The sequence below is a fragment of the Mycolicibacterium litorale genome, assembly GCF_010731695.1.
Taxonomy (GTDB): domain Bacteria; phylum Actinomycetota; class Actinomycetes; order Mycobacteriales; family Mycobacteriaceae; genus Mycobacterium; species Mycobacterium litorale.
The window spans coordinates 1,777,818-2,005,461 of sequence record NZ_AP022586.1; the positions used below are offsets into that span (position 1 = coordinate 1,777,818).

The following is a 227,644-nucleotide window of genomic DNA, read 5'->3' on the forward strand; positions in this document are numbered from 1 at the left end:
CGATCGTCGGTGTCGCGGGCGCCAAGGGCATGCGCAACCGTGTCACCTGGACGATCCGCCAGCTCGATCCGCCCGAGCTCCTGCTGGTCGACGGCAAGGGCGTCGGCGGCACCAAGTACGGCATCAGGATGGCAGTGCGCCCGACGTCGTCGGGATGCGCGTTCACCGTGACTCTCGAACTCGGTGGCGCACCGCTGTTCGGCCCGATCGGTGCCGCGGCCGCCCGCGCGGTCAAGGGCGACATCGAGCGGTCGATCCGCCGGTTCGAGGAGCTCTACGTCTGAGGGTCCGCCCGCGGCGACGCGGGCGGACTTCGCCGAACTGCTGCGCCGCCGTGCGCTGACCGAGGACGCGGCGCGCCCCGAGGCGGTCGCGCGCCGCCACGCGTCCGGCGGGCGCACGGCCCGCGAGAACATCGCCGACCTGGTCGACGACGGATCTTTCGTCGAATACGGCCGATTCGCCATCGCCGCCCAGCGCGCGCGCCGCGACCTCGACGACCTGATCGCCCGCACGCCCGCCGACGGCCTGGTCGCCGGGACCGCGCGGATCAACGGCGGCGCCTGCGCGGTGCTGTCGTACGACTACACCGTGCTGGCCGGGACGCAGGGCGCGCTCGGACACCGCAAGAAGGACCGGCTCTTCGACGTCATCGAGCGGCTGCGGCTGCCCACGGTGTTCTTCGCCGAAGGAGGAGGCGGCCGCCCCGGCGACACGGACTATCCGGTGGTGTCGTCCCTGGACGTGCGGGCGTTCAAGCTGTGGGCGGGGCTCTCGGGCGTGGTCCCGCGGATCGCGGTGGTCAAGGGCCGCTGCTTCGCGGGCAACGCGGTGATCGCGGGGTGTGCCGATCTGATCGTCGCGACCTCGGACACCTCGATCGGCATGGGTGGCCCGGCGATGATCGCCGGCGGCGGACTCGGGGACGTGGCGCCCGACGCGGTCGGACCGATCGCCACCCAGGCACCCAACGGAGTGGTCGACGTCGTGGTGGACGACGAGGCGCAGGCCGTCGCGGTGGCCAGAACTCTCGTCGGCTACTTCCAGGGCTGCAGCGCGCCGGGGGAGGTGCCGGACAAAACCCTGCTGCGCACAGCGGTTCCCGAACGCGACCGGCGAGCGTACGACGTCGCGCCGATCATCCGGACGCTGGCAGACGACGGGTCCGCGGTGTTCCTGCGGCAGCGGTTCGCCAGAGAGATGGTGACCGCGCTGATCCGTATCGACGGCCGGCCGGTCGGCGTCCTGGCCAACGACACCCGTCACATGGCCGGCGCCATCACCGCGGCAGCGTCGGACAAAGCGGCCCGCTTCCTGCAGCTGTGCGACGCCTTCGACATCCCGGTGCTGTCGTTGATCGACTGCCCCGGCTTCATGGTGGGTCCGGCCGCTGAAGCAGAAGCGCTGGTGCGCAGGGGATCTCGGCTTCTGGTCGCGGGCGCGGCGCTGCAGGTGCCGATGATCGCCGTGGTGCTGCGCCGCGGATACGGGCTGGGCGCCCAGGCGATGTCGGGCGGCGGCCTGCACGAACCGCTGCTGACCGTGGCGTGGCCCGGTGCGCATCTGGGTCCGATGGGCCTCGAAGGTGCGGTGCGCCTGGGCATGCGCAAGGAACTCGAGGCGATCGCCGACGACGCGCAGCGCGAGGAGGTGGTACGCCGGGCCACCGCGGCGGCGCAGGACAACGCGAAGGCGCTCAACGCGGCCGCCGTCTTCGAGATCGACGATGTCATCGACCCGGCGCAGACCCGCGACCTGGTGGCCGCCACACTGGCCGCCGCGGCCGCCGGCCCGCGTGAGCGGCGGGTCAGGCGGTTCGTCGACACCTGGTGATCGATCGTGATTGACCGGCACGCCGCGGGGTAACACCTTGGCCGTGTCACCGACCACCGAACTGATCGTCACCGACCCCCGCACCGGAGAACCCGTCAGCCGGGTGCCCATCGCCGACGCGTCGACCTGTGCCGAAGCGGTGAAACGCGCACGGGCGGCCGCGAGCGGGTGGGCCCGCACGCCCGCTGCGGAGCGGGCCGCGGCGTTGACCGCCGCGGCCGCCGCGGTGCGGGAGGCCGCCGATGAACTCGCCGAACTCAACGAACGAGAGACGGGGAAACTGCGCGACGATGCGCTGGGCGGGGTCGACGCCGGCGCAGGCACGTTGGTGCAGTACGCCGAACTCGGACCGCTGCACCGGGGCCGAAGCCTGCACGGGCAGTGGACGGCGACCGATCTGATGGTGCCCGAACCACGCGGCATCGTGGCGGTGCTGACCCCGTGGAACGATCCCGTCGCGGTCGCGGCCGGACTGTTGGGCGCCGCCCTGGTGACCGGAAACGCGGTGGTGCACAAGCCAAGTGAGCGAAGCCCGCGTACGGGCAGGCGGTTCGCCGAGCTGCTGGCCGAGCAGCTTCCCGACGGAGTCCTCGAGATCGTCGACGGGGACGGTTCGGTCGGCGCTTCGCTGGCCTCGGCCGATGACGTCGACGTCGTCGCACACGTCGGCAGCAGCGCGACCGGCCGTGCGATCGCGCGAACCTGTGCCGAGCGGGGCGCGAAGGTGATCCTGGAGAACGGCGGCAACGACGCGCTGATCGTCGACACGGGGGTGTCGCCGCGGTGGGCCGCCGAGCAGGCGGCGATGGGGGCCTTCGCCAACGCCGGTCAGATCTGCGTTTCCGTCGAGCGGATCTACGTGGTCGACGCGATCGCCGACGCCTTCGTCGACGCGCTGGTCGACGAGGCTCGTGCCTGGGCGCAGCGCATCGGCCCGCTGGTCGACGAGCGGCAGCGCGACGTCGTCCACGAACACGTCGCCGACGCTGCCCGAGCGGGCGCGCGGATCCGCATCGGCGGTGAGCCGGCACCCGGGCCCGGATCGTTCTACCCGCCCACCGTGCTCACCGACTGCACGCCCGACATGCTCGTGATGCGGGAGGAGACGTTCGGTCCGGTGGCGCCCGTGCGCGTGGTGCCCAATTTCGACACCGCGCTGATGGAGGCCGCCGCGGACCGGTACGGGCTGGCCGCAACCGTGCTGACCAACGACATGGCGCGGGCGCAGACCGCGTGGCGGTCGCTGCCGGTCGGCACGGTGAAGATCAACGCCGCGTTCGGCGGGGCCCCGGGCGGCGCCTCGGAGCCGCGCCGCGCGAGCGGCAGCGGGTTCGGGTTCGGACCGGAACTCCTCGACGAGATGACCGCGATGAAGGTCGTCCACTGGTCACCCGCTCCACACGAGTGAATCCTGGCAAACTCTCTCGCGCCGCCGCCGACGATTTTTCCACGGCACTACCTGCGTGATCCACACCACGGTCTACGCACAGGTTAATTAGTTCTGCGCCAATCCCGCAGATCAGCCGCACTTTTCTGTGAAATTGCTGTTGATCTTGGAAGCAGATGGGTATCCGCCTCGACACCACGCCGGACACAGCCGGGTCCGGCAGCAACTCTGGCGATTCGAGCGGACGGAAAGGGTGAACGAGATGACCACCGAAGGACTGACCCCCGAGGAGCTCTTGGCGGAGAGCGCGATCGCACTGCCGGACAAGGAAGTGGTGTCGATCCTCGACCTCAACGCCGATGTGGATGTGGCCATCGACGCGGCGTCACCCATCGATCTGGCCGCCGCCGCCAACCTGAACGTCGCGGCCCCGATCGACGCGGCCGCGGGTGCCAACGTGCTGTCGTACGGATCGGGTGCGCAGGCCGCCGTCGATCAGGGCACGATGCTGACCCAGAACCTCGACGCCGACGCCCACGCCACCTCGAACCAGGTCAGCGGCATCGACCAGGGCGGGATGGACACCGACGGGGACGAGGTCCCGACCGACGGCACCACGGACGGAACGACCGACGGCGGCACCGACGGGACCGGGACGACCGTCGACACGAGTCCCGCCGCGCTGCTCGACGGAAACCTGCTCAACGTCAATGTCAATGTCGACCTCGACGCCGACCTCGCGGCTCCCATCAGCGGCGCTGTGGCCGCCAACGCGAACGTCGCGGCGCCCATCAACGCGGGCGTGGCCGCCAACATCGGCTCGGTCGACTCGGATGCGATCTCGATCGCCACGCAGGACGCCATCATCGAGCAGAACCTCACCGGCGAGGCGGTGGCGGAGTCCAACCAGGACTCGACCATCTCGCAGGGTGATTCCGAGACCGGCACCGACACCGGCGGCACCGGTGACTCCGGCACGAGCGGCACCGACTCCGGCACCGGCGGTGCTGACTCCGGCACGTCCAGCGGCGGCGACAGCGGCGGTACCTCCGCCGCCTGACCGGCGTGACGGACGACGGGAGCACTCCTGTGACCACGATGGGCGCCGAACCGACGCAGGCCGGTCTTCAGCGCGCCGACGGTGTCGAGCTGATCGGGGAGATGGCGGGATCCGGTTACCGGGTTCCGCCCTCCCTGGCCCGCCGCGCCGACGGCCAGACGGTGCAGTTGACACCGCTGCTGTACGCCGTACTGCACGCCGTCGACGGCCGCAGGACCGCAGCCGAAGTGGCAGAGGAGGTTTCGGCCGCGACCGGTCGCACCGTCAGTGCGGACAACATCGGCCACCTGGTCGACAAACAGCTGCGACCGCTCGGGCTGATGGTGCGCCCGGACGGCAGCCAGCCGGCCGTGAAGAAGCGGGACCCGTTGCTGGGTCTGCGATTCCGGTACGCCGTCACCGACCCCGAGCGCACGCGGCGGGTGACCGACCCGTTCCGGTTCCTCTTCCGGCCGTGGGTGGTCGTCCCGGCGCTCGCGGCGTTCGCGGCCGTGTGCTGGTGGGTGTTCTTCGAGAAGGGCCTGGCCTCGGCGGCCCACGACGCCTTCGAGCGGCCCGGACTGCTGATCCTGGTGTTCGTCGTGACCGTGCTGTCGGCCGGATTCCACGAGTTCGGACACGCCGCCGCCGCCCGCTACGGCGGTGCCACCCCGGGTGTCATGGGGTTCGGCGTGTACCTCGTCTGGCCGGCCTTCTACACCGACGTCACCGATTCCTACCGGCTCGGCCGGGGCGGCCGAATCCGGACCGATCTCGGCGGGCTGTACTTCAACGCGCTCGTGGCGATCGCGATCACCGGGCTGTGGCTGTGGCTCGGCTATGACGCCCTGCTGCTCGTCGTGGCGACCCAGATCCTGCAGATGCTGCGCCAACTCGCCCCGCTGGTGCGGTTCGACGGCTACCACGTGCTCGCCGACGTGACCGGTGTGCCCGATCTGTACTCCCGCATCAAGCCCACACTTCTGGGCGCACTGCCGTGGCGGTGGGGCGATCCGCAGGCCCGGCTGCTCAAACCGTGGGCCCGCGTCGTCGTCACGCTGTGGGTGGTCCTGGTGGTGCCGCTGCTGCTCGCGACGCTGGTGCTGGCGGTGTGGACGCTGCCCCGGCTGATCGGCACCGCGTGGGCCAGCCTGGACAGGCAGCAGGACGTGCTGGTCACCGCCTGGGCCGAGGGCGACATGATCCAGGCGGTCGCGCGGGTACTGGCGATGGTCGCGATCGTCATCCCGGTGGCCGGCGTGCTGTACATGCTCGTTCGCTTCGTCCGCCGTGCGGCGGTGGGCACCTGGACGGCCACGGCGGGCAAGCCGCTCATGCGGGTGCTCGCGGTGTCCGCCGGAGCGGTGGTGTGCGCGGGTGTCGCCTATGCCTGGTGGCCGGACGACGCGACGTACCGCCCGATCCAGCCGTGGGAGCGGGGCACGATCGGCGACATCGTCTACGCGCTGAAGTCCGATCAGATCGGCGGTCCGGTGCGGCGCGACGGCGATCCGCGTCTCGCAGCGGCGCCGACCTTCGTCAAGGGTCAGCAGGGTGTGCTGCAGGCGGTGTGGGACACCGACAGCCCGATGCCGACGCAGCAGCAACCGCAGTTGGCACTCATCATGGTGCCCCGCCAGGAGACCGACTTCACCGGAAGCAGCGGCAGCGCGGGAGTCGCGACGGCGCCGGCACCGGCGGGCGCCGCCGGCACCGGCCCCGACGCCGGCTGGGTGTTCCCGGTCAGCAAACCGCTCGCGCCCGAGCCCGGAGACAATCAGGCGCTCGCGGTGAACACGACCGACGGAACCACCGTCTACGAGGCGGCGTTCGCGATGGTGTACGTCACCGACAACTCCGATGCGATGAACGTCAACGAGGCGCAGGCCTACGCCTCGTGCGATTCGTGCAGTGCGGTCGCGGTGGCCTATCAGGTCGTCTTCGTCATCGACAGCGACGCCACCGATGACAACATAGTGGCGCCGCAGAACCTCGCGGGCGCGTTGAACTACGAGTGCGCCAACTGCCTCACCTACGCGTTGGCCCGGCAGGTGTTCATCACCCTCGACGAGCCGCTGTCCGAGGACGCGATGAAGGAGCTCGACGCGGTCTGGGCCGAGATGGCGCAATTCGAGAAGGACATCGAAGCGGGCAAGGTGCCGCCAGACCAGATCGAGGCGCGGCTCGACGGCTACACGACGCGGATCATGGCCATCGTCGAGGAAGACCAGCCGGGGACCATCCCCACGACGTCGGCGACCTCGACGCCGTCGACCACGGCGACCAGCGTCGCCCCGTCGACGACCACCGCGCCGACGACCTCCGCCGTCGCACCGACGGTGTCCGGTACGGCACCGCCGCCCCCGACGGGGGAGACCGCGGTGCAGAGCCCGACCGCGACGCAGACCCCGGCGGAGACGTCGTCGGCGCCCACGACGGCGGCGGACTCGGTGAGCACCGCGCCGTCGACCGCCGAGAACGCCACGACGGATTCGACGGGCGACGCGACCACCGACGGTGACACGGCGGGCACGGAATCCACGGCCGGTGACACCGGCACGTCCGACAGTTCGGCGACGACCCCCTGAACGGCGGGCCGGCTCACTCCTCGTCGGGTCGGCCGAGCGCCGCGCGGATCATCGGCAGGAACCACCCCGACAGCGGCCACACCGCGGCCAGCGCCACCGCGCACAGCACGCTGACGGTGTTGAACACCAACCGGTCGCGCCGGCCGCGGTCATCGTCGCCGAACTGCCGCCGCAGCAGCGCCGCGGTGGTCAGCAACCATCCGCCCAGGTACAGGGCGATGAGCAGATACCTCATCACACGCCGTTGTACACCACTGCGGCGCAACTCGCCCCGACGTGTTGCCGTCGGGCTCACAGTAAGCCCATAGACTGACCGCCCGTGGGCATCGTCTTGGGTTTCGCGCCGTGGGTCGTGTACTGGATTCTGCTGGGCAACGTGCCTTTCCTCGCCGCCGCCGTGGTCGCGCTGGCGGTTGCGGTCGCCGCGCTGGCGCTGGGGCCGGCGCGACACGCCCCTGGCCGCTCCCTCGACGTCGGGGCGACGGCCACGTTCGCGGTGCTGACGCTGCTCACGCTTGTGGTGAGTGAGTCGTTCGCGGAGCGCTGGCTCGCGCCGTTGAGTTTCGCGGGCATCTTCCTCACCGCGCTGGTGGGTGTCCTCACCAAACGCCCCTTCGTGCGGGAATTCGCCGCCGCGGGCCAGCCCAAGGACATCGTCGGCACCGATCTGTTCGAGCAGATCACCGTGCGGCTCACGTGGATCTGGGTCGGGATCTTCGCGGCCATGGCGGTCTCGTCGGCGGTCCCGCCGCTGATCCGCAGCGACGCGTCGATCCTGGACACCGACACACCGGTCACATTCGTCTGCTACTGGCTGATCCCGTTCGCGCTGCTGGCCGCGGGCGCGCTGGCGTCGCGGGTGCTGCCGGACCGGATGACCGCCGGGGCGGGGGACATCACTCGGAAGACGACGTTCCTCGCCTACAGCGAGGCGGCGATCGACGAGTTGTACTACCTGGCGCAGGAGCACGTGAACCGCGAGGTGGGCCCGGGCCAGGAGGCCTACAACGTGCAGGTCGGCGGCAAGGGCACCCCCCTGGTCGGTGACGAGTCCCGGCAGTCGTGGCCCGCGACGTACAAGGTGCGTGAGCGGCGGCGCTGAGGCGTTCAGCCCTGGTCCGGCGGATCGGTGATCGTCACCGGGTCCCCGATGCGGATCGTGCCCGAGCGCAGGATCCGGCATGCCGAACCCGCCCGCCCGCGCAGTGCCGCCGCCGCGCCCGCGCCGATGTCGTCGTCGAGCAACCGGCAGGGCGCGAGTATCCGCACCACTTCGAGTTCGACGTCGCCGACGGTGAGCCGCGTCCCGGGACGGGTCGGGATCTCACCTGCGTCCACGGTGATGTTGCGCCGGGTGGCGCCGTGGTCGAAGTCGTGCCCGAGGTCGCGTGCGGCGAGGTCCAGGAGTTCGGCGGATTGGATGGACACGTGCCGGTGCCGGGTGCCGTGGTAACGGTCACCGACGAGCCCCGCACCTGCTTCGGCGACGACCTCGTCGACCGGGCGGACGGGAAGCCGCCGCGCCTTGGCGGTGTGCAGTGCGACCACGATCACCGGCGCGATTGTACGGAGTCCCGGCCCGAATCCCGGTGCGGTGTCGTAGGTTCGGGCGGTGCCGGATGTGATGAACCGCCAGATCGTGTTGCGCCGCCGCCCGGTCGGATTGGTCGGGCCGCAGGACACGGAGATGATCGAGTCGCCGGCGCCGGAGCCCGCCGACGGGGAGGCGCTGCTGCGCACCACGTACGTCGGCATCGACGCCGCGATTCGCACGTGGCTGAATGATCAGCGCGGATATCTGCCTCCCGTGCAGCTCGGCGAGGTCATCCGGGCCGCCGGTATCGGCGAGGTGGTGGCGTCACGCTGTGACGCGTTCGCCGTCGGCGACGTGGTCACCACACTCACGGGGTTCCAGGAGTACGCGATCATCCGCGACGATCTGTTCAGCACGCCGATTCCTGGCCGCGAACAGGTGAATCAGCCGGCGGTGATGTCGGTCTACGGGCCGACCGGCGCGACCGCCTACTTCGGCATGACCGACATCGGGCGGCCGAGGCCGGGTGAGACCGTCGTCGTGTCGGCGGCGGCCGGCGCCACCGGATCGGTCGCGGGGCAGATCGCGAAGATCGCCGGCGCCCGGGTGGTGGGTATCGCCGGTGGGCCGCACAAGTGCCGAGCGGTGGTGGAGGACTTCGGATTCGACGCGTGCATCGACTACCGGTCGGCAGACCTGGGGGCGGCGCTCAAAGAGCACTGCCCGCGGGGTGTCGACGTGTACTTCGACAATGTGGGCGGCTCCGTGCTCGACGCGGTGCTCGGCAGGCTCGCGCAGAACGCCCGCGTGGTGCTGTGCGGAGTGATCTCGAGCTATCTGACCGGTGACCACCCGGGCCCGGCCAACTACGTCAACCTGCTGTCCAGGACCGCGTTGATGCAGGGGTTCAACGCCCTCGACCAGTGGGGCCGGTTCGAGGAGGCGTTCGCCGCGCTGCGCGGATGGGACGATCAGGGCCTGCTCGTCCACCGCGAACACGTCTTCGAGGGCATCGGCTCCTGTGTCGACGCGCTCAACGGCCTGTTCGCCGGCGCGAACATCGGCAAGATGCTGGTGAAGATCGGGGAGCCGACCGTGTCAGGACAAACGTTGCACGACAACGACTTACGTCCAGTACAGGACGCGGGCGGCCGGTAGGGTCTCGGCGAGTTCCGACTCGAACCAGGACCGCAGGTCGGCCATCGTGTCCTTCGGGTAGACGTACTTGGCCGCGCCGTACTTGCCGAACTTCCGGGTGCGCGCGGCTTCGTCCATGTCGAGTTGGGTGCGCGGATACCAGCCGGTCAGCACCTCTTTGCTGGTCGCGGTGAAGCGGTGGGTGATGCACTCGACGGTCAGGTCGAGGTCGTCGATGTCGCCGACAGCGGCGGCCACGTCGCGCAGCAGGTCGCCGTAGTGCTGCGGCCAGTCGGGAATCGGCATGATGGGCGCGATGGTGAGGCCGATGCGGTATCCGGCCGAGGCGAGTGCCCGCAGCGCGGAGATCCGCTGCGGCAGACGGGCGGTGCCGCCCTCGAACCGGCTCGCGATCTCGTCGGCGTTGACCGACAACCGGACTCGGGTGCGCCGGGCGTGCGGCAGGGCGAGCAGGGGCGCGACGTTGTCGTACTTCGTGGTGAACCGCAGCCCCACCGGACCAGACCATTGGTGGGTACCGACGTGGGCGATGGTCGCCGACAGCGAGCCGGTCAGGTGTTCGAGGGCGAGCGGGTCGGTGTAGCAGGATGCTTCGAAGGTCGTGCCCTCCCCGGACCGCTGCTCGGAGGACGAGGTGATGGTGCCGCGCCCGACGTGGTCGTCCATCTCGGCGAGGATCTCGGGGAGGTTCGCGTACACCCGGGTGATGGGCGGACCGGCGAGCGATCCGGCCAGGTAGCAGTACTGGCAGTGGCCGGGACACCCCTGTGCGAGGTCGATGCGCCAATCCGCGCTCGGCGGAATCGGTTGGAGCCGGCGCTTGCTGGGTGGGGCGACGACCACGGCCAGCGTCCGTTTGGCCAACGCGTAGGCGGCGCGATCGTTGTCGGCGCCCAGCGACGGGAGCCGGTCGCCGGCGAGTACACGGATGTCGGAGACGCCGGCCGCCTCGCACCGCGCCAGGATCTCGGCGCCGTGCGGCAGTTCGGCCGCCGAACGGGTCACCAGAACCCGCGACGGCGTCCACAACGTCGGCGCCTTCGTCCGTGCTGCCTTGATCGCCGTCTCAGTCGCCGTCGTCGTCATCGAGTGGTGCAACATCGCCGCGCGCGGCGGGATTCCGCCGCGACGCTGTTCAGTCGAACACGCCGGTCATCTTCAGGATCATCAGGATCGCTGTCGCGACGAAGGCCAGCGCGAACAAAGCGACCGCCACGATCATGGTGATCTTCCCGGCCGTGATGCTGTGTCGCGGGGGGTCTTCGACCGCCCCGACACCGGACATCTGGTCCGAGTCCGGCGGGGTGGCCCCTGGCGTCACCCCGCCGCCTGGTTCCAGGTCCGGTGTCTGCGCCGGCTCGGGATCTGGGGGTATCGCGGTCATCGGTGTCTCGGCCTCCGTGCTCGGTGTCGTTGGCTGTTCGTTCGTCGGCACCCGCGTACCCCGTCGCCGCCGGCTCACACGGCGGGGGTGGCGGGCACCGTCGTTCGGTCACCGTTCGGTCTCACTACCGCATCTCTTCGCGCTGATCCGCTGCTGCGATGAGCAGGTGAGCTGTTACAGGAGGTACAAGTGATGCTGGTGGGGATTGCCCACGGTGGATCGGTCGAGAGGTGAGTGTGAGATGAGGCGCATCTACGCCGTCGTCATCTGTTTGGCGCTGTCGCTGGCGACAGCCGGCACCGCGAGTGCGGAGCTGTTCCCGCTGCCCACGCGAAACCAACAGGCGATCGACGTGGTCATCGCCCGCGCGCTGTCTCAGCGCGGCGTCCCGTTCGCCTACGGCGGCGGCAACACGGCCGGACCGACACTGGGCAATCCGGCAGGAAGCGACACGCCCGCACCGGCGGCGACGCCGCCCGGTGTCATCCCGGTCGACGGCACCCCGGCCGCCATCCCGGTCACCGGCCTGCCCGGCGTCGCCCCCGGTGTGACGCTGGCGCCCGCCCCCAAGCCGCAGGTCGTCGGCTTCGACGCCTCCGGCCTGATGGTCTACGCCTTCGCGGGCGCCGGCCTCAAGATCCCGCGGACCTCAGGGGAGCAGTACCTCGTCGGCCGCAAAGTGCTGCCGTCACAGGCGCTGCCCGGCGATCTGATCTTCTACGGTCCCAACGGCACGCAGAGCGTCGCGATGTTCATCGGCGGGGGACAGATGGTCGAGGCCACCGACCCCGTTGTGCAGATCTCCCCGGTGCGCACCAACAACATGGCGCCGTACCTGGTCCGCTACATCGACTGACGGCTGCCATCTCAGACGTAGACGGCCTTCAGCGGCGACAGGTCGGTCTGCATGAGCACGACGTTGTAGTCACCCCACAGCGACATGTTCCAGTACAGGTTGTTGAGGTCGGGCTGATTGTTCGAATCCCGAAGGTCGCCGGTACCCGACCAGGGGTGGATCATCGGCGCGTACAGACCCGGGTACTGCTTCGACGTCGCGATGGTGACCGGGGCCGACCACGGCCCTTCCGGGGTGTCCGCGGTCCGCAGCCGGATGTCGTTGTTGCCGTCGCCGTAGAGCACGACGTACTTGCCGAGGTACTCGTTGTACTGCACCGACATCTCGCTGACGTTCCCGCCGGTCTTCGCGCCGAACAGGCCCCCGAGGTAGCCGCCCAGCACGTTGGGGTCGTTCGCCCAGTCGACGACGAACCCGAACAGGCCCGCTGAACGCGTGGAATCGCCGATGATCGGGGCGGCCGCGGCGGGCCGGTTGGCGACCCACCTGTCGCCGTTCCAGTACTCGTACTTGGACAGGTCGGTCACCGATCCCTCCGCCACCCGGGACAGGTATGCCGAACCGGCCCGACCGGAGGGGGTGCCGAAGGCGTACAGGTAACGGATGCCGTCCTCGCCGACCTGGTCCTCGGGCTGCAGGACGTACGCCGACTGCTGGAAGTTCTGGCTTCCGGGTACATACCGCGTCGTCGACCGGAACCACCCCGCTGAGCGGATCGTCGACGGCGCCAGCACCCACTTGTCCGTCGCCGGGTCGTAGACGGAGATCGCCGAGTAGTTGGTGGTCCAGCGTCCCGGGGTGTCCCACGACTTGACCGACATGAAGTTCACGAACTGCCTGCCGTCGATCTGGATGCCGGAGGTCGGGATCTGGGTGACCTCCGAGCCGAAGAGTCCGAGCCGGCCGCTGAAGGGGCCGATGAAGCGGCCGGCGTATCCGGTCTGGACCAGCTGTAGCCCGTTGCCGAGATTGTGGTCGGTGCTGACCAGCAGCACGTTGGACCGCCAGTCACCGGTCATGTTGGCGTTGGCGAACGTGTCGCCGAAGGCGACGTGCACGAAGCGTTCGCCCAACCGGATGCCGCCGTCCCACATGATGCCGAGGTCGGTGCCGCTGATCCCGAAGTTGTTGGGCACCTTGCCCGTCACCCACCCCTTGTTGATCGACGGCAGCGTGGTGGGGAACGGAGTCGCCGCGGCGGTCGTGACCACACCCGACGGTGCGACCGACAGGTTCGGGCGGGCGAAGGCCCGCTCGAATTCGCGACGGGCCAGGGCCAGCATCGCCCACAGCGTCGGTGGGGCCGCCGGCGCGGTGGGCAGCGCAGCCGCCAGCGGTGCGAGCCCGACCGCGGCGAGGAATCCGGAGATCATCGCGGGCACGTTCGGCGGGGCGGGAAGCGCCCGAACCGACGGCGCGGCAGCGGCGAATGTCATTGCGCGAGAGTTTGTTTGCGTGCCCGTGCCGACTCCGACGGCCGCCGGGCCTCCGGGGGAGGACGAGGCGGTCTCGCCGACCGTCCCGTCGGCGGCCACCGGTTCAGCAGGGGTCTCGACGACCGTCTCATCGCTTTCGGCAGTGTCGTCGTCGGCGGCCTCGTCGACGACCTCGTCGACGGTTTCGCCGCTGGGCTCGTCCTGGGCCGGCTCGGAAGAGCCTGCCGGGCCGTCAGTCGGCGGTTCGGGGGTCTCGGCCACGGGCTCGTCGACCGTTTCGTCGACAGGGACCTCGTCGGGCTCGTCGGCGGGCGTCTGCACCGGTTCGTCGCCGGACGCCGGGTCCTCGACGCTGTCGGCCGGCTCCTCGGCCGCTTCCTCCTCGGTTACCTCGTCGGTCACCTCCTCGTCGGCTACCTCCTCGGGTTCGTCGTCGGCGGGGGCATCCGCTTCGTTCTCCGCGGACTCGTCGTTCGTGGATTCGCTCGACGAGGGGGATTCCGACGACCCCGACTCCGACTCCGACTCCGACCCCGACTCCGCCGACGAGGACGCCGAGGACGGGCTCGACGAGTCGGATGTGTCCGCCGACGCCACACCGTGCCCGAACGTCACCGCGGCGCCGACCCCCAGCGCCACCGCGAGCGCCCCTATCCGGCCTACATGTGCTGCGGCGCTCGTCGTCGGTCTCATCCGTTCGTACCCCTGTCGTCGGTGCTTGATCTTTCAAGGTCATCGTCGACCGGCCGGAAAATGTTTCTGTCGTCAAATTTCAGGCGGAATTACGTGACACCGTGTCAACATATTGGGATGAATCCCGCCGCCGGCCCTCCGGAGTGCACCGCGCCGGCGCGCGGGCGGCGCCGCGATCCGCGCACGCGAGAGGCCATCATGGCGGCGACGCGCACCTTGCTGATCCGTGACGGCTACGACCAGGTGACCATCGAGGCGGTCGCGCGTGAGGCGGGCGTCAGCCGCCCGACGGTCTACCGGCGGTGGCCGTCGAAGGCGCACGTGGTCTTCGACGCCGCATTCCAGATGGGCGATACCGTCGAGATACTTACCAGCACAGGCGATTTCGTGGCAGATCTGCAGCGGTTCCTTCACGCGGTGGTGCAGTTCTGGCGCGAACCGGTGGTCTACGCCGCGGCACTGGGCATCCTCGCCGAACGTCATCGCCACCCCGAACTGCGCATCCGCGCCCAGCAGTTGCTCGATGAAGCCACCGCTGCGCGCTTTTCCGCTCTGGTCCGCGACGGCATCGATCAAGACGCGGTGGCTCCGGGCATGGACGCAGAGTCGTTGTACGACACCGTGATCGGCAGCACCTTCTACGCCGTTCACGTCCGCGACATCACCGACGCCGACGCGCTCGTCACCCACCTCTGCTTCCTGGCCACCCGGGGAGCGTCCGTCGAACGATGAGGAACCACGATGACCGAGACTGACCCGCAGCACGCCGAACTCTCGGAGGCCTTCGGAGAACTGCTCGACGAAGTGCGCCACATCGAGGACAAGCTGCTTCATGCCGACCCCCCGCTCGCGGAAGCCGATCTTCTCGACGGATACCGGCTCACCTTCAGCCTGTTGCGCGTCGCGGTCGACGCCTACGTGTGGGGCGACAAGGACAACCCGCGCTTCGTCGACGTGATCGGGCCCTACCTGAAGTGGGGCGGTGACAACTCGGACGCGTTCTACCAACTCGCGCCGATCGACCCGCGACGCACGTACCGGGTGCGCGGCAATCGCGGCGACGCGGTGTACCTCTCGATCACCGTCTACGGCGGCCCGGATGACGGCAGCTACAGCAACCGCATCGTCGGGACCATCAACGACCGCGACCTCGAGTTCGACGAGGACGGCGGTTTCGAGTTCACGATGAGCCCGTCACCGCAGCCGGGGACGTGGCTGGAACTCACCTCCGACGCGGTGATGGCCCTGACCCGCGATTACCTCACCGCACCCGAGAGCGGGCGCCGCACGCAGTGGACGATCGAGAGCATCGACCCGCCCGCCCGGCGCCACGACGACGCCGAGGATCTGACGCGCCGGATGCGCGCCGCGCGCACCTGGCTCCACGAGCAGGTGTCCTTCCTGCCCACCCGGATCGAGCCGCCGAACGAGATCCACGAGCCGTTCCCGGTGCCCCAGAACGCCTACGGCTGGTCGGCCGCCGACGCCGCGTACGCGATGGGCGCCTATGAACTGCGACACGATCAGGCCCTGATCGTCGAAGGCACCTCACCCGACTGCGTGTTCTGGAACCTGTGCCTGTGGAATCCGTTCCTGCACACCTACGACTACACCTACGAGCGGGTCACCCTCAACGGCGCGCAGGTGAGCTACGAACCGGACGGGTCGTGGCGGATCGTGATCGCCGATCGCGACCCCGGACACCCGAACTGGGTGTCGACCGCGGGGCGGCGTACCGGCCTCATCTGGTTGCGCTGGTTCCTGCCCGCGCAGACCCCGGCCCGGCCGCGGTGCCGGGTGGTCGACCTCGCCGAGGTGTCCCGGTGACCGCGGAGGTCTCCCGCCCGGCGCCGATCGCTTTCGACGACCTCGCCGAGCCGGTGTATCCGGAGACGGCCCGGCCGATGCGCGACGGCCTGGCCGCCTACGGCGCGACCGTGGCCCTGACACCGGAGGCGCTGCAGGCGACAGCCGCCGGCCGCGCGGGCCTGACCGACTTCGGCGACGACGGATTCCGTGAGCGGTTGCAGGTGCTGTGCGACGCGCTGAACTCCGAAGCCGGCCTGTCGGACGCCGGCCGGGCGTTGGCCTTCGAACAGTTGACCCAGCACCTGGTCAACCGGTTGCGGCTCCACGATCTACTCACCCGGCACCCGGAGATCCTGACCATTCCCGTGGAGCGGCCGATCGTGATCTGCGGGTTGCCGCGCACCGGCACCACGCATCTGCACAACATGATCGCGGCCGATCCCGCGATCCGGCACCTGCCGTACTGGGAGAGCCTCGAGCCCGTGCCCGCACCGGGGGAGGCGGATCCGCAGGCACGCCGCGAACGGTGTGCCGCCGGACTGGATCTGGTCCACACGGTGATGCCGGAGTTCAAGCGGATGCACGACATGACCGTCGACCACGCCCATGAAGAGATCCAACTGCTGGCCAACGACATCGGCGGGATGCTGTTCGAGACGACCTTTCATGTCCCCTCGTACGCCGCCCACTACAAGGGACACGATCAGGCGGCGTCGTACGCCTATCTCAAACGCACACTGCAAGCCCTGCAGTGGCTGCGCGGAGGTAGTCGATGGGTGCTGAAGTCGCCACAGCACCTCGAACAGTTCCCGGCCCTGGTCTCGACGTTCCCCGACGCGATCTTCGTGGTGACCCATCGTGATCCGGTCGAGGTGATCCAGTCGATGGCGACGATGATCTGCTATGCGGCACGGATGTCGCGCGATCGTCCCGACCCGGTGGCGCTCACCGAGTACTGGGTCGACCGCGCCACCGACCTGCTGACCGGGTGTGTACGCGACCGCGACGTGCTGCCCGCCGACCAGTCGATCGACATCGGATTCGACGATTTCATGGCCGACGAGGAGGCCACCCTGTCGGCGATCTACGAACTCGCCGGCCAACCCTTCGACGACCGGGCGCGCACCGCGATGGCGCGGTTCCGCGCCGACCATCCCCGCGGAATGTACGGCGGAGTCGTCCACCGTCCGGCCGACCTCGGGCTCGACACCACCCGGGTGGCCTATCGCCTCTCCGACTACCACCGGCGATTCGTCGCCCGCTGAGGCCCGGCAGCGGGGGAGTCGGAATCGGTTCTGCGGGTACCCTCGCGCCATGAAGGAGACGCGATGAGCGCGGGGCTGTTCGGTCTACTCGACGACGTCGCGGTGCTCGCGAAGCTGGCCGCGGCATCGGTGGACGACATCGGCGCGGCCGCGGGCCGCGCCACCGCCAAGGCCGCCGGCGTCGTCATCGACGACACGGCCGTCACACCGCAATACGTGCAGGGCATCGCAGCCGAACGCGAGTTGCCGATCATCAAACGCATCGCGATCGGCTCGCTGCGCAACAAACTGCTCTTCATCCTGCCGGCCGCCCTGCTGCTCAGCCAGTTCGTGCCGTGGTTGCTGACCCCGATCCTGATGCTGGGCGCCACCTACCTCTGCTACGAGGGCGCCGAGAAGGTCTGGGGCCGGTTGCGGGGCCACGACGCCCATGCCACCGCGGGCGTGGGACGGGGCGCCGATGCCGAACGCGCCGTGGTGACCGGCGCGATTCGCACCGATTTCATCCTGTCGGCCGAGATCATGGTCATCGCCCTCAACGAGGTGGCCGACCAGGCGTTCCTGCCCCGGCTCATCATCCTGGTCGTGGTGGCGCTGGTGATCACCGCGGTGGTGTACGGCGTGGTCGCCGGCATCGTCAAGATGGACGACATCGGCCTGAACCTGGCGCAGCGGAGTTCGCGCTTTGCCCAGCGGGTCGGTCGCGGCCTGGTCACGGCGATGCCCAAGCTGTTGGCGGCGCTCTCGCTCATCGGCACGGTCGCGATGCTGTGGGTCGGCGGCCACATCCTGCTGGTCGGAACCGACGAGCTGGGTTGGCACACCCTCTACGGGTTGGTGCACCACGCCGAGGAATCCGTCCACCACGCCGTCGGCGGCGTAGGCGGCGTGCTCGGCTGGTTGGTCAACACCGCCGCGTCCGCGGTCATCGGCCTGATCGTCGGCGGCGTCGTGGTGGCCGTCGTCCACGTCCTGCCGTTCGGCCGCAAGGATGCGCACGGTGCAGACGGTCACGGCAAGGACGGCCACGGCAAGGTGGCTCACGGTCAGCACGACGCACATGCGGCCGAGCCGGGGGCCAAGACGGCCGGCGATTGACCGCGCCGGAGACCGGGTAGCCGGACACCGTGACCGCACCTGACATGCCAGAGGACGAACCACACGTCGCGGCCGCCGAGGACGACGGGTCCGCGGAGTTCCAGCCCGAAGACGGTGGGGCCGCGCCGCCCTCAGCGCTGGAGCGTTAGTCCATCAGTGCCCTGACCGCCTTGCGGTTGAGTTTGCCGCTCGGCAGCACCGGCAACTGGTCGGCCGCAACAATGGCCCACCGGGTGGGCACCTTGTACGCCGAGAGTTGGGCGCGCGCCCGGGCGGCCAGGTCCGTCACGTCGAGGTCGCCGGTGGCGGGGACGACGGCTGCGCACACCTGTTCGCCGCGCTCCGGGTCGTCGATGCCGACCACCACGCATTGCGCCACCTCGGGGAAACCTTCGATGACCGCCTCGACTTCGAGGGGCGAGACGTTGGCACCGGCCGCCTTGATCAGTTCGCTGGTGCGGCCCACGTAGAACAGGCGTGGATCGCCCTGCCTGCGGTAGACGCGGTCGCCGGTGTGATACCAGCCGTCGGCGTCGAAGGTCTCGGCGCGTTCGCGCTTGTTGTAGCCGGCCATCACGCCGATACCGCGGATCAGGAGTTCGCCGATGGTCCCGTCGGGGACGGGCCGGCCGTCCCGGTCGACGATGGCCATCTCGGTGAAGGTGAAGCCGCCGGCGGTCTCCGACATCGTGCGGTGGACCGGATAACCGTCCGGCACGTCGGTCATGGCGATGTCGAGTGGGCCGTCGGTCAGCATCGGCGCGCTGCTGAGATCCCGGCCGGCGAAGGTGGGGTGATCGCGCAGGCGTTGGGTGAACGCGGGCCACCCCACCAACCCGGTGGCGCGCTCGCCTTCGATGAGGTCGAGGGCGGCCGCGGCGTCCAGTCGCGGCAGCACGAGCACCGCGACCGGTTGGTGTAGCGCGCCGGTCGCGGCCAGCAGACCACCGATCCAGAAGAACGGCATGGCGCACAGGATCCGGGCGTCGCCGGTGGACCCGGTGACGGCACGCACTGCTTCGGGCCATCCGGATGTCTGCCGGACCAGCGTCCCGTGGGTGTGCAGTACGCCTTTGGGGTCGGCCGTCGATCCGGAGGTATGGATCATGACCGCCAGGTCGGCGGGGGACACCTCGTCCTCCACGGCCGACAGCACCTGCCGGGACACCGTGGCGGTCGGGTCGTGGGGAGTCACCCAGCCACGGTCCGCGCCGCCGGTGAGCACGACCGTACGGAGATAGGGCGCCCGCGCGACGGCGAGGCGGCCGGCGGGTTGGCCGGCCAGGTCCGGCAACGCGGCCTCGAAGCGCTCGGCCACGTCGGTGCCGAGCACCTCCGACGGCCCGATCACCAGCGCGACGTCGGCCAACCGCAGGACCTTGGCGAGTTCGGCGGGCGGGTACATGGTGCTCAGCGGGACGGCGAGCGCCCCGATGCGCGACACCGCCAGCCACCAGATGATCCAGTCGACGCCGTTGGGGAAGAACAGGCCGACCCGCGTCCCCTTGCCGACCCCCCGGTGCAGCAGCCAGCGAGCGAGAGCCGCCGATCGTCGCTCGGCGTCGGTGTAGGTGAGTCGCTCGGTCGGTGACACCACGTAGTCGTGGTCACCGAATTCGCGGGCGCTTCGGGCCAGCAGAGCGGGGATCGTCGGACGCGACGGCAGCATCCGCCGATCCTCTCCGACGCGGTCGGCGCCCGAGCCGCGGGGTTGATTCATCTCACTCCACGACGCCGGAACAGCGACCGTAACATGCACGTTGAACCAACCATGACGTCCCTTCCGGGCGGCGCCGGATCTACCCATCGGACGCCGGTCGACCTGGCCGATCGGCTTCTCGACATCAAGCGGATCTACCACGAGCCCGACATCGAGCGCTTGCCACGGGCGCGTGCGGTGCTGGATCGCTTCCCCGATGCCGAGCGCATCGAGGTGCTGTCGCACCAGGCGATTCCGGGGTTGTACGGCAACGAGGGCAACGTCGAGGACTGGGTGCGCATCAAGCAGGAAGTCCTCGTCCTCGGCGAGAAGAAGAGCCTCAGCGCCCGCCGCAACGAGCGGTCGAGCGACTGGATCGCACCGTCGACGGCCAACGGCTGTGCGATGGCGTGTTCGTACTGCTACGTACCGCGGCGCAAGGGGTACGCGAACCCCATCACCGTGTTCGCCAACATCGAGAAGATCACCGGCTACCTGGAGCGGCATGCCGCGCGCCAGGGCGCCAAACCCGAGCCGAATCAATGCGATCCGGTGGACTGGGTCTATGACATCGGCGAGAACAGCGACTGCTCGGCCGACGCGGTGGTCTCCGACAACGTGCGTGATCTGGTCGATCTGTTCGGCCGGATTCCCAACGCCAAGGCGAGTTTTGCCACCAAACTCGTCAACCGCGATCTGTTGACCTACGACCCGCGCGGCGGCACCCGCGTGCGGTTCAGCCTGATGCCCGCCGAGATGTCGCGCCTGGTCGACGTCCGCACCTCGAAGATGTCCGACCGGATCGCCGCGCTCGACGATTTCGTCGAGGCGGGTTACGAGGTGCACCTCAACCTGAGCCCGGTCATCGTGCACGAGAACTGGCTGGCCGATTGGACCGAGCTGCTCGACCAGATCGCCGACAACACCAACGACCGCACGAAGCGTCAACTGGCGGCGGAGATCATCTTCCTGACCCACAACGAGGGCCTGCACGAGGTCAATCTCGGCTGGCACCCCAAAGGCGAGGACGTGCTGTGGCGGCCGGATCTGCAGCAGCTCAAGCGCAGTCAGAATGGGCAGTGGAACGTCCGCTACAAGAGCCCGTGGAAGGGCCGCTGGGTGCAGCAGCTCACCGATCTGGTCGCCACCAGGCTGCCGGACTGCCGGATCCGGTACGCCTTCTAGGCGGCCGCCTCAGCGTGCCTTCCACTGCGGTTTGCGCCGGTCGCGCCACGCCTGGAGACCCTCGGCGACGTCCTCGGTGACCGCGACCACCTTGCGCATCGTCTCGCCGAACCGCACCGACTCGATCCAGCCCATGTTTGCCGTCCGCCACGCGACTTCTTTGGTGGCGCGCTGAGCCAGCGGCGCGGCCTCGGTGAGCGTGCGGGCCCACGCCAGCGCTTCGGCCTTCAGATCCTCCGGCTCGACGAGCTTCCACACCAGACCGACGTCCTTGGCCCGCTGCGCCGTCATCGGCTTGCCGGTGAGCAGCAGTTCCATCGCATCGGCCCACCTGACCCGTTCCGGCAGCCGGATCGCGCCCACGATGGTGGGGACCCCGAGGGACACCTCGGGGAACGAGAACGTGGCCTCGGTGCTCGCGATCACGAAGTCGCAGAACAACACTCCGGTCAGGCCGTAGCCCACACACGGTCCCTGTACCGCAGCGATCGTGGGCTTGAACAGCTCCATACCGCTCTCGAAGCTGTTGATGGTCGGCTTCTCCCAGAAGGTTCCACCGAACGTACCCACCGAACCCTGCCCGTCCTTGAGGTCACCGCCTGCGCAGAACACGTCACCGTTCGCGGTGAGAATCCCCACCCACGCGTCCTCGTCGTCGCGGAACCGGTTCCATGCGGCGTTGAGATCCTCGCGGAGGGCGCCGTTGATGGCGTTGCGGGCCTCCGGCCGGTTCAGGGTGATGGTGGCGATGTGCTCATCCAGCTCATAGGTGACGAGAGTCATGTACTGCACCATAGTTTCGCGGCGTCACACTGAGGGCATGGCAACCGTTCGCACGCTTGCGCGGCTGGAACGCCTCGAGTTCGCCGACCTGCTGGACCGCATGACGCCCGAGCAGTGGGCGTCGCCGAGCCTGTGCGCGGGTTGGACGGTGCGCGATGTCGCCGCCCATACCGTCGCCTACCTGGATCAGAGTCGAATCGCGCTCGCGGCCAACATGATTCGGTTCGCCGGTGACGTCGACCGACTCAACGCCGACGGCGTGGACCGCCACTCCCGAATCGGGCGGAGTGAACTGGCGGATCGGATGCGGCGGGGAAGTGAGCCGGCGGGTGCGGGCGCACTCTACGGGGGCCGGGTCGCGCTCATCGAGTGTCTGGTCCACCAGCAGGACATCAGACGTCCACTGGGGTTGCATCGCGATCTCGACGCGGGCCGGGTCCGGGTCTGCCTGGACTACGCACGCCTCAGCCCCGTGGTCGGCGGCCGGCGGCGGACACGCGGGGTGCGGCTGGTCGCCACCGATGTCGACTGGACCGCGGGGAACGGGCCCGAGGTGGTGGGTCCCGGTGAAGCGCTGCTGTTCGCGATGACCGGTCGCGCCGCGGCCGTCGCCGGTGAGTTGCGTGGCGAGGGTGTGGCGCTGCTGCGCTGAGTCGTCGGGTCACTGCCCGGCGAGCCACCTGTCGAGCCTGCGGCGGTCGCGTTTGGTCGGCCGTCCCGCACCGCGGTCGCGGACCGCCAGCGGCACGGCGGTGGACTTCGGAGCCGGGGGAGTCCGGTCCAGGTAGCAGGTCACCGCATCGGCGGCGCCGACCCGCTTCTGGATCACCCGCACCACCTCGACGATCCGCGTCCGGTCGCCCACCAGCGCGCGGATCTCGTCGCCGGGAGCCACGGTGGTCGACGGTTTCGCCGGCCGGTCGTTCACGCGGACGTGTCCGCCCCGGCACGCCGCGGCCGCGTCCGGTCGGGTCTTCGTCAGCCGAACCGCCCAGAGCCAGCGGTCTATTCGGGTCGAATCCACGGCAGTCCGCTAGACATCGGAACTCGCCCGCCACAGATCGATACCCGATTCGGTGGCGTATCGATCGATCTCGGCGAGTTCGTCGGCGCTGAAGTCGAGGTTGTCGAGTGCGCCGAGGTTCTCTTCGAGCTGGGCGACGCTCGATGCGCCCACCAGCGTGGACGCCACGGTGTCATCGCGCAGCACCCAGGCCAGGGCCAGCTGGGCCAGTGTCTGACCGCGGCGCTCGGCGATGCCGGCCAATCCCCGCAACTGCTCGCGCACCTGCTCGGTCACCAGGTCGTCGTCGAACGAGGGTCGCGCTGTGGCACGGTCGATTTCGGCGGGCGCCGACTGCAGATAGCGATCGGTCAGCAGTCCCTGGGCCAGCGCGGTGAACGCGATGGCCCCCATACCGGCATTGCGGAGTTCGGTGGTGAGGTCGCCCTCGATCCAGCGGTTCAGCAGTGAGTACGACGGTTGGTGGATCACCAGGGGGGTGCCCAGACCCTGGGCGATGGCGGCGGCCTCCGCGGTCTTGGCCGCCGAATACGACGAGATGCCGACGTAGCGGGTCTTGCCCGCGCGCACCGCGGTGTCGAGCGCGCCGATCGTCTCCTCGAGAGGGGTCACCGGATCGATGCGGTGGGAGTAGAAGATGTCGACGTAGTCGAGGCCGAGACGGTCGAGCGATTCGTCGAGGCTCGCGAGCAGGTACGCGCGGCTGCCGAGCTGACCGTAGGGCCCCGGCCACATGTCCCAGCCGGCCTTGGTGGAGATGATGAGCTCGTTGCGGTAGGGCTTGAAGTCCCGGCGGAGCATGCGGCCGAAGTTCTCCTCGGCCGAACCGTACGGCGGCCCGTAGTTGTTGGCGAGATCGAAGTGGGTGATGCCGCGGTCGAACGCGTACCGCAGCACCTCCCGTTGCACGTCGAACGGCCGGTTGTCGCCGAAGTTGTACCAGAGCCCCAGTGAGATGGCCGGCAGCAGCAGGCCGGACGTGCCCACCCGCCGGTACGGCATCGAGTCGTAGCGTTCGCGGCCGGCCACCCAGGGGTCGTGGGTGAAGGGCACATCACCGATCAGCAGGTCCTCGGACATGGGGCCAATCGTAGTGACGGCGGCGTGTCACCGGGTGTCTGTGCCGAACCAGACCGGCAGCCGGGTGAGCAGATCCTCCTGATCGTCGCCGACCCACGCGACGTGACCGTCCGGCCGCAGCAGCACCGCGGGCACCTCCAGTTCCACGCTGACGTCGACGACGTGGTCGACCCGGTCCGTCCAGCCCGCCACCGAGAGCCGGCCGGTCTGGTCGAGGAGCAGTCCCCGGCCGGAGCGGGTCAGCTCGTACAGGCGTCCGCGCCTCAGCGCGATGTCGCGCAGCCGCCGGCCCAGCAGGCGGTGCCCCGGGCCGAAGTCGTAGCGGACGCCGATGGCGGTGATCTTCTCGATGAGATGACGGTTCACCTCGTCGAACTCGACCAGTTCGGTCATGAGCCTGCGCACGGCCTGCGGCCCTGGTTCCAGCGAGAGGAGCTCCATCTGCGCGCGGGTGTTGGTCAGCACGTCGGCGGCCACCGGATGACGTTCGGTGTGGTAGCTGTCCAGTAGCCCGGCCGGCGCCCAGCCGTTGATCTGCGCGGCCAGTTTCCAGCCGAGGTTGAAGGCGTCCTGAAGGCCGAGGTTGAGGCCCTGGCCACCGGTCGGCGGGTGGATGTGCGCCGCATCGCCGGCCAGCAGCACCCGACCGACCCGGTAGCGCTCCGCCAGCCGGGTGGCGTCGCCGAACCGGGAGAGCCACCGCGGCGAGTGCACGCCGAAGTCCGTGCCCGCAACGGCGCGCAGCTGTCGCCGGAACTCCTCGATCGTCGTCGGTCTGTCCCGGTCGGCCACTCCCGCGGCGGGCACGCCGACGCGGTACACCCCGTCGCCGAGCGGCATCGCCCCGAAGCGCAACTGGGTCGTGCGCACGTCCGCGACGACGGCGTCGACGGTCGCGGGATCCGCGGTGAGTTCCATCTCGCCCAGAAGCGTCTCGACCGTGCTGGGCTCGCCGGGGAATTCGACACCGAGCAGCTTGCGCACGGTGCTGCGGCCGCCGTCGCATCCGACGACGTAGCGCGAACGGAGCTGTGTGCCGTCGGCGGTCTGGACGGTCACCCCCTCGTCATCCTGGGTGAGCGCAACGACCTCGTGGCCCCGGCGGATCTCGGTCCCCAACTCCGCGGCGCGGTCGGTCAACAGCCGGTCGGTGACGGGCTGCGGGATGCCGAGGATGAAACCGTGTGCGGTGTCCAGGTGGGCGGGTGCGGGTTTCACGATGCCGGCGAAGAAGCCGCCCAGCGGATGGCGCTGACCGTGGGCCAGGAACCGTTCGAGCACACCGCGTTGGTCCATCACCTCGATGCTGCGCACGTGCAATCCGAGGGAACGCACGTACGGGGGCGGCTCGACGTCCTTTTCGAGTACCACCACCCGGACACCGTGCAGCCGCAGTTCGGCGGCCAGCATCATCCCGGTCGGTCCGCCGCCGGCAATGATCACGTCGATCATCGATCTCCCATCGTTCGGTTGCGAAAGCCCCTGTGATAAGGGTTTTTTCGCTGAGATCGACGATTCTGGAGCACGACCGGGGTCTTGCCGCAAGCCCCCGGGTGCGCTATAGATTGAGAGTGGGAGAGCGAAGTGCGCCCACCGCACGGCATCCGGTCGCCGAGTATCCGGCACGGGCGTCAGCCGCGAGTGGCGCTGTACCCCAACGCTTCACGATCACCGACGCCGAGCTTCGCGCATGCGCGGTAGATGTGGCCCTCCACTGTCCGCACCGACAACACCAGCCGTTCGGCGATCTGTTTGTTGCTCGCACCGGCCGCGATCAGCTCGGCGATCTCGCGCTCGCGCGCGCTGATCGGCAGGGGATTGGCGGCGATCTTCAACGCGGGGGTCCGGATGCCACCGCACGCGCCGGCCAGGCGGTCGGCCTGGGCGGCCGCGTCGACCGCTCGACGCTTGTTGTCGCCGGCGCGGTAGAGCGCCGACGCATCCGCGTACGCATCGGCCGCCGACAGCAGGGCACCGAGCCGCTCGAACAGCTCGGCCGCCTCCCGCACCGCGTCGGCGTCGCCCTCGACGAGCGCGGCGGCATGCGTGCGGTAGGCGTCTGCGAGTGCCCCACCGACCGTCGCGGTCAGCTCGACGAGCCGGGGAATGTGGTCTCGGTCGCCGAAGCGGACGGCGTCGTGCCGGGCCGACATCTCGAAGCCGTGCTGTCCGGAGTCGGCGGCGAGCCGTGCGGCGTCGAGGGCTTTCTCGACGGCCAGGCTCACGGTGCCCTCGGCTGCGGCCAGCCAGCCCTCGGTCAGGCGCAGCTGCGGTTCGAACACCGCGACGTGGCGCCCCAAGCGGGTGCGCAGTTCGGCGACGATGCGGCGGGCGGGGTCGACCCTGCCCAGGACGCAGTAGCACTGCGCGAGCAGCAGTCGCGCCGGGAAGCTCCACGTCGCGGCGCTCTCCGACGTGAGTGCCGCGACGGTCTGCTCCATGGGGGCCAACGCATGGCCGAAGCGGCCGCGGGCGACCTGAACCGTGCCGGCAAGCACGTTGGCCATACCCCACGCCAGGTACTGGCCGGGCGACGAGATGCGCAGGATGTCACCGGATCGGCGCTCGGCGGCGTCGAAGTCGCCGGCGAGGACGAGCGCCCGGATCTCGCCGAAGGCACTGAGGTAGCGCAGCAGTCCGTCGACCTTCTCCTCGACGGTCAGACCCCGCTGGGCCACGGCCGCGACTTCGGCGAGTTCGCCGGCCTGGGCCAGCGCGAGCGCGCCACCGATGATGGCCCACTCGACCGCCGATGCCGGCGCGGTGGGTTCGTCGAGCACCCGGCGCGACAACCGGATCGCGTCCGGCAACTGGTTCTTGAACGCCAGCGAGGCAGCGCACAGCCCATCGAGGAACAGCGTGAGCGACGGGTGATTCACCCGCGAGCGCAGCAGGGTCAGCACCTGGTCGGCGGTGTCGGCGTCACCCATCGACCACTGCAGGTTCGCGATGCGCGCCGCCCCCCACAGGGTCAGCTGGAGTTCGTTGAGCTGCTCGGGATCGAAGGCGGTGAGGATCTGATCAGACTCGGCCGCTTCACCTTTCCACAGCAGTGCGCGGGCCAGCAGCTCGCTGGCCGGGAACCCGCCGCCGCGGGTGACCGCGGCCCGGGCGAGCCGCTCGCCGAGCGTGATGTTGCCCAGCGCGATCGCATCGCGCGCGGCCGCCACCAACAGGTCGGGGCTGGGCGGTTCGTCACTGTCCAACGTCAACTCGGCCAGCCGAATCCGCTGTCCCGGGTTGGCCACGGGGCGGTCCCGCAGTGTGCGGACCAGTTCGCCGCGCACCCGCCGCGCCGCGGCCACCCCGAGGCGGCGACGGATGACCTCGCCGAACAGCGGATGCGTGAACTGGACGTCGAGGCGATCGCCCTCTTCGGTGATGCGCACCAGACCGCGGACCTCGGCCTGCTCCACCGCGTCCGCACCGGCGAGCGCGGTGAACGCATCGAGTTCGAGCGGCTCACCGAACGTCAGCAGGTGCAGTGCGTGCAGGATGTCCGGCGGCAGCTGTTCGACCCGCACATCGAGCAGCGAGGCGAGTTCCGAAGTGACCGAGGCGCGTCCGCGAAGCTGCCACACGCCCCGCACCTGGCGCAGCGTGCCCGCCTCGATCGCCCCCTCGACCAGATGACGCACGAACATCGCGTTGCCACCGGAGGCTTCCCAGATCAGGTCGGCGGACAGGCCCTCGACCCGTCCGCCCAGTGCCTGCTCGATCAATCGGGAGCACTGCGCCTTGGTGAACGGTTTGAGGTGCAGGCGCTGCAGATAGCCGTCCTTCCACAGCGACGTGATGGCGTCGGGAACGGGCTCGCCGTCGCGGATGGTGGCCACGATGCGCACCGACCCGTCGAGCGCCAGTTGATGCAGCAGGGTGGCCGACAGTTGGTCGAGCAGGTGCGCGTCGTCGACGCCGATTATCGAGTGCTCCTCGGACAGGATCGTCTGACGTGCCGCGGCCAGGAACGCCATCATGTCTCTGGCGGTCGCCGACCCCACGAGGTGGGCGAACACTCCGAGCGGAATGCTGCGCGCCGACTCGGTGGCCGCTATCCACTGCACCCGGTCGGGCAGCGATTTGGTGACCAGCCGCGCCAAGGTGGTCTTCCCGACTCCGGCGTCGCCGAACAGCACGATTCCGCATCCGCTGCTGTCCGGCATGAGCGCGGATTGGATCAATTTGAACTCATTGTCCCGTGAAACAACGGGCCACGGCTGCGATGCCACAAATTCACACAATACTCAGATCAGGCGATCGCGCATTCCCGATTGATTGCATATTAGAACTTATCCGCTGAACGCAGCTCGCTTCCGCTCGCCACGTGCGCTGACGTCGACATCCGTGATTTATTCGCCGCGCGGGGTGGTGCCCTGCGGGGCCGTCGGCCGAACGGCGGAATTTCCATTTCCATTCGCAACATTTGGGTTGGCGGAACCGCAATCGGGTAACGGACTACGCTAACCGCCGGTAGCCGCCGGACTCAGAATCGGTGGCCATGAGTCCCGTGCAGCAGTTGGCCGACACCACGGCCGCCGCGCCGCCGCGGGTCAGCCGAAAGAAGGCGGCGCGCGGTCGATTGTCGCCGCGCGCCGACCTCGACCAGAGTCGTCTCGCGGACAGCGTCCTGCGGCGCTGGATGTGGGGTGCGGCGGTCGCGAATGCGGTCGGGGGAGGCACCGTGTTCGCGTTCCTCAACTTCGCCGCGCCCATCCTGCTCACCCCGGACGAGGCACAGCGGCTGCAACTGCGCACTGTGGCCGCCATGGCGGTGTTCTTCGGCCTCGCCATCCCCGTCCTGGTTCGCATGCGCCGGCGGCGATTCCGATTGATCACGCGCTGGTTGAGGGAGGGCCGCGCGCCCACGGAGCGGGAGCGGCGAGTCACGCTGGAGGCGCCCCGCAACGGGGTCCGGGTGGCGGCCGGCGTCTGGGGCAGCGGCGCAGTGGTTTTCGGGGGCATGGGGGCCACGGAGACGCCGTCGGCGTCGCTGTACATCTTCGCCGCCGTCTCGCTGGCCGGGGCCAGCACCTGCGCGGTGTGGTACCTGATCGTCGAGCACATCATGCGCCCGTTGTCGGCGCGGGCGTTGGTCGGCGAGGCGCCCGAACGCCCGATCGGCCCCGGGATCCAGGCGCGATTCGCCATGGCGTGGACACTGCCGACCGCGGTGCCGCTGCTCGGCATCGTGACGTTGGCGCTCGGATACCTCGCCGGTTTCGGCTTCGCCGCACAGCGCACGTTCGCGGCGATCCTCGTCCTGGTCGCCATCTCTCTGACACTCGGGTTGTTCACCATCCTCGTCGCGGCGCGATCGCTGGCCGACCGGGTACGGGCGTTGCGTGACGCGTTCGCCGGGCTCGAGGCCGGCGACTTCGTCACCCGCGTCGTCGTCGACGACGCCAGTGAAGTCGGTCGCCTCCAGGTGGGCTTCAACCGGATGGCCGCCGGTCTCGCCGAACGGGAGCGCCTCCGGGAGGCGTTCGGGGTCTATGTCGACCCCGGCGTCGCCGAACACATCCTGCACGAGATGGCCGGGCGCACAGGCACAGAGGTCGAGGTGACGATCATGTTCGTCGACGTCCGCGACTTCACGTCGTTCGCCGAATCGCTGCCCGCATCCGCTGTCGTCGCCACGCTGAACCGGCTGTTCGCCCGGATCGTCCCCCTGGTGTACGCGCGGGGCGGCCACATCGACAAGTACATCGGGGACGGGTTGCTGGCCGTGTTCGGGGCCCCTCGTCGCCTGCCCGACCACGCCGATCAGGCACTGTATGCGGCACTCGACATCGCCCAGGCGGTGCGCGAGGGCTTCGACGGCTCCCTGTCGGTGGGCATCGGGCTGAATTCGGGACCGGTGGTCGCGGGCAATGTCGGTGGTGGGGGACGGTTCGAGTTCTCCGTCATCGGTGACGCCGTCAACGTGGCCGCCAGGGTCGAGTCGGCCACCCGTCAGACCGGCGACGTCATCCTGCTCACCGGGCACACCCTTGCGTTGCTCAGTGCGCCGCCCGTCAGCCTGATCGAGCGCGGCGGCGTGCACCTGAAGGGCCGCAAGTCCCCGGTGGAGGTCTTCGCGGCGGCGCACCCGATCGCGTAGGCCGCTACTCGTGATCTTCGGCGCCGGCGGAGCGAAAGTGATTGCCATGAGCGCACTTCGAATCGACAGACACAAGGCCATCGTATGGGCACGTCGGTACGTTCCGTGTGAGGTCGCCGGCACCACAGTGGAATTCGGTGGTGCCGCGCTGGCCTACCTGTGGACCGGCTCGTTCGTCGTCGCCGCACTCGCAGGCACGATCGGCGCCTCTGTCGGCTACTACGCGACCGCCTACACGGCGGCGCTGCGGTGGTCTTACCGCAGCCGCCGGGGGAGCCTGCCGATGCGGGTTCTGGTCGCCAACGGCCTTGCGCTGCGCAGCGTCGCGATCGAGTTCGGTCCTGCCGAAGCGGTGGACAGCCTCGTCGTACGGCCGCTGGCCTTCTACGTCGGGCCGCAGCTGTTCGGCGGGCTGGTCCTCGGGTGGGTCGCCGCGAAGGTGTTCAGCGACGTCGTCTTCTACGCACTGGCCATCGGCAGCTACGAACGCTTCGGCGCGCTGCTCGCCCGCCGGCCCTCCATCGAGAAGGGACAACGCCATGAACCACGCCCGGCGACAACAGCTGCGTGACGCGCTTCGCGCACAAGCGGTCAGGCATTCCTGGGCCGATCTGGTGGCCGCGCACCGGACACCTCTGCTGATCCTCGACCCGAACGCCGTGTCCGCGGCTTACCGGCGGCTCAGCGGAGCGCTGCCCGGATTCCACCTGCATTACGCCGTGAAGGCGCTGCCGCATCCCGCGGCGCTGACCGCGATCGCGTTGTGCGGCGGCGGTTTCGACGTCGCCACCAGCGCCGAAGTCGATCAGGTACGCGCTCTGGGCGTTCCGATGAACCGGTGCATCCACACCCACCCGGTCAAGAAGCCGGCCGACATCGACCACGCCTACCGCTCGGGCGTCCGCACGTTCGTGGTGGACAATCCCGTTGAGGCGCAGAAGTTCTCCGGACGGGATCCGGACATCGAAATCCTCGTCCGGCTCGCCTTCACGAATCCGACGGCCAAATCGGATCTGTCGACGAAGTTCGGTGCCGAACTCGCCGACGCCGAACTCGTGGTCAAACACGTCCTCGACAGCGGGGTCACTTTCGCCGGCTTCAGTTTCCATGTCGGCAGCCAGGGCACATCAGTTCAGCCGTATCGGGTGGCACTGCGGTCGACGCTCGACCTGTGCGGACACGTCGAGCGTGCCCTCGGAGTGCGTGCGCACACCATCGACATCGGCGGCGGGATCCCGGTGTCCTACCGCGATCCGATGCCCGGCGTCGACCAGATCGCCGGGGCGGTCGACGAGGTGCTGGGGGACAGGCGGGGGCAGTTCCGCCTCCTCGCCGAACCCGGCCGCTTCCTGGCGGCCGACGCCATGATCCTGCTGACGAGCGTGGTGGGCACCGCCACCCGCGGCGGCAAGGTGTGGCACTACCTCGACGACGGCCTTTACGGCAGCTACTCGAACATCCTCACCGAGGACGTCCACCCGCCGATCCTGGCGATGCGCGAGCTGGATGACACCCGTGGCACGGGGCTCGACGATTGGGAACCGGTCACGCTGGCCGGACCCACGTGCGACAGCATCGACGTCGTCGCACGCGACTATCCGATGCCCCCGCTGAAGGTCGGCGACGTCGTCGTCAGCCCACTGATGGGTGCCTACACCACGGTCACGTCCTCACGCTTCAACGGCATCCCGGCGACACCGATCGTGGTGTCGAACCAGGGTGGTACGGGGTAGGCGGCGCAGGAACGCACGGACCGGCTCCGCGAATCGCACAACCCCCGAGGGCGATTCGCGGAGCCGGAGTTCAATCTGGCTCGTGTCCGTGCGGCCGACCGGTGGGGCTTGCCAATCGCTTTGACCGGTTCGGTGCTGACGGGATCAGCGTCACACCGGGGGAGCGCCCGGGTCGCGAGTAGCGCACTACTCGATTTCTCAGACCGGCCACTGCTTCTGCAGGGGCAGCGGAGCCCAGGCGGGCCAACCGGGGGATCCGATCGGGCTGCCACCGGCGAACTGCGCGACGATTCGCGGCCCTTTACGGCGGCTGTTGTCGTAGACGGTCGCGCTGTCGCAGAACCCGATGGCGCGCACCACGTGATCCCACAAGCGGCGGTGGCGTTCCCGGATCTTGTCTTCGGCGACGTTGTGCCCGCCCGCGAGCACCCGGTGCTTGACACGTTCGACCGCCAGCTCTTCGGGGATCAGCAGGACGTGCAGGACGACGGTGTAGTCCCGGGCGTGCGCCTCGGCGATGAGGTCGAGTTTGGATGGATGGGAGAAGACGGTTTCGGCGATGAACGAGCGCCCGGCATCGATCAGCGCGGTGCGCGTGGCGGCGGCGATTCGCGCGGCCTCATAGGAGTGGTGCTCGGCATCGGTGGGCCAGCGTTGCCGGGCGATCTCGTCGGCGTTGACGAACGGGCTAGCCGGCAGCAGCGGAGCCAGGGTGAACGCGACGAAGGTGGACTTGCCCGCGCCGTTGGGTCCGACGACGAGGTCGAGTCGGCGCATCCCCGCTGGGCCGGGTCAGGACGACGGGTCGTCGAGGACGACCGACGTCCCGTCGGGCCGGTACTGGACGATCCGTCCGGCGTCGTCGAGTGCGACGGTGGTGACGCCGCGCGCGGCCAGCAGACTTCCGTAGTCTGCGCCGGCGAGTTGCTCCTCGATCGCCGCGGAGATCTCGGCGTTGAACACAACGCCCTCTTCCCGGTTCAGGCTGCTCGGATCGGTCTGCCCGGCCAGCGCGGCCTCCACCCGCCGACGCGCGGCGGTGTGGTGGCTCGACACGGCTCGGCCGACCCGTGCCCAGTGGTCGAGTTGCTGTTTGGCCGAGCGGCTCTGTCGGGCACCTTCTGCGGCCGCGCTGTCGATCAAATCCGCGGCGACGCGGGTCACCCGGTCGGCGACATCGGCCATGCGCACCTCCTGTAGCAAGATGCTACAAGCGTAGCAACCTGCTACGGGGCGCCGCCACCTCGCCACGGCCCATCCGGCCTGTGCATCAAGATCGTATCGGTCGACCGCTGAGCGCAGACAGCGCCGGACTCCCTCTGTTCAATGCAGAAGTGACCGGAGACCACGCCCGCAACGGCGTCCTGATGGCCATCGCCGCACAGGTCTCGGTGCAGATGGGGATGGCCGTCGCGGTCAGCCTCATCGACCGGATCGGGTCCGACGGCACCGCGTGGCTACGGCTCGCCTGGGCGGGTGTGCTGCTGCTGGTGGTGGTTCGCCCGCGGCCATCGGCGTTCACATGGCGCACCTTCGGGATGTGCGTCGTGCTGGGGTGCGTGACCGCGGCGATCTCCTTGCTGTTCATGGCGTCGCTCGACCGCATCGCACTGGGCACCGCCACGGCGCTGGAGTTCCTGGGCCCCCTCGCCGTCGCCGTCGTCCACGGCAAGGGGCGCCACCGGCTGTTGTGGCCGGGGCTTGCCGCCATCGGCGTCGTGTTGCTGTGCCAACCGTTCGACGGGGGCATCGATCCCAAGGGCGCGATGCTGGCGATCGCCGCCGGAGTCTGCTGGGCCATCTACATCCTGCTCACCCAGCGCGTCGGCGACGAGGTGTCCGGGGTCAACGGTCTCGCCGTGTCGATGCCGGTCGCCGCGGTGGTGTCCAGCTTCTTCGTGAGCACCGCGGTGTTCGGGAAGATGACCCCGGAGCTGTTGCTGATCGGGTTGGGCATGGCGGTGCTGCTGCCGGTGCTGCCCTACGTGTTGGAGCTGCTCGCACTGCGCCGGTTGACGACGGCCGCGTTCGGCACGCTGATGAGCCTGGAACCGGCTTTCGCGCTGGTCGTCGGGTTCCTGCTACTCGACCAGGAACCTGGAGTGGCGGGTGTTCTGGGCATCGCGGCCGTGGTGGCGGCGGGGATCGGCGCGGCCCGCGGCGGCGGCAGGGAGATGGCCGTCCCGCTGGAGGTGGGGTGAGCGACTGCGTGCCTTCACAATTGGACGCCGCGCGTCAACGCTCCGTCCACCACCAGATTGGTGCCGGTGACGAAGCTCGCCGCCTGGCTGCTGAGGAACAGCACCGCGTTGGCGACCTCCTGCGGCGTGGCCATCCGGCCCGTCGGGTTCAGGCCGAGTGCGGTGGCGAACAGGGCGGGATCGTTCTCCTCGATCGACGACCACACCCCGCCGGGGAAGTACGTGTTGCCCGGGCTCACGGAGTTGGCGCGCACGCCTTGGGCCGCGAGCTTGTAGGCCAGACCTTGGGTGTAGTGGATGATGGCCGCCTTCATGGTGCCGTACGGCCCTGCGGCGAAGTCGATCTCGCGTCCGGACACACTCGAGATCGTCACGATCGATCCGCCGCCGGAGGCCAGCAGGTGCGGCAGTGCAGCGTCCACCAGACCGACCGTGCCCATCAGGTCGACGTCGAAGGTCGTGCGCCAGTTGTCCGCCGACTCCGGGATCGCCAGGGCGCTGACGTTGGCGACCACCCCGTCGAGCCCGCCGAGCTTGCCGGCAGCGGCGGCCACCCAATCGGCCAGCGCCGCGGAGTCGCCGACGTCCACCGCGGCGCCGACCGCCTGCGCTCCGTCGCCGGCCAACTCCGCCTCGGCCTGCGCGACCGCCTCCGGGGTGCGGGCACAGAAGGCGACGGCCGCCCCCTCGGCGAGCAGACCTTCGACGACAGCGCGCCCGATACCGCGGGTGCCGCCCGTGACGGCGAACCGCTTACCGGTAAGACCCAGATCCATGACAGTCCCCTCAGTAGGTGATCGTTCCGAATGATGCTGCTGCACTGCGTAACTCGGCGTGCACACCGGCGTAGGCCGCGGCGGCGGGCAGGAGCCGCTTGTCGATCTTGGTCACGGAGCTGTAGTTGGTGTCGACGACGTTGGCGATCGGCGCGAGCGAGATCTGGGTGAGCAACTGGTAGGCGTCGAGCCGGTCGAGGCCGTAGAGCTCGCCCAGCCAGGTGATCATCTCGACCTGCCCGGCGCGCCAGGCTTCTTCGAGCGGCCGGCCCGAGCCGACGCACACCAGGTGCGTATCGGTCTCGAGCCGAGGCCACGCCGGCCCGCCACCCTTGATGAGTTCGACGATCACGGTGACGTGCATGGCGCCCTCGACGGCGGTGCCGCACGATTCGCCCTCGCCCTGCCGGTAGTGCCCGTCACCGAGCGAGAACAGGGCGCCGGGGACGTTGACCCGCAGATAGCAGGTGGCGCCCGCGGCCATCTCCGGGGTGTCCATGTTGCCGCCGAACACGTCGGGCACCAGCGAGGTGCGGACCTCGCGCCGGGCGGGCGCGACCCCGACCGTGCCGAGCATCGGGTTGGCAGGCAACGCCAACTCGAAATCGCTGCCGTGCGCGGAGAACGCCAGAGTCTCTGCCGCTGAGTCGTATTCGTAGATGTACGTGCGTTCGGGCAGCGGGTCCTGCAGAGTCGGGCTGACCGGCACACTGGTCAGCCCGCCGAAGAACGGGATCAGCGTCGAGGCACCCCAGGTGCGGGCCGGTGTCAGGTCGACGAGGTGGATGGCGAGGGTGTCGCCGGGTTCGGCGCCCTCGATCCAGAACGGTCCGGTCTGGGGGTTGAGATCCTCGGTGTCCAGTGCGGTCGTCGCGACGTCGGACGCGCTGGTGATCCGCCCGCCGTATGCGTCCTCGGTCCACAGCGTCAGCGCGGTGGGCGCGGTGATCCGCATGACCGGTGCCGCGCCGCCGAAGGTGAAGGCGAACTTCTCGGGCGACGGGACGAAGGTGACGTGATCCATGGCAGCCATCCTCGCCCGCCCGCGCCGCCGCTGCAGCGTTTCCGTCGGCCGTCCACCGCGCGGCGCCCCGGGAATGTGACGGCGCTCTCACGGGTTGGCACAGGACATGGCGAAGATGACCAATGACGAGCGTGAGCAGTTTCTGGCCGACGTGCACGTCGGCGTCATCGCAGTCGAGCGGCCCGGCCGGGCTCCGCTGGCCGTACCGATCTGGTACGGCTACCAGCCGGGTGGTGAGGTGTTGCTGTGGACGGAGTCGAACTCGTTGAAGCACAAGCTGATTCGCGATGCCGGCCGGTTTGCCATCACCGTCCAGGACGAGAACCCGCCGTACCGCTACGTCACCGCCGAAGGTGACGTCACGGCCATCGAGGCCGCCGAGGACGCGCAGGTACGGGCGCTCGCCGTTCGCTACCTCGGCGCGGACGCGGGGGAGAGCTTCACCGACGAGAACCTCGGCCCGGATTCGATCGTGATCCGGATGCGCCCGCAGCGCTGGCTGTCCATGAGCTACGCCGAGTAGCCGCCGGGCTCAGCCGTTGGAGGCCTCGAGGATCTTGATCGCGAAGACGAGCGAGTCACCCGGTTGGATCCCGGCGGCGGGCTGGCCCTCGGGGTAGCCGTCGGCGGAGGTCATGGCCACCGCGACCGTGGATCCGACCTTCTGTCCGGCGATCGCCTTCTGGAAACCGGGCACGACGCCGTCGAGCGGGAACTCGACGGGTTCGCCGCGTTCGTAGCTGCTGTCGAACACGGAGCCGTCCCGGCCGTTGACACCCATGTAGCAGACGGTGACCGCGGCGGTGTCGGCGACGACGGGGCCGTCTCCCGGCTGCAGCGTCTGCACCTGGGTCTCGGTCACGCTGAACGGTCCCTCCACCTTCACGTCCGGCGCCGTCGTATCGGTGGATCCCGTGACCGCGACGCTGCCCGTGGCGCCCGGCAGCGTCCACTCCGGCGTACCCGCGCTCTGTGGTGCGGCCGTCGGGCACGTGGCCGGCGCCGCCACGGTTTCGGTGTTCGAGGACGGCAGCACTTCGTCGGCCCAGGACGCACTCGTCGGGGACGTGCTCGTCGCGGAGTTGTCCGAGTCGCTGCCGCAGCCGGCGAGGGTCATGAGGAGCGCGGCGGCACAGCCGGCGAGGGCAACGGGATAGGACGCACCAGAGAAGTTCACCGTCGTCACGCTACACAGCCGGGTGAGGAGCCCTATGCCGGCCGAAGAACCGCGACGAGGAAGTCGGAGTCGTCGGTGAACGGGCGCAGATCCCAGGTCGACAGCAGCACGTCCGGCGCGAGGCCGGCCTCCGCGGCGTCGGCGAGGAACTGGTCGAAGGCGTAATCGCGCCCGGCGCCGAAGCCGGTCACCACGCGTCCGTCGTCGGCGAGATGGGCCTTGAGCCGGGTGAGCACCTGCACCCTGGTGCTGGGTGCCACGAATGTCATGACGTTGCCCGCCGAGGCGACCACGTCGAACGGTTCGGTGATTCCGCGAGCCGGCAGGTCGAGTTCGGCGAGGTCGGCGACGAGCCACCGCGGGCCGGGATGGTCCTGTTCGGCCGCCTCGATCAGCACCGGATCGACGTCGACGCCGACCACGTCGTGGCCGACAGCGGCCAGATATCCGCCCATCCGGCCGGGTCCGCAGCCGGCGTCGAGGATGCGGGCGCCACGCGGCGCCATCGCGTCGACCAGGCGCGCCTCACCGTTCAGGTCTGCGCCGTCGCGCGCCAGGGCGCGGAAGCGTTCGACATACCAGTGTGAGTGCCCGGGATCGGCTGTCACCTTCTGCATCCAGATGCTCTGCTCGACCACGTCCACCATTGTGTCGCAGACGGCACGGGGGCTCGCCGGGGCCTGCAACATGCGACGTTCCGGGGGAGCCCTAGCCTGGTGGTATGGCTGACGAGATGTGGACCGTTCAGATCGGCGAGATGCCCGACCCCGGCAACCCGGGGGTGCCGCCGGTGCCGACGACCGTCTACGAAGGCGACGAGGCGGGCGCCCGAGATGCCTACACGGAGTACTCGGCCAAGGCCGATGACGAGGGTTATCGCTATGTCATGCTGCGCCAGGTCGGCGAGGTCATCGAACTGTGGGGGACCCCGCCGGCGGTGGGCTAGCGCCGTTCCGCAAGCGCGGCAAGGTTTTTGAGCGAGTTGTCGAGGTGCTGGCGCTCGAAGGGCGGGAATTCGATGTCCCGATTGTCCTTCGGAACGCCTGACCAGTCGTAGGTCAGGGTGACCGAGGTGCGGTCGGCACCGGCCGGTTCGAGGTCGTAGCGCCAGATCCACCCGCCGAACTCGACGGTGGTGGCGTCGGGATGCGGATGTCCGGGGATGTGCCGGGGTTCGGCGCCCGGCTGCCACGCGATGGCGCGAGGCCGCTCGAACACCTCCACCCGATTGGCCATCTCGTAGTGCTTGTTCGGGTGGTTGTCGTGGTACATCCCCATCCGGAAGATCTGGCCGACTTCGGCCAGGGGCTCGCGGTCGACGGGTTGTTGCACCCACCCGGTTCCGTCGATGTCCGTGTGGGTCGCGGGATCGGCGAGGATGTCGAACACGGTGTCGGCCGGGGCATTGACGACGGTGCTGGCCGTCATGGTTTCTTCAGTCATGCAGGTATCGACCCGCGGTGTCGGGAAGATTCATCGATGGCGAGGCGCAAGCAGATACGCCGCGAGGTTCGACAACGACGAGTTCATCCCTTCGGCGTGGTCGTCGGCCGAGATGCCCGGAGGTACATCCGCGGCCGTCATCGTGATCCGCGTGCGGCCATCTACGGCGGTGACCGCCCAGGTCATGGTCATGGTGCCGGCGAAAGCCGGGTCCGGAGAGGTGAAGTCGACCTGCTGAACGACCCGTTCGTCGTGGTCGATCGCGACGAAACGCGCCTCGACGACGTCTGAGTCGACCGTGGTCTTGCCACCGCCCGCGGGCGCTTCGGCGTACGTCAGCACCAGCCGGTAGCCGCCGCCGGGGCGGGCGTCGAAGTGCTCGAACCTTCCGGTCATTCCGGCGGGGGGCAGCCAGACGGCGAGCGCTTCCGGATCGATCAGGGCGGCGAAGACGCGGTCGATCGGCGCATCGATCAGTCGCGATGCCGTGTCTGTCCGACCCATACCGCCACCCCAGATGTCGCCATGCCTTCAAGGCTCCGCTCGGCTCCATGATGCACCGGCGTGTGTCGGTGGGGTGGGGTAGCGTCATGGACATGTTCGAAAGTGTGTTCGACATCGATCCCGGAGGCGGGTGAGGCGCAGCTGCGTGCGCAGGTCGAACAGCTCGAACGGATGAAGGCCGCCGCCGCAGCCGCACAGGCGCGGGCGACCGCACTGTGGAAGGCCAAACGGCACGCCGCCGAGATCGCCGCCGGCGTCCCCAGATCCCGGCGCGGCCGCGGGCTGGCCGCCGAAGTCGCACTGGCCCGCATGGACGCCCCCGGACGCGGGGGGCGCCACCTCGGCATGGCCACGGCCTTGGTCGACGAAATGCCATACACCCTGGCAGCACTCGAGAACGGTCAGCTGACCGAATGGCGGGCCACCCTGATCCTGCGCGAATCGGCATGCCTGAGTCTCGAGGACCGCCGTCGACTCGACGCCGAACTGTGCGCCGACCCCACGCGACTCCAGGGCTGGGGCGATGCCCGCGTCGAAGCCGAGGCCAAGAGGATTGCCTGCCGCCTCGACGTCGCCGCCGTCGTCGACCGATCAGCCAAGGCCGCCGCCGACCGCTGCGTGACCACCCGCCCGGCACCCGACACCATGGTCTACGTGACCGCGCTGCTACCGGTGTCGCAGGGAGTGGCGGTCTACGCCGCGTTGAAACGCTCGGCGGACACCACCTTCGACGACCGCACGCGCGGTCAGATCATGGCTGACACGTTGGTCGAACGGGTGACCGGACAGCCCGCCGATCAGCCCACCTCGGTGTCGCTGAACCTCGTGCTGGCCGACACCACCCTGCTCGGCGACGACGCGGAACCCGGCTGGTGCCAGGGCTACGGGCCGGTGCCCGCCGCCGTCGTGCGCGCTCTGGTCAGCGACGCGGTGACCGACAAGCGGGCCAAGGCCACGCTGCGCCGCCTCTACCGCCACCCCGAGAGCGGAGAACTCGTCGCGATGGAATCCAAGGCCCGCACGTTCCCGAAAGGGTTGGCCGCCTTCATCGACGTCCGCGACCAGACGTGCCGCACGCCCTACTGCAACGCCCCGATCCGCCACCACGACCACGCACACCCCCATCATCGGGGTGGGCCCACCAACGCCGTCAACGGCCTCGGCGAATGCGAAGCCTGCAATTACGCCAAAGAAGCCCCCGGCTGGACCGTCAGCACGAGCGACGACGACGGACACCACCGCGCCGCATTCCAGACTCCGACCGGGGCCACCTACTGGTCGACCGCACCACCGTTACCTGGCCCGCCCATCAGAACCGTCTCCGTCATGGAGAACGGACTCAGCATCGACATCGTCACCTTCGCCGCTGCTTAACGCCGGACGCCTGCCGGAGCGGATTCAGTCACGCCGCGAATCCGCCGTCGGGCGGTGACGATGCCGGCGTCACTCGAAGAGCGTCAGAGCCTCGGCAATCATGCGGTAACCCTGGTTTTCGAATCGCTCGTCGCCGACGTGATACGCCCAGACAGCGGTGCCGATCGCTTCGTGGATGGCCTGCATGCGCCATTGATCGGAGATTCTCGGGTCGCCGCCGTATCCGGCGAAGAACGCCTCTTCGAGTCGACGGTCCTTTCTCCACTGCTGGGCGGCGAGTCGATGGAAATCGCTCACGGCCGGCCGCCATTCGAACCGACCGAAGTCGATCACTTTGATCGCGCCCTCGTCGACGAGCCAGTTGCGGGGCTGCCAATCGCCGTGCGTCGGCACCACCGTCACGGGCCGCGGATGGTACGCGGTCAGGATTTCGCGAAGCCTGGCTGCAGTCTGCGGTCCAATTCTGTGCGACTTGTCAAGCCACCCCAACGATTTCGCGACCGCTGCGGCATCCCAGTGGGCATCGAGGCGTTGGGCCTGGCCATGGAATGCGCGAGCCAACCGGCCGGCCTGCCAATAGGTGTCGGGTTCGAACTCGGCAACCGAACCCTGCACCAGTGACCCGTGCAGGTATTCCATGACGAGTTGGTTCGCGGGCCGGTCGTGATGGAGAAGCCGGGCGGCGCGCCCGGTTCGCGCCAGGCAGTCGGTGAATCCCTGGTGAGCGGTGATCTCCCGTCCGATGTGGTGGTTGTCCGGGCCGGCGGCTTTGATCACGACCCGTCCGCGGTCGGAGTCGACGTCGAGGACGACGGTGTCGACGAGGTTCCAGCTCATGTCGCGGCGCAGACGTGGGTTGGGGAGCCAACGTGCAACGTGAGCAGCCTGCGCGTCGCTGAGCCTGCCTCCATGCCAACACTGCACACGCAACGTTATCTCGGTAGCGATCTGGCGATACCATCCGGTCAGCCAGCCAAGCGTGGAGGTCTGATGATCGCGGACCGGTGGGGCGTGACGGACGCCGAGGTAGCGCGGCGGTATCCCTGTGACGACGTGGTGGCCGATCCGGCCGGGGAGTTCTGGCGTGGCGTCACCGTGGATGCGGATCCTCAGCGGGTGTGGCCCTGGGTGACGCAGATTCGGGTGGCTCCGTATTCCTATGACTGGCTGGACAATCTCGGCCGCCGATCACCCCGGCACCGTCTCGACCTACCGGCGCCGGCAGTCGGCGAGAACTTCACCTGCGCCGGGGGCCGACGACTCGGCGTGATCCTGTCGGTGGAACCGGAACGTCAACTGACCGGACGCATCGCCGGCGCGGTGATGTCGTACGTGTTGGAACCGGATGCGGGCGGCACCCGCTTGGTTCTGAAGATCAGCGTTCCGGCGTCCCGATTCAGCGGCCCGCTGCTTCCGCTGCTGTCCCTCGGAGATTTGGTGATGGCCCGCCGTCAGCTGCTCAATTTCAAGCGTCTTTCCGAAGGTTGCACGTAGGCGCGACACGTAGGCCATCGACCGATCTCGCCGCAGTGTCGAGTAGGTACCGCTTTGGTTTCTCGACTCTTCAATACTGCACGGCGCGAATACGATCCGCTCCTATGGTGGCCCTCCGGCGTTTGCTCGTGGTTTCGCTGGTGGCCGTGTGCCTCAGCGGGGGTGCGGCTTTCACCGCACCGACCGCCGGGGCTCTGGGTTGGGGCGCGATCGCGGTCTCGCCGAACACCGGCAGGGTGGGCTACACCAGGGGCTTCAACTCGGCTATCGAGGCCGAGCGCGCGGCCATCGGCCTCTGCAACGCCCGCGACTGCCGGGCAGTCGTGAACTTCACGAAGGGGTGCGGCGCGGTTGCCCAGGCACCCGACGCATCGTGGGCGCCGGGTCTGGGCCGCGACAGCGCCGGCGCACAGAAGATGGCGCTGATCTCGTGCAGTCGCTTCGGTGCGGGTTGTCGCCTCGTCGGCGTGTCATGTAGCTGAACAGACCTTGAATGTGTTCACCCGTTGTCGCGCCAGGTGAGCACCTCTTTGAGGGACGTGAGGTCATAACCGTTGTCGGCGGTGAGTTCGGTCTGGAACAGCGTCACGCCCACCTCGCGGAATGCATCGGCGCTCTCGGCGTTCTCCCACAGCGTCGAGCGTTCGATATCGGCGCCGTCGCGGCCGAACGTCGCGGCGAGTTCGTCGACGCGGTCACTTGACCTGCGGAACGCGTCGATCTCCTGGAACGCGTGCCAGATGTCGGCGTGGCGGGCGATCGCGGGCAGCGAGCGCTTGGGCCCGGTGCCGCCGATGAGGATGGGCAGCTTGCGCACGGGCGGCGGATTCAGGGCGGCGAGCCGGTTCTCGATGCGGATCAGGCTCTCGTCGAACAGATCGAAGCGGGAGCCGAAGGTGCCGAAGTCGTAACCGTAGGTGGTGTAGTCCTTTTCGTACCAGCCAGCGCCGAGGCCGAGAATGAGCCGGCCGCCGCTGATGTGGTCGACGGTGCGCGCCATGTCGGCGAGCAGGTCCGGGTTGCGGTAACCGACGCCGGTGACGAGAAGTCCGATCTCGGCGTGTGAGGTGATCTCGCCCCACGACGCAAGCGCGGTCCAGCCCTCGAAGTTGGCGACATCGGGCTGCTCGTCGAACAGGATGGGCTTGCCGTCGACGATGCCTTTCATCGCCGGGCGGTGGAAGTGGTCGTAGCCGAAGATCACGTCGACGCCGAGGTCGTCGGCGGCAAGCACGGCGTCGCGCCACGTGCGGTAGTCGGGCGTGCCTCCGGGCTGGATCTGCACGGCAACGCGGATGGGACGGGTCATGAATGCTCCTGAGTCGGCGGACGGGCGACTCTTCAGCCAAGTCAACGAGTGCGGGGTTTATTCCGGCTGGCATCCCAAGATCGCGCGGGCGGCGCGCTCGGCGATCAACATGACCGGAGCGTTGGTGTTCCCGGAGGTGATGGTGGGCATCGCCGACGCATCGACCACTCGAAGGCCGGCGACGCGGTACACACGGCAGTCGGTGTCGAGCACCGTGGCGGCCGACCGCGGCAGACCCCGTGCGTCGAAGGCGCCCATCGCGCAGGTGCCCACTGGATGAAAGATCGTCGTGCCCAGCTCACCGGCCGCTTGCTCAAGGTCGTTGTCGCTCAGCACTTGCGGGCCGGGGAGCATCTCTTCGGGACGATAGCGGGCCAGCGACGGCGCCGCCATGATGAGCCGGGTCATCCGCAAGCCCCGCACGGCGACCTGGCGGTCAGCGTCAGTGGACAGGTAGTTGCACGTGATCTTCGGGTAGGTCAGCGGATCTGCGCTGGCGATGCGCACATGGCCACGCGACGTGGGCCGCAGATTGCACACCGAAGGGGTGATCGCTCCGAACCGGTGCAGAGGTTCGCCGAACTTGGCCAGGGACAAGGGCTGAACGTGCCACTCCAGGTCGGGGCTGACCAGCGTGGGGTCGCTCTTGGCGAAGGCGCCCAGCGTGGAGGGCGGCATGGTCAGGGGTCCCGATCGCATCAGCAGGTATTGAAGTCCCATGCCTGCGCGCGTGATCCAGTTGCGGTACAGCGTGTTGACGGTTCGGGCGCCCCGCACTCGGTAGACCGTTCGCAGCTGCAGGTGGTCCTGAAGGTTCTCGCCCACGCCCGGCAGATCGACGGCCACCGGAACGTGGTGCCGGGTGAGCAGTCCGGCGGATCCCAGACCCGAGACCTGCATGAGATGCGGCGACCCGATGGCTCCTGCGCTGAGGATGACCTCTCGGCGGGCCCGGACGTCGACGACTTGACCGTCCTTGAGCAGTTGCACGCCGGTGGCGCGGTGCGCGGCCGTGGTCCAGGCACCGCGACGCTGATCCGCGCGCACCTGGTCGTCCATCAGCAATCGCACGGCCTGGCTGTGGGTGTAGACGGTGAGGTTGGGTCGGTGGGCGACGGGGTGCAGGAACGCGTCGGCCATCGACCAGCGGCGGCCACGCCGTTGATTGACGTGGAAGTACGCACTGCCGGCGTTGTCGCCCCGGTTGAATTCGTCGATGGGGGAGATGCCGACCTGAGCCGCGGCGTCCTGCCAGGCGTCCAGGATCTTCCAGCGGACCCGCGGCCGCTCGACGGGGATCTCGCCACCGGCGCCGTGCCATTCGTCGGCGCCGCCGAAGTAGTCTTCCAACTCCTTGTAGATCGACAGGGTCTCGCCGGCGCCGTCCGGACCGCCCCAGAGCCACCGCTGGTCACCGGTGGCCCGCGCCCACAGCTCGTAATCGGAGGCTTGTCCGCGCATGTGGATCATCGCGTTGATCGACGAGCTGCCGCCGATCACGCGGCCCCGCGCATAGTGAATGGTGCGGCCCGCGAGACCTGGGTCGGCCTCGGTGGTGAAGCACCAGTCGGTTCGGGGATTGGCGATGGTGTACAGGTAGCCCACCGGCACCTTGATCCAGAACCAGTCGTCTGCCCCACCGGCTTCGATCAGGAGTACGCGGTGGTCAGGGTTGGCGCTGAGCCGATTGGCGAGGAGACAGCCCGCACTGCCCGCTCCTACGATGACGAAGTCGTATTCGGCCACAGGGCTCGTTTCCGGCACCGTTCCTCCATTGCCGTCGGATGTATCCAGTGTGCGCGATGGCGGCCCGGTACCAGCGCATGTTCGGTGCCGTCGGCCCTTGGTTTCTCGCGCGCGAGGGTGGCGACGAACGGTGACCGAAGCCTTAAGGGTTCAGTGCGCGGGCCACGGTTCGCGGCCGAACACCTCATCGACCATCGGCCGGAAGGACTCGAGCGGACGATGGTCGAATTGCGTGTCGAAATAGTTCTGGTCGTACTTCTCGCAGAATTCCACACAGTCGTCGAACCATCGGTGGCCGCGGTACTTCTCCCTGGCGTCGCGGACACCACCCATGTGTAGCCGTGGATGGCCGCTGCGGTCGCGATATCCGTTGTGCGCGAATGGCTTTGGATGTATGGGCGCCGCGGCGAAGACGGTTGAGAGGGCGGCAGTGCCGACTGCGCCGCCGATCTGCTGGCTGGTGCTGACCATGGCCTGAGGCCACCCCGTCGCGGGCCTGCACGCCGCTGGTGGCGGTGGCCACCGCGGGGGAGAAGGCCAAGCCTGCGGCACTGGAACACCTCACCGTATTCGTCGCCGCTCCGCGCCCGGCGGCGTCGGCACGTCGTAGCGCCGTCAACCAGAAATCCTGCGGTCACTTCAGAAGCGGTGCGATGCTCTCCACCCGGTTCGTCCAGACGAGTCCAGGGAAGCCTTCGGGGATGCGGTCGAGGGCTTCCGGTGTGTCGAATCCCTCCGAGAAGCCGCCGGATCCGCCGACGATCACGATGCGGGCGTCCGCCTTCCGCATGCGTTCGGCGAAGCGTTCGGGGAAGCCCCACATCCATCGCGCAATGCCCTCGGGTAAGTGGAGCTGCGTGCGGTGGCACGCCGAGGGGACACTGCCGGTCCAACCTATGGCCGTATACCAGCCGAGACAGTCCAGCATGATCGCCTTCGACATGACCCGGAGGTCAGGGAGACGCTCACGCACGGCGGCCACCGGTTCATCGCCGCCGTAGACGGTGAGTCGATCCAGATTCTCGTCTGCGAGCCGCTCAGCCAGAGCGGCTCCCTCGGCGCGGTCGTTGCTCTTCACATGGATCAGCAGCGATTGGGTGGGGAAGGCGGAAAGCACTTCGTTGAGCGAAGGCATGAGGCCGACGCCTTTTCCTCGGAACGGGTAGGTCCTACCGCCGTCGGCGGTATAGCCATAACCGATGTCCAGCTTGCGCAGTTCGTCCATCGTCTGGTCGCGAGTTGTTCCCGTCCCATCGGTGCGGCACTCCAGCGTCCAGTCGTGGAAAACCGCGAACTGGCCGTCGGCGGTCCACTGGACATCGAACTCGACTTGGTCGGCGCCCGCATCGAAGGCGGCACCGATCCCTGCGAGCGTGTTCTCCAGGAACGGGTGCACCGGTGTGTTGATGCGCTCGGCGGTGCAGGTATCGGCCTCGACGCCGGCCATGTCAAACGTCTGGGCCATCCCGCGATGCGCGAGCACCTGAGGTCGCCCTGTCGGATCTGCGCCGAGCAGTGTGGTGTTGTTGACGAAGACAGATGCGGCGAACAACGTGATCGCGAACGCACACCAACGACGTCGTCTCGTTCGCCAACCGCGGGCTGGGCTGGTTGCGTTGACCGGCGAAGGCGAATCGCGCCTCCCTGCGTGACGGAGATACCGTCGAATCGACATGCGTTGCCCTCCGATCGCTTCGACATCGCGGTTTCTCAACGCTGATCGCCACCAGGCCGAGGTTCATCGGGACACTATGTGCGGCCGAGGATAGTGCTGTGATCAAGGCGCGCCTGTACGCCGAGGTGATCGCCGAACGGGCAAGACTCAGAACGCGTAGCGGTGGTACTGCGCCATATAGCGCAGCGCCGGGATGGGTGTCATCACCGCCGCCATCAGGCGGTAGTACCACGCGATGTCGCTGAACCTCGTGGAGTCGAATGGTGACATCCACGACAGCAGCCGCAGTCCGGGTACCGCCTCGATGACGTCGTCGGGCTTGTCGATGGCCCAGTGCAGCGTGGCGCCGGCGCGGCGCACCACGGCGTTCATCCATTGTGACTTGATGCCCAGCCTGCTGAACGCGTCGAACTGCAGCTCTCCCGACGGGGCGTGGTCGACGATCCGACGCAACAGCGCGACGCCGTCGTCGCGCGTGAGGTACATCGTCAAACCCTCGCCGATCATGAGTGTGGGCCTGGTGCGGGGGATTTCGGCGAACCAGCTGGGGTCGGTGACCGACGCGGCGATCAGGTGGTAATGGTCGCGGGCACCGAACAGCTGCTCGCGCAGCCGAATCACGTCGGGATAGTCGACGTCATACCACTCGACGCCGGGGCCGGGGTCGAGCCGGAAGGCACGCGTGTCCAGCCCGCAGCCGAGATGCAACACGAGGGCGTCGGGGTTGACGGCGAGGAACTGGCGCGCCCAGTTGTCGAAGTGTGCGCTGCGGGTGGTCACCGACGGCGAATTGGCCGCCGTGATCGCCGTCTTGCGCCAGTCGTAGTCGATGCGGTCGACGACCTCCTTGGCGAAGCGGTCGCCGAGGATTGGGTTCGGCAGGTCGGCGTCCAGGGCCTTGGCGTAAAAGGTCGCCAGCATGGTCTGCGGGGCGCCGGTTAGGTCGACGTGCAGTTTCTCTGACATGAGGAACGAGGCTAGGCGCGCCCAAACGACACGGCTAGCAACTGAACGACGGACGGCGCGCCGTTCAGCCCTTACTCTTGCGTCGGGTCGCGCAGACCTTCCTGCGCGGGTTGGCCCGGACCGAGGCCTCAGCATCGGCGGTCGGGCCGTTCGACTCCGGCTCGCTCGACGACGACGAGAGGCGAGCTGCCGTCATCCGTCACCGGCGCTCAATCCGCGATAGTTGACATAATGTGGCTTATCGGTACATATCTAACATGGGCGAACGGTTCACGTGCACCCGCGCCGGTCCGTTTGTGCAGATCAGGGCTGCCTCATCTGGTTGGTCGGTCGCCCGCTCGGTTGACGCCACCGTGCCATCATCGTTGAACGCTCCAGACCCTCGCCGCTCCGGCCGAGGCAGCTCGACCGGGCGTGGCGATCATTGCCGACTCGGGCCATGACCGTGCTCTGGCGGGATGTGCCGGCGGCGGCGTCCTCATTCCCGGTCCGCGCCGACCAAGGTCCGCCGGCTTGAATTCGTCACTGTGACAAATTGGGTATGCGTTCACAGGAGACCTAGTTGTCATGTCTCGCAAGCGCTCCCGGGTGCAAAACAGCACCAGCGTTGAGTCCCTATGGCGGCCCGTCCAATCATTAGCTCGCGGCCCCCGTGGCGTGCTTGCTCATGACGGGGATCCCCCGATGCCACCTCCATCCTTCCCGTCGCGCGATCGCGAAACGTCACTGTGACGAATAGGGTGGCATGGACTCTGAAGTTCAATTGCGCAGCGTCACATCGAGTTTCGTCGATGCCGACCACGCTCCCCAACGCTTTACCTGGTTGGCATCTCTTCGGCGGACACGACACTGCCGCCGGGTTTCTTGATGGCGACGAACTATTGTTGATCGGGACGGTGCGGCCCCGCGCTCGGCGGCGGCCAGGTGATTGTGGCGCCGTTCTCGCGTACACCCCACCTGCGCCGCGAGGGCTGGCGCATGTGCGGGTGCGAATCTCTCACCGGGGTGATCGCCACCGAGACCCACACCGCCGTGAGCGCCGCTGCGGCCACTGCGGACACCCCGGACGTGGTCGCCAGCATCGGGTCCGCGGAGCTGGTGCGGCACCACCAGAACGCGCCGAGTCCGGCGACCGTCGACACCCCGGACAGGTAGGCGGCCGCAACGCACCACCGGAATCGGCGACGCCGCAGCGAGACGGCCGAAGAGATCGCGGCACCGACGCCCAGCGCCGATGCGACCAGAGGTACACCCTCGCCTACCGCCCATGCGGTGATCCCGGTGATGATCAGAACCGTGGCCGCCGACCAAGCCACGCGCCGTGCCCAGATGGGCAGATAGACGTCGTCGAGTACCCGGTGTTCGATCTGCTTGAGGGTCGCCTCGATCGACTGGTCGCGCGACCGCAGACGAAACACGGGCTCACCTCCTCGAGCAATGCCTGGTGTCGAGGATAGTCGCGCCCACAAACCGCCTGGTCAGAGCTTGCCGTCGAGGTATTCCGCGAAGGCCGGCAGATCGAGCTGGCCGTGCCCGGACAGCCCGATGACCACCACCTGCTCCCGCGGATCGTCCGCGACATACTTGGCCGCCGCGGCGATGGCATGCGTCGATTCTGGAGCGGGCACGATGCCCTGCCTGCGCGCAAACTGCACACCGGCAGCGAACGCGTCGTGCTGTGAGATCGCCACCCCCTCAACCAGACCCAGCTCTACGGTGTGGCTGAGCGCCGGCGCCATGCCGTGATAACGCAGCCCGCCCGCATGGATCGGGTCCGGGACGAAACCCATACCGAGCGTGTGCATCTTGAGCAGCGGCGTCAGCCCCGCCACGTCACCGTGGTCGTAGCGGTACTCGCCCTCGGTGATCAACGGACAGGCGGCCGGCTCGGCGGCCACGATCCGCGGGTTCGACCGGCCGTGGATCTTCTCCCGCAGGAACGGGAACGACAGCCCGGCGAGGTTCGAACCGCCTCCGGCGCAACCGAACACGGCGTCGACGCCATCGGCCTCCACCAGCGCCAGCTGCGCGACGGCCTCCTGTCCGATGACGGTCTGATGGAGCACCACGTGGTTGAGCACGCTACCCAGCGCGTAGCGAGCCTCCGGGTCGGCAGCGGCAACCTCGACCGCCTCGCTGACCGCCATGCCGAGGCTGCCCGTGGTGTTCGGATCCTTAACCAGGATGGCCCGCCCGGCTTCGGTGAGCGTCGACGGGCTGGAATGCACGGTGCCGCCGTAGGTCCGCATCAAATGTCCGCGATAGGGCTTGGACTCGTACGAGGCGCGAACCTGCCACACCTCGATCTCCAGGCCGAACTGGGCCCCGGCGTATGACAGCGCGCTGCCCCACTGGCCGGCGCCGGTCTCGGTGGTCAGCTTCCGCACACCGTCGGTGGAGTTGTAGTAAGCCTGCGCCACCGCCGAGTTGGTCTTGTGGCTACCCACCGGGCTCACGCCCTAGCCGGCGTCCTCATCGCCAAATTCCCCTACCTCGCCGACCTGGGACCGGGCGCTGCCCTCTCGCGAATTTGATACGAGGGCCTCCGATCGCTCGGCAACGAACCTGGCGTCGACGGATGCGAACACTTCGATGTCCTCCGGTACCAGTTCGACGAAGGGCTCATAGCCAGCGCGGACGGCTCCGTCGGGCGCCGCCGCGAGAGCGTCCGAGTAGTTCCCGCCGGACTGTGAACCGGAATCCAGCATCCCGGTGTCGGCGATCGCAACAGGGCTGACCATGCCGAGACCGACCGCGTCCGCATACAACTGGGCGCGTGCGACGGCGTCGTGGACGGCCGCGCTGCGCACCTGCCGAATCACCTCATCGCGTCGTTCAGGCGTCAACGTCCACCTGATGCCGTCGACTCGGAATCCCTCGGTGCCAGCGACATGCTCCCTGACCCATCCGGAAAGTGCTGCGAAGTCGCGGAACTCGACGTTGAGGCCGACACTTGCGTGATGCACGAGCGGCAGCTGTTCACCGTCCTGATTCCACGGCCGGTTCGACCACGTGCGCAGACGTTCGGCCGACCACGTCATGATGGGAGCATCGTCACCGGCCTGCAGGTCGGCCATCGAGGTCCGGACAGTTTCGAGATCGCGCGCCACCCGCGAGTACACCGGCTCCATTTCCGGCCCCTCGTAGCTGATCGAAGCGCGGACGGTGCCACGCTGCGGCGGGTGTGACGACTTGGAGGACCCGCGCACGGTGATCTCGGTCTGCATTCGCCACAGCGTAATGACGACCACCGACATCTAGAGCGTGAGCGCCTTCACGACCTGCGAAACAGCCACTACACCTCTTTCGCCCCGATCAAGGCTTCAGAGATCACGCCGGTCGCCTTCTTCAGGGCGGGAACGGCGCGGGCGATCGATTCCTTGCCCATGCGAGCCGTGGGTCCGGAGATGCCGATCGCCATCGGAGTCGGAGCACCGGGCACCGCCATCGCGACGGAGCGAACCCCGATCTCGAGCTCCTCATCGTCGATCGCATAGCCGTCGGCGCGCACGCGCTCCACGTTCGCGAACACTGCAGAAAGGGTCGACGCACTGTTCGCTGTCGGTGCCGGAAGGCCGGACTGCGTGACCAGCTTCAGAACGCGTGCGTCGTCCAGTTCAGCCAAGACGGCCTTGCCCACGCCGGACGTATGCAGGCCGACGCGCTTGCCGACCTCATTATTCGTACGCATCAGCTGCGAGGACGAGACCTGCCCGGTGTAGATCACCATGTCACCGTCGAGCACCGCGAGGCTCGCCGTCTCCGACAGTTCGTCGACCAACGACTGCAGCACCGGACCGGCGACGGCGCCCAACTGACGGTTCGCGACTTCGCCAAGCCGAATCAGCCTGGGCCCCAATGCGTAGCGGCGATTAGGCAGTTGGCGCACGTAGCCGAGGCCGACCAGCGTGCGCAAGAGTCGGTGGATTGTCGGCGGCGGCAACGGAGACTCCGCCGACAACTCCGTCAGTGAGCACTCCCCTCCCGCGCGTCCAATCAGCTCCATCAACTCGAATGCGCGCTCCACCGACTGGACGCCGCCCGTCTTCTCCGCCATACATCCACTCCCGGCCGTCGATTTGGTCCATTCAACATGCCCAGATTTGATTCCACAATATGGAATCTCGTTGAGCGGGCCGAGCGCTCGCCGTGTACTTTTCATCCCTCCCCGACTAAACTCCACAATGTGGAATTTGCGTCTCCACGGAAACCTCCAGACAGGGGACTCAGGTGACACGACGCCTCACCGAAGCGGTGCTGGCCGACGTCGACCGCCGCCTCGCGGCCGCCGACGAAGATTTGGGGACCCGCTACCCCGGCGACGACGGCCGTCGGCAACCGGTCCACACCGTCTACATCCCTGGCAACCGGTACTCGGCGACGATGCCCGCCGACTGGGGATCCAGCGCTCTCGCAGCCGCGAAGGACGCAGGCGGACTCGACGCCGTCGCCTCGCTCGTCGGCGCGAGCAGCGGAACCGACCGCGAGCCGGAGACTCTCGCCGCCCTCGTCGAGAACAAGCTGACCACCGAGCCAATCGAAGACCTCCGCATCGACTTCGAGGACGGCTACGGCACCTTCGACGACGCGACAGAGGACGCCGATGTCGAACAGGCCATCGCCACACTGCGGATCGCGCTCGACGCAGGTACCTCGACGCCGTTTGTCGGCATCCGGTTCAAGTGCCTCGAAGCGGCCACCCGTGCGCGCGGACTGCGCACGCTCGACATGTTCGGCAGTGGACTCGTCGAGTCCGGCGGCCTGCCCGACGGCCTCACCCTCACCCTGCCCAAGGTGACGTCCGTCGACCAGGTCGAGGCGATGGTCGCCGTCGCGAGCGCCCTCGAAAGTGCGAACGGACTACCCGCCGGCCGCATCCGCTTCGAGGTGCAGGTCGAAACACCGCAGGCGATCCTCGGCGCCGATGGCCGCGCACCCGTCGCCCAGTTCATCCACGCGGGCCAGGGCCGCGTCAGCGCGCTGCACTACGGGACCTACGACTACTCGGCATCCCTCGGTATCGCCGCCGCCTACCAGTCGATGGAGCACCCCGCCGCAGACCACGCCAAGAACGTCATGCAACTCGCCGTCGCCGGCACTGGTGTCCACATGTCCGACGGCTCCACCAATGTCCTTCCGGTCGGGGACCCCGACAACGTCGCCAAGGCGTGGAAGCTGCACGCTCGCCTCGTCCGGCGCCACCTGGAACGCGGCATCTACCAGGGCTGGGACATGCACCCCGCACAACTCGTCACCCGATACCTGGCGACCTACGCGTTTTACCGTGGTGCCTTCGCGCCCGCCGCGACGCGTCTGCGCAATTACGTCCATCGGCTCGATTCGACCGTCATGGACGAGCCGGCCACCGCCCGCGCCCTCGCCAACGTCATTCATCGTGGCAGCGTGTGCGGCGCCCTCACCGTTGACGAGGTCGAGACGGCCCTCGATCTCCCCCTGTCCACCGTGCGCGACATCGCGCTCGGCCGCCCAGCAAGGAGCAACCCGTGACCCGCCCAGTGACCGCAGCGTCGTACTACACGCCCCGTGGTGGCCTGCCCCCGCAGACCGACCTGCTGACCGACCGCGCCATCGTCACCGAGGCCTATACGGTCATCCCGCGCGGTGTCCTCTCCGACATCGTCACCTCGGTGTTCCCGGAGTGGACCGATACCCGCGCGTGGATTCTCAACCGGCCGGTCGCCGGTGGTGCGACGACGTACTTCCAGGCGATCGTCGAGGTCAAGCCGGGCGGCGGAGCGCAACGACCTGAGCCGCAACCTGAGGTGCAGAGCTTCCTGTTCGTCACGTCCGGTGCGCTCACCGTCGACGCGGCAGGCCAGTCGCAGACCCTCACCGAGGGCGGCTTCGCCTACCTGCCGGCAGGCACCGACTGGTCGGCCAACAACAACGGCGACGTCGACGCGACATTCGTCTGGATCCGTAAGCGCTACGAGGCCATCGACGGCCACACCGTATCGGTCAAGTTCGGCAACGAGCAGGACATCGAACCGTCAGCCATGCCCGGGACCGACGGCAAATGGCGCACGACGCGGATGCTCGACCCGCAGGACCTCGGGTACGACATGCACGTCAACATCGTCACGTTCGAGCCCGGCGCGACCATTCCATTCGCCGAGACCCACGTGATGGAACACGGCCTCCTGATGCTCGAAGGCAAGGCCGTCTATCACCTCAACGGAGACTGGGTGGAAGTTCAGGAAGGCGACTTCCTGTCGCTGCGCGCCTTCTGCCCGCAGGCCTGCTACGCGGGCGGACCGTCGAACTTCCGTTACCTGCTGTACAAGGACGTCAACCGCCAGATCATGCTCTGACGGTCGAGCACACCCGAATCTATTGGCCTACAACTTGAATGGCCAGCCGACGACCTTTTTCTCGCGCGGAGTCGCGTAGGTACGCACCTTCGACGTGGACAGACCCATCCGGACCAGTCCTTCGGCGATCGTGACTGCCGACCGAACTCCATCGACGATCGGAACCCCGGTTGCGGCCGTCACCTTCTCCTCGAGTTCGGCCATGCCGCCGCACCCGAGACAGATCACCTCGGCGTGATCGTTCTCCACTGCCTCTCGCGCCTGGCGGACGATCGCCTCGACGGCCCGCTCCGGATCCGATTCGAGTTCGAGCACACCGAGACCGGACGCCCGCACCGACGCGCATCGTGCGTCGAGTCCCGCCAGCTTGAGACGGTCTGCGATCAGCGGGACGGTGCGGTCGAGCGTGGTGACGACCGAGTACTTGTGTCCGAGATACATCGCCGTCGACGCGGCCGCCTCGGTGATGTCGACCACCGGGACGTCGAGCAACTCCTGTAGACCTTCTCGCCCGTGCTCGCCGTAGCCGGCCTGAATCACCGCGTCGAACGGCTCGGGGTACGACGTGATGGCGTCCATGACAGCGACGGCCGCGAGGTAGCTCTCGAAGTTTCCTTCGCACGACTCTGCGCCGAAGCGCGGTGTGATGCCGACGATCTCGGTACCCGGGCTCGCGACACCGCGGGCCGACTCGGCGATCGCTTCGGTCATCGAGGCCGTCGTGTTGACATTGGCGACGAGGATTCTCATGACGCTCCCCTAGTGCGTGCTCGCGACGGCGATGGGCTCGCCGGAGACATCCTCGAACGGTCCACGGCGGTCTGCAACCACCAGGTACACAATCGCACCGAGTCCTGCGCCGATGAACCAGGAGAACTCCGAGACAATCGCGAACGCCGGAACGAAAGCCAGCAGCAGTGCCACCACCGCGGTGATGACGAGGGCGATCACGGCCCGCGCGTTGATGCCCTTCGCGTAGTGGTATTCGCCGTCCTCATCGGTCGTGAACAAGGCCAGAACGTTGATCTTGGAACGACGCACCAGCCAGTAGTCGGCCATGATGATGCCGAACAGCGGACCGAGGATGGCACCGAGTCCGCCGAGGAAGTAGTTGATGACCGCAGGCGTGTTGTACAGGTTCCACGGCAGGATCACCAGACCGATGACGGCCGAGATGACCGCTGCGCGACGGAAGTTGAGGTGCTTCGGGAACAGGTTGTTCAGCGCATAGATCGGGGCGACGAAGTTCGCCATCAGGTTCACGGCGATGGTCAAGATCAGCAACGCGAGTGCCGCGAGCACCAGCAGCAGGGTGTTAGGCACCTCCTGGACGATGTCGGCCGGTGCTTCGATGATGCGTCCGTCGATGCGGAACTGCGCGCCTGCCATGGTGATGACGATGCCGCCGAACACCAGCATGTTGAGTGGGATGCCCCAGAAGTTGCCTTGCACGATGGCCCGCTTCGATGTTGCGTTACGGGTGAAGTCGCAGAAGTTGAGGACGAACGTGCCGTAGATCGCGACCCACAGGCTGGCGCCGCCGATGATCTTCAGCCACATGTCGATGCCGGTCAGCGAGTCGGGCGTGCTCCACGCGATGCTCCAGTCGGCGTTGTTGAGCATCCAGATCGCAAGAGCGACCATCGTGAACAGAATGACCGGACCGGCGAACGCCTCATACCTGCGGATCATCTCCATGCCGTAGCTGACGATGATCACCTGGATCACCCACAGCACGACGAACGAGATCCAGCCGAGCGTCGACAGCCCCAGGAAGCTGTTCGAGTCGAGGGTCTCGGCGGACGGTGCGAGCGCGATGACCATGATGCGCAGCACCACCGACGCGAGGTAGGTCTGGATGCCGAACCACGCGATCGCGACCGCGCCGCGGATGAGGGCGGGGATCTGCGCCCCGCGGGTGCCGAACGCGATGCGGCTCATCACCGGGAACGGGACGCCGGTCTTCTCCCCCATGAATCCGGACAGGTTCAGCAGCAGGAACAGGAAGACGCCGCCGAGTCCGAGGACGAGCAGGATCTGCCATCCACCGAGGCCAAGGGCGAACAGTCCGATGGCGAACGAGTAGTTGCCCAGACTGTGTACGTCGTTCGCCCACAGCGTGAAGATGTTGTACGCGCCCCACCGTCGACCTTCGCGTTTGATGGGCGCGAGGTCGGCGTTGTACAACGACGGACTCACGTCGGCGAACGGGGTTGCATCATCACGACCGGAGTCGCCGATGAGCCCGGTGGACTCTGTGCTCATGGACACGCCTGTCACGGTCGGAGCGCCGACGCCAGCGCCGTCGCTGAATTCCATACTGCGGAAAAAATACTCCACAGGCACGACAAGTAAGTCGCATCTGGACCCCGCCTGTCAAGGCTTCGGCGTGATTGACTGTGCCTACGCTCACATCTAGAGTCGCCCGAAGAGTGGAGAGTCAGTTCCACGATGAGGAATAATTCCCGTAGCAACGGAGACTGCCCATGACCGCCGACGCCCCCGAGCAGGCGAACCAACCCGATTTCGACCTGGTGGTCCGCGGCAGACGCACGCTGACGACGGCGGGAATCGTCGCCCGCGAGATCGGCATCCGCGACGGTCGCGTCGTCGCGATCGAGCCGCTGGGCAGCGGCCTCACCGGCACAGAGACCGTCGAACTCACCGACGAGCAGGTGATGATCCCCGGCTTGGTCGATACCCACGTGCACGTCAATGAGCCGGGACGCACCGAATGGGAGGGGTTCGACTCCGCTACCCGCGCAGCGGCGGCGGGCGGTGTGACCACGCTGATCGACATGCCGCTGAACTCGATTCCGCCGACGGTCAATGTCGAAGCGCTCAACGCCAAGCGCAAGGCAGCTTCGGGCAAGCTACACATCGACGTCGGCTTCTGGGGCGGAGCGATCCCCGGCAATACCGACGACCTGCGGGGTCTGCACGACGACGGCGTGTTCGGCTTCAAGTGCTTCCTCCTGCACTCCGGCGTCGACGAATTCCCGCATCTCGACGCGGATGAGATGGAGAAGGACATGGCCGTGTTGGCCAGTTTCGACTCCATGATGATCGTGCACGCCGAGGACTCCCGGGCCATCGACCATGCCCCCACGGCCGAGGGAGACCGGTACGAGCGCTTCCTCGCATCACGGCCGCGCGGCGCCGAGAACGTGGCGATCGCCGAGGTCATCGAACGCGCTCGGTGGACCGGCGCCCGTGCGCACATCCTGCACCTGTCGTCTTCGGACGCTTTGCCGATGCTCGCGACTGCCAAGCGCGACGGCGTCAGGATCTCCGTCGAGACCTGCCCGCACTACCTGACGCTTCTCGCCGAGGAGATCCCGAACGGCGCAACCGCGTACAAGTGCTGTCCGCCGATCCGCGAGGCCTCGAATCGAGAACTCCTGTGGCAGGGCCTGCTCGACGGCACGATCGACTGCATCGTCTCCGACCACTCGCCGTCGACGGTCGACCTGAAGGACGTCGAGAACGGCGACTTCGGCGTCGCATGGGGCGGCGTCGCGTCGCTGCAGCTCGGCCTTTCGCTGATCTGGACCGAGGCCAGGCGTCGCGGTGTGAAGCTCACGCAGGTGCTCGAGTGGATGGCGGCCAAGCCCGCCGCGCACGCCGGCCTGAACAACAAGGGCAAGATCGCGCTGGGCTACGACGCCGATTTCGCGATCTTCGAGCCCGAGTCTGCGCACGTCGTCGACGTGCACAAGCTGCACCACAAGAACCCGATCAGCCCATACGACGGACGGGCACTCGCCGGCGTGGTGACGAGTACCTGGTTGCGCGGCAGGAAGATCGACTTCAAGACCCCGCAGGGCCGGATGCTGCGCCGCGGCGGCGTGTGACGCCCCCGACACGGTGCTCGGCCTAGGGCGCTGAGTTGTTCGTGATCATGGGCACCCGATCCTGCGCCAACGTGGCGAGATGCTCGAGCGAGTTGTCGAGGTGCTGCGGTTCGAACGGCGGGAACGAGATCTCGTCACGGACGGCCGGCGGCACCGACGACCAGTCATACGTCAGCGTGACCTTCGTCCGGTCGTTGCCGACAGGCTCGAGGTCGTAGCGCCAGGTCCACCCGCCGAAGTCCAGCTCGGCGTCGTCACTCCCCTGGCCCGGCAGCCACCCGATCGCATACGGAGGCCGGAACACCTCGACCCGGTTGGCGATCTCGTAGTGCATGCCCCCGAAGTTGGCGTGGTACATCGCGATTCGGAATATCTGACCGACTTCGGTCAGCCGCTTGCCGTCGATCGACTCCCGTACCCAGCCAGTGCCGTCGATCGCCTGATGGGTGGTCGGATCGGCCAGCACATCGAACACGGTTTCGGCCGGCGCATTGATCGTGCAGGTCGCTTTGAGCGTCTCATCAGTCATACCCGTACTGACCGACGACGGCACACAAACTCATCGCTCGGTTGAGCCGGGCGCGCCGACTTCCACCTCAGGGTCGCTTCGACGGGCGGATCACGACCCAGGTGGAGAAGTCGGCGCACTCACCTCGGACGACGCAAACACCACCTTCGGGTCAGACTGATCCGAACCGTCGCCTTCCCCAGGGCCTTCGACATCTACTGAGGTGGATCCGTGATCTGCCACGGAAGAACCCCTCTCGGAGGCTCATCCATGCTTCGCCAGCTCGCGCGCACCGCCCTGACCCTTGCCGTCCTCGCCTCGGCGGTTGCCTGCAGCAACAACGACGACGGATCAGACGGCTACACACTGCGCATCGGCGCCACGTCTCCGACGGGCACCCCTGCCGGGTCGCTCGGCTGGGGCGACAAAGAGGGCATCCTCGCCGAGCAGCTCAAGGGCGCCGGCGTCGACAAGATCGAGTACTCGTTCTTCCAGTCCGGCAGCGACGTCGCCTCGGCACTGTTCGCCGGTGCGATCGACGTCGCCGCCATCGGCGACAACCCCGCCCTGCGGGCACGTAGCAGGGACCCGAAAGTCGTTCTGCTTGCGCTTGATTCGGTCAACGGCGACGCCTGGCTGGTGGGCGCCAAAGGTGGACCGACCACCATCCAGGGGCTGGTCGGCAAGTCCGTGACCGCGCCGCAGGGCACCATCCGGGACCGCGCGGCCAAGCAGCTGATCGACGCCGCCGGCCTCACCGGCAAGATCGAGGTCCGCGACGTTCCCACCCCTGAATCCATCGCCGGTCTCAGCTCGGGCCAGATCGACGCCACCGTCGTGACGGGGGCCAGCGCGATCGAGCTGCAGCACAAGGGTTTCCCGATCATCGACAGCCTGTCCCGGCACGGCCTGGGCAGCACCGGCACCAACATCGCGCTGTCGCCCTTCACCGACGAGCACCCCGAGTTCGCCGACAGCTGGCGCCAAGCGGTGACCGCCGTCAACAAGAACATCAACGAGAACTTCGACGACTATGTCGCCTGGGTCGCCGAGACCGACGGCACCCAGCTCGAATTCGTCAAGGAGTCGACGAAGGTCGACGAGTTCAACACCGAACCTTTCCCCGCGCAGGGCGTCGACCAGCTCGAAGCCGCCTACGAGTTCCTCAACGCCGACGGTTCCCTGGAGAACCAGTACTCCGTGCGTGAATGGGCCGGAGCGCAGTCGTGACGGCCGTCGCCGCGCCGGTACTTCCCGGTGTCCGCACACCGGAGCTGATCGACGTCGTCGCCGGACACCGGCGCCGGCGCAGCCTCTGGGCTCGCATCCCGCGCCCGGCCCGCCGGATGATGAGCCCGGTCCTGATCCTGGCGGCGTGGGCCATCGGTTCGGCCACCGGACTCCTCAACGCCGACCTGTTCCCGCCGCCGGCGCACGTGGCCGCGACAGCGTGGCGACTGCTGACCGACGGCCAACTCGCCCTCCACGTCGGCGCATCGGCCACCCGGGTGCTGACCGGCACCGTGTTGGGCATCCTTTTCGGCGTGCTGCTCGCGGTACTGGCCGGCCTGACCCGCACCGGTGAAGACCTGCTCGACTGGACCATGCAGATCCTCAAGGCCGTACCGAACTTCGCGCTCACTCCGCTGCTGATCATCTGGATGGGCATCGGCGAGGGCCCCAAGATTGTGCTCATCACCCTCGGCGTCGCGATCGCGATCTACATCAACACCTACTCGGGCATCCGCGGTGTGGACCAGCAGCTGGTGGAGATGGCGCAGACGCTCGAGGCTCGGCGGTCCACGCTGATCACCCAGGTGATCCTGCCCGGTGCGATGCCGAATTTTCTTGTCGGCCTGCGTCTCGGACTGTCGAGCGCCTGGCTGAGCCTGATCTTCGCCGAGATGATCAACACCACCGAGGGTATCGGCTTCCTGATGTCGCGCGCGCAGACCAACCTGCAGTTCGACGTCTCCCTGCTGGTGATCGTGATCTACGCGGTGGCCGGCCTGGCGTCCTACTCACTGGTGCGAGTCCTGGAGCGCCTGCTGCTGTCCTGGCGCAACGGTTTCGCCGGATTCGAAAGCGCCGCATGAGCACTCCGGTGGTCACGGTGCGCGGGCTGCGACGCGCCTTCGGTGCACAACAGGTGCTCGACGGCCTCGACCTGGACATCGCCGACGGTGAATTCGTCGCGATGCTGGGCCGCTCCGGGTCGGGCAAGAGCACACTGCTGCGCATCCTGGCCGGCCTCGACAATCAGGCCGAGGGGTCGGTGGTGGTGCCCCGCTCCCGCGCCGTGGTGTTCCAGAACCCGCGCCTGCTGCCGTGGCGTCGCGCGCTGTCGAACGTCACGTTCGCGCTGCCCGACGCCGGCCCCGACGCCCCCAGCCGCACCGCCCGAGGACACGCCGCCCTCGACGAAGTGGGGTTGACCGATAAGGCACGCTCCTGGCCGCTGTCGTTGTCCGGCGGTGAAGCGCAACGTGTTTCGCTGGCACGCGCGCTGGTGCGCGAACCGGACCTACTGCTCCTCGACGAACCGTTCGGCGCCCTCGACGCCCTGACTCGGCTCAAGATGTACCGGCTGCTGCACGACCTGTGGGCGCGTCGCCACATGGCCGTCCTGCATGTCACCCACGACGTCGACGAGGCGATCCTGCTGGCCGATCGCGTCGTGGTGCTGTCCGAAGGCCGGGTTTCGCTCGACCGCCGCGTCGAGCTGCCGTTCCCCCGCAGTCGTGGCGACGAGGGCTTCGACGATCTGCGTCGCGTCCTGCTGGCCGAACTCGGCGTGCGCGAAGAGGTCGGGCATGACCGCAGCCGGTGACGTCGACGTGCACAGCACCGATGTCCTGGTGATCGGCGGCGGCCCGGCGGCCACCTGGGCCGCGATCGCCGCCGCGGAAGCCGGCAGCCGGGTCACGCTGGTGGACAAGGGCTATTGCGGTACGAGCGGAGCCACCGCCGCGGGCGGAAACAACCTGTGGCTGATCCCGCCCGGTCCCCGCCGGGAGGACTCCGTGCGGGAACGCGAGGCCGCCGCCGGTGGCTTGACCGACGCCGACTGGATGCTGCGGGTGCTGTCGGCGTCGTGGGAGCGGGTCGACCAACTCGCACGGTGGGGCTATCCGTTCCCGGTCGGCGACGACGGCCGACAACTGCGCAGCAGCCTGCAAGGCCCGGAGTACATGCGCCGGATGCGGCGCAAAGCGCACCGCAGCGGGGTCCGCATCCTCGACCACCATCCCGCCACCGCGCTCACCTCCGACACCGACGGAATCGTCAACGGAGCCACAGGGATCGCGCGACAGGACGGTGGGCGGCCCTGGCGCGTCCGCGCCGGTGCGGTGGTCCTGGCCACCGGCGGCACCGCGTTCCTGTCCGGCACGTTCGGCACCAATGTCGACACCGGTGACGGGTTGTTGATGGCCGCCGAGGTCGGCGCCGACCTGTCGGGGATGGAGTTCTGCACCGCCTACGCGCTGGCGCCGGAGTGGGGCACCCACACCAAGGGCCGCATGTTGCAGTGGGCCAGCTTCTACGACGAGCACGGCCGGCCCTTCCCCACTGAACGCGGCCTGGGCGGCCGCAAGGACGCACAGTGGGCGCTGGCCCATGGCAGGCGGGTCTTCGCCAGGCTGGACCGGGCGCCGGAACACATCCGTCAGATCATGCGCGACGCTCAACCCAACTACTTCCTGCCGCTCGACAAGGCGGGCATCGATCCGTTCGTCACGGCCTATCCGATCCGCATGGTCTACGAGGGGTCCGTTCGCGGCACCGGCGGCCTGCGCGTGACCGGGACGAACTGCGCCACCACCGTTCCCGGGCTGTTCGCCGCGGGAGACGCCGCGACCAGGGAGCTCATCACCGGTTCGATCAGCGGGGGCGGCAGCCACAACGGGTCCTGGGCGATCGCCTCGGGGACCTTCGCCGGGCGCGGCGCCGCGGAGTTCAGTCGCCGGCGCGCGTCGGGTGAGCCGGTCGACGTCGCCCGCGTGGGCCTGCGCCCGGGCCCACCAGGCGCCCCGTCGGTCGACGAGGTCGTGCGCGCCGCGCAGGCCCACGTCCTGCCGCCGATGCGCAGCCACCTGAAATCGCAGACACGGCTGACCGAATCCGCCCAGGCGCTCGAGCGGTTGTGGCGGGATGTCGCGGACGGGCTGGCGCCGGTGGCCGCCCGGGAGGCGTACAAACCCCGGCAGGCCGTCGCCATGGTGGCGGCGGCGCGCTGGATGACCGCCGCGTCGCTGGCGCGCACCGAAACCCGCGGGCTGCACCGCCGGGAAGACCTCCCCGACAGGGACGACCGGTTGAGCCACCGGATCCTGGTCGGCGGGCTGGACTCGGTGTGGACCGCGCCCGATCCGGTCCTGCCACGACGGATCTCGTCCGAGGCGGTGGCATGATCGAGATCGTCAGCGCCGCCGCCTGCGTCGCCTGCGATGTGTGCGTGAAGGTGTGCCCCACCGACGTGTTCGAACGCGGGGAGGACGGCATCCCGGTGATCGCCCGGCAGTCGGACTGTCAGACGTGCTTCATGTGCGAGGCGTACTGCCCGGTCGACGCGTTGTACGTCTCGCCGGTGTCGGCGCCGGTCGGTGCGGACAGCCCGCACGCCGACGAGGGGGCGGTGACCCGCGCCGGCCTGCTGGGCGGATACCGGGAGATGGTCGGGTGGGGCCGCGGGCGCACCGCGGGAGCACTCCTGGACCGCAATCCCGTGCTCAAAGCCGTTCCGCCGCTTCAGGAGTCGCGACTTCCCTCGCCCGCCCCGCTGGCGGATTCCCCGTGGAACCACCTCATCGACTGAGGAGGATCACAACAGCCATTCCGTGGTCTCCGGCACCGAGCGCCGCTCGAGCATCGGCGGCGGGTTGCCGTCGTCGGGCGCCCAGCCGACCCGGATCAGCGTCTGCGGGTACGCCTCGCCGTCGAAGACCTCGCACGCCAGCGCAAGACGGTCGCGGGTATCGCTCAACGGCATCGTCAGCGGGCAGCTCGCCAGCCCCATCGAGGTGGCCGCCAGCATCAGGTCGCTCATGACCTCGCCCGCACGGACCCGCAGGAGATCGGTGTCGCTCTCCGTGCCGAGCACCAGCAGGACCGCCTCGTCGGCCGGCGCATCAGCCCTGCGGCCGAACTGCAGCGCGACCTCTCCATCGGCCGACCGGCCCCAGTGGGCTTTCGGCACGACACCGAATCGCAGACCGTCCCGCTCGGCACGGACATGCAGCATCTCCAGCGAACCCGCCGGAAGCGACTCCGCTCGGTATGGCCGTCGATCGGCCCGCCGCCGTCCGATGGCCGCCGCGAGTTCGAGGTCGGCGGCGCTCGGCGGCGCTTCGATCAGCTCGATCAGCGCGAGGTGGTCGCCATCGGCCCGATCCGGGAAGCGGTGCACCCGCGGAGCCCACCCGGCGGCGGTCACGGCGACGGCACAGTGATGGAGGACGGCGCCGCAGCTGATCAGCACGTCGCGCCGGTCGCTGTCGCCGTCGCCGAGCCGGCGGGTCCAGTCCGCGAACAGATCGACGCCACTCGGGGTGACCCGCCACCGCCACGGCTGCGCGTTCTGCGCCGAGGGAGCACGCGCGGCGATGTCCAGGGCACGCTCGAGCGTGTCGAGATCGGGAAATGAACCCGCCAGGTGTCTCACCTCCGCCGATCGCCGCCGTCCGGGAAAATGATAGAGCGCAGCAGCGCGACCCGACGGCAGCGCGCGGCTGTGACCACAGCCATATCGTTAACGCACTAACTATTAGGGTACGATTCAACTATGTCAGTCACCACCGCCGCGGACGTCGATCCGCTGGCGCTCGAGCGCCAGGTCTGCTTCGCGCTCGCTGTCGCCAACCGGGCGGTCCTGAGCGTCTACCGGCCGCTTCTCGAGCCGCTCGGACTGACCCACCCCCAGTACCTCGTCATGCTGGCCCTCTGGGACCACCGCAAGACCTCGATGGCCGACGCCCCGCTGTCGGTCAAGCAGATCGCCAAGGCGCTGCAACTCGACTCGGCGACGCTCTCCCCCATGCTCAAACGCCTCGAGACCCTCGGGCTGATCACCCGCACCCGAAGCACCGTCGACGAGCGTTCCATGAACGTGGAGCTGACCGACGCCGGAATCGCACTGCGGGACCGGGCACTGGCCATCCCGCCCGCCGTCGTCGCGCGCCTCGGCGGCGACCTCAGCGAACTCGAAGAACTGCACCGCTCCCTGACCCGCATCAACGCGGCCGCGCAGGCGTCGGGCGCACTGGACCTCTGACCACCCACCACCCACAGGAGCCACCATGGCCGACGACGCCCGCCCCTCCTTCTTCCAGCGCATCGCCTACGCGTACGGACGCCGGCTGCCCGCGTCGATGAATCGGTGGGTCGCCGAGGACCTCGCCGGCGAAGGCGCCGTCCGCAGGCACATGATCCGCATGGCGATCCCGCCGCTTCTCATCCTCGCCCCCTTCTGGCTTCTCCCCACGTCCTTCTACGTGCGCCTGGAGATGACCGCACCGATCTACATCTGGGCGCTGCTGATGGCGCTCGCCCTGAACAAGGTGTGGCGCCGGCATCGGCTGGCGCAGCACAATCTGGATCCCAAGCTGGTCGACGTGATCCGGCGGAAGAAGGACCAGCACATCCACGACGACTACATCCGCCGCTTCGGACCTCGCCCCGAAGAGGCCAAGTGGCAGTCGAACAGCAGCCCGTTCTGACCGGCCGATCGGCGATCAACGCTGCGGTCGCGGCGATTTGGCGAAGGATCCCGCCGGGCAGTACATTGTCCGACGGCCCGATCCCCGCTGCAGAAAGCCCACGAACATGCCTGCCACGATTCGGAGCAGCCACGGATGCCGCCGTCGGACGATCTCCCGCGGCGCACGTCGCAGGACCCTCCCCCCGATGGCAGGTCAGGCCTTCGAGATCGTCGCGACCCGTGACGCCACCGGGTGGAGCGTGACTGTCCCCGAACTCGGCGCCGTCACCCATCGCAGCGACCGCGCCGAAGCGGAGATGGCGGCCCGTGAGCTCATCTCGCGGCACACCGGCATCCCCCACGCCTTCGTCGCCGTCTGGTCGCGCGACTGATTCCCTCTGGCTGAAGGCCGGTCAAAGGCGCGGAACCGCAACAGATCCCACGGTGGGCGCGTGACCGAACCGAGGCACAATCGTGACGCGCCGCGCCCGCCGGTCACCCGCTGCGCGGACTGCGCCGCACGTACTGTCACGCCATGCGGGTTGCCCTGATCGCCGCCATGGCCGGCTCACTGTTCACCATCGGTCTCACCCCGGGAGTCGCCTCGGCGGCCCCGACCACCACCGAACCGATTGAGCGCCCGCTGAGTTCGACCGAGGTCCAGTTCGCCGACCGGCCGGACATCGTCGATACCGAACCGCTCCTGTTCGACGCATGGAGCCCGCTCGACGGCGCCGCCGGCATCCGCGTGTACTTCCTCTCGGGCACCCCCGCCTGCTACGGCGTCAAAGCCGTCACCACCGAAACCGCCGACGCCGTCACCGTCGAACTGCAATCGGGCCTGCTTCCCGAAGCGGCCGACCGGATGTGCACGGCCAAGGCCGTGTTGGGCGCCACCGACATCACGCTGGACGCGCCGGTGGGCGACCGCCGGGTCTTCATGGCGTCCTGACGGACAGCAGGCGATTACTTCTCGCCAAGATCGGGCATCCACAGCCCGTGTGAGCCACCTCACACACCGCCGATCGCTGCGAAGGGGGCCCCATGACCGCCGACAACCCGGTCAAGCGCACCGACGTCGACAAGGCGCTGCTCGGCAGCGCCACCTACCGCAGTCTCGGTGAACAGCGACTGACGCCCGCAGAGGAGCGCTTCGAGAAAGGCCGCCGCACCGTCGGCCTGTTCCTCGCCCCGCTCGTCACGATCGTCTTCCTGGTGCTGCCGATCGACATCCCGCCGCAGCAACAGACGCTCGCCGCCGTCCTGCTCGGGGTGATCGTGCTGTGGGTGACCGAAGCCGTGCCCATCCCGATCGGCGGTCTGCTCGGTGTCGCGGTGGTCGTGTTCCTCGGCGTCGCACCCGCCGACGACGTTCTCGGGCCGTTCGGTTCGTCGACGATCTTCACGTTCATCGGGGCCTTCATCCTCGCCCAGGCCATGCTCAAGCACGGCCTGGCCCGCCGGTTCGCGTTCCGCATCCTCGCGTTGCCACGGGCCGGACAATCGACGACCGGCGTCATCATCGCCTTCGGCGCGATCACCTGCCTGCTGTCGGCGTTCGTCTCCAACACCGCGACCGTCGCGATGCTGCTGCCCACCGCGATCGGGATCCTCGGCGTGATCGCCAAACTGCTGCAGAAGCAGGGCAAGGTCGCCGAGGACTTCGATCCGTTGCGGTTGAAGGTCGGCGCCGCGCTCATGCTGATGCTCGCCTACGCGGCCAGTGTCGGCGGTCTGCTGACCCCGGTCGGCAGCCCACCCAACCTCATCGGTCGCGGGCTCATCGAAGAGGCGACCGGCGAACGCATCAGCTTCGGGCAGTGGATGGTGTTGGCGGCGCCGGTCTGCCTGCTGATGTTCGCGGTGCTGGCGTTCGTGATGATCAAGCTGAACAAGCCCGAGATCAAACACATCGAAGGCGTCGCCGACTACGTGGCCCGCGAGCGCGAGGAGATGGGCTCGCTGTCGCGGGCCGAGAAGAACACGTTGATCGCGTTCGGCGTGACGGTCTTCCTGTGGGTACTGCCGGGCATCGTCGCGCTGGTCTTCGGCAACGACTCCGACGTGTACTCCACCGTGAGCGACCGGTTGGACGAGGGTACGGTCGCCGTCTTCGGTGCCGCCCTGCTGTTCCTGCTCCCCACCGACTGGGAGCAGCGGGAATTCACGCTGCGCTGGCGGGACGCCGCGGCGATCGACTGGGGCACGATCGTACTGTTCGGGACGGGCATCATCTTCGGGTCGCTGCTGGCCGATTCCGGGCTGGCCGAGACGATCGGCACCAACGTCGCCGAGTCCCTGGGTCTGTCGAGCGTCGTGGCGATCACCATCTTCGCCGTTCTGCTCGCGATCGTGGTGTCGGAGACCACGAGCAACACGGCGTCGGCAGCGGTGGTCGTGCCCATCGTGATCCCGGTCGCCATTGCCGCCGGGGTGAACCCGTTCGTGCCTGCGCTCGCGGCGACGTTTGCCGCGTCATTCGGCTTCATGCTGCCGGTCTCGACACCGCAGAATGCGATCGTCTACGGATCGGGGGCGGTGCCCATCACGACGATGATCCGCTCCGGCATCACCTTCGACATCGCCGGCGCCATCCTGATCATCGTGTTCCTGCCGCTGATGATCGCGGTGCTCGGTCTGGGTGTGTGAGCGCGGCGCAAGCGGTACGGCACACTGAACGTGCGAATCGATCGGGAAGGTGCCGGTACCGGTATGGCAGTGCAGGATCCGTTGCGGCTGGGGGTGCTCGCCGGAGACGGGATCGGGCCCGAGATCGTCTCTGCCGCAGTGCAGATCACCGAACGCGCGCTGGCGGCGGTGTCGGTGCCGGTGGACTGGCGTCGTCTGCGCATGGGCAGCGAGGCGATCACCGGTGACGGCACCCCGTTGCCGCAACACACCCTCGACGAACTCGACCGGCTCGACGCATGGGTGCTCGGACCGCACGACAACGCGAGCTACCCGGTCCCGTTCCGCGACGCGCTGTCCCCCGGCGGCACCATCCGCAAGCGGTACGGGCTCTACGCCAACATCCGCCCGGCCCGCCGGTTGAGCGACACGATCCCCGCCGCCTGCCCCGCGCTCGACGTCGTGGTGGTCCGCGAGAACACCGAGGGGTTCTACTCCGACCGCAACATGTACGACGGCGCCGGCGAGTTCATGCCCACCCCCGACGTCGCGATGGCAGTCGCGGTGTTCACCCGCGAGGCGTGCGAACGCATTGCGCATCAGGCGTTTCGGCTGGCCCGCACGCGACGCCGCTCGGTCACCGTGGCGCACAAGGCGAATGTGCTGTCCAAGACCACCGGCCTGTTCCGTGACAGCTGCGTGCGCGTCGCCGAGCAGTATCCGGAGGTGACGGTCCGGCTCGAACACATCGACGCGCTCGCGGCGTTGCTGGTGGCCCGGCCCGCCGAATTCGACGTGATCGTCGCCGAGAACATGTTCGGCGACATCCTGTCCGACCTCACCGGCCAGCTCGCCGGCTCACTCGGCATGGCGCCGTCGGTCAACGTCTCCGACACCAAGGCGATGGCCCAGGCCACCCACGGCTCCGCGCCGGACATCGCCGGGCGCAACAGCGCCAACCCGGTCGCGATGATCCTGTCCACGGCGATGCTGCTGGAATGGCTGGCGGACCGCCACGGCCGCGCGGCGCTGGCCGAGGCCGCGGCGTCGATCCGAAACGCGGTGCGGTGCAGCCTTGATGACGGTGTCCACACCGCCGACCTCGGCGGCGCGGCGACCACCACCGGTTTCACCGAACACGTGCTGTCGGTGCTCGCCGCCGGCTGAGCTACGTGGCGGCGAGCCCGTCCTTGTGGTCCGCGGCGTCCTCACCGGCGTCCTCGGTGTCACGGCGCCGCTCCCGCAGCACGAACGCTGCCAGCGCCAGCACGAGCACCACGCCACCGAGCACACCGATCTCGACCACTGCCCTGGCGAATGCCGGCCCTTGCTCCAGCAGCGTGGCGGCCTCCACGGACAGCACCACGATCTCCTTGATACCGGCCAGGATCCCGACGATCAGGAACGGTTCGGCCACGATCTCGTGGGACCGCAGACAGGAGCGGACGGCATAGAGCAGTTCGACGAAGATGAAGATCAGCAACAGACCGTCGAGCACTTCGAGCATGACCGTCGACGCCGGCGTGTTGCGCAGCCGCAGCATGGTGTTGAACTGCGACACCAGCAGCGCGACCGAGCAGATCACCAGGACCGCCGCGATCGCCCAGTACACCGCGTCCTCGAGCATGCCGAGCGCCCGGTCGGCGAAGCGCTGCCGCTCGTTTTCGTCCGCATCCGCCTTCGCGCGTTCCGCCACCGCCACCCTTCCGACCGCCGACCGAGCCGTCAGGCTATCCGGCGAAGTGCCGGGCCGCTCACCGATTGAGCCACCAGATGCGCGACGACAACGCCGTCGCGAAACCGCACCACAGCGGGTACAGGGCGAGCGGCGCCGCCTGCGCGCCCTTCGCCTCGACGGCGCGGCGGGTCAGATCGGCACTGCTGGCGGCGAGGACACCCGCCGCCACGGCCGACAGCCCCAACTGGTGACGGTTGAAGAACAGCCAGGTCCAGCTGCCGTTGAGGATCAGGTTGGCCACGAGCGCCTTCTGATACGCCTTCGCCTTCGCCGGTTGGCCGCTGTCGTTGTAGTGGTCGATCGTCGCTGCCGACACCGCGGCGATGTCGGCGTACAGCATCGGCCACACGATGCCGAACGCCTGGCTCGGCGGCTGAAAGCTCGGCTTCTTCAGCGTGGCGTACCACAGCGAGAGACCGGGTCGGCTGGCTAGTCCGCCGAGCGCGCCGGTGGCGAACACCGTGCCGGCGGTCTTGGCGAGAGTGGAAGCACGCATGGTTTCCCTTTCTTCGAGTCAAGATCACGTACCCCGCCCCGCCGTCGCCGAACCGCCAATTGGGACAATCGATTTCGCGCGGCACCGGGCGAGGGGCGCCGCCACTCACCCGGTGGCCGGCCGCATCGGCTCCTGAGCTAGCGTCTAGGTGTTGAGGTGAGCTAACGATCGGAGCGTGGGGTGGGCCAGACGGAGGTCGCGCGGCCGGCCGTCGGCACCGCGCGCCCCGCGGTTCTGGTCAGCGGTCTGAGCCTGGTCGTGCTCACCGTCGCCGTCCTCCAGACCGCCGTGGTGCCGGTACTCGGTGTCATCGGCACCCAACTCGGCGCCTCCCCGGTGGCGGTGAGCTGGGCCGTGACCGCCAACCTGCTGGCCGCGATCGCCGCGACTCCGCTGCTCGGCCGTCTCGCGGACATGTACAGCAAGAAGCGCGTGCTGCTCGGCGTGTTGATCGTGGTGCTGATTGGGTCGGTGCTCGCCGCGGCGACATCGTCGCTGCCGCTGCTGATCGTCGCCCGGGTCCTGCAGGGCGCGTCGTACGCGCTCTACCCGATCAGCGTGGCGGTGTTGCGCGAGGAGTTGCCGCAGGGACGGCTGGCGGGTGCGATGGCGGTGATGTCCGGCACGCTGGGCTTCGGCGGCGGGGTCGGGCTGGTGGTGGTGGGTCTGCTGATGAGCGGGAACGCCGACTACCACCGGGTGTTCTGGCTGACCACCGTGTTCACCGTCGTGGTGCTCGCGATCGTCGTCTTCCTCGTGCCCGCCCGGGGCCGCACCGCCGGCGGATCGATCGACTGGCTCGGTGCGATCGGGCTGGCCATCGGGTTGTCGGCGCTCCTGCTGGCCATCACGCAGGGCAATGCGTGGGGCTGGCTGTCCGGGTGGACGCTGGGCTGCGCGCTCGGCGGCGCAGCGGTGCTGGTGGCCTGGTGGCTGTGGGAGAAGCGACGCGACCACCCACTGGTGTCGACCCGGATGCTCACCCTCCCGGCAGTGCTGCTGACCAACCTCGCCACCGTCTTCGTGGGCATGGGGCTGTACTTCGCCTTCCTCGGGCTCACCCAGTTCGTCCAGATCCCGCGGGCGGCTGCCGGCTACGGCTTCGGCGCCACCGTGCTGGAGTCGAGCGTGGTGTTCCTGCTGCCGGGAGCCTTGACCGGATTCGCCGTCGCGCTGGTCAGCGGCCGGTTCATCGACCGGTACGGCGCGCGCCGGGTGCTCGTGATCGGCGCGATGGCCGGCGTACTGGGGTTCGTCCTGCTCGCGGTGGCCCACGACCAGCGTTGGCAGGTGATCGTGGCGGGGATACTGGCCAACGCCTACATCAGCCTCGGCTACGGCGCACTACCGGCGCTGGTGGTCGCGCAGGTGGAGGCCGGAGAGACCGGCGTGGCCACCGGGATGAACGCGATCGCGCGCACAGTCGGCAGTTCCGTGGCCGCAGCGGTGGTCGCGCTGTTGATGGGCCGGTCGGAGCCGGGCACCCAGGTGCCGATGGAGAGCAGTTTCGTGATCGTGTTCGTGGCGGGCGCCGTCACCGCGGCTTTCGCGCTGATCCTGATCGCGCTCACCCGCACCCGCCGCACGACGGTCGACCCGGACGCCCTGGCCCAGTCGCGGGCGATGAACCACGAATGGGGTTAGCGCAACGCGGCGAGGTTGCTCACCGATTTGCGCACGTCGGATTCGATGACCTTGGCGACCAGCGTGCCGACGCGCGTGTTGAGCAGTCCGCCGGACAGGTCGGCGACCACCCGGAAGTTCGTGCCCTTCTTCTGTTCCTCGACCTGGAGGGACAGCGCGATGCAGACGGCCGGAAATCCGGTCCCGATGAGCTCGATCTCCTTGGGCTCGTCGTACCGGGTCACCCGCCAGTGGATGGTGTTGCGGAAGCCCTTGACCTTGATCAGCGACGACACGGACGTGCCGACCTCGATCTCAGCCGGGACCTCACTGCGCCAGCCGCCGAAGATCGTCAGCCATTCGTCGAAGCGTCCGAGGTTCGATGCCAGTTCCCACGCGCGTTCGGGGGTGAGGTCGGATGAGACCGCCACGTCGACCGATGCCATGCACTCTCACTACCCAGCTCTCGCGCCGAGGTAAACGACCTGCGGGGATTCGGGGCGCGACGATGGTCACACTGCGAAACTGATCAAGCAGATCCACGCGTCTCGCACCCGTCCGGACGGCGCCGCGGCCCGGTCGGCCGACGCATGCCAAAGCGCGGATTCTTCTGCCGGAACCCCCTCGTGATGAAGGATTCCATTGTAGAAATGTTAAATCGTTGCGGAATCACTTGCGAAGGGTGTCCGGATCGGCGATTGTTTACCCACAGTCCACAGGGCTGGATCTGAGGAGGTTGCTTTCTGACCGGCACACACACCACCCCGGTGAACCAGACCGTCGACGGGCGCGCACCCGACAAGAGCGCCCCGGTCATCGAGATCGACCACGTGACGAAGCGGTTCGCCGACTACGTCGCCGTCGCCGACGCCGACTTCTCCATCGCCTCGGGCGAGTTCTTCTCGATGCTCGGGCCGTCGGGGTGCGGGAAGACCACGACGTTGCGGATGATCGCCGGATTCGAGACGCCGACATCGGGTGCGATCCGGCTGGAAGGCACCGACGTGTCGCGCGTCCCCCCGCACAAGCGCAACGTCAACACGGTGTTCCAGCACTACGCGCTGTTCCCGCACATGAGCGTCTGGGACAACGTCGCCTACGGCCCGCGCAGCATGAAGAAGGACAAAGCAGAAGTCAGGCGCCGCGTCGACGAACTGCTCGAGGTGGTGCGCCTCACCGACTTCGCCAAGCGCAAGCCGGGACAGCTCTCCGGTGGTCAGCAGCAGCGGGTCGCCCTGGCCCGCGCCCTGGTGAACTACCCCAGCGCCCTGCTGCTCGACGAACCGCTCGGCGCCCTCGACCTGAAGCTGCGCCATGCGATGCAGTTCGAACTCAAGCGCATCCAGCGCGAGGTCGGCATCACGTTCATCTACGTGACGCACGACCAGGAGGAGGCGCTCACGATGAGTGACCGCATCGCGGTCATGAACGCGGGCAACGTCGAACAGATCGGCACACCCACCGACATCTACGACCGCCCCTCGACGGTGTTCGTGGCCAACTTCATCGGACAGGCCAATCTCTGGCCGGGTCGCCAGACCGGACGCCTCAACGGTGACTACGTGGAGGTCGAGGTCCTGGGCAGCAAGCTGAAGGCCAGGCCGGGTGACACCGCGATCGAGATCGGTGGGCACGCCACGCTGATGGTGCGGCCCGAACGCCTGCGGGTGTCGATGGAACCCCCGGTCGGCGACGTCGCCTCGGTACGGGCGACGGTGCGCGACATGACATTCCAGGGTCCCGTGGTGCGGCTGTCCCTGGTCGCACCCGACGATTCGCCGATCGTGGCGCATGTCGGACCGGAGCAGTATCTGCCGATGCTGCGGCCCGGAGACCATGTGCACGTCTGCTGGTCCCCCGACGCGTCGCTGGTGTTGCCCGCCGCCGACATCCCCACTACCGAGGATCTCGAAGAGATGCTCGACGAGTCCTGACCGTTCGTTCCCGTCCCGCCGCCTTCCTCCCCCGGAAACCCACGAAAGGCACCGCCGTCATGCCCCGCGAAGCATCCCCACAGTTCGATCCGCAACTGGCCGCCCGTTTCGCCGCAAGCCGCACCTCGCGGCGCCGTTTCCTCGGCGGTGGCGCCGCCGCGGCCGCCGCGCTCGCGCTCGGCCCGTCGTTCCTGGCCGCATGCGGTTCGGACAGCGGCGGTTCCGGTCAGACGACCACGGACGACGGCGGCCCGGCCAGCGGCACGCTGCGGATCTCGAACTGGCCGCTCTACATGGCCGACGGCTTCGTCGCCGCCTTCCAGACCGCGGCCGGGATCACCGTGGACTACAAGGAAGACTTCAACGACAACGAGGAGTGGTTCGCCAAGGTCAAGGAACCGCTGTCGCGTAAGCAGGACATCGGCGCCGACCTGGTGATCCCCACCGAGTTCATGGCGGCCCGCATCAACGGTCTCGGCTGGCTCAACGAGATCCGCGCCGACCGCGTGCCGAACAAGAAGAATCTGCGGCCCGACCTGCTGAACTCGCCGATCGATCCGGGCCGCAACAAGACCGCCCCCTACATGACCGGCATGGTGGGTCTCGCCTACAACAAGGCAGCCACCGGCCGCCCGATCACGAAGATCGATGACCTGTGGGATCCGGCGTTCAAGGGCCGGGTCAGCCTGCTGTCGGACACCCAGGACGGGCTGGGCATGGTGATGCTCTCGCAGGGCGCCACCCCCGAGCGTCCGTCGACCGAAGCGGTGCAGAAGGCCGTCGACCTGGTGCGTGAGCAGAAGGACAAGGGGCAGATCCGCCGGTTCACCGGCAACGACTACGCCGACGACCTCGCCGCGGGCAATGTCGCCATCGCCCAGGCATATTCGGGCGACGTCGTGCAGTTGAAGGCCGACAACCCCGACCTGGAGTTCATCGTCCCGGAGGCCGGCGGCACCTGGTTCATCGACACGATGATCCTCCCCTACACCACCCAGAACCAGAGCGCGGCCGAGGCGTGGATCGACTACGTCTACGACCGCGCGAACTACGCGAAGCTGATCGCCTTCACCCAGTTCGTCCCGGTGCTCTCGGAGATGACCGACGAACTGAACAAGATCGATCCCCAGGTCGCGTCGAACCCGCTCATCAACCCGCCCGAGTCGACGGTGAACAACCTGAAGTCGTGGGCGGCGCTGACCGACGAGCAGACCCAGGAGTACAACACCATGTACGCCGCAGTGACCGGAGGCTGACGACCCACCCATGGCAGGCGTAGCCAGCAGTAGCCGCCAGCGCAGCAGGATCGCTCCGTATCTGATGATCCTGCCCGCGCTGGCCTATCTCGCAATCTTCTTCGTGTGGCCGCTGATCTCGTTGGCCCGCACCTCGTTGTCGTCGACGGGCGGGTCGGTGTTCCTGCCGACCCTGACGTTCTCGTGGGATTTCGCCAATTACGGTGAGGCGTTCAGCAAGTACTCCGACCAGATCCTGCGATCGTTCGGATACGCACTGACCGCGACAGTGGTGTGTCTGCTGCTGGCCTATCCCCTCGCCTACGTCATCGCGTTCAAGGCGGGCAGGTTCAAGAACCTGATCCTCGGCCTGGTGATCCTGCCGTTCTTCGTGACGTTCCTGATCCGCACGATCGCATGGAAAACCATTCTGGCCGACGACGGTTGGGTGGTCACCGCACTCGACGCCATCGGCCTGCTGCCCAGCGACGGGCGCCTGCTGTCCACCAGTTGGGCGGTGATCGGCGGGTTGATCTACAACTGGATCATCTTCATGATCCTGCCGCTGTACGTCAGCCTCGAGAAGATCGATCCGCGGCTCATCGAGGCGTCCAAGGATCTGTACTCGTCGAACACCCGCAGCTTCTCCAAGGTGATCCTGCCGCTGTCGCTGCCCGGCGTCCTGGCCGGCAGCCTGCTGGTGTTCATCCCGGCCGCGGGTGACTTCATCAACGCCGAATACCTCGGCAGCACCCAGACGACCATGATCGGCAACGTGATTCAGCAGCAGTTCCTCGTGGTCAAGGACTACCCGGCGGCCGCCGCGCTCAGCCTGGTCCTGATGGGCACGATTCTGGTCGGAGTGCTGCTCTACACGCGGGCGCTGGGCACGGAGGATCTCGTATGACCACCCAAGCCGGGGCCGCGGTCGCCGTCGCCGCCGAACAGCCGCCGCAGCCCAAGACCGTCAAGGGCACACCCAAATGGGGTGACTGGAGTCTGCGGATCGTCGCGGGGCTGGTCCTGCTGTACCTGTTCATTCCCATCTTCGTGATCGTGCTGTTCTCGTTCAACGATCCGAAGGGCAAGTTCAACTACAGCTGGCAGGGCTTCACGCTCGACAACTGGCTCGACCCGTTCAAGTATCCGGCGCTGACCGACGCGATGAAGCTGAGCCTCAACGTCGCCGGCGTCTCGACGCTCATCGCGCTGGTGCTCGGCACGCTGGTGGCCATCGCGCTGGTGCGTCAGCGGTGGCGCGGGCAACGCGCCGTGGACACGTTCCTGGTGCTTCCGCTCACCGCACCCGAGGTCGTGATGGGCGCATCGCTGCTGGTGCTGTTCCTGGATCTGGGTTGGGCGACCGGCTATGTGACGATCGTATTGGCGCACATCGCTTTCGAGGTGAGCTTCATCGCGATGACGGTGCGTGCCCGGGTGCGTGGCTTCGACTGGACCCTCGAGGACGCGTCGATGGATCTGGGCGCGAGCCCGACCCGGACGTTCTTCAAGGTGACCCTGCCGCTGATCGTTCCGGGCATCGTGGCCGCGGCGATGCTGTCGTTCGCGCTGTCGCTCGACGACTTCATCATCACCTACTTCGTCAGCGGGTCGACCGTGACGTATCCGCTCTACGTCAACGCGGCGGTCAAGGCGGCGGTGCCGCCGCAGATCAACGTGATCGCCACGGCGATCCTGGTGGTCAGCCTCGCGCTGCTGGCGGTCGGAACCCTCTACCGCCGCAAGCGCATCGACGTCTAGGCGCGCGTCAGCCGACCTCGGCCGGCACCGGTGTCGTGCGCGCGCCACCGCGGGCCGCACAGATCCCGGCGGTCACGACGAGGACGATGCCGATCACCGCGGCCGGATCCGGCACCTGGTGCAGCGCCACGAAGCCGATGATCAAGGCGAACGCCGGCTCGAGGCTCATCAGCGTGCCGAACGCGGCGGCGCTCAGTCGGCGCAGCGCGAGCAGTTCGAGCGCGAACGGGAACATCGGCAGCATGATCGCCAGGCCGAGTCCGATGAGCAGCAGCTGCGGTGTCAGCTTGTCGAACACCATCGGTCCCACGACCGCCGTGCCGACCAGCCCGGCGACGGGCATGGACACCGCCAGCCCGTTGATCCCGGCGACCTGATCCCCGACGCGCTGGGTGAGCACGATGTAGCCGGCCCAGCACACCCCGGCCACCAGCGCGTAGAGCACGCCGACGAGGTCGACCGTCCCCGCCCACGGCTGGGTCATCAGCACCACGCCGACCGCGGCGAGACCCGGCCACGCCACGCGCGCGAGGCCGCGGCCCTGCACGACCGCCACCCCGAGGGGTCCGAGGAACTCCAGCGCGCTGGCGGTCCCCATCGGGATCCGGTCGAGCGCCGCCATGAACAGCAGCGTGATCGCGGCGGTGACGACCCCCAGCGCCACGCAGGCGACGAAGCTGCGCCGGGTGAACCGCGCCCGCCGCGGGCGCAGGAACACGAGGAACAACAGCCCCGCCCAGGCCAGCCGCAACCAGGCGGCGCCCTCGGCGCCGATCTGGTCGATCAGCCCCACGGCGACCGCCACACCCAGCTGCACCGACAGCATCGCCGCCACCGCCATCGCCGCCCCGGCCCGTGCGTCGCTTGCGCTCACCGCTGCAGTGATACGGCACCTCCCCTCACCGCGTCCACGGGTTTACCGACCGGCGGCAACTGGCACGCGCCGGGAATTTTCCAGGCTCGGCTTTTGTCATCCACTGACGCAATTTCCGCGAATCGCGCCCGTCACGGGCTCGATGCGGGGGACGATGGAGATTGACGCCCGGGTAAAGGGGTACCCGCAGCGTGTCGGGATGGCGGCGAGGGGGACTCGTGGACATCGGAAAGGCGGCCGTCACGGTCGCCGTGGCCGCAGTATCGGTCAGTGGTTGTGGGTACCGCATGGGTGCCTACTCCGACGCCGGCCCGACGCTCCACCCGACCGAGAACCGCGCCGTCGCGGCGTCCGCCGCGGCCCGCCCTGAGCCGGTGGTCCGGCACAACGCGTCGATCGCGGCCAACCATGCCGTCCCGCCGAACGCCGACGGCGACCCCGCGTGCCCGCCGTCGCAGGCCTGGGGCAGACAACCCGAGGGACCCGGAGTCCTGGTGACCGTGTGGGCGGAAGACTCCACCGCCGTCACCGTGCTCGTGCGCACCGACAGCGGCGCCGACATCGCCGAGCGGGGCATGGTCGACCGCGAGGACATCCGCCTGTTCGAGTTCCCCAAGATCGACGCCTCCGAGGTGCGGGAAGTGCTGATCATGACCAACACCCAGCGCTGTTTCGCGATCGCCGACCCGATGACCTTCGAATGAGGCCGGCGCCGGTCGGCTAGCGGTCGGCGACCGGTTCGTAGCCGCAGATCGCCTCGACCTTGTCCGCGGACTTGCTGGCAGGATCGAATTCGTAGTTCAGCCATTCGCGCGCCAGCCGGCGTGCCAACTCCAGGCCGATGACACGTTGGCCGAAGCACAGCACCTGCGCGTCGTTGGACAGCACCGAGCGTTCGACGGAAAAGCTGTCGTGCGCGGTCACCGCACGGATGCCGGGCACCTTGTTCGCGCTGATGGCCACCCCGAGGCCGGTGCCGCACACGAGCAGTGCACGGTCCGCCTTGCCCTCGGCGACCATCCGGGCCGCGGCCACCGCGATATGCGGGTAGGCGGTGTCCTCGTCGGTGCCCACACCGACGTCGGTCACTTCGACGACCCGGTCGTCGGCCTTGAGGTCCCCCTTGAGGGCCTCCTTGTACTCGTAGCCGGCGTCGTCGGAGCCGACGACGATCCGGAGTTTGGTCGTCACTGCGGACTGTCCCCTTTCACGGTGAGGTTCTCGGCGACGGTGCGGGCACACATCGCCAGCGAGGTGGCGCCGGCGTCGGGCGTGCCGACACTGCGTTCGGCCAGCGGGCGCGCGCGGCCGACCTTCGGCCGCAGGTCGGCGGTGGCACGCGCGGCGGCCTCCGCCGTCTGCGCGGCCGCCGCCCAGGCCTGCTCCCAGCGCTCACCGTCGGCCACCCGCCGTTCGAGTTCGTCGACGAAGGGCAACAGCGCGTCGAGCATGGTCTTGTCACCGGGAGCGGCGCCGCCCAGTTGTACCAGCGCGTCATAGCCGTCCCGCATTCCCGCGGCGACGGTCGCCGAGTCGGGACGACCGGTGTCGCCGAGACGGTTCCCGAGGGCGCTCAGCAGGGCGCCCCACAGCACTCCGGAGGTACCGCCCGCCTTGGCCGCCCACTGTTTGCCCGCCGCGGCGAGCACCGAACCCTGGCCTGCGCCGTCTGCCACCGCGTCGGCGGCCGCCGCGCGCGCCGCGGCCGACCCCTTGACCATGCCGCGGCCGTGGTCGCCGTCACCGGCGATCGCATCGATGCGGCCGAGTTCGTCCTCCGCCTCGGCGAGCATGGCGGCCAGGGCGTCGAAGAGTTTCGCCACCGCCCGGCCGCCGGCGCGGCCCGCATCGTCGGCCGTCGCTCGCACCGCAGGCGCGGCGGCGGCCGCGCGAACGTCGCCGTCGGTGCGCCGGTCACCGGACGAATCAGCAACGGCGGCAGCGCCTTTGCGGTAGGCCGGGGTGTCCGCCGGGGCCCGCCAGTACCGTTCGAGTTCCTCGTCGAGCCACATGACCGTCAGCGAGCAGCCGGCCATGTCGAGGCTGGTGACCAGCTCCCCCACCTCGGGTTCGACGACCTCGTAGCCGCGTGCGCGCAGCAGCCGCGCCACCTCACCCCATACGACGAACAGCTCTTCGTATTTGGTGCGGCCGAGACCGTTGAGAATGACCGCGATCCGCGTCGACTCGGTGTCGGCCGGCTTGTCGTCCAACACGCCGTTGACCAGCGTTGCGGCCAGGTCGGCCGCGCTGGGCATCGCCTCCTCGGCTACACCCGGCTCGCCGTGGATTCCGAGCCCGACGCCCATCTGTCCGTCCGGCACGGTGAACAGCGGATGGTCCGCACCGGGCAGCGTGCACCCGTCGAAGGCGACACCGAGCGTGCGGGTGGCCGCGTTGGACGCCTCCGCCACGCGCAATACGCCGGCCATGTCGAGGCCCTCCTCGGCGGCGGCCGACGCGGCTTTGAACACGGTGAAATCGCCTGCGATACCGCGCCGTTTGGCCTCCTCGCCTTTCGGCGCGCTGGCGATGTCGTCGGTGACGGCGAAGTAGTGCGCGTCGATGCCCTCGCCCCGCAGCTGCGAGACGGCGAGCCCGAAGTTCATGACGTCACCGGCGTAGTTGCCGGTGATGAGCAGCACGCCGGCATCGCCGTGGGCGGCGCGGGCGACCGATGCGGCCTCCTCGGTGGACGGGGAGGTGAAGATGTTGCCGACCACCGCGCCGTCGGCGAATCCCGCGCCGACGGTGCCGCAGAACGCCGGGTAGTGGCCGGACCCGCCGCCGATGACGACGGCGACCTTGCCCGGGCGGGTCTTGTGCGCGCGCACCACGCCACCCGGAACACCCACCACATAGCGGGAATTCGCGTCGAGGAACCCGACGAGCATGTCCTCGGTGAAGCGCGCGGGATCGTTGAACAACTTGGTCATCGCAGCCGCTCCCCCGTACCGGAGTCGAACAGGTAGACCCGCTCCGGCGGGGCGGTCACGACAACCCGCTGCTCGGGTTCGTAGGTGTCGGCGGCGGGCGTCTGCACCACGATGCCCTCCTCCATGCCGGCGACCGTACTGGTGGCCAGACCGAATTCGAGGAGGTGCTCGAAGTAGGCGACCGTGGTCTCGACACCGCTGCCGGTGTCGCCGGTGATCGTGCAGTCCTGCGGCCGGATGCCCACCGTGACGGTGGTGCCGTCGGCGACCCCGGTGGCCGCGGTCTCCAGGTGACCTGCCCGCTCTCCGATGTCCACCGACACCCGCCCGTCGCGCACGCGGGCCACCCCGGTCAGCACGTTGATCTGCGGCTCCCCCACGAACTGTGCGACGAACAGGTTGGCCGGATCGTCGAAAACCTCGTCGGGCGTGCCGAACTGCTGCACCACACCCGCGTCCATCACCGCCAGCCGGTCGGCGAGCGACAGCGCCTCCACCTGATCGTGGGTCACCACGATGGTCGTGTACCCGAATTCGCGTTGGAGCACCTTGAGTTCGCGGCGCACACGCTGACGGGCGGACGCGTCGAGGTGGCTGAGCGGTTCGTCGAGAAGCAGCACCGGCGGGTTGCGCACGAGCGCGCGGGCCAGCGCCACCCGCTGCTTCTGTCCGCTCGACAGCCCCGCCGGGCGCAGGTTCATCAGATCGTCCATCTCGAGGCGCCGGCTGATCGACTCGACCATCTGCTCGGCGCCCTTGACCTTGCGTGCCTTCAGCCCGTAGAGCAGGTTCTCGCGCACCGACATCGGCGGGTACAGCGCGTAGCTCTCGAAGCCGACCCCGATACCACGCTTGGCGGCGGGCAGCTGGGAGATCTCGCGGTCGCCGATCTTGATCGACCCGCTGGTGACGGTCTCGAGCCCGGCGATCATCCGCAGCGTCGTGGTCTTGCCGCAGCCGGACGGGCCGAGCAGCGCGACCAGTTCGCCGGGTTCGATGGCCAGATCGATGCCCTTGACCGCGGTGACGCTCTCACGCCCTCGCGACGAATAGGTCTTCACCAGGTCCGACAGCGTGAGGCTCTGCGCGGTGGCGGTCCGCGACCTCTCGGTTGTCACAGTCACTGTGCGGCCTCCAGGGTCGATTCGTGATCGGCAGATCCCAGTCGCGGGGTGTCGCCGTCACCGACGGCGAAGACGTGGACGTCGGAGTCGGCGACCTTCATCCTGACGTCGTCGCCCTCGCCCACGCCGTGGCGGCCCGAGGTCAGCACGATCAGTTCCGTGCCACCGCAGTCGACCGTCAACTCGATGTTGCGTCCCAGGCGCTCGGCGAGCTTGACCCGGCCGTGCAGCGATCCCTCGCCGCTGGTGACGTGAATGTCACTGGGCCGCAACCCGACCCGCACCCGGTCACCGCGGTCGACCACGGCGTCGGCGGGGATCGCGACGTCCAGCGAGCCGTCCCCGAGGCGGATGCGACCGTCGTCGACCACACCGTCGAGCAGGTTGATCTCGGGCTGACCGAGCGCGCGGGCGACGAACGTGTCGGCGGGCCGGCGCCAGATCTCCTCGGGAGTGCCGATCTGCACCAGGCGGCCCTCACGCATCACCGCGATGCGGTCGCCCAGCGCGAGCGCCTCCTGGTAATCGTGTGTCACGTAGAGCGTCGTGGTGTTCGACATGGCCCCGAGCTGTTTGAGCTCGGCGCGCATCGCGGCGCGCAGCTTCGCGTCGAGGTGGCTCAACGGTTCGTCGAGCAGGTAGATGTCGGCGGGCCGTACCAGCACCCGGCCCAGAGCCACACGCTGACGCTGACCGTTGGACAGCTCGCGCGGGTACCGCTCGAGCAGATGGTTGATCCCCAGCGTGGTGGTCACCTGGTTGATGCGTTCGGTCTGCTGAGACTCCGAATAGCGGCCCGTGCGACCGGATTTGAGCGGCGAGGCGAGGTTCTGCCGGACCGTCTTCTGCGGATAGAGCGCGTAGCTCTCGAACGCCATCGCGACGTTGCGGTGGTACGGCTCGACGCGGGTGACATCGCGCCCGCCGATGTGCACCGTGCCGCCGTCGATGTCGACGAGACCCGCCACCGACTTGAGCGTGGTGGTCTTACCGGCGCCGCTGGGACCGAGGATGACGAAGAACTCCCCGTCGCCGATGTCGACCGTCACACCGTCGACCGCCTTGGTGTTACCGAACGCCTTGCGCAGGCCGGAGATCGATACCGTGGCCATCAGGCTTTCACCGCCCCGAATGACAGGCCCCGCACCAGATAGCGCTGAATGGTCAGCGCCAGGATCAGGGGTGGAAGAGCCGCGATGAGGGCCGCGGCGGCCGTGAGGTTGTAGTACGCCTGCCCGCCACCGCCGAGGAACTTGGTGATCGCCACCGTGACGGTCCCGGCGTTGGTGTCGGCCAGGATCAGCGGGAAGACGTAGTTGTTCCAGGCGAAGATGAACGCCAGCAGCGCCGCAGCGGCGATACCGGGCCGCACGATCGGCAAGGCCACCATGAGGAACGCGCGCCTGCGGGTGTAGCCGTCGAGCAACGCGGCCTGTTCGAGATCTTCTGGCAGATCCTGGAAGTAGGACCGCAGGATCCACACCACCAGCGGCATCGTGACCAGCTGCAGCACCCAGATCATGCCGACCTTGGTGTCGAACAGGCCGATCTGGTTGTAGATCACGAACAGCGGCACGATCACCATCAGTTCTGGGGCGAACCGGAACGACAGCATCTGGAACATCAGGTCATTGCTGCCCTTGTACTGCCAACGCCCCGCGGCGTAGGCCGCCGGGATCCCGATCACCAGCGACACGATCACCGCACCGCCGCAGTTGATCAGGCTGGTCAGCAGTGACGTCTTGAAGTCGACGCTCGTCATCTGGGTGCCCTTGTCGGAGAGCACGGTGGCGAAGTTGGACCAGGTCGGGCTGAACGAGAAGTACGTGGTGGTCTGCTGTTCGGCGTTCTTCAGCGCCAGCATCAGCATCCAGAAGATCGGGAACAGCGAGAAGATGAACCAGAACACCAGCCCAACGTCGGCCGCGACCGACCCGATGGACAGGCGCTTCTGGCCGGGCGCGAGCTCGGCCCTGCTGAAAAGTGCCATGGTTACGACTCCGCTCCGGCAGCACGGCGCTGCGCTTTGCCGAGCACGCTGACGAGGTAGCGCGCGGTGATGAACACGATGATCCAGAGCAGCAGCATGTAGGTGCTGCCACGGGAGTAGTCGAGGTTGATGATCGAGTCCTCGAACGCGCCGATCTGCAGGGTGCGGGTGGCCACCCCGGGGCCGCCGGCGGTCAGCACGTAGATGTGGTCGAACACCTTGAGGTTGTCCATGAACCGGAAGATGACGGCGACCAGGATGTAGGGCCACAGCATCGGCAGCATCAACTTGCGGAACATGTAGAACCAGCTGGCGCCGTCGACGTCGGAGGCTTCGAACGGCTCCTTGGGCAGCGACCGGATGCCCGCGAGCACCAGGATCGCCACGAACGGGGTGAAGATCCACAGGTCGACCAGGATCACCGACCACAGGGCGTTGCCCGAGGACAGCCAGTCGAACGTGTTGCCCAGGCCGAGAACGTGATTGAGGATGCCGAACTGCGGGTTGAACATCAGCTTCCAGATCACGCCCGCGATCACCGGGGCGATCATCAGCGGTAGGATCAGCACTTTCTCGAAGATCTTGCCGATGATGCTGGACCGGTTGAGCAGCAGCGCCAGCCCGACGCCCAGCACGGTCTCGACCGCGGTGGCCACGACGGCGAAGATGCCGGTGACCTTGACGCTGGACCAGAAGATCTGGTCACCGAGAACGGATGCGAAGTTCTCGAACCAGACGAAGCGCGGGTTGGGGTTGACCGCGGCGTAGTTCAGGAAGGCGTAGTAGGCGCCGACGAAGAACGGGTACAGGATCCCGATCACGATGACGAGCGCGGGAATCGACAGCAGGTAGGGCCGCAGCTTGCGCCGCCAGGACGGCACCTCCGGCAGCGCGCGGCCCGGGGCCTGCGCTGACTGTTCGGGCGAAGCCTCCGGCGCCTTGGGGGTCTGAGTGGTCATGGGTGGCCCTGCTCTTTCATTGGACACGGCTCCTAGAGGTTGACCTTGGAGGTGTTGGTCTTGGCCAGACTGCGCAGCCGGGAGGCGGCGTCGTCCCCGCCGTAGATGTCCTGCAGCGCAACGGCCCAGTCCTTCGTGGTGTCGAAGAACTTCGTCTGCGGGGTGAACTGGATCTTCGAGGTGGGAATCACGGTCTCGAAGGTCTCGAGGTACCCGTACTGGTCGGCGGCGATGCGCTTGAACGTCGTGTCGAACACCGACTGCCGCACCGGATCGGCGTAGATGCCGCCCTCGACGGCCTTGTTCATCGACTCCTTACCGGTGGCCCACTGGATGAACAGCCAGGCGGGCAGCTTGTTGCGCGAGTTGGCGTTCATCGCCCACGTCCAGGTCCACAGGTTGGTCCTGTAGTTGCCGTCGGGGCCGGCCGGGCCCGGATACCAGCCCAGATTGCCCGCCTGCGCGCTGGCGCCCGGCTTGTTCTTGGGGTAGGTCGCGCTGTCGGCGTCGTAGACCATCATGGCCTTGCCGTCGCCGAGATCGCCGGTGGCGTTGGGGTAGTCGTAGGTCGTCCACGACGTCGGCCCCGCCTCGTGCTGCATCTGGATCCACTTCTTGGTGAAGTCGACCGCCTTGTCGCCGGCCATCTCGGCGACCAGTTCACGGCCGTCGAAGGTGTAGTCGACGGCACCCTCGCGGACGTACTGCGTCATGAACCCGGGGTGGATGGTGGCCCACGACTTGGATCCGCGGGTGGCGATGCCGTACCGGTTCTCGGAACGGTCGGTCAGGTCGACCGCCAGCTGGATGAAGTCGTCGAAGTTGTCGGGCAGCTTCCTGATGCCCCGCCGGTCGAAGTACGCCTTGTTGTAGGCGACGACGTTGTTCTCGAAGCCCCACGGAATCGCCCACTGCCCGCCGGTGCCCAACGGATTCCCCAGCGAGAAGTCCCACCGGGTGGAGGTGCGGAGACCCTCGAAGATGTCCTCGAAGTCGTACTCGGCGTTCGTGGCCGCGGTGTTCTGCAGCCAGGGGTTGAGGTCCTCGATCCAGCCGGGCGGACCGTACTGCCAGATGAAGTAGGCGCCGAGCATGAAGGCGTCGTGTTTGCCTGTGCCGCCGGCCAATTCGGTGTTGAGCTTGGTGAAGTAGTCGGCCTCGGGCACCAGGTCGACGTTGACGTTGATCCCGGTGAGCTCGGTGAACTCCTTGAGCAGCGGCTGATACGACTGCTGGTACGGGTGGGGGGTCTGCAGGATGTTGATGGTGGACCCGGCGGCCTTGCGCCAGTCGAATCCGCCGGTGACCTCCGACGCCCCGTTCGGCGCGCTGGCCTTGCCGCCGACGCCGCACGCCGACAGCACCGGAAGTGCGGCGGCGGCCGCACCCGCGACGCCCATGGCGGCCAGCATGTTCCGCCGCGACAGCTGACGTTGCTGCGCGAACCGATCTCGACTCATGTGGTGTGTTCCTTCGGCTCTCAGGCGGGGATCAGCGAGACCTTGACCGACTCTTTGCCGCTGGCCACCAGGTCGAGGCCCTTCTGGAAGTCGGTGAGCGGCAACTGATGTGTGCAGATCTCGTCCATCGGCAGGACGCCGGACTCGATCATCTTGATGGCCGCGGGCCAGCAGTACGGCCCGAGGTGCGCGCCGAGGACGTCGAGTTCCTTGTCGTCGCTGATGATGCTCCAGTCGACCTTCACGTCGCTGCCGAAGACGCCGTACTCGACGTAGCGGCCGAGCTTGCGCAGCAGGTTGAGGCCCTGCGGGACCGCCGACGTGTGGCCCGTGCCTTCGAGGTAGACGTCCGCGCCGTAGCCGTCGGTGAGGTCCTTGACGATCTTCTCGGCGTCCTGTTCGGCGATGTTGATCGTAAGATCGGCGCCGCACTTCTCGGCGAGCTTGAGCTTCTCGGGCGCCATGTCCAGGGCGATGACCCGCATCGGGTTCTTGGCCCTTGCGCCGGCGATCATGCCGAGTCCGATCGGCCCGCAACCGGCCACCACGACGGTGTCCTCGAAGGTGATCTGGGCCCGCTCGACGGCGTGTAGCGAGCAGGACAGCGGTTCGGCGAACGCGGCGTGCTGGGGCTTGATGTCCTTGGACACCTTGTGCACCAGCGCTTCCGCCGGATAGACCATGTAGCTGGCCATGGCCCCGGGTGTGCGGCGCTTGAAGCCGTAGAGGTCGTGGGGCTGGCACATGTGGTACTGGCCGCGCTTGCAGAAACGGCACTCCCAGCACGGGACGATCTGCTCGGAGACCACGCGGTCGCCGACCGCGATCCCCCACCGCTGCGCGGCGTCGTCGTCGAGTTCGACGACGGTGCCGACGAATTCGTGACCGGGGATCACCATGGTCTCGGCCCATGCCGGCCGGTTCTCGTCACCCCAGAACTTCGCCGCACCGTGGTAGCACTTCAGGTCGCTGGCGCAGATCCCGACCGCTTCCACCCGGATCAGCGCTTCGCCCGGTCCGCGCTGCGGGACGGCGATCTCCTCGAGTCGGTAGTCGTGCGGTCCGTGGCAGACCACTGCTTGCATCTTTTCCGGGATCTGATCGGGCATTCGAGGGCTCCTCCTGTGTGGCTGCGCTCACACTAACCAACGGGGTGCACATCTGTCCAGAACATCTGTTCAGCGAGAATCTGTTCAGCTCTGCGTGTTCAATGTCATACTTCATCTCGTGCCCCGGTCCGCACAGTCCTCGAGCCCGCCCGGCGTCGACGGTTCACCGTCCGACGCCGACGCCGGCCATTTCCCCGCTTCGCTGCTGTACGCCGCGGCGAAGCTGTACTACACCGAGGACGCCACGCAGGCCGAGGTGGCGACGCAACTCGGCACCAGCCGCGCGACCGTCAGCCGCCTCCTCGCCGAGGCCAAACGCCGCGGCATCGTGCGCATCGAAGTCGTCCAGCCTGCCGAGCTCACCTCCGGCGACCTCGGCGACCGGGTGGCCCGCGCGTTGTCGTTGACGACGGTCTTCCTCAGCCACCCCCTGCCCCAGCCGGGTCCCGGCCGCGGCATCGTCGACGTGATGGGCGCCGCGCTGGCGCCCGCCGTCGGACAGGCGCTGTCGGGCGCAGGCCTGCTACCCGGCGACGTGTTGCTGGTGTCGTCGGGACGCACCGTCTACGAGGTGGCCCAGTACGACCTCGTGCCGCTGCCCGGCGTGCTGGTGGCTCCGACGGTCGGCGGCAACGACCAGCCCGAGGAGTGGTACCAGACCAACGAGATCACCCGGCGGGTCGCCAACCGGGTCAACGGCAGGCCCAACTACCTGTTCGCGCCCGCGCTGCCCGGACCCGACCTGTACCCGTCCCTGCTCAAGGACCCGAGTATCCAGCGGGTGCTGCACCTGTGGCCGCATGCCCGCTGCGCGCTGATGGGCGTCGGGGCGCCACCGCTGATGCGTTCGGACATCCCGCAATTCGTACCGACGCGGTCGAATTCGTTGCGTGCCGCGGTCGGCGACGTGTGCTCGCGCTTCTACGACCGCGACGGCAACGAGGTCGATTTCGAGGGCAGCGACCGCCTGATCGCCGTCGAACTCGAGGCGCTGCGCCATGTTCCGGTGACGATCGCGGTGGCGGTGGGCCAGGACAAGGTGTCCTCGATCATCGCAGGCGCCCGCGGCGGCTACTTCAACCAGCTGGTCACCGATCCGGCGACCGCCGCGGCGATCCTGGACAGCGTCGAGGGCTGACTCACTCCGGGTCGAGGGCCGAGAGTCGGTGCACCTGTTCGCGGGTGGCCGGATACAGCCCGCACCAGGTGTCGTACAGGTCGTCGTAAAGGGCGCGGCGCCGCGGGTCGGGCTGGATCTCCCGAGACATCCGAGTCCAGTCGGTGCTGGGTGCGACCAGGCCGGTCCCGATCGCGGCGAGCAGCGCGTCGCCGTAGCTGGCGCCGATCGCCTGCTCGGGCACCAGTTGCGGGCGGCCGGTGATGTCGCTGAGCGCCTGCGCCCAGACCGGACTGCGCAGACCGCCGCCGACGGCCACCGTCCTGATCGCGCTGTGCGCGTCGTCGAATCGTTCGAGGATCTGCCGGATACCGAACGAGATCCCCTCGTACGCGGCGCGAAACAGGTGTCCGCGGCCGTGGCGCAGCGTCAGCCCGGCCACCACCCCGCGGGCCAGCGGGTCGAACACCGGGGTTCGCTCACCGGCGAGGTACGGCAGCATCAGCAAGCCCTCGCTGCCCGGTGGCACGGCCGACGCTTCTTCGGTCAACTCGTCGAACGACGCGCCGCCGGTGGTCGCCTGAAGCCAGCCGATGAGGCTGCCCGCCGTCGACGTCCCGGCCGCCAGCGCGAGGGTGCCGTGCTCGACACCGGTGGTGGTCCACAGCGTCGGATCGCTGTGGTACTCGTCGATGACCTGGACGAGGAACATCGTCGACCCGTACATCAGCATCTGGTCGCCGGGTTGGCGCACCCCCACCGAGAACGCCTCGGAGTAGGCGTCGATGGTGCCCGCCGAGACCGGGGTCCCCGCGGGCACACCGGTCTGGTCCGCCGCCTCGGAGGTGACGGTGCCCACCACGTCGCTCGGCCACACCAGCCGCGGCAGCGGCAGATGCCCGCAGATCCGGGCGGCCCAGTCGTGGTTCCAGTCGAAGCGGCGGGTGGCGTATAGCGGATCGCACTGGCTGGCCGTGTGGTGGTCGATCACGTATTCACCGGTCAGCTTGGCGGCGATGAACGAATTCGATCCGTACCAGCCCGTCGCGCGGTCGAAGACGTCGGGTTCGTGCCGCCGCACCCATTCCAGTTTGGGTCCGACCGCCTGACTGGACAGCAGCGTGCCCGCCCGCTCCAATATCTCTGACTCCCCGAATTCCGCTGTGAGCGAAGCGATTTCGGCGGTGGCCCGGGTGTCGATGCCGTAGAGGATCGCCGGCCGCAGCGGACGAAGCTGATCGTCGCAGAGCACCAGGCACGGGCCCACTCCGCTCACGCACATGCCGGCCACCACACCGCCGCCGGGCACCTGGGCCATCAGCGCGCGGCTGATCTGGCAGACCTCGCGCCACCACAGCGCTTCGGCGTCCGCCTCCGCCCAGCCGGGACGCGGCAGACTCATCGAGTGGGCGATGGTCTCCGACGCGATCACCGCGCCGTGCGCGTCGACGAGTACGCCTTTGGTGCTCCCCGTCCCGATGTCGATACCGAGCAGCAGATCCACGTGCCAAACCCTACGTCGTCAGCGGTGGGCGTCAGTGCGTCCTGGAGGGAAACGGGTCGTTGCCGAAATCGATCTGCGCGGCGGGGTTGCTGACCGCGGTCACCATGCCCGAACCGAACGCGCCCCGCCGGTCATACAGCGTCGCGGTGCCCACGGAGATGCCGTCGGACACCCAGTGCGAATCCGCCTGCACCCCGACCCATTCGTCGACCGGCAGCCGCGAGAGCGCGACCGTGAGATCACCGTTGATGTAGCCGACCCCCGCCGTGCCGAGGTTGGTGACCAGGCTGGTGCCCTCGGCCGCCACCACCGCACGGACGAACGGGGAGTTCTCGGTACCGGCGACCACCTGTATCGAGCGGCTCCAGCTGCGCTTGCGGGCGGTGTTCTGGTGGTCGACGATCGCGTGCGTCCAGCCCTGCCCGTCACTGCCCAGGTGGATCGCCCGCGACGGATCGACATCGGCGGGCACGTCGAAGTCGCCCGGCGGCACCCATTCGGCACCGCGCGGCGCTTCGGCCCGCCGGTACTGCACGAGCGTCGCGCGCGCGACCGTGACCCCGTCCTGCACCAGCTCGCACTCGGAGTTGCGCACCCGCCTGCCGTCGCGCACCAGATTCGTCTTCGCCGTCGTCGGGACGCCTCGGGCCGCCTTGAACAGGTCCACGGTGAGACGCGTCGGCAGGAAGTCGTCCAGGCCGTACTCCAGCTCCAGCACCTGCGCCGCAAGGCCCACCACCGCGGGGCCGTTGAGGTGGTCGTCGCCCCAGTGGCTCTGCGCGAAGCGGGTCGGAACGAACGCACCGTCGTCGGTGGGTTCGAAGTGGACGAGTAGCTCGCTCATCCCGGCATCGTCGCACAGCCGGGGTGACCAACCCGTGACGGCCGCCGTGGGCTGATTTCCACCCGCCGACGGCGGGTAGACGCCCCGCTATGACCACCTCCGATCAGAACCGGACCCTGCGCGCCGTCGGTCTGGTGTGCACCCTCAAACCGAGCCCGGCACCGTCGAGCAGCATCGTCATCGCCGAGCAGTTGTTCGAACCGATGCGCAAGGCGGGCGTCGAGTGCGAGATCGTGCGCTGCGTCGACCATGCACTGCATCCCGGCGTCGAAGCCGATATGGGGCCCGGCGACGAGTGGCCGGCCCTGCTCGAGAAGATCGTCGCGGCTGACATCGTCGTCGTCTCCACCCCGACCTGGGTGGGGCACATGTCGAGCGTCGCTCAGCGGGTGCTCGAACGCCTCGACGCCGAACTGTCCGAGACCGACGACGCGGGCCGGCCCCGCCAGGTCGGCAAAGTGGCGCTGGCCGCGGTCGTCGGGAACGAGGACGGCGCCCATAAGATCGTCGCCGATCTGTTCCAGGCGCTCAACGACATCGGCTTCACCATCCCCGCGCAGGGCTGCACCTACTGGAACGACGAGGCGATGGGCGGGCGGGACTTCAAGGATCTCGACGAGACGCCGGGGGCCGTCGCCAGCACCACCGAGACCGCTGCGCGTAACGCGATGCACCTCGCGCGGGTGCTGCGCGACAACCCGTATCCCGCCTACTCCTGAGCACCGCCGATAGGCGACGCCCCGCGAGCGTGCGCAAACCGCTTGCGTCACACGGCGTGTCGCGCGCAAGCGCGCACTCTCGCCGCAGGACCGGATCAGCGGATCGGGAGCCCCGTCACCGCGCGGCCGATCACCAGGCGCTGGATCTCGCTGGTGCCCTCGAAGATCGTGAAGATCTTCGCGTCGCGGTGCATCCGCTCGACGGGATAGTCGCGGGTGTAGCCGTTACCGCCCAGAATCTGGATCGCCTCGTCGGTGACGTACACGGCGGTCTCGCTGGCGTACAGCTTGGCCATCGAGCCCTCCGCCGAGGTGAACGCCTTGTTGTTGCGGTGCATCCACCCGGCCCGCCACACCAGCATCCGGGTGGCGTCGATTCGGGCCTTCATATCGGCGAGCTTGAACGCGACGGCCTGGAACTCACCGATCTTGCGGCCGAACTGTTCGCGCTGGCAGGCATAGTCGAGCGCGTACTCGTAGGCGGCGCGGGCCACGCCCAGCGCCATCGCTCCCACGAACGGACGGGTCCGCTCGAACGTCGCCATCGCAGCCTGGCTCGCCGTCCGCTGCCCTTCCTTGGCCCGCGCGATGCGCTTCTCGAACTTCTCGCGCCCGCCGAGGATGAGCTCGCCGGGGAGGCGGACGTTGTCGAGCACCACCTCCGCGGTGTGTGAGGCGCGGATTCCGTGCTTCTTGAACTTCTGGCCCTGTGACAGCCCCCGCGTTCCGGGCGGCACGATGAAGGTCGCCTGCCCACGCGTCCCGAGGTCGGGATACACCGAGGCCACCACGACGTGGACGTTCGCGATGCCGCCGTTGGTGGCCCACGTCTTCGTGCCGTTGAGCACCCACTCGTCGGCAGCCTCGTCGTAGACCGCGCGGGTGCGCACCGCACCGACGTCCGAACCGGCGCCCGGTTCGGAGGAACAGAACGCGGCCACCTTCGTGTCACCGGGTGTACCGAACATGGCGGGCAGCCAGTCGCCGATCTGCTGCGGCGTGCCGTTCGACGCCAGTGCCGCGGCAGCCAGCCCGGTCGCCAGGATGGACAGCGCGATGCCCGCATCGCCCCAGAAGAGCTCCTCGAACACGGTGATCAGCCCGATACCGCTGGTCTCCCCCGCCATCTGGGCGAACAGGTCGGGGGTGTACAGCCCGACCTTGGCCGCCTCTTCGATGATGGGCCAGGGGGTTTCCTCGCGCTCGTCCCACTCCGCGGCGGCGGGCCGGACCACGTCGCGGGCGAATTCGTGCACCCAGTCGCGCACCGAGACGACGTCTTCGGGAAGTTCGAGCGAGAAGGTGGGCTCCATCGCGGTCTCCATTCGTGGCGCGGTATTCGCCGCCCATCGTGTCACGCGGTGCCGGAGCTCACTGTCCCAGTGTCAGCACCCGTGCGGCGTCGTACTGCTCGTTGACGTGCGGGGTCGGCTCCGCCTCGTAGGTCGCGGTCACACCGAAGCTCCAGTCCGGCGGCGCATCTCGGCCCGAGAGCGCCCACGCGGCCTGACGGGCCGCACCGAGCGCCACGTACTCCGCCGGGGTCGGCACATGCACGGGCCTGCCCAGGACAGCCGGGGCGATGCGGCGGACGGCCTCCGAGCGCGCCCCGCCGCCGACCAGGATGATCCGCAGGACCTCGACACCCTGGGCGGAGATCTTGTCGATGCAGTAGGCCATCGACGCGAGCAGTCCCTCGACGGCCGCGCGCGCCACGTTGGCCTGGGTGAAGTTGCGTGTGGTGACCCCGTGCAGGGCGCCGGTGGCGTCGGGCAGGTTCGGGGAACGCTCGCCGTCGAAGTACGGAACCAGCGTGAGGCCCTCGGCGCCTGCGGGCGCCGTCAGCGCGAGGCGGTCGAGTTCGTCGAATTCGACGCGCAGCATCCCGGCCGTGGCCGCGAGCACCGGCGCTCCGTTGAGCGTGCACACCAGCGGAAGCTGGCGCCCGGTCGCGTCGGCGAAGCCGGCGACGAGGCCTTCGGGGTCATGCGGCGCGGTGGTCGCCACGGCGCTGACCACCCCGGAGGTGCCCAGCGACATCACGCAGTCTCCGGCACGCGCGCCGAGACCCAGCGCGGCGGCGGCGTTGTCCCCGGCGCCCGGCCCGAGGGGCGCACCCGATGCGGTCTGCCCTGCGACATCGCGCGGGCCGAGGACCTGCGGGAGGACGGGGCGGCGACCACGCATCGCCAGTTCCAGCAGATCCTGCTGGTACTCGCCGCTCTTGGCCGAGAAGTAGCCGGTCCCGCTGGCGTCGCTGCGGTCGGTGCGCACGTCGCCGATATCGGTGGAACCCGACAAACGCCATGTCAGCCAGTCGTGTGGCAGGCACACCGCCGCGGTCGCGTCGGCGTTGGCGGGTTCGGAGTCGGCCAGCCAGCGCAGTTTGGTGGCGGTGATGGCGGCGACCGGCACCACGCCGATGCGCTCTGCCCACGCACCCGGGCCGCCGAGTTCGGCGACCAGATCCGCTGCCGCAGACGCGGAGCGAGTGTCGTTCCACAGCAACGCATCTCGCACGACGGCGCCGTCGTGGTCCAGGCACACCATGCCGTGCTGCTGCGCGCCGATCGACACCGCCTCGACGTCGTCGAGACCGCCCGCCGCGGTGACGGCGGCCTGCAGCGCCGCCCACCACGCCTGCGGATCGACCTCGGTACCGCCCGGGTGCGGTGACGTCGCCGAGCGAACGGTCTCACCGGTGTCGGCGTCGCACACCAGGACCTTGCACGACTGAGTCGACGAATCGATTCCGGCGACCAGTGCCACGGCGACCTCCTCGGGATCAGCGGCTGAACCACACCACCCTAGTCAGCGCGGCGGCGAACCGGACAGAACGCCGGTCGCGCGGCCGAGGGCCTGCCACAATCGGCCGATGGCCGGCGAGAGCACGGAGCACCGGGACCGGCAGCGGTGGGATCCTGAACGCAACGAGACGGAGACCGAGCGACTGGACCGCAACTGGTCGAGCCTGCTGCAGGAACTGCGCGTCGCGCAGACGGGCGTGCAGGTACTGACCGGATTCCTGCTGATCCTGCCGTTCCAGGAGCGCTTCACCGAACTCGACGACGGCGCGCGGCTGGTGTACCTGATGACCGTCGCATCCTCGATCGGCTCCACCGTGCTGCTTGTGGCTCCAGTCAGCATGCACCGGATGCTCTTTCGGCAGCACCGCCTCGACGCGCTGGTGGCCTCCTCCCACCGGTTCGCGATCGCGGGGCTTCTGCTGCTGGGAACGGCGTTGACCGGGGTGGCCGCCATCATCTTCGACGCCGTCCTCGGCGCGACCGGCGCATGGGCCGCCGGGATCGTGACGCTGCTGTCGCTCACCGCGTCGTGGTTCTGGCATCCGTTGCGCCGGCGCCGGCGCAAGACCCCGCACTGACGCGTTTGTGAGCTGGTCGCCCGGGGAACACAGCGCAACATGCTTATCCGACGTATCGCGCGACCCATGTTGTCTGCTGTGTTCATCGGGCGTGGAGTGGAGGCTCTGCGGAGCCCCAAACCGGCTGTCGATGCGGCCAAGCCGACGCTCGAAGGTTTGAGCAAGCTGCCCGATCCGGTGGGGACCAACGTGCCCACCAACGCCGAGACGGTCGCCCGCGTCACCGCGGGCGTGCAGATCGGTGGCGGGCTGCTGCTGGCCTCCGGCAAGTTGCCGCGTCTGGCCTCCGCAGCGCTGGCGTTCAGTGTGGTGCCGGGCAGCCTCGGCGGGCACATGTTCTGGAACGAGACCGACCCGACCCGCAAGGCCGACGAGCGTCGCGCCTTCCTCACCGACGTGAGCCTGATCGGCGGGCTGATCATTGCCGCCGTCGACACCGAGGGCAAACCGTCCCTCGGGTGGCGCGGGCGCCACGCGGCCCGCAAGGTCACCGCGGCGCTGCCGGTCGGCGCGGCCGCCGGCGGCTCTCTGACCGACAGCGAACTCGCCGAGAAGCTGGGCCACGGTCTGCACGTCGGCGCGGAGCGCGGGCGTGAACTGGCCAGCGTCGCCCTGGAACGCGGTGCGGAGTTGGCCGAGGTGGCCCGTGAGCGGGGTGCGGAACTCGCCGAGGTCGCCTCCAAGCGGGGTGCCGAGTTCGCCGAGGTCGCCAGCAAGCGCAGCGCAGAACTGGCGGAGGTCGCCAGCAAGCGCAGCGCCGAACTGGCCGATGTGGCGAGCAAGCGCGGCGCGGTGCTGGCCGAAGTCGCCCGCGAGCGCGGAACCGAGTGGGCCGAGGTGGCACGGGACCGCGCGCCCGAACTGGCCGAAGTCGCCAAGGGACGCAGCGCCGAGCTGGCCCTGCTCGCCCGTGAGCGCGCCAACGATCTCGCGGAGACGACCCGCAGCCAGGTCAAGCAGACCAGGAAACAGGCCAAGAAGGAAGCCAAGCGCCGGATGAAGTGATCCGAACCGAAACCTGATCTTGTCGAACCGGGCGCGTCGAAGCGCCCGGTTCGTCATGTTTCGGCGGTAGATTCGAGCCCACCCCACAACGCGGTCAGGAGTGTGTCCGATGACAACCGGTGACTATCCCCCTCAGCCGGGCCAACCCCCATACGGCGAGCCCCAGTACGGGCAACCCCAGTACGGGCAACCGCAATACGGCCAGCCGCAGTACGGCCAACCCCCGTACGGTCAGCCGCAATACGGACCCGGCGGCTATCCGCCCGGACCGGGCGGCGCCGTTCCCGGAAGCCTCGGGATGCGGTTCCTCGCGCGGTTGATCGACGGCATCATCGTCGGCATCGTCGGTGGCCTGCTCGTCGCGCTGACCGATTCGATGTCCAACGTCTGGATCACCGGCCTGTTCACCGGTGTGCTGTCGTTCCTGTACTACGTCCTGTTCGAGGTGACGCAGGGCTGGACCCCCGGCAAGAAGCTGTTGGGGATGAGCGTGCGCGGACCTGGCGGCGCCCCGAAGCCGTCGGCGTCGCAGTCGGCGATCCGCAACCTGTTCACGCTGCTCCCGATCATCCCGTTCATCGGCGGTCTGCTCGGGGTCATCGCGATCGTCGTCATCGCGGTGACGATCAACGGCAGCCCGACCAAGCAGGGCAAGCACGACGAGATGGCAGGTGGCACCCAGGTGGTCAAGGGCTGACATCGTCTGAGCCAGAACGGAAGTCCCCCGGCCCCAAGCCGGGGGACTTCTCGATTCGGGTCAGTCCCGCATCGTGCGGGGCGGTGTCATATGAAGATCCCGAGCAGCAGCACGAACACCAGACCGGTGACCGACAGCGCCGTCTCCATGAGCGACCACGTCTTGATGGTCTGGCCCACCGACATCCCGAAGAACTCCTTGACCAGCCAGAAGCCGGCGTCGTTGACGTGGCTGAAGAACAGCGAGCCGGCGCCGACGGCCAACACGATCAGCGACACCTCGCCGGTGCTCATCCCTTCGATGAGGCCGAGCATGAGCGACGACGCGGTGATCGTGGCGACCGTCGCCGAACCGGTGGCGAGCCGGATCAGCACCGCCAGCACCCACGCCAGCAGGATCACCGAAACGTTTGCCGCGGTGGCCCATTCGGCGAGTTTCGTCCCGATGCCGGTGTCGACGAGCACCTGTTTGAAACCACCGCCCGCCGCCACGATGAGGATGATCCCGGCGACCGGCGGCAGTGACGATTCGATGCACTTCATGATCTGATCGCGGGCCATCCCCGCCCCACGGCCGAGGGTGAAGATGCCGACGATGACCGCGATCAGCAGCGCCATCAGCGGGCGGCCCAGCACGTCGAACGTCTGCCGCAGCGGGTTGCTCTCGTCGTCGATGAAGATGTCGACCAACGCCTTGCCCATCATCAGGGCGACCGGCAGCAGGACGCTGAACAAGGTGATGCCGAACGAGGGCCTGCGCCGCTCGGTCAGGGTGCCCGTCGCGGTGACCGCGGCGGTTCCCCCACCGGAGCCCGATTCGCGGTCCGGTGTCGAAGTGCCCGGGCCCGAAGCCGTCGGCCCCGAACCCGTTGTGCCGGAAGCCGTCGTCGGTGACCCCTTCAGGTCCGAGCCGAAGTCGTCGGCGTCGAAGCGGTCGGGGACGCCGAGGACCACCCAGCGGCCGGCGAGCTTTCCGAACAGCGGCCCGGCGATGATCGTGGTGGGAATGGCGACCGCGACGCCGAGCGCGAGCGTGATGCCCAGGTCGGCACCGAGCAGGTCGATCGCGGTCAGCGGGCCCGGGTGCGGCGGGACCAGCCCGTGCATCGCGGACAGGCCCGCCAGCGCGGGGATGCCGATGGTGATCAGCGACAGCCCGGACCGGCGCGCGACCAGGTAGATCACCGGCATCAGCAGGACCAGCCCGATTTCGAAGAACATCGGCAGCCCGATCACCGCGCCCACCAACGCCATTGCCCACGGCAGCGACCGCGGCGACGCGTGCCCGACGATGGTGTCGACGATCTCGTCGGCTCCGCCGGAATCGGCGAGCAGCTTGGCGAACATCGCACCGAGCGCGATCAGGATGCCGACACCGGCGGCCGTGCTGCCGAATCCGTCGGCGAACGAATCGAGGCCGTCGCCGATGTTCACACCGGCCGCCAGCCCGACGGTGAGGGCACCGAAGATGAGGGCCAGGAACGGATTCAGCTTCGCGACGGTGATGAGCACGACGATCACCGCGATGCCGGCCAGGGCTGCCAACACCAGCTGCGGGCCGCCGGCCACGGGTTCGGGTAGCTCGGTGTCGGCCGCCAGAAGGGTCAGTGCCGCGGTCATCGGTGCTCCTGTTCGGTGGTGGGGGAAGCCGTGAGCTCCAGGTAGGTCTCGATGATCGAGTCGATGTCCCGGGCGACGTCGATGGTGACGCCGCGTTCGTCGTCGGTCAGCGGCTCGAGCGTGGCGAACTGCGAGGCCAGCAGGGAAGCCGGCATGAAATGACCGGGACGGCTGGCTTGGCGGCGCCCGATGACCTCGGCGGCGCCGGCCAGGTGGAGGAACTCCACGTCGGGACAGTGTCTGCGCAGTTGGTCCCGGTAGCGGTGTTTGAGCGCCGAACAGCTCATGACGCCGCCGTCCGGGTGGGCGGCCAGCCACTCCCCGATCGCTTCCAGCCACGGGTGGCGGTCGTCGTCGTCGAGAGGTTGTCCCGCGGTCATCTTGGCGATGTTGGCCGGCGGGTGGAAGTCGTCGGCATCGGCGAACGGCACCCGAAGCCGCTGGGACAGCGCGGCGCCCACCGTGGACTTACCCGACCCTGAGACGCCCATGACCACGATCGGTGATCCCATCCGAACCAGATACCCCGTTGTGGCCGATGCCACACCGCGCGACGACGCGGCGGTGGTTGACTCAGAAGGGTGAGCAGACGTCCGGAGTTGGCCCGCCGCTTGTTCGACCGCATCGAACCCGTCCATGCCGTCACGTACTTCGCGCCGCAGGCGCGGTCGGCGTTCGACGGGCTGGGCTACCGCGGATTCTGGATGGGCTATTTCGCCGCCCGTTCGGCGCCGCTGGGCCGGGTGCCCGCCGACGTGGTCACCGCGATCTTCTACAACTTCGCGCCCGAGCGGGTGGCCAAGGCGCTGCCCGCGGCGTGGGACGTGGCGCCTCCGGCTGCCGCGCTGCAGGCCCGCGAAGAGTCGGCCGCGGCGGCCCTGGCCGGCTGCGGTGTCCGCGACACCGACGATGTCCGCACCGCCGCCGCGTTGTTGGCGAAAGCCGCCCGCGTCCTGCCGGTGGACGGCAGACCGCTCTACGCGGCGAACCGGGCGCTGGACTGGCCGCAGGATCCGGTGGCCATTCTGTGGCATGCGACCACCCTGCTGCGCGAGCACCGGGGCGACGGGCACGTCGCGCTGCTCGCGGCCGCGGGGGTCAGCGGACGCGAATGCAACGTCCTGCACGCCGCGGCCGGGCGGGTGCCCCGGGAGATGATCATGCGCAGCCGCGACTACGACGACGCGCAGTGGCAGCACCACACCGAACGCCTCGCGGACCGCGGTCTGCTCGACCGGGCGGGCGACCTCACCGAGGCGGGCCGCAGGTTCAAACAGGACATCGAGGACGCCACCGACAGGTTGGCGCTGAGCGCACTGGACCCGCTGAGCGACGACGAGGTGGAGACCCTGTTCCAGACCCTGACGCCGATCACCCGTGCGGTGGTCCAGGGCGGAATCGTGCCCGATGCGACGCCGATGGGCCTGTCGCGCGACGACCTCGACGACGCCGGTGCGCATCTGCGCTGAGCGCAGTCAGCTCTTCTCGGGGTCGTGCCCCCAGTTCATCAATGAGTACCGCCATGGTGTGCCCTCGACGTCGCCCGACGGCCGTTGCGCGAGATGGCGTTTGACGTAGCCGACCACCTTGCGCATGTGCGCGTAGTCGTCGTCGTCCAGATCGGTCTTCTTGGTCTGCAGGATGGTGACGATGCGGCGTCCGCTGGCGTGCCCGGTCGCTTCCCCGCCACCGGACTTCTGCCCCACCGACGTCGATTCGTCGGTCGACAGCCACGTGTCGAGCTCACCGGCGGTCATGTTGACCGCATCACGGAACTGCGACCACGTCTCCTCGTGGTCGTCGGTGGACATCGCCGGTCACTTCTTCTTCAGCGCACCGGGTTTGTGCACCGCGTCGTTGCCGCTCTTCTCGCTGCGCACACGGTACTGCGGTTCGTCCTTGGAGGCCTTGACCTTTCGGCCCGCGGCCTCTTTCTCCGAGGTGATCTTCTCGACGACCTCGCCTTCCGCGGTGCTGCCGTGGCTCTGCCAGGAGACCTTGTCGCCCTTCTTGAATTCCTTGTCGCTCATGGAGCGCGGGTACCCGGCGGTTCCGGTGGTCATCCGGGACGGGCCGCGACGTCATATTTTCGTCGTGACTGCCTCAGCGGGGGGCGTACATGATGAGGCCCACGCCGGCGAGGCAGACCACTGCGCCGGCGATGTCCCACCGGTCCGGACGGAATCCGTCGACCACCACCCCCCAGAGCAGCGATCCGGCGACGAACACCCCGCCGTAGGCGGCCAGGATGCGGCCGAAGTGTGCATCGGGCTGAAAAGCCGCGACGAATCCGTAGGCGCCGAGGGCCAGGACGCCGGCGCCCGCCCACAGCCAGCCGCGATGTTCGCGCACTCCTTGCCACACCAGCCAGGCGCCGCCGATCTCGAGCAGTGCGGCGAGGACGAACAAGGCAGCGGATTTCAGCACGATCATGACGCTCATGCTGCCGTGAGTGTGCGCAGAACGCCGCCGGTCAGCGGCGTGTCGCACCGCAGACGCGCACGGTCGCGGGGAGTCAGGAGAGTCAGGGGGTGTTGCGGTTCCATTCCAGCCAGCCGATGCCGGTGCGGCCGTCGCGCGTCCGCACCGCCGCCCACGCCCGGGGGAAGTGACTGACCCGACCGTCGGCCGCGGTGAGCCGGACCGGTGCGTGGCCGAGGATGTCCACGTCCACCACGAGGTCGCCGGGCTGATAGGTCAGCGAGGTGGTCACCGGCAAGCCGTTGTCGGCGAAGGTGGCCTCGGCGGTCACCCCTGTGGTCTCGGCCAGGGCGGCCCCGGACGGCTGCATGTACCCGACGCTGACCTGGCCGATCTCCGGGATCCGCAGGTCGACCCCGTGCAGATGGGTGCCGTCGTCGAGGTGCAGGGCGCTCCACACCCAGTCCATCGCCCACCAGTCACGTACGCCCCACGAGTGGTCGCGCTGCCCTGCCACCGCGTCGAGGGTGTACTCCCGGCCGTCGGCGGTCACCGTGCCCGACACCGTGCAGGCGATCTCGTAGCGAGAGGTGATGCGGTACTGGTACGGCGTGCCGACCGTCGTCCACGTCAGGTCCAGGGTCAGGTCGACCGGCCGGCCCGCCTCGCCGCGCAGCAGTGCGGCCGGATCGTCGTGGGCTTCGCCGCGACCGCGGGCGGTGACCCGGTAGGTGCGCAGCGGCTCGACCGAGTCGAGCGTGAGATGCGCGCTCTCGGTATGGGTTTCGGTGTAGTCCTCCGGCGGTGTCGCATGGAAGTCGACCAGCGCGATGGTGGGCATGTCCGGCCCGCACACCAGTGCGTTGATCCATGCGGTGTCCTGGTTCGGCACCAGCCCCAGCCGGACCCAGCCGCCGAGACCCTGCCCGCTGTCGGCGAAGTCGAAATACCAGCTTTCGTTCCACAAATCCTCGTCGCCCGGCTGGTGGGCGCCCTCGTCGCCGGCGGCGGGCCGCGGCGGCTCGTCCGTCGACGGCTCGGGCAGCGCGGAGAGGGCGTCGGTGTCGAGGACATGCGCGCAGTGCCGGCGCAGCATCGTCATGAACATCTCGTCGCCCCGCTCGGTGCGCGCGACCAGCATCGAGGACACGATCGCCATCATCACGCCGAAGAAGCTCTGCCTGCGGACCCCGTCGCGCACGGCGTCGAGGCTGACGGGGGCCTGCGGGCCCAATGCGTCGTGGTAGGCGCGCAGAAGGTCGTCGTAGTGCGCCTGTCGGTCCCCGGCGGGCAGCGCGCAACCCAGGAAGTAGGCGACGTCGGTGAACGCGGGTCCCCAGGTGACGGTCTGCCAGTCGACGACGGTCAGGCGACGGTCGGCGCCGGCCTGACCGAACAGCATGTTGTCCAGCCGGTAGTCGCCGTGGACGAGCCCGTGCGGGCGGTCGGCGTGCGCTTCCGCGTCGAGGTACGCGTCGAAGGCACCGACCAGCCGCTCGCAGACTGCGCGGTGCTCGGGGGCGATCGCGTCCCCATAGCGGTCGGAGAACCCCGCCCACAACTGCGCCAGCAGCGCCTGGTTCATCGGTGACTCCCGGTTGAGCCAGTCGGCGCCGGCGAGGACGGCGTCGCCGAGCAGCGGCCCGTGCACCCGGCCGAGTTCGGCCAGTGCCAGCGCGGCCTGCTCGACCGTCGCGCCGCGGATCTCGTCACCCACCACCGCGGGGGCGGCGTCCCCGAGCAGCAGGTCGAACGCGCCGGTCTCCGGGTCGTAGGCGGCGTGGTAGCAGGGCGCCACCGGCCCGGACAGGCCCGGGGCGATGTCGGTGTAGAACCGCACCTCGCGTTCGTACAGACCGAGCGCCAGCCCGGTCTGTCTGCTGCTGGCGTCGGTCGCGGCGACCTTCAGGACCACCGACGACGGGTCGGCGATGGCGGCGTCGGCGGCGTAGGTCAGCGCGACGCGATAGCACTCGCTCATCTGGCCGGTGCCGATGCGTTCGAAGCTGAAGTCGACGACGGTTCCCGCGGCCAGCACGGAACTCAGCCACTCGGCGGTCAGATCGGCGGGACGTTCGATGACGAGGTCTGCAGTGTGCGCCACGCGATGAACCTAGCAGTGGGCTGGGTCACACTGTTGACGGGTGTCAATCAACGGCGGCCGATCAGCCCGCCGAGAGCGTGAACCCCTCCCAGGCCAGCCGGCGGTCGGCATACGGGTCGTATTCCACGCGCGACCGGCGGTCGAAGACGAGCACCGCGCGCTCGTCGGGACGGTAGGCCGGCCAGCCGCCACCGGGGATGCCGGTCCTGCTGAACGCCCGCCAGCGGCGCTGGACGTCGTTGCTCACCTTCAGAGCGGAGCGGCGGTCTGCCGCCGCGGTCAGCAGCGACCCGAATCGTGTGCGGTAGGTGTCGAAGACGGCGAGCAACTCCGTCGCGTGGGTGGCGCCCAGACCCGACCACTGCAGTGTGCGCGGGGCGTAGTCGTAGCGGTACACGTACGTCGGGGCGTGCTGCGAGTGCGCCTCGGAGATCTGCCAGGTCGCGGTGCCGAAGGCGAAGTCGCCGCCCAATTCCATACACGCCGACGACTTCGGATACCCCGGGTAGGCGGCGGTGATCCGCTCGCGGCGTTCGGCATCCGAATCGGCCAGCAAGGTCTCGATCATCGGCTCCGACATCGGCAACAGCGGCAGGAACCGGCTGAACAGGCGGCCCTCCTCGGCGTTGTTGCCCACGATCAGCGGCACCCGGTGCGCGCTGCCCTCAGCCATGGCCGCGACCGGTTCCACCGGGAGGTAGTCGGTGCCGTACGCGGGCCCGACCGGGAACGCGCCCGGCATGTCGGTCATCCCGCGCCGGATCAGATCCTCGAGCGCCTTGCCGAGTTCGGCGGGCCGCGCGGTCATCAACGCCGCGGCGCCGTCTTCGGGGCGCGCACCGAGCAGTTCGACGAACCGTTCGGCGAACGCCGCGGCCGCTTCGTGTGAACGCACCATCCCACTGGCCGGACTCTCTGAAATAGCCTGTCGGAACAGGCCTTTGGCCTGGGGCACCGCGAGAAGGGTGGCGACGGCGTGCGCACCGGCGCTCTCCCCGAAGATCGTCACGTTGTCCGGGTCACCACCGAACACCGCGACGTTGTCACGCACCCACCGCAGCGCCATCACCAGATCGCGCAGGAACAGGTTGCCGTCGATCGGGTGCTCCGGGGTCGACAGCGCCGAGAAGTCCATACAGCCCAGCGGGCCGAGGCGGTAGTTGACCGAGATGTAGACACACCCGCGCCGGGCCATCGCCGCACCGTCGTAGATGGGGGTGGCCGAACTGCCGAACGCGTAGCCCCCGCCGTGGATGAAGAACATCACCGGCATCGGACCGTCGGGCGGGGTCTCGGGCGTGACCACGTTGAGCGTCAGGCAGTCCTCGCTCATGGGCTGACGCTTGTTCACCCCGAGCAGCGTGTACCTGGGGTCCTGCGGGGCGCAGTTGCCCACGCTGTGGCAGTACCGGACGCCGCGCCAGGGCTCCGCGGGCAGCGGCGCCCGCAACCTGCGGGACCCCACCGGAGGCTGGGCGTAGGGGATGGCGCGCCACCGGTGGACCCGGTCGCGGGTGAAGCCCTCGATGATTCCGGTGCTGATGGTTGCGCGGACGGTACGCTCGTGCATCTTCTGACGGTAGCGAACGCCGCCGGCCCGCCGCGCCTGACCGGGGTCTGCGTGTCGGCCCGCTAGCCTGGCGGCCATGCGGATTGCTGTGATGATCGCGGCGTCTGTGCTGGTCGCGGGGTGCTCCCAAGCGGTCGACGGGCAGGCGCGGCTGACCGAGCCGGCGCGCCCGACGCCGTCGGGCACCACCCGCGCCTCGCCGCCGACGACCACCGCGCCCCCACCGACCAGCGCCCCGGCCCCCCGTGCCCCGGTCGGCGAGGTGGTCCGGTGGATCGAAGCAGCCCCGCCTGCCGAACCGGGCGGATTCCACACCGCGAACCGCGACGGCACCAGCACCGATCTCGGCGAGGGCGTCGCGTTCACCACCCCGACGGGTACGTCGAAGTGCATCACGAACTCTCGCGCCGAGGGGGCGTTGACCTGCCTCGTGGACCTCAAGGATCCCCCACCGCGTCCGGCGGAGGTGTACGGCGAGTGGAAGGGCGGCTGGGTCGACTTCCCCGGCGCCACGCTCGACGTCGGATCCGCGCACGCCGATCCGGGCCCCTTCTCCGACGGATTCGGTGTCGAACTGCCCTACGGCCGGGCGCTGAACTTCGGTGACTACCGCTGCCGCACCGACCCGGCCGGGTTGTTCTGCGTCAACTACGCCCACCAGGCGGCCGCCCGGTTCAGCGATGCGGGCATCGAGCCGTTCGGCTGTCTGCGGCCGGTGTCGCCGCCGCCGGACATCGGCGCGCGCTTCAGCTGCTGACCGGGCCTACGAGGCCGGCCGCGCCCGCTCCCTGGCGCGGCGTGGATAGCTGTGTGTCATCCCGATCGCGCCGACGACGACGATGACGGGGACGACGTAGTTGGTCCAGTCCTGGGTGTGCGGGATCTGCGCGGCGACCAGTCCGAGTACGGCGATCAGCGCGAACACCAGCGCCCACATCAGCGTCAGCACCTGATTGGTGCGCCGGAACGCCGGTTGCTCCCAATCCTGCCGCGGCACCGCCTCCCTGGCGTACTGCTCGGTGAACGGTACGAAGGCCAGCGACACCAGTGACATCGCCGCCAGCACACCGCTGGACAGCGTGGTGGCGTAGGTGTCCATCCAGTCACGGTCCGCGGCGCCGACCGCCATCGCGACGACCGTGACGCCGAAGAAGAACACGATCGTCACGATGTCCAGCAGACGCGGACCGCCTCGGCCCATCGCGATGCCGAGGATGACCGCGGACAACACCGCGCACAGTGCGCCGAACTTCCACGTGCTCGGACCGTCGGCGACCACCCAGTAGATGATCCACGGCGCGAATCCCACGAACGGGCTACGGTCGAACCATTCGTCCATGCCTTCGGCAGCGTACGCCGACGACGCCTCAGGCCACGCCTTTGCGCTCGAGGATCGGCAGCACTCCCTCGGCGAACCAGTACGCCTCTTCCAGATGCGGGTACCCGGACAGGATGAAATCGTCGAATCCGAGCGAGTGGTACTCGTAGATGAGGTTGGCGACCTCCTCGTGGCTGCCCACCAGCGCGGTGCCGGCACCACCTCGGACCAGTCCCACACCGGCCCACAGATTGGGGTAGATCTCGAGCCGGTCGGTGCGGCCGCCGTGCAGCGCCGTCATACGGCGCTGTCCCTCCGATTCCGATTTCGCATGCAGTGCAGTGGCTTTGGCGATCTGCTCGGGCGAAAGCCCGGCGACCAACTCGTCGGCGACGGCCCACGCCGCGGCGGAGGTGTCCCGGCTGATCGTGTGCAAACGGATCCCGAAGCGGACGGCGCGCCCCCGTTCGGCGGCCAGCGCGCGGACCCGTTCGATCTTGGCCGCGGCATCCGGTGGGGGCTCGCCCCAGGTCAGGTAGACGTCGACGTACTGCGCGGCGACCGGCAGCGCGGCGGCCGACGACCCGCCGAAGTAGATCTGCGGCAAGGGGTCCGGCGGTGCCGACACCCTGGCATCGGCGACGCGATAGTGCTGACCGGTGAAGTCCAACGACTCCTCACGCCACAGCGACGTGACGATGTGCAGGAATTCGGCGGTGCGCGCGTAGCGTTCGTCGTGGCTCAGCCAGTCCCCGAACCGGCGCTGCTCCACGTCGTCGCCGCCGCTGACGATGTTGAGCAGCACTCGGCCCTCGGAGAACCGCTGCAGCGTCGCGGCCTGCTGGGCGGCCAGCGTCGGCGGCACCAGACCGGGCCGGAACGCGACCAGGAATTTGAGCCGCTCGGTCTCGGCGAGCAGTGCCGCGGAGGTGAGCCACGCGTCCTCGCACCAGGTTCCGGTCGGCGTCAGCACCCCTTCGTAGCCCAGCCGGTCCACCGCGCGCGCCACCTCCGCGAGGTAGCGACGGCTGGGCGCCCGGTAGTGCGGCGGCGTCGTCTGCTGTGACGACGCGTGGGACGAACCGACGATCGAGCGGCTGTCGCCGGCGGTAGGCAGGAACCAGAAGAATTTCGCCCCCGGCGAAATGGATGAAGCCCCCGGCGAAATGGATGAAGCCCCCGGCGAGATGGATGCAGACATCGCGCTCCTAATTGCGGTCGAGGTACAGCGGCTCGAGCACGTCGGCGTAGCGACGGTCGACCCACTTCGAGAAGTCGGGTGCCGCGGCGATCTGCTGCGACTCGGCGAACAGGTCGGCCATCTCCTGCTCGGAGGCGACCAGCTCGTCGGACAGCGCTGTCGGCAGACGCAGACTGCGGCCCTGGGCGAGTACGGCCACCGCGGGGTCGAGCCCGACTTCGGCGGCGTACCGCTGCGCCCATTCGTCACGGTGGTCGTTCGCCCACCGCACCGCGTCGGCGTACCGCACGAGCAGGTCACCCAGCGCGGTGTTGCGTTTCGGATCGGCCAGTGCCGCATCGGAAGCGACACCGAAGCCGGCGCCGTTGGTCACCCCGGTGGCGCGGGCGATGCTGCGCACCGAGAGCTCCTTCTCGGCCTGCGCCGTGTACGGATCCCAGACCGCCCAGACGTCGACCCGTCGCTGGGTGAACGCCGACAAGGCATCGGCCGGCTGCAGGAACACCAGCGTGACGTCGGACGGTGAGAGGCCGGCTCGGGAGAGCTGCACGAGGATGTGGCCGTGCGCCGAACTGCCCTTGGCGACGGCGATGCTCTTACCACGCAATTCGGCCACCGACCGGATCGGCGAGTCCGCGTGCACCAGCACCTGATCGCCGAAACCCCCACCGTCGTAGGCGGAGACGACCTTCACTTTCGCGTTGGACGCGGCGCCGAAGATCGGCGGGGTGTTGCCGGTGATCGCGAAGTCGATCTTGCCCGCGGTGGCGGCCTCGATCTGCGGCGGTCCGGAGGTGAACGTCGAGAACTCCACGGCATACGGCAGATCGTCGAGTGCTCCTGCGGCGTTGAGCAGGGCCTGCGTGCCGCCCTTCTGGTCACCGATGTGCAGGGTCACCCCCGACAGCTCCGACAGCGGTACGGTGTCGGGCGCCTCCTGTGCCCCGCTGCTCTGCTCCCGTGACACGCAGCCGGCGAGGACGCCGATCACCGTCAGTGCGGCGATTCCCTTGATCGCGGTCCGTCGGAATGCGCGCATGGCAGCCTCCTTTCGTGGTGGGCGAGGCGACGGCCGAGACGTCACGCGTGGACGCCGAGCCGGTCGAGAAGTTCGGCGCGGTAGCGCTCGGTGTGTGCGGAGTCTTCGCCGGGTGGGCGGCGCGGTCCGTCGATCTGCAGCGAATGCACCACCCTGCCTTCGTCGAGCACGAGGACCCGGTCGGCCAGGGCGACCGCCTCGTCCACGTCGTGGGTGACGAGCAGCACGCCGAACATGTGCGTCCGCCACAGCTCGAGCAGCAGGGCGCGCATGCTCAACCGCGTCAACGCGTCGAGTGCGCCGAAGGGTTCGTCGAGCAGCAGCAGTTGCGGTTCGGCCACCAGCGCCCGCGCCAGCGAAACACGTTGTGCCTGACCGCCGGACAGGGTCAGCGGCCAGGCGTCGGCGCGGTCGGCGAGGCCGACGTCGGCGAGCGCGCGCTCGGCCCGCCGCTGTGCCTCCGCCTTCGGCAGCCGGGTGCGGGTCAATCCGTAGACCACGTTGGTGCGCACGTCCCGCCAGGGGAACAGCCGGGGCTCCTGGAACGCCAGGGCGGGCGCACCTGCGACGAACCGCTCACCGGTGTGATCGTCGGACAGGCCGGCCAGCACCCGCAGCACCGTCGACTTGCCCGAGCCGCTGCGTCCGATGAGCGCCACGATCTCACCGCGGGCGACGTCGAGCGAGACGTCGTCCAGCACGTGGTGCGCGCCGTACCACTTGTCGACGTGGCGCAGGTGGGCGGCGCTCTGGGTGGCGCGCTGCACGGGTGGTGTGGTCAGTGTCATGTGCGGTACCTCAGTGCTCGGCGTTCGAGTGCGCGGACTCCTGCGTCGGTCGCGATGCCGAGCAGGGCGTACACGACCAGACCGAAGATGATGATGTCGATCCTCAGGAAGTCGCGGGCGTTGTTGATGAGGAAGCCGATTCCCTTGTCGGCGTTGATCTGTTCGGCCACGATCAGGGTCAGCCACGCGATCGCGAGTGACTGGCGGAACCCGACGAGCACCTGCGGTGCGGCGCTGGGCACGATGATGGTGCGGAACCGTTGCCAGAACGAGAAGCCGAGCACGTGAGCGGTTTCGAACAGTTTGGGGTCGACCTGGCGGATCGCCGAGAAGGTGTTGAGATACAGCGGGAAGCTCACGCCGAGCGCCACCAGCAGCACCTTCGGCAGTTCGCCGATGCCGAACCACACGATGAACAGCGGAATCAGGCCCAGATGGGGCAGCGCGCGGACCATCTGCATCGGGGGGTCGATCGTCGCCTCGAACCAGCGCGACAGCCCGACCGCGGTGCCGAGCACGAGTCCGACCGTGCTGCCCAGCAGCAGACCCTCCACGACCCGGATGCCGGACACCCGAAGCGCGTCGGCGAGTTGGCCGTTCGCGATGAGTTCGATGCCGGCCTCGACGATCAGCGACGGCGCGGGCAGCACGTCCTGCGGGATGAGCCCGAGGGCGCTGCCCACCTGCCACAGCGCGAGCAGCACCAGCGGGGACGCCCAGCGGATCAGCGTCCACTTGCGGTCCCCGCGCCGGGTGGCCGGCGCCGAGGCGACCGCGGCCGCCGGAGACGTCAGTTCGGTGGGACTGCTCACGGTGCACTGACGCTACGGCGACCGCGCACCGCCGCGAAGGGTTTGACTCGTGGTGACCGAAAGGGGCTGTGTCACAGCGTGGTCAGCAGGTTGTTCTCGTTGACCGCCGACATCGCCAGCGTGCGGTATCCGTAGTCCTCGAACAGCACGGTGATGCGGTCGGTGTCACCGCCGATGACGACGCCACTCCCCCACTCCTTGTGCGACACCGCGGTGTCGACCGGGATGGCGGCCTGCTCACCGGTGTCGGTACCGGTGTCGGCGGTGGTGTCGGCGTCGCGGCAGCGGTCACAGTTGCCGCACGGGCCGTGCAGCGGCTGGCCGAAATAGCTCAGCAGGAACTGCCGCCGGCAGTCCCGGGATTCGGCGTAGCCGCGCATCATCTCGACCCGGCTGCGGTCCACCCGCTCGCGGGCCTCGACCACCTCGGTCGCTGCGGTCACCGCGTCCCGGGGTCGGATCCCGTTGGACAGGAACCCCTTGCGGGTGGACCGAACCGCCTCTCCCTGCTCGAGCAGGTTGATCGCGTTGGTCAGCCTGCGTCCCCGCAGGTCGAGTTGCGCGCGCAGTTTCTTCATGGGCTTCGGCTTGTCGGTGTCGAGCGCCTTGTAGACGGCTTTGATGAGGTCGGCGTCGGGACGGTGGGTGGTGAAGAACCGGGCCAACCCCAGATCCTCGGCGCGGTAGAACAGCAGGGCCAGCGCATGCTCACCGTCTCGACCGGCCCTGCCGATCTGCTGGTAGAACGAGTCGAGCGAATCGGGCACCGAGGCGTGGACGACGAACCGCACGTTGGGTTTGTCGATTCCCATGCCGAACGCCGACGTCGCCACCACCACCTCGAGCTCGTCGTCGCGGAAGCGCTCGTGGACGCTCTCCCGCTCGGCCGCCGCGAGACCCGCGTGGTAAACCGCGGCGCGCACACCACGTTCGGTCAGCGACTCGGCGTAGCGCTCGGCGTCTTTGCGCGTGGCGGTGTACAGCAGTCCGGGCCCGGTCAGGTCCGCGACCGTCTCGACGACCGCGGCGCGCTTGTCGGTGTCGCGGACGAACTGCTGGACCTCCAGTGTCAGATTCGGCCGGTCGAAGTTGCCCACCACCATCAGCGGGTCGCGCAGCCGCAGCCGCTCCACGATCTCGCGGCGCACCACGACCGACGCGGTGGCGGTCAACGCAACCACGGGCGCCCCTTTCCCGAACTGGGCGAAGGCCTCGCCCAGCCGCAGGTAGTCGGGCCGGAAGTCGTGCCCCCACGCCGATACGCAGTGGGCCTCGTCGACGACGATCAGCGAGACAGCGGCCTCGGTGAGTCGGCTGACCACCGCGTCGTTGGCGAGCTGTTCGGGCGACACGAAGATGTACTCGGCCTCGTGGCTGCGCACCGCATCCCAGTTGTCCGCGGTCACCGAGGAGCGCTGCTGGGAGTGGATCGCGACGGCCTCGGGGGCACGGGTGTCGGCCAGGCCGGCGATCTGGTCCTGCTGCAGCGCGATCAACGGCGACACGACCACGGTGGCGCCCTCGAGCAGCACCGCGGGAACCTGGTAGATCGCGGACTTGCCCGATCCGGTCGGCAGCACCGCCACCACGTCGCGGCCCGCGAGAATGGCCTCCATCGCCTCGAGCTGTTCGGGGTGTAGTTCGTCCCAGCCGAACACCCGTTGTGCCGTGCGACTCAGCTCGGCCGCGTACTTGCCTTGTCCAACCACCGCGTCCAATTACCCGGGGCGGGAACGGGAAAACCTACCGCCAGCCGTCGGCTGCCCGGGCCGCGCGCATCAGCGCGTCACACAGCTGGCGCAACTCGTCGGATCCGGCGCCTTCGTCGACCGCGGTGGCGACGTCCTCGGCCGCGCAGCGCACCTCGAAGACTCGGTCCGCCAGCAACGCTGCTTCTTCGGCGGTCAGCACGACCGCGTCGGGCGACAGCGACGTGCCGCGAACCATCGCGCGCTGCTCGTAGGCGCGTTGGCGGCACGACTGCCTGCAGTACTGCCTGCGACGACCCAGCCCCGCGTCGGCGACCTCACGCCCACACCAACGGCAAGGCTGCGGCCGGGTACGCCGTCTGCTCGCGGTCTCCACGAATTCAGACTGTAGACGGGTCACCCCACCGATCCCGGTATCATGGAGGGTCGAGTCGGGAACCGTTCGTGGCTCCGCCGCGTTGATAATCCGGCAAGTTTTTTTTCGATGAGGAGTGTTGACGATGGCTGATCGTGTCCTGAGAGGCAGTCGCCTCGGAGCTGTGAGCTACGAGACCGACCGCAACCACGACCTGGCGCCGCGTCAGGTCGCTCGCTACCGCACCGACAACGGCGAGGAATTCGACGTCCCGTTCGCCGACGACGCCGAGATTCCCGGCACCTGGCTGTGCCGTAACGGCCTGGAGGGCACCCTGATCGAGGGTGACGTCCCGGAGCCGAAGAAGGTCAAGCCGCCGCGTACCCACTGGGACATGCTGCTGGAGCGCCGCTCCGTCGAGGAGCTCGAGGAACTGCTCAAGGAGCGCCTCGACCTGATCAAGACGAAGCGACGCGGCAGCTGACCGTCGGCTAGCGCCGGTATTCCAGTCCGCGGGCGCGGTCCAAGCGCCCGCGGATTCCCCAGTCCGCGACCTTGAGCATGGCTTCGCGGATGTTCGATCCGCTCATCTTCGACTGTCCGAGCTCACGCTCGCTGAACGTGATGGGCACCTCGACGACGGTGAAACCGTTGTTGATGGTCCGCCAGGTCAGGTCGATCTGGAAGCAGTAGCCCTTCGAATCCACCGCGGACAGATCGATCGCCTCGAGCACTTCACGCCGGTACGCGCGGTAGCCGGCGGTGATGTCGTGGATATCCACACCGAGTAGCACCCGGGCGTAGGTGTTGGCCGTCTTCGACAGCGCGTAGCGGCGCCGCGGCCAGTTGCGGATGGTGCCGCCCGGGACGTAGCGCGACCCGATCGCCAGGTCTGCACCGTCATCGACGGCGTCGAGTAGCCGGTGCAGCTGCTCCGGGGCGTGGCTGCCGTCGGCATCCATTTCGACCAGCACCGAGTATTCGCGGCTCAACCCCCACGCGAACCCCGCCAGATACGCCGCGCCGAGACCGTCCTTGCTGGTCCGATGCATCACGTGCATGCGGTCGGGATCGGCCAGCGCCAGCTCGTCGGCGAGTTCGCCGGTGCCGTCGGGACTCCCGTCGTCGACCACGAGGATGTGCACCTGCGGGCACGCGGTATGCACGCGGTTGACGATGAGCGGCAGGTTCTCCCGCTCGTTGTACGTGGGGATGATGACCAGAGTCCGCTGACTCGGGCGGGCCGGGCGTTGCGCTTGCGCCGCGGGGTCGGTCATGTAACTCCTTCGTTGCTGCTGCGTGCGCCGGACAGCGTGGCACGGTCCGGGGTCGCGGTTCGCCGACGCCGCAACCTTCTGGGCACGAAATTTCCATTGTGCAGTATGGCCGCGATCACAGCCCCCACCCCGGCGATCACCAACAGCGCCTGCACGAGGGGACCCCACCGGGTAGCGGGGGTGATGTCGGTCTTCAACCGGATCTGGTTGTCGAGGTATGCGGGTTCGAAGAACGACGTCCGTGCGAGCTCCCGGCCGTCCGGGGCGATCACCGCGCTGATGCCCGTGGTGCCCGCGACCACCACGTACCGGTCGTGTTCGACCGCCCGCAGCCGGCCGAACGCGAGCTGCTGGCGGCTCATCGCCTCGTCGAAGGTCGCGTTGTTGGTCGGCACGGCGAGCACCTGGGCTCCGTTGCGCACGGATTCGCGGGCCGCACGGTCGAAGATGACCTCCCAGCACGTGGTGATGCCGACCGGCACCCCTGCCGCGCTCACCACGCCGGTGCCGTCACCGGGGATGAAGTAGCCGGCCCGGTCGGCGTACGGCGAGAGCTTGCTGAAGAACCCGCGCCACGGCAGATACTCGCCGAACGGCTGCACGATCCGCTTGTCGTGGCGGTCGGCCGGGCCGGTGCCCGGATTCCACACGAGCACGGTGTTGGTCGACACCGGGTTGTCGGGACTCCAGTCGGGTGTCCGCATCACGGTGCCCACCAGGATCGGGGCGTTGATGGCAGCGGCGGCGGCGGCGATCTGTTCACCGGCGTCCGGGTTGGCCAGCGGATCGATGTCCGACGAGTTCTCCGGCCACACCACGAACATCGGCTGCGGTGCCCGGCCGGCACGGACGTCCTGCGCGAGCCGCATCGTCTCCTGGACGTGGTTGTCGAGCACGGCGCGTCGCTGGGCGTTGAACTCGAGGCCGAGTCGCGGCACGTTGCCCTGCACCGCGGCGACGGTCACCGGCTGGTCGTCGACGGCGCCCATCCCGGAATGCCGGACCTGGGGCCAGACGACCGCGGTGCCCAGCAGCACCACCGCGATCACGGCGCCGGGCAGGACCACTGCCGGTGGCGCCCCGGCGTGGATGTCGTGGCGGCGGGTCCGCTCCACGATCTCCCCGGCCAGCGCCGCCAGCGCGAAGCCGACCAGGACGACCGCGAACGACAGCAGCGGCGCACCGCCGAAGCGCGCCAGCGCGAGCAGCGGGCCGTCGGTCTGACCGAACGCCACCGCTCCCCAGGGGAAGCCGCCGAACGGCACGCTGGACTTCAGCCACTCCTGGGCCGCCCATAGCGCGGCGAACCAGATCGGCCAGCCGGGCAACCGGCGCACGGTGACGGCGGCCAGGCCGAAGAGCGCGGGGAACAGCGCCTCCACCGCGGCCAGCGCCAGCCACGGCAGGGCCCCGACCAGTCCGCTGATCCACGGCAGCAGCGGGATGTAGAACGTCAGCCCGAACAGGAACCCGTATCCGAACCCGCCCGCCCGCGTCGTCGAATCCCTCGTCAGCACCCACGCCAGCAGGGCGGCCGCGGCGAATGCGCAGTACCACCAGCCGAACGGCGGGAAGCTCACGCACAGCAGCAGGCCGCCGCCTATCGCGGCGACCAGTTGCCACATGCGGTCGATCACGGCGCGCGGCAACCGGCGCAGCCGCGGGCCGAGCGACGCCAGCCGGCCGGGCGGTGCGTCAGCCATGGATGACGACACCCCGGTGCACCGTCTGACGACAGCGCGGCAGCGGATCGCCGGGACTCAGCCGCGGCAGCGCGGGCACGCGGGACCGCGGATCGGTCGACCAGCGTTGGACGGAGTCGGCGGGTGCGCTGACCTCGAAGCCGTCGGCCTCCCACACCGCATACGACGCCGGCGCGCCGGGCACCAGGGTGCCGGTCACGCCGTCGCGCACCCCGGCTGCGCGCCAGGCGCCCCGGGTGGCCGCGGCGAACGCGGCGCGCAGCGAGATCGCGCTGCCCGGCGTCTGGTGGTGGCTCGCGGCCCGCACGCTGGACCACGGGTCCATGCTGGTGACGGGGCTGTCGGAGCCGAAGGCGAGGGGCACGCCTTGGGATGCTAACAGCGCGAACGGGTTGAGCCCGGCGGCTCGATCAGACCCCAGCCGCCGCGCGTACATCCCGGCCGGGCCACCCCACAGTGCGTCGAAATGCGGCTGCATGCTGGCGATGACACCCCAGGCCCCGAGTTGTGCGGCCTGCTCCGCGGTCACCATCTCCAGATGCTCGAGGCGGTGACCGCAGCGGGCCACCGCGGGGGCCCCGAATCGCGCGACGACGCCGGCCAGCGCCGAGACCACCGCGCCGACCGCCGCGTCACCGATGACGTGGAAACCGGCCGTGATTCCCGCCTCGGTGCAGGCGGACAGGTGGGTCGCGACGGCGTCCTCGTCGAGGTAGGTGTTGCCGCACTCCCCCGGCGCGTCGGCGTAGGGCCGGCTCAGCCACGCGGTGCGCGAGCCGAGCGCGCCGTCGACGAACAGATCCCCCGCCAGACCGTGGGCGCCCGTGCGGTCCAGCAGATCGCGGGCGTGTGCGGCGTCGGTGGCGGCCTCGCCCCAGTATCCGAAGATCTGCACGCCGTGCTCGGTTCGGCGCAGGTCCAGCCAGTCGTCGAGGCCACCGATCTCCGGACCCGCGCACTCGTGCACGGCGACGACGCCGTGGGCGGCCGCGGCGTCCAGCGCGGCGCGGCGGGCCTGGCCACGTTGCGCGGCCGTCAGTCCGGCGCGTGCGGCGGCGCGGACGCGGTGGTGTGCGTCGGCGGTCAGGGGCCGCTGGGGGTGGTATCCGGCGGCGTCGGCCAGACCGGGTACGAGATCGCGTAGCGCGGACGACGCCACCGCCGAGTGGACGTCGACCCGGGCCAAGTACGCCGCGTGTGGCCCCACCACCGCGTCGATGTCCTCGGTGCTGGGCGCGACGGGTTCGGGCCATCCGGATTCGTCCCAGCCGTGACCCCAGATCACCCCGCCCGGGTGGGTGCGTACGTACTGCTCGAGCAGGTCGAGGCATTCACGCAGGGAGCCGGCGTGGCGCAGGTCCAGGCCGATGAGCGACAGACCCGTGGCGGTGAGGTGGACATGGCTGTCGACGAAAGCCGGTGCCACGAAAGCGCCGTCCAGGTCCACGATCTCGGCCTGCGGGAACTGGGCGCGGCCGACGTCGTCGCTGCCCAGCCAGGCCACGGTGCCGTCACGCACCGCGAGCGCGGTGGCATCGGGCTGGGCGGGGCTGTGCACCCGCCCGTTGAGCAGCAGTGTCGTCACGGACCCGACAGAGTAGCCGGGTCAGTCGACCCGGCGCTCCACCGCGGTGGGCTCGACCGTGTTGGGCGCCACGTCGACGACCTCCACGACTTCACCGTCGATGTAGTCCGCGCGGCGGGGGCGCATCGGGGCGCCGACCACGACGATCGGTGCGCGCCGGCCCAGCCTGCGTGCCGCCAGCGCCGTGGCGACCGGTCGGGCGGCGGCGCGGGTCGGCGGCAGCAGCAGGAGCGCCCCGACCAGCGAACTGGCCAGGCCGGGGACCACCACGAGCACGGTGCCCAGCGCGACCAGCGCGCTGTCGGTCACCGCACCCTGTGCCGTGGTCGCGGTGAGGCCCGAACGCAGCCGCTGCAGCTGCCGCTTGAGCTGCGACCCGGCCAGCGCGAGGCCGACCACGAAGGTCGCCAGGGAGATCAGGAGCGTCCAGCCGAGACCGATGGTCGAGACGAGCGCGACGATCACCGCCATCTCGACGACGGCGTAGAGCAGGAACAGCCGCATTGCCATGCCCCTCCAACGTCTGGCGGCTCATGAGGGTTCCGTACATTCGGGAACCATGGCAGCAACGGTGAGCGCGGTCCGGGTGGACACCCCGGACGGTCCGATCGAAGCCCTGCTCGGGGTACCGGACGGACAGGGCCCGTGGCCGGGTGTCGTGGTCGTGCACGACGCCGTCGGCTACGGCCCGGACAACGAGGCCACCGCGGCGCGGATCGCGGCAGCGGGGTACGTATCGATCACGCCGAACCTCTACTCCCGCGGCGGGCGGGCCCGGTGCATCACCCGGGTGTTCCGCGAAGCGCTGCAACAGAGCGGCCGCGCCTTCGGCGACGTGCTGGCGGCTCGCGGCCACCTGCTCGGGCTCCCGGAGTGTTCGGGCCAGGTCGGGATCGCCGGTTTCTGCATGGGCGGGCAGTTCGCGCTGCTCCTCGGGCCCGGCAACTTCGGCGCCTCGGCCCCGTTCTACGGCACCCCGCTGCCGAAGCGCATCGAGGAGACCCTCGACGCCTCCTGCCCGGTGGTGGCCAGCTTCGGCCGCCGCGACCCGCTGGGCATCGGGGCCGGGCCGAAACTGCAGGCCATGACCGAGGCCAAGGGCGTGCCGGCGGACATCAAGGTCTACCCGGACGCCGGGCACAGCTTCGCCAACCAGCTGCCGATCCAGCCTTTCCTGCGCATCGCCCAGTTCGGCTATCACGCCGAGGCCACCGAGGACGCGTGGGGCCGGGTGTTCGCGTTCTTCGACCGGCACCTGAGGACCTGACGCTAGGCCGGGCTGGTCACCTCGATCGCGCTGTGCAGCTTGTCGACGCCGCCGCGGATGATCGCGTGCGGCACCCACCACCAGGCGTGCACCCAGTAGCGCCGGGTCACCATGTTCCAGACCCGCCGGGTCTCGGATTTCGGCAGGTTGCGGGCGACCGCCTCGACCGGTTCACCCTTGGGCTTACCGAGCACACCGCACTTCTGGATGGTGACCCGCGGAGTGTTGTTGATGCGCTTGGTCTTCCACGACCCGTCGTCGGTGATGACGAGCAGCTTGTCGCCGTCGGGCACGCCCCACACCGGGGTGGGCTTGGGTCTGCCGTCCTTGGTGAAGGTCGTCAACAGCAGGTACTTCTCGCCGTAGACGTCCTCGAACGTGGCCGCCACGTCAGGCCGCCTTCAGCTCGAGGCCGACGTTGTTGCGCATCCCGCCGCGCAGCTTGCTGAAGAAGTTGAAGGTCTTACCCATCAGCCCGTAGCGCGCGCCGAGCGCGTCGTACACCTCGGCGTTGCGGGACTTGTCCAGGATGGTCGCGGTGGCGTCGACGGCCTCGCTCTGCGGTTTACCGGCCCGGTCGCACTTGGCGAGCGTGACGCGCGGGGTGTTGCGGATCCGCTTGACCTTCCACGACTTCTCCTGGGTGATCACCAGCAGACGGTCGCCGTCCGGTGCGGCCCACACCGCGGTCGGTTTCGGTCGGCCGTCGCGGGTGAAGGTGGTCAGCAGGACGTACTCGGATCCGGCGATCTCGGCAAAGGTGGGGGCCATGTGATCAAACCTAGCGGGGCGAAGGCCCACCGCGCCGCGATCAGCCCTCCAGTTCGCCTTCGGTCTCCAGCAGCACCCGGCGTAGCCCGTCGAGGGTGGCGGGGTCGGGCTCGGCCCACATCCCGCGCCCCGCGGCCTCCAGCAACCGCTCGGCCATCCCGTGCAGCGCCCACGGGTTGGACTCCTCCATGAACTTGCGGTTCTCGGCGTCGAGGACGTACTCCTGCGACAGCCGGTCGTACATCCAGTCCGCCATGACGTGGGCGGTGGCGTCGTAACCGAACAGGTAGTCGACGGTCGCGGCCATCTCGAACGCACCCTTGTACCCGTGCCTGCGCATCGCGGTGATCCAGCGGGGGTTGACCACGCGGGCACGGAACACCCGGTTGGTCTCCTCGGACAGGGTCCGGGTCCGCACCGCGTCCGGGCGGGTGTTGTCGCCGATGTAGGCCGCGGGCGCCTTGCCGGTCAGCGCGCGCACGGTGGCGACCATGCCGCCGTGGTACTGGAAGTAGTCGTCGGAGTCGGCGATGTCGTGTTCGCGGGTGTCGGTGTTCTTGGCGGCCACGGCGATTCGGCGGTAGCTGCGGTTCATGTCGTCGGCGGCGGGTCTGCCGTCCAGGCCGCGTCCGTAGGCGAAGCCGCCCCACGCGGTGTAGACCTCGGCGAGGTCGGCGTCGTCACGCCAGTTGCGGCTGTCGATCAGCTGCAGCAGTCCGGCGCCGTAGGTCCCGGGCTTGGAGCCGAAGATCCGTGTGGTGGCACGTCGTTGGTCGCCGTGCTGGGCCAGGTCGGCCCGGGCGTGGGCGCGCACGTAGTTGTCGTCGTCGGATTCGTCGAGGCCGGCGACGAGGGTGACGGCGTCGTCGAGCATGGCGACCACGTGCGGGAAGGCGTCGCGGAAGAAGCCCGAGATGCGCACGGTGACGTCGATGCGCGGGCGGCCGAGTTCGGCCAGGTCGATCGGCTCCAGGTCGACCACCCGCCGGGAGGCGTCGTCCCAAGCCGGCCGAACCCCGAGCAGCGCAAGCACTTCGGCGATGTCGTCACCGGAGGTGCGCATGGCCGAGGTACCCCACACCGAGAGACCGACCGAACGCGGCCAGGTCCCGTAGTCGTCGCGGTACCGCTCGAGCAGCGAATCCGCCATCGCCACACCGGTTTCCCAGGCCAATCTCGACGGCACGGCCTTGGGGTCCACGGAGTAGAAGTTGCGTCCGGTCGGCAGCACGTTGACCAGACCCCGCAGCGGCGAACCCGACGGGCCCGCCTCGATGTAGCGGCCCTCGAGGGCGCGCAGCACCTGCGGGATCTCGGTGGCGGTCCCGGCCAAGCGATGCACCACCTCGGTGGCGGCGAACCGCAGGATCGCGGCGACCTGCGGGTTGTCGGTGATGCCGTCCACCGCGGCGGCGTCCCAGTCCGCCGCCTGCAGCGCGGCAACCAGGTGGCGGGCTTGGGCTTCGACGGCGTCGACGCTGGTGCGCTCGTCGTGGCCGTCTTCGGCCAGGCCGAGGGCCTGACGCAGGCCGGGCAGCGTCTGCTCGCCACCGAACAGCTGCCGCGCCCGCAGGATCGCCAGCACCAGGTCCAGTTCGGTGTCGCCGGCGGGCGGGGCGCCGAGGATGTGCAGACCGTCGCGGATCTGGACGTCCTTGATCTCGCACAGCCAGCCGTCGACGTGCAGCAGCATGTCGTCGAACGAGTCCTCGTCGGGCCGCTCCTCCAGACCGAGGTCGTGGTCCATCTTGGCCGCGCGCATCAGCGTCCAGATCTGTTGGCGCACCGCGGGAAGCTTGTTCGGGTCGAGGGCCGAGACGTTGGCGTGCTCGTCGAGCAGTTGCTCGAGGCGGGCGATGTCGCCGTAGGACTCGGCCCGCGCCATCGGTGGGATGAGGTGGTCCACCAGCGTCGCGTGCGCGCGCCGCTTGGCCTGGGTCCCCTCCCCCGGATCGTTGACCAGGAACGGGTAGATGAGCGGCAGATCGCCCAGCGCGGCGTCCGTGCCGCAGGCCGCGGACATGCCGAGCGTCTTGCCGGGCAGCCATTCGAGGTTGCCGTGCTTGCCGAGGTGCACCACGGCGTCGGCGCCGAATCCGGCGTCGATCCAGCGGTAGGCGGCCAGGTAGTGGTGGCTGGGCGGAAGGTCGGGGTCGTGGTAGATCGCGACCGGGTTCTCGCCGAACCCGCGGGGCGGCTGCACCATCAGCACGACGTTCCCGGATTGCATTGCCGCGATGACGATCTCACCGTCGGGATCCTGGCTGCGATCGACGAACAGCTCGCCGGGGGGCGGCCCCCAGTGCTCGACGACGGCGTCGGTGAGTTCGGGGGGCAGCGTGTCGAACCACTTGCGGTATTCGCGGGCGGACAGCCGGATCGGGTTGCCGGTCAGCTGCCCGTCGGTGAGCCAGTCCGGATCCTGGCCGCCGCGTTCGATGAGGGCGTGGATCAGCGCATCGCCATCGCCTGCTTCCACTCCCGGCACGGCACCGATGTCGTAGCCGGCGTCGCGCATCGCGCGGAGCAGCGCCACCGCACTGGCCGGGGTGTCGAGCCCGACGGCGTTGCCGATGCGGGCGTGCTTGGTCGGGTAGGCGGAGAACACCACCGCGATACGCTTGTCGGACACGGGAATTCGCCGCAGTCGGGCGTGCCGCAGAGCGATACCGGCGACCCGGGCGCATCGTTCGGGGTCGGCGACGTAGGAGATTAGCCCCTCGCTGTCGATCTCTTTGAACGAGAACGGCACCGTGATCACGCGCCCGTCGAATTCGGGGACGGCCACCTGGGTGGCGACGTCGAGCGGCGAGAGGCCGTCGTCGTTGTCACTCCACTGCGCACGGGAACTGGTCAGGCACAGGCCCTGCAGGATCGGCACGTCCAGCGCGGCGAGGTGCGCGACGTCCCAGCTGTCGTCGCTGCCTCCGGCGCCCACCGCGGCCGGAGTGGCCGCACCCGCGGCGAGCACCGTGGTGATCAGCGCATCGGCGGAGCCCAGCAGCGCCAGCAGGTCCGGTTCGGCGGTGCGCAACGATGCGCAGTACACCGGCAGCGGCCGTCCGCCGAGCGCCTCGATCGCATCGCACAGCGCTTCGATGTAGGCGGTGTTGCCGGCCAGCTGTTGAGCCCGGTAGTAGAGGACGGCGACAGTGGGGCCGTCGGTCGCCGGGGCGTCGCGCTCGAGCACTCCCCAGGTCGGCGTGGTGACGGGCGGCGCGAAGCCGAAGCCGGTCATCAGCAGCGTGTCGCACAGGAACGCGTGTAGCTGGCGCAGGTTGTCGACGCCGCCCTGGGCGAGGTAGACGTGCGCCTGCAGCGCGGCGCCCTGGGGAACGGTCGAGTGCCGCATCAACTCCGCGTCGGGCGCCTGCTCCCCGCTGACGACCACGGTGGGCAGCCCGCGGGCCACGACCGTGTCGATACCGTCCTGCCACGCGCGGTAACCGCCGAGAATGCGGATGACCACGGCGTCGGCCTCGTCGAGCAACTCCTCGAGCTCACCGGCCACCAGCCGGGAGGGATTCGCCCAGCGATACCGTGCCCCGCTGGAGCGGGCGGTGATCAGGTCGGTGTCAGAAGTCGACAGCAGTAGAACGGTCGGCGCGGAGTGCGGCGGGGTCACTCACCATTCGTACCCCACCGCGTCGGCTCAGCGGTCCGAGCCACCCCACCGGCGGTACCACGACTGCTGGTAGGGCAGGCCGAGAAGGGTGACGAGAACGAACAGCGCCACAGCCATGACGATCAGAGCGGACATAGTGGACCCCTTTCACGATTGTTACCGGTACCCGCGGTATCGGTTCAATCGCAACGTACGTCCCCGCCGGGTCCCCGGCCAGTGAATGTGCGGGACGGAATAGCCGGCAGCAGCAAATGACCTATGTCACACTTCCCGGCATTCGGCCAGTTCAGGCGGGGGTGACGAACCCTTCGGCGACCATCCAGTCGCGGGCCACCATGGCCGGGTCGCGGCCGTCGACGTCGACCTGCTTATTCATCTCGATGATCGCGTCGTTCGTCAGCGCGGCGGTGACCGGTGCAGTGACGTCGGCGATCTCGGGGTGGGCGTCGAAGAATTCCCGCTTCATGGTGACCGACGGGTTGTAGTGCGCGAAGAACTGTTTGTCGTCGGTGAGCACGGTCAGGTCCAGCGCGGCGATCCGGCCGTCGGTGGTGAACACCTCACCGAAATCGCACTGGCGGGCGTCGGCGGTGGCCTGGTAGATGATGCCCACCTGCAGGATCGGCGTCTGAGCGCGCGCGGCGTCGAAACCGTAGGCGGCGGCCATGCCCGGGAAGCCGTCCTGACGGGCACGGAACTCGGTGTCGACGCACGTCTTGGCCGCGGCCGGGTTGGTCCGCACCAGGTCGGCGTACTGCGACAGCGTGCGCACCCCGGTGCGTTCGACGACCTGCTTGCTGGCCGCCAGGGCGTACGTGTCGTCCATCGGTCCGGGTTCGAGCCACACCATGCCGTTGCGCTCGAGGTCCTCGTCGCGCACCGCTTCGAACTGTTCGCGGGTGTTCGGGATCGGCTTCTCGTGACCGAGGTAGTTGATCCACGCGTTGCCGGTGAACTCGTAGGCGACGTCGACCTGACCGGACAGTTGCGCTTCGCGGGTGCTGCGCGAACCCACGATGCCGGTCAGGTCGCGCACGTCGGCGCCGGCGGCCATCAAGGTGAATTCGAGGATGTACCCGAGGATGACCTGCTCGGTGTACTCCTTGGAGCCGACGGTGATCAACGCACCCTCGAGCCCGGGAGTCGGCGTCACCGACCCGGGCCCGACCTTCAGCGGTACGGAGCCGCCGGAGCCGAGCCCGCACCCACTGACCGCCAAGACGATCGCGCACGCGAGGGCTACAGCGCGATTTCGGCGTGGCTGGTCGCGCCGGGCGCGACTGCGCACGCCGAAATCCCCGCTCATCGCAGCCCCTTGGGGTTGAGGAAGAACTCCGCCAGCCCGCCCAGCCAGTCGACCAGCAGCGCCAGGCAGACGGCGAGCACACTGCCGAGGATGAGCGTCACGTCGTCCTGGAGCTTGTAACCGGTGTCGATGAGGATGCCGAGCCCGCCCGCGTTGACCAGGAACGACAGCGTCGCCGTGCCGACCGCGAGCACCAGCGACGTGCGCAGGCCCGCGAGGATGTAAGGCACCGCGAGCGGGAGCTCGACCCGCAGCAGCAGCCCGCTCCGCGACATCCCCTGTCCCAGACCGGCGTCGATGAGCGACCGGTCCACCTGGTCGAGGCCCAGAATGGTGCTCGCCAGCACCGGAAGCAGTGAGTACAGCGCGATCGGCAGGACACCGATCCAGAAGCCGGTCCGCGCGGTGACGAGGAAGAGCAGCACGAGCAGACCGATCGCTGGCGCCGCCTGCCCGATGTTCGCCACCCCGATGAACAACGGGCGCAACGCTTTTGCGCCCGGTCTGGTGACCAGGATGCCCAGCGGCACACCGACGGCGAGCACGATGGTGGTCACCGCGGCGGTGATGAGCAGGTGCTGCCAGATCAGGGTCGCGACGTTGCCGGGGTTGATGTTCTCCTGCTGGGTCGCCGTGAGATCGCGGTTGAACGCCCAGAACACCACCGCCGCGCCGACCACGAGCACGAGCGCCGGCTGGATGAGCAGCCGGAGCCGTTCCCCCGAGGTGGTGGCGGGCGTCTTCCCGGTCTGAACCCGATCGGCGACGGTGCTCACGGCTCGGAGGTCTCCGCGTTCGCCTCCGCGCGCAGCCGGGTGATCGTGTCGATGAGCGTGTCGAGGGTGACCACACCGGCGTAGCGGCCGCTGGGGCCGGTCACCACCGCCGACGCGTGCTGTTCGGCGAGGATCGCCTCCAGCGCGTCCTCCAGTGTCGAGTGTGTGCTGACGACGTCGAGGTCCTCCACCGCGTCCGACAGCGTCGCCGCGTGCCGCAACCGTGATTCGCGCACCCACTTGACCGGCCGGTGCCGCTGGTCGACCACGACCGCCCAGTCGAATTCGCAGTCCGCCAACTTGGTGCGGACCTGCTCGACGGTGTCGTCGGCCGACACCGCCAGGTGGTCGCGCAGCTCGACGTCCTTGATGCGCATCAGACCGAGTTGACGCAGGGAGGCGCCGGATCCGACGAATCCGGCGACCGTGTCGTCGGCCGGGCTGGCCAGGATCGTCTGCGGGGTGTCGTACTGCAGCACCTTCGATCGAGGGCCCAGCACGGCGATCCGGTCGCCGAGTTTGACCGCCTCCCCGAAGTCGTGGGTGACGAACACGATGGTCTTGCGCAATTCGGTTTGCAGACGCAGCAATTCGTCCTGCAGTGTGCTGCGGGTGATCGGGTCGACGGCGCCGAACGGCTCGTCCATCAACAGCACCGGCGGGTCGGCGGCCAGTGCGCGCGCGACACCGACACGCTGCTGCTGACCACCGGAGAGCTGACGGGGATACCGGTCGGCGTACTGCCCCGGTTCCAGACCCACCAGGTCGAGCAGTTCGTCGACCCGCGAGTCGATGCGCTTGCGGTCCCAGCGCAGCAGTCCGGGCACCAGACCGACATTCTGGCGGATCGTCATGTGCGGGAACAGGCCCGCCTGCTGGATCGAGTAGCCGATCTTGCGCCGCAGTTCGGTGGGTTTGATCGACAGCGCATCCTGGTCGCCGATGCGGATCCGGCCCGAGGTCGGCTCGGAGAGCCGGTTGATCATCCGCATCATCGTCGTCTTGCCGCATCCGGACGGGCCGACGAACACGACGATCTCGCCGGCCGGGATGTCCAGCGACGCATCGTCGACCGCCGGCGTGGTGGCACCCGGATAGATCTTGGACACGTGGTCGAGTTCGATGCGCACGCCCGAGGGATCGGTCACCGTCGCGCCGTTCTGTGTTGTCATCGAATGCCTTTCGATGTGGTGAGCCGCCCGATCAGCACGAGCACGGCATCGAGGACCAGTGCGAGGATGACGATGAGCAGCGTTCCGGTCAGCGCCATCGGTACGGCGGTGGGGCTGCCGACCCGTGCCAGCCCGGCGAAGATCAGGTTTCCGAGCCCGGGGCCTTTGACGTAGGCGGCGATGGCCAGCACGCCCATCGACATCTGGGTGCTGATCCGCATGGCCGACAGGATCGACGGCCACACCAGCCGCAGTTCGACACGCCGCAGCGTGGCCAGCCGGCTCATGCCGATCCCCCGCGCGGCGTCGGTGAGCGCCGGGTCGACCGCGTTGAGCCCGACGATCGTGTTCCGGATGATCGGCAGCAGCGAGTACAGCACCAGCGCCGCCACACTGGGGACCACACCGAGGCCGAACAGCGGGATCAGCAGACCCAGCAGTGCGAACGCCGGCACCGTCAGGATCACGCTGGAGGTCGCGGTGGCGAGGTTGGCCGCGGCGGTGTTCCGGTACGTCAGCACTCCAACCGCGACACCGATGACCGTCGCGATGAGCACGCTCTGCACCACCGCGCTGACATGCTGGTAGGAGTCGAAGATCAGCTGCGCCTGGTGGCTGGTGAGGTAGTCCCACAGCTCCCGCACAACCACCTCCGCATGTTCGGGCTCGTTGAGTGCCGGATTTGCTGGTACCCCCGGTTGCAGGAAACGAAACAGACCGCAGATCGCCCAGGGTTCGGTTCGCCATGAGTCAAACCATGGTGCGGCGCGGCCGCGGCGGCCACCCTGACCGGCATGTCGTTACGAGTGGTGAAGTTGGGCGCGAACATCGGTGCCCGGATCGACGGTGTCCGACTCGGCGGCGGGCTCGACCCCGCGACGGTGGCCGCGATCAACGAGGCGTTGCTCGAACACAAGGTCATCTTCTTTCGCGGCCAGCACCACCTCGACGACGACGGGCAGCTGGCGTTCGCTCGAAGGCTCGGCACCCCGACGACGGCCCATCCCACGGTCACCTCGCGCGGGCACCGGATCCTGCCGATCGACTCCCGCTACGACAAGGCCAACAGCTGGCACACCGACGTCACCTTCGTCGACCGCATCCCCAAAGCCTCGCTGCTGCGGGCGGTGACGCTGCCGGAGTACGGCGGGACCACGACGTGGGCGTCGACGGAGGCGGCCTACGACCAGCTGCCCGCGCCGTTGCGCGCGCTGGTCGAGAACCTCTGGGCCGTGCACACCAACCAGTTCGACTACGCCGCCGACTACGACGGCCGGCGTGAGGCTCTGGCCGACACCGAACGCGAGTACCGCGAGGAGTTCGTGTCGGAGTACTTCGAGACCGAGCATCCGGTGGTGCGGGTGCACCCGGAGACCGGTCGTAAGGTCCTGCTGCTCGGCCACTTCATCAAACAGTTCGTCGGCTTCGGTGTCGCGGAGTCGACCGCGCTGCTCGCCCTGCTGCAGAACCGGGTCACCAAACTGGAGAACACCGTGCGGTGGAGCTGGGAGCCCGGGGATCTCGCGGTGTGGGACAACCGCGCCACCCAGCACTACGCGGTGGCCGACTACGACGATCAGTACCGCCGGCTGAGCCGGGTCACGCTCGCCGGCGACATCCCGGTCGACGTGTACGGAGAGCACAGCAGGGCGATCGTCGGAGATGCCTCCGGTTACTCCGAGGTCGTGACGCCCATCGCGCTGGCGAGCTGACCTCGCGCCGGTCAATAGAATGGCCGGCAGTGACGACTCGATCCCGCGATCAGGACGCGTGCCCGGGGGCCCTCTCGGTGCACCGGGCCGCCGACGGCGCGTTGGCGCGGATCCGCCTGCCCGGCGGCATGCTCACCGGCGCGCAGCTCACCGCGCTCGCACAGACGGCGACCCGCTTCGGCACCCCGGATCTCGAGCTGACCTCCCGCGGCAACCTCCAGATCCGCGGGATCACCGATCCGGCCGCGGTCGCCGACGCCGTCGCGGAGGCCGGGCTGCTGCCGTCGCCGACGCACGAGCGGGTGCGCAACATCGTCGCCTCGCCGCTGTCCGGACGCTCCGGCGGACTCGCCGACGTCCGGAACCTGATCGTCGACCTCGATGCGGCGATCCGGCGCGAGCCCGCCCTCGCCGAGTCCTCCGGCCGGTTCTGGTTCGGCATCGACGACGGCCGCGGGGACATCTCCGGCCTGGGCACCGACGTCGGTGTGCACGCGCTGGACCCCGGGCGCGCGGCGCTGCTGCTTGCCGGCCGCGATACCGGTGTCCGGGTGGCCCTCGACGACGCGGTGAGCATGCTCATCGATGTGGCGGTCCGCTTCGCGTCGGTGCGGGGCAACGCCTGGCGCGTCGACGAACTACCGCGCCCCGAGGATCTGCTCACCGGCCTGACGCCGACCGCGGAGGCGGGCGCGACGTGGCCGCCGGTGGTGCGCCCACCGGTCGGCTGGATCCCGCAGGACGACGGCCGCGTCACCCTGGGTGCCGGCGTGCCGCTCGGCGTGCTGGCCGCCCGGACCGCCGAATTCGTCGGGGCGATCGAGTCGCCGGTGGTCGTCACGCCGTGGCGCTCACTGATCGTGTGCGACCTCGACGAGGACGTCGCCGACGTGGCGCTGCGGGTCCTCGCGCCGATGGGCCTGGTGTTCGACGAGAACTCGCCATGGCTGGACGTCAGCGCGTGCACGGGCAGCCCGGGCTGTGAGCGCTCGGCCGCCGACGTGCGGGCCGACGCCGCCGCCGCGCTCGACGAGCCCGCCGAGGGCCACCGGCACTTCGTCGGGTGCGCACGCGGCTGCGGAAGCCCACCGGTCGGCGAGGTGCTGATCGCGGGCCCGGACGGTTATCGGCCCCGGGAGCGCCCGTCGTAGGGTGAGCGGCGTGCTCGACTACATCCGCGACGCCGCCGAGATCTACCGGCAGTCGTTCGCGACGATCCGCGCCGAGGCGGATCTCGCACGGTTTCCCGACGACGTGGCGCGGGTGGTGGTCCGGCTGATCCACACCTGCGGTCAGGTCGACGTGGCCGACCACGTGGCGTTCAGCGACGACGTCGTCGCCCGTGCGCACGCCGCGCTCGCCGCGGGCGCCCCGGTGCTGTGCGATTCGTCGATGGTGGCCGCCGGGATCACCCGGTCGCGGCTGCCCGCCGACAACGAGGTGGTGTCCCTGGTCGCCGACGCCCGGGCACCGCAACTGGCCGCCGAGCTCGGGTTCACCCGGTCGGCCGCGGCGGTCGACCTGTGGGCGGACCGACTGGGTGGTGCGGTGCTGGCGATCGGGAATGCGCCGACCGCGCTGTTCCGGCTGCTCGAACTGATCGACGAGGGCGCGCCGGTGCCCGCCGCCGTACTCGGCGGCCCGGTCGGGTTCGTCGGCTCCGCGCAGTCGAAGGAGGAGCTCATCGCCCAACCGCGCGGGATGTCGTACCTCGTGGTGACGGGCCGGCGCGGCGGCAGCGCGATGGCCGCCGCCGCGGTGAATGCGATTGCGAGCGAACGCGAATGAGCAGGGGCACCCTCTACGGCGTCGGGCTGGGGCCCGGCGATCCGGAACTGGTCACGGTCAAGGCGGCGCGGGTGATCGGGCAGGCCGACGTGGTCGCCTATCACAGCGCCCGGCACGGCCGCAGCATCGCGCGCCGCATCGCCGAGCCCTACCTGCGGGACGGGCAGGTCGAGGAGCACCTGGTCTACCCGGTGACCACGGAGGTGACCGACCACCCGGGCGGCTACGCCGGCGCGATGGAGGACTTCTACCGCGAGGCCGCCGACCGCATCGCGACCCATCTCGACGCCGGGCGCGACGTGGCACTGCTCGCCGAGGGCGATCCACTGTTCTACAGCTCCTACATGCACATGCACACCCGGCTCACCGAGCGGTTCGCCGCCGAGATCGTGCCCGGCGTGACGTCGGTGAGCGCGGCGTCGGCGGCCATCTCCACCCCGCTGGTACAGGGCGAGGAGGTGCTGACGATCCTGCCGGGCACGCTGCCCGCCGCCGAACTCGAACGCCGGCTGGCCGACACCGATGCGGCCGTCGTGCTCAAACTCGGCCGCTCGTATCCGGCGGTGCGCGCCGCCTTGGCGGCGACGGGCCGGCTCGACGAGGCCTACTACGTCGAACGTGCCAGCACGCCCGACCAGCGGGCCCTGTCCGCCTCGGACGTCGGCGCCGACGACAAGGTGCCGTACTTCTCGCTGGCCATGGTTCCGGGCGGTGGCCGCAGGCGCGCGGGTGCGGGCAGCGTCACCGTCGTGGGACTCGGGCCGGGAGCGACGGAGTGGATGACCCCGCAGAGCCGGCGTGAGCTGGCCGCGGCGACCGATCTGATCGGCTACGGGCCGTACCTCGACCGCGTGGGTCTGCGCGACGGGCAGCAGCGCCATCCCAGCGACAACACCGACGAACCGGCCCGCGCCCGGCTGGCGTGCACGCTCGCCGAACAGGGCCGCGCGGTCGCGGTGGTGTCGTCGGGAGATCCCGGCGTGTTCGCGATGGCGACCGCGGTGCTCGAGGAGGCCAAACAGTGGCCCGGCGTCGAGGTGCGGGTGATCCCGGCGATGACGGCCGCGCAGGCCGTCGCGAGCCGGGTCGGCGCTCCATTGGGTCACGACTACGCGGTGATCTCACTGTCCGACCGGCTCAAACCGTGGGACGTCATCGAGGCGCGGCTGACCGCGGCCGCGACCGCCGATCTGGTGCTGGCGATCTACAACCCGGCCTCGAAGATCCGCACGTGGCAGGTCGGCAGGATGCGCGATCTGCTGCTGGCCCACCGGGATCCCGGCACCCCGGTGGTGATCGGCCGCGATGTCGCGGGACCGCGCGAAGAGGTCAGGGTGGTGCGGTTGGCCGACCTGGACCCCGCCGACGTCGACATGCGCTGCCTGTTGATCGTCGGGTCGTCGCAGACGCAGTGGTACACCGACGATGCCGGTGATCGGGTGTTCACCCCCCGTTACTATCCCGGGTGATAGTGTCACGCGTCACAGCGTGACGAAAGGCGGTGCCGTGCAGGCCCTCATCCCCGGTAAACCCGCGGACGTCACCCCGGAATGGCTCGGCACCGCACTCGCCCGCGACGGGGTGCCCGTCGACATCGCGGCGGTCGACACGGTGCCCATCGGCACGGGACAGACCGGTGCCACCTACCGGGTGACGGTGACCTACGCCGAACCGCAACCCGACCTGCCCGCGTCGTTCGCGATCAAGCTGCCGTCGCAGGACGAGACGGTCCGTGACCGCGTTGCGATCGGCTACCGCTCCGAGCATTCCTTCTACACCAACCTCGCCGACCGGGTGCAGATCCCGATCCCGCCCTGCTACCACTGCGAGATCGCCGGTGACGGGTTCGATTTCGTGTTGCTGCTCGGCGATATGGCGCCTGCGGTGCAGGGCGACCAGATTGCGGGGTGCAGCGCCGAGGAGGCACGGCTGGCGGTCGAGGCACTGGCCGATCTGCACGGGCCCACGTGGTGCGATCCCCAGTGGGCCGACTTCCCGGGCGTCGCGATGCCGAAACCGGAACCCGCCGCGGCGCAGGGGTTCGGTGAGGTGGCCACCATGGCGGCGGGCATCACCCTGGACCGCCTGGGCGAGCGGATGCGCCCCGAGGACCGCGACACGATGACGGCGGCGATGTCGGTGGTGACGCCGTGGCTGCTGGCCGAGCCGGACCGATTCGCGGTGCTGCACGGCGACTACCGGCTCGACAACATGCTGTTCGATCCGGACCGGTCCCGGATCACGGTGGTCGACTGGCAGACGCTGGGTTCCGGGTTGCCGGCGCGCGATCTGTCGTACTTCACCGCGACCAGCCTGCAGCCCGAGACGCGCGCGGCGGTCGAACGCGATCTCGTCGAGGCCTACCATCGCCGGCTGCTCAGCCACGGCGTGACCGGCTACGACGCCGAAACGTGTTGGCGTGATTACCGATTGGGCATGCTGCAGGCGCCGCTGATCACCGTGCTGGGGTGCGCGTTCGCGACGTCCACCGAGCGCGGTGACGAGATGATGCTGGTGATGGCGGCCCGCGGATGTCAGGCGATCCGCGAGCTGGGGACCCTCGACCTCATCGCGCCGGCGAGCTGAGCCACGCGACCGCGTCGGCCACCGTCGCCACCGTGCGGACCCCCGCCGGCACCGCTGGCCGGTCCACCATCACCACCGGGACGCCCAGTGCCGCGGCGGCGTCCAGCTTCGGGCGGGTCATCTCGCCGCCGCTGTTCTTGGTGACCAGCGCGTCGATGCGGTGGCTTCGCAGCACCTCGAGTTCGTCGTCGTAGCGGTACGGGCCGCGAGACAGCAGCACGTGGTGGCGCCGTGGGAGCAGGTCGGCGTCCGGCGGGGTCACCGCCCTGATCAGGAACCAGGCCTCGCTATGCCGGAAGGCGCCGACGCCGGTCCGGCCGGTGGTCAAGAAGACCCGCGTAAACCCCTGTTGCGCAACCGTTTCGGCGGCCTCCCGGTCGGAGCTGACGAGGATCGCATCGCCCGGCGGCCAGGCCGGCCGGGCCAGCACCAGGTGCGGCAGCCCCAGATCGGCGCAGACCTCGGCGGCGTGCGCGGTGATCGTCGCCGCGAACGGATGGGTGGCGTCGACAACCGCGTCGACCGGCGTCTCGGTCAGCCAGCGGCGCATCCCCTCGACTCCACCGAACCCGCCGATCCGCACCTGCCCGGCCGGGAGCGCCGGATCGGGCACCCGCCCGGCCAGCGAGCTGATGACCTCGACGCCCGGATGCAGGGCCCTGGCCAGCGCGCGCGCCTCCCCCGTGCCGCCCAGCAGCAGGATCCGCATCAGTGCCGCCCGCGGCGCACGCGCCCGGACGAGTACAGGTAGCTGTCGGTGCCCTCGGCGGCCAGCACATCGCCGATGACGATCACCGCGGTGCGGGTGACCCCGGCGTCGTGCATCTGCGCGGCGATGTCGGCGAGGGTGCCGCGCAGCACGACCTCCTCCGGCCAGCTCGCGAACGCCACCACCGCACAGGGTGTTTCAGCCTGGTAGCCCCCGGCGAGAAGTTCCGGCACGATGTTGTCGATCTGCGCGGCGGCCAGGTGTAGCACCAGGGTGCCGCCGGCCGCCGACAGCGTGCGCAGATCCTCCGCCGGTGGCATCGCCGTCGACAGCGTCGCGACCCGGCTCAGCGTGACGGTCTGCGCCACCCCGGGCACGGTGAGTTCGCGGCCCAGCGCGGCCGCGGCGGCGGCGAACGCGGGAACGCCCGGCACCACCTGGTAGTCGATGCCCAGCGCGTCGAGCCGACGGCACTGTTCGGTCAGCGCGCTGTAGATCGACGGATCGCCGGAATGCAGGCGCGCCACGTCCTTTCCGGCGGCATCCGCCTCGGCGAGTTCGTCGATGATCTGGTCCAGGGTCAGCGGACCGGTGTCGACGATGCGGGCGTCGGCCGGGCAGAGCGCGAGCAGGTCGTCGGGCATGATCGACCCGGCGTACAGGCAGACCGGGCAGCTGCCGAGCAGCCGCTGGCCGCGCACGGTGATGAGATCGGCCGCCCCCGGACCGGCTCCGATGAAGTAGACGGTCACGGTCTGACCAGCACCCACTGCGTGACCGGCATGGCGGGGCGCCAGCCGGTGAAGGTGCCCACCGGCTCGCCCTGGTAGTGCTGGTAGCGGCGCAACGCTCCCCCCATCTGCGAATACTGTTGCACCATCACCGCTTCCGATTCGGCGGTGACGGCGTTGGCGACCAGCCGGCCACCCGAGGGCAACGCGGCGAGACAGCCGTCGAGGACGCCCGGATGCGTCAGCCCGCCGCCGATGAAGATCGCCGAGGGCGGCTCCGCATCGCCGAACCCGTCCGGTGCCGGGCCCCGCACGTCGACATCGACCCCGTGCGCGGACACATTCGCGGCGATCCGCACCCGGCGTGTCTCGTCCCGTTCGAACGCGACCGCCCGGCACCCCGGGCCGCTGCGGGACCACTCGATCGCGATGCTGCCCGATCCGGCGCCCACGTCCCACAGCCGCTCACCCGGGCGCGGTGCCAACGCGGCCAGGGTCACCGCACGCATCGCCTGCTTGGTGATCTGTCCGTCGTGGGCGTATGCGTCGTCAGGCAGTATCTGGAACTGCCGCTCGTCGGGCAGGTACTCGACGGCGACGACGTTGAGCGGGTCGACGTCGCCGGGTGGCTCGGCCGCCCATGCCCTCGCGGTGGCGTCGCGGCGGCGCTCCCCCGGGCCGCCGAGCTGCTCGAACACGGTGAACGCCGAGTCGCCGCGTCCGGTGTCGGTGAGCACCCGGGCCAGTGCGCTCGGAGTGGTTTCGTCGCGCGACAGCACCACCGCGCGGCCGCCGCGTCGCACCGCCAACCGGGGCGCCGCCGTGACCAGGCTGACCACCTCCGTGTCCTGCACGGCCCAGCCGAGGCGGGCGCAGGCCAGCGTCACCGACGACACGTGCGGCAGCACGGTGACTCGGTCGGCGCCGAACATCCGCACTGCCGAACCGCCGATCCCGTGCAGCATGGGGTCGCCGCTGGCGACGATGTGGACGTCACCCGGCGGATCGTCGCGCAGCGCGTGCAGGGCGGGGATCAGCGGCGTCGGCCATTCGCGGCGTTCGGCGCGCACGGTGCCATCGAGCAGGTCGAGTTGACGGCGTGACCCGTAGATCGTTGTGGCACTGCGCAATTCGGCGGCTGACGTCGGCGACAGGCCGGCCATGCCGTCGGCCCCGATCCCGACGACCACGACCCGGTGGGCGTTCACCTCGGCATCCTGCGCCACACCGCCCGCGGCAACAACCGCATGACGACCACCGCGGCGCCCAGCATCCGAGGGATCCACACCTCGCGCCGCCCTTTGGCCAGGGCCCGCACCGTCGCCTCGGCCACCTGCGCGGGAGTGCTCGACATCGGCGCTGGGTCCATGCCTTCGGTCATCCTCCCAATAACGAAGCCGGGCCGCACCAGCAGCAGGTGCACCCCCGACCCGTGCAGCGCGTCGGCCAGACCGCTGGCGAAGCCGTCGAGCCCTGCCTTGGCCGACCCGTAGACGTAGTTGGCGCGGCGGACGCGGGCCCCGGCCACCGAGGAGAACACCACCAGCGATCCGCTGCCCGCCTCCCGCATGGTCGCCGCCAGCACGGTCAGCAGGCTGACCTGCGCGACGTAGTCGGTGTGCACGATCGCCGCGGCGTGTGCGGGGTCGCGTTCGGCGCGTGCCTGGTCACCGAGGATGCCGAAGGCGACGACGGCGGTACGGATCGGGCCGTGTTCGGCTTCGATGCGGGCCACCAGCGGGCCATGCCCGGTCAGGTCGTCGGCGTCGAACTCCACGGTGTGCACGGCCGCCGCCCCCGCCGCCCGGACCGCGCGGACCTCCTCGTCGAGTTGGTCGGCCCGGCGCGCGGCGAGCACGACCGTCGCGCCCCGCGCCAATCGCGTCGCCACCTCGACGCCGATCTCGCTGCGCCCCCCGAAGATCACCACCAACCCGCCATCCGTGTCTTTCACGGCTGCGATTATTCACCTGCGCTAGCGTGGGCACCGATGGCTACATCAGGTCGCAAGGCCACCACGCGGCTCACCAGCGATGCACTGGCGTTCCTGACCGAACGCCATCTCGCCATGCTGACCACACTGCGGTCGGACAATTCGCCGCACGTCGTGGCCGTCGGGTTCACGTTCGACCCCAAGACGCACATCGCCCGGGTCATCACCTCCGGCGGCTCGCAGAAGGCCGTCAACGCCGAACAGCGGGGTGTCGCGGTGCTCAGCCAGGTCGACGGGGCCCGCTGGCTGTCGCTGGAGGGCAAGTCGACCGTCAACTCCGATCCGGATGCGGTGCGCGACGCCGAGTTGCGCTACGCCCAGCGGTACCGCACGCCGCGGGTCAACCCCGAGCGCGTGGTGATCGAGGTGCGCGTGGAGCGGGTGCTGGGCTCCTCGCAGCTGCTCGACCGCTCCACCGACTAGCCGCGATTCTGTGTCTGCTCGCGGGCAGGGTCAGGCCGTCGCGTCGGGTCCGGCCGGCACCACGACGAGATCGTGCGGCCGGTTGTTGACCGACTCGGCGCCGTCCTCGGTGACGATCACGATGTCCTCGATGCGGGCGCCCCACTGCCCCGGAAAGTAGATCCCCGGTTCCACGCTGAACGCCATACCCGCCTCCAGCGGCAGGTCGTTGCCGGCGACGATGTAGGGCTCCTCGTGCACCGACAGGCCGATGCCGTGACCGGTGCGGTGCACGAACGCCTCGGCGAGCCCTTCGGCGGCGAGCACGTCGCGGGCGGCGGCATCGATCTGCTCGGCGGTGACGCCCGGCCGGACCGCCTCGACGGCGGCCTGCTGAGCGCGCTGCAGGACGGCGTAGCGGCGCGCCACCTCGGGATCCGGTTCGCCGAGGCTGTAGGTGCGGGTGCAATCGGAGTTGTAGCCGGGGTCGTAGGGTCCGCCGATGTCGACGACGACGATGTCACCAGCGCGCAGTTCGCGGTCGGAGCATTCGTGGTGCGGGTCGGCACCGTGCGGGCCGGACCCCACGATGATGAATGCGACCTCCGAATGTCCCTCGGCCACAATGGCTTCGGCGATGTCGGCGGCGACGTCGGCCTCGGTGCGGCCGGCCACCAGGAACTCCGGCACCCGGGCGTGCACCCGGTCGATCGCCGCGCCGGCCTTGCGCAGCGCGTCGATCTCGGCGGCGTCCTTCTGCATGCGCAGCCGGCGCAGCACATCGGTGGCCAGCACCGGCACCTCGCCGAGCACGCCGGCCAACGGCAGCAGGTGCAGTGCGGGCATGGAATCGGTCACCGCCGTGTGTGCCGGCGCACCGCCGAGCGCCTCGGCCACCAGCTGGTACGGGTTGTCGCCGTCGACCCAATCCTGGACCGCCACACCGAGTTCGGGGATCGCGGACTCCTTCAGCGCCGCCAGCTCCAGCCGCGGCACCACCACCGTCGGGTTCCCTTGGGCCGGCAGCACCAGCGCGGTAAGCCGCTCGAAGGTCTGCGCCCGGGAACCGACCAGGTAGCGCAGGTCGTAACCCGGGGTGATGATCAGCCCGGCCAGCCCGGCCTCTCCCGCGGCGGCCGCGGCGGCCCGGAGTCGTCGGGCGTAGACATCGGTGCTGAATCGGCTGCCGGTCATGGTGACAAGGCTACTGCGGGGCAACGGGGCGCGGCCGGTAGCTTTGAGCACCATGGCCGCACCCCTGTTGCTCCTCGACGGCGCCAGCATGTGGTTCCGCTCCTACTTCGCGCTCCCGTCCTCGATCACCGCACCGGACGGCCGGCCGGTCAACGCGGTGCGCGGTTTCCTGGACACCGTCGCGATGCTCATCGGACGTGAGCGGCCGTCACGGCTCGTGGTCTGCCGCGACGACGACTGGCGGCCGCAGTGGCGCGTCGACCTGGTCCCGTCGTACAAGGCGCACCGAGTCGCCGAGCCGCAGCCCGCGGGCACCGACGTCGAGGTGGTGCCCGACGACCTCACGCCGCAGGTGGACATGATCATGGCCATTCTGGACGCGTTCGGGATCCCCCACGCCGGCGCACCGGGATTCGAGGCGGACGACGTGCTGGGCACACTGGCCGCCGCCGAGACGCGCGACCGGGTGATCGTGGTCAGCGGCGACCGCGACATGCTGCAGGTCGTGCGCGACGAGCCGGTCGAGGTGCGGGTGCTCTACCTGGGCCGCGGGATGAGCAAAGCCACCCTGTTCGGGCCCGCCGAGGTGGCCGAGCAGTATGCGGTCCCCAAGGAACGGGCCGGCGCGGCGTACGCGGAGTTGGCACTGATGCGCGGCGACCCGTCCGACGGACTGCCGGGGGTACCCGGAGTCGGCGAGAAGACGGCCGCCACGCTGCTGGCCCAGTTCGGTTCGCTGTCGGCGATCGTCGCCGCCGCGCACGATCCGAAATCCAGGATGTCGAAGGCTTACCGCAAGAAGCTGCTGGCCGCCGCCGATTACATCGAGGCCGCCGAACCCGTGGTGCGCGTCGCCACCGACGCGCCGGTCAGCATGTCGACGAAGACCGACGAGTTACCGCTGGCCGCAGCGCATCCGCGCAAGGTCGCCCAGTTGGCGGGCGACCTGGGCGTCACGTCGTCGGTCGGGCGGCTGCAGAAGGCGCTCGACGCCTTGGATTAGCGGAAGACTAGCGGGGCCGGCCGACCTCGTAGGTGCCGTCGTCGTCCTGGAAGGTCACGGTGACTTCACGTTTGGTGCCGTCGATGCTGACCTCGCAGTCGAACGTCGCACCCTTGCGCACCTCGGGGCTCTCACCGTTGTTGCATTTGACGTCGCGGACGTTCTTGGCGCCGTAGCCGTTCGACTCGTCGGTGAGGATCTGCTGGACCCCGGACTGCGCGGCGTTGACGTCGAGCTTGGTCGTCACGAAGAACCCGGGCTTCCAGAAGCCGAGCACCCCGACCACGGCGAGGATGACCAGGACGAGAACACCGAGGACGCCGCCGATCACGGCCATCGACCGCTTGGAGCCCTCTTCGCCGCCCGGCGGCGGGAACGATCCGTACTGACCCGGCTGGCCGTACTGCTGGCCCGGTTGTCCGTACTGCTGGCCCGGCTGCCCGTACTGCGGCTGACCGTACTGCGGCTGCTGGCCGTACTGCGGCTGACCGTACTGCGGCTGACCGTACTGGGGCTGACCGTACTGCGGCTGGGCGTACTGCTCGGTCGGCGGGTAGGGCTGGTACGGCGGCTGCTGCTGAGTCGGCTGCTGGTACTGCGGATACTGCTGCGGCGTGTACGCCGGAGGTTGCTGCCAGGACGGGTCCTGCGGGGTCGCCTGCTCGCCGCCCTGCCCGGGTGACTGCCACTGCGTGCTCGACGGGTCGCCGGCCGGCTGATCCTTGCCCGCGTCCGGGTTTTGACCGGCCCACGGCTGCGTCGGATCAGGTCCCTGCGGTCCGCTCATCGTGTCTCCTTGGTCCTCGCTCGGCTCGCTGGCAACACACACTACCCCGCATCAACTGCCACGACGCCGCGTCGAATGTCGTTGATCGCGCGTTTCGCGGCGGCCCGCAACGCGGGTGTCGGCGCCGCGTTGCGGACCTGGTCGAGCAGGTCGAGGACCTGCCGGCACCACCGCACGAAATCACCCGCGGACAGCGGTGACCCGCCGCCGGTGGCATCCGATGCGGCCAGTGCGGTGGTCAGATCGCCGGTGGTTGCCCAGCGGTAGATCGCGGTGACGAAACCCTCGTCGGGTTCCCGGCTGGGGCTGATGCGGTGGCGTTGTTCGTCGGCGCGCAGTTCCGCCGACACCCGGCGGGTCTGGTTCAGCGCCCGCCGCACCTTGCCCGTCGGCGCCTCCGAACCGGCAGGCACACCGGGCGTGTCGCCGCGGGATTCGAACAGCACCGACGACAGCACCGCCGCGAGCTCGGCGCCCTCGAGACCCTCCCAGGCGCGCGCACGCAGACACTCCGCGACCAGCAGGTCGCTCTCGCTGTAGATGCGGGCCAGCAGGCGGCCGTCGTCGGTGACCGTCGGGTCGTCCCCTGTGGTGTCGATGAAACCGCGTTCGCCGAGCAGCACGACGATCCGGTCGAAGGTGCGGGCCAGCGAGTTGGTCGCCGCGGCCACCTTCTTCTGGATCTGGTCGTTGTCCCGTTCGATGCGCAGGTACCGCTCGGCCAGCCGGGACTTGTCCTCGCGGTCGGGCAGGTGGTGTGCCGGGTGGCGGCGCATCGTCTCGCGCAGCGCGACGAGTTCGGGATCGATGTCGTCGTCCTGCTGGGCGCCCTTGCGGCGGCCGCGGCTCTCCGGCATGGCCATCCCGGCCGCGGCGGACAGCAGTGCCGATGCCAGGTCGCGGCGCACTCGGGGATTGCGGTGCTCGATGCGTTTGGGCAGCGTCATGGTGCCGACGCGCGGTGTGGCGCCGGTGAAGTCGGCCGAGGAGATGCGACCCGCCCAGCGGTGCTCGGTCAGCACGAGCGGCCGCGGGTCGTCGGTATCGCGGGCGGATTCGAGGACGACGGCCAGTCCCCCGCGGCGGCCCGAGGTGATGGTGATGATGTCGCCGCGGCGCAGCGCGCTGAGCGCGTCGTTGGCGGCCGCGCGACGCTGCACGCGCGAGGACCGGGACTGTGCGCGTTCACGTTCGGAGATCTTCGCGCGCAGCCGGACGTAGTCGAGGATCGGCGCGTCGCGGCCGCCGAGTTCGGCGGCGATCTCGTCGAGCATCCGTTCACCGCGTTCGACGCCGCGCCGCAGCCCCACCACCGACCGGTCGGCCTGGTACTGGGCGAAGGACTGCTCGAGCAGTTGGCGGGCCTGCGCCGGACCCATCTGCTGGACCAGGTTGATGGTCATGTTGTACGACGGCGCGAAGGAACTGCGCAGCGGGAAGGTGCGGGTCGACGCCAGCCCCGCCACCTCGACGGGTTCCACGTCGGAGGTCCACAACACCACCGCGTGACCCTCGACGTCGATGCCGCGGCGCCCGGCCCGGCCGGTCAGCTGCGTGTACTCCCCCGGTGTCAGGGGCATGTGCTGTTCGCCGTTGAACTTGACCAGCTTCTCGAGCACGACGGTGCGGGCGGGCATGTTGATGCCCAAAGCCAGTGTCTCGGTGGCGAACACCGCTTTGACCAGGCCTGCGGTGAAGAGCTCTTCGACGGTGTGGCGGAAGACGGGCAGCATGCCGGCGTGGTGGGCCGCCAGACCGCGCAGCAGCCCCTCACGCCACTCGTGGTAGTCCAGGACGATCAGGTCGGCCTCGTCGAGATCCCTGCAGCGGCGGTCGATCACCTCCGCGATGCGCTGACGCTCCTCGTTGGAGGTCAGCCGCAGAGGTGAGCGCAGGCACTGTTTGACCGCGGCGTCGCACCCGGCGCGGGAGAACACGAACGTGATGGCCGGCAGCAGTCCTTCGCGGTCCAGGGCGGCGATGACGTCGGGGCGTGCCGGCGGCCGGTACATCGTCGGCCGGCTGCGGTGGCTGGACCGGCCCCGCCCGCGCGGCTGCCAGTCGCCGAGGCGGTCGGCTTCGCGACGGTGGGCGATGTGACGCAGCAGCTCGGGATCGACGACGAGTTCACGTCCCGTGCGCGCGCCGACGTGCGCGCGGTAGTCGAACAGGTCGAACAGCCGCTTGCCGACCAACACGTGCTGCCACAGCGGGACCGGCCGGTGTTCGTCGACCACCACGGTGGTGTCGCCGCGCACGGTCTGGATCCAACCGCCGAACTCCTCGGCGTTGCTCACCGTCGCCGACAGGCTGACCAGCCGCACCTCGTCGGGCAGGTGCAGGATCACCTCTTCCCACACCGCGCCGCGCATCCGGTCGGCCAGGAAGTGCACCTCGTCCATCACGACATACGAGAGACCCTGCAGCGCGGGTGAATTGGCGTAGAGCATGTTGCGCAGCACTTCGGTGGTCATCACGACGATGTCGGCGTCACCGTTGATGGACTGGTCGCCGGTGAGCAGCCCGATGTTTTCCGGCCCGTACCGGCGGACCAGGTCGGCGTGCTTCTGGTTACTCAGCGCCTTGATCGGGGTGGTGTAGAAGCACTTGCCGCCGGACGCCAGGGCCAGGTGCACGGCGAATTCGCCGACGACGGTCTTACCGGCGCCGGTGGGTGCGCACACGAGGACGCCGTGGCCGCTTTCGAGTGCCTCGCAACCGCGGATCTGGAACGGGTCGAGCGCGAACGGCATTCCCGCGGCGAACGCGGCGAGCTGGGTGTCAGGTGGATTCGTCATGAATGGTGGACCGCGAGGGGGTCGACACCGCGCTGGGCGGTTCGATGGGTTCGACGCCGCCGATCGGTGCGGCCTCGTCCTCGGGCACGGTCTGGGCGGCTTCCCGCTTCGCTTTGCGCTTGTCGTGGATGCGGCCGATCTGGATGGCCACCTCGAGCAGCACGGTGAGCGCGCACGCCAGCGCGAGCATGGAGAACGGGTCGGAGCCGGGGGTGAAGAAGGCGGCGAAGACGAACAGCGCGAAGATCAGGCCGCGCCGCCACGCCTTGAGCTTCTCGTAGGGCAGCATCCCGATGAAGTTCAGCATGACGATCAGCAGCGGGAACTCGAAGCTGAAGCCGAACACCAGCAGCAGGTTGATCAGGAAGCCGAAGTACTGGTCGCCGGACAGGGCGGTGACCTGCACATCGCTGCCGACGGTGAGCAGGAAGCCGAGGGCCTGGGCGAGCACCACGTAGGCCAGCACCGCGCCGCCGATGAACAGCACCGCGCCGACGGTGACGAAGGCCATCGCGAACCGGCGTTCGTTGCGGTACAGGCCGGGGGTGATGAACGCCCACAGCTGGTGCAGCCACACCGGGCAGGCCAGCACGATGCCGGCCATGAGCGCCACTTTCAGGCGCAGCATGAACTGGTCGAACGGTGCGGTCGCCAGCAGGCGGCACTGCCCGTCGTCGGTGATCGAGGCGCGGGCGTAGTCGGGCAGCGCACAGTAGGGGCCGCGCAGCCATTCGCCCAGGCTGTGGAAGCCGAAGATGCCGTGGCTGTACCAGAAGAAGCCCAGGACGGTCGTCAGCACGATCGCCGCAGCGGCGATCAGGAGCCGGTTGCGCAGTTCGTGAAGATGCTCGACCAACGACATGGTGCCGTCGGGATTGACTCGTGCGCGACGGTTGCGCGGATTGAGCCGCTTGAGGAATCCGGGGGTTTGCACGTGTAGTTGCCTAGGGGCCGCCGACGCGCGCGGCCTGACGACGCGGCGTCAGGCCGCGTGGTTCGGAAAGCGTGGGGTCAGGCCGACCGTTTGTCGGACTGTTCGGCCGTCGGGTTGGCCGTGTCGATGCGCTCGGAGGCGATGGGCGTGGCGGGCGGGTTGTCGGCCTTGCCCTCCGCCTGCATCTCCTTGACCTCGGACTTGAAGATCCGCATGGACTTGCCCAGCGAGCGGGCCGCATCCGGCAGCCTCTTGGCGCCGAACAGCAGCACGAACACCGCGATGACGATAACCCAGTGCCAGGGTTGTAGACCGCCCAAAATGCACCTCCTCGAAGTCGTTGCCGAGTCTACCCGTCGGCGGGGTCGTTCTCGTAGGCGAGCAGCGCCGCGGCCGCCGATGCGCGCACCTTGTCTGCCAGGTTCTGCGGTTCGAGCACGCGCACCGCCGAGCCGAAGCCGAGCACGAAGCGCGCCATCCAGTCGTCGGAGGCGTACGTCATCGCCGCTTCGCAGGCGCCGTCGGGCAGTTCGCGCACCACCCGCAGGGGGTAGTAGTCGAACATCCACGACGCCGACCGGTCGATCAGCAGGGTGGCCGACGGCAGCGCCGGGTCGGCGTCGAACAGCGACGTGTCGGGTCCGGCCTCGACCGCGGGCGGCGGCGGGGCGGCGGGTTCGTCGAGGACGCGGGCGTCGACGATGCGGTCGAAGCGGAACAGTCGCACGCCTTCGGCGGAGCGGCACCACGCCTCGAGGTAGGTGTGGTCGGCGACGAGGACCACACGGATGGGGTCGACGACGCGGCTGGTCAGCACGTCGTGGGAGGCCGAGTAGTACTCGATCATCAGTGCGCGGGCGTTGCGCACGGCGGTGCGGACGGCTGCGGCGGCTTCGCTTTCGACGGGGGCGGGTTCGTCGACGGCGGTGACGGCGTCGCCGATGTCGTGACCGACGGCGCCGGCGGCCTGTTCGATCTTGGCGATGGCGCTGCGGGCGGCTTCGGGGTCGACCATGCCGGGCACGTCGACCAGCGCGCGCAGCGCGACGAGCACGCCGGTGGCCTCGGGTGAGGTCAGGCGCAGCGGGTGGTCGATGCCGGCGGAGAAGGTGACCTCGATGGTGTCGCCGGAGAACTCGAAGTCGATGAGGTCGCCGGGGCCGTAGCCGGGCAGACCGCACATCCACAGTTGGTTGAGGTCGTCCTGGAGCTGTTTGACGGTGACGCCGAGGTCGGAGGCGGCTTCGGTGTAGGTGATGCGCGGGTTGGCCTGGAAGTACGGGACCATGTTGAGCAGCCGGACCAGCCGGTTCGAGACGGCGCTCATGCGGTGGCCTGCGCCCGGAGTCGGGCGATGACGTCGTCGCGCAGCGATTGGGGTTCGAGGGCGACGGCGTCGGCGCCGTAGCTGGCGACCTCGCGGGCCAGCTGGTCGAACATGCCGATGTCGACGGTGATCACCTCGCCGGCGCGGCCGCCCAGGGTCATGGGGCCTTCGATGACGGCTTGGCGGCGCAGCGCGGTGGCGCGACCGTTGGCGACCCAGACGCGGGCCTGGGTACCGGTGGGCCATTCGGCGACGGCGCGCCGGACGATCTCGCGCAGGTCGATGTCGTCGGGTTTGTGGACGGCTCCGGGCTCGCCGATGGTGGTGACGTCGTCGGCGATGCGAGACAGGCGGAAGGTGCGGGGGGCGTCGCGGTCACGGTCGTGGCCGACGAGGTACCAGCGGCCACGGTGGGTGACCACGCCCCAGGGTTCGACGGTTCGGGTGGTGTAGGGCTCGCTGCGGGCGGGGCGATGGCCGAATTGGACGGCGTAGCCGTCGTCGATGGCTTGCAGCAGGGTGCGCAGGACTTCTTCGGAGCCGCGGACGCCGGGCAGGGTGGCCGTGGAGATCGCGACGCTTTCGGCGGGGTCGACGTCGACGCCGGCGGCGCGCAGTTTGAGCAGGGCACCCTGGGTGGCGGTGATGAGTTCGGGTGACTCCCACAGCTGGGTGGCGACGGCGACGGCGGCGGCTTCGTCGGCGGTGAGTTCGACGGCGGGAAGGGCGTAGGCGTCGCGGTTGATGCGGTAGCCCTCGGTGGGGTCGAACTGGGAGACGCGGCCGGTTTCCAGCGGGATGCCGAGGTCGCGGAGTTCGTTCTTGTCCCGCTCGAACATGCGGGAGAAGGCTTCGTCGCTCGGGCTGTCGGCGTAGCCGGCGACGACCTGCCGGATGCGGTCGGCGGTGATGAAGGTGCGCGTCGAGAGCAGCGCGATGACGAGGTTCATCAGCCGTTCGACTTTGGAGGTCGCCACTCCTATGAGCTTAAGGCGTCGGAGGGTTGGGTTGGGACGACGACGCGGGGTGTGTGCCGGGGTTGCCGTCAAGCGGGTGGCATGTCACTTCGGAATCCGATAGTGCCGGCGATATCAGAGCTTGCCTACTGCTTGACGGCGATGGCGTCGTTGCTCATGACGCTGACGTGCTGCCAGTAGACCCAGTCGGCGATCGCCGCTCGTTGCGCCGTGGCGTCGACCGCTGTCTGCGCCTTGTGCAGCGCCAACTCCTGGGCGTGGTCGGCGTAGGCCGCCATCGCCTGGAGGTGGGGTACTCCGCGATCCGCCGAGGTGCTCATCAACGGCTTCATCACCTCGAACCACAACATCATCGAGTTGTCAGCCGGCGAAGCGGTGTCCGCAGGAGCCGGCGGCAACAAGTCACCGAGCATCGCGTCACCCACCGAGTCGAGCTGACGTGCGGCACTCGGCGCAATCACCTCCAGACGCGAGCGGCCGGCCATGTCACCGCGTTCGGGAATGTCATCGGGCCGAAGGATCACGCGGGCCGCGCCCGGGTCGAACCCGTCGAACTGCTCAGCCGTCGCCACCACGGCGCGCAACGGAATGTCGTGGTGCTGAGCCCAGCCGTGTAGGGCGAGCATGGGGAAGGTGGCCCACTTCGCACGTTCTTCGATCGGGATCGACTCGTCCGCGCTGACCATCTTCACCTGCTCAGGCAGCTTGACGCCGTCCGGGATGTAGCCGATGCCGTAGCTGTTGGCCACCAGGATCGTGCCATCCTTCGCGACACCAGTCGCCCAGAAAAAGCCGAAATCCATTGACTCAACCGCATTTAGCGCGGCCGCGACGCGACGAGCGACCTGCACCGGATCGCCGGCAGATTGGCGCCGCATGGAACCGGCAATGGCATCGCGCTCTGCGCGCGCCGCCGACACCGGCACTGGAGCCGGCGCCCCGACAGCAGACCCCGCGCTTGCAGGCGGAGGCGCCACCGGTGGCGGGGCTGCAGATGCCGGCATGACCGGCGCTGCCGGCGACGGTGTCGGCGGCGGACCCAACGGCATCGGCGGAGGCATGGCCGGACCACCCGACATCGGCACGCCACCGCCAGCTGACGGCGGAGCCACCGGCGCGACAGGCGCGTGAGCGGCGTTGGTCGTCACCGGGTTGGAAGGCGCCGCCTGAGCTGGGGGCGCAACGTCAGCCGGCGCCGGGGCGGCCATGGGCGCCGACGCAGGCTGCATTGGAGGGCCGATATTCGACAAGCTCTCTGCGATCGGCGGTGGCTGGATCGGGGGTTGTCCACCAGAGCCGGATGATGGCCCTGAGGCGCCGGTGCTCGGGTCAGAACCACTCACATCGCCAATTGACGATGGGCTGTCACTGATCGGAGTGCTTGGCGTGCCGCCTCCAGACGACCCGCCGCCCCCGACACCGGGAGACGCCGCACTACTCGAACCGCCTGCTCCGCTCAACCCCCCTGCTGCAGGTGATGACCCACCATTTATCGGCGCCCCCGTGACCCCAGACGAAGAGGGTCCAGGCACAGTGCCACTGGCAGGCGGAACGGAGGCCTTCGGAGGTGCCGGGTTGGGTCCTGGAAGCTCCGCGCGAGGAGGCGGAACGTACCCAGTAATTGCGTCGCCAGGTTGAGCCTCCCGCGGCTGGGGAACGCCAGTCTGTGCAGGTGGCATAGCAGGTGGCGGCGCGGCTTGTGGCGCAGTTCCTCCTTCGTTTTGAGCAGTTCTGAGCGGCTCAGTCGCTGTCGTCGGAGCGGCGGATGATGGCGGTCCCACGTAGCCGGCGCCGAGAGTCTCGCCGCGTTGGCCGTCCCGGGTGAAACCACTTACCAGCTGCACCTTATCGACGGGGCCGTCTCCAGTAGGGCCGATTTGCTCTTCGTCATCCGCCTCCTCGAATGGCGCTTGCGGCGGAAGGGGCTTCCCGCCGAGGCCTACCGCGAGAGAGTTCACCCTGTCTAAGTTTTCGAAGTATTTGGTATTGACGACCGAGCGTATGGCGGTTGTGGCATCTGCACCCGTCCTAGCGGCCTCGTCTTCAAGGTCATCAATTCGCTCTTGTCCCTTTTTGACGTTGCTGGTGATGGCCTCTTTTGCGTCCCCGATAGTGGTCGCTGCGTCTTCGCACCATGTGATTGCGTCGCGGAGCCGCTCCTCATGGTCAGCCATTGCTCGACCGTATTTATCGACTTTTCCACCCGCCTTCGAGGCACTCGCGCCGTGCCATACATGAGGGCTGTTAAACAGGGAAGCTTGTTGCGACTGCCAGTTCTGACGCGCACCAGTCAGAGCGGAAAGCGTCCGATTTAACTCGCTGGCACGATCTCTATAGATTGTCTCGTCTGTTTCAGGCCATGCGCCGTTACCGGTCATTTCGGCGGCAAAGCGTCCTGACGGCCTCTCGCCGCTTGCCTGACCAATCATTGCAGCGCCTTGCAACCGCTATCGATGATTCGCACCAGGTAGGTGGCCGCCTGGGCGAGGAAATTGTCGTTGGCATTGTAATCCGGGATTGCCTCCGCGAACCCCCGCCGGTACTGAGCTCCGAGCGTAGCGATATCTTCTAAGGTCGGGTTGCCGCTTTCGCGTCCCAGTTTTTCCACTTCATCGGCGTTGGCCACCATGGCACGTGCCGCCTTCTCGTTGATGTCCCTTTGTTCAGGGGTCCACTCAGCAGCGGGAATGGCCGGATCTATTGCAACCCAGTCAGCCGTTTCGTCGCCGAATCGATTAACCATGTCACTCCACTTCTGACAGGCGGGGTTATCCTGCTCAATAAAGATGGCAGGATCTGCCGGATCGCCAAGTGGCGCGATTGTTGTAGGCGTCGAAGGCGTGACGACTAACGGCGCAATTGCAGGCGCCGACTCATAGTCGATGGACGAGCAAATATTGGCCGTTGCGGTCACAATTGCATCGGTCGTGAAGGCAAGTTGTCGATCTTCACTGCGGTAATCCGGAATCGTTGCTACGAACTGATTAGAATAGGCGACGAATTGTTGGTAGAGCTCTCGCATTGCCCGATGGGGGGTATTCTTCGCTAGTTTTACTGTTTGACCGGCCGCACGGGACATCGCTTCGCCGACTGCCTCATACATCGCACGTTGGTCAGGCGTCCACGCGGTGGATGGGAGCAGCGGGTCCCTCTTGTCCCAGCCGACGGCCTTAGTTTCGTCTACATATTCCCGCGCAACCTTGCCCCACGCATCGCACGTCGGATCCTCGGTAATGATGTTGACCGGCCCAGTGTCGTTGGCACTCGCGAACTCCGATGCCTGACCGTCCCCAGGCGGCGTCGGCGAATTCCCATCGGAACCGTCCCGCGTCACCAAGATCGTCACCGTCACCGCCAACGCGACGACCAGCAACACGATCACACCACCCAGCACCCACTTGCCCTTACCGCCCTTGTGCGGCGGCGGCCCCATCGGCGGACCACCCCACGGCGGTTGCTGCGGCGGCGGACCCCACGGCGGCGGACCACTGAACTGCCCCTCACCCGCACCCGGCTGCGGACCACCCCACTGCGGCTGACCCCCGTACGGCGGCTGCCCGCCCTGCGGCGGCTGGCCACCATAGGGCGGCTGGCCGCCATACGGGTTCGGAGGGGGAGGCAAACTCATATGCGCACCTTCGCGTCAGAAACACTCACGGTTACAACACAATCGATGAATCCGCGGGCCGCGTGGGCGCCGGCTTCGGCGCGGGCGGCGGGGCATCAGGCGCGGCTTCTGCTTGCGGCGTTTCCGGGGCGGCGTGTCGCGGCACGTACTCGGGCGCCCGTTCCCCTGCCGCCTCGCCCGGCGCGGCGCCCTCCGGCTTCTCCTCCGCCGGCTCGTCCTTCTTCTCGCGCCGCTCCTCTTCGAGCCGGGCCTGCTCGTCCTTCTCGGCGTCGTCCCGTTCGCCGAGCTTGCTCGTCATCTGTCCGACCTGCTGCAGCCCGCTCTGAACGCCCTGCATGATCCCCTGCGGAATCTGCGCGGCCATGCCCGCGAGCTGCATCGGAATCTGAGCCGCCTGTTGCGCCAACTGCATCGGCATGCCCATCATCTGGCCCATTTGACCCATCTGCTGACCTGCATCGGCCCCGGCGGGGACGCCTCCCACCGCGCCACCACCAGCACCCGCAGCGGGCCCCCCGGCACCGGCCGCACCGGGAGCGCCGCCTCCGCCCGCTGCACCACCGCCCGGCGCACCTGCACCGTCCAACTCCGCCAGCGCCTTACGGATCTGATCGGCGATCTGCTGGTCGGTCTGCTCGTAGAGCCCGGCCGCCCTGATGATGTTCTCCGCCGTGGCCAGCGCTTCGGCCTTCGTCTTCGGCATGCCCTCGATGAGCGGCAATTCGATCTCGTTGGTCCGAGCGTTGAGCGCCAGCGACAGGGCGTCCGTCCCGGACGTCACCAGCGGTTGCAGCGGCTCCGGGATCGCCTGCGCACCGCTGACCAGACCGTTGCCCCCGTTAGCCAGCTCGCCGGTGTTGACTCTCAACTCGGTCATCGACACCCCCACTCACCCCGCGCGCGAAGCCGAGCCGTCGAACCCCCCAGCAAGTGCTTCGCCGACAAGATCAGACCCTCATCTGCCTCAGGACACGTCTCGACTACCCGTTCACGAATCGTCCAGCAAATGTTACCTGAGCACGACTCAACCCCACTGCACCAAATCTGCGTCAGTGGGGTCGAGAACTACATGCTGGCGATGAGCCGCTTGACCCGCTCATCGACCGACCGGAACGGGTCTTTGCAGAGCACCGTCCGCTGCGCCTGGTCATTGAGCTTCAGATGCACCCAGTCGACCGTGAAGTCGCGGCCGGCCTCCTGTGCGGCGCTGATGAATTCGCCCCGCAGTTTTGCGCGCGTGGTCTGCGGCGGGGTGTCGACGGCGGCGTCGATCTCCTCGTCGGTGGTGATCCGCGCCGCCAGCCCCTTGCGCTGCAGCAGGTCGAACACGCCGCGGCCGCGCTTGATGTCGTGGTAGGCGAGGTCGAGCTGGCTGATCTTCGGGTCGGACAGCTCCATGTTGTAGCGGTCCTGGTAGCGCTGGAACAGCTTGCGCTTGATCACCCAGTCGATCTCGGTGTCGACCTTCGCGAAGTCCTGGCTCTCGACCGCGTCGAGCTGGCGGCCCCACAGGTCCACCACCTGCTCGATCTGCGAGTTCGGCTCGCGAGTCTGCAGATAGTCGACAGCTCGCGAGTAGTACTCCCGCTGGATGTCCAGCGCGCTGGCCTGCCGCCCGCCGGCCAGCCGCACCGGGCGGCGTCCGGTCAGATCGTGGCTCACCTCGCGGATCGCGCGAATCGGGTTGTCCAGCGAGAAGTCGCGGAACGGCACCCCGGCTTCGATCATCTCCAGCACCAGCGAGGCGGTGCCCACCTTGAGCATGGTGGTCGATTCGCACATGTTGGAGTCGCCGACGATCACGTGCAGCCGACGGTACTTCTCGGCGTCGGCGTGCGGTTCGTCGCGCGTGTTGATGATCGGGCGCGAGCGGGTGGTGGCCGACGAGACGCCCTCCCAGATGTGCTCGGCGCGCTGGCTCAGGCAGAACGTCGCCGCCTTCGGCGTCTGCAGCACCTTGCCCGCACCGCAGATCAGCTGGCGGGTCACCAGGAACGGCAGCAGTACGTCGGAGATCCGGGAGAACTCACCGGCCCGCACGATCAGATAGTTCTCGTGGCATCCGTACGAATTGCCCGCCGAATCGGTGTTGTTCTTGAACAGGTAGATGTCGCCGCCGATGCCCTCATCGGCCAACCGCTGCTCGGCGTCGATGAGCAGGTCTTCGAGTACCCGCTCGCCGGCCCGGTCATGGGTCACCAACTGGATGAGGTTGTCGCATTCGGCGGTGGCGTACTCGGGGTGGGAACCGACATCGAGATACAGCCGTGCGCCATTGCGCAGGAAGACGTTCGAACTGCGGCCCCACGACACCACCCGCCGGAACAGATATCGGGCGACCTCGTCCGGACTGAGCCGGCGGTGGCCATGGAACGTGCAGGTCACGCCGAATTCGGTCTCGATCCCCATGATTCGTCGCTGCACCTCATCGAGCTTACGGGTTCGCCGCCGGTATCGGCATGCAAGCCGCTCGATAACGCGCCGTCGGCATGACACCGGGCGGGTGTTTCGTCACGCGGTGTCGGCGTCGATCCAGCCCAGCCGCCGGCTGATCGCGTCCGCGGCGGCGATCGTCTGCTTGGCGACCTCGGCCAACTTCTCCTCACCCATCCGGTACGACGGCCCCGAGACGCTCAGCGCGGCCACCACCTGCGCATTCGCGTCACGCACCGGAGCCGCGACCGCGTTCAGCCCCACCTCGAGTTCCTCGGTGACACTGGCCCACCCGCGTTCGCGCACTGTGGCCAGCTCGGCCAGCAGCGCGTCCACCGTCGCGAGGGTGTGCGGGGTGAACGACGTCAGCGGATCGCTCAGCCGGGCGCGCACGTCGGCCACGTCCAGGCCGGCCAGCAGCACCTTGCCGCTCGAGGTGGCGTGGGCGGGACAGCTCTGCCCCACCCAGGTGCGCAGCGTGATCTCGCCCGGTCCGATGGACTCGACGATGTTGACGATGCGGTTCTCGTCGAGGATTGCCACGTTCGTGGTCTCCCCGAGGTCGTCGGTGAGGCCGTCGCAGATGTCCTGGCTCAACCGGCCGAGGTCGAGGTGACCACTGCTGGCGCGCGCCAGCCGCGCGATCGCGAAGCCGAGCCGGTACTTCCCCCGGCCCGACACCTGCTCGACGTAGCCGCGCGACTCCAGCACCGCGATCAGCCGCGAGGCGGTGGACTTGTGCACGTCGAGTGCGGCCGCGATCTCGGTGACGCCGGCCTGCCCCGCCTTGGCGAGGATCTCCAGGACCACGAGCGCGCGGTCGACGGACTGCACCGCGGCGGCCGGCCTGTCGTCATCCCTGGGCATCGGCGCAAGCCTAAACGGGCGGGATCCCGGATTGGCGCACCCGCCGCTGTACGGCGGCGATCTCCCGCAGGCCTTCGTTGAGCAGGCTGCGGTTGAGCGGCGACAGTTCCGACATCGTGATGACGTCACCAGGCGTGTGCCCGGCGGTGAGTTGTTCGACCTGATGGGCCATGCGCAGCCGCTGCAACATCAAGAACACGTCGCCCAGCGTGGTGGCGTCCTGCGTGCTGATGGCCCGGGCCTGTGCGGCGGCCGCCAGCCGGGCCGGGGTGGTCGCGGTGGTCAGGCCGGCGCTCAGACCGCCCCACCGCGCCAGGTTGACGATCGGCGTGACGGCGTGGCTCTTGAGGTCGAACGTGCCGCCCCGGCGCGCCAGCACATCGCGCAGCGAGCGGGTCCGCACCCGCCCCGACAGTGCATCGAGCAACTGCAGCCGCAACGCTTCGGGATGGTCGCGCAGGCGCCGATACGCGGCGGCGGCGGTGTGCAGGGCGGTGTCGCCCCACACCACGCGCGCATCGATCAGCAGGGACGACATGATCAGGCCGCGGTCGCGCAGCGGGTGGTCGAGCCACTCCTGCGCGGCGGCCCGCCATTGCGAGGCCGGCCGGGAGAAGCCCGGCTTGGCCGCCACCGCGCCGTTACGGTCCGACGGCAGCCCGCAGCCGTCGAGGATGCTCTGGGTGCGGGCCGCGACGCCGCGCAGTTCGTCTGCGCGCGGCGCCGATTCGTCGGACCACGACAGGGCGCTGTCCACGTCGGACGACGGCATCGCCTCCCGCCGCGCCACGCTTCCCAGCGTCAGCCAGGCGAATCCCGCCGAGACGCCGCCCGTTTCGGCCAGCGCGATCTCGAGCGCGCGGCGCACCAGGCTGTCGACGACCACGGACAGGATCGCACTCGCCGCGGATGCCTTGGTGCCGTTGCGGAACAGCTCACCGGCCATCCCCCGCACCCGCTGCCCCACCCGCTGCAATTCGCGGGCGTCGGCGGCGGAACCGATCGCGCGGCGCAGCATGAAACTCTGCCGCGCCGACGCCGCGAGCAGATCCGCGTCCTCGAGAACGCCGATGACGTCGCCGCGTCCGGTCAGCACCGGCATGTGCCGCACGCCGCTCTCGAGCATCTCCATCAGCACCGTCTCGGTGGTCAGATCGGCGGTGACCGTGCGAGCCGGCGCGCTCATCACCCGGCTGATCTCGACGTCGACCGGGATACCCGCGGCAACCACCCGGGTCCGCAGATCCCGATCGGTGAAGATGCCAAGACCGCCGTCGGGCAGGCGGATCAACGCATACGACATCCGACGGCGGGTCATCTCGATGACGGCCTCACGCACCGAGGTGTGCGGGTCGACGGTGAGCACCTCGCTGTCCACCAGCTCGCCGACGGTCTGACCGCCCGCTGCGCCGAGGGGCCGCACCGCCTTGGTCGCGTTCCACGCCGAGGACGCCAGGAACGCCAGCCCGGCGGGACTGGCGAATTGCGACCGCACCAGCGCGCCGGGGAGCCGGATCAACCTGCTGGGCAGCGACGTTCGCGCCTCGAACTGCATACCGCCGCCGACGAGCATCGGCGTGTATCCGAAGATCCCGCCCCGGTTGACCGTGTCGATCACCGCGCCGTCCGCGCTCGCGTGCAGGCTGACCTGCCCGTCGAGCACCATCCAGACGTCGTCGGGCACCCGGCTGGCGTAGTCGGCGACCACCGCGCCGGCCGGGAACTCCTCCACCCGGGCGCCCGCCACCAGTTCGTCGAGGTCCTCGTCGGGCATCGACTGAAAGGGCGTGTGCTCGGCCAGAAAAGCCCGGACACCCGTGTCAGCGGCACCCACCGAGGTCACGACCTTCGGATCAGGTCAGCACATTTCTCGGCCATCGTCATGACGGTGATGTTCGGGTTGACCGCAGGCAGTTTGGGCATCGCCGACGCGTCGACCACCCGCAGCCGCGACACCCCTTTGACCCGCAGCTGCGGGTCGAGGACCGCCATCGGATCGGTGGTCGCGCCCATCCGCGCGGTGGCCGCCGGGTGGTAGACGGTGTTGTGGCACTGGTGGATGTAGTCGAGCAGTTCGTCGTCGGTCGTGGCGTCGGGGCCCGGCGCGAGTTCTCGCTGCACCCACCCGGCCAGCGGCGCCTGTTCGGCGATCTTGCGGGCCAGCCGCACGCCGGCCAGCATGATCCGTTCGTCGTAGCCGTCGGGGTCGGTGAAGTAGCGGGGGTCGACGCGCGCGCGGTCGCGGAAGTCGCGGCTGCGCAGCCGCACCGTGCCGCGGCTGTGCCCCTGGGTCACGTTGGGTGTCAGGCAGAATCCGTTGTCGGTGGTCGGGTAGCCGCGCCGCAGCGTGTTCATGTCGAACGGCACGCTGCCGTAGTGCATCATCAGGTCGGGCTGGCTGACCCCCTCGTCGATCGTGGTGAACAGCCCGATTTCCCACCACTGCGTGGACGTGGTCACCATCGGCCGGGCGGCCTCCCAGAACACCAGGCCTTCGACGTGGTCGTCGAGGTTGGCGCCGACGCCGGGGCTGTCGACGCGCACGGGGATCCCGATCTCGCGCAGATGCGCGGTGGGCCCGATTCCCGAGAGCAACAACAACTTCGGGGTGTCGATGGCGCCCGCACACAGGATCACCTCGCGGCGCGCCGAGACGGTGTCGTAGCCGGTGAGGTCCGGCCGCTGGTACCGGACCCCGGTGGCGGCGTTGGAGTCGTCGAAGAGGATCTCGGCGATCCAGCAGTCGGTCCGCACCTCGAGGTTGCGCCGGGTCTCGAGGATCGGGTGCAGGAACGCGTGCGAGGTGGAGTTGCGGACGCCGTCGTCGTCGGCGTTGATCTGGAACCAGCCTGCGCCGTTGCGGACCGTCTCACCGCGGTTGAAGGCGACGGTGGGCAGGCCGACCATCGCCGCCGCCTCCAGCACCGCCGCCCCGCACGGATCCTCGGGCGGCACGTCCCGCAGCTGGACCGTCTTGGTCAATCTCTCGGTCAGCGGCAGGATCTCGGCGGCACTCCAGCCGTCGGCGCCCATCGTCACCCACTCGTCGAGCGCCTCGGCGGGCGGCCAGAACGCGATGCACGAGTTGTGCGACGAGCAGCCGCCCAGCACGCGGGCCCGGGCGTGCCGCATGAACGAGTTGCCGCGCTCCTGCGGTTCGATCGGGTAGTCCCAGTCGTACCCGGAGTCGAGCAGATGCATCCAGTCGGCGAGCACCAGGATCTTGTCGTCCCCGACGTCGGTCGGGCCCGCCTCGATCAGGCAGACCGTGACCTCGGGGTCTTCCGACAACCGGGCGGCCAGCACACAACCTGCGGTGCCGCCACCGGCGATGACGTAGTCGTAGGTGCCCGTGTCAGCCATCGAGGCCGACGTCTCTCGTTGTGGCGGCGTGGGATTCGAGGCACCCGATGTGGTTGCGGCCTCTGAGCGCATACCAGAGCAGGCCGGCGCCGAGGATGACGCCGATGTAGACGAACGCGCCCCAGGTGTTGTACCAGGGTTCGCCGTACACGGCGGCGCGAGGCCACGCCAGGTTCAGCGCCATGCCGACACCCCAGACGACGGCGAAGATGTTCACCGGCAGGCCCCAGCGCCCCATGGTGAAGTAGCCGCCCTCCTTGAGGTCCTTCGGCGGCCACTGGCCCTGCAGCCGCTTCTTGAGCAGCGGTCCGGTGACCATCAGGTACGCCAGGTAGATCATGATGATCGCAATCGACGTCAGCACGGTGAAGATCTGCGTGTTGGCGATGTTGAGCACCAGGATGATCACCGCGATGATGCCGATGGTCACCGCGGGCACGATCGGTGTCTGGGTCTTGGGGTTGACCGTCGCGAGCCGCTCGCCGAAGGGCAGCGCGTTGTCCCGCGCCATCGCGAAAGTCAGCCGGATCGCGGCGGTGTGGACGGCCAGGGTGCACACCGTCACCGCGATCACGATGCAGACCAGGAACACCTTGCCCAGCGGGCCCCACATGACCTGCTGGACGATGTACTGCAACCCGCCGGAGCTCTCACCGAGTGCCGGGTCCTGCAGGTTCGGCGCGGCCATCACGGCGAAAACCAGGATGGCGCCGCCGATCACGAACGAGGCGAGGATCGCACGGGCGATGGCCTTGGGTGCGGTGCGCCGCGGTTCGACGGTCTCCTCACCGAGTGAGCTCGCGGTGTCGAAGCCGTACATCACGTAGCCCGACGCCAGCGAGGCGACGAGGAACGCACCGAGGAAGCCCATCGACTCCCCGGCGCCGTACCCGTTGGTGGAGAAGAAGACGTCCGGGCTGTTCTGAATGTTGATGGCGAGCAGGAAGGCGATGAGCACGGCGGCGATCAATTCGATGAACACGCCTGCGCTGTTGATCATCGACATCAGCCGCACACCGAGCGCGTTGACCAGTGTGGTGAACGCGATCAGCACGGTGCCCAGCAGCACCGCGTTCGCGGCGTAGTCGTATTCACCGGTGCCGTCACCGATGATCTGGAATCCGCTCCACAACCGTGGCAGGTTGAGCTGGTAGGCCAGTGCCACCGCCGAGATGGTGACGATCGACGCGGTCAGCATCAGCCAGCCCGACGTCCAGCCCACCAGTCTGCTGGCGAGTTTCTTGCTCCAGTTGTAGACCGATCCGGCGACGGGGTATTTGGCCGCCAGTTCCATGAAGCACAGCGCCACGGCCATCTGCCCGACGAACACGATCGGCCATGACCACAGATATGCCGGGCCGGCGGTGCCGAAGCCGAAGTAGAACAACTGGAACGTGCCGGTCAGGATCGAGATGTAGCTGACGCCCGCGGCGAAGCTGGCGAACTTGCCGATGCTGCGGTCCAACGACTCCCGGTAACCGAAGTCGTCGAGTCCGCTGTCGGCGGAAACGTGTCCCGTCGCTCCGCTCGCGCCGGAAGGCTCCTTGATGACCATGAATGTGTCTCCTAGCCCTTGAACCAGCCGGCGGCCTGCGGTGCTGTGTTGTGCCAGATGTGTTTGATCTCCTGGTATTCGGCGAGGCCTGCCGGGCCGAGCTCACGTCCGTTGCCCGATCTCCCGAACCCGCCCCACTCCGCCGCCGCGGTGTAGTACCCGAAGTCGTTGAGCCACACGGTGCCGTGCCGCAGCGCCCGCACCACCCGCTCGCCCCGCGCGGCGTCGGAGGTCCGAACACCCGCCGCGAGACCGTATTGCGTGTCATTGCCGAGCGCGATCGCCTCGGCCTCGTCGCTGAACCGCTCCACCGTCAAGATGGGACCGAAGGTCTCCTCGGTGACGATTCGCATCGACCGGTCGCACCGGTCGAAGATCGTCGGCAGGTAGTAGCTGCCACCGGCCAGCGCCGGGTCGCTCGGCCGGGTGCCGCCGCAGACCAGCGTCGCCCCCTCCGAGATCCCCAGCGCGACATATGATTCCACCTTGCCGCGGTGCTGCTCGGACACCAGTGGGCCGGTCTCGCTGGCAGGATTCATTCCGTCACCGACCCGGATCTTGCCCGCGCGGGCGGCGAGGTCGGCGACGAAATCGTCGGCGATGGACTCCTCGACGATGAGCCGGGTCCCGGCCGAGCACACCTGGCCTGAATGCAGGAACACCCCGGTCAGCACGTGGTCGACGGCGTTGTCCCAGCCGGCTCCCGTGCCGATGTCGGCGAAGACGATGTGCGGGTTCTTGCCGCCCAGTTCCAGCGCCACCTTGGTGACGTGTTTGGCCGCGACCTCGGCGATGGTGCGCCCGGTCGCCACTCCCCCGGTGAACGAGATGAAGTCGACCTCGGCGTTGTCGGTCAGCGCCGCGCCGAGGGTGGCGCCGCTGCCCTGCAGGAGGTTCACCACACCAGCGGGAACGCCCGCTTCTTCGAGCAGCCGGGTGAAGGCGATGGTGCTCAGCGGGGTGACCTCGCTGGGTTTCATCACCATGGTGCAGCCGGCCGCCAGCGCGGGCGCGACCTTCCACGACATCTGCAGCAGCGGGTAGTTCCACGGTGCGATGAGCACGCACACCCCGATGGGTTCGTGCACGATGCGGCTGATGACGGACGGGTCGCCGACGTCGACGAGCCGGTCGGACTGGACGGCGATCAATCGTGCGTAGTACCGGAACACCGAGGTGATGTCGTCCATGTCGATGCGGCTCTCGGCCAGCGTCTTACCGGTGTCCCGGGTCTCGAGCAGCGACAGTTCTTCCTTGTCGCGCACCAGCAGGTCGGCGATCCGGTCGAGCAGCGCCGCCCGTTCGGCGGCGGGCGTGGCGGGCCAGGCGCCGTCGTCGAAAGCCTGCCGTGCCGCGGCGACAGCGGCGCGCGCGTCGTCCGGGGTGGCTTCGTCGACGGTGGCGGCGACGCTGCCGTCGGCGGGGTTGGTGATCTCGCGAACCCTGCCGTCACCGGCATGACGCCAGGAACCTCCGATGTAGAGGTCCGGTCCACCGTCCATGGGTCAACCCCTTGCGCAGCCGTCCGACATGCCGAGACGGGACACTACCCACTGATGGAACTCCGCGAGGTGATGTTCGGCGGGTACGAGCACACCTCCGTGTCGGTACGCCCGCGACGACATGGCCGGCTGGGTGCGTTCACAGGCCTCGAAGTCCTGTTGGTTGACACGGTGGAACAGCTCGACCGAACGCGTCACGTCGTGTCCGGCGGCCACGATCTCCGGGGCGTAGAGCCAGTCGCACTCGACGACGGTGCGGTCGGCGGCCAGCGGGTACATGCGGTGGAAGATGATGTGGTCGGGGACCAGGTTGACGAACACCGTCGGCCGCACGGTGATCGCGAAGTAGCGCCGGTCCTGTGCGTCGGACAGCCCGGGCAGCGTGCCGAAACCGGGTGAGCCGTCCACGGTGAATCCCGTCACGTCGGAACCGAACTCAGCGCCGTGGCCGACGTAGGACTGGGCGGCCATTCCGCGCGCGAACTCGGGCAGGACGTCGACGAGTTCGGGGTGGATCGACGCGCAGTGATAGCACTCCATGAAGTTCTCGACGATGAGTTTCCAGTTGGCGGCGACGTCGTAGACGATGCGGTGGCCGAGTTGCAGACCCTCGACGCCGTAGCGCTCGATTGCGGCCGCGTCGCCGAGGCGCAACGTCACCTCACCCGCCACGGTCTCCTCGAATGACGGCGGCGCGTCGGCCAGACACACCCAGGCGTAGCCGAGCCACTCGGTGAGCGCAACCGGCACGAGCCCGTACTGGTAGCGGTCGATGGCCGCGCCGGTGTTGTCGGTCAGCGTCGCGATGTTCGGCGCGGCGACGAGCTTGCCGTCCAGTGCGTAGGTCCACGCGTGGTAGGGGCAGCGCAACGTACGTCGCACCTGGCCCTCGGATGCGGTGCACAGTTGCGCGCCGCGGTGCCGGCAGACGTTGAGGAACGCGCGCAGCAGCCCATCGCGCGCCCGCACCACCAGTACGCTCTCGCGGCCGATCTGCACCTTCTTGAACTGTCCCGGCTGGGCGAGGTCGCCGCAGCGGGCAGCACAGATCCACGAGTTCTCGAAGATCTCGGTCTGCTCGGCAGCGAACACCGTGTCGCTGGTGTAGAACTCGCCGCCGAGAGTGGCGAGCAGCGTGGCGGTCTGTTCGGTGGCGGTCATGCGTTCACCAGCCGGCGGGGGTCGAAGAGGTCGATCGGGTGGTCGGTCGCGCCCGTCGTGGCGAGGTCGGCGAGGATCTCCCCCACCACGGGGACGAATTTGAAGCCGTGTCCGGAGAAGCCACACGCGACGGTGACATTGGCGCTGTCGGGGTGGCGGGCGATGACGAAGTGCTGATCGGGGGTGTTGGAGTACATGCACGTCGCGGAGTGCACGCACGGCCCGTCGAGGGCGGGCAGCAGCCGTGCCACCTCGTCGCGCATCTCACCGATCTCCTGCTCGTGGACCTCGCGGTCGATGGTGTCCGGGGTGCAGACGACGCCCTTCCGGAAGAACGCGACCTTCACCCCACCGGCGGGCCCGTCGATCGCCGGGAAACCGTAGATCTGTTCCGCGCGTTCGTTTTCGGCGATGAATATGGGGTGGTCGACGAACGGGCCGACGCCCCCGACCGGGTCGAGCCAGTAGAGCACCTGGCGTTCGACCGTGATCGGGATGCCGAATTCGGCCAGCAGTTGCGGTGCCCATGCCCCGGGGCAGATGACCAACTGGCCCGCGGTGTAGGTGCCGTCGGCGGTCGTGACGCTGACCCCGCCGCCGGTCTCCGCCCATGCGGTGACCTCTTCGCCGAAGCGCAGTGTGGCGCCGGCCCGTTGCGCGAGGTCGAGGTGCGCCTGCACGGTCATCTCGGGGCGGGCGAAGCCGGCCTTGGCCTCGAACAGTGCGATATCGCCGTCGCGGGGCGTGAAGGCGGGGTACCGCGCACGGATCTCGTCGGCGTCGAACACCTCGTGCGGCAGATCCCACTGCCTGCTGGCGAGCAGACTGCCGGCCACCGTGAGGCAGTCCGGTGGCCCGATGAACAGCCCGCCGGTCATCCGGTACACCTCGCGCGCCGACTCGGTCGCGAGCCGGTCCCACAGTTCGTAGGCGCGCAGCAGCAACGGAACGTAGGCGGGGTCTTCGAAGTAGGACTGCCTGATGATGCGGGATCCGCCATGGCTAGAACCCTTGTCGTGGGCGGGAGTGAACTTCTCGAGGCCGAGCACCCGCTGGCCCCGGGCCGCAAGATGGTATGCGGCGGCGCTGCCCATGCCGCCGAGGCCGATCACGATGACGTCGTATGGCATGGCTATCTCCGGATTCGCAGCATGTCGGGGTCGACGACCGGTTCGCTGTGGACGGCGGCGGTGTACCGGGTGCCTCGGTAGTCGACGCTGACAAGGTCCCCGCTGCGCACGTCCGCGGGCAACCAGGCGTAGGCGATGGTGCGTCCGACCGTCGGCGAGAAGCCGGCGCTGGTCACGTATCCGGCGCAGCCGCCGGCGACGTAGACCGGCTCCTTGCCCAGCACCACGGCGCTGCGATCGTCGAACACGATGCTGTGCAACGTCGTTCGGGGCGGGGGTGACTGTTCGAGTGCGGCCCTGCCGACGAAGTCGGCCTTGTCCATCCGGACCGCGAAGTCCAGGCCCGCCGCCGCAGGCCGGTGCTCGGTGGTCATATCGGTCCCCCAGCTGCGGTATCCCTTTTCGATGCGGAGGCTGTTGAAGGCCACCCGGCCGGCGGCGATGACGCCGTGCTCGCGACCCGCCTCGAACAGCAGATCCCACAGGGCGCCACCGTATTCGGCGCTCGCGTAGATCTCCCAGCCGAGCTCGCCGACGTAGGACACCCGCATCATGGTGACCGGGACGGCGCCCAGGTAGGTCCGCAGGGCGCGGAAGTAGCGGAACGCGCTGTGGGACAGATCGTCCCGGCACAGTGGCTGCACCATGTCGCGGGCCAGCGGTCCCCAGACGCCGACGCAGCAGGTGCCGCCGGTGATGTCACGCAGCACGACGTCGTCGGGTCGGTGGCGTCCGAGCCAGTCGAAGTCGCGCGGTGAGTTGGCGCCCACCTGGAAGGTGTCCGGGCCCAGCCGGGCGACCGTGAGATCGCTGCGGATACCGCCTGATTCGTCGAGCATCAGGGTGTAGGTGACCGACCCGACGCTCTTGTCGACGTTGTTGGTGGTCATCCGCTGCAGGAATGCCGCGGCGCCGGCCCCGGACACCTCGTAGCGGGTCAGCGGCGTCATGTCGTACATCGCGACCCGCTCACGAGTCGCCCGGGCTTCGGCGACGGCGATCGGCGACCAGAAGCGGGCCGACCATTCGTCTCGCTGCGGGATGTCGAGGTCCGCGGTGAGTGCGGCGTTCGCCTCGAACCAGGCGGGCCGCTCCCAGCCGCCGCCTTCGTAGAAGTGGGCGCCCAGTTCGCGGTGTCGCTGGTGGAACGGGCTGGTCCGCAGGCCGCGCAGGGCGGTGCGGAACTGGTACGGGTGGATGACGTCGTAGACCTCGACGAAGGCCTGTGAGCTGGTCTTCAGAATGAAGTCGGGGCTGCGGGCCACGTCCTCGAAGCGGTACAGGTCGCATTCGCTGACGTCCACCGACGGTGTGCCGTCGAGGATCCATTCGGCGGTGGCCTTCGCGACTCCCGCCGAGTGCGTGACCCACACGGCCTCGGCCACCCAGAATCCGGCGAGGTCGCGGTGCTCACCCATGATCGAGAACCCGTCCGGGGTGAACGAGAAGATGCCGTTGAACGCCTCTTCGACCTTCGAGTCGTCCAGCACGGGAATGAGTTTCGTCGCCTCCCGCCATGCCGGAGCGAAGTCGTCGTCGGTGAACGGCAACATCGAGGGCATCGATTCGCCCGCGGTGTCGACCATCAGCGTGGACATGTCGACCGGCATGGGCCGGTGGCAGTAGGAGCCGATGCCGATGCGGTCGACGTGTTCGCGGAAGTAGAGGTCGGCGTCTTGGTGGCGCAGGATCGGGAGTCCGGCCTCGGCGTGTTCGGTGTTGCGGCCGACGAGCGGCGCGATCTGTCCCGTCTTCGCGTACTGGTGGGCCATCGGCACGAGCGGCAGCACCAGGTCGACCTGCTTGGCGAGTTCGGCGCCCCAGAAGCCGGCCGCGCACACCACCACGTCGGCGTCGAGTACGCCGTCCGAGGTACGCACCCCGGTCACCCGGCCCGCCTTATCGACGATTCCGAGCACCTCGGTGTGCGGCCGGAACACCGCGCCCCGCCCCGTCGCCCGGTCGGCCTGGGCCTCGGCCGCACGCACCGCCTTGGCCAAACCATCTGTGGGAGTGTGGAATCCGCCGTAGATGCGATCGCGGTCGACCAGTGGGTGCAGGGCGGCGCACTCCTCGGCCGACAGCAGCCGTCCTTCGATCCCCCACGCCTGCGCCCATCCGGCCTTGCGGTGCAGATCGGCCCAGCGTTCGGGTGTCGCGGCGACCTCCAGCCCGCCCACCCGGTTGAACGCCCAGCCGCCGGGGTGTTCGAGCGCGCAGAATTTCTCGACGGTGTAGCGGGCGAATGCGGTCATGGTCTTCGACGGGTTCGTCTGGAAGACCAGGCCGGGCGCGTGCGAGGTCGATCCGCCGGTCGCGAACAGCGGGCCGCGGTCGAGCACCGTGACGTCGGTGGCGCCGCGCGCCGTCAACTCGTCGGCCAGTGAGGTGCCGACGATGCCTGCGCCGATCACGACGATTTTGGGCATGGGTGGACCGCTTCCACTCGAGAAGGAGTGTCGTTGCGAATTACGCAACGCAATGTTCTATACGCAACACCGATCATTCACCTGCGCAGCGGCGGGCGCAAGACGAACACGCTGAGAGTTTCGGATCCGGCGAGTGTGCCGTACCGGCGTCAAGTGTGAACTCAGGGCGAGATCTGCGCGGAAAAAGTCGCCGTGGTCACGCAGTCGCGCCCGGAAGGTCCGGTCAGCCGCTGATGCGCGCGACGCACCGCGGGGAATCGGCGCAGGTGGTGCCGTTCACGCTGTACCCGCACCCCGGGGTGGGATCGTCGCCCACGACGCGCGCGGCCTCCCGGCCGTCACGCAGTTCGTCGACCAGATCGAGCGCCAACCGCGCATAGCGCCGGTCGGCGTTGGGAGTACTGGCCCGGGCCATCGCGATGCCGAGGTCGGCGGCCTGTTCGCGCACCTCGCTGTCGAGGTCCCACACCACCTCGATGTGGTCGGCGACGAAGCCGATCGGACAGATGACGACCGCCCGGGTGCCGCGTTCGGCCAGCGCCGCCATGTGGTCGCCGATGTCGGGTTCGAGCCAGGGGATCCGCGGCGGGCCCGACCGCGACTGCCACACCTGGTCGAATTCGGCGTAGCCGGCCGCCGCGGCCACCAGCCGGGTCGCGTAGGCGACCTGCCGGCTGTAGAGGTGCGGGCCGTGCCGCTCGTCGGCGGCGACCGGGATGGAGTGCGCGGTGAACACCAATCGGGCCTCGTCCCGCAGCTCGGCCGGAAGTGACTGCGTCGCATCGCCGATCGCCTCGGCGAACATCTCCACCAGCAGCGGGTGGTCGAAGTAGTGGCGCATCTTCACCAGTTCCGGGGCGCCGTCACCGGCGGCCGCCCTGCCCCTGGCGATGTCCTCGTTGTACTGGGTGCAGCTGGAATACCCGCCCCAGGCCGAGGTCGCGAAGACCGCCGCGCGGCGTACACCGTCGTTCCGCATGGCGGTGACGGCGTCCTCGACGTACGGCGCCCAGTTGCGGTTGCCGAAGTACACCGGAAGTGTCTGGCCGCGGTCGGCGAGTTCGGCCTCGATCTCGGCGATCAGCGCCCGGTTGATGCCGTTGATCGGGGAGACGCCGTCGAAATGCAGGTAGTGTTCGGCGACGCTCTCCAGCCGTTCCCGCGGAATCCCCCGGCCCCGGGTGACGTTCTCGAGGAACGGCATCACCTCATCGGGGCCCTCGGGTCCGCCGAAGGACAGCAGCAGTAGCGCATCAAACTGCACGGCAGTCCACTAACTACAGCAGCTGGGTGCTGGCGCCGCCGTCGGCGTACACGATCGTCCCGGTGGTGGCGGGCAGCCAGTCGGACAGCAGCGCGCAGACCGTCTTGGCGACCGGCGTCGGATCCTTCATGTTCCAGCCGAGCGGCGCCCGCTGATCCCAGCCCTCTTCGAGCAGCTGCATCTGCGCGCCGGCCTCGTCGCCGAGCGCACCACCGACGATGGCACTCATCGCCAGCGTCCGGATCGGGCCCGCGGCAACGAGATTCGACCGCACACCGACCTTTCCGGCCTCACGGGCGACGAAGCGGTTGACCGATTCGAGTGCGCTCTTGGCGACCGTCATCCAGTTGTAGGCCGGCATCGCCCGGGTCGGGTCGAAGTCCATACCGACGATTCCGCCGCCGGGGTTCATGATCGGCAGCACGGCCTTGGCCAGCGAGGCGTACGAGTACGCCGAGATGTGGATGCCCTTCGCGACGTCCTCGTAGGGGGCGTCGAAGAACGGGTTGATGCCCATCCCGGTCTGCGGCATGAAGCCGATCGAGTGCACCACGCCGTCGAGCTTGTTGCCCTCGCCGATCACCTCGGTGACCCGGTCGGCCAGCGTGTCGAGATGCTCGTCGTTCTGCACGTCGAGTTCGAGCAGCGGCGGCTTGGCCGGCAGCCGGTCGAGGATGCGCTCGATCAGCCGCATCCGGTTGAAGCCCGTGCACACGATCTCCGCACCCGCCTCCTGGGCGACCTTGGCGATGTAGAACGCGATCGACGAGTCGGTGATGATCCCCGTGACGAGGATGCGCTTGCCTTCGAGAAGCCCTGCCATGTCTTGGTTCCTGTTCTCTCGAGTTCTCTAGTGGCCCATGCCCATGCCGCCGTCGACCGGGATGACCGCACCGGCGATGTAGTGCGCATCCTCGGACGCCAGGAAGCTCACCGCCCCGGCGACCTCCTCGGCGGTGCCGACCCGCTTGGCCGGGATGAAGTCCAACGCCCCGGCCTGGATCCGCTCGTCCAGCGCCCGAGTCATCTCGGTGTCGATGTAGCCGGGGGCCACGACGTTCGCGGTGACGTTCGCCTTCGCCAACTCGCGCGAGATCGAGCGGGCCATGCCGATCAGACCGGCTTTGGCGGCCGCGTAGTTCGCCTGGTTGCCGATTCCCCACATACCCGACACCGAACCGATGAAGATGATCCGGCCGAAGCGCTTGCGCTGCATGCTGCGCGAGGCCCGTTGGGTCACCCGGAACGCGCCGGTGAGGTTGGCGTTGATGACCTCTTCGAACCGTTCCTCGGTCATCCGCATGAGGAATGCGTCCTTGGAGATGCCCGCGTTGGACACCAGCACCTCGACCGGACCCTGGTGCTCCTCGACCTCTTTGAAGGCGCGGTCGACGGCGTCGTTGTCGGTGACGTCACACTCGACGCCGAACAGCCCCTCGGGGGCCCCGGAGCCGCGATGGGTGACGGCGACCTTGTGACCGTCGGCCGCCAGGCGCTGCGCGATGGCCAGGCCGATTCCGCGGTTACCGCCCGTGACCAGCACGGATCGGGAGACGAAAGGCGGCCTGCCGCCCGCGGACTGGCTTTCCGTATCGGCTACTGCGCTGTCGGTCATGTCCGCCAACTTAACGTCTGGCCCATCCTGGGCCGAAATCGACTCGGGCTCCCGCGTCATCCCGGCAGGCGCCGGTTGAGCAGCATCGCGGCCAGCGCCGAGAGCGCCAGCACCAGTGCGCCCAGCCGCAGCCAGCCCACGCTGGCGTCGCCCTTGATGGTCTCGTAGCCGATCTGCTGCTGCAGGTTGGCGTACACCTCGCGCAGCTGCTCCAGGCTCGACGCGGTGAACGCCTCACCCTCGGACAGGTCGGCGATCTTCTTGAGCATCTGGTCGTCCACGGGGACCGGCTGACGCTGCTCGTTGATCTCCACGTAGCCGTACGGCGTGCCGAACGAGATGGTCGAGATCGGCACGCCCTGGTCCTTGGCGGTCCGCGCTGCGGTGAACGCGCCCTTCGGGTTGTCCGGATTGGACGGCACGGTCTCCTTGCCGTCGGAGAACAGCACGATGCGTGCGGGGGGCGGCTCGTCCCCGCCGCCGATCACCGCGCCCACGGTGGCGATGGCCTGCAGCGCGGTGAAGATGCCCTCGCCGGTGGCGGTCCGGTCGGCCAGCTGCAGCTTGTCGATCGCGTTCTTGGTGGCCTCGCGATTGGTGGTGGGCGAGACCAGCACCGTGGCGGTACCGGCGTAGGCGATCAGGCCGAGGTTGATGCCGGGCGTCAGCTCGTCGGCGAATTGTTTCGAGGCCTCCTGAGCGGCGGCCAGCCGGCTCGGCGACACGTCGGTGGCACGCATCGACTGCGACACGTCGATCACCAGCATCACCACCGCGCGGTTACGCGGGATGCGCACGTCGCGGGTCGGCCCCGCCATCGCGACGGTGAGCAGGAGCAGCGAGGCGACGAGCAGGATCGCCGGGACGTGGCGCCAGCGGTTCGGCCGGTTCGGCGCGACGCTCTCCAGCAGCTCCATGTTGGCGAAGCGCAGGATCCGGCGCTGCCGGGCCATCGCGACGATGACGTAGAGCCCGACGATGCCCAGCACGACGAGCAGGAACAGAAAGAACCACGGATGTTCGAAGCCCGAGAGTGACATCGGGCCGAGCAACGGTAATGTCATGTGCGGCTTGTCAATTCGTTTCTATGTCGAGTTAGCTGCGGCTGTTCTCTCTTCGCGCAAGCGCTCATCGGCCGGCCATGGCGCCGCGGCGCCGGCTCGCCACGAACCTGACCACATCGGCGATCCAGTCCCGGTCGGTGCGCAGGCTCAACAGCGGGGCGCCACACCGCCGCAACGTGCGGGCCACCTCGGCCCGGTGTTCGGCGGCCGCCCGCTCGAAGTCCTCGCGCAGTTGGTGGTCGATGGTGAACTCCCGCGTCACCCCGGTCTCGGCGTCCTGCAGGACGACGTCGCCGACCTCGGGCAGTTCGACGTCGCGCGGATCGAGCACCTCGATCGCCAGCACCTCGTGGCGGGCCGAGATCGCGCGCAGCGGGCGCATCCAGTTGATCGGCCCGAGGAAGTCGCTGATGACGACCGCCATGCCACGCCTGCGCTCTGGGCGCCGCAGCGCGTCGATGGCCGCGGCCAGATCGCCGCGCACGCCGGTGGGCGCCTTGGGCATCGTGGCGATGGTGCGCAGCATCTCCTGCTCGTGCATGCGACCGGACAGGGCGGGCACCCGCCGCACGGACTCGCCGTTGGCGATGATCGCGCCGATCCGGTTGCCGCCACCACTGTTGAGGAAGGTGATCGCGGCCGCCGCCGCCACCGCGAGGTCACGCTTCTCGCAGGCCGCGGTGCCGAAGTCGAGGCTGGCCGACATGTCGACCACCATCCAGGTCTCCAGTTCGCGGTCGGCGATCATCTCCCGCACGTGCGGGACGGTGGTGCGCGCGGTGACCGACCAGTCCATCCGGCGGACGTCGTCGCCGGGCTGGTAGATGCGCGACTCCCCCGGCTCCGAACCCGGACCGGGGATCAGGCCGAGGTGATCGCCGTGCAGGACGCCGTCGAGCTTGCGCCGCACGGTGAGTTCGAGCTTGCGCAGCGCCGCCGACAGTGCGGGGTCGCGGATCTGCCCACGCTGCAGCGACGGCAGATCGACCGATCGACCGCCGGACTCGGTCACCGACCGCCCGCCACACCCGCCCCGGCCGGGACTGCGGGCTGAGCCGAAGGACCTTGTTGCGGAATGGCATTGACCTGCGGCAGCGCGACGGTCTGCATGATCCGGTTGATCACCGTCTCGGCGGAGACCTCGTCGGCCAGCGCGTCGTAGGTCAGCACGAGGCGGTGGCGCAGCACATCGGGGATCACCTCGACGACGTCCTGCGGGATGACATAGTCGCGACCGCGCACCAGCGCCAGTGCGCGGGAGGCGGCGATGATGCCCAGCGACGCGCGCGGGGAGGCGCCGTAGGCGATCCAGGACTTGGCGTCGGGCATCCCGAACTTCTCCGGTTCGCGGGTCGCGGTGACGATGCGGACCACGTAGTCGACCAGCGCGTGGTGCACGAAGGTGTTGGCCGCGACGTCCTGCAGGCGCAACAGGTCACCGGTGGCGAGGATCTGCTTCGGCTCCGGCGGCTTCACGCCCATCCGGTAGATGATCTCGCGCTCTTCCTCGGGCGACGGGTAGTCGATGTTCAGCTTGAACAGGAAGCGGTCGCGCTGCGCCTCGGGCAGGGCGTAGACGCCCTCCTGCTCGATCGGGTTCTGGGTCGCCATGACGAGGAACGGCTGCGGCAGCGGGAAGGTCTTGCCGCCGATCGAGATCTTGCGTTCGGCCATGACCTCGAGCAGGGCGGACTGCACCTTGGCCGGAGCGCGGTTGATCTCGTCGGCGAGCAGGAAGTTCACCACCACCGGCCCGAGTTCGATGTCGAACTCCTCCTTGCCCTGCCGGAAGATGCGGGTACCGACGATGTCGGTGGGCACCAGGTCGGGGGTGAACTGGATACGCGCGAACGTGCCGCCGACCACCTTGGCGAAGGTCTCGACCGCCAGCGTCTTGGCCACACCGGGGACACCTTCGAGCAGGACGTGGCCCTTGGCGAGCAGGCCGACGAGCATCCGCTCGACCAACCGGTCCTGACCGACGATGATGCGCTTGACTTCGAAGATCGCGCGCTCCAGCGTGTGCACCTCACCCTGCAGGCCACCGTTGTTCTGCGCGGGCGCCTGGCCCTGCGGCGCGGCGTGGGAGCCGGCGGGGTAACCCTGCGCGGGGTTCGGACCGGAATACCCTCCGGCGCCCTGCGGCGGCCCACTCGGTGACGTCATCGAGATTCCTCCCACTGTTTTCGCTGGTCGTGCGGTGGACGCGAGAGCGCCCGCCGTCAACTATTCCAGGCACTCCGGGATCCGTCGACGTTGCCCGCTGCGCTCAGGCTGTGCTCAGGATTCGATGATGCGGGCCACGTACGGCTGCAGTCCCGATTTGCGTACGGGGCTGACCGTCACCTTGCCCGCGCTGCCGGACGACTCGAGCATCTGCCCGTTACCCAGGTACATGGCCACGTGCTGGCTGCCACCCGGCCCCCAGAACAGCAGGTCGCCGCGTTTGGCTTGCGAGGTCGGCACCTTCCGCCCCGTGTTGTACTGGTCGCCCGAGTACTTCGGGATCAACACGCCGACCCCGGCGTAGGAGAACTGGGTGAAGCCCGAGCAGTCGTAGCCGACGATGTTGGCGCCGGAGTCGATGCCGCGGCTCGGACCGTTCGGCTTGCCGCCGCCCCACGAGTACGGCGTGCCCATCTGCGAGGCGCCCCGGCGGATCACGTACTCGATCGCCTGGGGGCCGCGCACCCGTCCCGGCGCCACACTGGTCGGCGCCGCACCACCGAGACCGATGCTCGACAGGAACTTGCGACCCATGTCCATGGTGACCTGGGTGGCCTGGGCGGTGGCCGCCAGCGAGGCGTTCGCGATGGCCAGCGGATCGCCGGGCGCACCCGCGCTGAGCAGCTTGGGCAGCGTGGGATCCCACTGCCCGTCGTCGGGAGCGGCCACCGCCGGGCTGGTCACCCCGACCAGCATCGCGACCGCGGCCGCCGTCACCACGAGGACCTTGACGCCGTGGAACTTCATGCGGCGCAACAACTCCAACAATCTCACCATTCGATCAAGCGGGTCGCGTACGGGGTCATGCCGCTGGTGCGCACCGGCGAGATCTTGACCACGGACCCGGTGTAGGGGGCTTCGAGCATCTGACCGTCACCGAGGTAGAGGGCGACGTGCTGGCTGGCGTTGGGCCCCCAGAACAGCATGTCGCCGCGGCGCATCTGCGAGTTCGGCACCTTGCGGCCGGCGTTGTACTGCGATCCCGAGTAGTGGTCGAGCTTGATGCCCACACCGGCGAACGCGTACAGCATCAGGCCGGAGCAGTCGAAGCCGACGGTGCCTGCGCCGGAGTCGATTCCGCGGCTGGGACCGGCGGCGTTGCCACCGCCCCACGAGTACGGGACACCCATCTGCGACATGGCGCGCCGGATGACGTACTCGGTGGCCTGCCGGCCGTACACCCGCGGGATGGCCCCGTTGGTGTATCCGGTCGGCGTGGGCAGCAGACCGATCTTCTGCAGGAACGTGCGGCCCATCTGCGAGGTGACCTGAGCCGACGTCGCGGTGATGCCGAGGACGGCGTTGATGATCGCGATCGGGTCGCCGCTGACGAACGCGCTGGGGATCGCGGGCAGCGTGGGATCCCATGCGGTGTCCCAGTTTGCGGCGGCCGGCGCCGGAGCGCCGGGCGCCCGGTCCCAGTTCGCCGCCGGATTCGGCGCCTTGGCCTGCGGGGCGGCCGCGGGTGCGGGCCCCGTCGACGCCTGTCCGGTCGAGGAGGCCTTGCGGACCTGGGCGAGGCGGGCCTGGGCCGCGGTGCGCTCGGCGGTGAGCCGGTTCAGTTCGGACTGCTGGCTGCCGAAGTTGCGCTGGGCCTCGGTGAGCGCCGCGACCGCCGTGCGCTGGCTGGCCTCCGCGTCGGCGGCGGCCTGATCGGCCTTCTGCTTGGCCAGGCGCGCCGCGGACTCCTTGTTGACCTGGTCGGTGCGCGCGCGCTGCAGGTTCTCCATGACGCGGGCCGAGCTGATCGACAGCGTGTCGGCGGTCGATGCGGTCTTCAGGACGTCGGCGGGGTCGGCGGCCGTCACGTACGACGACGACGCGCCGCTGACGTAGGTGGCCGCGGCGAACGTGTCGAAGCGCTTCTGCGCCGCGGAGATTGCGATGGTGGCGTCTTCGATCCCGCGCTGGCTGGCTTCGAGGTCACGCTGGGCGGTCGCGGCCGCGTCGCGGGCGTTCTGCACGTCGAGGATCGCCTTGTTGACGCCTTCCTGCGTGCTCTGCACGGCGGCGCCCAGTTCCTGCAGTTTCTGGTTCGCGTTGGCGACGGCGGCCACCAGGGTCGCGACGCTCTCGGTGTCCGCCGATCCGGGCGCACCGCCCCACAGCGCCGTGGACATCAGCATTCCGACGGTCAAGGGCAGCGCGCACATCCGGACGACCAGCCGGGAAGCGGAGGCGCGAGCGGTGCGTCTCATTCGACTCAAGTCTCCTAAGGGTCGACGCGAACGTGGCGGCACGTTCGTGAGGGGCACCGATGCACACAAGTCACATCAGGCACAGCGACAACATTGGGTACCGAATGCACCGTACGTCACAATCGACGCTAAAGAAACTTTAGTCACAAATTACATAGTTGTAATTGAATTAACTGTTATCGAATGGTGATGTTGGAATTACCGCCCGCAGGCGGCAGCCAACATCAGCGCAGGTCAGCGTCGGTAGGAGCGGCGTCGGCCGCGGCCGCGCGTTTGCCTCGAATCTGTAACCACCGGGTCGCCGCAGTGGCCGCCGCCACCACCATTACGAGGGCAATCGTCAATGCCGTCCAGGGAAAGTCCGGCGTCGTGAGTTGGCTGACGAAATTCTTCGACGACTGGACGGGATCACCCGTCTTGGCGAGGTCCTGGCCGGCCTCCAGCGTGACGCGGTCGAAGGTCGGACTGTAGGTCCCGGCGTACGACGGGCTCAGCGCCAGCACGGTCGAACCCGGGTAGGCCTGCCCGACCTCGGTCGCGATGTCGCGCAGCGGAGTGTCGATGTGCGGGTTCGTGTCGATCACGACGATCTTGAGGTCGATGCCGTCGGCCTTCGCCTCGGAGACCACCTGCCGCAGCGCCGCCTCGTCGGCCCCGGGCGCGCTCACCCCGTCGTCCCCGACGTCGGCGATCACCTTGTTCATGTCCACGTCCGGCGGGATGAACCCGGGCAGGAACGGAATGACATTCGGCATGAGCAAGCCTTGAGTCACAGGCAGCACCGTACCGCGCGAGCGGGTACCCGGGTGGCAGCACCCGCGCGTGACGACGAGACTGGGCGACAGATTCGACGCAGCCCTGGGGTGTTTTGCAGGACAAGCGTACTGTTAGAATCAGCACGCCACGACACAGCCCGTCGCGGCGAGAACAACCGGGAGTTGATGTGAGCAGCAAGGATTCTTTTGGAGCCCGTGACACCCTGAGCGTCGGGGACAAGTCGTACGAAATCTACCGCCTCGACGCCGTTCCCGGCACGGAGAAGCTGCCGTACAGCCTCAAGGTGCTTGCGGAGAACCTGCTGCGCACCGAGGACGGCGCGAACATCACCAAGGACCACATCGAGGCCATCGCGAAGTGGGACCCCGAGGCCGATCCCAGCATCGAGATCCAGTTCACCCCGGCCCGGGTGATCATGCAGGACTTCACCGGCGTCCCCTGCATCGTCGACCTCGCCACCATGCGCGAGGCGGTCGGCGAGCTCGGCGGCGACCCGCAGAAGGTCAACCCGCTGGCGCCCGCCGACCTCGTCATCGACCACTCCGTGATCGCCGATCTGTTCGGTCGCGCCGACGCGTTCGAGCGCAACGTGGAGATCGAGTACGAGCGCAACGGCGAGCGCTACCAGTTCCTGCGCTGGGGCCAGGGCGCCTTCCACGACTTCAAGGTCGTGCCGCCCGGCACCGGCATCGTGCACCAGGTCAACATCGAGTACCTGGCCAGCGTGGTCATGGACCGTGACGGGGTCGCCTACCCCGACACCTGTGTGGGCACCGACTCGCACACCACGATGGAGAACGGCCTCGGCGTGCTCGGCTGGGGCGTCGGCGGCATCGAGGCCGAGGCCGCCATGCTCGGCCAGCCGGTGTCGATGCTGATCCCCCGCGTGGTCGGGTTCAAGCTGACCGGCGAGCGCCGTCCCGGCGTGACCGCCACCGACGTCGTCCTGACCGTCACCGAGATGCTGCGCAAGCACGGCGTCGTCGGCAAGTTCGTCGAGTTCTACGGCGAGGGCGTCGCCGAGGTGCCGCTGGCCAACCGCGCCACGCTGGGCAACATGAGCCCCGAATTCGGCTCCACCGCAGCGATCTTCCCCATCGACGACGTCACCATCGACTACCTGCGGATGACCGGCCGCAGCGACGAGCAGCTGGCGCTGGTCGAGGCGTACGCCAAGGAACAGGGCATGTGGCACGACCCGAGCCGCGAACCCAAGTTCTCCGAGTACCTCGAACTCGACCTCGCCGACGTGGTGCCGTCGATCGCCGGACCCAAGCGTCCGCAGGACCGCATCGCGCTCGACGACGCGAAGTCGGCGTTCCGCAAGGACATCCACAACTACGTCGAGAACGGCAACTCCCCCGCGCACTCGAACATCGACGAGGCGGTCGAGGAGACGTTCCCCAGCAGCGATCCGGTGGCGCTGTCGTTCGCCGATGAGGATGCCGTCGAGGTGGTGTCGGCCGCGAACGGCGCCGAGGGCAGGCCGACCAACCCGATCACGGTGAAGTCCGACGAGCGCGGCGAGTTCGTGCTCGACCACGGCGCCGTCGTGATCGCCGCGATCACCTCCTGCACCAACACCTCCAACCCCGAGGTGATGCTCGGTGCGGCGCTGTTGGCCAAGAACGCCGTCGAGAAGGGTCTGACCTCGAAGCCGTGGGTCAAGACCACGATGGCCCCGGGCTCACAGGTGGTCACCGACTACTACGACAAGGCCGGACTGTGGCCGTACCTGGAGAAGCTCGGCTTCTTCCTGGTCGGCTACGGCTGCACCACCTGCATCGGCAACAGCGGTCCCCTGCCCGACGAGATCAGCAAGGCCATCAACGACAACGATCTGTCGGTGACCGCGGTGCTCTCCGGTAACCGCAACTTCGAGGGCCGGATCAACCCGGACGTGAAGATGAACTACCTGGCCTCGCCGCCGCTGGTGATCGCCTACGCGCTGGCCGGCAGCATGGACTTCGACTTCGAATCCGACTGCCTGGGCACCGACAATGAGGGCAATCAGGTGTTCCTCAAGGACATCTGGCCGACGCAGCAGGACATCAACGACACCATCGCCTCGGCGATCAACACCGAGATGTTCGTCAAGAACTACGCCGACGTGTTCAAGGGCGACGAGCGGTGGCGCAACCTGCCCACCCCCAGCGGTGACACCTTCGAGTGGGCCGAGGACTCCACCTATGTGCGGAAGCCTCCCTACTTCGACGGCATGCCCGCCGAACCGGAGCCGGTCACCGACATCACCGGGGCCCGGGTCCTGGCCCTGCTGGGCGATTCGGTCACCACCGACCACATCTCCCCCGCGGGCAGCATCAAGCCGGGCACCCCGGCCGCGCAGTACCTGGAGTCGCACGGTGTGGAGAAGAAGGACTACAACTCCTACGGCTCGCGCCGTGGCAACCACGAGGTGATGATCCGGGGCACCTTCGCCAACATCCGGCTCAAGAACCAGTTGCTCGACGACGTGTCCGGCGGCTACACCCGCGACTTCACCAAGGGCGGCGAGCAGGCGTTCATTTACGATGCCGCGCAGAACTACGCCGAGCAGGACATCCCGCTGGTGGTACTGGGCGGCAAGGAGTACGGCTCCGGCTCCTCGCGGGACTGGGCGGCCAAGGGCACCCGGCTGCTCGGTGTGCGTGCGGTCATCACCGAATCCTTCGAGCGGATCCACCGCTCGAACCTGATCGGCATGGGCGTCATCCCGCTGCAGTTCCCGGAGGGCGAATCCGCGGCGAGCCTCAAGCTCGACGGCACCGAGACGTTCGACATCACCGGGATCGAGGCGCTCAACGAGGGCAAGACTCCCAAGACGGTGCACGTCACCGCCACCAAGGAGGACGGCTCCAAGACCGAGTTCGACGCCGTGGTGCGCATCGACACGCCCGGTGAGGCGGATTACTACCGCAACGGCGGCATCCTGCAGTACGTGCTGCGCAACATGCTGAAGTCCAAGTAACCGCCTCACGGAAGCTGAACTGATGCCGCGGGTTACCGACGATCATCTGGCGGCGCGCCGCCGCCAGATCCTCGACGGCGCCCGGCGCTGCTTTGCGGAATACGGGTACGACAAGGCGACCGTGCGACGGCTCGAACACACCATCGGGCTGTCGCGCGGCGCCATCTTCCACCACTTCCGCGACAAGGACACGCTGTTCTTCGAGCTGGCGCGCGAGGACGCCGAACGAATGGCCGACGTCGCCTCGCGCGAGGGGCTCATCCAGGTGATGCGTGACCTGCTGGCCGCGCCGGACCAGTTCGACTGGTTGGCCACCCGGTTGGAGATCGCGCGCAAACTGCGCAACGACCCGGTCTTCCACCAGGGCTGGGAGGAGCGTTCAGCCGAACTGTCCGCCGCGACCGAGGCGCGGCTGCGCAGACAGAAAAAAGCCGGCCGGCTGCGCGACGACGTGCCCAGCGAGGTGTTGCAGACCTACCTCGACCTGGTGCTCGACGGGCTCGTGGCGCGCCTCGCCTCCGGGGACGACCCCAAGAAGCTCGGTGCGGTCCTCGACCTCGTCGAGGCGTCGGTGCGGCAGCAGGGCTCCGGCGTCAGTTGACGCTGGAACGCCGCGACCGGTGGTTGGGTCCACCGCGGCTGCGCATCGTCGTACCGCTTTCGCGCAGCATGCTGTGGATCGAACCGTAGGAACGTCCGGTCGTCGCCACCAGCGCCCGGATGCTCGCTCCCCCCTCGTACGCTGTCCGCAACTCGGTGAGCAGTTCTTCTCGGGACTTATTCGATTTCTTCATGACATCTCCCCGCTGTTTATGCCCCCGACAGCTTCGAGGGAATACCCCGCGTCCGAAGCGTTAACCAGCGGTTCGGTGACATTTCGTCAATCGGTTCGTCATGTGGCCCGCGGGGAGCCGGCGGCGCTCAGGCCAGCTCGATGAGATCCCGGTACTCGTCGGACCAGAAGTCCTCGGTCCCGTCGGGCAGCAGCACCACCCGCTGTGGTTCCAGCGCCTCGGCGGCGCCCGGATCGTGGGTCACCAGCACGACGGCGCCCGAGTAACTGCGCAGCGCATCGAGCACCTGCTCACGCGACGCCGGGTCGAGGTTGTTGGTGGGTTCGTCGAGCAGCAGCACGTTCGCGGTCGACGCGACCAGGCCGGCCAGTGCCAGTCGGGTCTTCTCACCGCCGGACAGCGTGCCCGCCGGCTGCTCGAGCTGGGGGCCGCTGAACATGAACGCACCCAGCAGTCCCCGCAGATCCTGCTCGCCGGTGTCGGGGGCGGCGTGGCGGATGTTCTCCCACACCGAGGCCGCGTTGTCGAGCGTGTCGTGCTCCTGGGCGAAGTATCCGATCTTGAGTCCGTAGCCGGGCTCCAGCCCGCCGGCGTCGGCCTTCTCCACACCGGCCAACAGGCGCAGCAGAGTGGTCTTGCCCGCACCGTTCAGACCCAGCACCACCACCCGCGAACCGCGGTCGATGGCCAGGTCCAGGCCGGTGAAGATCTCCAGGGACCCGTAGGTCTTGGTCAGCCCCTTGGCGATCAGCGGGGTCTTGCCGCACGGCGCCGGGGTGGGGAACTTGATCCGCGCCACCTTGTCGGCGACCCGTTCCTCGTCGAGGGCGGCCATCATCCGGTCCGCGCGCTTCAGCATGTTCTGCGCCGCAACGGCTTTGGTGGCCTTGGCGCCCATCTTGGCCGCCTGCGCCCGCAGCGCGGACGCCTTCTTCTCGGCGTTGGCCCGCTCACGGCGGCGGCGCTGCTCGTCGGTGGCCCTGGCGTCGAGGTACTTCTGCCAGGACATGTTGTACACGTCGACCTCTCCGCGGACCGCGTCGAGGAACCACACCCGGTTGACCACCGCGGCGAGCAGATCCACGTCGTGGCTGATCACCACCAGCCCGCCGGTGTGACTCTGCAGGAAGTCGCGCAACCAGGTGATCGAGTCGGCGTCGAGGTGGTTGGTCGGCTCGTCGAGCAGCAGCGTGGTGGCCGAACCCGACCCGCTGTCGCCGGCCGCGAACAGGATGCGCGCCAGTTCGACGCGGCGGCGCTGGCCGCCGGACAGCGTGCGTAGCGGCTGGGTGAGCACCCGTTCGGGCAGTCCGAGGCTCGCGCAGATGCGGCCCGCTTCGCTCTCGGCCGCGTATCCGCCGAGTGCGGCGAACCGTTCCTCGAGCTGACCGTAGCGGCGCACCGCCTTGTCGCGCGCGGCGTCGTCGGCGACCTCGGCCATCAGCACCTGCTGCTTCTCCAGGTCGGCCAGCAGCGTGTCCAGTCCACGGGCCGAGAGCACCCGGTCGCGGGCCAGGACGTCGAGGTCGCCTTCGCGGGGGTCCTGCGGTAGATAGCCGACGTCCCCGCTGCGGGTGATGGTGCCGGCGTAGGGTTCGCCTTCGCCCGCGAGGATCCGCATGGTGGTGGTCTTACCGGCACCGTTGCGCCCGACCAGCCCGATCCGGTCACCCGGCTGGACGCGCAGCACGGCGTCGTCGAGGGAGAGCAGCGTGCGCGCCCCGGCGCGGACCTCGAGGTCCGTTGCGGTGATCACGGGCAGTGCTCCTCATTGCGGGGGTGGGACGGATTTCGGGCGCGGCAGAGCCGGACGCCGGGAAAGGCTGCTTCGAGGCTAGCCGCAGCTCGGCGCCCGACGCCAACTGATAACGGCCGCCGTGGCGACGCTCACGGTTTGTCGTCGGTGAAGACCGCGGGCCGCTTCTCCGCGCGCGCCGCGACCGCCTCCTCGAAATTCGCGGTGAGCAGCCGGACGTACAGCTGGCCGAGACCTTCGGCCTGCATGTGCCCCTCCAGGCTGGCCGCGTCCAGACCGCTCCACAGCGTGCGCTTGGTGAGCTCCACGCCGGGGCGGGAGAACGCGGCGATGCGTTCGGCCATCTCGCAGCAGACCTCGAGCAGCTCGTCTTCGGCGACCGTGCGTGACACCAGCCCGATGCGCTGCGCCTCGTCCGCATCGACGTCGCGGCCGGTGAGCATGATCTCGAAGGCTCGCGACGAGCCGATGGCGCGCGGCAACAGGTAGCTCAACCCGAGTTCGCTGGCGGTGAGGCCGTTGTTGATGCCTGCCGCCCGGAAGTACGCCCCGGACGCCGCCACCCGGATGTCGGCGGCCAGCGCCAGGCACAGCCCGCCGCCGATCGCGGCGCCGTTGACGGCGGCGATCACCGGTTGGTGCATCTTGCGCAGCGCCAGGATGACGTCGTCGAGGATCTCCATCGACCGCAACCCGAACGACGGCCGGGTCAGACCCTTGACGTGGGGCACCGAACCGGCCGACTTGTGGTCGGCACCCGAGGAGAATCCGCGGCCCGCCCCGGTGAGGACGACGGCGCGCACCTCGTTGTCGTAGGTGAGTTCGCGCAGCACGTCCCGCAGCGGGACCATGACGTCGAACGCCATGGAGTTCATCCGCTCCGGACGGTTGAGGGTCACCACCGCGACCTGCGGCCGGGGCCTGTCGACGAGGACGAACGAGTCTTCTGCGGTCACGCAGTGCACGCTATCGCGTGCACCTCGTGGGACACGTCACTCGGACGGCGCGTTCTCCTGTGCGGCGATCGCGGCGTCGATGTCGAACTCCTTGACCTTCTGCACCAGATCCTCGAGCGCGGCGGGTGGGAGCGCGCCGGCCTGGTTGAAGACCAGCTTGCCCTTCTTGAACGCCATCAGCGTCGGGATGGACCGGATGTCCGCTGCGGCCGCCAGCTGCTGTTCCGCCTCGGTGTCGACCTTGGCGTAGACGACGTCCGGGTGCTTCTCGGACGAGGCGGCGAAGGTGGGCGCGAACTGCTTACAGGGGCCGCACCACGACGCCCAGAAATCGACGAGCACGATCTCGTTCTCGGTGATCGTCTCGTTGAACTGATCTGCGGTGATGTCTTGGGTAGCCACGAAAGTCCTAACGCCGGGGTCGGGTGTTGTGTTCCCCCGCTCGGTGCAGGCAAACCGCCGCCGAGACCGACGTCACGGCTCCGGGGCCGCCGCGGTGCGCTCCTCGTCCCCCGGCTCGTCGAGCGCCTGCTGGGCGAGTGCGGACGCCAGCGCCGCGTTGAGCAGCAGCTCGCGCCGCCGAGACGGCCACCAGAACAGCTCGATCGCCAGCAGGCCGAGGTAGACACACGACGCGGCGGTCTCGCGCACCGAACCGGCCACCGCATCCCACGCCGCGCTCCCCAGCGCGACCACGATCACCAGCCAAACCACCCAGCGGTACGGGTGCAGCCGTTCGGCCGCGGCCCGCAACCCTGCGCTGTAGTCGACGACGCCGGCGGCCAGACGCTTGTCGTCGACCCGATAGCCGCGGCGCGCGGCGCGCACGATCGTCACCCGTTCGGCGCCGGAGAAGTCGGCAGCGCCGGGCCAGTACGTGCTCATCCGCCGCGACGTCGACACTCCCATGGCGACGCCCATGACCACGAACACGATCGCCCCGGCGACGAGGAGTCCGGAGTCGAGCAGCGCGAGCGCGCCGAAGAACAGCCCTGTCGTCGCGCCGATCAGCAGCCCCCGCGCGAGCACACCACCGCGCCACCCGGTGGCGGGAACCGTCATCACAGCGAGATTGTCGCCCGCCGGACGACGTCAGGGAGCTAGACGGTGAAACCGAGGGCGCGAAGCTGTTCGCGGCCGTCCTCGGTGATCTTGTCCGGGCCCCACGGCGGATTCCACACCCAGTTGATCTTGATCTCGTTGACCAGGCCCGCGCCGACCAGCGCGGTGCGCGACTGGTCCTCGATCACATCGGTCAGCGGGCACGCCGCCGACGTCAGCGTCATGTCGATCAACGCGACATCGCCGGCGTCGCCCTTCTCGACGCCCAGTCCGTAGACCAGGCCGAGATCGACGACGTTGATGCCGAGTTCGGGGTCCACGACGTCGCGCATCGCCTCCTCGATGTCGGCGAGCAGTTCCTCGTTGGGTGCCGTCGTTTCGCTCATCGTTTCTCCTCCGAATCGTGGGACGCCTGCGCGACCGCGTCCTTGAAAGCCATCCAGCCGAGCAGCGCGCACTTCACGCGAGCCGGGTACTTCGAGACGCCGGCGAAGGCGATGCCGTCGCCCAGGACGTCCTCGTCCCCGTCGATGGTGCCCCGCGACGAGACCATCTCGGTGAACGCGGCGACGGTCTTGAGCGCGTCGCCGACCGTCGTCCCGATCACCTGATCGGTCAGCACCGACGTCGACGCCTGGCTGATGGAACAGCCCTGCCCGTCGTAGGACACATCCGCGACCGTCTCGCCGTCCTCACCGAGGGACACGCGCAGCGTCACCTCGTCGCCGCAGGTGGGGTTGACGTGGTGCACCTCGGCGCCGAACGGTTCACGCAGCCCGCGGTGATGCGGATGCTTGTAGTGATCGAGGATCACTTCCTGGTAGATCTGCTCGAGCCGCATCGCTCACCTACCGAAGAACTCGACGGCGTGGTGAACGCCTGCCACCAGCCGATCGACCTCGTCGAGGGTGTTGTACACCGCGAACGACGCGCGTGCGGTCGCAGTGATGCCGAACCGGCGGTGCAGCGGCCACGCGCAGTGGTGACCGACCCGCACGGCGACCCCGTCGTCGTCGAGCACCTGCCCCACGTCGTGAGCGTGCACCCCGTCGACGACGAACGACACCGGCGATCCGCGATCGGTCATCGAGTGCGGGCCGACGATCCGGACGCCGTCGATACCGGACAGCCCGTCCAGTGCGGCGGCCACCAGCTCGGCCTCGTGCGCCTCGACCTCGGCCATCCCGATGGCCGACAGGTAGCGGGCGGCAGCGGCCAACCCGACGACCTGGGAGGTCATCGGCGTACCAGCCTCGAAGCGCTGCGGTGCGGGCGCATAGGTGGCGCCCTCCATGGTGACGGTCTCGATCATCGACCCGCCGGTGAGGAACGGCGGCATCTTCGCGAGCAGCTCGCGCCGTCCGTAGAGCACACCGATCCCGTTGGGGCCCAGCATCTTGTGGCCGGAGAACGCGGCGTAGTCGACGCCGAGCGCGTGGAAGTCGATGGGCTGGTGCGGCACCGACTGGCAGGCGTCGAGCACCGTGAGCGCCCCGACCGCCTGCGCCCGCGCGACCAGTTCGGCCACCGGCGCGACCGCGCCGGTCACGTTCGAATGGTGCGTGAACGCAACCACTTTCACCCGCTCGTCGAGGTCGAGGGAGTCGAGGTCGATGCGCCCGGCCTGATCGCCTGAGTCGGTCACGCCGTACCACTTCAGCGTGGCTCCGGTGCGCCGGGCCAGCTCTTGCCACGGGATCAGGTTGGCGTGGTGTTCCAGCTCAGTGGTGACGATGACGTCGCCCGGGCCGACGGCGTGACCCTCGAAGCGACCGTCGCCCAGCACGTAGGACACGAGGTTGAGCGCCTCGGTGGCGTTCTTGGTGAACACCAGTTCGTCGGTGTCGGCGCCGACGAACGCCGCGATGGCGGAGCGACCGTCCTCGTAGGCGTCGGTCGATTCCTCCATCAGCTGGTGTGCGCCCCGGTGCACCGCGCCGTACGACGTGGTCAGGAAGTCGCGTTCGGCGTCGAGCACCTGGAGCGGACGCTGTGAGGTCGCACCGGAATCGAGGTAGGCCAGTTGCGATCCACCACGCATCACCCGCTGCAGGATCGGGAAGTCCGCGCGGATCCGCGCCACGTCCAGCCGGCTCGCCGCGGTCGTCATCGCAACACGCCTCCCTATGCGCCTGCCGCCGCGGCCTGCTGGGTGAACCGCACGTAGCCGTTGGTCTCGAGCTCGTCGGCCAGTTCCGGCCCGCCCGATTCGACGATGCGGCCGCCGACGAACACGTGGACGAACTGCGGCTGGATGTAGCGCAGGATCCGGGTGTAGTGGGTGATCAGCAGCACGCCGCCGCTGTTCTCCGCGGCGTAGCGGTTGACGCCTTCGCTGACCACGCGCAGCGCATCGACGTCGAGGCCGGAGTCGGTCTCGTCGAGGATGGCGATCTTCGGCTTGAGCAGCGACAGCTGCAGGATCTCGTGGCGCTTCTTCTCGCCGCCCGAGAAGCCCTCGTTCACACTGCGTTCGGAGAAGGCCGGGTCGATCTCGAGGTCGTCCATCGCGGCCTTGACCTCTTTGACCCAGTGCCGCAGCTTCGGCGCCTCACCACGCACGGCCGTGGCCGCGGTACGCAGGAAGTTCGACATCGAGACCCCGGGCACCTCGACCGGGTACTGCATCGCCAGGAACAGCCCGGCGCGTGCCCGCTCGTCGACGCTCATCTCGAGCACGTCCTGGCCGTCGAGCGTGATCGACCCCGAGGTGACCGTGTACTTCGGGTGGCCGGCGACCGCGTATGACAGCGTCGACTTCCCGGATCCGTTCGGCCCCATCAGCGCGTGGGTCTCCCCCGAGTTCACGGTGAGGTTCACGCCCTTGAGGATCGGCTTGGCCTCAGCGTCGTCGCCGCCGTTGACGCTGACGTGCAGATCTTTGATTTCCAGTGTGGACATTACGAATTGCTTCCTTCAGTGAGCTCGAGTTCGCGTTCGATGGCGGCGGTGAGGCGCTCCCGGACCGCGGGCACCGCGATCTTGCCGATGATCTCGCCGAAGAAGCCGCGCACGATCAACCGGCGCGCCTGGGGTTCGGGAATGCCCCGCGCCTGCAGGTAGAACATCTGCTCGTCGTCGAATCGGCCGGTGGCACTGGCGTGCCCGGCCCCGACGATCTCGCCGGTCTCGATCTCGAGGTTGGGGACCGAGTCGGCGCGGGCACCGTCGGTGAGCACCAGGTTGCGGTTCACCTCGAAGGTGTCGGTGCCGGCGGCCGCCGCGCGGATCAGCACGTCGCCCACCCAGACGGCGTGCGCGTCGGGCTTGTTCGAATGCGGATCGCCCTGCAGCGCACCCTTGTAGAGCACGTCGGACTTGCAGTTCGGCACGGCGTGGTCGACGAGCAGGCGCGATTCGAAGTGCTGGCCGTCGTCGGCGAAATACGTGCCGAGCATCTTCGCGTCACCACCCGGCGCGGTGAAACGCACGATGGCCGTGGTGCGCACGACGTCGCCGCCCAGCGTCACGTTGACGTGCCCGAGCACCGCATCCTTGCCCAGGCGGGCGTGATGGGAGCTGACGTGCACCATGTCGTCGGCCCAGTCGGCGATCCAGATCACGCCGAGACCGGCCGAGTCGCCGACGATGAGCTCGACGTTGTCGGCGTAGGTTCCGCTGCCACGCAGGTCCACGACGACGATGGCCCGCGACAGCTCCTCGAGGCGGATCTGCAGGTGCCCGTAGGCCACCGCACCCTCGCCGGGTCCGTCGACGGTGATCTCGATCGGCTCGGCGACCTCGGTGTCGCGCGCGACGGTCACCACCGTCGCCGACTCGAAGGACGAGTACGCCTGCGCCGCAACACGATCCGACGGGACACCGCCCTGACCGAGCCGCGCGTCACCGCGCTGCACGGTCTCGACGGTGACGCCGGGCCGCTCGGACACGATGATCTCGGCGCGGCCGCTGGCCGGAGCCGACCCGTCGTGCAGCCCGCGCAGCCGCCGCAGCGGGGTGAACCGCCAGATCTCGTCGCGGCCACCGGGGACCTCGAAGGCGTTGACGTCGAACGACGAGAACAGCTCGCCCTTGTTCAGCGCGGAACCCGCGGGTGTCCCTTCGGCCGCCGCGGTCAGATTCGATACCACTAGCCGACAGCCCCTTCCATCTGCAGCTCGATCAGACGGTTGAGCTCCAGCGCGTACTCCATCGGCAGTTCCTTGGCGATCGGCTCGACGAAGCCGCGCACGACCATCGCCATTGCCTCGTCCTCGGTCAGCCCGCGGCTCATCAGGTAGAACAGCTGGTCCTCGCTGACCTTGGAGACCGTGGCCTCGTGGCCCATCGTCACGTCGTCCTCACGGATGTCGACGTACGGGTAGGTGTCGCTGCGGCTGATCGTATCGACAAGCAGCGCATCGCATTTCACGCTCGAGCGCGAACCGTGCGCACCCTTGTTCACCTGGACCAGACCGCGGTAGGACGCACGGCCGCCACCGCGGGCCACCGACTTGGACACGATGTTGCTGGAGGTCTGCGGCGCGAGGTGCAGCATCTTGGCGCCGGTGTCCTGGTGCTGCCCCTCACCGGCGAATGCCACCGAGAGCACCTCGCCCTTGGCGTGCTCACCGGTCATCCAGACGGCCGGGTACTTCATCGTGACCTTGGAGCCGATGTTGCCGTCGACCCACTCCATCGTGGCGCCGGCCTCGGCGCGGGCACGCTTGGTGACCAGGTTGTAGACGTTGTTCGACCAGTTCTGGATGGTGGTGTAGCGGCAGCGGCCGCCCGGCTTGACGATGATCTCGACGACCGCGGAGTGCAGCGAGTCGCTCTTGTAGATCGGCGCCGTGCAGCCCTCGACGTAGTGCACGTAGGCGTCCTCGTCGACGATGATCAGCGTCCGCTCGAACTGGCCCATGTTCTCGGTGTTGATCCGGAAGTAGGCCTGCAGCGGGATGTCGACGTGCACGCCCTTCGGCACGTAGATGAACGAACCGCCCGACCACACCGCGGTGTTGAGCGCGGAGAACTTGTTGTCGCCGGCCGGGATCACGGTGCCGAAGTACTGCTTGAACAGCTCCGGATGCTCCTTGAGGGCGGTGTCGGTGTCGAGGAAGATGACGCCCTGCTTCTCGAGGTCCTCACGGATCGAGTGGTAGACGACCTCCGACTCGTACTGGGCGGCGACACCGGAGACCAGGCGCTGCTTCTCGGCCTCGGGGATGCCCAGCTTGTCGTAGGTGTTGCGGATGTCCTCGGGCAGGTCGTCCCACGTGGCGGCCTGCTTCTCGCTGGAGCGCACGAAGTACTTGATGTTCTCGAAGTCGATGCCGTCGAGGTTTGAACCCCAGTTCGGCATCGGCTTCTTGTCGAACGTGCGCAACGCGCGCAGGCGGACGTCGAGCATCCACTCCGGCTCGCTCTTCTTCGCCGAGATGTCGCGGACGACCGCCTCGGACAGGCCGCGCTGCGCGCTGGCGCCCGCGACGTCGGAGTCCGACCAGCCGTAGCCGTAACGGCCCAGCGAGGCGATGGCCTGCTCCTGCGACAGCGGCTCCCCGATCTTGTGCTCGGGGGTGACGGCGGTCGTCTCCGGGGTGGCGGTCATGTCGACGCTCCTTGAGGGGTCGTAACGGATCCGGCGCGGGCTGTGCGCCGGAGGGATTCTTGCTTGTCGGGCTGCAGCGGTACGTGGGTGGTGCAGGCGCAATCGCCGTTGACGATCGTGGCCAGCCGCTGCACGTGGGTGCCGAGGATCTCGGCGAACGCCTCGCGCTCGGCTTCACACAGCTCCGGGAACTCCTCGGCGACGTGCGAAACCGGGCAGTGGTGCTGGCAGATCTGCACACCGTCGATCGGGCCGCTGACCCGCGTGGTGGTGGTCGCGTACCCGGCTGCGGTGAGCGCGTCGGCCACCCGCTCGGCGGTGTCTTCGACACCCTCTTCAACACCACCGACCCCCTCGGTTACTCCCGACAGGATGGTGTCGATCCGACGGCGCGCGAAGGTGCGGACGGCGTCGTCGCCGCCGATCTCGCGCAGCTGGCGCATTGCCGCCGCCGCGAGGTCGTCGTAAGTGTGGCCGAGCTTGGCGCGGCCTGCGGCGGTGAGCCGGTAACGCTTGGCCGGGCGGCCGCGGCCGCTGTGCTCCCACGCCGCGGCGGGGGCGGCCTGCGCGTCGCCCGCCTCGATCAGCGCGTCCAGATGACGGCGCACACCTGCCGCCGAGATGCCGAGTCGATCGCCGATCGCCGATGCGGTGACCGGGCCCTGCAGCAGCACCTGGATGATCGCACTGCGGGTGTGCCCGTCCGAGACGTGCGCAGCGGACGCGCGGGCAGCCTCGGTAGGGATTTTCACAACACCATTGTGACGGAATTAGCCAGCCGGTTCCACCAAGGTCACCCTTAGTGGAGCGTGATAGTTCCCATAGGCCCGGCGGCTACGCTTCTCGAATGGCTCGTATGGCCGGGCGGCTGCAGTCCTTCAGTTCCTCGATCGCCCGCTGGCACGGCGACGAGCGCACTGTTGGCTCACCACTGACCGAGGCCGATCTGGTCGCGCTGCGCCGGACCCGTCTGTTCGGCGCGACCGGCACGGTGCTGATGGCGATCGGCGCACTGGGCGCCGGGGCGCGGCCCGTCGTGCAGGACCCCACCTTCGGCGTCCGGTTGCTCAACCTGCCGTCCCGGATCCAGACCGTCTCGCTGACGATGACGACGACGGGTGCGGTGATGATGGCGCTGGCCTGGCTGATGCTGGGCCGCTTCGCGCTCGGCAGCAGGCGGATGTCGCGCAGCCAGACCGACCGCACGCTGCTGCTGTGGGCGATCCCGCTGCTGATCGCACCGCCGATGTACAGCAAGGACGTCTACTCCTACCTCGCCCAGAGCGAGATCTCGCTGCAGGGGCTCGACCCGTACAAGGTCGGACCCGCCACAGGGCTGGGACTCGACCACGTGTTCACGCTGTCGGTGCCCAGCCTGTGGCGGGAGACGCCCGCCCCGTACGGTCCGCTGTTCCTGTGGATCGGGCAGACGATCTCCTCGATCACCGGCGAGAACATCGTGTGGGCCGTCCTTTTCCACCGGCTGGTCGTGCTCGCCGGTGTCGGGCTGATCGTGTGGGCCACCCCGCGGCTGGCCCGCCGCTGCGGCGTCGCCGAGGTCAGTGCCCTGTGGCTGGGACCCTGCAATCCCCTGCTGTTCATGCACCTGGTCGCCGGTATCCACAACGAGGCGCTCATGCTCGGGCTGATGCTGGCGGGCACCGAATTCGCCCTGCGGGGAGTGGACGCCGTTCGTCCGCTCGTCCCCCGGCCCCTGCACTGGCCGTCGGGCCGCCCGCAGTGGGCCCGGTGGTATCCGATGGCGATGCTGCTCACAGGCACCGTGCTGATCGCGATGTCCTCTCAGGTGAAACTGCCGTCGCTGCTCGCCCTCGGCTTCGTCGCGATGGCGCTGGCCTGCCGCTGGGGCGGCACTGTGAAGGCGTTCTTCATCGCAGGCGGGTCGCTGACCGCGGTGGCGGTCGCCGTCATGGCGGTGATCGGCTGGGCCAGCGGGCTGGGCTTCGGGTGGTTGTTCACGCTCGGCACCGCCAACGTGGTGCGCAGCTGGATGTCCCCGCCGACGCTGATCGCGCTGGGCACCGGTCAGGTCGGCATCCTGCTCGGCCTCGGCGACCACACCACCGCGATCCTCGCACTCACCCGTGCCATCGGCGTCAGCATCATCGCGGTGCTGGTGAGCGGTCTGCTGCTGGCGGTGCTGCGCGGCCGGCTGCACCCGGTCGGCGGCCTCGGCGTGGCGCTGGGCGCCACGGTCCTGCTCTTCCCCGTCGTGCAGCCCTGGTATCTGCTGTGGGCGATCATCCCGCTCGCGACGTGGGCCACCCGCCCGGGCTTCCGCGGCGCGACCATCGCGATCACGCTGATCGTCGGCATCTTCGGCCCCACCGCCAACGGCGATCGGTTCGCCCTGTTCCAGATCGTGATGGCGACGCTGGCCAGCACCGTCGTGGTCGCGGCGCTGATGGCGCTGACCTGGCGCCGCCTGCCTTGGCAGCCGCTGCCCGAGGGGGACCCGCCCGCCATGCCGGCGTCGCCGCCCCCGCCGTCGGCGCCCGGCGGAGACGGTCCGCGACCACCGCAGACACGATCCGCCGCACCGGGCGCATACGCTGATTCCCCGTGACCACCGGACCCGAAGCCGCCGGCTCGCCGCACGAGCGCTCGTCCGCTCAGCCCGTGCGGCTGCGCGGCGTGACCAAGCGCTACGGGTCGACCACGGCGGTCGACGGCCTCGACCTCGACGTCCACCGTGCCGAAGTGCTGGCGCTGCTGGGCCCCAACGGCGCGGGCAAGACGACGACGGTCGAGATGTGCGAAGGGTTCCTGCGCCCCGACGCCGGGACCATCGAGATCCTCGGCATGGACCCGGCCGCCCACAACAACAGGGTGCGTGAGCGCATCGGCGTCATGCTGCAGGGCGGCGGCGGTTATCCGGCCGCGCGCGCCGGCGAGATGCTCGACCTCGTCGCCGCCTACGCCGCCGATCCGCTCGACCCGCAGTGGCTGCTCGACACCCTCGGCCTCACCGACGTCGCGCGCACCACCTACCGCAGGCTCTCCGGCGGCCAACAGCAGCGGCTGGCGTTGGCGTGCGCCGTCGTCGGGCGTCCCGAACTCGTGTTCCTCGACGAACCGACGGCCGGGATGGACGCCCACGCCCGCATCGTGGTGTGGGAGCTGATCGATGCGCTGCGCCGTGACGGCGTCACCGTCGTGCTGACCACCCACCAGCTGACCGAGGCCGAACAGCTGGCCGACCGGCTGGTGATCATCGACCGCGGCGTCGCGGTGGCCACCGGGACGCCCGCCGAACTGATGCGCAGCGGCGCCGAGAACCAGCTGCGGTTCAGCGCGCCCCCCAAACTCGACCTGTCGCTGTTGGTGACCGCGCTGCCGGAGAGCTACCGCGCCACCGAGACCTCGCCGGGTGAGTACCTGGTCGAGGGCCACGTCGACCCGCAGGTGCTGGCCACCGTGACGGCGTGGTGTGCACGGGTGAACGTGCTGGCCACCGACATGCGCGTCGAACAGCGCAGCCTCGAGGACGTGTTTCTGGACCTGACCGGCCGGGAGTTGCGGAAATGACCACCAACCAGTTCGCGCCGGGCACGTTCACCCCCGACCCGCGGCCCGCCGCGGTGCCGAAGATGCTGGCCGCCCAGTTCGGTCTCGAACTGCGGTTGCTGCTGCGCAACGGCGAACAGCTGTTGCTGACGATGTTCATCCCGATCACGCTGCTCGTCGGGCTGATCCTGTTGCCGCTCGGCGACTTCGGCGACGATCGCGCGGGCACGTTCGTGCCCGCGATCATGGCGCTCGCGGTGATCTCGACGGCGTTCACCGGGCAGGCGATCGCGGTCGCGTTCGACCGTCGCTACGGGGCGCTCAAACGGCTCGGCGCGACCGCGCTGCCGGTGTGGGGCATCATCGCCGGCAAGTCACTCGCCGTGGTCACGGTGGTGTTCCTGCAGTCGGTGCTGCTCGGGGCCATCGGCCTGGCGCTCGGGTGGCGCCCCGAACCGGCCGGGCTGCTGCTGGGCGCCGTGGTGATCGCGCTGGGCACCGCCGGATTCGCGGCCCTGGGCCTGCTGCTCGGCGGGACGTTGCGCGCCGAGATCGTGCTGGCGGTCGCCAACCTGCTGTGGTTCGTGTTCGCCGGGCTCGGCGCGTTGACGCTCGAGGGTCAGGCGGTGCCCGGCGCGCTGGCATGGGCCGCCCGGCTGACACCGTCGGGTGCGCTGACCGAGGCGCTCACCCAGGCGATGACACTCTCGGTCGACTGGCTGGGCCTCGCCGTTCTCGCGGTGTGGGGCGGCGTGGCGGCGCTATGCGCGCTGCGCTGGTTCCGCTTCACCTGAGACCAGCGCGGGCAGCAGGTATTCCAGCTGGCCGACCTCCTCTATGTTGTGGCGGATCCACGCCCGCAGCTTGTCCTCGGGGAAGTGCCGCGCCACCAGCCGGTTGACCGGTGAGAGCAGCGTAGACCGCGCGCCCAGGTCCATCACGGTGACGTAGTGCGCCCCGTCCGCTCCCGCCGACCAGGTGTGCTCGAGCTGGAAGAACACCGCCCCCGCGGCACGTTTGACGAGCCGGATGCCGGTTTCGTCGAGCTTCTCGACCCGCGCCACCTCGTCGATCGTGAATTCGGGCCGCCCGCCGAACGCCTCGACCATGCGGAAACGGGCGCCGTCGGCCGCGCCGCCGCCGGGCGCCGGCCGGTCGAGCTCCCACCGGATGTGGTCGATCGGATGCCACGCCAGGTAGCGATCGATGACCTCATCGCCGTACGTCATCGTCTCGCCGAGGTGGGTGAACCAGTCGAGGAGCATCGCGGGCGTCACCCCGGCGAGCGGGCGGTGATCGATCGTGACGCGCCTGCGGCGGTGGGGTGCGCGGGTGACGTGCACCGTGGCGGTGTCGACCGAGCGCAAGGGATAGAGCACGGGGCGGGACATCGGGACCTCCTGCAAGATACGGATTCGTATCTTGCACGCTAGAAGCACGCGTTAAGATACGCAAGCGTTTCTCGGAGGGGATCTCATGGCCAGACGACACGGGGCGGAACTCGACACCGCCATCCGCACCGCTGTGCTGACGCTGCTGGCCGAACACGGGCCCGGCGGGGTGACGATGGAGGCGGTCGCCGCCGCCGCGCGCACCAGCAAGCCGGTGCTCTACCGGCGGTGGCCCGACCGGGCCAGCCTGCTGCGCGACACGCTGATGCGCATCGCGACGACCGCCATCCCGCACGCCGACACCGGCAGCTTCCGCGGCGACACGCTCGCGGTTCTGCGCGGGTGGGCCGCCCTGTTCACCGGTCCGGACGCCGCCGTGCTCAAGGCCGCCGTCGCGGCCGCCGCCCACGATCCGGAACTCACCGCCGCTTTCCGCGACGACGTCATCGGCTGGCGCAAACGCGAGATGGCCGCGCTGCTGCAGCGGGGTATCGACCGCGGCGAGGTGCGGCGCGACGTGCCGGTGGAGATCGCCCGCGAACTCGGCCAGAGCGTGCTGTGGCACCGACTTCTGATCACCGGCGACCCGATCACCGAGGACCTGCTGGTCGCACTGGTCGACGACGTGCTCGTCCCGTTCGTCGCACCCCGGTGACCAGGCCTACTACGGATCGTAGTTACCGCTGCTCTACCATCGATTCGTGCCCGTCAGACGACTCTTCCTGCGGCTGGTCGACCTGCTGCCGCTGCCCAGTCTGCGGGTCCAGCGCGCGATCGCGATCGCGGTCATCCTCACCCAGGGCGGTATCTCGGTCACCGGCGCGATCGTCCGCGTCACCGCGTCGGGCCTCGGCTGCCCCACCTGGCCGCAGTGCTTCCCGGGCAGCTTCACCCCCGTGCCGCACGCCGAGGTGCCCGGCATCCACCAGGCCGTCGAATTCGGCAACCGGCTGATCACCTTCCTCGTGGTGCTGACCGCCGCCGCGGCGGTGCTGGCCGTCACGCGCGCGCGGCGGCGCCGCGAGGTCCTCGTGTACGCGTGGCTGATGCCCGCCTCGACAGTGGCGCAGGCGGTGATCGGCGGCATCACGGTGCTCACCGGACTGCTGTGGTGGACCGTCGCGATCCACCTTCTGGTGTCCATGGCGATGGTGTGGCTGTCGGTGCTGCTCTACGTCAAGATCGGCGAACCCGACGGGGGCACTCCGGTTCGGACGGTCCCGAAACCGTTGCGGCAGTTGACCTTGCTGAGCGCCACGGCACTGGCCGCCACGCTGGTGACCGGCACCCTGGTGACCGGGGCCGGTCCGCACGCGGGCGACAAGAGCATCGAGGAACCGGTGCCGCGGCTGCTGGTGGAGATCACCACGCTCGTGCACCTGCATTCGTCGCTGCTCGTGGCGTATCTGTCGCTCGTGATCGCCCTCGGCTTCGGGCTCCTCGCGGTGCGCGCACCGCGACCGGTGCTGGTCCGGCTGGGGGTGCTGGCCGCGATCGTCGTCGCCCAGGGCACAGTCGGCGCCGTGCAGTTCCTCACCGGTGTGCCTGCGGTCCTGGTCGCGGTGCACGTGGCCGGTGCGGCCGCCTGCACGGCGGCCACCGCGGCGCTATGGGCGTCGATGCGACAGCGGACCCAGCCCGAGGCGCTCGAGCGCGAACTCCACGGCGAGGGCGAAGTGGCGCTGGCGGTCCGCGCGCGCGGCGGGGTCGAGTTGCCGCCAACCCAGTGACGGTTCGACGAGTTCCACCTCGAGCACCTGCGCGTCGCCGCGCGAGCCGATGAGATCCACCCGCGCGTAGAGGAACTCGCCGACGTCGACGCCGAGGATCGCCGCGGCCGCTCGTAGGGTGGCGTAGCCGATGTCCCAGAGCTCGAAATCCGGTTCGGCGGGTGCCAGGTGCTCGACCGCGTATGTACCGGACTCGTCGAACACCGGCGGGCCGTCCGGCGGCAGGATCGCCCCCTTGGTGAACGCGTGTGACTGCTCACCGCCGATGAACACCAGCGCCGTCTCCCCGGACTCGACCCTCGGGTCGTAGGGCTGCACGAGCACCGCGCTCCCCTGCGCCTGCAGCGCCGCCGCGTGGGCGGCGGCCGCATCGGCGTCGGTGAACCGCCGCGCTCCTACCGACCCGCCGCCGACGGCGGGTTTGACGACGACCTCACCGGCAGGCACCGCGACCGGGTCGCCGGTGCCGAAGTACTGCGTCGGCATCGTCGGCACCCCGTGGCGCGCGAGATCCACCAGATACCGCTTGTCGGTGTTCCACGCCACCACTTCGGGGCCGTTGAGGAGATGGCGGACCCGGCGCGTCCACGCCAGGAACTCGTCGAGGCGCTCGATGTAGTCCCACGTCGCCCGCAGGATCACCAGGTCGGCGTCCAGCGTCGCCGGATCGTCCCACGACAGCCAGCGGGCGTGCAGACCCCTGGTGCGCAGCGCGTCGACCAGGCCGTCGTCGTCGCCGTCGGACTCCGGCAGCGCCGGGCACGCGGCCAGCACGATGCGCGGGTGGAACACGTCGGGACGGGCGAGCCTCACCGGGTCATGCTATGCGGTGGATGATGGTTCGCATGTACGCGATCGAAGTCACCGAAACCGGCGGTCCCGAGGTCCTCACCCACGTCGAAAAGCCGCAACCCACGCCGGGTCCCGGCCAGGTCCTGATCAAGGCCGAGGCCATGGGCGTCAACTTCATCGACACCTATTTCCGGTCGGGCCTCTATCCGCGGGAGGTGCCCTTCATCGTGGGCAGCGAGGTCTGCGGCATCATCGAGGCCGTCGGCGACGACGTCGCGGCGCTGCGGGTCGGCGACCGAGTGGTGACCGACAAGGCGCTCGGCGCCTACGCCGAATACGCCCTGGCGCCGGCAGATTTCGTGGCGTACGTGCCCGACGGCGTCGCGCCCGCGGTCGCCGCCTCGTCGCTGCTGAAGGGGATGACGGCCCATTACCTGATCAAGTCCACCTACCCGGTCGCCCAGGGCGACACCGTGCTGGTGCACGCGGGCGCCGGCGGCGTGGGGCTGATCCTCACCCAGTGGGTGACCAGCCTGGCCGCCAAGGTCATCACCACCGTGTCCACTCCGCGGAAGGCCGAGCTGTCCCGGCAGGCCGGCGCCATCGAGGTGCTCGACTACCCGGACGATCCACAGGAGTTCGGCGCCAGGATCCGGGAACTGACCGGCGGGAACGGGGTGGCCGCGGTCTACGACGGCGTGGGCGCGGCGACTTTCGACGCCAGCCTGGCCAGCCTCGCCGTCCGCGGGACGCTGGCCCTGTTCGGCGCCGCGAGCGGACCCGTCCCCCCGGTGGACCCGCAGCGGCTCAACACCGCCGGTTCGGTGTTCCTCACCCGGCCGAACCTCGCGCACCACACCCGCACGCCCGACGAGTTCGCCTGGCGCGCGGGCGAGGTACTCGATGCGATCGCGAAGGGTGCGATCACGGTGACGGTCAGCGAGCACTATCCGCTGCGGGAGGCGGAGCGGGCGCACCGCGATCTGCAGGGGCGCAAGACCGTGGGATCGGTGGTTCTGGTCCCGTAACGATCTGTGATCGGTGTGAACTTTTCACACTTTGTGCCCTACGCTTGAGGGGTGCCCTCCCTGAACGCGCATGCGCGGCGCGCGGCGATCGCCGCCCGGATCGACACCGACCGGGAAGTCGACTTCGCCTCGCTCGCCGAGGAATTCGGCGTTTCGGAGATGACGATCCGGCGCGACATCGAGCGGCTGGAGGATCAGGGCATCGCCCGCCGCGTGCTCGGCGGGGCGATCGCGTTCGGCGGTAAGTCCACCGAGCCGTCGTTCGCCGCGCGCGCGGCCGAAGCGGCCGACGAGAAGATCCACATCGCCAGTGCGGTGGCCGATCTGCTGCACCCGCAGGAGACGGTGATCCTCGACAGCGGGAGCACCGTGCTCGCGGTCGCGCGCGCCCTGCGGGGTCGCGGGCTGGGGCTGACCGTGATCACCCCGAGCGTGCTGGTCGCCGTGGAACTCGCCGACGAACCCGACACCACGATCCTGCTGACCGGGGGCAAGGTGCGCCCCGGCGAGTTGAGCCTCATCGGCGCCGAGGCCGAGGACTTCTATCTGCGCTACAACTGCGACACCTACGTCATGGGTATCGCCGGCGTCGACGGCAAACGCGGCGCATCGGAGTACCACCGCGAAGAAGGCAACGTCAAACAGGCCGCGATGCGGTCGGCCGACCGGGTCATCGTGGCCGCCGATGCGACCAAACTCGGCCGCGTCCAGCTCATCAACGTCGCGCCGCCGTCGGAGATCTCGGTGCTGGTGACCGACGGCCCACCCGACCATCCGACGCTGGAGACGTTGCGCGACAGGGGTGTGCAGGTCGTGTGCGTGGACGCCGCCCGGCCGGGCACCCGCCCCACAGCGGCGGGCTGATCAGACCCAGGTGGCCGAGACGGTCTCGTCGCCGTCGGTCGGCCGGTACACCGTCGCGCCCGCTTCCTCGGCGATCAGCGCACCCGCCGCCCAGTCGTGCACGGCGAGGTCGTCCTCGACGAACGCGTGCAGGCTGCCCTGGGCGACCAGGCACAGATCGACGGCCGCCGCGCCGAACCGACGCATGTCGGTGTAATCGGCGAGCAGGGCTCCGAGTTCCCGGACCTGCCTGCGGCGCCGACCCGGGTCGTAGGAAAGACCCGTGCCGATCAGCCGTGCCGTGGTCGCGGGCAGCTGCAACGGCAGCACCGCCCGCTGCGCGGGCGACCTCAGCTGGGCGCCGCCGCCCCTGGCGGCGCTCCATGTCGCGCCCAGGGCCGGTGCGCTCACCGCACCGGCCAGCCAGGCGCCGTCGGAGGTCCGGCGGACCGCCACCGACGTCGCGAAGTACGGGATCAGCCGGGTGTAGTTGGTCGTGCCGTCGAGCGGGTCGATGACCCACTCGAGCCCGCTGGTACCGCAGTGCGCGGGCAGCTCCTCCCCCAGCAGGGAGTCGGCCGGACGTTCGTCGAGCAGCACCGCACGCACCGCCTCCTCCGCAGCCCGGTCGACCGGGGTGACGACGTCCCCGGCGGCGCTCTTGGTGCTCACCGTGATCGGCTCACCCATGCGCATCAGGCACAGCTGCGCACCCGTCTGGGCCGCGGCCGTGGCGAGGTCCTCCAGTTCACCCACCGACGGCGGCATCTCCCGCACGCTCACAGTGCCGCCCTCACAGCGTGGCGCGGAAGTCCCGCACGACGGTCATCAGCTCGGTCACCCGGGATTGGACAGCGCGGTTCTCGAACACACCGTCCTCCTTGAAGTAGGTCCCGACGATGGCTCCGTCGGCGATGGACAGCTGCTCGGCCGCGTTGTGCGCGCGCACGCCGGTGTTGACGAAAACCGGCACGTCGCCGGCCTCGTCCTTGACCACCTGCAGCGCCTGGGAGTCGGTGGAGGCGCCTGCGGTCAGCCCGGAGACGCAGATACCGTCGGGACGGGTGGCGAACACCGTCGTCTTGGTGATCGACGCGAGGTCGCGGTCGGACAGGTAGGCCGCCGACTCCGGCACGATGTTGAACAGCAGCTTCACCCCGGCCCCGCCGATGCGGTGGCGGTGGCGGGCGACGGCGCCGACGTTGGTGTCCCACAGGCCGAAGTCGCTGGCGTAGACGCCGGTGAAGATCTCCCGCACCCACTGTGCGCCGGTGGCCACGGCGAGGTCGATCGACGCCCGGCCGTCCCACAGCACGTTGACGCCGTAGGGCAGCGTCAGGTCGGGAAGCAGTTCGCCGATGATCCGTGCCATCGTGATGGCGGTGATGGGTTCGGTCTTGGTGAGGTACGGCAAGCTGAACTCGTTGGAGATCATCACGCCGTCGACGCCGCCCTCACGCAGTGCGGCGAGTTCGCCCTTGGCGCGGTCCACCACGGCGCGCAGACCGGCCGCGGAGTCATATCCGGGATCGCCGGGCAGCGCAGCCAGGTGCAGCATCGCGATCACCGGCTTCTGGACCGCGAACACCTCATCGAGCCAATTGGTCATGGAACGCCTCTCACGGTTGTCGTCGACATACTGTTGTTATTAGATAACAGTCAACGTGGAGCAGCACAGCGATTTACGTGACGGTTACACACAACATGTGAGAATCTAACAGACAACCGGTACGGTCAGTACCCGAGCGAGACGAGAGGACGGCATGTCGCAGTTCACGATCGGTGTCGACATCGGCACCACGGGAACCAAGACGGTGCTCATCGACGTCGTCACGGCGCGCATCGTGGCCCAGGCCTCCCGGGAGAGTCGGCTGTTCGCCGATGCGCCGGGACACGCCGAGGCCGATCCGTCACAGTGGATCGGCAACGCGCACAGCACCATTCGCTCCGTCCTCGACGAATCCGGCGTCGCCCCAGAGCAGGTCGGCGCGCTGTCCACCACCGGCATGGTGCCCGCGGTGGTGCCCGTGGCCGCCGACAGCGCCCCTGTGCGCCGGGCCCTGCTGCAGAACGACGCCCGCGCCACCGCCCAGATCGAGCGCCTGCGCGGCGCGCTCGACTCCGACGACGTCCTGGCGGCCACCGGATCGGCGATCACCCAGCAGTCCGTGGCGCCGACGGCGATGTGGTTGCGGGAGAACGAACCCGAGACGTGGGCGCGCACCGCACGCCTCGTCGGGTCCTACGACTGGGTGCTGATGGCCCTCGGCGCCGCACCCCACGTCGAACTCAACTGGGCGATCGAGTCGGGCCTCGGCACCACCGACGGACAACGCTACGCACCGATGTACGACGCCGCCGGCCTGGCCCACGACATCGTCCCCGACGTGCTGACGCCCGGCGCGCAGGCCGGAACGCTGAGTGCCGCAGCGGCGGCCGCCACCGGACTGCCACAGGGGCTCCCGCTGATCGTGGGCGGGGCCGATCACGTCCTGTCGGCGTACGCGGCGGGTGTCAACGCCGCCGGCGACTGGCTGGTGAAGCTGGGCGGCGCGGGCGACGTGCTGGCCGCCAGCGACACCCCGGTCATCGACGGCCGCCTGTACCTCGACGCGCATCCGGTGCCGGGCCGCTGGCTGCCCAACGGGTGCATGGCCACCAGCGGCAGCCTGATCCGGTGGTTCCAGACGCTTGCCGGCGGTGTCGACCTCCTGCAGCTCGACGACGAGGCCGCCGAACGGGGTGCCGCTGAAATCCTCTGTCTACCCTACTTTCTCGGCGAGAAGAGCCCACTGCACGATCCGGATCTGCGTGGCGCGTTCGTCGGCCTCGACCTCGCTCACACCCGGGCCGACATGTATCGCGCCGTCCTGGAGGCGATCGCCTTCGGGTTCAAGCACCACACCGACGTGTTCGCCTCGATCGGCGTACCGCTGCAGCGGGCGATGGTCACCAACGGCGGCAGCAGATCGGTGCTGTGGAAGCAGATCCTCGCCGACGTCCTCGACACTCCCCTGCATCCGGTGATCGGCCATCCGGGCGCGTCGCTGGGGGCGGCGGTGATCGCGGCCATCGGCGTCGGCGCACTCGACGACTGGGACGGCGCCGAGCGTTTCCTCACCCTCGGCGACGCCGTCGAACCCGACCGCCGCCACGTCGAGCGCTACGCCGACGCCTACGCCCAGTGGCGCGCCCTCGGCGACGTGCTCACCCCCGTCTCCCACCAACTCGCCCGAAAGGCCCAGTGATGACTGCCGTTTCACCCTCGCTCCACACCGCCGTGGTCACCGGCGCCGGATCCGGGATCGGCCGCGCGATCGCGACGACGCTGGCCGGCCGTGGCTGGCGGGTGATCGTCACCGACGTCAACCTGGCCGGCGCCGAAGAAACCGTCGCGGGACTCGAGGGCACCGCCGACCCGGGCCACGAGGCGCTGCAACTCGACGTCACCGACGCCGCGGCCGCGGGCCGGCTGGCCGACGACGTGGCCGACCGGCTCGGGCTCGACGCCTGGATCAACAATGCGGGAGTGTCGGCGATGGAGCGCTTCGTCGACGTCACGCCCGCGCAGTACGACCGCTCGCTCGACATCAACACCAAGGCGGTGTTCTTTTGCGGACAGGCCGCCGCGCGGGCGATGATCCGCACCGGCCGGGCCGGCACCATCGTCAACACCGCGTCGATGGCCGCCAAACAGGGCCGGGTGCCGTTCCTCTCCGACTACGTGGCCTCGAAATTCGCCGTCCTGGGCCTGACGCAGGCCATGGCCTTCGAACTGGCGGCCCACCAGATCACCGTCAACTGCGTGTGCCCGGGCTTCGTCGCGACCCCGATGCAGTCGCGGGAACTGGAATGGGAAGCGCAGCTCACCGGCTCCACCCCCGATGCGGTACGCCAAAGCTGGGTCGACGCAACACCTCTGGCCCGGCTGCAGACACCGGACGACGTCGCCCGTGCGGTGGCGTTCCTGGTCTCCGAGGACGCCCGGTTCATCACCGGGGAAGCGCTCTCCGTCAACGGCGGTGCGTACATGGATTGAGCCGGGCCCCGCCGACCCGGTGCACTCGATCCAGTCCAACCAGTAGGAAGTGAGTACCCATGAAGATCCCGATGCTCGGCCGGCGCCCAGCGCGGCGGAATGCCACGCGATGGTTGCCGGCTTTGGCCGTGACCACCGGACTGGTCCTGAGCGGCTGCGCCGGATCAGGGGGTTCCGGCGACGAGCAGAGTTCGTCGGGACTGGGTGACATCCCCACCGACACCAACGCCACCGTGCGGGTGCTGATGGAAAACGTGCCGGACACCGAGATCGTGCAGGGCATGGTCGGGCAGTTCAACGAGAAGTACCCCGACATCAAGGTCCAGATCGAGACCATGACGTTCGACCAGATGCGCGACCGCCTGGTGTCGTCGTTCCAGGCCGCCGAACCGGCCTACGACCTGATCGTCGTCGACAACCCGTGGATGGACGACTTCGCCGCCGCCGGCTTCCTCGAGCCGCTGAACGACCGGATCTCCGCCACCAGCGACTACCAGCCCGACGACTTCTTCCCGTCGCTGACCGACATCACCGACGTCGACGGCACGACCTACGGGGTGCCGTTCTACAACTACGCGCTGGGCTACATCTACAACACCCGCGACCTGGAGGCCGCGAAGCTGGAGGTGCCCGCCGATCTGGACGCGCTGGTCACCACGTCGCAGCGGCTCAAGGCCGGCGACCGCGCGGGCATCGCGATGCAGCCGCAGCGCGGCTACAAGATCTTCGAGGAGTGGGCCAACTGGCTGTTCGCCGCCGGCGGGTCGATCTACGACGAGGACGGCAAGCCGACGCTGAACACCGAGCAAGCCGCCCGCGCCCTGAACGCCTACATCGAGACCTACCGCACCGCGGCCCCGGCGAACAGCCTGGCCTGGGGCTTCGACGAGGCGTTCCGCTCGGTCTCCGGAGGCAACGCCGCCTCGATGATCGGATACAACTGGAACCTGCCCGCCCTCAACGATCCGGCCGGTGCGTCGGGCGAACGCGCCGGACAGTTCTCGCTCGCGCCGATCCCCGGCGGCAAGTCCGCACTCGGCCTGTGGAGTTGGGCGATTCCGGCGAATTCGGCGGCTCCCGACGCCGCGTGGGCGTTCACGTCCTGGATCACCTCACCCGCCGTCGACGCCCAGCGTGTCGCCGCGGGTGGAGCGGTGACCCGCAAGGGTTCGCTGACCGATCCGAAGGTGCTGGCCGACGGGTACGGCGAGGAGTACTACCGCGTCGTCGGTGAGATCCTGGCCGACGCCGCCCCGCTTTCGCAGGGCCGCGGCGGTGAGGAGATGATCCAAGCCGTGGGAACCGAGCTCAACGACGCCGCAGCCGGCAACAAGAGCGTCGCCGACGCACTGCGCGACGCACAGGCGGCCGCAGAGCGAATCCAGCAGTGACACAAGGGAATCCGACGGCCGCGGGAACGAGAACATGAGATTCAAGTACGGCATGCTGATGCCGCTGCTCGCGTTGTTCGGCGTGGCCGTCGGATTCCCGCTCTGCTATGCGGCTTACCTGTCGGTCACCGACTACCGGCTGACCGACCGGCGGGCGCCGGATTTCGTCGGCATCGCGAACTTCGGCTCGGCGCTGTCGAACCCCGCGTTCTGGGAGGCGTTCGCGACCACCGCGATCTATGTCGTGGTGGCGGTGTCCCTGGAACTGGTCCTCGGATTCGCGCTCGCGCTGGCCCTGCACCAGCAGAAGTGGGCCAAGGACCTGTCCAGGGCGATCGTGCTGGCGCCGATGTTCATCACCCCGATCGCGGTGGGCCTGATCTTCCGGTTCCTGCTCAACGACCAGATCGGCGCCATCCCCGCGCTGCTGCACGCGGTGGGCGCCGACTACGACTTCTTCGGCGCCGGCAAGGCGCTGCTGACGCTGGCGTTCATCGACGTGTGGCAGTGGACCCCGTTCATGGTGCTGCTCATCCTGGCGGGGCTGGAGTCGATGCCCAAGCAGCCGATGGAGGCCGCCCGCGTGGACGGCGCAGGCCCCGTCTATCGCCTGCGTCGGGTGCTGATCCCGATGCTGGCGCCGGTGCTGACCGTCGCGGTGCTGCTGCGCGCCCTCGACGCACTGCGCGTCTTCGAGTACGTCTACGCCACCACCCGCGGCGGGCCGGGCACCGAAACCCAGACCCTGCAGTACTTCATGTATCTCGAGGGCATCCAGTTCTTCCGGCTCGCCCAGGCCAGCGCCATGGCGTTCATCGTGCTGGTGCTGGTGCTGGCGGTGATCGTGATCGCCTTCCGAGCGATGGAGCGCAGCCGCGAAAGGACCACCGTCCGGTGAAACCCTCCCGTCCCGCGGCCCGGCCGCGGCCCCTCGAAGTGCTGCGCATCGCCGTGCTGACCGCGGCCCTGGTGTTCGTGCTGTTCCCCATCGCGTGGGTGGCGCTGGCCAGCTTCAAGACGCCGGCACAGATGTCGGAGCCGTTCCTCATCGCCTTCGGCCCCACCCTGGACAACTGGCGATCGGTGTTCGAGTCGGGCATCTTCGCCGCAGCCGGCCGCAGCGTGCTGGTCGGTGTGGTCACCGTGGCGGTGAGCCTGGTGGTCGGCAGCATGGGCGCCTATGTGATCGCCAAGTACCGCGCCGGTGGGTCGCTGACCCGCTTCGGCATGCTGGCCGCCCAGGTCGTCCCGCCCGCGGTCATGGTGTTCCCGTTCCTGACCATGGCCCAGGCGCTGAGGATGACCGACACGCTGGTGCCGGTCATCTTCGCGCACCTGTCGTTCGTGCTGCCGCTGGTCACGTGGTTCCTGATCGGGTTCTTCGAAGCCGTCCCGGCCTCGCTGGAGGAGCAGGCCCGCGTCGACGGGTTCACCCGCTGGCAGGCCTTCCGGCTGGTGGTGCTGCCGCAGGTGCTGCCCGGTATCGGCGCCGCGGGGATCTTCGGGTTCACCTTGTCGTGGAACGACATGTTCTACGGGCTGATCCTGGCGCCCGGCAACGCCGCGATCCTGCCGGTGGCGATCTCGAACTTCAACACCTTCCGCGGCGTCCAGATCGGAACGATGAGCGCCGCGATCATGATCGCCATCGTGCCGGTGGTGGTCGCCAGCTTCTTCATCCAGCGACGCCTGGTCCAGGGGATCAGCGGCGGCGCGGTCAAGTACTAGTAGCGAGGAACTCACACACATGGCATCGGTCACCTTCTCCGCGGTCACCAAGGCGTACGGCGACGCCACCGTGGTCTCGGGTCTGGACCTCGAACTCACCGACGGCAGCATGACCGTGCTGGTCGGCCCGTCGGGTTGCGGTAAGACCACGTCGCTGCGCATGCTCGCCGGGCTGGAGAAGGTCAGCTCCGGGTCGATCCGCATCGGCGATCGCGACGTGACCGCGCTGGAACCCAAGGAACGCGACATCGCGATGGTGTTCCAGAACTACGCGCTCTACCCCCACCTGTCGGTGCGGGAGAACATCGCGTTCCCGCTGCGCGCCAAGCGCATCCCGCGCGCCGAGGCGTTGCGCCGGGCCGACGACATCGCCGAATCGCTCGGGCTGGGCAAGCTGGTCGCGCGCAAGCCCAAGGATCTTTCGGGCGGCCAGCAGCAGCGCGTGGCGATCGGCCGCGCCATCATCCGGGAACCCTCGGTGTTCCTGTTCGACGAGCCGCTGAGCAACCTCGACGCCAAGCTGCGGGTGGAGACCCGCACCGAGTTGCTGCGCCTGCAGCGCCGGCTCGGGATCACCTCGCTCTACGTCACGCACGACCAGGAAGAGGCGATGACGCTGTCGGACCGCATCGTGGTGATGCGCGACGGGCAGATCGCCCAGGCCGCTCCCCCGGCCGAGGTCTACCAGCGCCCGGCCGACACGTTCGTCGCCACGTTCGTCGGCAGTCCGAAGATGAACCTGATCACCGGCGCGGTCGCGGCCGGTGAACTGCGGTGCGAATCCGGGCTGCGCATCGCCGTCGGCGGCCCCGACTCCGCCGCGGTGACGATCGGTGTCCGGCCCGACGACCTGACGCTGTCCGCGCGCGCCGACGGTGCCGCCACGGTCGAACTGGTGGAGTTGCTGGGTCCCCGCGCGATCGTCACGGTGCGGGCCGGTGGTGAGCAGCTGACCAGTGTGGTGACCGCGGCCGAACTCGCCGACATCGCCCCGGGCGCCTCGGTGGACCTGTCCGCGCGCCCGGCCGACGTGCACCGCTTCGACCCGCAGACGGGTGTGCGGCTCTAGAGCGGTGGTCAGCCGAACAGCGTCGGCAGCGCCAGCACCGAATCGACGGCCAGCGCGCAGAACACCACGGCCAGGTAGTTGTTCGACTGCAGGAACAGCCGCAGCGGCTTGACCGGCTCCCCGCGCTTGACGCCGTTGTAGAGCTGGTGAGCCATGACCAGGAACCAGGCGCCGGCGAGCGCGGCGACCGAGGCGTACAGCCAACCGGTGGCCAGGGCCAGCGCCAGCGTGGTGAGCACGGTCAGCCAGGTGTAGATCAGGATCTGGCGGGTGACCTGACGCTCGGTGGCCACCGCGGGCAGCATCGGCACCCCGGCCGCCTTGTAGTCGTCCTTGTACCGCATCGCCAGCGCCCAGGTGTGCGGCGGCGTCCAGAAGAAGATGATCGCGAACATCACCAGGGCCGGCCATTGAATGGTGCCGGTGACGGCCGACCAGCCGATCATCACCGGCATGCAGCCGGCGGCCCCGCCCCACACCACGTTCTGAGAGGTGCGGCGTTTGAGCAGCAGGGTGTAGACGAAGACGTAGAACGCGATGGTCGCCAGAGCCAGCAGGCCGGACAGCAGGTTGCTGCTGATCCACAGCCAGGCGAACGAGGCAGCCGACAGCACCAGCCCGAAGATCAGGGCGTTGCGGGTGGGGACGGTCGCGCGCGCCAGCGGACGGCGTGCGGTCCGCTTCATCATCTTGTCGATGTCGGCGTCGGCGACGCAGTTGAGCGTGTTCGCGCCCGCCGCGGCCAGCATCCCACCGATCAGCGTGTTGAGGATCAGCAGCGGGTCCACCGTGCCGCGATCGGCCAGCAGCATCGCCGGAATGGCGGTGACCAGCAGCAACTCGATCACGCGGGGTTTCGTCAGCGCCAGATATGCCAACACCGTGGTGCGGATGCGAGACGGCGCCCCATGGCTGAGGTGGCGCTCGCGAATGCTCACGCAGTCAACTCCTCATCGTTGGCGGTGGTCCGATGTTGATGGTCTTCCGCTTGGTGATGGTCACAGCCGCCGCGCAACATCTACTACAGACGATGGTAGACCGCCGGACACCATGCGGACGACCGCAGGGTCGGTTCCGCGGTACTACCGTAACGGGAGGACGGATTCCGCCCGCATGCAGCATGCGGCGGCCCGTCCGCGAGCACTAGGGTTGAGGCTGCGGTCCGATGGTTGTGTGCGGCCGCTGACCGAACATCACCAAGGAGCGAGCCAAGTGACCACCGTCGACGAGATCGCGACGCTGACCGAACCCCACCACCCCGACGACTGGACCGACCTGGACTCGACCGCGGTCGACACCGTCCGGGTGCTGGCGGCGGATGCGGTGCAGAAGGTCGGCAACGGCCACCCCGGCACGGCGATGAGCCTGGCGCCGCTGGCCTACACGCTGTTCCAGCGGCAGATGCGCCACGACCCGAGCGACGTGCACTGGCTGGGCCGGGACCGCTTCATCCTGTCCTGCGGCCATTCCAGCCTGACGCTGTACATCCAGCTGTACCTGGGCGGCTTCGGGCTCGAGCTCGAGGACATCGAGTCGCTGCGGACCTGGAAGTCCAAGACCCCCGGGCATCCGGAGTTCCGCCACACCAAGGGCGTGGAGATCACCACCGGCCCGCTCGGCCAGGGTCTCGCCTCCGCGGTCGGCATGGCGATGGCGGCCCGCTACGAGCGCGGCCTGTTCGATCCCGACGCCGCCCCCGGCACCAGCCCGTTCGACCACTACATCTACGTGATCGCCTCCGACGGTGACATCGAGGAGGGCGTCACCAGCGAGGCGAGCTCACTGGCCGGCACCCAGCAGCTGGGCAACCTCATCGTGTTCTACGACCAGAACCAGATCTCCATCGAGCACGACACCAACATCGCGCTGTCCGAGGACGTCGCGGCCCGCTACCGCGCCTACGGCTGGCACGTGCAGGAGGTCGAGGGCGGAGAGAACGTCATTGGAATAGAACAAGCCATCGAGTCCGCCAAAGCAGTGACGGACCGCCCGTCGTTCATCGCGCTGCGCACGATCATCGGGTATCCGGCGCCGAACAAGATGAACACCGGTGGGGTGCACGGTTCGGCACTCGGCGACGACGAGGTCGCCGCGGTGAAGGAGGTGCTGGGCTTCGACCCGAACAAGACGTTCGAGGTGCGGCCCGAGGTCATCGAGCACACCCGCAAGCTCGTCGACCGCGGCCGGGAGGCCCACGAGAAGTGGCAGACCGACTTCGACGCCTGGGCTGAGCGCGAGCCCGAGCGCAAGAAGCTGCTCGACCGGCTCACCGCCGAGGAACTGCCCGACGGTTGGGACGCCGACCTCACCCACTGGGAGCCAGGCTCGAAGGCGGTCGCCACGCGTGCCGCATTCGGTCAGGTGCTCAACGACGTCGCGCCGAAGCTGCCCGAGCTGTGGGGCGGATCCGCCGACCTGGCGGGCAGCAACAACACCACGATCAAGGGTGTGAAGTCGTTCGGGCCGCCGTCGATCTCGACCGACGACTTCACCGCCGACTGGTACGGCCGGGTGCTGCACTTCGGTGTCCGCGAGCACGCGATGGGGTCGATCCTGTCGGGCATCGTGCTGCACGGCCCGACCCGCGCCTTCGGCGGCACGTTCCTGCAGTTCTCGGACTACATGCGCCCCGCGGTGCGGCTGGCGTCGCTGATGGACATCGACACCATCTACATCTGGACCCACGATTCGATCGGCCTCGGGGAGGACGGCCCCACCCATCAGCCGATCGAGCACCTCGCGGCGCTGCGGGCGATCCCGAACCTGTCGGTGGTCCGGCCGGGTGACCCGAACGAGACGGCCTACGCGTGGCGCAGCATCATCGCGCGCGGCAACGGCAGCGGTCCGGTCGGCTTCATCCTGACCCGCCAGGGCGTCCCGGTGCTCGAGGGCACCGACTCCGACGGTGTGGCCCGCGGCGGCTACGTGCTGGGCGGAGGGGACGCCACCGGGGCCGACGTCATCCTGATCGGCACCGGCTCCGAGTTGCAGCTGGCCGTCGAGGCCAAGAAGCTGTTGGCGGACAAGGACATCAACGCCGCCGTGGTGTCGATGCCGTGTGTGGAGTGGTTCGAATCGCAGCCGAAGGAATACCGCGACAGCGTGCTGCCGCCCAACGTCTCCGCGCGGGTCGCCGTGGAGGCCGCGGTGGCCCAGAGCTGGTACAAGCTCGTCGGCGACACCGGCGAGATCATCTCCATCGAGCACTACGGGGAGTCCGCCGACGACAAGACGTTGTTCCGCGAGTTCGGCTTCACCGCCGAGGCCGTGGCCGCCGCAGCGGAACGCACCATCAACAACTAGCCAGGAAGCAAGACCATGACCCAGAATTCGAATCTCGAAGCGCTCAGCGCCGCGGGTGTGTCCGTATGGCTCGACGATCTGTCCCGTGAGCGCCTGCAGACCGGCAATCTGCAACAACTCATCGACACCCGCAGCGTCGTGGGGGTCACCACCAACCCGTCGATCTTCCAGGCCGCGCTTTCGAAGGGCGACGCGTACGACGCCCAGGTCAAGGAACTCGCCGAACGCGGTGCCGACGTCGACGCGACCATCCGCACCGTCACCACCGACGACGTCCGCAACGCCTGCGACGTGCTGGCCAAGCAGTACGAACTGTCCGGCGGCGTCGACGGCCGGGTGTCGATCGAAGTCGACCCGCGGCTCGCCCGCGATGCGGACAAAACGATCCTGCAGGCGATCGAGCTGTGGAAGATCGTCGACCGGCCCAACCTGCTGATCAAGATTCCGGCGATGAAGGAGGGCCTGCCGGCGATCACCGCCGTGCTGGCCGAAGGGATCTCGGTCAACGTGACGTTGATCTTCTCCGTCGAGCGCCACCGCGCGGTGATGGACGCCTACCTCGCCGGTCTGGAGAAGGCCAAGGAGGCCGGCCACGACCTGTCGACGATCCACTCGGTTGCCTCGTTCTTCGTCTCCCGCGTCGACACCGAGATCGACAAGCGGCTCGAGAAGATCGGTTCCGAGGAGGCGCTGGCGCTGCGGGGTCAGGCCGGCGTGGCCAACGCCCGGTTGGCCTACGCCGCCTACGAGGAGGTCTTCGTCGGCGGGGAGCGCTTCGAGAAGCTCAAGGCCGAGGGCGCCCGCGTGCAGCGGCCGCTGTGGGCGTCGACCGGCGTCAAGAACCCCGACTACTCCGACACCCTCTACGTCACCGAACTGGTCGCGCCGAACACGGTGAACACCATGCCGGAGAAGACGCTCGAGGCGGTCGCCGACCACGGGGTGATCACCGGCGACACGGTCACCGGCAAGGCCGCCGAATCGCAGGCGGTGTTCGACAAGCTCGAGGCGGTGGGAATCGACCTCACCGACGTGTTCCTGGCCCTCGAGAACGAAGGCGTGGAGAAGTTCGAGAAATCGTGGCAGGAGTTGCTCGAGGCCACCCAGGGCCAGCTCGACGAGAAGAAGTCCTAGGCCGGCATGAGCGCAGTCGACGCTGCCGCCCCCGAGTGGCGTAATCCGCTGCGGGACAAGCGCGACAAGCGGATGCCGCGGATCGCCGGTCCGTGCAGTGTGGTGATCTTCGGCGTGACCGGCGATCTCGCCCGCAAGAAGCTGATGCCCGCCATCTACGACCTCGCCAACCGGGGCCTGCTGCCGCCGACGTTCTCGCTCGTCGGATTCGCCCGGCGGGACTGGGCCGACGAGGACTTCAGCGAGGTCGTGTACGACGCGGTCAAACAGCACGCCCGCACGCCCTTTCGTCAGGAGGTGTGGGACCGGCTCTCGGAGGGGATCCGGTTCGTCCAGGGCACCTTCGACGACGAGAAGGCCTTCGAGCAGCTCGCGGAGACGCTGAACAAGCTCGACGCCGAACGCGGGACGGGCGGCAATCACGCCTTCTACCTGTCGATTCCGCCGAAGGCCTTCCCCCAGGTGCTCGAGCAGCTGTCGAGCACGGGCCTGGCCAAGAAGACCGACGGCCACTGGAGCAGGGTCGTCATCGAGAAGCCGTTCGGCCACGACCTGCGCAGCGCTGAAGACCTCAACGCCATCGTCAACAACGTCTTCCCCGAGTCGTCGGTCTTCCGGATCGACCACTACCTGGGCAAGGAGACCGTCCAGAACATCCTCGCGCTGCGCTTCGCCAACGAGCTGTTCGAGCCGGTGTGGAATTCGCACTACGTGGACAGCGTGCAGATCACGATGGCCGAGGACATCGGCTTGGGCGGGCGCGGCGGCTATTACGACGGCGTCGGCGCAGCGCGTGACGTCATCCAGAACCATCTGCTGCAGCTGCTGGCGCTCACCGCGATGGAGGAGCCGGTCAGCTTCTCCCCCGACGAGCTGCAGGCCGAGAAGATCAAGGTGCTCTCGGCGAGCAGGCTCGCCGAGCCGCTCGACGAGACCACCTCGCGCGGTCAGTACACGGCCGGCTGGCAGGGCGGCGAGCGAGTGGTCGGGCTCCTGGAGGAGGAGGGCTTCTCGAAGACCTCCACCACCGAGACCTTTGCGGCGATCACCGTGGACGTCGACACCCGCCGCTGGGCCGGTGTTCCGTTCTACCTGCGTACCGGAAAACGCTTGGGCCGCAGGGTCACTGAGATCGCGCTGATCTTCAAACGGGCGCCGCACCTTCCGTTCGACGCCACCATGACCGAGGAGCTCGGGCAGAACGCGCTGGTGATCCGGGTGCAGCCCGACGAGGGCATCACGCTGCGGTTCGGCTCCAAAGTGCCGGGCAACCAGATGGAGGTCCGCGACGTCAGCATGGACTTCTCCTACGGTTCGGCGTTCGCCGAGGAGTCGCCGGAGGCGTACGAGCGGCTGATCCTCGACGTGCTGCTCGGTGAGCCGTCGCTGTTCCCGGTGAACGAAGAGGTCGAGCTGGCCTGGAAGATCCTCGATCCCGCGCTGGACTACTGGGCATCCCACGGGAAACCCGATCCCTATGAATCCGGCGGCTGGGGCCCGGATTCGGCCTTCGAGATGCTGCGCCGGACCGGACGCGAATGGAGGCGTCCCTAGTGATCCTCGACCTGCCCGACACCGACACCGGTGCCATCAACAAGAAGATCGTCGCGCTCCGCGAGGAGGGCGGCGCCATCACCCTGGGCCGGGTGCTGACGCTGGTCATCGCCCCGGACACCGAGGCCGTCCTCGAGGAGTCCATCGACGCGGCCAACGCGGCGAGCCGTGAACACCCGTGTCGCGTCATCGTGGTCGCCCCCGGGGACCGGCGTGCGGAGAAGGCGCGGCTGGACGCCCAACTGCGCGTCGGCAGCGATGCCGGCGCCAACGAGGTCGTGGTGCTTCGCCTCTCGGGGCCGCTGGCCAACCACGCGAGCAGCGTGGTGACGCCGTTCCTGCTGCCCGACACCCCCGTCGTGACCTGGTGGCCGGACGTCGCACCCGATGTCCCGGCACAGGATCCGCTGGGCAGGCTGGCGATTCGCAGGATCACCGACGCCACCAACGGAGAGAATCCGCTGGCATCCATCAAGGGCCGGCTGCGGGGGTACACCCCTGGGGACACTGACCTGGCGTGGAGCCGGATCACCTACTGGCGGGCGCTGCTCACCGCGGCGGTCGATCAGCCGCCCCACGAGAAGATCAACTCGGCGCTGGTGTCGGGCCTCGAGACCGAGCCCGCCCTGGACGTCCTGGCAGGCTGGCTGGCCAGCCGCATCGACGGCCCCGTACAGCGCGCCGTCGGCGAGCTCAAGGTCGAACTGGTGCGGGACAGCGAGACGATCACGCTGAGTCGCCCGCAGGAGGGCATCACCGCGAAGATCACCCGCACCGCGAAGCCGGAGGCCCTGGTTCCGTTGGCGCGCAGGGAGACTCGCGAGTGCCTGGCGGAGGACATGCGCCGCCTCGATGCTGACGAGATCTACTTCGAGGCGCTGCAGGGAATCGAGAAGGTGCAATACGTATGACCGCCACCGTACGGAAGTATCCCGACAGCGATGCGCTGGTCGCGGCTGTCGGGGATCGACTCGCCGACGAGATCGTCTCGGCCGTCGACTTCCGCGGGCGGGCGAACATCGTGCTGACCGGCGGCGGCACCGGCATCAAGCTGCTGGCACGCCTGGGCACCCACGACGATCGCATCGACTGGTCCAAGGTGCACCTGTTCTTCGGCGACGAGCGGTACGTGCCGGAGGACGACGACGAGCGCAACGACAAGCAGGCCCGCGAAGCGCTGCTGTCCCGCATCGACATCCCGAGCGCGAACGTGCACGCGATGCCCGCTGCCGACGGCGAGTTCGGTGACGACCTCGACGCGGCCGCGCTGGCCTACGAGCAGGTGCTCGCGGCGCAGTCGGAATCCGGTGAACCCACTCCGGCGTTCGACGTCCACCTGCTCGGTATGGGTCCCGAGGGGCACGTCAACTCGCTGTTCCCGCACACCATCGCGGTGCGTGAGACCCACCGCATGGTGGTCGGTGTGCCGGACTCCCCCAAGCCGCCGCCGCAGCGGATCACGTTGACTCTGCCCGCGATTCAGCGGTCTCGTGAGGTGTGGCTGGTGGTGTCGGGTGAGGGCAAGGCCGAGGCGGTCGCCGCCGCGGTCGGCGGCGCGGATCCCGACGACTGGCCCGCCGCGGGTGCGGTCGGCACCGAGTCGACGGTGTGGTTCCTCGACGAGGATGCGGCTTCTAAGCTCTGATCATGGTGGACAGAAGCGGTCGCAGCACGCGTACGGGCACCGAGCGCATCAGGAAGCTCGCTCAGGCGGCGCTCAACGCCGATGTGACGGTCGAACAGGTCGACACCATCCTGGACGGCCTCAGCGACACCCTCGACGACCTCAACAGGTCGACCGCCACCCTGGACGACACGCTGGAACGCTTCAACGAGACCATCAACCAGATCAACGATCTCGCCCCGCGGCTGATCGGGCTGGTCGACCGGATGGAGGGCATCGTCGGCCGCGTCGAACGCCTCGTCGGCATGGGCGAGGCGGTGCTGGGCCCGCTGGCCGCGACGGAGAACGCGGTGCGCGGCGCGCTGAGCGCAGTCCGCCGCTCGACCGGCCTCTAGCCGCTGTTGCGCAGCGCCGTCGCCAACCCGCTCATCGTGAGCAGGATGCCCCGCTGCACCAGTTCGTCGTCCTCGCCGGACCGGTAGCGGCGGAGCAGTTCGACCTGCAGGTGGTTGAGCGGTTCGAGGTAGGGGAACCGGTTGAACACCGACCGGGCCAGCGCCGGGTTGTCGGCGAGCAGATCGTCCTGGCCGGTGATGAGCCGGTGCATCCGGATGGTGCGCGCGTGTTCGTCGGCGATCTTGTCGAACACGCGGTGCCGCAGATCCTCGTCCTCGACCAGCTCCGAGTAGCGGGCGGCCAGACCGAGATCCGACTTCGCCAGCACCTGCGCCATGTTCGACAGCACAGTACGGAAGAACGGCCAGCGCCGGTAGAGATCCTGCAGGACCTCCAGGCGATCCTCCCCCTCGTTGATGTATTGCTCGAACGCACTGCCGGTGCCGTACCAGCCCGGCAGCATGACCCGCGACTGGCTCCAGGCCAGCACCCACGGGATCGCGCGCAGATCGGAGATCGACGTCGTCGGCTTGCGGGAGGCGGGCCTGCTGCCGATGTTGAGCGCCCCGATCTCGCTGACCGGCGTGGAGGCCTTGAAGTAGTCGACGAATCCCGGTGTCTCGTGGACCAGTTCGGCGTAGGCGCGTTGCGCGCGGGCCGCGAGGTCGTCGAGCACCTCGTAGGCCGGGCCGGCTTCGTCACCCAGACCTTCGACGTCGAGCAGCGTCGACTCCAGCGTCGCGGCGACCAACGTCTCGAGGTTGCGGTGGGCGATGCGGGGTTCGGCGTACTTGGCCGCGATGACCTCACCCTGTTCGGTGATCCGTAGCGACCCGTTCACCGCACCCGGCGGTTGCGCGAGGATCGCGTCGTAGCTGGGACCGCCACCGCGGCCGACGGTGCCGCCGCGACCGTGGAAGAGCCGCAACCGGATTCCGGTCTTGCGGGCGGATTCGACGAGGTCGAGTTCGGCACGGTAGAGCGCCCAGTTCGCGGCGAGGTAGCCGCCGTCCTTGTTCGAGTCGGAGTAGCCGAGCATGACTTCCTGGCTCTCCCCCCGCGCGGTGACCATCGCGCGGTACAGCGGGAGGTCGAGTGCCGCCTCGAGGATCGACGACCCACGCTGCAGGTCGTCGATCGTCTCGAACAGCGGCACGATGCCCACTGGTGCGTACGGTTCGTCGCCCGACACGTCCAGCAGCCCCGCCTCTTTGAGCAGGATCGCCGCCTCGAGCATGTCGGAGACCGACTCGCACATGGAGATGATGTAGTTGGGCACCGCGGGCGGGCCGAACACCTGCACGGCGCGCGCCGCGGCGCGCACGATGCCCAGCTCCTTGCGGGCCAGCTCCGACAATTCGGCGCGCTCCGAGGTCAGCGGGCGGCGGGTGGCGAGTTCGGCGGCCAGCACCTCGATGCGTTCGGGTTCCGGCAGCGCCGCGTAGTCGTCGTGCACACCCGCCCAGGCCAGCAGTTCGGCCACGACCTCCTCGTGGACGTCGGAGTTCTGCCGCATGTCGAGGCCGGAGAGATGAAACCCGAACACCCGCACGGCTTCTCGCAGCCGGAACAACCGGTCGTCGGCCAGCACCGAACTGCCGTGGGCCCGCAGCGACGCGTCGACGACGTCGAGGTCGGCCAGCAGCTCGGCGGGCGTGGCGTAGCGGTCCAGGCCCAGGTCCAGCTCGTGTTCGGGCTGGCTGTCGAGGATCTCGCGGGCGGTCGCGGTGAGCCGGCCGTGGATCACCCGCAGCGCGCGGCGGTACGGTTCGTCGGCGCGGGCGGATTCGTGGCAGGCGTCGGCGAGCGCGGCGAGGTCGTCGCTGACGTGCACCAGCCGCGCCGACATCGACAGCTCCTGTTGCAGCGCGGTCAATTCCTCGAAGTAGTGCTCGAGCGCCGTGTAGGCGGCGCGAGATGTGGCCAGTCGCACCACGTCCGCGTTGACGTTGGGGTTGCCGTCCCGGTCGCCGCCGATCCACGAACCCGGCCGCAGGATCGGTTCGGCGAGCAGGTCGGCGCCCGGCCACCTGGCCTGCAGCGCGGACCGCACCTCGGCGTTGACGCGGGGGATGACGTCGAAGAACGCGGCTCGGTAGTACCGCAGTCCGGTCTCGATCTCGTCCTGGATCTTGAGGCGGGACAACCTGATCAGCGCCGTCTGCCACAGCGTGAGGATGTGCCGTCGCAACTCGAGTTCGACGCTGCGGCCGTCGTCGGTGGTGTCGTGGCCGTGCGCCCGCAGGCGCATGAGCTCGGTGATGCGGTGCTGGGTGTCGAACACCGTGCGTCTGCGGGTCTCGGTGGGATGCGCGGTGATCACCGGGGACACCAGCGCCCCGGTCAGCGCTTCGGCCACCTGCTTCGAATCGAGTTGCGCGGAGTCGAGTTTCGCGTACGTCGCGGCCAGGGTGCTGTTCTGCGGGGGCTCACCGGCCGCGACGTGCACCGCACGGCGGCGTTCGCGGTGGATGTCCTCGGCCACATTGGCCAGCAGTGCGAAATGGGTGAAGGCGCGGATGACGGGGATCGCGGCCCGGGCGCCGATCCCGTCGAACATGCCGGCCAGTTCGGCCCGATCGATCTCGGAGCGGCGCACCCGGAAGGATTCCACCCGGGCCCGTTCGACGAGGTCGAACACCTCGTCGCCGTTCTGCTCGCGCACCGTGTCGCCGAGGATCGCGCCCAGCAGGCGGATGTCTTCCCGCATCGGCTCGGTGGCTTCGCGGCCTACTTCGGTCCGGGTCACCGAACCGATCGGTTCGAGCGCTTCTGGGAGGTCAGCCATGCGTTCCAGTATCGGTGTCCTGCGGACCCGCCGCATGGCGGGCGGGTCCACAGGACGGTGGCTCAGACGTCGTTGGCGGGCTTGTCGGCGCCGGTGATGTCGCGCTCGTGCTGGACGCGGCGGGCCATCTCGTCGTCGTCGATCGGACGCGGTTCCTTCGCGTGCTCACGATGGTCGGGGTGGACCTCTTCGGTCGGCACCATCACGTCGCTGATATCGGGGTTGTCGTTTCCAGCCATACCCATTCGATACCCACCGCGAGCCTGCGGCAACCGGCGTGTGACGGGGTCAGCTGTACTTGATCTGCAGCGCCATGCCGACGATCGAGACCACCCAGATGCCGACCACGAACAGGGTCAGCCGGTCCAGGTTCTTCTCGACGACCGTGGAGCCCGACAGGCTCGACTGGACACCGCCACCGAACAGGGTGGACAGGCCGCCGCCCTTGGCGCGATGCAGCAGCACCAGAAGCACCACCAGCAAGCTGGTGACGATCAACGTGATCTGCAGCGCTAAAACCATGGGCGACAGCCTACAGGCCGCGCGCCGCGATCAGGGAAGCGGCCCACCTGCGGCGATCGCCGACAGTGTGGCGAACTGCTCACCGTCCAGGGAGGCTCCACCCACCAGCGCGCCGTCCACATCCTCCTGGGCGACGATCTCACCGACGTTCTTGGCGTTGACCGATCCGCCGTAGAGCACGCGGACGCCCGCGGCCAGCTGGGGCGAGGCCAGCGAGCCCAGCTCGTCACGGATGGCCTTGCAGACCTCCTGCGCGTCGGCCGCGCTGGCCACCCGGCCAGTGCCGATCGCCCAGACCGGCTCGTAGGCGATGACGGCCTGCCCGATCTGCTCGGAGGTCAGTCCCGCCAGCGAGCCGCGCAGCTGGTCGACGCAGTGTTCGACGTGGTTGCCGGACTCGCGCACCTCGAGGTGTTCTCCGATGCACACGATGGGCGTGATGCCGTGCCGGAACGCCGCGACGGCCTTGGCGGCCACCAGGGCGTCGTCCTCGTGGTGATAGGTGCGCCGCTCCGAATGCCCCACGACGGCGAAGCTGCAGCCCAGCTTGGCCAGGAACGCCCCGCTGATCTCCCCGGTGTAGGCACCGGAGTCGTGCTGGCTGACGTCCTGCGCGCCGTAGGTCAGGCGCAGCTTGTCGCCGTCGACCAGGGTCTGCACGCTGCGCAGGTCGGTGAACGGCGGGATCACCGTCACGTCGACCTTGTCGAAGTACTTCTCCGGCAGGGAGAAGGCGATCTTCTGCACCAGCGCGATGGCCTCGAAGTGGTTGAGGTTCATCTTCCAGTTGCCGGCGATGAGCGGCTTACGGGCCATGTGTCAGGACTCCAGTACTCGGATGCCGGGCAGTTCTTTGCCTTCGAGGTATTCCAGCGATGCGCCGCCCCCGGTCGAGATGTGGGAGAACCCGTCCTCGCCCAGGCCGAGCTGGCGCACGGCCGCCGCGCTGTCGCCACCGCCGACGACGCTGAAGGCGCCCTTGGCCGTCGCGCCGATGATCGCCTCGGCCACACCCTTGGTGCCCGCGGCGAACGCCGGGAACTCGAACACGCCCATCGGGCCGTTCCAGAACACCGTCCTGGCGTTCGACAGCAGCGCGGCGAACCGCTTGACCGACTCGGGGCCGATGTCGAGCCCCATTTTGTCTTCCGGAATGCGGTCGGCGGCAACGGTTTCCGGCTCAGCGTCGGCGGAGAACTCCGGCGCCACCACGATGTCGACCGGCAGGTGGATCACGTCGGCATAGGTGTCGAGAAGCTCACGGCAGGTGTCGACCATCTCCGGCTGCACCAGTGACTTGCCGACCGAGACACCCTGTGAGGCAAGGAAGGTGAAGCACATCCCGCCGCCGATCACCAGGCTGTCGGCCTTCTTGGCCAACGATTCGATGACCGCGAGCTTGTCGGAGACCTTCGAGCCGCCGAGCACCACCGCGTACGGGCGGTCGGTCGAACTGGTCAGCTGTTCGAGCACCTTGACCTCGGCGGCCACCAGCGTGCCCGCGTAGTGCGGCAGCAGCGTCGCGACGTCGTACACCGATGCCTGCTTGCGGTGCACGACACCGAAGCCGTCGGAGACGAAGGCGCCGTCGTCGCCGACGAGTTCGACCAGAGCCTTGGCCAGCGCCAGCCGCTCGGAGTCGTCCTTGCTGGTCTCGCGGGGATCGAAGCGGATGTTCTCCAGCAGCAGGACGTCGCCGTCGGTGAGGCCCTCGGACCGCGCGAGCGCGTCGGTGCCGACGACGTCACCGGCGAGCTGGACGTGCCTGCCCAGCTGCTCCCCGAGGGCCGCCGCTACGGGCGCCAGCGAGTACTTCGGGTCCGGACCGTCTTTCGGCCGGCCGAGGTGCGCGGTCACCACGACCTTGGCGCCCGCGTCGACCAGCGCCTTGAGCGTCGGCACCGAGGCGATGATGCGGCCCGGGTCGGTGATGGTGCCACCGTCGAGCGGGACGTTGAGGTCGGAGCGCACCAGCACACCCCGGCCCTCGACGCCCTCCTTCAGGAGATCGTCGAGTGTTCTGACGGCCATTTAGAGAGACTTGCCGACGAGCGAGACCAGGTCGACGAGGCGGTTGGAGTAACCCCACTCGTTGTCGTACCAGGAGACGACCTTGGCCTGGTTGTCGATGACCTTGGTCAGGCCGGCGTCGTACAGCGAGCTGTGCGGATCGGTGACGATGTCGCTCGACACGATCGGCGCGTCGTAGTACTTGAGGATGCCCTTCAGCGGACCCTCGGCGGCGGCCTTCATCGCGGCGTTGATCTCGTCGACGGTGGCCGACTTGCTCAGCTCCGCGGTGAGGTCGGTGACCGAACCCGTGGGGATCGGCACGCGCAGCGCGTAACCGTCGAGCTTGCCCTTCAGCTCGGGCAGCACCAGGCCGATGGCCTTGGCGGCACCGGTCGAGGTGGGCACGATGTTGATGGCGGCGGCGCGGGCCCGGCGCAGATCCTTGTGCGGGCCGTCCTGCAGGTTCTGATCCTGCGTGTAGGCGTGGATCGTCGTCATCAGGCCCTTGACGATGCCGAACTCGTCGTTGATGACCTTGGCCAGCGGGCCGAGGCAGTTCGTGGTGCACGACGCGTTGGAGATGATGTTCTGGCTGCCGTCGTACTTGTCGTCGTTGACGCCGAGCACGATGGTGATGTCCTCGTCGCTGGCCGGCGCGGAGATGATGACCTTCTTGGCGCCCGCGTCCAGGTGACCCTGGGCCTTGTCGCGCTTGGTGAAGATGCCGGTCGATTCGACGACTACGTCGACGCCCAGGTCGCCCCAGGGGAGCGCGGCGGGGCCTTCCTTGATCGACAGACCCTTGAGGGTGTCACCACCGACGATGATGTTCTCGCCCTCGACCTCGACGTCGAACGGGAGCCGGCCGAGGATCGAGTCGAACTTCAGCAGGTGCGCGAGCGTTTCGTTGTCGGTGAGGTCGTTGACCGCCACGATCTCGACATCGGTGTTCTTACCTTCGAGCTTCTGGGCCGCCAAGGCCCGGAAGAAGTTGCGGCCGATTCGGCCGAAGCCATTGACGCCTACCCGGATTGTCACGTGGATCTCCCCTGTCTGCCTCTGGTGTATTGCTCACTGGTCAGCCTAGTTGGGTGGGTTTCCGGATGCGCGGGCTGGTCAGTGCACGGCCAGGCTCTGGTCGGCGTACGGATTGCCCAGCCATTTGCGCCGGAGCCGCTGCAGGGTGCCCGCCTCCTCCAACTCGGCCTGCGCGACGGTGATCCGGCTGAGCATCTGCTGGTCGTGTTCGGCGACCGCGATCGCGATGTGCTCGATCGACAACCCCTTCTGCACGACGTCGACGCCGGGGAGGGTCTTCGTGAGTTCGGTGAGCACCGGCGCAAGCGCGATCATGCCGTCACATCCCTCGATGTCGAGGTGGTCGCACACCCTGACCGAACCGGCCGGCGATGTCGTCGCGTACTCCTCGGCGGTGCTGTCTCGCTGCACGGCGACCGTCAAGCCGTCGAGGTCGCCGACCGAATGCGCGTGCGGGTGGCGCCGGGTGTCGACGGCGAGCGCCTGGCCGGTGATGAGGTACGGCGGCGCGAAGGCGGCGCGGTCTCCGGAGGCGGTGAGTCCGCCCACCGCAGCGTCGACCTCACCGGCTTCCAGGGCGTCGACCACGTCGCCGTACCGCTCGTAGGCCACGATCTCCGGCCGGTCGCCGAGTGCGTCGGCGATCGCGGCCATGAGGTCGATGTCGAGGCCGGCGTCGCCGTTCACACCGGTGAAGGGCGGGACCGGGGTCACGACGCCGACTCTGAGAATGCCCATACCGGCCACGTTAGTCGCAGCCGAGAAACCCATCTGTCCCGGCAGTACCGGCAGTCACAACGCGGGCGTCTCTGTCAGTGATTCGAACTAGTGTTCGAGTCATGGATGGGGAGTTCAGTGCAGTGGTCGACCGTCTGTTGGCGTCGGTCGCCGAGCTGCAGTCGGCTCGATCGACGACCTGACCCATGCGCAGGGCGAGGACGACGAACCCGAATAGCGCTGGGGCTCAGGCGTCTTCGAGCAGGTCGGGCGTCACCGCGGACTCGGTGTCCGGGATGCCGTCCTGTTTGGCCTTGCGGTCCGCCATCGACAACAGCCGTCGAATGCGGCCCGCCACAGCATCTTTCGTCATCGGCGGATCGGCAAGCCGGCCCAGTTCCTCGAGCGAGGCCTGGCGGTGCTCGACGCGCAGCTTGCCCGCGGTGGCCAGGTGGTCGGGCACGGTGTCACCGAGGATCTGGAGTGCGCGCTCCACCCGCGCGGCCGCCGCGACCGCTGCGCGCGCCGAGCGGCGCAGGTTCGCATCGTCGAAGTTCGCCAGCCGGTTCGCGGTCGCCCGCACCTCACGCCGCATCCGGCGCTCTTCCCACGTCAGCCGGGTGTCCTGGGCGCCCATCCGGGTCAGCAGCGCACCGATCGCCTCCCCGTCGCGCACCACCACCCGGTCGCTGCCGCGCACCTCCCGCGCCTTGGCGCTCACCCCGAGCCTGCGGGCGGCCCCCACCAGCGCCAGCGCCGCCTCGGGACCCGGGCAACTCACCTCGAGCGCCGAGGAGCGCCCCGGTTCGGTCAGCGAACCGTGCGCCAGGAACGCGCCCCGCCAGGCGGCCTCCGCGTCGGCAACGCTGCCGCCCACCACCTGGGCCGGCAGACCACGCACCGGGCGGCCCCGCAGATCCAGCAGCCCGGTCTGGCGGGCCAGCGCCTCACCGTCCTTGGCCACCCGCACCACGTACCGGGTGCCCTTGCGAATACCGCTGGCGGACAACATGTGTACGACGGCGTTGTAGCCGTAGAGGTCGTAGATGTCCTTGCGCAGCCTGCGGGCGATGATCCCGAGGTCGACCTCGGCCTCGACCACCACCCGGCCGGACACGATGTGCAGTCCACCGGCGAAACGCAACAGCGACGCGACCTCGGCGCGGCGAGCGCTCACCGAGTTCACCACGAGTCGGCTCAGCTCGTCTTTGACCTCGGCTGTCATCGCCACGAGTCGTCACCTCTCGGTCGGTTCGTCGGGGTGGAGGCAGTCGGCACCTCATCGCGGTCCCCCACCGCTCCGCGCAGCCGCACACCTTCGAGTGCCGCGGCCAGTCTTGCCGGATCATGTAAAGGTGTACCAGGTCGGCACACGTCCGCGAACTCCACTCGGGCATCGAGAATTCTCGCCGTCCGGCTCAGCTGGTCGCGTTCCCGGTCGCTGGGCACCCGGCTGGCGTCGACGATGATGTCGTGCACCGTGAAGTTCGGCGCATGCTGCGACAGCACGTGGATGTGCCGCTCGACGGAGAATCCGGCCGTCTCCCCCGGTTCGGCCGCCAGGTTGAGCACCAGGGCGCGGCGTGCGGCGGTGGCACGCAGCGCCGCGGCGAGTTCCGGCACCAGCACGTGCGGGATCACACTGGTGAACCACGACCCCGGCCCCAGCACCACCAGGTCGGCCGACATGATCGCGTCCACGGCCTGCCGGGTGGCCGGCGGATTGCCCGGCAGCAGCCGCACCCGGCGCACCTTGCCGACGGTCGTCGCGATCGCGACCTGGCCACGGATCACCCGGCTCATCCGGGGATCGGACTCCAGACCGGCGACGTCGGCCTCGATCTGCAGCGCAATCGGGCACATCGGCAGCACCCGGCCCTTCACGCCGAGCACACGGCCCAGTTCGTCGAGCGCGGCGACCGGATCGGCCAGCACCTCTGAGAGGCCGGCCAGCATCAGGTTGCCGATCGGATGTCCGGCCAGCGCTCCGCTGCCGCCGAACCGGTGCTGAATGATGGTCGCCCACAACCGTCCGTGCGGACTGTCAGAAGCCAACGCCGCCAACGCCATTCGCAGATCACCGGGTGGCACGACATCGAGTTCACTGCGCAGCCGGCCCGAGGACCCGCCGTCGTCGGCGACAGTGACCACCGCGGTGACGTGCGGGGTGAGCCGCCGCGCGGCGGACAGCGTCGCATACAGCCCGTGCCCACCGCCGAGGGCAACGATGCGAGGGCTCATCTGTCCTCCTCGCGTGCGGGGAAGCTCATTCGCGCCCCAGATCCCGGTGCAGCACCCGCACCGTGAGCTCGTCACCGCCTTGCAGACGCCCCGCCAACGCCTCGGCCATCGCCACACTGCGGTGCTTACCGCCGGTGCAGCCGATCGCGACGGTCATGTAGCGCTTCCCCTCCCGCCGGTATCCGTCGATCACGACGTTCAGCAGTCGATGGTAGGTGTCGAGAAACTCCTCCGCGCCGGGCTGGCCCAGGACGTAATCCCGCACGTCGGGATGCTGTCCGGTGTGCGGGCGCAGCGCGTCGACCCAGTGCGGGTTGGGCAGGAACCGCACGTCCATGACGGTGTCGGCGTCCATCGGCAGCCCGTACTTGTAGCCGAACGACTCCACGGTCACGCTGGTCTCCGCGACGACCTCTTCGCCGAAGGCACGCTCGATGCTCTCCCGCAGCGCATGGACCGACAGCGTCGACGTGTCGATCACCAGATCGGCCGACGCGCGGACAGAGGCGAGCAGTGCGCGTTCCCGCGCGATGCCCTCGGCCAGCGTCTGGCCGCCCTGCAGGGGGTGGCTGCGCCGGTTCTGCTCATAACGGCGCACCAGGATGTCGTCGCTGGCCTCGAGGAACAGCACCCGGGGGGTGATGTCGCGGGTCGCCAGATCCCGCCGCACCCAGTCCAGGTCGCCGGTGAACCCGCGCGAACGCACGTCCATCACGACCGCCAACTGGGTGATGCGCGAACCGGCGGCCAGCCCCAGCTCCACCATGCGCGCGATCAGCTCCGGCGGCAGGTTGTCGGCGACGTACCAGCCCAGATCCTCGAGCACCTTGGCCGCGGTCCCGCGGCCGGCTCCGGACAGCCCGGTCACGAGGACGACGTCGATCCCCGATTCCGGGTGATCCACATCCCCCTCGACGCCCCCGTCGACACTGCCGTTGCGCAGCTGCTCGCTCATATTCGACTCTGTCATCCCGATGCCCTGCGTTGATCATCCTCGATGACCGCTGCCACCGCGCCCGAATCGGCTGGCGCGTCCTGCGGCGCCCCCAGCGCCTCCAGCACCGCCCGCGCGGTGGCCACACCGATTCCCGGCACCGCGGTGATCTCCTCGACCGACGCCTCCTTCAGCCGCGCCACCGAACCGAAGTGCGTGACCAACGCCTTGCGCCGGTGCTCGCCGAGCCCGCGCACCGAGTCCAGCGCCGACGCCGTCATCCGCTTGGACCGCTTGCTGCGGTGGTAGGCGATGGCGAACCGGTGCGCCTCGTCGCGGACCCGCTGCAGCAGGTAGAGCCCCTCGCTGTTGCGGGGGAAGATCACCGGGTCGGGCTCGGCGGGCACCCACACCTCCTCGAGGCGTTTGGCCAGACCGATCACGGCCACGTCGCTGATCCCCAGATCGTCGAGCACCGCCTGCGCGGCGTTGACCTGCGGCGCGCCGCCGTCGACGACGAACAGGTTCGGCGGGTAGGCGAACTTGCGCGATTTGCCCTCGGCGGACAGTTCCGTCGGATGCTGGGTGTCGTGCAGGTGGCGGTAGAACCGGCGCCGCGTGACCTCGGCGATCGACGCGACGTCGTCGCTGCGGCCGTCGCCTGCGGCCTCGCGGATCGCATAGTGCCGGTAGTCCGATTTGCGGGGCAACCCGTCCTCGAACACCACCAGCGACGCCACCACATCGGTGCCCTGGACGTGGCTGATGTCGACGCACTCGATCCGCAGCGGTGCGTCGGCCAGACCGAGGTTCTCCTGAATGCTCTGCAGCGCAGCGGTTCTGGCGGTGAAGTCGCCGGCCCGCTTGAGTTTGTGCTGGGCCAGCGCGTCCTGGGCGTTGCGTTTGACCGTATCGGCCAGCGCCTTCTTGTCGCCGCGTTGCGCCACCCGCAGGCTGACCCGCGAACCCCGCAGGCCGGTCAGCCACGCGGCCAGTTCGTCGGAGTTGTCCGGCAGGCACGGCACCAGCACCTGCCGCGGCACCGGATTGGTCGCCTCGTCGAGCGCGTTGTCGCCGGCCACGCCGAGCTCGGCCTGCTCGCCGTAGAACTGGGTGAGGAACTGCTCGACCAGCTGCGCCTGGCTGGATTCGCCCGGCTCCCCGGACTTCTCGACGATCCAGCCGCGCTGGCCGCGCACGCGGCCGCCGCGGACGTGGAACACCTGGACGGCCGCCTCCAGATCGTCGTCGGCGAAGGCCACCACGTCGGCGTCGGTGCCGTCGCCGAACACCACCGCCTGCTTCTCCAGCGCGCGTTTGAGCGCACCGATGTTGTCCCGCAACCGCGCTGCGCGTTCGAAGTCGAGCTGTTCGGCCGCCTCGGTCATCTGCAGTTCCATGTCGCGGGCCAGGCGGTCGGTCTTGCCGGCGAGGAAGTCGCAGAAGTCGAGGACGATGCGGCGGTGCTCCTCCGCGCTGACCCGCCCGACGCACGGCGCCGAACACTTGTCGATGTAGCCCAGCAGACACGGCCGGTCGATCTGGCTGTGCCGCTTGAACACTCCGGCCGAACAGGTGCGCGCCGGGAACACCCGGGTCAACAGGTCCAGCGTCTCGCGGATCGCCCAGGCGTGCGAGTAGGGCCCGAAGTAGCGCACACCCTTGCGGCGCGGGCCCCGGTACACCATCAGCCGGGGGTACTCCTCGTTGAGGGTGACGGCCAGGACCGGATACGACTTGTCGTCGCGGTATCTGATGTTGAACCGCGGATCGAACTCCTTGATCCAGTTGTATTCGAGTTGCAGCGCCTCGACTTCGGTGGTGACGACGGTCCACTCGACGCTGCCCGCGGTGGTCACCATCTGCCGGGTCCGTGGGGCCAGGCTGGTGATGTCGGCGAAGTACGACGTGAGCCGACTGCGCAGGTTTTTGGCCTTGCCGACGTAGATCACCCGGCCGTGCGGATCGCGGAACCGGTACACACCGGGCTGCACGGGGATCGACCCGGGCGCCGGCCGGTACGTCGCTGGATCGGGCACGTTCCCAGATTACTGCGGCGGGTCGGACGGTCAGGACCGGTGCGACCCGCGGACAGGCCGCACATGACTCCGCTACCGTCGAAGGGTGCGGATGCTGACCCCGGTGCAGAAGCTCACCGCCCTGCTCGGAGGGGTCGTGTTGATCGTGGCCGGGTGTTCCGATGCCCAACAGCCCCCACCGACCCCGGCGCCGGTCCCCTGCGAAATGGTGTCGAACGGCACCCCGACCCCGAAGACGCCCGCCGCGTCACCGTCGGCCGAAACACCCCCCGACCTGGCCAACGAGCCCGAGATCGAGACCGGCTACCGCAAGGACATGACCCCGGTGCGCACCGCCCGTTACTCGGTGGTGACGGCCAACCCGCTGGCGACCCAGGCGGCGTGCCGGGTGCTGCGCGACGGCGGGACGGCGGCCGACGCGCTGGTGACCGCGCAGGCGATGCTCGGGCTCGTCGAACCGCAGTCCTCGGGGATCGGGGGCGGCGGCTTCCTGCTCTACTACGACGCCGCATCCGGCCGGATCCAGGCCTACGACGGCCGCGAGGTCGCGCCCGCCGCGGCCACCGAGAACTACCTGCGGTGGGTGAGCGACACCGACCGCACTGCCCCGAAACCCGACGCGCGGGCGTCCGGGCGATCGATCGGGGTCCCGGGCATCGTGCGGATGCTGCAGACCGTCCACGACGCGCACGGCAAGTCGACGTGGCGGGAGCTGTTCGATCCCGCCGTCTCCCTGGCCGACGACGGGTTCGACGTCAGCCCGCGCCTGGCGGCGGCGATCGCCGACAGCCGCACCGAGCTGCGCCTCGATCGCGCGGCGGGCGCGTACTTCCTCAACGCCGACGGCAGCCCGAAGGTCCCGGGTAGCCGCCTCACCAACCCGGCCTACGCGAAAACCCTGGGCGCGATCGCGACCCAGGGTGCCGACGCCTTCTACACCGGCGCGATCGCGGAGGCCGTCGTCGAGGCCGCCGCGGACACCTCGGGCGGACGCACGCCCGGCATGATGACCCTCGAGGATCTCGCCCGCTACACCGTCGAGGTCCGCGAGCCGCTGTGCCGGCCGTACCGCGGCAAGGAGATCTGCGGGATGCCACCGCCGTCGTCGGGCGGTATCGCGGTGCTCGCGACGCTCGGCATGCTCGAGCGGTTCCCGATGAACAAGTACCGGCCCGACGACATCGACCTCAACGGCGGCAGGCCCGACGTGATGGGCGTGCACCTCATCTCCGAAGCCGAACGCCTCGCCTACGCCGACCGGGACCGCTACGTCGCCGACACCGCGTTCGTCCCGCTGCCGGGCGGCACACCGGACACCCTGCTGAACAACGCCTATCTGGGGGGCCGTTCGGCGCTGATCTCCGAGCAGCGCACCATGGGGACCGCCAAACCCGGTGAGTTCGGGCCGCCCGCCGCGCCCACGCCGCAACCCCCGGAGCACGGGACCAGCCAGGTCAGCATCGTCGACTCGTACGGCAACGCGGCGTCGCTGACCACCACCGTCGAATCGGCGTTCGGTTCGTTCCACATGGTCGACGGCTTCCTGCTGAACAACCAGCTGACCGACTTCTCCGCCGAACCCGCCGGGCCCGACGGCGTTCCGGTGGCCAACCGGGTCGAACCCGGTAAGCGGCCGCGCAGCACCATGGCCCCCACGCTGGTGTTCGACAAACCGCCCGGCCCGCCGGGCACCCGGGGTCCGCTCTACGCGGTCGTCGGCTCCCCCGGCGGTGCGGTGATCATCCAGTTCGTCGTGAAAACCGTTGTGGGCATGCTGGACTGGGGCCTGGATCCGCAGCAGGCGGTCGGCATGGTCGACTTCGGCGCCGACAACACCCCCGAGACCAACGTCGGCGGCGAACACCCCAACATCGACGTCTCCGACAACGGCGACCATGATCCGCTCGTGACGGGGCTGCGCAGACTGGGCCACCGCGTCGACCTGGCCGACCAGTCCAGCGGACTCTCGGTGATCGTCCGGGACCAGCAGGGCTGGATCGGCGGTGCGGACCCCCGCCGCGAGGGAATGGTCATGGGCGACGGTCGGCGGGCAGGAGCGTAGCCACTTTGGGAAGTCGGACCGAGTGACCGCACCACGCGTGACCCGGCTGACCGAAGCGAACTGGCGTGAGTTCGCCGTCGTGCGGTTGCGCGCCCTGACCGATTCGCTGGGCGTGGACGACCCCCAGTACCGGCACGAATCGTCGTTCACCGCCGCGCAGTGGCGCCGCCGGCTGCGCGAACACGCCCAGTTCACGGTGTTGATCGACGGCCGCCCGGCCGGGCTGATCAGCGCGCAGCGGGAGAACGCGGAGTCGGTGTACCTGTACTCGCTGTGGCTGGATCCCGACGCGCGCGGGCACGGCCTGGCGCGGCCGCTGGTCGAGGCGGCGGTGGACTGGGCGCGCACCCAGCGCGTGCGGACCGTGACGTTGCGGGTCGCCGCCGACAACACGGTCGCGCGAGGGGTGTACGAGAGCATGGGTTTCCGCGTCGCCGCAGCGCTCGTGGGCCCACGCCACGAGCTGGCGATGTCACTGAGTGTGTGAGCGGTAGCGCGCCATCGCGTCGCGCAGCCGTTCCATCGCCTCCACGGCACGGTCCTTGTCGACGGCCTGGATGGCCATCAGCGGGATGTACTCGTCGTCGGGCAGGTCGACCCTGGCCCAGCGGGCACTGCGCGGAAACGACACACCGACGACGTCGGACCAGTCCAGGATGCGGTCGGTCCACAGGTTGCGCACCGAGAGGCCGCGCGGGCCGACCCGCACCCGGGGGCGCGCGAACAGCGTGACCACCCCGCCGATGATCACGCCGAGCAGTCCGATCGCGACCTGGTCGGCGGTCTGGAAGATGACGCCGCTGGACCCGACCTTGAGCAGGAATCCGACGGTGACGTGGGCCGCGACGATCACCGCGGCCGCGGCGTAGGCGAAGTACGGCGTGAGGTGCGGCCGGATGACCACATCCCAGTCTTGTCCCCGGTCCCGATCACTCATGAGTGGCCGCGCAGCCCCTGCAGCGTCAGCGCCGTGGACAGCGCCGCGGCGGCGGCCTGAGCGCCCTTGTCCTCGGCCGAACCGGGCAGCCCGGCGCGGTCGAGCGCCTGCTCCTCGGTGTTGGTGGTCAGCACCCCGTTGGCGACCGGCGTCGAGGCGTCCAGCGACACCCGGGTCAGCCCCTGGGTGACCGCATCGCAGACGTAGTCGAAATGCGGTGTCTGCCCGCGGATCACCACACCGAGCGCCACCACGGCGTCGTGTTCGGCGGCCAGCGCCTGCGCGACGACGGGGATCTCGATGGCACCGAGCACCCGCACCACGGTCGGATCGCTGACCTTGGCGTCGGCGGCGACCTTGAGCGCGCCGTCGAGCAGCGCGTCGCAGATCTTCTCGTGCCAGGTGCTCGCCACGATGCCCAGCTTCAGGCCCGAACCGTCGAGCTGTGGCAACTCCGGTACTCCCGCGCCACCGCTCAACGGGCACCGCCCAGATCGGGGCGGCGGTCGCCGAGCAGGTACACGCCCTCGTCGTAGTCGTCCATGTTGGTGGCTTCGTCGTAGTCGTCGAGGCCCACCAGGTCGTGGCCCATCCGGTCCCGCTTGGTCATCAGGTAGCGGATGTTCTCGGCGTTGGCCCGCACCGGCAGCGGGACCCGTTCGATGACGTGCAGGCCGTAGCCGTCCAGCCCTACGCGCTTGGCCGGGTTGTTCGTCAGCAGGCGCATCGACCGCACCCCGAGGTCGACGAGGATCTGCGCGCCGATGCCGTAGTCGCGGGCGTCGGCGGGGAGTCCGAGCTTGAGGTTCGCGTCGACGGTGTCGTCGCCCGCGTCCTGCAGCTGATAGGCCTGCAGTTTGTGCATCAGGCCGATACCACGGCCCTCGTGACCACGCATGTAGAGCACGATGCCGCGGCCCTCGCGGGCGACCATCGCCATCGCGGCGTCCAGTTGCGGGCCGCAGTCGCAGCGGCGGGAACCGAAGACGTCACCGGTCAGGCATTCGGAGTGCACCCGCACGAGCACGTCGTGGCCGTCGCCGTGCGGACCCGCGACGTCGCCGCGGACCAGCGCCACGTGTTCGACGTCGTCGTAGATGCTGGTGTAGCCGACCGCGCGGAATTCCCCGTGCCGGGTCGGGATGCGGGCCTCGGCGATGCGCTCGATGTGCCGTTCGTGCTTGCGGCGCCATTCGATGAGGTCGGCGATCGAGATCAGCGCGAGATCGTGTTCGTCGGCGAAGATCCGCAGCTCGTCGGTCTGGGCCATCGCGCCCTCGTCCTTCTGGCTGACGATCTCGCAGATGGTGCCGGCGGGCTGCAGCCCGGCGAGCCGGGCCAGGTCCACCGCGGCCTCGGTGTGGCCCGGACGGCGCAGCACACCACCGTCTTTCGCGCGCAGCGGCACGACGTGGCCGGGTTTGGTGAACTCGTCGGCGGTGCTGGTCGGATCGGCGAGCAGACGCATCGTGGTCGCCCGGTCGGACGCCGAAATGCCCGTTCCCACACCATTTCTCGCGTCCACGGTGACCGTGTAGGCGGTGCCGTGCTTGTCCTGGTTGACCGCGTACATCGGCAGGAGTCCGAGCCGGTCGCAGATCGCGCCGTCCAGCGGCACGCACAGGTAGCCCGACGTGTAACGGACCATGAAGGCGACCAGCTCCGGGGTGGCCTTCTCGGCGGCGAAGATGAGATCGCCTTCGTTCTCGCGGTCCTCGTCGTCGATCACGACCACGGCCTTACCGGCCGCGATGTCCGCGATCGCCCGTTCGACCGAATCGAGCCTGGTCATCCTCTGCCACCCTTACCGGTCCCGCACGCGCGGAACCAGGAGAAATCAACGTCCTCGCTTCAGTATGAACCACCGGGGCGCGTCGAATATTGCCAGTGTTACTCAGTGGACGTGCTCATCAGCCGTTCGACGTATTTCGCGATGACGTCGACCTCCAGGTTCACCGGGGTCCCGATGGGCGCGGTCCCGAGCGTGGTGAGGTTGCGGGTGGTGGGGATCAACGACACCTCGAACCAGTCGTTTTCCGAGGCACGACCCAGAGCGGATACGGTCAGGGAGACGCCGTCGACGGTGATCGAACCCTTCTCGACGACGTAACGCGCGAGCGCGCTGGGCAGCGCGATGCGCACGACCTCCCAGTGTTCGGACGGTGTGCGCGCAATCACATGACCGGTGCCGTCGACGTGGCCCTGCACGATGTGTCCGCCGAGGCGGCTGTTGACGGCGGCGGCGCGTTCGAGGTTGACGTGGCTGCCCACTCCGACGACGCCCAGGCTGGAGCGATCGAGCGTCTCGCCCATCACATCCGCGGTGAACACCCCGCCCGGCTGGATCTCGACGACGGTCAGACAGACCCCGTTGACGGCGATCGAGTCACCGTGGCCGGCGTCGGCGGTGACGACCGGGCCGCGGATCACCAACCGCGCGGCGTCCGCGAGGTCTTCTTTGCCGACGACCTCGCCCACTTCTTCGACGATTCCCGTGAACACGCGACCAGGCTAGTCCCCGCAGCGGGTGGCCCGCGCCGACAGCGCAACCGGGCACCCGGGCGCTCACCCTCTACGATGCAGTCATGCCGACGAGCTCTCGCCATGCTGCCCAGGCCTTCATCGCCGTCCTCCTCGCCGCCGCGCTGTTCGTCGCCGGCTGCTCCTCGTCCTCGGACGATTCCGACAAACCGCTGCCCGACGCCGCGACGTTGCTGCAGCAATCCACCCAGACCACGCGCGATCTGCAGAGCGTGCACCTGAAGCTGACCGTGCAGGGCACCATCGAGCAGTTGCCGATCGAATCGCTGGAAGGCGATCTGACCAACACGCCCGCGGTCGCCGCCTCCGGCAAGGCCAACATCGTGTTCCTCGGCCAGCGCCTCGACGGCGTGGAGTTCGTGGTCGCCGACGGCAACCTGTACGGCGCCATCAGCGCCGGCAGCTTCCAGGACTTCGGCCCCGCGGCCGACATCTACGACGTCGCGGCCATCCTCAGCCCGGAGAAGGGCCTGGCCAACGTCCTCGCCAACTTCAGCGATCCGAAGGCCGACGGCCGCGAGAACGTCAGCGGCGTCGACACGGTGCGTGTCACCGGCACCGTCAGCGCCGAGGCGGTCAACGCCATCGCCCCGCAGATCGGTGCGACCGGCCCGGTGCCCGCGACGGCGTGGATCGAAGAGGAAGGCAGCCACAACCTGGCGCAGGCCAAGCTCGAGCCGAGCCCGGGCAACAGCGTCA

At 69.0% G+C, this 227,644-nt stretch carries 219 protein-coding genes and 2 pseudogenes (2 of these 221 only partly in view); 84 read left to right on the forward strand and 137 right to left on the reverse strand.

Annotation, left to right across the window (positions count from 1 at the left end):
* The 5 genes from G6N30_RS08250 to G6N30_RS08270 all read left to right on the forward strand — a co-directional run.
* Positions 1-284 carry the 3' portion of a type II toxin-antitoxin system Rv0910 family toxin gene (locus G6N30_RS08250; protein ID WP_166674577.1) on the forward strand. 148 nt of this gene lie to the left of the window's left edge, so the window shows 284 of its 432 coding nt (coding positions 149-432); the start codon falls outside the window, past its left edge; the stop codon is at positions 282-284.
* 37 nt (positions 285-321) lie between these two features.
* A complete protein-coding gene (locus tag G6N30_RS08255; RefSeq protein ID WP_134055060.1) occupies positions 322-1,833 on the forward strand; it encodes an acyl-CoA carboxylase subunit beta in 1,512 nt (503 codons plus the stop codon).
* A gap of 43 nt (positions 1,834-1,876) precedes the next feature.
* Positions 1,877-3,241, forward strand: a complete 1,365-nt coding sequence (locus G6N30_RS08260) for an aldehyde dehydrogenase family protein (protein WP_234880072.1) — start codon at positions 1,877-1,879, stop codon at positions 3,239-3,241.
* Positions 3,242-3,482: 241 nt separating this feature from the next.
* Complete coding sequence (locus G6N30_RS08265) at positions 3,483-4,280, forward strand: peptidoglycan-binding protein (protein WP_134051717.1); 798 nt, start codon at positions 3,483-3,485, stop codon at positions 4,278-4,280.
* Between the two features lie 38 nt (positions 4,281-4,318).
* Positions 4,319-6,847 carry a hypothetical protein gene (locus G6N30_RS08270; RefSeq protein ID WP_276026866.1) on the forward strand — a complete coding sequence of 843 codons (2,529 nt, stop codon included), beginning with the start codon at positions 4,319-4,321 and terminating at the stop codon, positions 6,845-6,847.
* Between the two features lie 13 nt (positions 6,848-6,860).
* On the opposite strand, the gene G6N30_RS08275 is transcribed toward G6N30_RS08270, so the two are convergent.
* Entirely contained in the window at positions 6,861-7,082 is a 222-nt protein-coding gene (locus tag G6N30_RS08275) for a hypothetical protein (RefSeq protein ID WP_134051723.1), read from the reverse strand.
* Positions 7,083-7,166: 84 nt separating this feature from the next.
* Here G6N30_RS08275 and G6N30_RS08280 point away from each other — a divergent pair, with 84 nt between their 5' ends.
* Positions 7,167-7,949, forward strand: a complete 783-nt coding sequence (locus tag G6N30_RS08280) for a hypothetical protein (RefSeq protein ID WP_134051725.1) — start codon at positions 7,167-7,169, stop codon at positions 7,947-7,949.
* Between the two features lie 5 nt (positions 7,950-7,954).
* Here G6N30_RS08280 and G6N30_RS08285 read toward each other — a convergent pair whose 3' ends face one another.
* Positions 7,955-8,401, reverse strand: a complete 447-nt coding sequence (locus tag G6N30_RS08285; RefSeq protein WP_134051728.1) for an MOSC domain-containing protein — start codon at positions 8,399-8,401, stop codon at positions 7,955-7,957.
* Positions 8,402-8,459: 58 nt separating this feature from the next.
* Here G6N30_RS08285 and G6N30_RS08290 point away from each other — a divergent pair, with 58 nt between their 5' ends.
* Complete coding sequence (locus G6N30_RS08290) at positions 8,460-9,539, forward strand: NADP-dependent oxidoreductase (protein ID WP_134051731.1); 1,080 nt, start codon at positions 8,460-8,462, stop codon at positions 9,537-9,539.
* Here the strand turns inward: G6N30_RS08290 and G6N30_RS08295 are convergent.
* Both G6N30_RS08295 and G6N30_RS08300 read right to left on the reverse strand, forming a co-directional pair.
* Positions 9,507-10,625, reverse strand: coding sequence for a spore photoproduct lyase family protein (locus tag G6N30_RS08295; RefSeq protein WP_134051733.1), 1,119 nt, complete (start codon positions 10,623-10,625; stop codon positions 9,507-9,509). The two genes, G6N30_RS08290 and G6N30_RS08295, sit on opposite strands and share 33 nt — an antisense overlap.
* A 49-nt stretch (positions 10,626-10,674) precedes the next feature.
* Positions 10,675-10,974, reverse strand: coding sequence for a DUF6480 family protein (locus G6N30_RS08300; RefSeq protein ID WP_234880074.1), 300 nt, complete (start codon positions 10,972-10,974; stop codon positions 10,675-10,677).
* A gap of 190 nt (positions 10,975-11,164) precedes the next feature.
* Between G6N30_RS08300 and ripD the strand changes: the two genes are divergently transcribed.
* Positions 11,165-11,779: an NlpC/P60 family peptidoglycan-binding protein RipD gene (ripD, locus tag G6N30_RS08305; RefSeq protein ID WP_134051736.1), complete on the forward strand. Its 615-nt coding sequence runs from the start codon at positions 11,165-11,167 to the stop codon at positions 11,777-11,779.
* 11 nt (positions 11,780-11,790) lie between these two features.
* On the opposite strand, the gene G6N30_RS08310 is transcribed toward ripD, so the two are convergent.
* A complete protein-coding gene (locus G6N30_RS08310; protein ID WP_134051739.1) occupies positions 11,791-13,908 on the reverse strand; it encodes a glycoside hydrolase family 183 protein in 2,118 nt (705 codons plus the stop codon).
* 117 nt (positions 13,909-14,025) lie between these two features.
* Here G6N30_RS08310 and G6N30_RS08315 point away from each other — a divergent pair, with 117 nt between their 5' ends.
* The 4 genes from G6N30_RS08315 to G6N30_RS08330 all read left to right on the forward strand — a co-directional run bounded on the left by G6N30_RS08315 (position 14,026) and on the right by G6N30_RS08330 (position 18,080).
* A complete protein-coding gene (locus G6N30_RS08315) occupies positions 14,026-14,640 on the forward strand; it encodes a TetR/AcrR family transcriptional regulator (RefSeq protein ID WP_134051742.1) in 615 nt (204 codons plus the stop codon).
* A gap of 9 nt (positions 14,641-14,649) precedes the next feature.
* A complete protein-coding gene (locus tag G6N30_RS08320; RefSeq protein ID WP_134051745.1) occupies positions 14,650-15,735 on the forward strand; it encodes a DUF1214 domain-containing protein in 1,086 nt (361 codons plus the stop codon).
* Positions 15,732-16,982, forward strand: a complete 1,251-nt coding sequence (locus G6N30_RS08325) for a sulfotransferase family protein (RefSeq protein WP_134051747.1) — start codon at positions 15,732-15,734, stop codon at positions 16,980-16,982. Before G6N30_RS08320 ends, G6N30_RS08325 begins: the two co-directional genes overlap by 4 nt.
* A 63-nt stretch (positions 16,983-17,045) precedes the next feature.
* Positions 17,046-18,080 (forward strand): DUF808 domain-containing protein, encoded by a 1,035-nt coding sequence (locus G6N30_RS08330; protein ID WP_134051750.1) that lies wholly within the window; start codon positions 17,046-17,048, stop codon positions 18,078-18,080.
* 145 nt (positions 18,081-18,225) lie between these two features.
* On the opposite strand, the gene G6N30_RS08335 is transcribed toward G6N30_RS08330, so the two are convergent.
* Complete coding sequence (locus tag G6N30_RS08335) at positions 18,226-19,749, reverse strand: class I adenylate-forming enzyme family protein (protein ID WP_234880165.1); 1,524 nt, start codon at positions 19,747-19,749, stop codon at positions 18,226-18,228.
* Positions 19,750-19,851: 102 nt separating this feature from the next.
* On the opposite strand from G6N30_RS08335, the gene G6N30_RS08340 reads away from it, so the two are divergent.
* On the forward strand, positions 19,852-20,964 hold the full coding sequence (locus G6N30_RS08340; RefSeq protein WP_134051756.1) for a spore photoproduct lyase family protein: 1,113 nt from the start codon (positions 19,852-19,854) through the stop codon (positions 20,962-20,964).
* 9 nt (positions 20,965-20,973) lie between these two features.
* On the opposite strand, the gene G6N30_RS08345 is transcribed toward G6N30_RS08340, so the two are convergent.
* The gene (locus tag G6N30_RS08345; RefSeq protein WP_134051759.1) at positions 20,974-21,747 is read right to left on the reverse strand and encodes an enoyl-CoA hydratase/isomerase family protein; all 774 of its coding nucleotides are present in this window, start codon (positions 21,745-21,747) and stop codon (positions 20,974-20,976) included.
* Positions 21,748-21,784: 37 nt separating this feature from the next.
* Here G6N30_RS08345 and G6N30_RS08350 point away from each other — a divergent pair, with 37 nt between their 5' ends.
* Positions 21,785-22,399 (forward strand): maleylpyruvate isomerase family mycothiol-dependent enzyme, encoded by a 615-nt coding sequence (locus G6N30_RS08350; protein ID WP_134051762.1) that lies wholly within the window; start codon positions 21,785-21,787, stop codon positions 22,397-22,399.
* Between the two features lie 9 nt (positions 22,400-22,408).
* Here G6N30_RS08350 and G6N30_RS08355 read toward each other — a convergent pair whose 3' ends face one another.
* The 4 genes from G6N30_RS08355 to G6N30_RS08370 all read right to left on the reverse strand — a co-directional run bounded on the left by G6N30_RS08355 (position 22,409) and on the right by G6N30_RS08370 (position 28,014).
* Positions 22,409-22,771, reverse strand: coding sequence for an Hsp15 family ribosome-associated heat shock protein (locus G6N30_RS08355; protein WP_134051765.1), 363 nt, complete (start codon positions 22,769-22,771; stop codon positions 22,409-22,411).
* A 9-nt stretch (positions 22,772-22,780) separates the two neighbouring features.
* Positions 22,781-23,851 carry an L-glyceraldehyde 3-phosphate reductase gene (mgrA, locus tag G6N30_RS08360; protein WP_134051768.1) on the reverse strand — a complete coding sequence of 357 codons (1,071 nt, stop codon included), beginning with the start codon at positions 23,849-23,851 and terminating at the stop codon, positions 22,781-22,783.
* Positions 23,852-23,878: 27 nt separating this feature from the next.
* Positions 23,879-25,303 carry a rifampin monooxygenase gene (gene rox, locus G6N30_RS08365; protein WP_134051771.1) on the reverse strand — a complete coding sequence of 475 codons (1,425 nt, stop codon included), beginning with the start codon at positions 25,301-25,303 and terminating at the stop codon, positions 23,879-23,881.
* Between the two features lie 179 nt (positions 25,304-25,482).
* The gene (locus G6N30_RS08370) at positions 25,483-28,014 is read right to left on the reverse strand and encodes a LuxR C-terminal-related transcriptional regulator (protein ID WP_134051774.1); all 2,532 of its coding nucleotides are present in this window, start codon (positions 28,012-28,014) and stop codon (positions 25,483-25,485) included.
* A gap of 335 nt (positions 28,015-28,349) precedes the next feature.
* Between G6N30_RS08370 and G6N30_RS08375 the strand changes: the two genes are divergently transcribed.
* The 3 genes from G6N30_RS08375 to G6N30_RS08385 are packed head-to-tail and all read left to right on the forward strand — an operon-like array spanning position 28,350 to position 31,684.
* Positions 28,350-29,951 (forward strand): adenylate/guanylate cyclase domain-containing protein, encoded by a 1,602-nt coding sequence (locus tag G6N30_RS08375; protein WP_134051777.1) that lies wholly within the window; start codon positions 28,350-28,352, stop codon positions 29,949-29,951.
* Between the two features lie 46 nt (positions 29,952-29,997).
* Complete coding sequence (locus G6N30_RS08380; RefSeq protein WP_134051780.1) at positions 29,998-30,522, forward strand: hypothetical protein; 525 nt, start codon at positions 29,998-30,000, stop codon at positions 30,520-30,522.
* Complete coding sequence (locus tag G6N30_RS08385; protein WP_134051782.1) at positions 30,491-31,684, forward strand: type III PLP-dependent enzyme; 1,194 nt, start codon at positions 30,491-30,493, stop codon at positions 31,682-31,684. Before G6N30_RS08380 ends, G6N30_RS08385 begins: the two co-directional genes overlap by 32 nt.
* 198 nt (positions 31,685-31,882) lie before the next feature.
* Here G6N30_RS08385 and G6N30_RS08390 read toward each other — a convergent pair whose 3' ends face one another.
* Together G6N30_RS08390 and G6N30_RS08395 are read right to left on the reverse strand one after the other, a co-directional pair.
* A complete protein-coding gene (locus tag G6N30_RS08390; protein ID WP_134051785.1) occupies positions 31,883-32,461 on the reverse strand; it encodes an ATPase in 579 nt (192 codons plus the stop codon).
* A 15-nt stretch (positions 32,462-32,476) separates the two neighbouring features.
* On the reverse strand, positions 32,477-32,869 hold the full coding sequence (locus tag G6N30_RS08395) for a TA system antitoxin ParD family protein (RefSeq protein WP_134051787.1): 393 nt from the start codon (positions 32,867-32,869) through the stop codon (positions 32,477-32,479).
* Positions 32,870-33,018: 149 nt separating this feature from the next.
* Here G6N30_RS08395 and G6N30_RS08400 point away from each other — a divergent pair, with 149 nt between their 5' ends.
* Entirely contained in the window at positions 33,019-33,885 is an 867-nt protein-coding gene (locus tag G6N30_RS08400; RefSeq protein ID WP_179965564.1) for an EamA family transporter, read from the forward strand.
* A gap of 14 nt (positions 33,886-33,899) precedes the next feature.
* Here G6N30_RS08400 and G6N30_RS08405 read toward each other — a convergent pair whose 3' ends face one another.
* Together G6N30_RS08405 and G6N30_RS08410 are read right to left on the reverse strand one after the other, a co-directional pair.
* Positions 33,900-34,661 carry an SDR family NAD(P)-dependent oxidoreductase gene (locus G6N30_RS08405; RefSeq protein WP_134051790.1) on the reverse strand — a complete coding sequence of 254 codons (762 nt, stop codon included), beginning with the start codon at positions 34,659-34,661 and terminating at the stop codon, positions 33,900-33,902.
* 10 nt (positions 34,662-34,671) lie between these two features.
* Positions 34,672-35,685 (reverse strand): acetamidase/formamidase family protein, encoded by a 1,014-nt coding sequence (locus G6N30_RS08410; RefSeq protein ID WP_134051793.1) that lies wholly within the window; start codon positions 35,683-35,685, stop codon positions 34,672-34,674.
* Positions 35,686-35,791: 106 nt separating this feature from the next.
* Between G6N30_RS08410 and G6N30_RS08415 the strand changes: the two genes are divergently transcribed.
* Positions 35,792-36,208 (forward strand): pyridoxamine 5'-phosphate oxidase family protein, encoded by a 417-nt coding sequence (locus G6N30_RS08415; protein ID WP_179965565.1) that lies wholly within the window; start codon positions 35,792-35,794, stop codon positions 36,206-36,208.
* A 9-nt stretch (positions 36,209-36,217) separates the two neighbouring features.
* Here the strand turns inward: G6N30_RS08415 and G6N30_RS08420 are convergent, their stop codons facing one another.
* Entirely contained in the window at positions 36,218-36,802 is a 585-nt protein-coding gene (locus tag G6N30_RS08420; protein WP_134055068.1) for an FKBP-type peptidyl-prolyl cis-trans isomerase, read from the reverse strand.
* 92 nt (positions 36,803-36,894) lie between these two features.
* Positions 36,895-37,500, reverse strand: a complete 606-nt coding sequence (locus G6N30_RS08425) for a class I SAM-dependent methyltransferase (RefSeq protein ID WP_134051799.1) — start codon at positions 37,498-37,500, stop codon at positions 36,895-36,897.
* Between the two features lie 83 nt (positions 37,501-37,583).
* Here G6N30_RS08425 and G6N30_RS08430 point away from each other — a divergent pair, with 83 nt between their 5' ends.
* Complete coding sequence (locus G6N30_RS08430; RefSeq protein WP_134051801.1) at positions 37,584-37,808, forward strand: hypothetical protein; 225 nt, start codon at positions 37,584-37,586, stop codon at positions 37,806-37,808.
* Here G6N30_RS08430 and G6N30_RS08435 read toward each other — a convergent pair.
* Together G6N30_RS08435 and G6N30_RS08440 are read right to left on the reverse strand one after the other, a co-directional pair.
* A complete protein-coding gene (locus G6N30_RS08435) occupies positions 37,805-38,305 on the reverse strand; it encodes an SRPBCC domain-containing protein (protein ID WP_134051803.1) in 501 nt (166 codons plus the stop codon). The genes G6N30_RS08430 and G6N30_RS08435 overlap by 4 nt on opposite strands.
* A gap of 30 nt (positions 38,306-38,335) precedes the next feature.
* Positions 38,336-38,809: an SRPBCC family protein gene (locus G6N30_RS08440; RefSeq protein WP_134051805.1), complete on the reverse strand. Its 474-nt coding sequence runs from the start codon at positions 38,807-38,809 to the stop codon at positions 38,336-38,338.
* Between the two features lie 92 nt (positions 38,810-38,901).
* Between G6N30_RS08440 and G6N30_RS08445 the strand changes: the two are divergent.
* Positions 38,902-40,183 (forward strand): annotated as a pseudogene (locus tag G6N30_RS08445) (HNH endonuclease).
* Between the two features lie 69 nt (positions 40,184-40,252).
* Here the strand turns inward: G6N30_RS08445 and G6N30_RS08450 are convergent.
* Positions 40,253-40,960 (reverse strand): phosphotransferase family protein, encoded by a 708-nt coding sequence (locus G6N30_RS08450; RefSeq protein WP_234880075.1) that lies wholly within the window; start codon positions 40,958-40,960, stop codon positions 40,253-40,255.
* A gap of 99 nt (positions 40,961-41,059) precedes the next feature.
* Here G6N30_RS08450 and G6N30_RS08455 point away from each other — a divergent pair, with 99 nt between their 5' ends.
* Positions 41,060-41,677: a polyketide cyclase gene (locus G6N30_RS08455; protein ID WP_234880076.1), complete on the forward strand. Its 618-nt coding sequence runs from the start codon at positions 41,060-41,062 to the stop codon at positions 41,675-41,677.
* Between the two features lie 104 nt (positions 41,678-41,781).
* Positions 41,782-42,159 carry a DUF4189 domain-containing protein gene (locus G6N30_RS08460; protein WP_134051807.1) on the forward strand — a complete coding sequence of 126 codons (378 nt, stop codon included), beginning with the start codon at positions 41,782-41,784 and terminating at the stop codon, positions 42,157-42,159.
* Positions 42,160-42,176: 17 nt separating this feature from the next.
* Here the strand turns inward: G6N30_RS08460 and G6N30_RS08465 are convergent, their stop codons facing one another.
* The 9 genes and pseudogenes from G6N30_RS08465 to G6N30_RS08505 all read right to left on the reverse strand — a co-directional run bounded on the left by G6N30_RS08465 (position 42,177) and on the right by G6N30_RS08505 (position 51,430).
* Positions 42,177-42,986, reverse strand: a complete 810-nt coding sequence (locus tag G6N30_RS08465) for an LLM class F420-dependent oxidoreductase (RefSeq protein WP_134051809.1) — start codon at positions 42,984-42,986, stop codon at positions 42,177-42,179.
* Between the two features lie 57 nt (positions 42,987-43,043).
* Positions 43,044-44,732: a GMC family oxidoreductase gene (locus G6N30_RS08470; protein WP_134055074.1), complete on the reverse strand. Its 1,689-nt coding sequence runs from the start codon at positions 44,730-44,732 to the stop codon at positions 43,044-43,046.
* 150 nt (positions 44,733-44,882) lie between these two features.
* Positions 44,883-45,203, reverse strand: coding sequence for a hypothetical protein (locus G6N30_RS27195; protein WP_234880077.1), 321 nt, complete (start codon positions 45,201-45,203; stop codon positions 44,883-44,885).
* A gap of 163 nt (positions 45,204-45,366) precedes the next feature.
* Complete coding sequence (locus G6N30_RS08480; protein WP_197906167.1) at positions 45,367-46,284, reverse strand: glycerophosphodiester phosphodiesterase family protein; 918 nt, start codon at positions 46,282-46,284, stop codon at positions 45,367-45,369.
* A gap of 270 nt (positions 46,285-46,554) precedes the next feature.
* Positions 46,555-47,373: a class I SAM-dependent methyltransferase gene (locus G6N30_RS08485; protein ID WP_134051813.1), complete on the reverse strand. Its 819-nt coding sequence runs from the start codon at positions 47,371-47,373 to the stop codon at positions 46,555-46,557.
* Between the two features lie 878 nt (positions 47,374-48,251).
* Positions 48,252-48,791 (reverse strand): hypothetical protein, encoded by a 540-nt coding sequence (locus G6N30_RS08490; protein WP_134051815.1) that lies wholly within the window; start codon positions 48,789-48,791, stop codon positions 48,252-48,254.
* Positions 48,792-48,851: 60 nt separating this feature from the next.
* Positions 48,852-49,832, reverse strand: a pseudogene (locus G6N30_RS08495) (TrpB-like pyridoxal phosphate-dependent enzyme); the annotation flags it as partial.
* The gene (locus G6N30_RS08500; RefSeq protein WP_234880078.1) at positions 49,833-50,630 is read right to left on the reverse strand and encodes an SIMPL domain-containing protein; all 798 of its coding nucleotides are present in this window, start codon (positions 50,628-50,630) and stop codon (positions 49,833-49,835) included.
* Positions 50,631-50,668: 38 nt separating this feature from the next.
* Positions 50,669-51,430, reverse strand: a complete 762-nt coding sequence (locus G6N30_RS08505) for an IclR family transcriptional regulator (protein ID WP_134051817.1) — start codon at positions 51,428-51,430, stop codon at positions 50,669-50,671.
* Positions 51,431-51,603: 173 nt separating this feature from the next.
* On the opposite strand from G6N30_RS08505, the gene G6N30_RS08510 reads away from it, so the two are divergent.
* Positions 51,604-52,881 carry a DUF6986 family protein gene (locus tag G6N30_RS08510; RefSeq protein ID WP_134051819.1) on the forward strand — a complete coding sequence of 426 codons (1,278 nt, stop codon included), beginning with the start codon at positions 51,604-51,606 and terminating at the stop codon, positions 52,879-52,881.
* An 8-nt stretch (positions 52,882-52,889) separates the two neighbouring features.
* Positions 52,890-53,705: a bifunctional allantoicase/(S)-ureidoglycine aminohydrolase gene (locus G6N30_RS08515; protein ID WP_134055078.1), complete on the forward strand. Its 816-nt coding sequence runs from the start codon at positions 52,890-52,892 to the stop codon at positions 53,703-53,705.
* Between the two features lie 27 nt (positions 53,706-53,732).
* On the opposite strand, the gene G6N30_RS08520 is transcribed toward G6N30_RS08515, so the two are convergent.
* On the reverse strand, positions 53,733-54,455 hold the full coding sequence (locus G6N30_RS08520) for an aspartate/glutamate racemase family protein (RefSeq protein ID WP_134051820.1): 723 nt from the start codon (positions 54,453-54,455) through the stop codon (positions 53,733-53,735).
* 9 nt (positions 54,456-54,464) lie between these two features.
* Positions 54,465-55,970: an NCS1 family nucleobase:cation symporter-1 gene (locus tag G6N30_RS08525; protein WP_179965566.1), complete on the reverse strand. Its 1,506-nt coding sequence runs from the start codon at positions 55,968-55,970 to the stop codon at positions 54,465-54,467.
* Between the two features lie 221 nt (positions 55,971-56,191).
* Between G6N30_RS08525 and allB the strand changes: the two genes are divergently transcribed.
* Positions 56,192-57,559, forward strand: a complete 1,368-nt coding sequence (gene allB / locus G6N30_RS08530; RefSeq protein WP_134051824.1) for an allantoinase AllB — start codon at positions 56,192-56,194, stop codon at positions 57,557-57,559.
* Positions 57,560-57,581: 22 nt separating this feature from the next.
* On the opposite strand, the gene G6N30_RS08535 is transcribed toward allB, so the two are convergent.
* Positions 57,582-58,088, reverse strand: a complete 507-nt coding sequence (locus G6N30_RS08535; RefSeq protein WP_134051827.1) for an SRPBCC family protein — start codon at positions 58,086-58,088, stop codon at positions 57,582-57,584.
* 249 nt (positions 58,089-58,337) lie between these two features.
* On the opposite strand from G6N30_RS08535, the gene G6N30_RS08540 reads away from it, so the two are divergent.
* The 5 genes from G6N30_RS08540 to G6N30_RS08560 are packed head-to-tail and all read left to right on the forward strand — an operon-like array spanning position 58,338 to position 62,883.
* On the forward strand, positions 58,338-59,297 hold the full coding sequence (locus G6N30_RS08540) for an ABC transporter substrate-binding protein (protein WP_134051829.1): 960 nt from the start codon (positions 58,338-58,340) through the stop codon (positions 59,295-59,297).
* Entirely contained in the window at positions 59,276-60,163 is an 888-nt protein-coding gene (locus G6N30_RS08545; RefSeq protein ID WP_134051831.1) for an ABC transporter permease, read from the forward strand. The genes G6N30_RS08540 and G6N30_RS08545 overlap by 22 nt, the downstream gene beginning before the upstream one ends.
* A complete protein-coding gene (locus G6N30_RS08550) occupies positions 60,160-60,897 on the forward strand; it encodes an ABC transporter ATP-binding protein (RefSeq protein WP_134051834.1) in 738 nt (245 codons plus the stop codon). The genes G6N30_RS08545 and G6N30_RS08550 overlap by 4 nt, the downstream gene beginning before the upstream one ends.
* Positions 60,881-62,479: an FAD-dependent oxidoreductase gene (locus tag G6N30_RS08555; RefSeq protein WP_134051836.1), complete on the forward strand. Its 1,599-nt coding sequence runs from the start codon at positions 60,881-60,883 to the stop codon at positions 62,477-62,479. Before G6N30_RS08550 ends, G6N30_RS08555 begins: the two co-directional genes overlap by 17 nt.
* Positions 62,476-62,883: a 4Fe-4S dicluster domain-containing protein gene (locus tag G6N30_RS08560; protein ID WP_134051838.1), complete on the forward strand. Its 408-nt coding sequence runs from the start codon at positions 62,476-62,478 to the stop codon at positions 62,881-62,883. The genes G6N30_RS08555 and G6N30_RS08560 overlap by 4 nt, the downstream gene beginning before the upstream one ends.
* 6 nt (positions 62,884-62,889) lie before the next feature.
* Here the strand turns inward: G6N30_RS08560 and G6N30_RS08565 are convergent, their stop codons facing one another.
* Entirely contained in the window at positions 62,890-63,720 is an 831-nt protein-coding gene (locus G6N30_RS08565) for a nitroreductase family protein (RefSeq protein ID WP_407664744.1), read from the reverse strand.
* A gap of 129 nt (positions 63,721-63,849) precedes the next feature.
* Here G6N30_RS08565 and G6N30_RS08570 point away from each other — a divergent pair, with 129 nt between their 5' ends.
* From G6N30_RS08570 to G6N30_RS08595, 6 genes are all read left to right on the forward strand, one after another.
* A complete protein-coding gene (locus tag G6N30_RS08570; protein ID WP_134051842.1) occupies positions 63,850-64,338 on the forward strand; it encodes a MarR family winged helix-turn-helix transcriptional regulator in 489 nt (162 codons plus the stop codon).
* A gap of 25 nt (positions 64,339-64,363) precedes the next feature.
* Complete coding sequence (locus G6N30_RS08575) at positions 64,364-64,783, forward strand: DUF5313 domain-containing protein (protein WP_134051844.1); 420 nt, start codon at positions 64,364-64,366, stop codon at positions 64,781-64,783.
* A gap of 187 nt (positions 64,784-64,970) precedes the next feature.
* Positions 64,971-65,156: a long chain fatty acid-CoA synthetase Faa4p gene (locus G6N30_RS08580; protein WP_134051846.1), complete on the forward strand. Its 186-nt coding sequence runs from the start codon at positions 64,971-64,973 to the stop codon at positions 65,154-65,156.
* Positions 65,157-65,299: 143 nt separating this feature from the next.
* On the forward strand, positions 65,300-65,716 hold the full coding sequence (locus G6N30_RS08585) for a hypothetical protein (RefSeq protein ID WP_134051848.1): 417 nt from the start codon (positions 65,300-65,302) through the stop codon (positions 65,714-65,716).
* A 92-nt stretch (positions 65,717-65,808) separates the two neighbouring features.
* Entirely contained in the window at positions 65,809-67,413 is a 1,605-nt protein-coding gene (locus G6N30_RS08590) for an SLC13 family permease (protein WP_134051850.1), read from the forward strand.
* Positions 67,414-67,476: 63 nt separating this feature from the next.
* Complete coding sequence (locus G6N30_RS08595) at positions 67,477-68,559, forward strand: isocitrate/isopropylmalate dehydrogenase family protein (RefSeq protein WP_134051852.1); 1,083 nt, start codon at positions 67,477-67,479, stop codon at positions 68,557-68,559.
* Between the two features lies 1 nt (position 68,560).
* On the opposite strand, the gene G6N30_RS08600 is transcribed toward G6N30_RS08595, so the two are convergent.
* Positions 68,561-69,088, reverse strand: coding sequence for a phosphate-starvation-inducible PsiE family protein (locus G6N30_RS08600; protein ID WP_134051854.1), 528 nt, complete (start codon positions 69,086-69,088; stop codon positions 68,561-68,563).
* A 58-nt stretch (positions 69,089-69,146) separates the two neighbouring features.
* Complete coding sequence (locus G6N30_RS08605; protein WP_134051856.1) at positions 69,147-69,626, reverse strand: TspO/MBR family protein; 480 nt, start codon at positions 69,624-69,626, stop codon at positions 69,147-69,149.
* A gap of 180 nt (positions 69,627-69,806) precedes the next feature.
* Here G6N30_RS08605 and G6N30_RS08610 point away from each other — a divergent pair, with 180 nt between their 5' ends.
* Entirely contained in the window at positions 69,807-71,270 is a 1,464-nt protein-coding gene (locus G6N30_RS08610) for an MFS transporter (RefSeq protein ID WP_134051858.1), read from the forward strand.
* On the opposite strand, the gene G6N30_RS08615 is transcribed toward G6N30_RS08610, so the two are convergent.
* Entirely contained in the window at positions 71,267-71,695 is a 429-nt protein-coding gene (locus G6N30_RS08615) for a type II toxin-antitoxin system Rv0910 family toxin (protein ID WP_134051860.1), read from the reverse strand. The two genes, G6N30_RS08610 and G6N30_RS08615, sit on opposite strands and share 4 nt — an antisense overlap.
* Positions 71,696-72,016: 321 nt before the next feature.
* Here G6N30_RS08615 and G6N30_RS08620 point away from each other — a divergent pair, with 321 nt between their 5' ends.
* Genes G6N30_RS08620 through G6N30_RS08635 form a run of 4 tightly spaced genes read left to right on the forward strand, consistent with a single transcriptional unit; the run spans position 72,017 to position 76,179 of the window.
* A complete protein-coding gene (locus G6N30_RS08620; RefSeq protein WP_134051864.1) occupies positions 72,017-73,183 on the forward strand; it encodes an ABC transporter ATP-binding protein in 1,167 nt (388 codons plus the stop codon).
* Positions 73,184-73,242: 59 nt separating this feature from the next.
* Complete coding sequence (locus G6N30_RS08625; protein WP_134051866.1) at positions 73,243-74,439, forward strand: polyamine ABC transporter substrate-binding protein; 1,197 nt, start codon at positions 73,243-73,245, stop codon at positions 74,437-74,439.
* Between the two features lie 10 nt (positions 74,440-74,449).
* On the forward strand, positions 74,450-75,325 hold the full coding sequence (locus tag G6N30_RS08630; protein ID WP_134051868.1) for an ABC transporter permease: 876 nt from the start codon (positions 74,450-74,452) through the stop codon (positions 75,323-75,325).
* Positions 75,322-76,179 (forward strand): ABC transporter permease, encoded by an 858-nt coding sequence (locus tag G6N30_RS08635; protein ID WP_134051870.1) that lies wholly within the window; start codon positions 75,322-75,324, stop codon positions 76,177-76,179. Before G6N30_RS08630 ends, G6N30_RS08635 begins: the two co-directional genes overlap by 4 nt.
* A 7-nt stretch (positions 76,180-76,186) precedes the next feature.
* Here G6N30_RS08635 and G6N30_RS08640 read toward each other — a convergent pair whose 3' ends face one another.
* Positions 76,187-77,020, reverse strand: coding sequence for an EamA family transporter (locus G6N30_RS08640; protein ID WP_134055080.1), 834 nt, complete (start codon positions 77,018-77,020; stop codon positions 76,187-76,189).
* A gap of 251 nt (positions 77,021-77,271) precedes the next feature.
* Between G6N30_RS08640 and G6N30_RS08645 the strand changes: the two genes are divergently transcribed.
* Positions 77,272-77,757 carry a hypothetical protein gene (locus G6N30_RS08645; RefSeq protein WP_134051872.1) on the forward strand — a complete coding sequence of 162 codons (486 nt, stop codon included), beginning with the start codon at positions 77,272-77,274 and terminating at the stop codon, positions 77,755-77,757.
* A 16-nt stretch (positions 77,758-77,773) separates the two neighbouring features.
* On the opposite strand, the gene G6N30_RS08650 is transcribed toward G6N30_RS08645, so the two are convergent.
* From G6N30_RS08650 to eltD, 8 genes are read right to left on the reverse strand one after another with little or no spacing between them, the layout of a single operon-like run.
* Positions 77,774-78,244, reverse strand: a complete 471-nt coding sequence (locus G6N30_RS08650) for a ribose-5-phosphate isomerase (RefSeq protein ID WP_134051874.1) — start codon at positions 78,242-78,244, stop codon at positions 77,774-77,776.
* Positions 78,241-79,989 (reverse strand): D-erythrulose 4-kinase, encoded by a 1,749-nt coding sequence (gene derK, locus G6N30_RS08655; protein WP_134051876.1) that lies wholly within the window; start codon positions 79,987-79,989, stop codon positions 78,241-78,243. Before derK ends, G6N30_RS08650 begins: the two co-directional genes overlap by 4 nt.
* Positions 79,986-81,113 (reverse strand): ABC transporter ATP-binding protein, encoded by a 1,128-nt coding sequence (locus G6N30_RS08660; protein ID WP_134051878.1) that lies wholly within the window; start codon positions 81,111-81,113, stop codon positions 79,986-79,988. The genes derK and G6N30_RS08660 overlap by 4 nt, the downstream gene beginning before the upstream one ends.
* On the reverse strand, positions 81,110-82,225 hold the full coding sequence (locus tag G6N30_RS08665; RefSeq protein WP_134051880.1) for an ABC transporter ATP-binding protein: 1,116 nt from the start codon (positions 82,223-82,225) through the stop codon (positions 81,110-81,112). Before G6N30_RS08665 ends, G6N30_RS08660 begins: the two co-directional genes overlap by 4 nt.
* On the reverse strand, positions 82,225-83,103 hold the full coding sequence (locus G6N30_RS08670; RefSeq protein ID WP_134051882.1) for a carbohydrate ABC transporter permease: 879 nt from the start codon (positions 83,101-83,103) through the stop codon (positions 82,225-82,227). Before G6N30_RS08670 ends, G6N30_RS08665 begins: the two co-directional genes overlap by 1 nt.
* A gap of 2 nt (positions 83,104-83,105) precedes the next feature.
* Positions 83,106-84,062 (reverse strand): carbohydrate ABC transporter permease, encoded by a 957-nt coding sequence (locus G6N30_RS08675; RefSeq protein WP_134051884.1) that lies wholly within the window; start codon positions 84,060-84,062, stop codon positions 83,106-83,108.
* Positions 84,063-84,094: 32 nt separating this feature from the next.
* A complete protein-coding gene (locus G6N30_RS08680; RefSeq protein WP_134051886.1) occupies positions 84,095-85,522 on the reverse strand; it encodes an ABC transporter substrate-binding protein in 1,428 nt (475 codons plus the stop codon).
* 20 nt (positions 85,523-85,542) lie between these two features.
* Positions 85,543-86,631, reverse strand: coding sequence for an erythritol/L-threitol dehyrogenase (gene eltD / locus G6N30_RS08685; RefSeq protein WP_134051888.1), 1,089 nt, complete (start codon positions 86,629-86,631; stop codon positions 85,543-85,545).
* A gap of 118 nt (positions 86,632-86,749) precedes the next feature.
* Between eltD and G6N30_RS08690 the strand changes: the two genes are divergently transcribed.
* A complete protein-coding gene (locus tag G6N30_RS08690) occupies positions 86,750-87,769 on the forward strand; it encodes a sugar-binding transcriptional regulator (RefSeq protein WP_134051890.1) in 1,020 nt (339 codons plus the stop codon).
* Between the two features lies 1 nt (position 87,770).
* Here the strand turns inward: G6N30_RS08690 and G6N30_RS08695 are convergent, their stop codons facing one another.
* Both G6N30_RS08695 and G6N30_RS08700 read right to left on the reverse strand, forming a co-directional pair.
* The gene (locus tag G6N30_RS08695) at positions 87,771-89,252 is read right to left on the reverse strand and encodes an FGGY-family carbohydrate kinase (protein ID WP_134051892.1); all 1,482 of its coding nucleotides are present in this window, start codon (positions 89,250-89,252) and stop codon (positions 87,771-87,773) included.
* 31 nt (positions 89,253-89,283) lie between these two features.
* Positions 89,284-90,096 (reverse strand): acyl-CoA thioesterase domain-containing protein, encoded by an 813-nt coding sequence (locus G6N30_RS08700; protein WP_134051894.1) that lies wholly within the window; start codon positions 90,094-90,096, stop codon positions 89,284-89,286.
* Between the two features lie 89 nt (positions 90,097-90,185).
* Between G6N30_RS08700 and G6N30_RS08705 the strand changes: the two genes are divergently transcribed.
* Positions 90,186-90,815, forward strand: a complete 630-nt coding sequence (locus G6N30_RS08705) for a flavodoxin family protein (protein ID WP_134051896.1) — start codon at positions 90,186-90,188, stop codon at positions 90,813-90,815.
* Positions 90,816-90,910: 95 nt separating this feature from the next.
* Here the strand turns inward: G6N30_RS08705 and G6N30_RS08710 are convergent, their stop codons facing one another.
* Positions 90,911-92,128 (reverse strand): acyl-CoA dehydrogenase family protein, encoded by a 1,218-nt coding sequence (locus tag G6N30_RS08710; protein ID WP_134051898.1) that lies wholly within the window; start codon positions 92,126-92,128, stop codon positions 90,911-90,913.
* Between the two features lie 58 nt (positions 92,129-92,186).
* Entirely contained in the window at positions 92,187-93,584 is a 1,398-nt protein-coding gene (xylB, locus tag G6N30_RS08715; RefSeq protein ID WP_134051900.1) for a xylulokinase, read from the reverse strand.
* 106 nt (positions 93,585-93,690) lie between these two features.
* On the opposite strand from xylB, the gene G6N30_RS08720 reads away from it, so the two are divergent.
* The 3 genes from G6N30_RS08720 to G6N30_RS08730 all read left to right on the forward strand — a co-directional run bounded on the left by G6N30_RS08720 (position 93,691) and on the right by G6N30_RS08730 (position 95,902).
* Positions 93,691-94,200, forward strand: a complete 510-nt coding sequence (locus G6N30_RS08720; protein ID WP_134051902.1) for a DUF6328 family protein — start codon at positions 93,691-93,693, stop codon at positions 94,198-94,200.
* Between the two features lie 39 nt (positions 94,201-94,239).
* Entirely contained in the window at positions 94,240-95,205 is a 966-nt protein-coding gene (locus G6N30_RS08725; protein WP_134051904.1) for a DoxX family membrane protein, read from the forward strand.
* 109 nt (positions 95,206-95,314) lie between these two features.
* On the forward strand, positions 95,315-95,902 hold the full coding sequence (locus tag G6N30_RS08730) for an RDD family protein (RefSeq protein WP_134051906.1): 588 nt from the start codon (positions 95,315-95,317) through the stop codon (positions 95,900-95,902).
* An 86-nt stretch (positions 95,903-95,988) separates the two neighbouring features.
* Here G6N30_RS08730 and G6N30_RS08735 read toward each other — a convergent pair whose 3' ends face one another.
* Both G6N30_RS08735 and G6N30_RS08740 read right to left on the reverse strand, forming a co-directional pair.
* Entirely contained in the window at positions 95,989-97,521 is a 1,533-nt protein-coding gene (locus G6N30_RS08735; protein WP_134051908.1) for a GntP family permease, read from the reverse strand.
* On the reverse strand, positions 97,518-98,033 hold the full coding sequence (locus G6N30_RS08740; protein WP_134051910.1) for a gluconokinase: 516 nt from the start codon (positions 98,031-98,033) through the stop codon (positions 97,518-97,520). Before G6N30_RS08740 ends, G6N30_RS08735 begins: the two co-directional genes overlap by 4 nt.
* Before the next feature lie 69 nt (positions 98,034-98,102).
* Here G6N30_RS08740 and G6N30_RS08745 point away from each other — a divergent pair, with 69 nt between their 5' ends.
* A complete protein-coding gene (locus tag G6N30_RS08745) occupies positions 98,103-98,990 on the forward strand; it encodes an SCO6745 family protein (protein ID WP_134051912.1) in 888 nt (295 codons plus the stop codon).
* A 6-nt stretch (positions 98,991-98,996) separates the two neighbouring features.
* Here G6N30_RS08745 and G6N30_RS08750 read toward each other — a convergent pair whose 3' ends face one another.
* The 5 genes from G6N30_RS08750 to G6N30_RS08770 all read right to left on the reverse strand — a co-directional run bounded on the left by G6N30_RS08750 (position 98,997) and on the right by G6N30_RS08770 (position 103,616).
* A complete protein-coding gene (locus G6N30_RS08750; protein ID WP_134051914.1) occupies positions 98,997-99,332 on the reverse strand; it encodes a DUF3140 domain-containing protein in 336 nt (111 codons plus the stop codon).
* A 6-nt stretch (positions 99,333-99,338) separates the two neighbouring features.
* A complete protein-coding gene (locus G6N30_RS08755) occupies positions 99,339-99,551 on the reverse strand; it encodes a hypervirulence associated TUDOR domain-containing protein (protein ID WP_134051916.1) in 213 nt (70 codons plus the stop codon).
* 73 nt (positions 99,552-99,624) lie between these two features.
* Complete coding sequence (locus G6N30_RS08760) at positions 99,625-99,951, reverse strand: YnfA family protein (protein WP_134055082.1); 327 nt, start codon at positions 99,949-99,951, stop codon at positions 99,625-99,627.
* 94 nt (positions 99,952-100,045) lie between these two features.
* Positions 100,046-102,046 carry a DUF7064 domain-containing protein gene (locus G6N30_RS08765; protein WP_134051918.1) on the reverse strand — a complete coding sequence of 667 codons (2,001 nt, stop codon included), beginning with the start codon at positions 102,044-102,046 and terminating at the stop codon, positions 100,046-100,048.
* A gap of 61 nt (positions 102,047-102,107) precedes the next feature.
* The gene (locus G6N30_RS08770) at positions 102,108-103,616 is read right to left on the reverse strand and encodes a carboxylesterase/lipase family protein (RefSeq protein ID WP_134051920.1); all 1,509 of its coding nucleotides are present in this window, start codon (positions 103,614-103,616) and stop codon (positions 102,108-102,110) included.
* Between the two features lie 76 nt (positions 103,617-103,692).
* Between G6N30_RS08770 and G6N30_RS08775 the strand changes: the two genes are divergently transcribed.
* Positions 103,693-104,373 (forward strand): hypothetical protein, encoded by a 681-nt coding sequence (locus G6N30_RS08775; protein WP_179965567.1) that lies wholly within the window; start codon positions 103,693-103,695, stop codon positions 104,371-104,373.
* A 6-nt stretch (positions 104,374-104,379) separates the two neighbouring features.
* On the opposite strand, the gene G6N30_RS08780 is transcribed toward G6N30_RS08775, so the two are convergent.
* From G6N30_RS08780 to G6N30_RS08810, 7 genes are all read right to left on the reverse strand, one after another.
* Positions 104,380-104,955, reverse strand: a complete 576-nt coding sequence (locus G6N30_RS08780; RefSeq protein WP_134051922.1) for a hypothetical protein — start codon at positions 104,953-104,955, stop codon at positions 104,380-104,382.
* Between the two features lie 28 nt (positions 104,956-104,983).
* Positions 104,984-106,135: an LLM class flavin-dependent oxidoreductase gene (locus tag G6N30_RS08785; RefSeq protein ID WP_134051924.1), complete on the reverse strand. Its 1,152-nt coding sequence runs from the start codon at positions 106,133-106,135 to the stop codon at positions 104,984-104,986.
* Positions 106,136-106,142: 7 nt separating this feature from the next.
* Positions 106,143-107,174, reverse strand: coding sequence for an ABC transporter substrate-binding protein (locus tag G6N30_RS08790; protein WP_134051926.1), 1,032 nt, complete (start codon positions 107,172-107,174; stop codon positions 106,143-106,145).
* Positions 107,175-107,215: 41 nt separating this feature from the next.
* A complete protein-coding gene (locus tag G6N30_RS08795) occupies positions 107,216-107,962 on the reverse strand; it encodes an ABC transporter ATP-binding protein (protein ID WP_134051928.1) in 747 nt (248 codons plus the stop codon).
* Complete coding sequence (locus G6N30_RS08800; RefSeq protein ID WP_179965568.1) at positions 107,959-108,774, reverse strand: ABC transporter permease; 816 nt, start codon at positions 108,772-108,774, stop codon at positions 107,959-107,961. The genes G6N30_RS08795 and G6N30_RS08800 overlap by 4 nt, the downstream gene beginning before the upstream one ends.
* Before the next feature lie 71 nt (positions 108,775-108,845).
* The gene (locus tag G6N30_RS08805) at positions 108,846-110,483 is read right to left on the reverse strand and encodes a RecQ family ATP-dependent DNA helicase (protein ID WP_134051930.1); all 1,638 of its coding nucleotides are present in this window, start codon (positions 110,481-110,483) and stop codon (positions 108,846-108,848) included.
* A gap of 34 nt (positions 110,484-110,517) precedes the next feature.
* Positions 110,518-110,883: a hypothetical protein gene (locus G6N30_RS08810; protein WP_134051932.1), complete on the reverse strand. Its 366-nt coding sequence runs from the start codon at positions 110,881-110,883 to the stop codon at positions 110,518-110,520.
* A gap of 100 nt (positions 110,884-110,983) precedes the next feature.
* On the opposite strand from G6N30_RS08810, the gene rbpA reads away from it, so the two are divergent.
* Positions 110,984-111,322, forward strand: coding sequence for an RNA polymerase-binding protein RbpA (rbpA, locus tag G6N30_RS08815; protein WP_011559900.1), 339 nt, complete (start codon positions 110,984-110,986; stop codon positions 111,320-111,322).
* A 7-nt stretch (positions 111,323-111,329) separates the two neighbouring features.
* Here the strand turns inward: rbpA and G6N30_RS08820 are convergent, their stop codons facing one another.
* Genes G6N30_RS08820 through G6N30_RS08835 form a run of 4 tightly spaced genes read right to left on the reverse strand, consistent with a single transcriptional unit; the run spans position 111,330 to position 115,913 of the window.
* Positions 111,330-112,115 carry a polyprenol monophosphomannose synthase gene (locus G6N30_RS08820; protein WP_134051934.1) on the reverse strand — a complete coding sequence of 262 codons (786 nt, stop codon included), beginning with the start codon at positions 112,113-112,115 and terminating at the stop codon, positions 111,330-111,332.
* Complete coding sequence (gene lnt, locus G6N30_RS08825) at positions 112,112-113,818, reverse strand: apolipoprotein N-acyltransferase (RefSeq protein WP_134051936.1); 1,707 nt, start codon at positions 113,816-113,818, stop codon at positions 112,112-112,114. The genes G6N30_RS08820 and lnt overlap by 4 nt, the downstream gene beginning before the upstream one ends.
* Complete coding sequence (locus G6N30_RS08830) at positions 113,811-115,403, reverse strand: amidohydrolase (protein ID WP_134051938.1); 1,593 nt, start codon at positions 115,401-115,403, stop codon at positions 113,811-113,813. The genes lnt and G6N30_RS08830 overlap by 8 nt, the downstream gene beginning before the upstream one ends.
* Positions 115,404-115,424: 21 nt before the next feature.
* Positions 115,425-115,913 (reverse strand): FxsA family protein, encoded by a 489-nt coding sequence (locus G6N30_RS08835; RefSeq protein ID WP_179965569.1) that lies wholly within the window; start codon positions 115,911-115,913, stop codon positions 115,425-115,427.
* A gap of 49 nt (positions 115,914-115,962) precedes the next feature.
* On the opposite strand from G6N30_RS08835, the gene G6N30_RS08840 reads away from it, so the two are divergent.
* On the forward strand, positions 115,963-116,670 hold the full coding sequence (locus G6N30_RS08840; RefSeq protein ID WP_134051940.1) for a dienelactone hydrolase family protein: 708 nt from the start codon (positions 115,963-115,965) through the stop codon (positions 116,668-116,670).
* A gap of 2 nt (positions 116,671-116,672) precedes the next feature.
* Here the strand turns inward: G6N30_RS08840 and G6N30_RS08845 are convergent, their stop codons facing one another.
* The 7 genes from G6N30_RS08845 to G6N30_RS08875 all read right to left on the reverse strand — a co-directional run bounded on the left by G6N30_RS08845 (position 116,673) and on the right by G6N30_RS08875 (position 124,964).
* Entirely contained in the window at positions 116,673-117,059 is a 387-nt protein-coding gene (locus tag G6N30_RS08845) for a PPOX class F420-dependent oxidoreductase (RefSeq protein WP_134051942.1), read from the reverse strand.
* 1 nt (position 117,060) lies between these two features.
* On the reverse strand, positions 117,061-117,441 hold the full coding sequence (locus tag G6N30_RS08850; RefSeq protein WP_134051944.1) for a PPOX class F420-dependent oxidoreductase: 381 nt from the start codon (positions 117,439-117,441) through the stop codon (positions 117,061-117,063).
* A 40-nt stretch (positions 117,442-117,481) separates the two neighbouring features.
* Positions 117,482-121,066: a cobaltochelatase subunit CobN gene (gene cobN, locus G6N30_RS08855; protein ID WP_134051946.1), complete on the reverse strand. Its 3,585-nt coding sequence runs from the start codon at positions 121,064-121,066 to the stop codon at positions 117,482-117,484.
* A 286-nt stretch (positions 121,067-121,352) separates the two neighbouring features.
* Positions 121,353-122,372: a glycine betaine ABC transporter substrate-binding protein gene (locus G6N30_RS08860; protein ID WP_134051948.1), complete on the reverse strand. Its 1,020-nt coding sequence runs from the start codon at positions 122,370-122,372 to the stop codon at positions 121,353-121,355.
* Positions 122,369-123,148: an ABC transporter permease gene (locus tag G6N30_RS08865; RefSeq protein WP_134051950.1), complete on the reverse strand. Its 780-nt coding sequence runs from the start codon at positions 123,146-123,148 to the stop codon at positions 122,369-122,371. The genes G6N30_RS08860 and G6N30_RS08865 overlap by 4 nt, the downstream gene beginning before the upstream one ends.
* Entirely contained in the window at positions 123,145-124,320 is a 1,176-nt protein-coding gene (locus G6N30_RS08870; protein ID WP_134051952.1) for a betaine/proline/choline family ABC transporter ATP-binding protein, read from the reverse strand. The genes G6N30_RS08865 and G6N30_RS08870 overlap by 4 nt, the downstream gene beginning before the upstream one ends.
* The gene (locus tag G6N30_RS08875; RefSeq protein WP_134055090.1) at positions 124,317-124,964 is read right to left on the reverse strand and encodes an ABC transporter permease; all 648 of its coding nucleotides are present in this window, start codon (positions 124,962-124,964) and stop codon (positions 124,317-124,319) included. Before G6N30_RS08875 ends, G6N30_RS08870 begins: the two co-directional genes overlap by 4 nt.
* Before the next feature lie 150 nt (positions 124,965-125,114).
* Between G6N30_RS08875 and G6N30_RS08880 the strand changes: the two genes are divergently transcribed.
* Genes G6N30_RS08880 through G6N30_RS08900 form a run of 5 tightly spaced genes read left to right on the forward strand, consistent with a single transcriptional unit; the run spans position 125,115 to position 130,406 of the window.
* A complete protein-coding gene (locus tag G6N30_RS08880) occupies positions 125,115-126,032 on the forward strand; it encodes a TauD/TfdA dioxygenase family protein (protein WP_134051954.1) in 918 nt (305 codons plus the stop codon).
* Between the two features lie 29 nt (positions 126,033-126,061).
* Positions 126,062-127,183 carry a precorrin-3B synthase gene (cobG, locus tag G6N30_RS08885; RefSeq protein ID WP_134051956.1) on the forward strand — a complete coding sequence of 374 codons (1,122 nt, stop codon included), beginning with the start codon at positions 126,062-126,064 and terminating at the stop codon, positions 127,181-127,183.
* 10 nt (positions 127,184-127,193) lie between these two features.
* Positions 127,194-127,820: a precorrin-8X methylmutase gene (locus tag G6N30_RS08890; protein WP_134051958.1), complete on the forward strand. Its 627-nt coding sequence runs from the start codon at positions 127,194-127,196 to the stop codon at positions 127,818-127,820.
* Positions 127,817-129,289, forward strand: a complete 1,473-nt coding sequence (locus tag G6N30_RS08895; protein WP_134051960.1) for a precorrin-2 C(20)-methyltransferase — start codon at positions 127,817-127,819, stop codon at positions 129,287-129,289. Before G6N30_RS08890 ends, G6N30_RS08895 begins: the two co-directional genes overlap by 4 nt.
* 37 nt (positions 129,290-129,326) lie before the next feature.
* A complete protein-coding gene (locus tag G6N30_RS08900) occupies positions 129,327-130,406 on the forward strand; it encodes a phosphotransferase family protein (RefSeq protein ID WP_134051962.1) in 1,080 nt (359 codons plus the stop codon).
* Here the strand turns inward: G6N30_RS08900 and G6N30_RS08905 are convergent.
* The 4 genes from G6N30_RS08905 to G6N30_RS08920 are packed head-to-tail and all read right to left on the reverse strand — an operon-like array spanning position 130,387 to position 133,800.
* Positions 130,387-131,115 (reverse strand): cobalt-precorrin-6A reductase, encoded by a 729-nt coding sequence (locus G6N30_RS08905; protein ID WP_134051964.1) that lies wholly within the window; start codon positions 131,113-131,115, stop codon positions 130,387-130,389. The genes G6N30_RS08900 and G6N30_RS08905 overlap by 20 nt on opposite strands.
* Positions 131,115-131,867: a precorrin-4 C(11)-methyltransferase gene (gene cobM / locus G6N30_RS08910; protein ID WP_134051966.1), complete on the reverse strand. Its 753-nt coding sequence runs from the start codon at positions 131,865-131,867 to the stop codon at positions 131,115-131,117. Before cobM ends, G6N30_RS08905 begins: the two co-directional genes overlap by 1 nt.
* The gene (gene cbiE / locus G6N30_RS08915; protein ID WP_234880167.1) at positions 131,864-133,009 is read right to left on the reverse strand and encodes a precorrin-6y C5,15-methyltransferase (decarboxylating) subunit CbiE; all 1,146 of its coding nucleotides are present in this window, start codon (positions 133,007-133,009) and stop codon (positions 131,864-131,866) included. The genes cobM and cbiE overlap by 4 nt, the downstream gene beginning before the upstream one ends.
* Before the next feature lie 41 nt (positions 133,010-133,050).
* A complete protein-coding gene (locus G6N30_RS08920; protein ID WP_134051968.1) occupies positions 133,051-133,800 on the reverse strand; it encodes a decaprenylphospho-beta-D-erythro-pentofuranosid-2-ulose 2-reductase in 750 nt (249 codons plus the stop codon).
* A 36-nt stretch (positions 133,801-133,836) separates the two neighbouring features.
* On the opposite strand from G6N30_RS08920, the gene G6N30_RS08925 reads away from it, so the two are divergent.
* Entirely contained in the window at positions 133,837-134,262 is a 426-nt protein-coding gene (locus G6N30_RS08925) for a F420-dependent biliverdin reductase (protein WP_134051970.1), read from the forward strand.
* A gap of 30 nt (positions 134,263-134,292) precedes the next feature.
* Here G6N30_RS08925 and G6N30_RS08930 read toward each other — a convergent pair whose 3' ends face one another.
* The gene (locus G6N30_RS08930; protein WP_134051972.1) at positions 134,293-135,435 is read right to left on the reverse strand and encodes a M24 family metallopeptidase; all 1,143 of its coding nucleotides are present in this window, start codon (positions 135,433-135,435) and stop codon (positions 134,293-134,295) included.
* A 52-nt stretch (positions 135,436-135,487) separates the two neighbouring features.
* On the opposite strand from G6N30_RS08930, the gene G6N30_RS08935 reads away from it, so the two are divergent.
* Positions 135,488-136,438, forward strand: coding sequence for a 5'-3' exonuclease (locus G6N30_RS08935; protein WP_134051974.1), 951 nt, complete (start codon positions 135,488-135,490; stop codon positions 136,436-136,438).
* Between the two features lie 7 nt (positions 136,439-136,445).
* Here the strand turns inward: G6N30_RS08935 and G6N30_RS08940 are convergent, their stop codons facing one another.
* From G6N30_RS08940 to G6N30_RS27200, 7 genes are all read right to left on the reverse strand, one after another.
* Positions 136,446-137,225 carry a DUF4333 domain-containing protein gene (locus G6N30_RS08940; protein ID WP_134051976.1) on the reverse strand — a complete coding sequence of 260 codons (780 nt, stop codon included), beginning with the start codon at positions 137,223-137,225 and terminating at the stop codon, positions 136,446-136,448.
* Between the two features lie 41 nt (positions 137,226-137,266).
* Entirely contained in the window at positions 137,267-140,023 is a 2,757-nt protein-coding gene (locus G6N30_RS08945) for a DEAD/DEAH box helicase (protein ID WP_134051978.1), read from the reverse strand.
* Positions 140,007-140,957, reverse strand: a complete 951-nt coding sequence (gene tatC / locus G6N30_RS08950) for a twin-arginine translocase subunit TatC (protein ID WP_134051980.1) — start codon at positions 140,955-140,957, stop codon at positions 140,007-140,009. The genes G6N30_RS08945 and tatC overlap by 17 nt, the downstream gene beginning before the upstream one ends.
* 77 nt (positions 140,958-141,034) lie before the next feature.
* Positions 141,035-141,277 carry a Sec-independent protein translocase subunit TatA gene (gene tatA / locus G6N30_RS08955; RefSeq protein WP_134051982.1) on the reverse strand — a complete coding sequence of 81 codons (243 nt, stop codon included), beginning with the start codon at positions 141,275-141,277 and terminating at the stop codon, positions 141,035-141,037.
* A gap of 29 nt (positions 141,278-141,306) precedes the next feature.
* Positions 141,307-142,284: a helix-turn-helix transcriptional regulator gene (locus G6N30_RS08960; RefSeq protein ID WP_134051984.1), complete on the reverse strand. Its 978-nt coding sequence runs from the start codon at positions 142,282-142,284 to the stop codon at positions 141,307-141,309.
* Positions 142,281-143,261, reverse strand: a complete 981-nt coding sequence (locus G6N30_RS08965) for a helix-turn-helix transcriptional regulator (protein WP_134051986.1) — start codon at positions 143,259-143,261, stop codon at positions 142,281-142,283. Before G6N30_RS08965 ends, G6N30_RS08960 begins: the two co-directional genes overlap by 4 nt.
* Before the next feature lie 125 nt (positions 143,262-143,386).
* Positions 143,387-144,187, reverse strand: a complete 801-nt coding sequence (locus G6N30_RS27200) for an EspK C-terminal domain-containing protein (RefSeq protein WP_244964989.1) — start codon at positions 144,185-144,187, stop codon at positions 143,387-143,389.
* A 76-nt stretch (positions 144,188-144,263) separates the two neighbouring features.
* Between G6N30_RS27200 and G6N30_RS27340 the strand changes: the two genes are divergently transcribed.
* Complete coding sequence (locus G6N30_RS27340) at positions 144,264-144,392, forward strand: hypothetical protein (RefSeq protein ID WP_264007010.1); 129 nt, start codon at positions 144,264-144,266, stop codon at positions 144,390-144,392.
* A 1,294-nt stretch (positions 144,393-145,686) separates the two neighbouring features.
* On the opposite strand, the gene G6N30_RS08975 is transcribed toward G6N30_RS27340, so the two are convergent.
* The 20 genes from G6N30_RS08975 to G6N30_RS09070 all read right to left on the reverse strand — a co-directional run bounded on the left by G6N30_RS08975 (position 145,687) and on the right by G6N30_RS09070 (position 170,451).
* Positions 145,687-146,694 (reverse strand): ESX-1 system-associated protein, encoded by a 1,008-nt coding sequence (locus tag G6N30_RS08975; RefSeq protein ID WP_234880081.1) that lies wholly within the window; start codon positions 146,692-146,694, stop codon positions 145,687-145,689.
* A 226-nt stretch (positions 146,695-146,920) separates the two neighbouring features.
* A complete protein-coding gene (locus G6N30_RS08980; RefSeq protein WP_234880168.1) occupies positions 146,921-147,766 on the reverse strand; it encodes a hypothetical protein in 846 nt (281 codons plus the stop codon).
* Between the two features lie 188 nt (positions 147,767-147,954).
* A complete protein-coding gene (gene pafA / locus G6N30_RS08985; protein ID WP_011559863.1) occupies positions 147,955-149,313 on the reverse strand; it encodes a Pup--protein ligase in 1,359 nt (452 codons plus the stop codon).
* A gap of 87 nt (positions 149,314-149,400) precedes the next feature.
* A complete protein-coding gene (locus tag G6N30_RS08990) occupies positions 149,401-150,189 on the reverse strand; it encodes an IclR family transcriptional regulator (protein ID WP_134051992.1) in 789 nt (262 codons plus the stop codon).
* A 10-nt stretch (positions 150,190-150,199) separates the two neighbouring features.
* Positions 150,200-152,023, reverse strand: a complete 1,824-nt coding sequence (locus tag G6N30_RS08995) for a putative nucleotidyltransferase substrate binding domain-containing protein (protein WP_134051994.1) — start codon at positions 152,021-152,023, stop codon at positions 150,200-150,202.
* A gap of 5 nt (positions 152,024-152,028) precedes the next feature.
* Positions 152,029-153,552: a GMC family oxidoreductase gene (locus tag G6N30_RS09000; protein ID WP_134051996.1), complete on the reverse strand. Its 1,524-nt coding sequence runs from the start codon at positions 153,550-153,552 to the stop codon at positions 152,029-152,031.
* Positions 153,545-155,107: an APC family permease gene (locus tag G6N30_RS09005; protein WP_134051998.1), complete on the reverse strand. Its 1,563-nt coding sequence runs from the start codon at positions 155,105-155,107 to the stop codon at positions 153,545-153,547. Before G6N30_RS09005 ends, G6N30_RS09000 begins: the two co-directional genes overlap by 8 nt.
* Positions 155,108-155,118: 11 nt before the next feature.
* A complete protein-coding gene (locus G6N30_RS09010) occupies positions 155,119-156,609 on the reverse strand; it encodes an aldehyde dehydrogenase family protein (protein ID WP_134052000.1) in 1,491 nt (496 codons plus the stop codon).
* Positions 156,610-156,612: 3 nt separating this feature from the next.
* The gene (locus G6N30_RS09015) at positions 156,613-157,770 is read right to left on the reverse strand and encodes an aromatic ring-hydroxylating oxygenase subunit alpha (RefSeq protein ID WP_134052002.1); all 1,158 of its coding nucleotides are present in this window, start codon (positions 157,768-157,770) and stop codon (positions 156,613-156,615) included.
* Complete coding sequence (solA, locus tag G6N30_RS09020) at positions 157,767-158,900, reverse strand: N-methyl-L-tryptophan oxidase (RefSeq protein ID WP_134052004.1); 1,134 nt, start codon at positions 158,898-158,900, stop codon at positions 157,767-157,769. Before solA ends, G6N30_RS09015 begins: the two co-directional genes overlap by 4 nt.
* Positions 158,901-158,902: 2 nt before the next feature.
* The gene (locus G6N30_RS09025; protein ID WP_134052006.1) at positions 158,903-161,329 is read right to left on the reverse strand and encodes a GcvT family protein; all 2,427 of its coding nucleotides are present in this window, start codon (positions 161,327-161,329) and stop codon (positions 158,903-158,905) included.
* Between the two features lie 223 nt (positions 161,330-161,552).
* Positions 161,553-162,593 carry a ferrochelatase gene (locus G6N30_RS09030; RefSeq protein WP_134052008.1) on the reverse strand — a complete coding sequence of 347 codons (1,041 nt, stop codon included), beginning with the start codon at positions 162,591-162,593 and terminating at the stop codon, positions 161,553-161,555.
* Between the two features lie 13 nt (positions 162,594-162,606).
* The gene (inhA, locus tag G6N30_RS09035) at positions 162,607-163,416 is read right to left on the reverse strand and encodes an NADH-dependent enoyl-ACP reductase InhA (RefSeq protein WP_134052010.1); all 810 of its coding nucleotides are present in this window, start codon (positions 163,414-163,416) and stop codon (positions 162,607-162,609) included.
* Positions 163,417-163,443: 27 nt separating this feature from the next.
* On the reverse strand, positions 163,444-164,208 hold the full coding sequence (fabG1, locus tag G6N30_RS09040; RefSeq protein WP_134052011.1) for a 3-oxoacyl-ACP reductase FabG1: 765 nt from the start codon (positions 164,206-164,208) through the stop codon (positions 163,444-163,446).
* 56 nt (positions 164,209-164,264) lie between these two features.
* Positions 164,265-165,272: a VWA domain-containing protein gene (locus G6N30_RS09045; protein WP_134052013.1), complete on the reverse strand. Its 1,008-nt coding sequence runs from the start codon at positions 165,270-165,272 to the stop codon at positions 164,265-164,267.
* Positions 165,273-165,336: 64 nt separating this feature from the next.
* Complete coding sequence (locus G6N30_RS09050; RefSeq protein ID WP_134052015.1) at positions 165,337-166,284, reverse strand: DUF58 domain-containing protein; 948 nt, start codon at positions 166,282-166,284, stop codon at positions 165,337-165,339.
* A complete protein-coding gene (gene moxR1 / locus G6N30_RS09055; protein ID WP_134052017.1) occupies positions 166,281-167,438 on the reverse strand; it encodes a chaperone MoxR1 in 1,158 nt (385 codons plus the stop codon). The genes G6N30_RS09050 and moxR1 overlap by 4 nt, the downstream gene beginning before the upstream one ends.
* 114 nt (positions 167,439-167,552) lie before the next feature.
* Entirely contained in the window at positions 167,553-168,245 is a 693-nt protein-coding gene (gene ripB, locus G6N30_RS09060; RefSeq protein WP_407664745.1) for an NlpC/P60 family peptidoglycan endopeptidase RipB, read from the reverse strand.
* Positions 168,246-168,268: 23 nt separating this feature from the next.
* A complete protein-coding gene (ripA, locus tag G6N30_RS09065) occupies positions 168,269-169,696 on the reverse strand; it encodes an NlpC/P60 family peptidoglycan endopeptidase RipA (RefSeq protein ID WP_134052019.1) in 1,428 nt (475 codons plus the stop codon).
* 224 nt (positions 169,697-169,920) lie between these two features.
* Positions 169,921-170,451 (reverse strand): Rv1476 family membrane protein, encoded by a 531-nt coding sequence (locus G6N30_RS09070; RefSeq protein WP_134052021.1) that lies wholly within the window; start codon positions 170,449-170,451, stop codon positions 169,921-169,923.
* A gap of 188 nt (positions 170,452-170,639) precedes the next feature.
* On the opposite strand from G6N30_RS09070, the gene G6N30_RS09075 reads away from it, so the two are divergent.
* Together G6N30_RS09075 and G6N30_RS09080 are read left to right on the forward strand one after the other, a co-directional pair.
* Positions 170,640-173,441 (forward strand): aconitate hydratase, encoded by a 2,802-nt coding sequence (locus G6N30_RS09075; protein WP_134052023.1) that lies wholly within the window; start codon positions 170,640-170,642, stop codon positions 173,439-173,441.
* Between the two features lie 22 nt (positions 173,442-173,463).
* Positions 173,464-174,042, forward strand: coding sequence for a TetR/AcrR family transcriptional regulator (locus tag G6N30_RS09080; protein ID WP_134052025.1), 579 nt, complete (start codon positions 173,464-173,466; stop codon positions 174,040-174,042).
* Here G6N30_RS09080 and G6N30_RS09085 read toward each other — a convergent pair.
* The 12 genes from G6N30_RS09085 to G6N30_RS09140 form a co-directional block, all read right to left on the reverse strand.
* Positions 174,035-174,235 carry a helix-turn-helix domain-containing protein gene (locus G6N30_RS09085; RefSeq protein WP_134052027.1) on the reverse strand — a complete coding sequence of 67 codons (201 nt, stop codon included), beginning with the start codon at positions 174,233-174,235 and terminating at the stop codon, positions 174,035-174,037. The genes G6N30_RS09080 and G6N30_RS09085 overlap by 8 nt on opposite strands.
* A 127-nt stretch (positions 174,236-174,362) precedes the next feature.
* Positions 174,363-175,991: an ABC-F family ATP-binding cassette domain-containing protein gene (locus tag G6N30_RS09090; RefSeq protein WP_134052029.1), complete on the reverse strand. Its 1,629-nt coding sequence runs from the start codon at positions 175,989-175,991 to the stop codon at positions 174,363-174,365.
* 131 nt (positions 175,992-176,122) lie between these two features.
* Positions 176,123-176,956, reverse strand: coding sequence for an enoyl-CoA hydratase (locus G6N30_RS09095; protein ID WP_134052031.1), 834 nt, complete (start codon positions 176,954-176,956; stop codon positions 176,123-176,125).
* Positions 176,957-176,983: 27 nt separating this feature from the next.
* Positions 176,984-177,349, reverse strand: coding sequence for a thioredoxin (gene trxA / locus G6N30_RS09100; RefSeq protein ID WP_134052033.1), 366 nt, complete (start codon positions 177,347-177,349; stop codon positions 176,984-176,986).
* Positions 177,350-177,421: 72 nt separating this feature from the next.
* Positions 177,422-178,009, reverse strand: a complete 588-nt coding sequence (locus G6N30_RS09105) for a hypothetical protein (RefSeq protein ID WP_234880082.1) — start codon at positions 178,007-178,009, stop codon at positions 177,422-177,424.
* 38 nt (positions 178,010-178,047) lie between these two features.
* On the reverse strand, positions 178,048-178,395 hold the full coding sequence (locus G6N30_RS09110; RefSeq protein ID WP_134052037.1) for a metal-sulfur cluster assembly factor: 348 nt from the start codon (positions 178,393-178,395) through the stop codon (positions 178,048-178,050).
* The gene (gene sufU / locus G6N30_RS09115; RefSeq protein ID WP_134052039.1) at positions 178,392-178,850 is read right to left on the reverse strand and encodes a Fe-S cluster assembly sulfur transfer protein SufU; all 459 of its coding nucleotides are present in this window, start codon (positions 178,848-178,850) and stop codon (positions 178,392-178,394) included. Before sufU ends, G6N30_RS09110 begins: the two co-directional genes overlap by 4 nt.
* A gap of 3 nt (positions 178,851-178,853) precedes the next feature.
* Positions 178,854-180,119 (reverse strand): cysteine desulfurase, encoded by a 1,266-nt coding sequence (locus tag G6N30_RS09120; protein WP_134052041.1) that lies wholly within the window; start codon positions 180,117-180,119, stop codon positions 178,854-178,856.
* Positions 180,120-180,133: 14 nt separating this feature from the next.
* Positions 180,134-180,910, reverse strand: a complete 777-nt coding sequence (gene sufC / locus G6N30_RS09125; protein WP_134052043.1) for a Fe-S cluster assembly ATPase SufC — start codon at positions 180,908-180,910, stop codon at positions 180,134-180,136.
* Positions 180,910-182,100, reverse strand: a complete 1,191-nt coding sequence (gene sufD / locus G6N30_RS09130; protein WP_134052045.1) for a Fe-S cluster assembly protein SufD — start codon at positions 182,098-182,100, stop codon at positions 180,910-180,912. The genes sufC and sufD overlap by 1 nt, the downstream gene beginning before the upstream one ends.
* Positions 182,100-183,563, reverse strand: a complete 1,464-nt coding sequence (gene sufB / locus G6N30_RS09135) for a Fe-S cluster assembly protein SufB (protein WP_134052047.1) — start codon at positions 183,561-183,563, stop codon at positions 182,100-182,102. Before sufB ends, sufD begins: the two co-directional genes overlap by 1 nt.
* Complete coding sequence (locus tag G6N30_RS09140; protein ID WP_134052049.1) at positions 183,560-184,315, reverse strand: helix-turn-helix transcriptional regulator; 756 nt, start codon at positions 184,313-184,315, stop codon at positions 183,560-183,562. The genes sufB and G6N30_RS09140 overlap by 4 nt, the downstream gene beginning before the upstream one ends.
* Before the next feature lie 104 nt (positions 184,316-184,419).
* Between G6N30_RS09140 and mptB the strand changes: the two genes are divergently transcribed.
* Genes mptB through G6N30_RS09155 form a run of 3 tightly spaced genes read left to right on the forward strand, consistent with a single transcriptional unit; the run spans position 184,420 to position 187,885 of the window.
* Positions 184,420-186,150 carry a polyprenol phosphomannose-dependent alpha 1,6 mannosyltransferase MptB gene (gene mptB / locus G6N30_RS09145; protein ID WP_179965614.1) on the forward strand — a complete coding sequence of 577 codons (1,731 nt, stop codon included), beginning with the start codon at positions 184,420-184,422 and terminating at the stop codon, positions 186,148-186,150.
* Positions 186,147-187,112 carry an ABC transporter ATP-binding protein gene (locus tag G6N30_RS09150; protein WP_134052053.1) on the forward strand — a complete coding sequence of 322 codons (966 nt, stop codon included), beginning with the start codon at positions 186,147-186,149 and terminating at the stop codon, positions 187,110-187,112. The genes mptB and G6N30_RS09150 overlap by 4 nt, the downstream gene beginning before the upstream one ends.
* Positions 187,109-187,885 (forward strand): ABC transporter permease, encoded by a 777-nt coding sequence (locus G6N30_RS09155; protein ID WP_134052055.1) that lies wholly within the window; start codon positions 187,109-187,111, stop codon positions 187,883-187,885. Before G6N30_RS09150 ends, G6N30_RS09155 begins: the two co-directional genes overlap by 4 nt.
* Here G6N30_RS09155 and G6N30_RS09160 read toward each other — a convergent pair.
* Positions 187,853-188,482 carry a hypothetical protein gene (locus G6N30_RS09160; protein ID WP_134052057.1) on the reverse strand — a complete coding sequence of 210 codons (630 nt, stop codon included), beginning with the start codon at positions 188,480-188,482 and terminating at the stop codon, positions 187,853-187,855. The genes G6N30_RS09155 and G6N30_RS09160 overlap by 33 nt on opposite strands.
* Positions 188,483-188,567: 85 nt before the next feature.
* Here G6N30_RS09160 and G6N30_RS09165 point away from each other — a divergent pair, with 85 nt between their 5' ends.
* The 4 genes from G6N30_RS09165 (at position 188,568) to G6N30_RS09180 (ending at position 192,896) form a co-directional block, all read left to right on the forward strand.
* Entirely contained in the window at positions 188,568-189,137 is a 570-nt protein-coding gene (locus tag G6N30_RS09165; RefSeq protein WP_134052059.1) for a TetR/AcrR family transcriptional regulator, read from the forward strand.
* Between the two features lie 46 nt (positions 189,138-189,183).
* Positions 189,184-190,212 carry a COX15/CtaA family protein gene (locus G6N30_RS09170; RefSeq protein WP_134052061.1) on the forward strand — a complete coding sequence of 343 codons (1,029 nt, stop codon included), beginning with the start codon at positions 189,184-189,186 and terminating at the stop codon, positions 190,210-190,212.
* Between the two features lie 845 nt (positions 190,213-191,057).
* A complete protein-coding gene (locus tag G6N30_RS09175; RefSeq protein WP_179965571.1) occupies positions 191,058-192,032 on the forward strand; it encodes a quinone oxidoreductase family protein in 975 nt (324 codons plus the stop codon).
* A 51-nt stretch (positions 192,033-192,083) separates the two neighbouring features.
* Complete coding sequence (locus tag G6N30_RS09180) at positions 192,084-192,896, forward strand: DeoR/GlpR family DNA-binding transcription regulator (RefSeq protein ID WP_134052063.1); 813 nt, start codon at positions 192,084-192,086, stop codon at positions 192,894-192,896.
* Here G6N30_RS09180 and G6N30_RS09185 read toward each other — a convergent pair whose 3' ends face one another.
* Positions 192,897-193,658 carry an inositol monophosphatase family protein gene (locus G6N30_RS09185; RefSeq protein WP_234880083.1) on the reverse strand — a complete coding sequence of 254 codons (762 nt, stop codon included), beginning with the start codon at positions 193,656-193,658 and terminating at the stop codon, positions 192,897-192,899.
* A gap of 10 nt (positions 193,659-193,668) precedes the next feature.
* Complete coding sequence (locus tag G6N30_RS09190; RefSeq protein ID WP_134052065.1) at positions 193,669-194,484, reverse strand: BtpA/SgcQ family protein; 816 nt, start codon at positions 194,482-194,484, stop codon at positions 193,669-193,671.
* A 154-nt stretch (positions 194,485-194,638) separates the two neighbouring features.
* Here G6N30_RS09190 and G6N30_RS09195 point away from each other — a divergent pair, with 154 nt between their 5' ends.
* From G6N30_RS09195 to G6N30_RS09220, 6 genes are read left to right on the forward strand one after another with little or no spacing between them, the layout of a single operon-like run.
* Positions 194,639-196,123 carry an FGGY-family carbohydrate kinase gene (locus G6N30_RS09195; RefSeq protein WP_134052067.1) on the forward strand — a complete coding sequence of 495 codons (1,485 nt, stop codon included), beginning with the start codon at positions 194,639-194,641 and terminating at the stop codon, positions 196,121-196,123.
* The gene (locus G6N30_RS09200) at positions 196,123-196,914 is read left to right on the forward strand and encodes an SDR family NAD(P)-dependent oxidoreductase (RefSeq protein ID WP_134052069.1); all 792 of its coding nucleotides are present in this window, start codon (positions 196,123-196,125) and stop codon (positions 196,912-196,914) included. The genes G6N30_RS09195 and G6N30_RS09200 overlap by 1 nt, the downstream gene beginning before the upstream one ends.
* A 59-nt stretch (positions 196,915-196,973) precedes the next feature.
* Entirely contained in the window at positions 196,974-198,305 is a 1,332-nt protein-coding gene (locus G6N30_RS09205) for an ABC transporter substrate-binding protein (protein WP_134052071.1), read from the forward strand.
* Between the two features lie 34 nt (positions 198,306-198,339).
* The gene (locus G6N30_RS09210) at positions 198,340-199,203 is read left to right on the forward strand and encodes a carbohydrate ABC transporter permease (RefSeq protein ID WP_134052073.1); all 864 of its coding nucleotides are present in this window, start codon (positions 198,340-198,342) and stop codon (positions 199,201-199,203) included.
* Entirely contained in the window at positions 199,200-200,033 is an 834-nt protein-coding gene (locus G6N30_RS09215) for a carbohydrate ABC transporter permease (protein ID WP_134052075.1), read from the forward strand. The genes G6N30_RS09210 and G6N30_RS09215 overlap by 4 nt, the downstream gene beginning before the upstream one ends.
* Before the next feature lie 19 nt (positions 200,034-200,052).
* The gene (locus tag G6N30_RS09220) at positions 200,053-201,102 is read left to right on the forward strand and encodes an ABC transporter ATP-binding protein (protein WP_134052077.1); all 1,050 of its coding nucleotides are present in this window, start codon (positions 200,053-200,055) and stop codon (positions 201,100-201,102) included.
* 8 nt (positions 201,103-201,110) lie between these two features.
* Here G6N30_RS09220 and G6N30_RS09225 read toward each other — a convergent pair whose 3' ends face one another.
* Positions 201,111-202,040: a heme o synthase gene (locus tag G6N30_RS09225; protein ID WP_134052079.1), complete on the reverse strand. Its 930-nt coding sequence runs from the start codon at positions 202,038-202,040 to the stop codon at positions 201,111-201,113.
* Positions 202,041-202,314: 274 nt separating this feature from the next.
* Between G6N30_RS09225 and tkt the strand changes: the two genes are divergently transcribed.
* From tkt to G6N30_RS09255, 6 genes are read left to right on the forward strand one after another with little or no spacing between them, the layout of a single operon-like run.
* Positions 202,315-204,405, forward strand: a complete 2,091-nt coding sequence (gene tkt / locus G6N30_RS09230) for a transketolase (protein ID WP_134052081.1) — start codon at positions 202,315-202,317, stop codon at positions 204,403-204,405.
* Positions 204,406-204,420: 15 nt separating this feature from the next.
* On the forward strand, positions 204,421-205,539 hold the full coding sequence (tal, locus tag G6N30_RS09235; protein ID WP_134052083.1) for a transaldolase: 1,119 nt from the start codon (positions 204,421-204,423) through the stop codon (positions 205,537-205,539).
* A 6-nt stretch (positions 205,540-205,545) separates the two neighbouring features.
* A complete protein-coding gene (gene zwf / locus G6N30_RS09240) occupies positions 205,546-207,093 on the forward strand; it encodes a glucose-6-phosphate dehydrogenase (RefSeq protein WP_134052085.1) in 1,548 nt (515 codons plus the stop codon).
* Positions 207,093-208,004, forward strand: a complete 912-nt coding sequence (opcA, locus tag G6N30_RS09245; protein WP_134055102.1) for a glucose-6-phosphate dehydrogenase assembly protein OpcA — start codon at positions 207,093-207,095, stop codon at positions 208,002-208,004. The genes zwf and opcA overlap by 1 nt, the downstream gene beginning before the upstream one ends.
* Positions 208,001-208,738 (forward strand): 6-phosphogluconolactonase, encoded by a 738-nt coding sequence (gene pgl, locus G6N30_RS09250; RefSeq protein ID WP_134052087.1) that lies wholly within the window; start codon positions 208,001-208,003, stop codon positions 208,736-208,738. The genes opcA and pgl overlap by 4 nt, the downstream gene beginning before the upstream one ends.
* 2 nt (positions 208,739-208,740) lie before the next feature.
* Positions 208,741-209,112, forward strand: a complete 372-nt coding sequence (locus tag G6N30_RS09255) for an ATPase (protein WP_134052089.1) — start codon at positions 208,741-208,743, stop codon at positions 209,110-209,112.
* On the opposite strand, the gene ppc is transcribed toward G6N30_RS09255, so the two are convergent.
* The 11 genes from ppc to uvrC form a co-directional block, all read right to left on the reverse strand.
* Positions 209,109-211,901 (reverse strand): phosphoenolpyruvate carboxylase, encoded by a 2,793-nt coding sequence (gene ppc / locus G6N30_RS09260; RefSeq protein WP_134052090.1) that lies wholly within the window; start codon positions 211,899-211,901, stop codon positions 209,109-209,111. The two genes, G6N30_RS09255 and ppc, sit on opposite strands and share 4 nt — an antisense overlap.
* 62 nt (positions 211,902-211,963) lie before the next feature.
* Complete coding sequence (locus tag G6N30_RS09265; RefSeq protein ID WP_163687478.1) at positions 211,964-212,140, reverse strand: hypothetical protein; 177 nt, start codon at positions 212,138-212,140, stop codon at positions 211,964-211,966.
* A gap of 49 nt (positions 212,141-212,189) precedes the next feature.
* Positions 212,190-212,423 (reverse strand): preprotein translocase subunit SecG, encoded by a 234-nt coding sequence (gene secG, locus G6N30_RS09270; RefSeq protein WP_134052092.1) that lies wholly within the window; start codon positions 212,421-212,423, stop codon positions 212,190-212,192.
* Between the two features lie 30 nt (positions 212,424-212,453).
* Positions 212,454-213,239, reverse strand: a complete 786-nt coding sequence (gene tpiA / locus G6N30_RS09275; protein WP_134052094.1) for a triose-phosphate isomerase — start codon at positions 213,237-213,239, stop codon at positions 212,454-212,456.
* A 3-nt stretch (positions 213,240-213,242) separates the two neighbouring features.
* On the reverse strand, positions 213,243-214,454 hold the full coding sequence (locus tag G6N30_RS09280; protein ID WP_134052096.1) for a phosphoglycerate kinase: 1,212 nt from the start codon (positions 214,452-214,454) through the stop codon (positions 213,243-213,245).
* The gene (gene gap / locus G6N30_RS09285; protein WP_134052098.1) at positions 214,455-215,474 is read right to left on the reverse strand and encodes a type I glyceraldehyde-3-phosphate dehydrogenase; all 1,020 of its coding nucleotides are present in this window, start codon (positions 215,472-215,474) and stop codon (positions 214,455-214,457) included.
* A 78-nt stretch (positions 215,475-215,552) separates the two neighbouring features.
* Positions 215,553-216,212 carry an ABC transporter substrate-binding protein gene (locus tag G6N30_RS09290; RefSeq protein ID WP_134052100.1) on the reverse strand — a complete coding sequence of 220 codons (660 nt, stop codon included), beginning with the start codon at positions 216,210-216,212 and terminating at the stop codon, positions 215,553-215,555.
* Positions 216,213-216,438: 226 nt separating this feature from the next.
* The gene (gene whiA, locus G6N30_RS09295; protein WP_134055104.1) at positions 216,439-217,416 is read right to left on the reverse strand and encodes a DNA-binding protein WhiA; all 978 of its coding nucleotides are present in this window, start codon (positions 217,414-217,416) and stop codon (positions 216,439-216,441) included.
* Complete coding sequence (gene yvcK / locus G6N30_RS09300; RefSeq protein ID WP_134052102.1) at positions 217,413-218,432, reverse strand: uridine diphosphate-N-acetylglucosamine-binding protein YvcK; 1,020 nt, start codon at positions 218,430-218,432, stop codon at positions 217,413-217,415. The genes whiA and yvcK overlap by 4 nt, the downstream gene beginning before the upstream one ends.
* Positions 218,433-218,457: 25 nt before the next feature.
* A complete protein-coding gene (gene rapZ, locus G6N30_RS09305) occupies positions 218,458-219,402 on the reverse strand; it encodes an RNase adapter RapZ (RefSeq protein WP_163687482.1) in 945 nt (314 codons plus the stop codon).
* The gene (gene uvrC, locus G6N30_RS09310; RefSeq protein WP_134052104.1) at positions 219,399-221,405 is read right to left on the reverse strand and encodes an excinuclease ABC subunit UvrC; all 2,007 of its coding nucleotides are present in this window, start codon (positions 221,403-221,405) and stop codon (positions 219,399-219,401) included. Before uvrC ends, rapZ begins: the two co-directional genes overlap by 4 nt.
* Before the next feature lie 91 nt (positions 221,406-221,496).
* Here uvrC and G6N30_RS09315 point away from each other — a divergent pair, with 91 nt between their 5' ends.
* Together G6N30_RS09315 and G6N30_RS09320 are read left to right on the forward strand one after the other, a co-directional pair.
* Positions 221,497-223,467, forward strand: a complete 1,971-nt coding sequence (locus G6N30_RS09315; RefSeq protein WP_179965616.1) for a gamma-glutamyltransferase family protein — start codon at positions 221,497-221,499, stop codon at positions 223,465-223,467.
* Between the two features lie 22 nt (positions 223,468-223,489).
* Positions 223,490-223,954, forward strand: coding sequence for a GNAT family N-acetyltransferase (locus tag G6N30_RS09320; RefSeq protein ID WP_134052105.1), 465 nt, complete (start codon positions 223,490-223,492; stop codon positions 223,952-223,954).
* Here G6N30_RS09320 and G6N30_RS09325 read toward each other — a convergent pair.
* From G6N30_RS09325 to G6N30_RS09340, 4 genes are all read right to left on the reverse strand, one after another.
* Entirely contained in the window at positions 223,940-224,404 is a 465-nt protein-coding gene (locus G6N30_RS09325; RefSeq protein WP_134052107.1) for a PH domain-containing protein, read from the reverse strand. The genes G6N30_RS09320 and G6N30_RS09325 overlap by 15 nt on opposite strands.
* Positions 224,401-224,883, reverse strand: coding sequence for a 6,7-dimethyl-8-ribityllumazine synthase (gene ribH / locus G6N30_RS09330; RefSeq protein ID WP_134052109.1), 483 nt, complete (start codon positions 224,881-224,883; stop codon positions 224,401-224,403). Before ribH ends, G6N30_RS09325 begins: the two co-directional genes overlap by 4 nt.
* A complete protein-coding gene (locus G6N30_RS09335) occupies positions 224,880-226,196 on the reverse strand; it encodes a bifunctional 3,4-dihydroxy-2-butanone-4-phosphate synthase/GTP cyclohydrolase II (protein WP_134052111.1) in 1,317 nt (438 codons plus the stop codon). Before G6N30_RS09335 ends, ribH begins: the two co-directional genes overlap by 4 nt.
* Before the next feature lie 98 nt (positions 226,197-226,294).
* A complete protein-coding gene (locus G6N30_RS09340; protein WP_134052113.1) occupies positions 226,295-226,906 on the reverse strand; it encodes a riboflavin synthase in 612 nt (203 codons plus the stop codon).
* Between the two features lie 83 nt (positions 226,907-226,989).
* Between G6N30_RS09340 and G6N30_RS09345 the strand changes: the two genes are divergently transcribed.
* Positions 226,990-227,644 carry the 5' portion of an LppX_LprAFG lipoprotein gene (locus G6N30_RS09345; RefSeq protein ID WP_134052115.1) on the forward strand. The gene runs 56 nt beyond the window's last position, so the window shows 655 of its 711 coding nt (coding positions 1-655); its start codon is at positions 226,990-226,992; its stop codon lies beyond the right edge, outside the window.

Bases quoted from the DNA above. Each gene is read 5' to 3' on its own strand.
- G6N30_RS08930 (WP_134051972.1), bottom strand. From the start codon at position 135,435: ATGACCGGCAGCCGATTCAGCACCGATGTCTACGCCCGACGACTCCGG.
- inhA (WP_134052010.1), bottom strand. From the start codon at position 163,416: ATGGCAGGGCTTCTCGAAGGCAAGCGCATCCTCGTCACGGGGATCATC.
- G6N30_RS08905 (WP_134051964.1), bottom strand. From the start codon at position 131,115: ATGCGGATCCTGCTGCTGGGCGGCACGGGGGAGGCGCGCGCGCTGGCC.
- G6N30_RS08520 (WP_134051820.1), bottom strand. From the start codon at position 54,455: ATGAGAATCCTCGTCGCCAATGTCAACACGACGGCCTCGATGACCGAA.
- G6N30_RS09190 (WP_134052065.1), bottom strand. From the start codon at position 194,484: ATGACCAATTGGCTCGATGAGGTGTTCGCGGTCCAGAAGCCGGTGATC.
- G6N30_RS08375 (WP_134051777.1), top strand. From the start codon at position 28,350: ATGAGTCCCGTGCAGCAGTTGGCCGACACCACGGCCGCCGCGCCGCCG.
- G6N30_RS08545 (WP_134051831.1), top strand. From the start codon at position 59,276: ATGGGCCGGAGCGCAGTCGTGACGGCCGTCGCCGCGCCGGTACTTCCC.
- rapZ (WP_163687482.1), bottom strand. From the start codon at position 219,402: ATGACAGAGTCGAATATGAGCGAGCAGCTGCGCAACGGCAGTGTCGAC.
- G6N30_RS08740 (WP_134051910.1), bottom strand. From the start codon at position 98,033: ATGGGATCACCGATCGTGGTCATGGGCGTCTCAGGGTCGGGTAAGTCC.
- G6N30_RS08680 (WP_134051886.1), bottom strand. From the start codon at position 85,522: ATGAGTCGAGATCGGTTCGCGCAGCAACGTCAGCTGTCGCGGCGGAAC.
- G6N30_RS08440 (WP_134051805.1), bottom strand. From the start codon at position 38,809: ATGGGTCGGACAGACACGGCATCGCGACTGATCGATGCGCCGATCGAC.
- ripA (WP_134052019.1), bottom strand. From the start codon at position 169,696: ATGAGACGCACCGCTCGCGCCTCCGCTTCCCGGCTGGTCGTCCGGATG.
- cbiE (WP_234880167.1), bottom strand. From the start codon at position 133,009: ATGGCCGGCCTGTCGCCGACGTCAGCCGCCGAATTGCGCAGTGCCACA.
- G6N30_RS09200 (WP_134052069.1), top strand. From the start codon at position 196,123: ATGACTGCCGTTTCACCCTCGCTCCACACCGCCGTGGTCACCGGCGCC.
- G6N30_RS09255 (WP_134052089.1), top strand. From the start codon at position 208,741: ATGGTGGACAGAAGCGGTCGCAGCACGCGTACGGGCACCGAGCGCATC.
- G6N30_RS09335 (WP_134052111.1), bottom strand. From the start codon at position 226,196: ATGACCAGGCTCGATTCGGTCGAACGGGCGATCGCGGACATCGCGGCC.
- G6N30_RS08560 (WP_134051838.1), top strand. From the start codon at position 62,476: ATGATCGAGATCGTCAGCGCCGCCGCCTGCGTCGCCTGCGATGTGTGC.
- G6N30_RS08320 (WP_134051745.1), top strand. From the start codon at position 14,650: ATGACCGAGACTGACCCGCAGCACGCCGAACTCTCGGAGGCCTTCGGA.
- G6N30_RS09080 (WP_134052025.1), top strand. From the start codon at position 173,464: ATGCCGCGGGTTACCGACGATCATCTGGCGGCGCGCCGCCGCCAGATC.
- G6N30_RS08590 (WP_134051850.1), top strand. From the start codon at position 65,809: ATGACCGCCGACAACCCGGTCAAGCGCACCGACGTCGACAAGGCGCTG.
- fabG1 (WP_134052011.1), bottom strand. From the start codon at position 164,208: ATGACCGACAGCGCAGTAGCCGATACGGAAAGCCAGTCCGCGGGCGGC.
- G6N30_RS08990 (WP_134051992.1), bottom strand. From the start codon at position 150,189: ATGCCCAGGGATGACGACAGGCCGGCCGCCGCGGTGCAGTCCGTCGAC.
- G6N30_RS08725 (WP_134051904.1), top strand. From the start codon at position 94,240: ATGCTTATCCGACGTATCGCGCGACCCATGTTGTCTGCTGTGTTCATC.
- derK (WP_134051876.1), bottom strand. From the start codon at position 79,989: ATGACCAAGTTGTTCAACGATCCCGCGCGCTTCACCGAGGACATGCTC.
- G6N30_RS09000 (WP_134051996.1), bottom strand. From the start codon at position 153,552: ATGGCTGACACGGGCACCTACGACTACGTCATCGCCGGTGGCGGCACC.
- G6N30_RS08295 (WP_134051733.1), bottom strand. From the start codon at position 10,625: ATGACGACGACGGCGACTGAGACGGCGATCAAGGCAGCACGGACGAAG.
- G6N30_RS08420 (WP_134055068.1), bottom strand. From the start codon at position 36,802: ATGACCCTCGCCGGCTGCGGCAGCGACTCGGACAACTCCGCGACGAGC.
- whiA (WP_134055104.1), bottom strand. From the start codon at position 217,416: ATGACAGCCGAGGTCAAAGACGAGCTGAGCCGACTCGTGGTGAACTCG.
- G6N30_RS08335 (WP_234880165.1), bottom strand. From the start codon at position 19,749: ATGCTGCCGTCGCGTCCGACGATCCCCGCTCTGCTGGCCCGAAGCGCC.
- G6N30_RS09005 (WP_134051998.1), bottom strand. From the start codon at position 155,107: ATGGTCATCAAGGAGCCTTCCGGCGCGAGCGGAGCGACGGGACACGTT.
- G6N30_RS08460 (WP_134051807.1), top strand. From the start codon at position 41,782: ATGGTGGCCCTCCGGCGTTTGCTCGTGGTTTCGCTGGTGGCCGTGTGC.
- G6N30_RS08860 (WP_134051948.1), bottom strand. From the start codon at position 122,372: ATGAGCGGGGATTTCGGCGTGCGCAGTCGCGCCCGGCGCGACCAGCCA.
- G6N30_RS08625 (WP_134051866.1), top strand. From the start codon at position 73,243: ATGCCCCGCGAAGCATCCCCACAGTTCGATCCGCAACTGGCCGCCCGT.
- G6N30_RS08410 (WP_134051793.1), bottom strand. From the start codon at position 35,685: ATGGATCACGTCACCTTCGTCCCGTCGCCCGAGAAGTTCGCCTTCACC.
- G6N30_RS09280 (WP_134052096.1), bottom strand. From the start codon at position 214,454: ATGGCCGTCAGAACACTCGACGATCTCCTGAAGGAGGGCGTCGAGGGC.
- allB (WP_134051824.1), top strand. From the start codon at position 56,192: ATGACCGCCGACGCCCCCGAGCAGGCGAACCAACCCGATTTCGACCTG.
- G6N30_RS08870 (WP_134051952.1), bottom strand. From the start codon at position 124,320: ATGACAACACAGAACGGCGCGACGGTGACCGATCCCTCGGGCGTGCGC.
- G6N30_RS08720 (WP_134051902.1), top strand. From the start codon at position 93,691: ATGGCCGGCGAGAGCACGGAGCACCGGGACCGGCAGCGGTGGGATCCT.
- G6N30_RS09085 (WP_134052027.1), bottom strand. From the start codon at position 174,235: ATGAAGAAATCGAATAAGTCCCGAGAAGAACTGCTCACCGAGTTGCGG.
- G6N30_RS08505 (WP_134051817.1), bottom strand. From the start codon at position 51,430: ATGGCGGAGAAGACGGGCGGCGTCCAGTCGGTGGAGCGCGCATTCGAG.
- G6N30_RS08340 (WP_134051756.1), top strand. From the start codon at position 19,852: ATGACGTCCCTTCCGGGCGGCGCCGGATCTACCCATCGGACGCCGGTC.
- G6N30_RS08980 (WP_234880168.1), bottom strand. From the start codon at position 147,766: ATGACCGAGTTGAGAGTCAACACCGGCGAGCTGGCTAACGGGGGCAAC.
- G6N30_RS09290 (WP_134052100.1), bottom strand. From the start codon at position 216,212: ATGGGCATTCTCAGAGTCGGCGTCGTGACCCCGGTCCCGCCCTTCACC.
- mgrA (WP_134051768.1), bottom strand. From the start codon at position 23,851: ATGTCCGAGGACCTGCTGATCGGTGATGTGCCCTTCACCCACGACCCC.
- solA (WP_134052004.1), bottom strand. From the start codon at position 158,900: ATGCCATACGACGTCATCGTGATCGGCCTCGGCGGCATGGGCAGCGCC.
- G6N30_RS08465 (WP_134051809.1), bottom strand. From the start codon at position 42,986: ATGACCCGTCCCATCCGCGTTGCCGTGCAGATCCAGCCCGGAGGCACG.
- G6N30_RS08315 (WP_134051742.1), top strand. From the start codon at position 14,026: ATGAATCCCGCCGCCGGCCCTCCGGAGTGCACCGCGCCGGCGCGCGGG.
- G6N30_RS08935 (WP_134051974.1), top strand. From the start codon at position 135,488: ATGGCCGCACCCCTGTTGCTCCTCGACGGCGCCAGCATGTGGTTCCGC.
- sufU (WP_134052039.1), bottom strand. From the start codon at position 178,850: ATGCGGCTCGAGCAGATCTACCAGGAAGTGATCCTCGATCACTACAAG.
- G6N30_RS08385 (WP_134051782.1), top strand. From the start codon at position 30,491: ATGAACCACGCCCGGCGACAACAGCTGCGTGACGCGCTTCGCGCACAA.
- G6N30_RS08735 (WP_134051908.1), bottom strand. From the start codon at position 97,521: ATGACCGCGGCACTGACCCTTCTGGCGGCCGACACCGAGCTACCCGAA.
- G6N30_RS08675 (WP_134051884.1), bottom strand. From the start codon at position 84,062: ATGACCACTCAGACCCCCAAGGCGCCGGAGGCTTCGCCCGAACAGTCA.
- G6N30_RS08415 (WP_179965565.1), top strand. From the start codon at position 35,792: ATGGCGAAGATGACCAATGACGAGCGTGAGCAGTTTCTGGCCGACGTG.
- G6N30_RS09315 (WP_179965616.1), top strand. From the start codon at position 221,497: ATGCTGACCCCGGTGCAGAAGCTCACCGCCCTGCTCGGAGGGGTCGTG.
- G6N30_RS08395 (WP_134051787.1), bottom strand. From the start codon at position 32,869: ATGGCCGATGTCGCCGACCGGGTGACCCGCGTCGCCGCGGATTTGATC.
- G6N30_RS08835 (WP_179965569.1), bottom strand. From the start codon at position 115,913: ATGGCAATGCGGCTGTTCCTGCTCTACGCCGTCGTCGAGATGGCGGTG.
- G6N30_RS08730 (WP_134051906.1), top strand. From the start codon at position 95,315: ATGACAACCGGTGACTATCCCCCTCAGCCGGGCCAACCCCCATACGGC.
- G6N30_RS08485 (WP_134051813.1), bottom strand. From the start codon at position 47,373: ATGTCAGAGAAACTGCACGTCGACCTAACCGGCGCCCCGCAGACCATG.
- G6N30_RS08595 (WP_134051852.1), top strand. From the start codon at position 67,477: ATGGCAGTGCAGGATCCGTTGCGGCTGGGGGTGCTCGCCGGAGACGGG.
- zwf (WP_134052085.1), top strand. From the start codon at position 205,546: ATGAGCGCAGTCGACGCTGCCGCCCCCGAGTGGCGTAATCCGCTGCGG.
- secG (WP_134052092.1), bottom strand. From the start codon at position 212,423: ATGGTTTTAGCGCTGCAGATCACGTTGATCGTCACCAGCTTGCTGGTG.
- rbpA (WP_011559900.1), top strand. From the start codon at position 110,984: ATGGCTGATCGTGTCCTGAGAGGCAGTCGCCTCGGAGCTGTGAGCTAC.
- G6N30_RS08630 (WP_134051868.1), top strand. From the start codon at position 74,450: ATGGCAGGCGTAGCCAGCAGTAGCCGCCAGCGCAGCAGGATCGCTCCG.
- G6N30_RS27340 (WP_264007010.1), top strand. From the start codon at position 144,264: ATGACCGGCGCTGCCGGCGACGGTGTCGGCGGCGGACCCAACGGCATC.
- G6N30_RS08925 (WP_134051970.1), top strand. From the start codon at position 133,837: ATGGCTACATCAGGTCGCAAGGCCACCACGCGGCTCACCAGCGATGCA.
- tpiA (WP_134052094.1), bottom strand. From the start codon at position 213,239: ATGGCCCGTAAGCCGCTCATCGCCGGCAACTGGAAGATGAACCTCAAC.
- G6N30_RS08350 (WP_134051762.1), top strand. From the start codon at position 21,785: ATGGCAACCGTTCGCACGCTTGCGCGGCTGGAACGCCTCGAGTTCGCC.
- G6N30_RS08435 (WP_134051803.1), bottom strand. From the start codon at position 38,305: ATGACTGAAGAAACCATGACGGCCAGCACCGTCGTCAATGCCCCGGCC.
- moxR1 (WP_134052017.1), bottom strand. From the start codon at position 167,438: ATGACGTCACCGAGTGGGCCGCCGCAGGGCGCCGGAGGGTATTCCGGT.
- G6N30_RS08665 (WP_134051880.1), bottom strand. From the start codon at position 82,225: ATGGCCACGGTATCGATCTCCGGCCTGCGCAAGGCGTTCGGTAACACC.
- G6N30_RS27195 (WP_234880077.1), bottom strand. From the start codon at position 45,203: ATGGTCAGCACCAGCCAGCAGATCGGCGGCGCAGTCGGCACTGCCGCC.
- G6N30_RS08345 (WP_134051759.1), bottom strand. From the start codon at position 21,747: ATGACTCTCGTCACCTATGAGCTGGATGAGCACATCGCCACCATCACC.
- G6N30_RS08775 (WP_179965567.1), top strand. From the start codon at position 103,693: ATGCGGATTGCTGTGATGATCGCGGCGTCTGTGCTGGTCGCGGGGTGC.
- G6N30_RS08270 (WP_276026866.1), top strand. From the start codon at position 4,319: ATGGGCGCCGAACCGACGCAGGCCGGTCTTCAGCGCGCCGACGGTGTC.
- G6N30_RS08310 (WP_134051739.1), bottom strand. From the start codon at position 13,908: ATGAGACCGACGACGAGCGCCGCAGCACATGTAGGCCGGATAGGGGCG.
- G6N30_RS08670 (WP_134051882.1), bottom strand. From the start codon at position 83,103: ATGGCACTTTTCAGCAGGGCCGAGCTCGCGCCCGGCCAGAAGCGCCTG.
- G6N30_RS09120 (WP_134052041.1), bottom strand. From the start codon at position 180,119: ATGACGACCGCGGCGAGCCGGCTGGACGTGGCGCGGATCCGCGCGGAC.
- G6N30_RS09010 (WP_134052000.1), bottom strand. From the start codon at position 156,609: ATGGACGGTGGACCGGACCTCTACATCGGAGGTTCCTGGCGTCATGCC.
- G6N30_RS08880 (WP_134051954.1), top strand. From the start codon at position 125,115: ATGTCGTTACGAGTGGTGAAGTTGGGCGCGAACATCGGTGCCCGGATC.
- ripD (WP_134051736.1), top strand. From the start codon at position 11,165: ATGAGGCGCATCTACGCCGTCGTCATCTGTTTGGCGCTGTCGCTGGCG.
- G6N30_RS08635 (WP_134051870.1), top strand. From the start codon at position 75,322: ATGACCACCCAAGCCGGGGCCGCGGTCGCCGTCGCCGCCGAACAGCCG.
- G6N30_RS09160 (WP_134052057.1), bottom strand. From the start codon at position 188,482: ATGTCCCGCCCCGTGCTCTATCCCTTGCGCTCGGTCGACACCGCCACG.
- G6N30_RS08785 (WP_134051924.1), bottom strand. From the start codon at position 106,135: ATGTCTGCATCCATCTCGCCGGGGGCTTCATCCATTTCGCCGGGGGCT.
- sufC (WP_134052043.1), bottom strand. From the start codon at position 180,910: ATGTCCACACTGGAAATCAAAGATCTGCACGTCAGCGTCAACGGCGGC.
- G6N30_RS08750 (WP_134051914.1), bottom strand. From the start codon at position 99,332: ATGTCCACCGACGACCACGAGGAGACGTGGTCGCAGTTCCGTGATGCG.
- G6N30_RS08265 (WP_134051717.1), top strand. From the start codon at position 3,483: ATGACCACCGAAGGACTGACCCCCGAGGAGCTCTTGGCGGAGAGCGCG.
- mptB (WP_179965614.1), top strand. From the start codon at position 184,420: ATGGCCGGGCGGCTGCAGTCCTTCAGTTCCTCGATCGCCCGCTGGCAC.
- G6N30_RS08895 (WP_134051960.1), top strand. From the start codon at position 127,817: ATGAGCAGGGGCACCCTCTACGGCGTCGGGCTGGGGCCCGGCGATCCG.
- G6N30_RS08840 (WP_134051940.1), top strand. From the start codon at position 115,963: ATGGCAGCAACGGTGAGCGCGGTCCGGGTGGACACCCCGGACGGTCCG.
- G6N30_RS08615 (WP_134051860.1), bottom strand. From the start codon at position 71,695: ATGGCATCGGTCGACGTGGCGGTCTCATCCGACCTCACCCCCGAACGC.
- G6N30_RS08780 (WP_134051922.1), bottom strand. From the start codon at position 104,955: ATGGACGAATGGTTCGACCGTAGCCCGTTCGTGGGATTCGCGCCGTGG.
- G6N30_RS08850 (WP_134051944.1), bottom strand. From the start codon at position 117,441: ATGGCCCCCACCTTTGCCGAGATCGCCGGATCCGAGTACGTCCTGCTG.
- tal (WP_134052083.1), top strand. From the start codon at position 204,421: ATGACCCAGAATTCGAATCTCGAAGCGCTCAGCGCCGCGGGTGTGTCC.
- G6N30_RS09165 (WP_134052059.1), top strand. From the start codon at position 188,568: ATGGCCAGACGACACGGGGCGGAACTCGACACCGCCATCCGCACCGCT.
- G6N30_RS08580 (WP_134051846.1), top strand. From the start codon at position 64,971: ATGGCAGGTCAGGCCTTCGAGATCGTCGCGACCCGTGACGCCACCGGG.
- G6N30_RS08940 (WP_134051976.1), bottom strand. From the start codon at position 137,225: ATGAGCGGACCGCAGGGACCTGATCCGACGCAGCCGTGGGCCGGTCAA.
- G6N30_RS09265 (WP_163687478.1), bottom strand. From the start codon at position 212,140: ATGGCTGGAAACGACAACCCCGATATCAGCGACGTGATGGTGCCGACC.
- G6N30_RS08380 (WP_134051780.1), top strand. From the start codon at position 29,998: ATGAGCGCACTTCGAATCGACAGACACAAGGCCATCGTATGGGCACGT.
- G6N30_RS08405 (WP_134051790.1), bottom strand. From the start codon at position 34,661: ATGGATCTGGGTCTTACCGGTAAGCGGTTCGCCGTCACGGGCGGCACC.
- G6N30_RS09110 (WP_134052037.1), bottom strand. From the start codon at position 178,395: ATGAGCGAAACGACGGCACCCAACGAGGAACTGCTCGCCGACATCGAG.
- G6N30_RS08540 (WP_134051829.1), top strand. From the start codon at position 58,338: ATGCTTCGCCAGCTCGCGCGCACCGCCCTGACCCTTGCCGTCCTCGCC.
- sufB (WP_134052047.1), bottom strand. From the start codon at position 183,563: ATGACCGCCACCCCGGAGACGACCGCCGTCACCCCCGAGCACAAGATC.
- ppc (WP_134052090.1), bottom strand. From the start codon at position 211,901: ATGGCTGACCTCCCAGAAGCGCTCGAACCGATCGGTTCGGTGACCCGG.
- G6N30_RS09210 (WP_134052073.1), top strand. From the start codon at position 198,340: ATGAGATTCAAGTACGGCATGCTGATGCCGCTGCTCGCGTTGTTCGGC.
- G6N30_RS09155 (WP_134052055.1), top strand. From the start codon at position 187,109: ATGACCACCAACCAGTTCGCGCCGGGCACGTTCACCCCCGACCCGCGG.
- G6N30_RS08795 (WP_134051928.1), bottom strand. From the start codon at position 107,962: ATGACACTGACCACACCACCCGTGCAGCGCGCCACCCAGAGCGCCGCC.
- G6N30_RS08710 (WP_134051898.1), bottom strand. From the start codon at position 92,128: ATGGAGCCCACCTTCTCGCTCGAACTTCCCGAAGACGTCGTCTCGGTG.
- G6N30_RS08820 (WP_134051934.1), bottom strand. From the start codon at position 112,115: ATGACCGACCCCGCGGCGCAAGCGCAACGCCCGGCCCGCCCGAGTCAG.
- G6N30_RS08605 (WP_134051856.1), bottom strand. From the start codon at position 69,626: ATGCGTGCTTCCACTCTCGCCAAGACCGCCGGCACGGTGTTCGCCACC.
- G6N30_RS09220 (WP_134052077.1), top strand. From the start codon at position 200,053: ATGGCATCGGTCACCTTCTCCGCGGTCACCAAGGCGTACGGCGACGCC.
- G6N30_RS08525 (WP_179965566.1), bottom strand. From the start codon at position 55,970: ATGAGCACAGAGTCCACCGGGCTCATCGGCGACTCCGGTCGTGATGAT.
- G6N30_RS08330 (WP_134051750.1), top strand. From the start codon at position 17,046: ATGAGCGCGGGGCTGTTCGGTCTACTCGACGACGTCGCGGTGCTCGCG.
- rox (WP_134051771.1), bottom strand. From the start codon at position 25,303: ATGATCGACGTGATCATTGCCGGCGGCGGACCGACCGGGATGATGCTG.
- G6N30_RS08700 (WP_134051894.1), bottom strand. From the start codon at position 90,096: ATGAGCGAGCTACTCGTCCACTTCGAACCCACCGACGACGGTGCGTTC.
- G6N30_RS08945 (WP_134051978.1), bottom strand. From the start codon at position 140,023: ATGACGAATCCACCTGACACCCAGCTCGCCGCGTTCGCCGCGGGAATG.
- G6N30_RS08390 (WP_134051785.1), bottom strand. From the start codon at position 32,461: ATGCGCCGACTCGACCTCGTCGTCGGACCCAACGGCGCGGGCAAGTCC.
- G6N30_RS08570 (WP_134051842.1), top strand. From the start codon at position 63,850: ATGTCAGTCACCACCGCCGCGGACGTCGATCCGCTGGCGCTCGAGCGC.
- G6N30_RS08705 (WP_134051896.1), top strand. From the start codon at position 90,186: ATGACCACCTCCGATCAGAACCGGACCCTGCGCGCCGTCGGTCTGGTG.
- G6N30_RS09175 (WP_179965571.1), top strand. From the start codon at position 191,058: ATGTACGCGATCGAAGTCACCGAAACCGGCGGTCCCGAGGTCCTCACC.
- eltD (WP_134051888.1), bottom strand. From the start codon at position 86,631: ATGCCCGATCAGATCCCGGAAAAGATGCAAGCAGTGGTCTGCCACGGA.
- G6N30_RS08960 (WP_134051984.1), bottom strand. From the start codon at position 142,284: ATGAGCGCCGTCTCGAACCGGCTGGTCCGGCTGCTCAACATGGTCCCG.
- ripB (WP_407664745.1), bottom strand. From the start codon at position 168,245: ATGAAGTTCCACGGCGTCAAGGTCCTCGTGGTGACGGCGGCCGCGGTC.
- yvcK (WP_134052102.1), bottom strand. From the start codon at position 218,432: ATGAGCCCTCGCATCGTTGCCCTCGGCGGTGGGCACGGGCTGTATGCG.
- G6N30_RS09025 (WP_134052006.1), bottom strand. From the start codon at position 161,329: ATGCCCAAAATCGTCGTGATCGGCGCAGGCATCGTCGGCACCTCACTG.
- G6N30_RS08430 (WP_134051801.1), top strand. From the start codon at position 37,584: ATGGCTGACGAGATGTGGACCGTTCAGATCGGCGAGATGCCCGACCCC.
- G6N30_RS08550 (WP_134051834.1), top strand. From the start codon at position 60,160: ATGAGCACTCCGGTGGTCACGGTGCGCGGGCTGCGACGCGCCTTCGGT.
- G6N30_RS08770 (WP_134051920.1), bottom strand. From the start codon at position 103,616: ATGCACGAGCGTACCGTCCGCGCAACCATCAGCACCGGAATCATCGAG.
- G6N30_RS08535 (WP_134051827.1), bottom strand. From the start codon at position 58,088: ATGACTGATGAGACGCTCAAAGCGACCTGCACGATCAATGCGCCGGCC.
- lnt (WP_134051936.1), bottom strand. From the start codon at position 113,818: ATGGCTGACGCACCGCCCGGCCGGCTGGCGTCGCTCGGCCCGCGGCTG.
- G6N30_RS08640 (WP_134055080.1), bottom strand. From the start codon at position 77,020: ATGGCGGTGGCGGCGATGCTGTCGGTGCAGCTGGGTGTGGCGGTCGCC.
- G6N30_RS08555 (WP_134051836.1), top strand. From the start codon at position 60,881: ATGACCGCAGCCGGTGACGTCGACGTGCACAGCACCGATGTCCTGGTG.
- G6N30_RS09015 (WP_134052002.1), bottom strand. From the start codon at position 157,770: ATGACCGCCACCGAACAGACCGCCACGCTGCTCGCCACTCTCGGCGGC.
- G6N30_RS08585 (WP_134051848.1), top strand. From the start codon at position 65,300: ATGCGGGTTGCCCTGATCGCCGCCATGGCCGGCTCACTGTTCACCATC.
- G6N30_RS08370 (WP_134051774.1), bottom strand. From the start codon at position 28,014: ATGCCGGACAGCAGCGGATGCGGAATCGTGCTGTTCGGCGACGCCGGA.
- G6N30_RS09070 (WP_134052021.1), bottom strand. From the start codon at position 170,451: ATGCCGAATGTCATTCCGTTCCTGCCCGGGTTCATCCCGCCGGACGTG.
- G6N30_RS08790 (WP_134051926.1), bottom strand. From the start codon at position 107,174: ATGCGCGCATTCCGACGGACCGCGATCAAGGGAATCGCCGCACTGACG.
- G6N30_RS09205 (WP_134052071.1), top strand. From the start codon at position 196,974: ATGAAGATCCCGATGCTCGGCCGGCGCCCAGCGCGGCGGAATGCCACG.
- pgl (WP_134052087.1), top strand. From the start codon at position 208,001: ATGACCGCCACCGTACGGAAGTATCCCGACAGCGATGCGCTGGTCGCG.
- G6N30_RS09325 (WP_134052107.1), bottom strand. From the start codon at position 224,404: ATGAGTGATCGGGACCGGGGACAAGACTGGGATGTGGTCATCCGGCCG.
- G6N30_RS09195 (WP_134052067.1), top strand. From the start codon at position 194,639: ATGTCGCAGTTCACGATCGGTGTCGACATCGGCACCACGGGAACCAAG.
- G6N30_RS08975 (WP_234880081.1), bottom strand. From the start codon at position 146,694: ATGGGGCCGCCGCCGCACAAGGGCGGTAAGGGCAAGTGGGTGCTGGGT.
- G6N30_RS08275 (WP_134051723.1), bottom strand. From the start codon at position 7,082: ATGAGGTATCTGCTCATCGCCCTGTACCTGGGCGGATGGTTGCTGACC.
- G6N30_RS08500 (WP_234880078.1), bottom strand. From the start codon at position 50,630: ATGTCGGTGGTCGTCATTACGCTGTGGCGAATGCAGACCGAGATCACC.
- G6N30_RS08575 (WP_134051844.1), top strand. From the start codon at position 64,364: ATGGCCGACGACGCCCGCCCCTCCTTCTTCCAGCGCATCGCCTACGCG.
- G6N30_RS09045 (WP_134052013.1), bottom strand. From the start codon at position 165,272: ATGACATTACCGTTGCTCGGCCCGATGTCACTCTCGGGCTTCGAACAT.
- G6N30_RS08755 (WP_134051916.1), bottom strand. From the start codon at position 99,551: ATGAGCGACAAGGAATTCAAGAAGGGCGACAAGGTCTCCTGGCAGAGC.
- G6N30_RS09105 (WP_234880082.1), bottom strand. From the start codon at position 178,009: ATGACGGTTCCCGCCACCGGGTGGCGCGGTGGTGTGCTCGCGCGGGGG.